The organism is Enterobacter sp. TCD1-1, from assembly GCF_020567405.1.
Taxonomy (GTDB): domain Bacteria; phylum Pseudomonadota; class Gammaproteobacteria; order Enterobacterales; family Enterobacteriaceae; genus Enterobacter; species Enterobacter quasiroggenkampii.
Window position 1 is genome coordinate 1 of record NZ_JAJCXF010000006.1, and the last position, 162,745, is coordinate 162,745.

The 162,745-nt window shown below is 57.2% G+C and carries 145 protein-coding genes; 90 read left to right on the forward strand and 55 right to left on the reverse strand.

Features of this window, described 5'->3' with window-relative positions:
- The first annotated feature begins 195 nt into the window (after positions 1-195).
- Genes murB through LJA86_RS18985 form a run of 3 tightly spaced genes read left to right on the forward strand, consistent with a single transcriptional unit; the run spans position 196 to position 3,192 of the window.
- Positions 196-1,224, forward strand: a complete 1,029-nt coding sequence (gene murB, locus LJA86_RS18975) for a UDP-N-acetylmuramate dehydrogenase (protein WP_045909075.1) — start codon at positions 196-198, stop codon at positions 1,222-1,224.
- Entirely contained in the window at positions 1,221-2,183 is a 963-nt protein-coding gene (gene birA / locus LJA86_RS18980) for a bifunctional biotin--[acetyl-CoA-carboxylase] ligase/biotin operon repressor BirA (RefSeq protein ID WP_063622776.1), read from the forward strand. Before murB ends, birA begins: the two co-directional genes overlap by 4 nt.
- Before the next feature lie 16 nt (positions 2,184-2,199).
- The gene (locus tag LJA86_RS18985) at positions 2,200-3,192 is read left to right on the forward strand and encodes a glycosyl hydrolase family 8 (RefSeq protein ID WP_045909073.1); all 993 of its coding nucleotides are present in this window, start codon (positions 2,200-2,202) and stop codon (positions 3,190-3,192) included.
- 60 nt (positions 3,193-3,252) lie between these two features.
- On the opposite strand, the gene bcsG is transcribed toward LJA86_RS18985, so the two are convergent.
- The 3 genes from bcsG to bcsE are packed head-to-tail and all read right to left on the reverse strand — an operon-like array spanning position 3,253 to position 6,678.
- Positions 3,253-4,932 carry a cellulose biosynthesis protein BcsG gene (bcsG, locus tag LJA86_RS18990; RefSeq protein WP_048226281.1) on the reverse strand — a complete coding sequence of 560 codons (1,680 nt, stop codon included), beginning with the start codon at positions 4,930-4,932 and terminating at the stop codon, positions 3,253-3,255.
- Positions 4,925-5,119: a cellulose biosynthesis protein BcsF gene (gene bcsF, locus LJA86_RS18995; protein ID WP_045909071.1), complete on the reverse strand. Its 195-nt coding sequence runs from the start codon at positions 5,117-5,119 to the stop codon at positions 4,925-4,927. Before bcsF ends, bcsG begins: the two co-directional genes overlap by 8 nt.
- The gene (bcsE, locus tag LJA86_RS19000) at positions 5,116-6,678 is read right to left on the reverse strand and encodes a cellulose biosynthesis c-di-GMP-binding protein BcsE (protein ID WP_045909070.1); all 1,563 of its coding nucleotides are present in this window, start codon (positions 6,676-6,678) and stop codon (positions 5,116-5,118) included. The genes bcsF and bcsE overlap by 4 nt, the downstream gene beginning before the upstream one ends.
- A gap of 175 nt (positions 6,679-6,853) precedes the next feature.
- Between bcsE and bcsR the strand changes: the two genes are divergently transcribed.
- From bcsR to LJA86_RS19045, 9 genes are all read left to right on the forward strand, one after another.
- Entirely contained in the window at positions 6,854-7,042 is a 189-nt protein-coding gene (bcsR, locus tag LJA86_RS19005) for a cellulose biosynthesis protein BcsR (protein WP_008503237.1), read from the forward strand.
- An 11-nt stretch (positions 7,043-7,053) separates the two neighbouring features.
- Positions 7,054-7,806, forward strand: coding sequence for a cellulose biosynthesis protein BcsQ (gene bcsQ, locus LJA86_RS19010; RefSeq protein ID WP_045909069.1), 753 nt, complete (start codon positions 7,054-7,056; stop codon positions 7,804-7,806).
- Positions 7,803-10,418, forward strand: a complete 2,616-nt coding sequence (gene bcsA, locus LJA86_RS19015) for a UDP-forming cellulose synthase catalytic subunit (protein ID WP_045909068.1) — start codon at positions 7,803-7,805, stop codon at positions 10,416-10,418. Before bcsQ ends, bcsA begins: the two co-directional genes overlap by 4 nt.
- A 10-nt stretch (positions 10,419-10,428) precedes the next feature.
- Entirely contained in the window at positions 10,429-12,849 is a 2,421-nt protein-coding gene (gene bcsB, locus LJA86_RS19020; RefSeq protein ID WP_229226583.1) for a cellulose biosynthesis cyclic di-GMP-binding regulatory protein BcsB, read from the forward strand.
- 6 nt (positions 12,850-12,855) lie between these two features.
- Positions 12,856-13,962: a cellulose synthase complex periplasmic endoglucanase BcsZ gene (gene bcsZ, locus LJA86_RS19025; protein WP_229226614.1), complete on the forward strand. Its 1,107-nt coding sequence runs from the start codon at positions 12,856-12,858 to the stop codon at positions 13,960-13,962.
- Complete coding sequence (gene bcsC / locus LJA86_RS19030) at positions 13,944-17,426, forward strand: cellulose synthase complex outer membrane protein BcsC (RefSeq protein ID WP_229226584.1); 3,483 nt, start codon at positions 13,944-13,946, stop codon at positions 17,424-17,426. Before bcsZ ends, bcsC begins: the two co-directional genes overlap by 19 nt.
- Before the next feature lie 119 nt (positions 17,427-17,545).
- Complete coding sequence (gene hmsP / locus LJA86_RS19035) at positions 17,546-19,552, forward strand: biofilm formation regulator HmsP (protein WP_048226290.1); 2,007 nt, start codon at positions 17,546-17,548, stop codon at positions 19,550-19,552.
- A 159-nt stretch (positions 19,553-19,711) separates the two neighbouring features.
- Complete coding sequence (locus LJA86_RS19040; protein WP_045909063.1) at positions 19,712-20,998, forward strand: dicarboxylate/amino acid:cation symporter; 1,287 nt, start codon at positions 19,712-19,714, stop codon at positions 20,996-20,998.
- A gap of 227 nt (positions 20,999-21,225) precedes the next feature.
- Positions 21,226-22,719, forward strand: coding sequence for a M16 family metallopeptidase (locus tag LJA86_RS19045; RefSeq protein WP_048027805.1), 1,494 nt, complete (start codon positions 21,226-21,228; stop codon positions 22,717-22,719).
- Between the two features lie 46 nt (positions 22,720-22,765).
- Here the strand turns inward: LJA86_RS19045 and LJA86_RS19050 are convergent, their stop codons facing one another.
- Entirely contained in the window at positions 22,766-23,695 is a 930-nt protein-coding gene (locus LJA86_RS19050; protein WP_229226585.1) for a sugar kinase, read from the reverse strand.
- Positions 23,696-23,924: 229 nt separating this feature from the next.
- Between LJA86_RS19050 and pdeH the strand changes: the two genes are divergently transcribed.
- Positions 23,925-24,698: a cyclic-guanylate-specific phosphodiesterase gene (gene pdeH / locus LJA86_RS19055; RefSeq protein WP_045909060.1), complete on the forward strand. Its 774-nt coding sequence runs from the start codon at positions 23,925-23,927 to the stop codon at positions 24,696-24,698.
- Positions 24,699-24,763: 65 nt separating this feature from the next.
- The gene (locus LJA86_RS19060) at positions 24,764-26,806 is read left to right on the forward strand and encodes an AsmA family protein (protein ID WP_045909059.1); all 2,043 of its coding nucleotides are present in this window, start codon (positions 24,764-24,766) and stop codon (positions 26,804-26,806) included.
- A 93-nt stretch (positions 26,807-26,899) separates the two neighbouring features.
- Here the strand turns inward: LJA86_RS19060 and LJA86_RS19065 are convergent, their stop codons facing one another.
- From LJA86_RS19065 to LJA86_RS19075, 3 genes are all read right to left on the reverse strand, one after another.
- On the reverse strand, positions 26,900-28,222 hold the full coding sequence (locus tag LJA86_RS19065) for an MFS transporter (protein WP_023617091.1): 1,323 nt from the start codon (positions 28,220-28,222) through the stop codon (positions 26,900-26,902).
- Positions 28,223-28,482: 260 nt separating this feature from the next.
- Complete coding sequence (yhjD, locus tag LJA86_RS19070) at positions 28,483-29,508, reverse strand: inner membrane protein YhjD (protein ID WP_111967783.1); 1,026 nt, start codon at positions 29,506-29,508, stop codon at positions 28,483-28,485.
- A gap of 50 nt (positions 29,509-29,558) precedes the next feature.
- Positions 29,559-30,458 carry a LysR family transcriptional regulator gene (locus LJA86_RS19075; protein ID WP_045909057.1) on the reverse strand — a complete coding sequence of 300 codons (900 nt, stop codon included), beginning with the start codon at positions 30,456-30,458 and terminating at the stop codon, positions 29,559-29,561.
- Positions 30,459-30,577: 119 nt separating this feature from the next.
- Here LJA86_RS19075 and LJA86_RS19080 point away from each other — a divergent pair, with 119 nt between their 5' ends.
- Together LJA86_RS19080 and LJA86_RS19085 are read left to right on the forward strand one after the other, a co-directional pair.
- Positions 30,578-31,336 carry an SDR family NAD(P)-dependent oxidoreductase gene (locus LJA86_RS19080; protein WP_196353059.1) on the forward strand — a complete coding sequence of 253 codons (759 nt, stop codon included), beginning with the start codon at positions 30,578-30,580 and terminating at the stop codon, positions 31,334-31,336.
- A gap of 154 nt (positions 31,337-31,490) precedes the next feature.
- A complete protein-coding gene (locus LJA86_RS19085) occupies positions 31,491-32,093 on the forward strand; it encodes a helix-turn-helix transcriptional regulator (protein ID WP_048027792.1) in 603 nt (200 codons plus the stop codon).
- Here the strand turns inward: LJA86_RS19085 and LJA86_RS19090 are convergent.
- A complete protein-coding gene (locus LJA86_RS19090) occupies positions 32,072-32,410 on the reverse strand; it encodes a lysozyme (protein WP_048027789.1) in 339 nt (112 codons plus the stop codon). The genes LJA86_RS19085 and LJA86_RS19090 overlap by 22 nt on opposite strands.
- A 71-nt stretch (positions 32,411-32,481) precedes the next feature.
- Entirely contained in the window at positions 32,482-33,021 is a 540-nt protein-coding gene (locus tag LJA86_RS19095) for a GNAT family N-acetyltransferase (protein WP_229226586.1), read from the reverse strand.
- A gap of 148 nt (positions 33,022-33,169) precedes the next feature.
- Here LJA86_RS19095 and LJA86_RS19100 point away from each other — a divergent pair, with 148 nt between their 5' ends.
- Positions 33,170-34,759 (forward strand): STY4199 family HEPN domain-containing protein, encoded by a 1,590-nt coding sequence (locus LJA86_RS19100; RefSeq protein WP_045909052.1) that lies wholly within the window; start codon positions 33,170-33,172, stop codon positions 34,757-34,759.
- A 59-nt stretch (positions 34,760-34,818) separates the two neighbouring features.
- Here the strand turns inward: LJA86_RS19100 and LJA86_RS19105 are convergent, their stop codons facing one another.
- From LJA86_RS19105 to LJA86_RS19120, 4 genes are all read right to left on the reverse strand, one after another.
- Entirely contained in the window at positions 34,819-36,468 is a 1,650-nt protein-coding gene (locus LJA86_RS19105) for an alpha,alpha-trehalase (RefSeq protein ID WP_024908843.1), read from the reverse strand.
- Between the two features lie 199 nt (positions 36,469-36,667).
- Positions 36,668-37,849 carry a glycoside hydrolase family 5 protein gene (locus LJA86_RS19110; RefSeq protein WP_229226587.1) on the reverse strand — a complete coding sequence of 394 codons (1,182 nt, stop codon included), beginning with the start codon at positions 37,847-37,849 and terminating at the stop codon, positions 36,668-36,670.
- Positions 37,850-37,984: 135 nt separating this feature from the next.
- On the reverse strand, positions 37,985-39,337 hold the full coding sequence (gene gorA / locus LJA86_RS19115; protein WP_008503120.1) for a glutathione-disulfide reductase: 1,353 nt from the start codon (positions 39,335-39,337) through the stop codon (positions 37,985-37,987).
- A 71-nt stretch (positions 39,338-39,408) separates the two neighbouring features.
- Positions 39,409-40,251, reverse strand: coding sequence for a 23S rRNA (adenine(2030)-N(6))-methyltransferase RlmJ (locus LJA86_RS19120; RefSeq protein WP_008503119.1), 843 nt, complete (start codon positions 40,249-40,251; stop codon positions 39,409-39,411).
- 207 nt (positions 40,252-40,458) lie between these two features.
- On the opposite strand from LJA86_RS19120, the gene prlC reads away from it, so the two are divergent.
- Together prlC and rsmJ are read left to right on the forward strand one after the other, a co-directional pair.
- On the forward strand, positions 40,459-42,501 hold the full coding sequence (prlC, locus tag LJA86_RS19125; protein WP_063622764.1) for an oligopeptidase A: 2,043 nt from the start codon (positions 40,459-40,461) through the stop codon (positions 42,499-42,501).
- A 7-nt stretch (positions 42,502-42,508) separates the two neighbouring features.
- Positions 42,509-43,261: a 16S rRNA (guanine(1516)-N(2))-methyltransferase RsmJ gene (gene rsmJ / locus LJA86_RS19130; RefSeq protein ID WP_045909048.1), complete on the forward strand. Its 753-nt coding sequence runs from the start codon at positions 42,509-42,511 to the stop codon at positions 43,259-43,261.
- A 92-nt stretch (positions 43,262-43,353) separates the two neighbouring features.
- On the opposite strand, the gene uspA is transcribed toward rsmJ, so the two are convergent.
- Positions 43,354-43,791 carry a universal stress protein UspA gene (gene uspA, locus LJA86_RS19135; protein ID WP_003861223.1) on the reverse strand — a complete coding sequence of 146 codons (438 nt, stop codon included), beginning with the start codon at positions 43,789-43,791 and terminating at the stop codon, positions 43,354-43,356.
- A gap of 283 nt (positions 43,792-44,074) precedes the next feature.
- On the opposite strand from uspA, the gene uspB reads away from it, so the two are divergent.
- Complete coding sequence (uspB, locus tag LJA86_RS19140; RefSeq protein ID WP_003861224.1) at positions 44,075-44,410, forward strand: universal stress protein UspB; 336 nt, start codon at positions 44,075-44,077, stop codon at positions 44,408-44,410.
- A gap of 54 nt (positions 44,411-44,464) precedes the next feature.
- Here uspB and pitA read toward each other — a convergent pair whose 3' ends face one another.
- The gene (gene pitA, locus LJA86_RS19145) at positions 44,465-45,964 is read right to left on the reverse strand and encodes an inorganic phosphate transporter PitA (RefSeq protein ID WP_008503116.1); all 1,500 of its coding nucleotides are present in this window, start codon (positions 45,962-45,964) and stop codon (positions 44,465-44,467) included.
- Positions 45,965-46,192: 228 nt separating this feature from the next.
- Here pitA and LJA86_RS19150 point away from each other — a divergent pair, with 228 nt between their 5' ends.
- Entirely contained in the window at positions 46,193-47,389 is a 1,197-nt protein-coding gene (locus LJA86_RS19150) for an NAD(P)/FAD-dependent oxidoreductase (protein WP_048226402.1), read from the forward strand.
- Positions 47,390-47,421: 32 nt separating this feature from the next.
- Here the strand turns inward: LJA86_RS19150 and LJA86_RS19155 are convergent, their stop codons facing one another.
- A complete protein-coding gene (locus tag LJA86_RS19155) occupies positions 47,422-48,360 on the reverse strand; it encodes an NAD(P)-dependent oxidoreductase (RefSeq protein WP_048226311.1) in 939 nt (312 codons plus the stop codon).
- The gene (locus LJA86_RS19160) at positions 48,360-49,052 is read right to left on the reverse strand and encodes an RraA family protein (protein WP_126534895.1); all 693 of its coding nucleotides are present in this window, start codon (positions 49,050-49,052) and stop codon (positions 48,360-48,362) included. The genes LJA86_RS19155 and LJA86_RS19160 overlap by 1 nt, the downstream gene beginning before the upstream one ends.
- A 169-nt stretch (positions 49,053-49,221) precedes the next feature.
- Between LJA86_RS19160 and LJA86_RS19165 the strand changes: the two genes are divergently transcribed.
- Positions 49,222-49,959, forward strand: a complete 738-nt coding sequence (locus LJA86_RS19165) for an IclR family transcriptional regulator (RefSeq protein WP_048226313.1) — start codon at positions 49,222-49,224, stop codon at positions 49,957-49,959.
- A gap of 34 nt (positions 49,960-49,993) precedes the next feature.
- Here the strand turns inward: LJA86_RS19165 and LJA86_RS19170 are convergent, their stop codons facing one another.
- Positions 49,994-51,331, reverse strand: coding sequence for an MFS transporter (locus tag LJA86_RS19170; protein WP_229226588.1), 1,338 nt, complete (start codon positions 51,329-51,331; stop codon positions 49,994-49,996).
- 315 nt (positions 51,332-51,646) lie between these two features.
- On the opposite strand from LJA86_RS19170, the gene LJA86_RS19175 reads away from it, so the two are divergent.
- Both LJA86_RS19175 and LJA86_RS19180 read left to right on the forward strand, forming a co-directional pair.
- The gene (locus LJA86_RS19175; RefSeq protein WP_024908850.1) at positions 51,647-52,045 is read left to right on the forward strand and encodes a potassium channel family protein; all 399 of its coding nucleotides are present in this window, start codon (positions 51,647-51,649) and stop codon (positions 52,043-52,045) included.
- 167 nt (positions 52,046-52,212) lie between these two features.
- Positions 52,213-53,238 carry a TerC/Alx family metal homeostasis membrane protein gene (locus LJA86_RS19180; RefSeq protein ID WP_023616134.1) on the forward strand — a complete coding sequence of 342 codons (1,026 nt, stop codon included), beginning with the start codon at positions 52,213-52,215 and terminating at the stop codon, positions 53,236-53,238.
- A 95-nt stretch (positions 53,239-53,333) separates the two neighbouring features.
- Here LJA86_RS19180 and LJA86_RS19185 read toward each other — a convergent pair whose 3' ends face one another.
- Positions 53,334-53,996 (reverse strand): HAD family hydrolase, encoded by a 663-nt coding sequence (locus LJA86_RS19185; protein WP_229226589.1) that lies wholly within the window; start codon positions 53,994-53,996, stop codon positions 53,334-53,336.
- A gap of 321 nt (positions 53,997-54,317) precedes the next feature.
- Between LJA86_RS19185 and LJA86_RS19190 the strand changes: the two genes are divergently transcribed.
- Positions 54,318-54,764 carry an NlpC/P60 family protein gene (locus LJA86_RS19190; protein WP_196353042.1) on the forward strand — a complete coding sequence of 149 codons (447 nt, stop codon included), beginning with the start codon at positions 54,318-54,320 and terminating at the stop codon, positions 54,762-54,764.
- A 5-nt stretch (positions 54,765-54,769) separates the two neighbouring features.
- Here LJA86_RS19190 and LJA86_RS19195 read toward each other — a convergent pair whose 3' ends face one another.
- On the reverse strand, positions 54,770-55,564 hold the full coding sequence (locus LJA86_RS19195; RefSeq protein WP_039267173.1) for an SDR family NAD(P)-dependent oxidoreductase: 795 nt from the start codon (positions 55,562-55,564) through the stop codon (positions 54,770-54,772).
- 32 nt (positions 55,565-55,596) lie between these two features.
- Positions 55,597-56,478 carry a LysR family transcriptional regulator gene (locus LJA86_RS19200; RefSeq protein ID WP_229226590.1) on the reverse strand — a complete coding sequence of 294 codons (882 nt, stop codon included), beginning with the start codon at positions 56,476-56,478 and terminating at the stop codon, positions 55,597-55,599.
- A gap of 99 nt (positions 56,479-56,577) precedes the next feature.
- Here LJA86_RS19200 and LJA86_RS19205 point away from each other — a divergent pair, with 99 nt between their 5' ends.
- The 8 genes from LJA86_RS19205 to arnF all read left to right on the forward strand — a co-directional run bounded on the left by LJA86_RS19205 (position 56,578) and on the right by arnF (position 64,798).
- The gene (locus tag LJA86_RS19205; protein WP_229226591.1) at positions 56,578-57,081 is read left to right on the forward strand and encodes a phenolic acid decarboxylase; all 504 of its coding nucleotides are present in this window, start codon (positions 56,578-56,580) and stop codon (positions 57,079-57,081) included.
- 326 nt (positions 57,082-57,407) lie between these two features.
- Complete coding sequence (arnB, locus tag LJA86_RS19210) at positions 57,408-58,547, forward strand: UDP-4-amino-4-deoxy-L-arabinose aminotransferase (protein WP_048027756.1); 1,140 nt, start codon at positions 57,408-57,410, stop codon at positions 58,545-58,547.
- A 1-nt stretch (position 58,548) separates the two neighbouring features.
- On the forward strand, positions 58,549-59,532 hold the full coding sequence (arnC, locus tag LJA86_RS19215) for an undecaprenyl-phosphate 4-deoxy-4-formamido-L-arabinose transferase (RefSeq protein WP_048226320.1): 984 nt from the start codon (positions 58,549-58,551) through the stop codon (positions 59,530-59,532).
- A complete protein-coding gene (gene arnA, locus LJA86_RS19220) occupies positions 59,529-61,511 on the forward strand; it encodes a bifunctional UDP-4-amino-4-deoxy-L-arabinose formyltransferase/UDP-glucuronic acid oxidase ArnA (RefSeq protein WP_229226592.1) in 1,983 nt (660 codons plus the stop codon). Before arnC ends, arnA begins: the two co-directional genes overlap by 4 nt.
- Positions 61,508-62,410 (forward strand): 4-deoxy-4-formamido-L-arabinose-phosphoundecaprenol deformylase, encoded by a 903-nt coding sequence (gene arnD, locus LJA86_RS19225; protein WP_045909039.1) that lies wholly within the window; start codon positions 61,508-61,510, stop codon positions 62,408-62,410. Before arnA ends, arnD begins: the two co-directional genes overlap by 4 nt.
- Positions 62,407-64,062, forward strand: a complete 1,656-nt coding sequence (arnT, locus tag LJA86_RS19230) for a lipid IV(A) 4-amino-4-deoxy-L-arabinosyltransferase (RefSeq protein ID WP_229226593.1) — start codon at positions 62,407-62,409, stop codon at positions 64,060-64,062. The genes arnD and arnT overlap by 4 nt, the downstream gene beginning before the upstream one ends.
- Positions 64,062-64,397, forward strand: coding sequence for a 4-amino-4-deoxy-L-arabinose-phosphoundecaprenol flippase subunit ArnE (gene arnE / locus LJA86_RS19235; protein ID WP_126534890.1), 336 nt, complete (start codon positions 64,062-64,064; stop codon positions 64,395-64,397). Before arnT ends, arnE begins: the two co-directional genes overlap by 1 nt.
- Positions 64,394-64,798 (forward strand): 4-amino-4-deoxy-L-arabinose-phosphoundecaprenol flippase subunit ArnF, encoded by a 405-nt coding sequence (arnF, locus tag LJA86_RS19240; RefSeq protein ID WP_126534889.1) that lies wholly within the window; start codon positions 64,394-64,396, stop codon positions 64,796-64,798. The genes arnE and arnF overlap by 4 nt, the downstream gene beginning before the upstream one ends.
- Here the strand turns inward: arnF and acpT are convergent.
- Together acpT and LJA86_RS19250 are read right to left on the reverse strand one after the other, a co-directional pair.
- The gene (gene acpT, locus LJA86_RS19245; RefSeq protein WP_063622753.1) at positions 64,731-65,351 is read right to left on the reverse strand and encodes a 4'-phosphopantetheinyl transferase AcpT; all 621 of its coding nucleotides are present in this window, start codon (positions 65,349-65,351) and stop codon (positions 64,731-64,733) included. The genes arnF and acpT overlap by 68 nt on opposite strands.
- A gap of 104 nt (positions 65,352-65,455) precedes the next feature.
- Positions 65,456-66,505: an AI-2E family transporter gene (locus tag LJA86_RS19250; RefSeq protein ID WP_045909021.1), complete on the reverse strand. Its 1,050-nt coding sequence runs from the start codon at positions 66,503-66,505 to the stop codon at positions 65,456-65,458.
- Positions 66,506-66,650: 145 nt separating this feature from the next.
- On the opposite strand from LJA86_RS19250, the gene LJA86_RS19255 reads away from it, so the two are divergent.
- Positions 66,651-67,868, forward strand: a complete 1,218-nt coding sequence (locus LJA86_RS19255) for an MFS transporter (RefSeq protein WP_048027718.1) — start codon at positions 66,651-66,653, stop codon at positions 67,866-67,868.
- Between the two features lie 4 nt (positions 67,869-67,872).
- Here the strand turns inward: LJA86_RS19255 and LJA86_RS19260 are convergent, their stop codons facing one another.
- Complete coding sequence (locus LJA86_RS19260; RefSeq protein WP_008503073.1) at positions 67,873-68,430, reverse strand: DcrB family lipoprotein; 558 nt, start codon at positions 68,428-68,430, stop codon at positions 67,873-67,875.
- 72 nt (positions 68,431-68,502) lie between these two features.
- Positions 68,503-69,168: a 7-cyano-7-deazaguanine/7-aminomethyl-7-deazaguanine transporter gene (locus LJA86_RS19265; protein WP_008503072.1), complete on the reverse strand. Its 666-nt coding sequence runs from the start codon at positions 69,166-69,168 to the stop codon at positions 68,503-68,505.
- Between the two features lie 167 nt (positions 69,169-69,335).
- On the opposite strand from LJA86_RS19265, the gene tusA reads away from it, so the two are divergent.
- Positions 69,336-69,578: a sulfurtransferase TusA gene (tusA, locus tag LJA86_RS19270; protein ID WP_008503071.1), complete on the forward strand. Its 243-nt coding sequence runs from the start codon at positions 69,336-69,338 to the stop codon at positions 69,576-69,578.
- Between the two features lie 485 nt (positions 69,579-70,063).
- Here the strand turns inward: tusA and yhgN are convergent, their stop codons facing one another.
- Complete coding sequence (gene yhgN, locus LJA86_RS19275; protein WP_003861574.1) at positions 70,064-70,657, reverse strand: NAAT family transporter YhgN; 594 nt, start codon at positions 70,655-70,657, stop codon at positions 70,064-70,066.
- 176 nt (positions 70,658-70,833) lie between these two features.
- On the opposite strand from yhgN, the gene asd reads away from it, so the two are divergent.
- From asd to glgP, 6 genes are all read left to right on the forward strand, one after another.
- Entirely contained in the window at positions 70,834-71,937 is a 1,104-nt protein-coding gene (gene asd, locus LJA86_RS19280; RefSeq protein ID WP_024908885.1) for an aspartate-semialdehyde dehydrogenase, read from the forward strand.
- 249 nt (positions 71,938-72,186) lie between these two features.
- On the forward strand, positions 72,187-74,373 hold the full coding sequence (gene glgB / locus LJA86_RS19285; RefSeq protein WP_229226594.1) for a 1,4-alpha-glucan branching enzyme: 2,187 nt from the start codon (positions 72,187-72,189) through the stop codon (positions 74,371-74,373).
- Positions 74,370-76,343, forward strand: coding sequence for a glycogen debranching protein GlgX (gene glgX / locus LJA86_RS19290; RefSeq protein ID WP_229226595.1), 1,974 nt, complete (start codon positions 74,370-74,372; stop codon positions 76,341-76,343). The genes glgB and glgX overlap by 4 nt, the downstream gene beginning before the upstream one ends.
- Before the next feature lie 17 nt (positions 76,344-76,360).
- Complete coding sequence (glgC, locus tag LJA86_RS19295) at positions 76,361-77,656, forward strand: glucose-1-phosphate adenylyltransferase (protein WP_008503066.1); 1,296 nt, start codon at positions 76,361-76,363, stop codon at positions 77,654-77,656.
- The gene (glgA, locus tag LJA86_RS19300; protein WP_008503065.1) at positions 77,656-79,089 is read left to right on the forward strand and encodes a glycogen synthase GlgA; all 1,434 of its coding nucleotides are present in this window, start codon (positions 77,656-77,658) and stop codon (positions 79,087-79,089) included. Before glgC ends, glgA begins: the two co-directional genes overlap by 1 nt.
- A gap of 18 nt (positions 79,090-79,107) precedes the next feature.
- Positions 79,108-81,555 (forward strand): glycogen phosphorylase, encoded by a 2,448-nt coding sequence (gene glgP, locus LJA86_RS19305; RefSeq protein ID WP_025910282.1) that lies wholly within the window; start codon positions 79,108-79,110, stop codon positions 81,553-81,555.
- 88 nt (positions 81,556-81,643) lie between these two features.
- Here glgP and glpD read toward each other — a convergent pair whose 3' ends face one another.
- Positions 81,644-83,152: a glycerol-3-phosphate dehydrogenase gene (glpD, locus tag LJA86_RS19310; protein WP_048027712.1), complete on the reverse strand. Its 1,509-nt coding sequence runs from the start codon at positions 83,150-83,152 to the stop codon at positions 81,644-81,646.
- A gap of 188 nt (positions 83,153-83,340) precedes the next feature.
- Here glpD and glpE point away from each other — a divergent pair, with 188 nt between their 5' ends.
- The 3 genes from glpE to LJA86_RS19325 are packed head-to-tail and all read left to right on the forward strand — an operon-like array spanning position 83,341 to position 85,326.
- Positions 83,341-83,673, forward strand: a complete 333-nt coding sequence (glpE, locus tag LJA86_RS19315; RefSeq protein ID WP_008503062.1) for a thiosulfate sulfurtransferase GlpE — start codon at positions 83,341-83,343, stop codon at positions 83,671-83,673.
- A gap of 47 nt (positions 83,674-83,720) precedes the next feature.
- Complete coding sequence (gene glpG, locus LJA86_RS19320; protein ID WP_229226596.1) at positions 83,721-84,551, forward strand: rhomboid family intramembrane serine protease GlpG; 831 nt, start codon at positions 83,721-83,723, stop codon at positions 84,549-84,551.
- 16 nt (positions 84,552-84,567) lie between these two features.
- Positions 84,568-85,326: a DeoR/GlpR family transcriptional regulator gene (locus tag LJA86_RS19325; protein WP_008503060.1), complete on the forward strand. Its 759-nt coding sequence runs from the start codon at positions 84,568-84,570 to the stop codon at positions 85,324-85,326.
- Between the two features lie 81 nt (positions 85,327-85,407).
- Here the strand turns inward: LJA86_RS19325 and malT are convergent, their stop codons facing one another.
- Positions 85,408-88,113, reverse strand: coding sequence for an HTH-type transcriptional regulator MalT (gene malT, locus LJA86_RS19330; RefSeq protein ID WP_229226597.1), 2,706 nt, complete (start codon positions 88,111-88,113; stop codon positions 85,408-85,410).
- Positions 88,114-88,698: 585 nt separating this feature from the next.
- Here malT and malP point away from each other — a divergent pair.
- Positions 88,699-91,092 (forward strand): maltodextrin phosphorylase, encoded by a 2,394-nt coding sequence (malP, locus tag LJA86_RS19335; RefSeq protein ID WP_229226598.1) that lies wholly within the window; start codon positions 88,699-88,701, stop codon positions 91,090-91,092.
- Positions 91,093-91,101: 9 nt separating this feature from the next.
- Positions 91,102-93,180, forward strand: coding sequence for a 4-alpha-glucanotransferase (gene malQ, locus LJA86_RS19340; protein ID WP_229226599.1), 2,079 nt, complete (start codon positions 91,102-91,104; stop codon positions 93,178-93,180).
- Between the two features lie 88 nt (positions 93,181-93,268).
- On the opposite strand, the gene gntT is transcribed toward malQ, so the two are convergent.
- From gntT to gntX, 3 genes are all read right to left on the reverse strand, one after another.
- Positions 93,269-94,585: a gluconate transporter gene (gene gntT / locus LJA86_RS19345; RefSeq protein ID WP_024907902.1), complete on the reverse strand. Its 1,317-nt coding sequence runs from the start codon at positions 94,583-94,585 to the stop codon at positions 93,269-93,271.
- Positions 94,586-94,900: 315 nt separating this feature from the next.
- Entirely contained in the window at positions 94,901-95,476 is a 576-nt protein-coding gene (gene nfuA, locus LJA86_RS19350) for a Fe-S biogenesis protein NfuA (protein WP_008503055.1), read from the reverse strand.
- 61 nt (positions 95,477-95,537) lie between these two features.
- Positions 95,538-96,221 (reverse strand): DNA utilization protein GntX, encoded by a 684-nt coding sequence (gene gntX / locus LJA86_RS19355; RefSeq protein WP_196353029.1) that lies wholly within the window; start codon positions 96,219-96,221, stop codon positions 95,538-95,540.
- Between the two features lie 36 nt (positions 96,222-96,257).
- On the opposite strand from gntX, the gene bioH reads away from it, so the two are divergent.
- Both bioH and LJA86_RS19365 read left to right on the forward strand, forming a co-directional pair.
- Positions 96,258-97,031: a pimeloyl-ACP methyl ester esterase BioH gene (gene bioH, locus LJA86_RS19360; RefSeq protein ID WP_111967804.1), complete on the forward strand. Its 774-nt coding sequence runs from the start codon at positions 96,258-96,260 to the stop codon at positions 97,029-97,031.
- A 111-nt stretch (positions 97,032-97,142) separates the two neighbouring features.
- Positions 97,143-97,412: a YdgH/BhsA/McbA-like domain containing protein gene (locus LJA86_RS19365; RefSeq protein WP_048226350.1), complete on the forward strand. Its 270-nt coding sequence runs from the start codon at positions 97,143-97,145 to the stop codon at positions 97,410-97,412.
- 33 nt (positions 97,413-97,445) lie between these two features.
- Here LJA86_RS19365 and feoC read toward each other — a convergent pair whose 3' ends face one another.
- From feoC to greB, 5 genes are all read right to left on the reverse strand, one after another.
- Positions 97,446-97,682, reverse strand: coding sequence for a [Fe-S]-dependent transcriptional repressor FeoC (feoC, locus tag LJA86_RS19370; RefSeq protein ID WP_111967805.1), 237 nt, complete (start codon positions 97,680-97,682; stop codon positions 97,446-97,448).
- Between the two features lie 12 nt (positions 97,683-97,694).
- Complete coding sequence (gene feoB, locus LJA86_RS19375) at positions 97,695-100,013, reverse strand: Fe(2+) transporter permease subunit FeoB (RefSeq protein WP_048027698.1); 2,319 nt, start codon at positions 100,011-100,013, stop codon at positions 97,695-97,697.
- Between the two features lie 30 nt (positions 100,014-100,043).
- On the reverse strand, positions 100,044-100,271 hold the full coding sequence (feoA, locus tag LJA86_RS19380) for a ferrous iron transporter A (protein ID WP_008503050.1): 228 nt from the start codon (positions 100,269-100,271) through the stop codon (positions 100,044-100,046).
- Between the two features lie 319 nt (positions 100,272-100,590).
- Entirely contained in the window at positions 100,591-102,921 is a 2,331-nt protein-coding gene (locus LJA86_RS19385; protein ID WP_229226600.1) for a Tex family protein, read from the reverse strand.
- Between the two features lie 88 nt (positions 102,922-103,009).
- Positions 103,010-103,483 carry a transcription elongation factor GreB gene (greB, locus tag LJA86_RS19390; RefSeq protein WP_008503048.1) on the reverse strand — a complete coding sequence of 158 codons (474 nt, stop codon included), beginning with the start codon at positions 103,481-103,483 and terminating at the stop codon, positions 103,010-103,012.
- A gap of 228 nt (positions 103,484-103,711) precedes the next feature.
- On the opposite strand from greB, the gene ompR reads away from it, so the two are divergent.
- Both ompR and envZ read left to right on the forward strand, forming a co-directional pair.
- Positions 103,712-104,431 (forward strand): two-component system response regulator OmpR, encoded by a 720-nt coding sequence (gene ompR / locus LJA86_RS19395; RefSeq protein WP_001157751.1) that lies wholly within the window; start codon positions 103,712-103,714, stop codon positions 104,429-104,431.
- The gene (envZ, locus tag LJA86_RS19400) at positions 104,428-105,774 is read left to right on the forward strand and encodes a two-component system sensor histidine kinase EnvZ (RefSeq protein ID WP_008503047.1); all 1,347 of its coding nucleotides are present in this window, start codon (positions 104,428-104,430) and stop codon (positions 105,772-105,774) included. The genes ompR and envZ overlap by 4 nt, the downstream gene beginning before the upstream one ends.
- A gap of 66 nt (positions 105,775-105,840) precedes the next feature.
- Here envZ and pckA read toward each other — a convergent pair whose 3' ends face one another.
- The 5 genes from pckA to LJA86_RS19425 all read right to left on the reverse strand — a co-directional run bounded on the left by pckA (position 105,841) and on the right by LJA86_RS19425 (position 112,007).
- On the reverse strand, positions 105,841-107,460 hold the full coding sequence (gene pckA, locus LJA86_RS19405; RefSeq protein WP_021242192.1) for a phosphoenolpyruvate carboxykinase (ATP): 1,620 nt from the start codon (positions 107,458-107,460) through the stop codon (positions 105,841-105,843).
- A gap of 360 nt (positions 107,461-107,820) precedes the next feature.
- On the reverse strand, positions 107,821-108,699 hold the full coding sequence (gene hslO, locus LJA86_RS19410) for an Hsp33 family molecular chaperone HslO (RefSeq protein ID WP_023309492.1): 879 nt from the start codon (positions 108,697-108,699) through the stop codon (positions 107,821-107,823).
- Positions 108,700-108,723: 24 nt separating this feature from the next.
- Positions 108,724-109,125, reverse strand: a complete 402-nt coding sequence (gene hslR, locus LJA86_RS19415; protein WP_063622743.1) for a ribosome-associated heat shock protein Hsp15 — start codon at positions 109,123-109,125, stop codon at positions 108,724-108,726.
- Positions 109,122-109,805, reverse strand: coding sequence for a GMP/IMP nucleotidase (gene yrfG / locus LJA86_RS19420; protein ID WP_048027692.1), 684 nt, complete (start codon positions 109,803-109,805; stop codon positions 109,122-109,124). Before yrfG ends, hslR begins: the two co-directional genes overlap by 4 nt.
- Before the next feature lie 66 nt (positions 109,806-109,871).
- Positions 109,872-112,007, reverse strand: coding sequence for an intracellular growth attenuator family protein (locus LJA86_RS19425; RefSeq protein WP_045909339.1), 2,136 nt, complete (start codon positions 112,005-112,007; stop codon positions 109,872-109,874).
- A gap of 324 nt (positions 112,008-112,331) precedes the next feature.
- Here LJA86_RS19425 and nudE point away from each other — a divergent pair, with 324 nt between their 5' ends.
- The gene (gene nudE, locus LJA86_RS19430; RefSeq protein WP_008503041.1) at positions 112,332-112,892 is read left to right on the forward strand and encodes an ADP compounds hydrolase NudE; all 561 of its coding nucleotides are present in this window, start codon (positions 112,332-112,334) and stop codon (positions 112,890-112,892) included.
- Positions 112,893-112,972: 80 nt separating this feature from the next.
- Here nudE and mrcA read toward each other — a convergent pair whose 3' ends face one another.
- Positions 112,973-115,525 carry a peptidoglycan glycosyltransferase/peptidoglycan DD-transpeptidase MrcA gene (gene mrcA, locus LJA86_RS19435; protein WP_045909338.1) on the reverse strand — a complete coding sequence of 851 codons (2,553 nt, stop codon included), beginning with the start codon at positions 115,523-115,525 and terminating at the stop codon, positions 112,973-112,975.
- Positions 115,526-115,645: 120 nt separating this feature from the next.
- On the opposite strand from mrcA, the gene pilM reads away from it, so the two are divergent.
- The 12 genes from pilM to trpS all read left to right on the forward strand — a co-directional run bounded on the left by pilM (position 115,646) and on the right by trpS (position 125,614).
- On the forward strand, positions 115,646-116,422 hold the full coding sequence (gene pilM, locus LJA86_RS19440) for a pilus assembly protein PilM (RefSeq protein ID WP_229226601.1): 777 nt from the start codon (positions 115,646-115,648) through the stop codon (positions 116,420-116,422).
- Positions 116,419-116,913, forward strand: coding sequence for a PilN domain-containing protein (locus LJA86_RS19445; protein ID WP_111967810.1), 495 nt, complete (start codon positions 116,419-116,421; stop codon positions 116,911-116,913). Before pilM ends, LJA86_RS19445 begins: the two co-directional genes overlap by 4 nt.
- A gap of 3 nt (positions 116,914-116,916) precedes the next feature.
- The gene (locus LJA86_RS19450; protein ID WP_229226602.1) at positions 116,917-117,372 is read left to right on the forward strand and encodes a HofO; all 456 of its coding nucleotides are present in this window, start codon (positions 116,917-116,919) and stop codon (positions 117,370-117,372) included.
- Complete coding sequence (locus LJA86_RS19455) at positions 117,362-117,766, forward strand: HofP DNA utilization family protein (protein ID WP_045909334.1); 405 nt, start codon at positions 117,362-117,364, stop codon at positions 117,764-117,766. Before LJA86_RS19450 ends, LJA86_RS19455 begins: the two co-directional genes overlap by 11 nt.
- On the forward strand, positions 117,678-118,916 hold the full coding sequence (hofQ, locus tag LJA86_RS19460; RefSeq protein ID WP_045909333.1) for a DNA uptake porin HofQ: 1,239 nt from the start codon (positions 117,678-117,680) through the stop codon (positions 118,914-118,916). Before LJA86_RS19455 ends, hofQ begins: the two co-directional genes overlap by 89 nt.
- 286 nt (positions 118,917-119,202) lie before the next feature.
- Entirely contained in the window at positions 119,203-119,724 is a 522-nt protein-coding gene (aroK, locus tag LJA86_RS19465) for a shikimate kinase AroK (protein WP_003861630.1), read from the forward strand.
- 57 nt (positions 119,725-119,781) lie between these two features.
- Positions 119,782-120,870: a 3-dehydroquinate synthase gene (gene aroB / locus LJA86_RS19470; protein ID WP_024907920.1), complete on the forward strand. Its 1,089-nt coding sequence runs from the start codon at positions 119,782-119,784 to the stop codon at positions 120,868-120,870.
- A gap of 92 nt (positions 120,871-120,962) precedes the next feature.
- On the forward strand, positions 120,963-122,264 hold the full coding sequence (gene damX, locus LJA86_RS19475; protein ID WP_048027685.1) for a cell division protein DamX: 1,302 nt from the start codon (positions 120,963-120,965) through the stop codon (positions 122,262-122,264).
- A 67-nt stretch (positions 122,265-122,331) separates the two neighbouring features.
- Complete coding sequence (dam, locus tag LJA86_RS19480) at positions 122,332-123,144, forward strand: adenine-specific DNA-methyltransferase (protein ID WP_229226603.1); 813 nt, start codon at positions 122,332-122,334, stop codon at positions 123,142-123,144.
- Positions 123,145-123,185: 41 nt separating this feature from the next.
- The gene (gene rpe, locus LJA86_RS19485) at positions 123,186-123,863 is read left to right on the forward strand and encodes a ribulose-phosphate 3-epimerase (RefSeq protein ID WP_008503032.1); all 678 of its coding nucleotides are present in this window, start codon (positions 123,186-123,188) and stop codon (positions 123,861-123,863) included.
- Positions 123,856-124,617 (forward strand): phosphoglycolate phosphatase, encoded by a 762-nt coding sequence (gph, locus tag LJA86_RS19490; RefSeq protein ID WP_045909330.1) that lies wholly within the window; start codon positions 123,856-123,858, stop codon positions 124,615-124,617. The genes rpe and gph overlap by 8 nt, the downstream gene beginning before the upstream one ends.
- Complete coding sequence (trpS, locus tag LJA86_RS19495; protein WP_229226604.1) at positions 124,610-125,614, forward strand: tryptophan--tRNA ligase; 1,005 nt, start codon at positions 124,610-124,612, stop codon at positions 125,612-125,614. The genes gph and trpS overlap by 8 nt, the downstream gene beginning before the upstream one ends.
- Positions 125,615-125,756: 142 nt before the next feature.
- On the opposite strand, the gene LJA86_RS19500 is transcribed toward trpS, so the two are convergent.
- The 4 genes from LJA86_RS19500 to nirB form a co-directional block, all read right to left on the reverse strand.
- On the reverse strand, positions 125,757-125,927 hold the full coding sequence (locus LJA86_RS19500; RefSeq protein ID WP_008503029.1) for a YhfL family protein: 171 nt from the start codon (positions 125,925-125,927) through the stop codon (positions 125,757-125,759).
- A 137-nt stretch (positions 125,928-126,064) separates the two neighbouring features.
- Positions 126,065-127,438, reverse strand: a complete 1,374-nt coding sequence (cysG, locus tag LJA86_RS19505; protein WP_008503028.1) for a siroheme synthase CysG — start codon at positions 127,436-127,438, stop codon at positions 126,065-126,067.
- A 134-nt stretch (positions 127,439-127,572) separates the two neighbouring features.
- Positions 127,573-127,899 carry a nitrite reductase small subunit NirD gene (nirD, locus tag LJA86_RS19510; RefSeq protein WP_008503027.1) on the reverse strand — a complete coding sequence of 109 codons (327 nt, stop codon included), beginning with the start codon at positions 127,897-127,899 and terminating at the stop codon, positions 127,573-127,575.
- Positions 127,896-130,439: a nitrite reductase large subunit NirB gene (nirB, locus tag LJA86_RS19515; RefSeq protein WP_229226605.1), complete on the reverse strand. Its 2,544-nt coding sequence runs from the start codon at positions 130,437-130,439 to the stop codon at positions 127,896-127,898. The genes nirD and nirB overlap by 4 nt, the downstream gene beginning before the upstream one ends.
- A 239-nt stretch (positions 130,440-130,678) precedes the next feature.
- Here nirB and LJA86_RS19520 point away from each other — a divergent pair, with 239 nt between their 5' ends.
- Positions 130,679-131,980 carry a cytosine deaminase gene (locus LJA86_RS19520; protein WP_229226606.1) on the forward strand — a complete coding sequence of 434 codons (1,302 nt, stop codon included), beginning with the start codon at positions 130,679-130,681 and terminating at the stop codon, positions 131,978-131,980.
- 18 nt (positions 131,981-131,998) lie between these two features.
- On the opposite strand, the gene tsgA is transcribed toward LJA86_RS19520, so the two are convergent.
- Positions 131,999-133,183, reverse strand: a complete 1,185-nt coding sequence (gene tsgA, locus LJA86_RS19525) for an MFS transporter TsgA (RefSeq protein WP_021242206.1) — start codon at positions 133,181-133,183, stop codon at positions 131,999-132,001.
- A gap of 278 nt (positions 133,184-133,461) precedes the next feature.
- On the opposite strand from tsgA, the gene ppiA reads away from it, so the two are divergent.
- From ppiA to argD, 4 genes are all read left to right on the forward strand, one after another.
- Complete coding sequence (gene ppiA / locus LJA86_RS19530; RefSeq protein ID WP_014885514.1) at positions 133,462-134,034, forward strand: peptidylprolyl isomerase A; 573 nt, start codon at positions 133,462-133,464, stop codon at positions 134,032-134,034.
- A 106-nt stretch (positions 134,035-134,140) separates the two neighbouring features.
- Positions 134,141-134,725, forward strand: coding sequence for a putative adenosine monophosphate-protein transferase Fic (locus LJA86_RS19535; protein ID WP_229226607.1), 585 nt, complete (start codon positions 134,141-134,143; stop codon positions 134,723-134,725).
- A gap of 30 nt (positions 134,726-134,755) precedes the next feature.
- Entirely contained in the window at positions 134,756-135,319 is a 564-nt protein-coding gene (pabA, locus tag LJA86_RS19540) for an aminodeoxychorismate synthase component 2 (protein ID WP_229226608.1), read from the forward strand.
- Between the two features lie 86 nt (positions 135,320-135,405).
- The gene (gene argD, locus LJA86_RS19545) at positions 135,406-136,629 is read left to right on the forward strand and encodes a bifunctional acetylornithine/succinyldiaminopimelate transaminase (RefSeq protein ID WP_229226609.1); all 1,224 of its coding nucleotides are present in this window, start codon (positions 135,406-135,408) and stop codon (positions 136,627-136,629) included.
- Here the strand turns inward: argD and LJA86_RS19550 are convergent.
- Positions 136,626-138,713 carry a YccS/YhfK family putative transporter gene (locus LJA86_RS19550; RefSeq protein WP_045909322.1) on the reverse strand — a complete coding sequence of 696 codons (2,088 nt, stop codon included), beginning with the start codon at positions 138,711-138,713 and terminating at the stop codon, positions 136,626-136,628. The genes argD and LJA86_RS19550 overlap by 4 nt on opposite strands.
- A 57-nt stretch (positions 138,714-138,770) precedes the next feature.
- Positions 138,771-139,403: a cAMP-activated global transcriptional regulator CRP gene (crp, locus tag LJA86_RS19555; RefSeq protein ID WP_000242758.1), complete on the reverse strand. Its 633-nt coding sequence runs from the start codon at positions 139,401-139,403 to the stop codon at positions 138,771-138,773.
- Between the two features lie 311 nt (positions 139,404-139,714).
- On the opposite strand from crp, the gene LJA86_RS19560 reads away from it, so the two are divergent.
- Positions 139,715-140,119 (forward strand): OsmC family protein, encoded by a 405-nt coding sequence (locus tag LJA86_RS19560; protein WP_014885509.1) that lies wholly within the window; start codon positions 139,715-139,717, stop codon positions 140,117-140,119.
- Positions 140,120-140,214: 95 nt separating this feature from the next.
- Here LJA86_RS19560 and LJA86_RS19565 read toward each other — a convergent pair whose 3' ends face one another.
- Genes LJA86_RS19565 through LJA86_RS19575 form a run of 3 tightly spaced genes read right to left on the reverse strand, consistent with a single transcriptional unit; the run spans position 140,215 to position 142,352 of the window.
- On the reverse strand, positions 140,215-141,084 hold the full coding sequence (locus tag LJA86_RS19565; protein WP_008503017.1) for a phosphoribulokinase: 870 nt from the start codon (positions 141,082-141,084) through the stop codon (positions 140,215-140,217).
- A 30-nt stretch (positions 141,085-141,114) separates the two neighbouring features.
- Positions 141,115-141,333, reverse strand: coding sequence for a YheU family protein (locus LJA86_RS19570; RefSeq protein WP_008503016.1), 219 nt, complete (start codon positions 141,331-141,333; stop codon positions 141,115-141,117).
- A complete protein-coding gene (locus LJA86_RS19575) occupies positions 141,330-142,352 on the reverse strand; it encodes a hydrolase (protein WP_045909321.1) in 1,023 nt (340 codons plus the stop codon). Before LJA86_RS19575 ends, LJA86_RS19570 begins: the two co-directional genes overlap by 4 nt.
- A 228-nt stretch (positions 142,353-142,580) precedes the next feature.
- Here LJA86_RS19575 and mdcA point away from each other — a divergent pair, with 228 nt between their 5' ends.
- From mdcA to mdcH, 8 genes are all read left to right on the forward strand, one after another.
- Positions 142,581-144,236, forward strand: coding sequence for a malonate decarboxylase subunit alpha (gene mdcA, locus LJA86_RS19580; RefSeq protein ID WP_023326218.1), 1,656 nt, complete (start codon positions 142,581-142,583; stop codon positions 144,234-144,236).
- Positions 144,236-145,093 carry a triphosphoribosyl-dephospho-CoA synthase gene (locus LJA86_RS19585; RefSeq protein ID WP_048226393.1) on the forward strand — a complete coding sequence of 286 codons (858 nt, stop codon included), beginning with the start codon at positions 144,236-144,238 and terminating at the stop codon, positions 145,091-145,093. Before mdcA ends, LJA86_RS19585 begins: the two co-directional genes overlap by 1 nt.
- A 9-nt stretch (positions 145,094-145,102) precedes the next feature.
- Positions 145,103-145,402: a malonate decarboxylase acyl carrier protein gene (mdcC, locus tag LJA86_RS19590; protein ID WP_023294711.1), complete on the forward strand. Its 300-nt coding sequence runs from the start codon at positions 145,103-145,105 to the stop codon at positions 145,400-145,402.
- Positions 145,395-146,228: a biotin-independent malonate decarboxylase subunit beta gene (locus tag LJA86_RS19595; protein WP_021242213.1), complete on the forward strand. Its 834-nt coding sequence runs from the start codon at positions 145,395-145,397 to the stop codon at positions 146,226-146,228. Before mdcC ends, LJA86_RS19595 begins: the two co-directional genes overlap by 8 nt.
- Positions 146,228-147,028: a biotin-independent malonate decarboxylase subunit gamma gene (mdcE, locus tag LJA86_RS19600; RefSeq protein WP_025910348.1), complete on the forward strand. Its 801-nt coding sequence runs from the start codon at positions 146,228-146,230 to the stop codon at positions 147,026-147,028. Before LJA86_RS19595 ends, mdcE begins: the two co-directional genes overlap by 1 nt.
- Positions 147,029-147,150: 122 nt before the next feature.
- Positions 147,151-148,110 (forward strand): AEC family transporter, encoded by a 960-nt coding sequence (locus LJA86_RS19605; RefSeq protein ID WP_021242215.1) that lies wholly within the window; start codon positions 147,151-147,153, stop codon positions 148,108-148,110.
- Positions 148,111-148,112: 2 nt separating this feature from the next.
- Positions 148,113-148,730, forward strand: coding sequence for a malonate decarboxylase holo-ACP synthase (locus LJA86_RS19610; RefSeq protein ID WP_229226610.1), 618 nt, complete (start codon positions 148,113-148,115; stop codon positions 148,728-148,730).
- Positions 148,730-149,626, forward strand: a complete 897-nt coding sequence (mdcH, locus tag LJA86_RS19615; protein ID WP_048226398.1) for a malonate decarboxylase subunit epsilon — start codon at positions 148,730-148,732, stop codon at positions 149,624-149,626. The genes LJA86_RS19610 and mdcH overlap by 1 nt, the downstream gene beginning before the upstream one ends.
- 84 nt (positions 149,627-149,710) lie before the next feature.
- On the opposite strand, the gene LJA86_RS19620 is transcribed toward mdcH, so the two are convergent.
- Together LJA86_RS19620 and LJA86_RS19625 are read right to left on the reverse strand one after the other, a co-directional pair.
- Positions 149,711-150,643 carry a LysR family transcriptional regulator gene (locus LJA86_RS19620; RefSeq protein ID WP_048226400.1) on the reverse strand — a complete coding sequence of 311 codons (933 nt, stop codon included), beginning with the start codon at positions 150,641-150,643 and terminating at the stop codon, positions 149,711-149,713.
- A gap of 13 nt (positions 150,644-150,656) precedes the next feature.
- Complete coding sequence (locus tag LJA86_RS19625; protein ID WP_021242219.1) at positions 150,657-152,561, reverse strand: ABC transporter ATP-binding protein; 1,905 nt, start codon at positions 152,559-152,561, stop codon at positions 150,657-150,659.
- A 135-nt stretch (positions 152,562-152,696) separates the two neighbouring features.
- On the opposite strand from LJA86_RS19625, the gene kefG reads away from it, so the two are divergent.
- The 4 genes from kefG to slyD all read left to right on the forward strand — a co-directional run bounded on the left by kefG (position 152,697) and on the right by slyD (position 155,955).
- Entirely contained in the window at positions 152,697-153,251 is a 555-nt protein-coding gene (kefG, locus tag LJA86_RS19630; protein ID WP_021242220.1) for a glutathione-regulated potassium-efflux system ancillary protein KefG, read from the forward strand.
- The gene (gene kefB, locus LJA86_RS19635; protein ID WP_045909312.1) at positions 153,251-155,056 is read left to right on the forward strand and encodes a glutathione-regulated potassium-efflux system protein KefB; all 1,806 of its coding nucleotides are present in this window, start codon (positions 153,251-153,253) and stop codon (positions 155,054-155,056) included. Before kefG ends, kefB begins: the two co-directional genes overlap by 1 nt.
- 13 nt (positions 155,057-155,069) lie before the next feature.
- Positions 155,070-155,270, forward strand: coding sequence for a YheV family putative zinc ribbon protein (locus LJA86_RS19640; protein ID WP_010436300.1), 201 nt, complete (start codon positions 155,070-155,072; stop codon positions 155,268-155,270).
- Positions 155,271-155,364: 94 nt separating this feature from the next.
- Positions 155,365-155,955: a peptidylprolyl isomerase gene (slyD, locus tag LJA86_RS19645; RefSeq protein WP_008503010.1), complete on the forward strand. Its 591-nt coding sequence runs from the start codon at positions 155,365-155,367 to the stop codon at positions 155,953-155,955.
- A 51-nt stretch (positions 155,956-156,006) separates the two neighbouring features.
- Here slyD and LJA86_RS19650 read toward each other — a convergent pair whose 3' ends face one another.
- On the reverse strand, positions 156,007-156,225 hold the full coding sequence (locus LJA86_RS19650; protein WP_008503009.1) for a protein SlyX: 219 nt from the start codon (positions 156,223-156,225) through the stop codon (positions 156,007-156,009).
- Positions 156,226-156,463: 238 nt separating this feature from the next.
- On the opposite strand from LJA86_RS19650, the gene fkpA reads away from it, so the two are divergent.
- From fkpA to LJA86_RS19695, 9 genes are all read left to right on the forward strand, one after another.
- Positions 156,464-157,282: an FKBP-type peptidyl-prolyl cis-trans isomerase gene (fkpA, locus tag LJA86_RS19655; RefSeq protein ID WP_008503008.1), complete on the forward strand. Its 819-nt coding sequence runs from the start codon at positions 156,464-156,466 to the stop codon at positions 157,280-157,282.
- A gap of 166 nt (positions 157,283-157,448) precedes the next feature.
- Positions 157,449-158,171 (forward strand): helix-turn-helix transcriptional regulator, encoded by a 723-nt coding sequence (locus tag LJA86_RS19660; protein WP_045330517.1) that lies wholly within the window; start codon positions 157,449-157,451, stop codon positions 158,169-158,171.
- Positions 158,171-158,557, forward strand: coding sequence for a sulfurtransferase complex subunit TusD (gene tusD, locus LJA86_RS19665; protein ID WP_229226611.1), 387 nt, complete (start codon positions 158,171-158,173; stop codon positions 158,555-158,557). The genes LJA86_RS19660 and tusD overlap by 1 nt, the downstream gene beginning before the upstream one ends.
- Positions 158,557-158,916 (forward strand): sulfurtransferase complex subunit TusC, encoded by a 360-nt coding sequence (tusC, locus tag LJA86_RS19670; RefSeq protein WP_229226612.1) that lies wholly within the window; start codon positions 158,557-158,559, stop codon positions 158,914-158,916. Before tusD ends, tusC begins: the two co-directional genes overlap by 1 nt.
- A 7-nt stretch (positions 158,917-158,923) precedes the next feature.
- Entirely contained in the window at positions 158,924-159,211 is a 288-nt protein-coding gene (tusB, locus tag LJA86_RS19675; protein WP_229226613.1) for a sulfurtransferase complex subunit TusB, read from the forward strand.
- A 124-nt stretch (positions 159,212-159,335) separates the two neighbouring features.
- Positions 159,336-159,710: a 30S ribosomal protein S12 gene (gene rpsL, locus LJA86_RS19680; protein ID WP_000246815.1), complete on the forward strand. Its 375-nt coding sequence runs from the start codon at positions 159,336-159,338 to the stop codon at positions 159,708-159,710.
- A 96-nt stretch (positions 159,711-159,806) separates the two neighbouring features.
- On the forward strand, positions 159,807-160,277 hold the full coding sequence (gene rpsG, locus LJA86_RS19685) for a 30S ribosomal protein S7 (protein WP_004106370.1): 471 nt from the start codon (positions 159,807-159,809) through the stop codon (positions 160,275-160,277).
- Between the two features lie 96 nt (positions 160,278-160,373).
- Positions 160,374-162,488, forward strand: a complete 2,115-nt coding sequence (fusA, locus tag LJA86_RS19690; protein WP_008503004.1) for an elongation factor G — start codon at positions 160,374-160,376, stop codon at positions 162,486-162,488.
- Between the two features lie 69 nt (positions 162,489-162,557).
- A partial coding sequence (locus LJA86_RS19695; RefSeq protein ID WP_044347782.1) for a GTP-binding protein occupies positions 162,558-162,745 on the forward strand: 188 nt, incomplete at its 3' end.

Below are 162,745 nucleotides of genomic sequence, written 5' to 3' on the forward strand. Positions count from 1 at the left end.
TCAGAAGTGAAACGCCGTAGCGCCGATGGTAGTGTGGGGTCTCCCCATGTGAGAGTAGGGAACTGCCAGGCATCAAACAAGTGAAGAGGCCATCCGAAAGGATGGCCTTTTTGCGTTTATACGCTGCACAAACTGATCCCCCATCACCCTGCTTATACGGTAAACTACCTGCGTTTTTGCATCAGGATAGCGTCTATGAACCACTCCCTTAAGCCCTGGAATACCTTTGGCATTCAACGCAATGCTAATCAAATTGTACGTGCCGATACTGCACAGCAGCTGCTGGATGCATGGCAAAGCGCAACAGAAAAAAACGAACCCGTACTGATTCTGGGCGAAGGAAGTAATGTCCTGTTTCTCGATGATTTTGCGGGAACGGTGATCGTTAACCGCATCATGGGAATTGATGTGGAAGAGCGTGCCGACAGCTGGCACGTGCACGTGGGGGCTGGTGAAAACTGGCACCACCTGGTGCAGTTTACCCTCGAAAAAGGGATGGCGGGTCTGGAAAACCTTGCGCTTATTCCAGGCTGCGCCGGATCGTCACCCATTCAGAACATCGGCGCCTACGGCATCGAGCTGAAACATGTCTGTGAATATGTCGACTGCATCGAGCTGGCGACCGGAACGGCGACGCGTTTAACCGCAGAACAGTGCCGTTTTGGCTATCGTGACAGTATCTTCAAACATGAATATCAGGATCGCTACGTGATTGTCGCCGTGGGTTTGCGTCTGTCGAAGAACTGGCAGCCCGTATTGACCTACGGGGATTTAACGCGTCTCGATCCGGCTACCGTTACCGCACGCGACGTTTTTGACTCTGTTTGCCATATGCGGATGACCAAGCTTCCCGATCCCAAAGTTAACGGAAATGCAGGGAGCTTCTTTAAAAACCCGGTCATCAGCGGCGAAAATGCGAGACGCTTTCTGGAGGAGTGGCCAACCGCGCCACATTACCCTCAGGCGGATGGCAGCGTGAAGCTGGCGGCTGGATGGCTTATCGATCAATGCCAGCTAAAAGGCACTTCAGTTGGCGGGGCAGCCGTTCACCGACAGCAGGCTCTGGTGCTGATTAACCAACACGATGCAACCAGCGACGATGTGGTACAGCTGGCTCACTATGTTCGCCAGCGTGTGGGCGAAAAATTTAACGTCTGGCTGGAGCCAGAAGTCCGCTTCATTGGTCGCACAGGTGAAGTCAACGCTGTGGAGACTATCGCATGAAGGACAATACGGTCCCGTTAACCCTGATTGGTATCCTGGCGGATGGTGAATTCCATTCCGGCGAGCAGCTGGGTGAGCAGCTGGGCATGAGCCGCGCCGCCATTAACAAGCACATCCAGACGCTCCGTGACTGGGGTGTTGATGTGTTTACGGTTCCCGGAAAAGGCTACAGCCTGCCGGAGCCGATTCAGTTGCTGAATGAAGACGCGATCCGCAGCCAGATTGGACACGGCAACGTGGCGGTGCTGCCGGTGATTGACTCGACGAACCAGTATCTGCTGGATCGTCTGCCTGAGCTCAAATCCGGCGATGCCTGTGTAGCTGAATATCAACAGGCCGGTCGCGGCCGTCGTGGCCGCAAGTGGTTTTCACCCTTTGGCGCCAATCTCTATCTGTCCATGTACTGGCGACTCGATCAGGGCCCGGCCGCTGCCATTGGCCTGAGCCTGGTCATCGGTATCGTCATGGCAGAGGTGCTGCACGATCTGGGTGCGGATCAAGTGCGTGTTAAATGGCCTAACGATCTGTACCTCAACGATCGTAAACTTGCCGGGATTCTGGTCGAACTGACGGGCAAAACGGGCGATGCGGCGCAAATCGTCATTGGCGCGGGCCTCAATATGGTGATGCGCAATGTCCAGAATGACGTGGTTAATCAGGCCTGGACTAACCTCCAGGAGGCGGGGATCGTCATCGATCGTAACACCCTTGCCGTACGTATGATTAAAGAGCTGCGCAGCTCGCTCACGCTTTTTGAGCAGGAAGGGCTGGCACCGTTCCTGTCGCGTTGGGAAAAGCTGGATAACTTTATCAACCGCCCGGTGAAATTGCTGATTGGTGATAAAGAGATCTACGGCACGTCCCGCGGTATCGACGCTCAGGGCGCGCTGCTCCTGGAGCAGGATGGCGTGATCAAACCCTGGGTGGGCGGTGAGATTTCCCTGCGGAGTGCCGAATAACCGGATGGAGTGAATGATGCGAAAACCCGTCTGCGCGACGCTGGCCGTCATGATGAGCTTGTTGTTCTCACCTCTCTCTCAGGCGGGACAGGCCTGGGAGAGTTACAAAGCACGCTTTTTCAAACCGGAAGGCCGCATTGTCGATACCGGTAATGGCGGCGTGTCGCATACGGAAGGTCAGGGCTTTGCCATGCTGATGGCAGTCGCCAACGACGATAAGGCCACATTCGATAAGCTCTGGCAATGGACAAACCGTGAGCTGAAGAACAAAGAGAACGGTCTGTTTTACTGGCGCTATAATCCCGCAGAGTCCAACCCGGTCGCGGACAAAAACAACGCCGCCGATGGCGATGTGCTGATTGCCTGGGCGCTGCTTAAAGCCGATGCCCGCTGGCATGACAAACGCTACAGCGCCGCATCGGATGCCATTACAAAAGCGCTGGTTGCCCATAGCGTCATCCGCTATGCGGGTTACCGCGTGATGCTGCCCGGCGTCCAGGGATTTAAGCTTGACGGTGAAGTGGTCCTTAATCCTTCCTATTTTGTGTTTCCGGCCTGGCAGGCCTTCGCCGGACGCAGTCATTTGCCGGTCTGGCGCGATTTGATTAAGGACGGGAAGCGCCTGTTGGGGAAAATGGGCTCGGGTAAAGCGAATCTGCCCGCTGACTGGGTCTCGCTGGCATCAGATGGCAAGCTGGAACCGGCCAAAGGCTGGCCGCCGCGAATGAGCTATGACGCGATTCGTATTCCGCTGTATCTTGCCTGGTCTGATAAGCAAAGCCCACTCCTGACGCCGTGGAAAGCGTGGTTTGGGCAATTCCCCCGGGAGCAAACGCCCGCCTGGGTTAACGTCACCACTAACGAATATGCGCCTTACATGATGGAAGGTGGTCTGTTGGCCGTGCGTGATTTAACGATGGGGCAGCCTTCCGGAGAACCCGAAATCACCTCTAAAGACGACTACTATTCGGCAAGTCTGAAAATGCTGGTGTGGATTTCAGCGCAATAATAACGCACTGGCTATCCCCTCTCCCCGATGGGGAGAGGGTTAGGGTGAGGGGGAAATCAGTTACTGCGGATACGGTACCCAATCCCCGCCGTTCAGGCGAACGTACGGTTTGTTCTGATACTGAATCACCACCGCGTTGGCGTTCTCGGAGACTTCTGCCGTTTGCGGCAGTTTGCTGGTGAGTTGATCCCAGTTCACGCTATCTTCCACAAACAGCTTCCCGTCAACGGCACGGGCAACCAGTTCTGAGATTGCCAGATAGCTGGTCGGCTGGGTGATTTCAATCGGTGCGCCCTGATGGGGTGCCTTCATCCCAAAGAACTTAATGCCAGCAGGCACGTTGGTAATCGACGGGCTTGGGATATCACGCAGACCTGACACCTGCATTCTGTCGCCTTTCAGCGCGCCACCGTGCTCAGGTACCACGACCACCATTACTTTACGGCCTGATTTTTCCAGCTCCGTAAAGAACGCGTCCAGCTCGTCGAAGAATTTCTGCGCACGCACTTTATAATCCGCCGTTTTGCTCACGCCCGGGAAGTGGTTACCGTCGTGGAGCGGCAGGGTGTTAAAGAACGTCGCGCTGCGTGGATTACTGTCTTTTTCGATGGTCTGCAGCCAGCGCTGCAGGACAGCGGAATCGTCATAGACGGGCGAGCCGTCGAAGCCCAGCAGAGAGACAGGAAGACCGGTTTGATCCATCAGCGGTGCCTGCATACCCCCCTGTTCGCGCACCTCTTTCAGGAAGTTGCCGAACTGGCCGTTATGCCCCAGCATCAGATGCTGCGTAAAGCCCAGTTTGGCGAGGTTATCGAACAGATAACACTGGTTGCCGGCGGGTTGATACAGATTCTTATGCGATGCCTGACCGCAGCTTGCACGCAGCAGGCGGATGGCCGCCGGGCCGCTGTACGAGGTGGCAGAGTTGAAATCTTTAAACTGAATGTCGAAATGAGACCACAGCGGATGAGACATCAAACCTGCAGCGTCCACGTCTGCCCAGGAGAGAGAGCAGATGTTGATCACCAGCAGTTCAAACGGCTGAGCATCCGCCGGCAGCGCATCCGGGAATTTCGTCTGTCGTTTGTCTTCCGCGGTATAGAAACTGGAGAGCCAGGCGTTCAGGTTCGTGGAGGTCGGCGGTGCGGTCTGGGTTGGGATATCGCCCACCACAGGCGTATCGCCTGCCGTGGTGACGGTGGCCGCCGCGCTTCCCCCGGTGGTGGTCACCGTGGTGGTCGGTTGACCGGCAGGCCACAGCGAAAAGTTTGGCCCAGCCAGCGTCAGCACGTTAAGCCAGATCATAATCGCGACGACAAACACCGTGACGCGGATCCATTGTGACAGGAACAGCCAGGCAACCAGCAGCACAAATACCGCGCCTATCATCTGCCAGTTAATAAACCGCTCGGTCAGATCGAGGATATAGCTGGCGCTAAAGCCCGCCACCTGTGAGCCCTGGCTCATAATGCTGTCCGGTCCCGGTAACCAGGTATCATGCCAGAACAGAGCAAAGCCGAGAGGGATGGCTATCCAGTGACGTAAGCGATGCAGCCTGATATTCGGCAGGGGCATCAGCAGGAAGGCCATAAATACCAGGTTAAGAAGGGGATGGAAATTCAGATAGCCTGCCCACAGCAGACCAAACTTCACCAGAAAGTAGAAGTTCCAGCCGGAAAGGCCGCGCCAGTATTGCCAGAGCGGCGAGGGTGACGAAGCGGTATAGGTAGAATTAGTCATGTTTTCGGTCTGCCTTGACGTGTGATGCCCGTGTCAGTGTTCCGGCTGGTTTTACATAGCGAGGTTTTATAAACAGCACTCTGGCCGTATCACGGATACGACGTATGGAATGGCGTGCATAGTAGCCAAGCGGGAAAAAGATCAGCGCACAGACTATAACCAGTTGAATGATATCGCTGATATTCATGATGGTGCGTTCTCCGCGTTGTCTGTTAATAAGCGAAGGGGCTCCGGAACCCGGCGCCAGACATGTCCATCATGTCTGGCATTGAGGATCGGTTTCGCATCGCTCTTGATCGCGAGCGGTTTAGCCCATTGTTCAGGCTGGAGCGCACGCATCTGCACCAGCTCTGCGCTGATCGTATTATCTTCGAACCAAATCATACGGTTCGAGAAAATATCCCCGGTAGGCAGGGGGAAGATATGGTTAAGCGCCGTATCGAGGTCGTTTACCCGGCAGAAGGACAAAAACAGCACCAGGCGATTGTCGCCAATGGTCATGATGTCACCCGTACGATTGGGGCGACACAAGGTAAGAGCCTGTTCAACGCGGATACCGGGTACAGGACGCAGGGCAACCATAACCCCTTTTCCGTCAGCAGGAAGAAGCGTATTGCTCATCATGTTACCGACGGCGTCGCAGAAGGTATCCCATTTTTGGTATCCACGCAGCTTCATCGGCTGCGTCATAGAGAGCAGCGTCGAAATGTCTTCCGGTACATGGCGGCTAAACTGCTGGCCCTGAACGCTTTCGATCAGCGTCAGGCAGCGTGACAGCGGCGCGTTCCAGGGAATGACCATATTTGCACCACAGCCCAGAAGCAGACGCTCATCGGTGGCGCGCAGGCTGGTATTGTTTTCGCGCACGATGATTTTTAACGCGCTTCCGCGCTGGCGGCGCAAGGTGTGGATCTGCCTTGCCAGCGTCTCAATCTGGTTATTCTGCATCAATGAGAAGATAAGGGTTGCCGCCTGGGTTGTGCGGGCTTCGTGGAAAAGGTCTTCGTTAGATTCAAACAGCGACCAGTTTTCCGACAGAGCGGGCGCCCCCTCTAAAACCGCGATATGGCTCAGGATGCGTTTTTCATCACTGCGCGGCTGCACCACGGTTTCTTCCTGCTGTGCCAGGTGCCACTTACCCTCGATGTGTTTCAGCGTAAGTTGTTGCCTGGCGCTCACGCCTTTTTCATTACACCAGAAGGCAATATCGTAGAGATAGCTGCCCACCTGGTCACGAACGCTTGCCAGACCGAACAGGGAACGATATTCACCCATTAAAAGTGAGAATAGCTTGTCATTATTACTGCCGGGATTGACTATCAATAGCGTGCAATTTTGAAATTTTGCCCATTTATTGATTTTTTCCAGCCACGGCAGCAGTTTTTCAGCAGGGATATTTTGCAGGACGTTATTTGCACATTTAAGGATCACCAAATAGTGATCCGGATCAATAGTGCACTGAACGTCGCGGGACAAAAAGTATAGACTATCGGCATCCGATGTCATGGAAAATAATCGCACTGTCTGAGGCCCGCGATCGTTTTCCAGCGTGATAATTTTCTTCGGATCTTCGCCCATGCTAATGACGGCCACGCGGGAATCCTTATCCTGGGCAGCAATTGTCTGGTTTACCAGACTGATAGCATCTTCATTTCGGTCCGTATTAATCCACCAGACTCCTCCGACTGGCATGTGGCTCAATTCGTCCCATAATGACTGGATGCCAATAGAAAATATGGAGTCCACGGTGTCCCTCTTTTCGTCTAATTTATCTGTATCTCAGTTTACTAGCGAAAGCGTAGAAATAAACCTAACATTGAAATTAAAGAACATCAGATTTAGCATGTAAATGAAATTTGTCAGGGCAGGAAGCCCCGCAACTTCTTTAGCGTGCGATTTTCCTTAAAGGGATGGAAAAAGAATGGATAATAATGAACCCGGTACCCCAGTCGACTCGACCCTGGGTTACACATTCCAAAACGATTTTCTGGCGCTGACGCAGGCCTTTTCTTTACCTGAAATAGATTACACCGATATTTCCCAGCGGGAACAGTTGGCCGCGGCTATTAAACGCTGGCCGTTATTAGCTGAATTCGCCCATCAACAATAAGGGAGCCATTGATGGCCATACTCGGATTACAGGGTGTCCGTGGGGGTGTGGGTACCACATCTGTTACCGCGGCGCTGGCGTGGTCATTACAGCTTTTAGGTGAATCGGTGCTGGTTATTGACGCCTGCGCCGATAATTTGTTGCGTATGTCGTTTAACGTCGACTTTACTCGCGAAGAGGGCTGGGCCCGCGCGCTGCTTGACGATAAAGACTGGCAGGATGCAGGTTTGCGCTATACCTCCCTTCTTGACCTGCTGCCGTTTGGTCAACTGACCACCACGGAACGCGAAAATGAAGCCGCATACCAGCGCCTGTTTTCGCAATTTACGCTGGCGCTGCAGAGCCTGAAGGAAAAGGGTCACTACAAGTGGATCCTGCTGGATCTGCCGCACGGTGCCGGCACGCTGACCCGACAGCTTATCGCGCAGTGCGATCATGTCCTCTCGATCGTTAACGTCGATGCGAACTGCCATATCCGCCTGCATCAGCAGGGGCTACCTCAGAATGGCCATATCCTGATTAACGATTTGCGCATAGGCAGCCAGATTCAGGACGATCTGTATCAGGTCTGGCTGCAGAGCCAGCGCCGCCTGCTTCCCATTGTCATTCATCGTGATGAGGGCATGGCGGAATGCCTTGCATCGAAGCAACCGCTCGGCGAATACCGCAGCGATTCACTGGCGGCAGAAGAGATCCTGACGCTGGCTAACTGGTGTCTGCTGAACTTCGCCAATCGGGCGGAGCATGCAGGGAGTGATGTATGAGTCGTCTCGCCAGCTGGTTACTCATCCCACCGGTCAGTTCGCGTTTGAGCGAACATTACCGGCATTTTCGCCGTCACGGTGCGTCGGCATTCAGCGCCGCGCTCGGCTGTTTCTGGATGATTCTGGCCTGGATGTTTATTCCACTCGAACACCCGCGCTGGCAGCGCATACGTGCCCGGCACAGTGAACTGTATCCGCACATTAATCCTGACCGGCCGCGTCCACTGGATCCGGCGCGTTATCTCATTCAGGCCATCTGGCTGGTGGCGACCTCATCCCGCGCGGAGATAAAAACGCCGCACTGGCGGAGCTTCTCCCGCGTCCAACAGTTACGTGAACGCTACCATCAGTGGCTGGACAGGCTGCCTAACAGCGTCAGCGATAAGACCAGCCATCTGGATAACCACAAAGAGCTCGGGCATCTCCACCCGGGCTTGCGGCGTTTTATCCTCGGCGTGATCGTTGTGTTCTCGCTCATTCTGGCGCTGGTCTGTATTACGCAGCCTTTCAACCCTCTGGCGCAGTTCACTTTCCTGATCCTGCTGTGGGGCGTGGCGCTACTGGTGCGCCGAATTCCGGGCCGCTTCTCGGCGCTGATGCTGATCGTGTTGTCGCTGACCGTCTCCTGCCGCTACATCTGGTGGCGTTATACCTCGACGCTGAACTGGGACGACCCGGTGAGTCTGGTGTGCGGCCTGGTGCTGCTGTTTGCTGAAACCTATGCCTGGATTGTGCTGGTGCTGGGCTATTTCCAGGTGATTTGGCCGCTCAACCGCCAGCCGGTTCCGCTGCCAAAGGACACGACCCAGTGGCCAACCGTCGATCTCTTCGTGCCGACCTACAACGAAGACCTGAGCGTGGTGAAGAACACCATCTATGCCGCGCTGGGCATCGACTGGCCGAAAGATAAGCTCAAGGTCTGGATCCTGGATGACGGCAACCGTCCGGCGTTCCGCCAGTTCGCAGAGGAGGTCGGCGTCGAATACATCGCCCGTCCGACGCATGAACACGCTAAGGCGGGGAACATCAACAACGCGTTGAAGTATGCCACCGGGGAGTTTGTTTCGATCTTTGACTGCGACCACGTGCCGACGCGCTCGTTCCTGCAGATGACCATGGGCTGGTTCCTGAAGGAAAAAGAGCTGGCGATGATGCAGACGCCGCACCACTTCTTCTCGCCGGACCCGTTTGAACGTAACCTTGGCCGTTTCCGTAAGACCCCGAACGAAGGCACGCTGTTCTATGGGCTGGTACAGGACGGAAACGACATGTGGGACGCCACCTTCTTCTGCGGCTCATGCGCGGTTATCCGCCGTAAACCGCTGGATGAAATTGGTGGTATCGCCGTCGAGACGGTCACCGAAGATGCGCACACCTCGCTGCGCCTGCACCGTCGTGGCTATACCTCAGCCTATATGCGCATTCCGCAGGCTGCTGGCCTCGCAACGGAGTCATTGTCGGCGCACATTGGCCAGCGTATTCGCTGGGCGCGCGGCATGGTGCAGATTTTCCGTCTCGATAACCCCCTGATCGGTAAAGGGCTCAAGCTGGCGCAGCGTCTCTGCTACGTCAACGCCATGTTCCACTTCTTGTCCGGCATTCCGCGGCTGATCTTCCTGACCGCGCCGCTGGCGTTCCTGCTCCTTCACGCTTATATCATCTACGCCCCGGCGCTGATGATTGCGCTGTTTGTTCTGCCGCACATGATCCACGCGAGCCTGACGAACTCGAAGATACAGGGTAAATACCGCCACTCCTTCTGGAGTGAAATCTACGAAACGGTGCTGGCCTGGTACATCGCGCCGCCGACGATGGTGGCGCTGATTAACCCGCACAAAGGTAAATTCAACGTCACCGCGAAGGGCGGGCTGGTGGAGGAGGAGTACGTCGACTGGGTGATCTCCCGGCCGTATATCTTCCTGGTGCTGCTGAATATCGTGGGCGTCATTGCGGGTATCTGGCGCTACTTCTACGGTCCGGAAAACGAAATCCTGACCGTCTTCGTCAGTATGGCCTGGGTCTTCTACAACCTGATTATCCTCGGCGGCGCGGTGGCGGTGTCGGTGGAGAGTAAACAGGTTCGTCGCGCACATCGCGTGGAAATCTGCATGCCAGCGGCGATTGCCCGTGAAGATGGCCATCTCTTCTCCTGTACCGTGCACGACTTCTCTGACGGCGGTCTGGGGATCAAAATCAACGGCCAGGCGAAGGTGCTGGAAGGGCAGAAAGTTAACCTGCTGCTTAAGCGCGGTCAGCAGGAGTATGTCTTCCCCACGCAGGTCGTTCGCGTGGTGGGCAATGAAGTCGGCCTGCAGCTGATGCCGTTGACCAAAAAGCAACATATCGATTTTGTGCAGTGTACGTTTGCCCGCGCGGATACGTGGGCTCTCTGGCAGGACAGCTTCCCGGAAGATAAACCTCTGGAAAGCCTGCTGGATATTCTGAAGCTGGGGTTCCGTGGCTATCGTCACCTTGCAGAATTTGCCCCGTCGTCGGTGAAATTAATTTTCCGGTCACTTACTTCGCTGGTTTCCTGGGTCGTGTCGTTCATTCCTCGTCGTCCTGAGCGGGATGAGGCGAAGCAGGCGGACCCGGTTATGGCTCAACAATGATGATAACGCGATGAAAACAAAACTTTCCTGGTTATGTGCAGTGGCAATGGGGATGAATGCGCTCCCCGCAACAATGGCTAACGCGGCCCCGGGTAACGCAGCGGCAACGCCTGCGCCAACCGTACCTGTCGTCGCGCAAGCAACCGATCCGGTTGTCACCGCGGCACCCGGTCAAACGGAAAACATCCTGCCGAACCAGCCAACGGAGGGGAATACCCTGCCGGCAGACGGCCAGGTCATCGGGCAGGTCATGCCGGGCGTCCGCGGGGCGAATGCGCCCGTCGTTGCGGACAATGCGCCGTCGCGTGACGTGAAGCTGACCTTCGCGCAAATTGCGCCGCCTCCGGGCAGCATGGTGCTGCGCGGCATCAACCCTAACGGCGGCATTGAATTTGGCATGCGCAGCGATGAGGTTGTCTCTAATGCGGTGCTGAACCTTGAATACACGCCGTCACCGTCGCTGCTGCCGACCCAGTCTCAGCTGAAGGTCTATCTGAATGACGAGCTGATGGACGTTCTGCCGGTCACCAAAGAGCAGCTCGGCAAGAAAACGCAGGCTCAGGTGCCGATCAACCCGCTATTCATCACCGACTTTAACCGTATTCGCCTGGAATTTGTCGGTCACTACCGCGATGTCTGCGAAAACCCGGCCAGCAACACGCTGTGGATGGACGTCGGGCGTAACTCCTCGCTGCAGATGACCTACCAGTCGCTGGCGCTGAAAAACGATCTCTCAGCCTTCCCGGTTCCGTTCTTCGATCCGCGTGATAACCGTCCGCTCACGCTGCCGATGGTGTTTGCCTCTTCCCCGGACGTGACCGAGCAGCTGGCGGCCACCATTGTGGCGTCCTGGTTTGGTTCACGCGCGGGCTGGCGCGGCCAGAGCTTCCCGGCGATGTATGACAAGCTGCCGGACAGAAATGCCATTGTGTTTGCCACCAACGCGAAACGCCCGGCTTTCCTGCGCGATCATCCGGACGTCAACGCGCCGACCGTTGAGATGATAAGCCACCCGGAAAACCCGTACGTGAAGCTGCTGGTGGTCTTTGGTCGTGATGATAAAGATCTGGTGCAGGCAGCAAAAGCGATTGCCCAGGGCAACGTCCTGTTCCGTGGCAACAGCGTGGTGATAGATGAGGTCAAGCCGCTGCTGGCGCGTAAACCTTACGATGCGCCAAACTGGGTGCGTACCGACCGTGCGGTCACCTTTGGCGAGCTGAAAACCTATGAAGAACAGCTGCAGGCGACGGGGCTTGAGCCAGCGCCAATTAGCCTGTCGCTGAATCTGCCGCCGGATCTGTACCTGCTGCGCACCAACGGCATTGATATCAATCTGAACTACCGGTATACCGCGCCAGCCACCAAAGACAGCTCGCGCATGGATATCAGCCTCAACAACCAGTTCCTGCAATCCTTCAGCCTGCAAAGCACGCAGGATACGAACCGCCTGATGCTTCGCCTGCCAGTGCTGCAGGGGCTGCTGGACGGTAAAACGGATGTTTCCATCCCGGCACTGAAGCTGGGCGCGATAAACCAGCTGCGCTTTGATTTCCAGTACATGAACCCGATGCCTGGCGGCTCGGCTGAAAACTGCATCACCTTCCAGCCGGTGCAGAACCACGTGGTGATTGGCGATGAGTCGACCATCGACTTCTCGAAGTACTATCACTTCCTGGCGATGCCGGACCTGCGCGCGTTTGCTAACGCGGGCTTCCCGTTCAGCCGCATGGCCGATCTCTCTGAGTCCATTGTGGTGATGCCAAAATCGCCAAACGAAGGGCAGGTCACGACCCTGCTGGACACCATGGCGACCGTTGGCGGACAGACGGGATTACCGGCAATTAACGTCACGTTGACCGACGATGGCAGCCAGATTCAGAACAAAGACGCTGACATCATGGTGATCGGAACCATTCCGGATAAGCTAAAGGATGACAAACGTATCGATCTGCTGGTGAAAGCGGCCCAGTCCTGGGTTAACACGCCGCTGCGCCAGACCGAATTCCCGAGCATTATGCCGGATGTGAACGATCGTCAGGCCAGCGCGCAGACGACGATAACGTCTCAGGGGGCAATGGCTGCGGTGGTGGGCTTCCAGTCACCTTACAACGAACAGCGTAGCGTGGTGGCTCTCCTCGCGGACAGCCCGCGCGGGTATGAACTGCTCAATACGGCCATGAACGACAGCGGTAAACGTGCCGCGATGTTTGGTTCCGTGTCGGTGATCCGTGAGTCCGGCGTCAATAGCCTGCGCGTAGGCGATGTGTACTACGTAGGCCATCTGCCGTGGTTTGAACGCCTGTGGTATGCGCTGGCTAACCATCCGGTTCTGCTCGCTATCCTGGCTGCGGTTAGCGTGGTCCTGCTGGCATGGGTGCTGTGGCGTCTGCTGCGAATCATCAGCCGTCGTCGTCTGAACCCGGATGAGTAAGATGTGATGAAAGCCTTTCGCTGGTGTGTATTAGCAGCGGTGATGCTGGCGGCGCTTCCTCTTCGCGCCGCCTGTACCTGGCCTGCCTGGGAGCAGTTTAAAAAGGACTACATCAGTGAGGGCGGGCGTGTCATTGACCCCAGTGACACGCGCAAAATTACGACCTCGGAAGGGCAAAGCTACGCCCTGTTCTTTGCCCTGGCGGCGAACGATCGCCAGGCCTTTGACCAGCTGCTGACGTGGACGCGCGATAATCTTGCCAGCGGCGATCTCAACGACCATCTGCCTGCCTGGCTATGGGGGCAGAAAGATAAAGAGACGTGGGCGGTGATTGATACCAACTCCGCCTCTGACGCCGATGTCTGGATCGCCTGGTCACTGCTCGAAGCGGGTCGGCTGTGGAAGCATCCGGACTATACCCGCACGGGTAAAGCGCTGCTGAAACGCATTGTCAGCGAGGAGGTGGTGAAAGTCCCGGGGCTTGGCGCAATGCTGCTTCCCGGCAAAGTCGGCTTTGCCGATGAACACGCCTGGCGCTTTAACCCCAGCTATCTTCCTCCGCAGCTAGCGGCTTATTTCACGCGGTTTGGCTCCCCGTGGACCCAGCTTCGTGAAACCAATCTGCGCCTGCTGCTGGAGAGTGCGCCGAAAGGCTTTTCGCCGGACTGGGTGCAGTATCAGAAAAACAGAGGCTGGCGGTTACAGCAGGAGAAAGCGCTGGTGGGCGGCTACGACGCCATCCGCGTGTATCTCTGGGTGGGCATGATGAGTGATAAAGATCCTCAGAAAGCCCGGTTGCTGACGCGCTTCCAGCCGATGGCGGCAAAGACCATGAAACGGGGTGTGCCGCCGGAGAAAGTGGATGTGGCGACGGGGAAACGCACCGGCGACGGCCCGGTCGGGTTCTCTGCCGCTATGCTGCCGTTTTTACAACAACGTGATGCCCAGGCGATTCAGCGCCAGCGCGTTGCGGACCATTTTCCCGATAACAATGCCTATTACAGCTACGTGCTGACGCTTTTTGGGCAAGGATGGGATCAGCATCGTTTTCGCTTCACCGCAAAAGGTGAATTAATACCGGATTGGGGCCAGGAATGCGCAAGTTCACAGTAAATCTACTCAGTTTATCGCTTGGCCTGGCGCTTATGCCGTGGGCCCAGGCCGCTAACTCTCCGCAGCAAAAACAGCTGCTGGAGCAGGTGAGGCTGGGCGAATCGACACAGCGTGAGGATTTGGTTCGTCAGTCGCTCTATCGCCTTGAGCTGATTGACCCGAACAACCCTGACGTGATTGCCGCACGCTTTCGCTACCTGCTGCGTCAGGGCGATAACGCCGGCGCGCAAAAAGAGCTGGATCGTCTGAAAGGGATTGCGCCGGGTTCGAGTGCGTACCAGTCATCACGCAACACGATGCTGCTTTCTACTCCGGATGGCCGCCAGCAGCTCCAGCAGGCGCGACTGCTCGCCACTACGGGGCACACGCAGGAGGCGATTGCCGCCTATGACAAGCTGTTTGACGGCAACCCGCCGGGTGGCGACGTGGCGACGGAATACTGGAACGTCGTGGCAAAAGATCCTGCTCGCCGCGGCGCGGCCATTAACCAGCTTAAGAAAATAAACAGCAGCAGTCCCGGAAATACGCAGCTGCAGGCGACGCTGTCCCAGCTTCTGTTCCAGAGCGGACGTCGTGATGAAGCCTTTGCGGTATTGCAGGAGATGGCCAAATCCACCAATGGCCGTAGCCAGGCGTCTGATATGTGGTATGACCAAATCAAAGACCAGCCTGCCAGCAGCGCCAGCGTCAGTGCGCTGCAAAAATACCTGAGCGTATTCAGCGACGGGGATAGCGTCGCGGCGGCGCGTGCCCAGCTTGAAGCGCAGCAAAAACAGCTCGCCGATCCGGCGTTCCGCGCGAAAGCCGAAGGGCTGGCAGCGGTGGATGCCGGGCAGGGAAGTAAGGCGGTGGCGGAGCTGCAAAAAGCCGTCAGCGCCAACCATGCTGACAGTGAAGCGGTGGGCGCCCTTGGACAGGCGTATTCCCAGAAGGGCGACCGCGCCCGCGCGGTGGCACAGTTTGAAAAGGCGATTGCCCTCGATCCCCAGAGCGATAATCGGGGTAAATGGGACAGTCTTCTGAAGGTTAACCGCTACTGGCTGCTGATCCAGCAGGGCGATGCGGCGCTGAAGGCGAATAACCCGGCGCAGGCAGAGCGTTACTATCAGCAGGCACGCAATATCGACAATACCGACAGCTATGCCGTGCTGGGGCTGGGCGACGCCGCCGCGGCGCGTAAAGATAACGACGCGGCGGAGCGTTACTATCGCCAGGCGCTGCGGATGGACAGCGGCAACAGCAATGCGGTTCGCGGCCTGGCCAATATTTACCGCGCGCAGTCGCCGGAGAAGGCTTCGCAGTTTATCCAGTCTCTCTCCGCCAGCCAGCGCCGTAGCATAGACGACATTGAACGTAGCCTGACCAACGAACAGCTCTCCGCCCAGGCCGAACAGCTTGAGAACCAGGGGAAATACGCGCAGGCGGCAGACATTCAGCGTCGTCGTCTGGCGCTCTCTCCCGGCGACGTGTGGATAACCTATCGTCTTTCGCGCGATCTCTACAGCGCGGGTCAGCGCAGCCAGGCGGACACCCTGATGCGTCAGCTTGCCCACCAGAAACCGTCCGACCCGGATCAGGTTTATGCTAACGGGCTCTACCTTTCCGGAAACGATCAGGACCGGGCCGCGCTGGCGCATCTGGAGACGCTGCCGCGCAGCCAGTGGAACGGCAATATTCAGGAGCTTGCCGACCGCCTGCAAAGCAACCAGGTGCTGGAAACCGCCAACCGCCTGCGCGACAGCGGCAAAGAGCAGGACGCAGAGAATCTTCTTCGCCAGCAGCCGACCTCCACCCGTATCGACCTCACGCTGGCGGACTGGGCACAGCAGCGTGGCGATCTGGACTCGGCGAAAACGACGTACAACGCCGTCCTGCAGCGTGAGCCGCAGAATGAAGACGCGCTCCTCGGCCTGACCGAGATTTACAGCGCGCAGGGTAACAAAGATGCCGCGCGCGCGGAGCTGGCGAAGCTGCCCGCCGCGCAAAACGGCCAGCCGCTGTCGCTCAATATGCAGCGCCGCATCGCGATGGCGCAGGCGGGTCTGGGCGATGCCGCTGCCGCAGAGCAGACCTTCAATAAAATTATTCCGCAGGCTAAATCGCAGCCTGGCTCTATGGAAAACGCGCTGGTGCTGCGTGATGCCGCACGTTTCCAGGCGCAGAACGGCCAGCCTCAGCAGGCGCTGGAAACCTACAAAGATGCGATGGTATCGACGGGTATCACCACGACGCGTCCGGCTGACAACGACAGTTTCACCCGTCTGACGCGTAACGATGAAAAAGACGACTGGCTGAAGCGCGGCGTGCGCAGTGATGCCGGTGAGTTGTACCGTCAGCAGGATGTTAACGTCACGCTGCAGCACGATTACTGGGGCTCCAGCGGTACGGGCGGTTATTCCGATCTGAAAGCGCATACCACCATGCTGCAGGTGGATGCGCCGCTCTCTGACGGGCGCATGTTCTTCAGAAGCGATCTGGTCAATATGGATGCCGGGTCATTCGATACCAGGAACGGGACTTACGATCCTAAATGGGGAACCTGCTACGAAACGCCGTGTAGCGGGAACACCCATCAGTCAGACAATGGCGCGAGCGTTGCCGTCGGCTGGCAGAATAAAACCTGGGCGATGGATATTGGCACCACGCCAATGGGCTTTGACGTCGTCGACGTGGTGGGCGGCATCAGCTACAGCAGCGATTTGGGGCCCATCGGCTATACCGTTAACGCCCATCGTCGGCCAATCTCCAGCTCTCTGCTGGCCTTCGGCGGGCAAAAAGATACCAATACCGGCACCACCTGGGGCGGCGTACGCGCCACCGGTGGCGGCGTAAGTATGAGCTATGACAAAGGGGAAGCGAACGGCGTCTGGTCAAGCCTGAACGCGGAAACGCTGACGGGTAAAAATGTGGAGGATAACTGGCGCGTCCGCTGGATGACGGGTTACTACTACAAGCTCATTAATAAAAACAACGAGCGCCTGACGGTCGGCGTCTCCAACATGCTCTGGCACTACGACAAAGACCTGAGCGGTTATACCCTGGGTCAGGGCGGCTATTACAGCCCGCAGGAGTATGTCTCCTTCGCCTTGCCGGTGACCTGGCGTAAGCGCACGGAAAACTGGTCCTGGGAGCTGGGGGGCTCGGTCTCCTGGTCCCACTCTAAAACCAAAGACGAGCTGCGCTACCCGATTCAGAATCTGATCCCGACCGATGAGCCGGACCGCTATACCGACCGGGGCGCGATGGAAACCGGCAGCAGTTCTTCCGGTACGGGTTATACCGCACGGGCCATAATCGAGCGGCGGGTCACGTCCAACTGGTTTGTGGGCATGGGCGTGGATATCCAGCAAGCGAAAGACTATACCCCAAGCCACGCGCTGATCTATGTGCGCTACTCTGCTGCAGGCTGGCAGGGCGATATGGACTTACCGCCGCAGCCGCTTATCCCTTACGCGGACTGGTAATCGGATTTTCCTTAATCCATTTGTAAGTCTCTCTTAATAGCGCGGCAATCGGGTATACTCAGGCGCGCCAGGTTTACACCCTGGCGCGCCCTGCGCTTCGAGTTTTGTGGAGAGTCATTTTGCGTGTCAGCCGTTCCTTAACAATCAAACAGATGGCGATGGTCTCTGCCGTCACCATGCTGTTTGTCCTGCTCTTCTGCGTTATTTTGCTGTTTCATTCCGTACAGCAGAATCGCTATAACACGGCTTCGCAATTAGAAAGTATCGCCCGCTCGGTACGCGGCCCGCTGTCAGCCTCTATCCTGAAAGGGGATATCCCCGAGGCGGAAACCATATTGAAACGCATTCAGCCGGCTGGTGTTGTGAGCCGGGCGGACGTCGTGCTCCCCAACCAGTTTCAGGCGCTGCGGATGAGCTTTATCCCGGAACGTCCCGTCCCGATGATGGTGATGCGCCTGTTTGAACTGCCGGTGCAAATTTCGCTTCCCGTCTATTCGCTTGAACGCCCTGCGAATCCGCAGCCGCTGGCCTACCTGGTGTTACAGGCAGACTCCTACCGCATGTATAAATTCGTCATGAGTTGGGTGGTTACGTTAGTGACCACTTGCTTACTTATGACGCTTATTCTCAGCGTGGCGCTCACCTGGTGCATCAACCGGCTGATTGTCCATCCCCTGCGCCGTATCGCCCGCGAGCTGAACACGCTCGCCCCGCAGGATCAGATGGGACACCAGCTTGAGCTGCCGCGTCTGCATCATGACGATGAGATCGGCATGCTGGTGCGCAGCTATAACCTCAACCAGCAGCGCATCCAGCGTCAGCAGGATGAACTGAACAGTAGCGCCACCCGTTTTCCGGTATCGGAGCTCCCCAATAAAGCCTTCCTGATGGCGATGCTGGAGCAAACCGTTGAGCGCCAGCAAACCACCGCGCTGATGGTCATTGCCTGCGAAACCCTGCAGGACACGGCTGGCGTGCTTCAGGAGAGCCAGCGCGAAATGCTGCTACTCACCCTGGTGGAAAAGATCAAATCTGTCCTTGCCCCGCGCATGGTGCTGACTCAGGTCAGCGGTTACGACCTGGTGGTGATTGCCAACGGCGTAAAAGAACCCTGGCATGCGATCACGTTAGGTCAGCAAGTACTCACTGTCATTAATGAGCGGCTGCCGATTCAGGGTATCCAGCTTCGCCCGAGCGCCAGTATCGGGATTGCCATGTTCTATGGCGATCTGACCGCGGAACAGCTTTATCGCCGCGCCTTCTCGGCGGCCTTTACCGCCCGGCGCAAAGGCAAAAACCAGATCCAGTTCTTCGACCCGGCGCAGATGGAAAAGGCGCAGCAGCGCCTGACGGAAGAGAGCGACATCCTGACCGCGCTGGATAACCGCCAGTTTGCCCTCTGGCTGCAGCCGCAGGTGGACCTGCAGACGGGAGAGGTGAAAAGCGCCGAGGCCCTGCTGCGTCTGCAGCAGCCGGATGGCTCATGGGAGCTGCCGGAAGGGCTGATTGAGCGCATCGAGTCCTGCGGCCTGATGGTTACCGTTGGCTACTGGGTGCTGGAGGAGTGCTGCCGTCAGCTTGCCGCCTGGCAGGAGCGTGGCGTGACGCTGCCGCTGTCGGTCAACCTGTCTGCCCTGCAGCTTATGCACCCGACCATGGTTTCAGAGATGCTGGAGCTGATCCATCGTTACCGCATCAAGCCTGATACGTTAACCCTGGAAGTGACGGAGAGCCGACGCATCGACGATCCCAATGAGGCGGTCGCGATTCTCAAGCCGCTGCGTAATGCCGGTATTCGCATTGCCCTGGACGATTTTGGCATGGGGTACGCCGGGCTGCGTCAGCTTCAGCACATGAAGACCCTTCCGGTGGATGTGCTCAAAATTGACAAAGCGTTTGTCGACGGACTGCCGGGCGACAGCAGCATGGTGCAGGCGATTATCCAGATGGCGCGCAGCCTCAACCTGCACCTGATTGCCGAGGGGATTGAAACCGACGCGCAACGCGCCTGGCTGGCAGAGGCGGGCGTGGAGAGTGGGCAAGGCTTCCTGTTTGCCCCTGCAGTCCCTTCGGATGTCTTTGAAGAACGATACCTTTCTGGCACCGATCACCACGCAAAAGCGTAATTTTGTTGCTGGCTTGTGCGAGCCAGCTCAAAGTTCTTAACATTTGTGTTTCAAATTTGAACTGAGTTTATTTCTGTCCTGTTATGTGGGTGTTATTTTAAAGCCGCAGGTTAACCATAACCTTACAAAGCCTGTGGTTTTTCTTCCCAAGGACACCTTATGAAAACCTCACTCTTCAAAAGTCTTTATTTCCAGGTCCTGACAGCCATCGCCATCGGTATTCTGCTGGGTCACTATTACCCTGAACTGGGCGCGCAAATGAAACCGCTTGGCGACGCGTTCGTTAAGCTCATTAAAATGGTCATCGCGCCGGTGATCTTCTGTACGGTCGTCACGGGCATCGCTGGCATGGAAAGCATGAAGGCGGTCGGTCGTACCGGTGCAGTGGCGCTTCTCTATTTTGAAGTGGTCAGTACCCTTGCGCTGATTATCGGTCTGATCATCGTCAACGTGGTGCAGCCAGGCGCGGGGATGAACGTCGATCCGGCGACGCTGGATGCCAAAGCGGTTGCGGTCTATGCCGAGCAGGCGAAGGATCAGGGCGTGGTCGCCTTCCTGCTGGACGTCATTCCTGGCAGCGTCATAGGCGCGTTCGCCAGCGGAAACATCCTCCAGGTGCTGCTGTTCGCCGTGATGTTTGGCTTTGCCCTGCACCGTCTGGGCAGCAAAGGCCAGCTTATCTTTAACGTGATCGAAAGCTTCTCGCAGGTCATCTTCGGCATCATCAATATGATCATGCGCCTGGCGCCCATCGGTGCCTTCGGTGCGATGGCCTTCACCATCGGTAAGTATGGCGTCGGTACGCTGGTCCAGTTGGGTCAGCTGATTATCTGCTTCTATATCACCTGTATTCTTTTCGTGGTGGTGGTGCTGGGCTCCATCGCCCGCGCGACCGGTTTCAGCATCTTCAAATTTATCCGTTACATCCGCGAAGAGCTGCTGATTGTTCTGGGAACCTCCTCGTCAGAATCGGCGCTGCCGCGCATGCTCGATAAGATGGAGAAACTCGGGTGTCGCAAATCGGTGGTCGGGCTGGTGATCCCGACGGGCTACTCCTTCAACCTGGATGGCACCTCGATATACCTGACGATGGCGGCGGTGTTTATCGCGCAGGCGACCAACAGCCATATGGATATTTTCCATCAGATTACCCTGCTGGTGGTGCTCCTGCTCTCCTCTAAAGGCGCGGCAGGCGTGACGGGCAGCGGCTTTATCGTGCTGGCAGCCACCATTTCTGCTGTGGGTCACCTGCCGGTGGCGGGTCTGGCGTTGATTCTGGGTATTGACCGCTTCATGTCTGAGGCCCGTGCGCTAACCAACCTGGTGGGTAACGGCGTGGCAACGGTGGTGGTGGCGAAATGGGTGAAAGAGCTGGATCACAAAAAGCTCGACGATACTCTGAATAATCGTTCAACTGACAGCAAAAATCCTGGCTTATCCTCTTAATCTTGTCACAAATGCCCGTATTCCCTTGTGGGGATGCGGGCTCCTGCGCATAATAACTGTTCATACCTGTCATAATTCGACAAGATTTTTTTTGGGTATATTTCACTTCGGACCGTGACGTTTTGCCGAACGCGCGGTCTAATCGACGTGTTTTCATCGTCATCTTTAAGAGTGAAGCGCGTCGCGAGGCACTCTTTTTTAACCAGGAATGTTGATCAGGGGTTCACATGCAGGGCACAAAAATTCGACTCTTAACCGGCGGTTTGCTGATGATGGCAGCAGCCAGTTATGTGCAGGCAGATGCGCTCCAGCCAGACCCGGCCTGGCAACAAGGGACATTAGCGAACGGTTTTCAGTGGCAGGTGTTAGCCACGCCGCAACGTCCCAGTGACCGTATTGAAATCCGTCTGTCTGTTAATACCGGTTCCCTCACGGAAAGCACCCAGCAAACCGGTTTCAGCCACTTTATTCCCCGGCTGGCGCTCACTCAGAGCGGCAGCCTGCAAGCGGTTCAGGTGCGTTCGCTCTGGCAACAGGCCATCGATCCAAAACGCCCACTCCCGCCGGCGGTGGTCTCGTATGACTACACCATGTTTAACCTGAGCCTGCCTAATAACCGCAACGATCTGCTTAAAGAAGCCCTGACGTATCTCTCCGATGCCTCTGGCAATCTGGCGATTACGCCGGATACCGTCAACTATGCGTTGAGCAACAGCGACATGGTGGCGACCTGGCCTGGAGATACCAAAGAGGGCTGGTGGCGTTACCGCCTGAAAGGCTCGACGTTACTGGGACATGACCCGGCCGAACCGCTGAAACAGCCGGTGGATGCTGAGCAGGTGAAAACGTTCTATCAGAAATGGTACACCCCGGACGCGATGACGCTGATCGTGGTGGGTAACGTGGACAGCCGCGCGGTGGTAGAGCAGATCAACAAAGCGTTTGGCGATCTGAAAGGCAAGCGTGAATCGCCTGCCCCTGTTCCAACACTCTCCCCGCTGCGCGCAGAGCCTGTCAGCATTATGACGGACACCGTGCGTCAGGATCGACTCTCCGTGATGTGGGATAACGCCTGGCAGCCCATCCGTGAGTCCGCAGCGCTGTTGCGCTACTGGCGTGCCGATCTGGCACGTGAAGCGCTGTTCTGGCACGTTCAGCAGACGCTCAGTAAGAACAACGTGAAGAATATCGGCCTTGGCTTTGACTGCCGCGTGCTGTTCCAGCGTGCGCAATGCGCCATTAACGTTGAATCGCCGGGCGATAAGCTGAATGCCAATCTGGGCGTCGTGGCGAAAGAGCTGGCAAAAGTGCGTAAAGAGGGGCTCTCTGAAGAGGAGTTCAACGCGCTTGTGGCCCAGAAAAAACTCGAGCTGCAGAAGCTGTTCGCGACCTACGCGCGCGCCGATACCGACATTCTGATCAGCCAGCGTATTCGCTCCCTGCAGAACCAGGTGGTGGACATTGCGCCGGAACAGTACCAGAAGCTTCGTCAGGACTTCCTGAGCGGTCTGACCGTCGATATGCTCAACCAGGAGCTCCGCCAGCAGCTGTCGCAGGAGATGGCGTTGATTCTCCTGCAACCGAAGGGCGAGCCGGAGTATGACATGAAGGAACTTCAGACGACCTGGGATTCCATCATGGCTACCGCGCCGCAGCCGACGCAGTCCGCAACGGCTGATGATTTACATCAGGACGCGACGGATATCCCGCAAGGGCAGTAATGGGGAAACATTCCCTCTCCCTGTGGGAGAGGGTTAAGGTGAGGGCTTAAACAGGCATCGCTTCGCGCGGAATAATCGCCCCGCGATACTGAATGACGGTGCTGGCCGTCAGGTGCCCACGCTGTGCCGCGGCTTCCGGGGTTCCACCCGTCAGGCGTACCGCCAGATAGCCCGCGCTGAATGAATCACCCGCCGCCGTGGTATCAATCACTTTCTCTTTGGCCAGCTTCACCGCCGGGACCTCAACTACCGCTTCACCCGCAATCGCGACCAGGCATGAATCCGCACCGCGCTTAATCACCACTTCACGCACGCCAGCCGCCTGCGTGCGTGCAATCACGTCTTCTGCCGGTTTCTCACCCCACAGGGCGTCTTCATCGTCGAGCGTCAGGAAGGCGATGTCGGTGCATTGCAGCATCTGCTGATAGACCTGCTGCGTCTCTTCACGGCTGGACCACAGGCGCGGGCGGTAGTTGTTATCGAAAATAACCTTACCGCCGTTGGCACGACACGCGCGCAGCAGCGAGAGCAACTTTTCACGGCTGGCCGGGCTGAGGATAGCCAGGCTGATCCCGCTCAGATAGAGATAGTCGAAGGTCGCCAGCTCCTGGCAGATGGCCGCGGCGGCCTCGCTCTCCAGCCAGAATTTGGCCGCGGCTTCGTTACGCCAGTAATAAAACGTGCGTTCGCCAGTGCTGTCGGTTTCGATGTAATAAAGCCCCGGCAGGCGGTTTTCCATACGCTGAATCAGCGACGTTTCAACCTGTTCACTCTGCCAGGCCTCCAGCATTTGCTGGCTGAAGCTGTCCGTGCCCAGAGCGGTAACATAGTTCACGGTGAGCGCCTCAGGCGCAACCTGACGGGCAATATACACCGACGTGTTTAACGTATCGCCACCAAATCCGCGGCTCACTTCCGCGCCTTTTTGTGACAGCTCAATCATGCATTCGCCAATCACGGCAATTTTTTTAGACATAATCGTGAACCTGAACAGAAGAATTAACAGCAGTGTGCGCTGAGTGAATTAACCGGTCAACTATATTAAAACAACGTTCCATTATTTTATTTGAGCCAACGCGTGTTCCTGCGCATTTCTGTCATCTTAATTTCATTTTCCCGGTGAATTGAACATAAAGTTCTCAATTGTCGCGCCGATAATCCTGTGACGAGTCCAGAAAGGCCATCCCAACAACAGGACATCTGAAATGAAGTCAGAGCAGGTTATCCAGCGGCTGAGCACCACGCCTGAGGCAAGTATTGAGAACTTGCAGGAGCATCGCTACTGGCTGCAATGTGAGCGTGCGTACACTTATCAGCCGATATACCGAACAGACGGTCGACTGATGGCCATTGAAATTTTGACCGTCGTAACGCACCCCTCAAACCCTACCCAGCGCATCGCACCGGATCGCTATTTTGCCGAAGTTGCCGTTCGCCAGCGTCTGGACGTGCTGGAAGAGCAGCTCCATATGCTCGCAACGAAGCAGCCCTTTTTCGAACAGCACGATATCCTCGCCTCCGTGAATGTTGATGGCCCCACTCTGCTGGCGCTGCGTCAGAACGCGAAATTGCAGGAGCTGATTGCCACCCTGCCGTGGGTGCGTTTTGAGCTGGTGGAGCATGTTCGCCTGCCGCAGGACTCCTCGTTTGCCTCCATATGCGAATACGGCCCGCTGTGGCTGGATGACTTTGGCACCGGCATGGCGAACTTTTCGGCCCTGAGTGAAGTGCGTTATGACTACATCAAAGTGGCCCGCGATCTGTTCATTATGCTGCGTCAGACCCCGGAAGGGCGGAACCTGTTTACGCTGCTATTGCAGCTGATGAACCGCTATTGCCAGGGCGTGATTGTTGAAGGTGTGGAAACGCTGGAAGAGTGGCGTGATGTGCAAAGCTCGCCTGCCGCGGCGGCGCAAGGCTATTTCCTCTCCCGTCCGGTACCCATGGATCGCCTCGATAGCGTGATAACTACCCTCTGATAAGCCCGCTTCCCTTTGTCTGGACTATAGTTTTACAGGACAGGTCATCAGGAAAGGGGATAAAAATGACAAGAACAACCAGGGTAATCTCCTGGACAGCAGGGATTTTCTTGTTGTTGATCGTGGTCGTCGCCATCATTATCGCAACGTTTGACTGGAACCGTCTTAAGCCGACCATCAACCAGAAAGTCTCAACCGAACTGAACCGCCCCTTCGCCATACGCGGTGATTTAGGGGTCGTGTGGGAGCGTCAGAAAGAGGAGCCCGGCTGGCGAAGCTGGATCCCGTGGCCACACGTCCACGCCGACGACATCATTCTCGGCAACCCGCCGGATATCCCGGCGGTCACCATGATCCACCTGCCGCGCGTTGAGGCCACGCTGGCCCCGCTCGCACTGTTCACCAAAACCGTCTATCTGCCGTGGATCAAACTTCAACAGCCCGACGCGCGCCTGATCCGCCTCTCAGAAAAAAATAACAACTGGACCTTTAACCTTGCCAGCGACGGCGAAAAGGATCCGAACGCCCAGCCTTCTTCCTGGTCATTCCGTCTCGACAATATTCTCTTCGATCGCGGGCGGATCGCCATCGACGACAAAGTCAGCAAGGCCGACGTGGAGATCCTGGTCGATCCGCTGGGCAAGCCGCTGCCGTTTAGCGAGGTCACGGGGACGAAAGCCAAAGGTGACACGGCAAGCGTGGGCGACTATGTCTTCGGCCTGACGGCAAAAGGACGCTACAACGATCAGCCGCTCAGCGGTAAAGGGAAAATAGGCGGCATGCTGGCGCTCCGGAGCGAAGGCACGCCGTTCCCGGTGCAGGCGGACTTCCGCTCCGGTAACACCCGCGTGGCGTTTGTGGGGACGGTCAACGACCCGATGAACATGGGCGGCGTCGATCTTCAGCTTAAATTTGCCGGTGATTCGCTGGGCGAGCTGTATGAGCTGACCGGCGTGCTGCTGCCGGATACGCCACCGTTCGAAACGGACGGGCATCTGGTCGCCAAAATCGATACCGAAAAAGCGTCTGTTTTTGACTACCGTGATTTTAACGGCCGCATCGGCGACAGTGATATCCACGGCTCGCTGACCTACACCACCGGAAAACCGAGGCCGAAGCTGGAAGGGGACGTTGAGTCCCGACAGCTGCGTCTGGCCGATCTCGGCCCGCTGATCGGCGTGGATTCCGGCAAAGGCACAAAATCAAAAGAGGTGAAAAAGGACATTCAGCCTGCGGGAAAAGTGCTGCCTTACGATCGCTTTGAAACCGATAAGTGGAACGTGATGGATGCGGACGTCCGCTTCAAAGGGCGTAAAATTGAGCATGGCAGCACGTTGCCGTTGAGCGATCTCTCGACGCATATCATCCTCAAAAACGCCGACCTGCGCCTGCAGCCGCTGAAGTTTGGCATGGCAGGCGGGACGATTTCCTCAAACATTCACCTGGAAGGCGATAAAAAGCCGATGCAGGGCCGGGCGGAGATTCAGGCGCGCAGGCTTAAGCTGAAAGCGCTGATGCCGAACGTCGAGCTGATGCAGAAAACCCTCGGCGAGATGAACGGTGATGCCGACATTCGCGGCGTGGGTAACTCCGTGGCGGCGCTGCTGGGCAGCGGTAATGGCAACCTGAAGCTGCTGATGAACGACGGGCTGGTGAGCCGCAACCTGATGGAGATCCTCGGGCTGAACGTCGGGAACTACATCATCGGGCAAATCTTCGGCGATGATGAGGTACGGGTGAACTGTGCGGCGGCCAATCTGGATCTGGTGAACGGCGTGGCGCGTCCGCAGATTTTTGCCTTCGACACGGAAAACGCGGTGATTAACGTGACCGGAACCGCCAGCATGGCCTCCGAGCAGCTTGATCTGACGATTGACCCGGAGAGTAAGGGGATCCGTATTATCACGCTGCGCTCGCCGCTGTACGTGCGCGGGACCTTCAAAAATCCGCAGGCGGGCGTGAAGCCCGGACCGCTGATTGCGCGTGGTGCGGTGGCTGCGGCGCTTGCGACGCTGGTTACCCCAGCCGCAGCGCTGCTGGCGTTGATATCGCCGTCAGAGGGCGAGGCGAATCAGTGCCGGACCATTTTGTCACAGATGAAGAAGTAAGGGGCGGCCTGTTTTTGCCGGGTGGCGCTGCGCTTACCCGGCCTACATTTGAATCGTAGGCCGGGTAAGGCGTAGCCGCCACCCGGCATTAGCTTACAGAGCCTGGTGCTTCGTCTCGTGCGTCAGCAGCAGCGCAATCAGCGTCAGCGCCGCCATGGCCGCCAGATAGACGCCCACATAGAACAGACCATAGTTTGCCTGCAGCCAGGTGGCGATATACGGTGCTACGGAGGCGCCCAGAATAGACGAGACGTTATAGGAGAACGACGCGCCGGTATAACGCACTTCCGTTGGGAACAGCTCTGGCAGCAGCGCGCCCATCGGGCCGAAGGTCAGCCCCATCAGGCTCAGGCCAATCAGCAGATAGGCCATCACCAGCGCCGGGCTGCCTGAACCCAGCAGCGGCGGGAAGACGAACAGAGCAAACAGAATGATCAGCGTGGTGATGGTAATCATGCTCGCGCGACGACCAAACTTATCCGCCAGCAGCCCCGCAATCGGAACCATCACGCCAAACCCGATCACCGCCATCATCAGCATCCACAGCACTTCGTTACGCGGCAGACCCAGCCCCACCGGCGCGGCGGCGGTACTGAAGGTCATGGAGTAAACGGTCATGATGTAGAACAGCGTGTAGGTGGCGAGCATGATAAACGTGCCCAGCACGGTCACGCGCACGTGTTTGGTCAGCAGCGTGCCCAGCGGCACTTTCACCTGCTTGTTCGCCGCGGCCACTTTCGCGAAAACCGGGGTCTCATGCAGAGAAACACGCACGTACAGGCCAATCAGCACCAGCACGGCTGAGAAGACAAACGGGATACGCCAGCCCCAGCTCATGAACTGTTCATCCGTCAGCAGCCAGGAGAGCAGCAGGAACGTCCCGTTGGCAAAGAAGAAGCCAATCGGTGCGCCAAGCTGCGGGAAAGAACCATACAGCGCGCGCTTGCGCGCCGGGGCGTTCTCGGTGGCCAGCAGCGCCGCGCCACCCCATTCACCACCCAGGCCCAGACCCTGACCAAAACGCGCCAGCGCCAGCAGGACCGGCGCCAGAATGCCGATGGTCTCATACGTCGGCAGCAGGCCGATGGCCACGGTGGAGATCCCCATCGTCAGCAGCGAGGCCACCAGCGTCACTTTACGTCCAATGCGATCGCCAAAGTGTCCAAACAGCGCGGAGCCAATCGGACGCGCAACAAACGCGATAGCAAAGGTCGCCAGGGACTGCAGCGTGGCCGCCGTCGGATCGCCCTGCGGGAAGAAAATGTGCGGGAAGACGATGACCGCCGCGGTGGCGTAAATATAAAAGTCGAAGAACTCGATGGCGGTGCCAATCAGCGAGGCGACGACAACTTTATTGCGCGAATTTACCGGAACGTTTTCCGTTTCTGAGTCGAGTGTGGTGGCGGTTGCTTGCATAATATTTTCTTATTTTTGTCGAACGAAAGGCCATATTACGCACAGCAAAAGCGACATTTCAATCTGTAACAAAGCCGCGACTTGGTGATAAAAGCAACAAAAAGCGGATAATTTTCAGGCCAGCCAAAACACGTCTATGAAATGCTTCACAGATTTTAAATATCAGTCAATAAAACTGGTTTTCGGTTAAATAAAAGTTACGGACTGGATTTATATGCTGAAATGATGAATTGGGCTGAAATTTCAGCCCGGGAGTGGCGTTACCGGTGTGTTTTACCCGGCATTCTCGGGTCGTCTTTGTACTCGGCAGTGGCAATCCATGCTGCGCAGAACAGGGTTAAACGTGCGAAGAAATAGAAGAACGCCATTAACCCCAGTACCGAGCCGAACGCCGCGCCGGAAGGGGATTTCACCAGTGACGGCAGGGTGTACGTCATCACGATTTTGATCACCTCAAAGCCAATCGCCGCGATCAACGTGCCGCGGATCAGCGCCTTCTTGCGCGGACGATGACGGGGCAAGCGCCAGAAGATCCAGAAGAACAGCAGGTAGTTGGCGAAGATAGAAATCGCCAGCCCAATGCTGCGCCAGGCGGGCTTCAGCCATTCGATGTAATCAAGATAGAGCGCGGAGATGATCATCTGCTGCGCCGAGCCCGCCACGGAGGTAATGGAAAGCGTCACGATGAGCGCGACGAGCAGGCCAATCAGCGAAACAAAATCACGGAGATACTTAACCCAGATTTTCTCCTGGTCCTGCGGCTTACGCTCCCAGACATCGCGCGACTGGGCGCGAATGGCCTCGCGCAGGTTGCCCATCCAGTTAACGCCGGAGTAAAGGGCAATCAGCAAGCCGACGATACCGACGGTAGTACGCTGCTGCACGGCGGTATTGATGGTGCTTTTGAGCGTGCTGGCAAGGGTTGGGTCACTGACGTTATTCAGGATCTTATTAAAGATATCCTGCAGCAGCGTCGGGTGCGAGGCGAGCACAAAACCGGCCGCCGCAAACGACACCATCAGGATCGGGATCATCGACAGGAAGGAAAAATAGGTGATGGCGGCACCAAACTGGTTTCCCATGCGGTCATTAAAGCGTTCGGTCGCGCGTATCAGATGCGCAATCATGGGAAACTGCTGAATTCTGGCGACAATGCCGGTGACGGTCCCCAGTGCTTTACTGGCGGTACCAGGGGACCTGGCCTCTTCAGGCCCGGTTTCCATCTTTTTGACGGGCTCATACTCTAAATGTTGGGTGGGTCGTTGCGGGTTGTTTTCCGGCGTCACGCGTCTTTTCCTTTTCGTTTGGCTGGATGTTATTGAATTATAGCTTGCGACTAGTCCACGTAAGCTTTTGTGAGTTCGGTCAGCCACTCCATGAACAGATGTACCCGGCGGGAGAGGTTGCGCCGGTGGGGATAAATCAGGGAAACAGGCATCGGTTCGGCCCGGTATTGCGGGAGGATCTCAACCAGCTTCTTCGCGCGCAGCAAATCTCGCACCCCAACCCGCGGAACCTGAATGATGCCCAGCCCGGCGAGGCAGGCCGCCTGGTAGGTTTCGGTGCTGTTAACGGTCAATACCCCGCCCGTTTTTATCCACTGCGTCGCACTGCCGTTATAAAACTCAAAGCCCTGCGGGCGAGTTCCCAGCATAGCGGTGTAGTGAATGACGGCGTGCGAGCCTAAATCGTCCAGCGTGTCCGGGTAGCCAAAACGCGCCAGATAGTCCGGACTGGCGCAGTTAATCACTGACAGCTTGCCCAACGGTCGGGCAATCAGCCCTGAATCCTTCAGCGTGCCGACGCGTACCACGCAATCAAACCCTTCGCGGATCACATCCACAAGACGATCGCTGCTGCTGAGTTCCAGCTCAATGCCCGGATAATGCTGCAGAAACGCAGGGAGTTTGGGGATGACTAAATTTCGAGCAACGGCGACGGGCATATCCACGCGGAGCCGTCCGCTGATGCTGGAGGGATCGTGCTGAAACATCCCGTCGAGTTCATCAAGGTTCGCCAGCAGATCTTTTGCCCGTTCGTAATAGACCATGCCGTCCTGCGTCAGGCTGACGCGACGCGTGGTGCGGTGCAATAGTTGGGTGCCAAGCCGGTTTTCCAGGGCCTGAATCTGCCGTGACACGCTGCCTTTTGGCAGCGTTAAAGTTTCTGCCGCGCGGGAAAAACTCTCCAGTTCCGCGACGCGGACAAACAGCTGCATTGCGTGAATTTTATCCATAGATGAAGCTCATTGTTGTTTCCGCTGAAACAGTGAAGCGTTTTAACCCACCTTTATTGATTTTCTATCACCTAATAAGCTCTTACTCAATCTCCATAACAGCCAAAACGAGGTTTATGATGACTGAACGTATCGCATTAGTGACGGGTGGTAGCCGTGGTTTGGGTAAAAACGCGGCCTTAAAGCTGGCGGCAGACGGCACGGGAATTGTGCTGACCTACAACCGTAGCCAGCAGGAAGCGCTGGCGGTTGTGCATGAAATTCAGCAAAAAGGCGTTAACGCGGCGGCATTACAGCTTAACGTCGGAGAAGTCACAAGTTTTGATCATTTTGCCCAACAGCTTCAGGAAACCCTCCGAACCGTCTGGCAGCGTGAAACCTTTGACTATTTATTGAACAATGCCGGAACGGGTTTATATGCGCCCTACACCGACACGACGGAAGCCCAGTTTGATGAGGCGCTGAACATTCATTTCAAAGGACCTTTCTTCCTGACCCAGCGCCTGCTGCCGTTGCTTAACGACGGCGGACGGATCCTTAACGTCTCCAGCGGACTGGCCCGTTTTACCCAGCCGGGCTCGGGAACCTACGCGGCGATGAAGGGGGCGATGGAAGTGCTGACGCGTTATCAGGCGAAAGAGCTGGGGGCGCGCGGTATTTCCGTCAATATCATTGCGCCTGGCGCGATCGAAACCGACTTTGGCGGCGGACGCGTGCGCGACAACGCAGAGCTGAACCAGATGCTGGCATCCCAGACGGCGCTGGGACGGGTGGGGCTGCCGGACGATATTGGCGATGCCATTGCGGCCCTGCTCAGCGACAAACTGGGCTGGATGACTGCGCAACGAATTGAAGTCTCAGGCGGCATGTTCCTGTGATATCTGCGCTTAAGGAAATCCTTAAGACGAATGTGTCCAGATACTGACAGATATAAAGAACACGGGGGATTTGTAACGGCTCCATTCGTTGAGTTTTTTCTTAAATAACGCCTCTGTAGAATCCCCCTTCGCTATTCTCAGAGGGGAAAAAACGATGCGAGTAATCATGTTTGACAGGCAGTCACTCTTTATTCACGGAGCGATACACAGTCTTCAGGCGCTAATCCCGGAAATAACTATAACAGGGACCTGTCAGGCACAAGATTTATGGGCTCAGGCTTCTGCTTCGCCGTCAGCTATCGTCATGATTGATGGGAATTTAATTCAGGACGAAGGGAGCGCTTTGCTGGAAGCGATCGTGCATCGCTTTCCGGCGATACGCGTGATTCTGGTTTTGGCGAAAAAAGAGGCCAGATGGGTGGAGCAACTGCGGCAGCGAAACGTCATGGCCATTATTCCCCGCAATGCCAGTCCCGAACGGTTTTCCGCCGTGCTGGATTCGGTAGCCCGAGGGATGGTCTGTTTTCCCGGAGAGTGGGTCCGGGAGCCGACGTCGCCTCAGGCGTTATTATCCTTAAGCGAGCGCCAGCGCGAAGTGTTGAAACTGCTGGCGGCGGGGGAGTCAAATAAAGAGATTGGCCGCAATCTCAACATCAGTGCGGCCACGGTGAAAGCGCACCTTGAGGCGCTTTTCCGGCGGCTGGACGTAAAAAACAGAACGCAGGCAGCCATGTACTATACCCGGGCGACGGCCTGAATAAGCGCGTCGGGGAGCGACGTTATCTCTCCGAAACTGAATATCATCATGACCAGCGCATCATGCTGCTGTTGGGTTAATGGACGTGTCAGATTTTCCCGCAGCAGCGTCTCACATAGCCGTATATCTTCATGCAGCAAATGGTCTGCCTCCAGCGGTGTGACAGGACCGTGAAAATGTTCCTGGTCACGGATAACGTGGCCATAGCCGATAACCCATAATCCATTTTCGTCACGATATTTTTCCAGAGAAAGACCCTGATGTTTTTTTATTAACGCGATGGCGGCAGATGATATTTTCAGCCCATGCTCTTTCATATTCGTTTCCTCTTAATGGCGACACTGTAGAGGAAACGACGTACGAGAAATATCCGCCAAATGGCTGTTGATCACGCCTTGTTATTCAGATATTCATGCCGCAATAAACCAAATAACCAGTCATTATGCCAATGCCCCGCAAGGAAATAGCTTTCGCGTAATTCGCCCTCCAGGCGAAAGCGGACTTTTTCCAGCACGCGTCGTGAGGCGATATTGCCCGCCGTGACGGTGGCGGTAAGTCGGCGTATATCGCCTTCTTCAAAGGCATAGCGGCAAAGCGCTTGCAGGGATTCGAAGCCGTAGCCTTTTCCCTGCGCCTCGGGGGCGAAAAGGAAACCCACTTCGGCGCAATCCGCCTCCCGATGAATATACCCGGTGACGCCCAGCGGGGCCCGGGAGGCGGCGTCACGCACGACGAGGCACAGCCAGTGCGCGCTGCCTGGCGTCCAGGGCGTCAGACGGGCATCGAACGCCTCGCGAATAACTGCGACGGGGCGGTCTTCCTCCACAAAGCGCATGACGTCGGGATGTTGCTGTAACGCCAGAAAAAAGGGCCAGTCTTCTTCCTGCAAAGGTGAGCAGTTCAGGCGAGGGGTAATTAAAACGGGCATCCAGATTCTCCTGACACTTTTTAAATGATTTTAGGGTTGTCACTTTATTTCAACAGAAAGTCAGGTATGGTTAACCGCGTATAAATAAAAAGAAAAAAGGCCGTCTCGTGCCCATTCCGGATGTCTTCGTTGTCGCTTAAGGAAAACAATGACTCTCAGCACATCACATCATATTCGCGAACAGTTCGAACACTGTCTGGCGGTCATTCGCCATGCGTCGGTGGAAATTTTGCTTCTTCTGAATGTACATGCATCTGAGGGCAAAGATCCACGCTGGTTTCTGGAACAGCTCGACAGCGCGCGATTAGCCCTGGGCGGCTGGGGAGCCGTGGCGAAAAAACTCAACCTGAATGATGCAGAGATGTCGGAATTTACGCTCCAGCTGCGCCTGCTGCAGCAGCGCGTGCCGCAGTATGAAAGCGGACAGGATGTGAGTGAAAACCAGCTGATTGCGGCGATGCGCTTTGTCACCGCGCTGGAGCACCTTCGCCTGCAGCAGCCGCTGTTGACCTACAGCACAGAGCTGTCTCCGGGCAGCGAACTTCAGCAGCAGCAGGCGCACAAGCAGGTGCGGGCGATAGAGCTGATGATAAAAGGGCTCATCCAGCAGGCCTGGCCCGATCAGGTCAAGCTGAACAACCATCTTAAGACTTTGTTTAACGCCGATCGCGTACGGCGCTGGCTGAAGCTGGGCGAGATCAACGATGTGCTGAGCGGCATGATGTTCAGCGAGCTGGCACAGATGCTGGTGGATAAAAAGGAGTTCAGCCGCTATTACGCTTCGCTGTTCAGCGATCCGTCCATGCTGACGTTGCTGGTTGAACCGCGTAAAACACTGCAAACCTTCCTCGATGACATCCGGCAAATTCGCAATAACATCACCGTTCAGAAAACGTTGAGCTCGGCGCAAATTCAGCTGCTGGATAACTACTACGCCCAGATCGCGCGGCCCGTTCAACGCGCGTTTGAAGAGGGGAGAACGCGCGTCAATCCCGCGGGATTCATGGCGGTAGATGCCAGCGAACTGCATACCTTCTGGGAAAAGGCGCAGAAAATGGATCGGGTCACCGGCGGGGATCTGTTTGAAGTCCGCGACACCATTGAAAAGCCGACCCAGCGCGCGCCGCGCACCCCCGAACAACGCGAGCAGCTCATTTCCGGTGCGTTATGGGGGGCAGTTGGCGTTATGGTGATTGCCATCGTGGCCGGGGGATTCTGGCTGGTGACCAGCAGTAAACCGCAGCCTGCGGCCGTCAGCGCGGCTGAAGCGGCACCACCACAGGAAATGCGTGAAACGCCTTCCTCGCGCGAAACGCTCACGCGCATGGGAGTGACTTGGGACGAGAATAATTTCCGCTCGGCCATTAACCGAAACGATACCCGCGTGACCCAGCTCTTTTTGCAGGGCGGTATGGACTGGAAGCTGTCCTGGACCGAAGAGGCGATGTCGGCAGGCTATGACGACGTGCTGGAGCTGATGTTACGCTACCGGCAAAACATGGTGGAGGAGAAGCCGTGTCGGCGCTTCATCAATACGCTCAGCCACGCAATGTCGAACGGCGAGTCTCTGACCTCGGTACGTAAAGAGTACCTCAAAGCTTTCTGCACCGTGCCAGCGGTGGTGAAACGCCAGCAGCACGATCTCGACATGGCCACACGCCGTGCGAAGTCACAGCCGGATGCCACCACCAAAAAATGGCAGTCTATTCAGAGCGCCATTTATGAGGTGATCCGCTAAGTTGTTCTCCCTCTCCCAGTGGGAGAGGGCCGGGGTGAGGGCACCAGACCGCACCCTGTTTAAGGCTCCCCATACAACCCAATCAGCCGCCGCACCACGCCGTTTGTCCAGCCAAAACCGTCCTGCAGCGGATACTCACCCCCGCCACCTTCGCGCGGCGTGCTGCTGGCGATGTGGTACTTCTCAATCAGCTTATGATGCGTCTGATAAAAATGGTTCACCGTATGCAGCCAGCTCCAGGCGATCTCATCCCCCAGCGAGTCGTTGCCATACTGCTTGAACCCCTGAATCGCCATCCACTGCAGCGGCGCCCAGCCGTTGGGTTTATCCCACTGCTCGCCGGTTTCATACTCGGTCGCCAGAATCCCGCCCGGCGTGAGCAGTCGCGCCTTGACCGCATCCGACAGGCGCTCAGCCTGCTCATGGGTCGCCATGCCGACATACAGCGGCACGATGCTGGCGGCAGAAAACAGTGCCAGCTCTTCACGTCGCCAGTCGTAGTCGCGGTAACAGCCGCTCTCCTCGTCCCACAGATAGCGGTTCACCGCCTCGCGACGATCGCTGGCTTTCTGGCGGAACAGGTCGGCCGTCTCTTTGTCCCCTTTCGACGCCGAGATGTTGGCAATGGCGCTTTCCAGCTTGAACAGGAAGGCGTTGAGGTCGATGGGGATAAACTGCGTCGTGCGGATGCTGGCGAGCCGCGACGGATCGCGCAGCCAGCGGGACGAATAGTCCCAGCCGGACGCCGCCCCTGCCCGCAGGTCGCGATAGACCTCGTTTGGCGGTCGCCCCGAGTGGCGCGCGGTTTCCACGTCCTCAATCCACGATTCGTCGCGCGGGGTATCACGGTCATCCCAGTAGCGGTTGAGCAATGAACCGTCCGGCATGCGCACGGCGCTGCGGTAGGCCTGGTTAAGCAGCAGCGACTCCGCGCCGTCCATCCAGAAGGCGTACTCCATTTTGAGGTGATCCAGATAGCGTTTTGCACCGCGCACGCCGTCCTCCTCAAACAGCTCTACCATCAGCGCAAAGACCGGCGGCTGGGAGCGGCTGAGATAATAGGTACGGTTGCCGTTGGGGATATGCCCGTAGCGTTCAATCAGCCAGGCGAAGTTGTCCGCCATGCACTTCAGCAGGTCGTTACGACCGCTCTCCGCCAGCCCCAGCATGGAGAAATAGGAATCCCAGTAGTAGGTCTCGCTGAATCGTCCGCCGGGAACGATATAGGCCTGCGGCAGCGCCAGCAGGGAAGACCAGGGAATATGATCCTGCGGCTCGCGCGTCAGCACCGGCCACAGGTTATCAATGTGCTCCTTGAGGGAGAGGCCCGGGTCGGAGACATACTCGGTGCCGAACGTTTCCGGCATCCAGAAGTGGTTCTCCACAAACTGGCGCAGGTCGAAGTCCCGGTGACGTCTGACCTTGCGGTAGCGGATCAGGATATCCAGCGGATCCATTTTCGGCGCGCAGTCGGGGAAGGTTTTGCTGTCCGCAAACAGCCGCGTCGACTGCACATGCTCGAACAGTTCAAGATAGCGGTCTGCGGGCGTCAACGCATCGGAGGCGGGTAGCCCCTCGATCATTTCGGGTTCCGGCTCCGCCTCAATCATTTCATCCAGTTTCAACTCGCAGGGATCGGTCTCGTAGCGCAGCTCTTCTGCAATCTCGAATTCGATGTTCTCGGTAGCCTGTAGTTTCTGGTTGAACATGGTGATAGGGACCTCCGGTTGTGTGTTCAAAAGACAGGTTTATCCGGGCGTCTTATAAGCGTAGACATTCGCTTCGGTAGAGGGGGAGGAATATGTGCGGTAGATCACTATTTTCGGAGCATTCGTTTTGCAACGATTTATGTATGTTAACAGTAGCCTCTCCAGGAGAGGCTACAGAACAACAGGCGAGCCTGCCGGATCAAAGGCCTTGTTTTAGCCGCGTAGCAATCGGTTCAAATTCCTCGGTAGAATGGCGCTTGAGCGTATCAGGTGCGTTATCCTCAATGGCTTTCCAGTAGGCCCACGGCACCGGTTTTTTCCCCAGCTCATAGTCCATGGCGTCCCAGGCATCTTCACGAAACGCATAAAATGCCCAGTGTGCATGATGTTTGTCGAGGACGGTCAGGACATCATTAAGCCACTGCCTGCAGCCCTGCAGCGTGCGAACGCAGCCAAACTCTCCCGCGACAACCCGGTTGGCCGGAATACCGTGCTGTTTCGCCCAGTCAAAGGGCGCGTTCATCCATTTCTCTATGGCCGTAGCGTCCCATTTCACCTTTTTACCGCCGAACGTGACCATGCCGGGATAGTCGAACGGCACCTTGCGGCGTGCATTTGGCGCGCTGGTGAAATCATAGGGCTCGTACATATGGAAGCTGTAGAGCACCCGCTTATCCTCAAGCGCGGACGGCCAGCCAGAAAAACCACGCGCGGAGGCGTACCAGCCTCCATCGACCATAATCGGCGTGGTGGCATCGACCTCGCGGATGGCGGCAATAATCTGATTGTAGAGAGCGGGAAGGTTACGCGCCGTGCTTTGCTGCTGCTGATACCAGGTTTTTAACGCCTCTGGCGACGCCTGCTCGCTAATGTTGCCTCTTTTTTCAGGCGCGGGTTCATTGACCAGGTTCCAGGCCGCAATGCCCGGTTCGTCCTTCAGGGCCTGGGCCAAATCACGCCAGAACTGAGCGGCTTCCTGCCAGTATTTTTTATCCTGCCAGATGCGGTCATCAAACTGGTTATTGTTATTTTGCGCCCAGCGCATGCCGGGTAAAGAGAGTGGGGCAATAACGACCTGTAGCCCGGCCGCGTGGGCTTTCCTGATGGCGGCTTTGAGCGTCGCGAGGTCTGCGGCCTCGTGCCCACGGTAACCGTCGGCGTTGCCGAGAAGAAAATCTCTCCCGGCAGGTTTCCATTTATCATAAGAGAGGCGAACCCACGTCGCGCCATAGCCACGCAGCGCATCATAGTATTCCTGCGTGGGTGGCAGGCGGTTAAAGCTGTTTCCGCCGTGCTGAGGGGTATCCCAGAAGGTGATTTGATCAGATGAGGAGGCAGCAAAGCAAAAAAGAAGCAGGGTCAACCCGATAAGCGCTTTCATCTCAATTCCTTTTTAGCGTGATGATGATTTTATATTCGCCGGGATGATGAGGCTTTGTCTTTAAATTATCGAGCCATATAAAAAAACTGGCCCGCAAAGGCCAGTTTTGATGACGTGCTTTCCTGCGAAAAGCCCTTAACGCATGGTCACAAACTCTTCCGCCGCCGTTGGGTGGATTGCCACGGTGTTATCGAAATCTTTTTTCGTTGCGCCCATCTTCAGCGCCACGGCGAAGCCCTGCAGGATCTCGTCCATGCCGAAGCCGATGCCGTGGATACCGACAATCTTCTCGTCCGGACCGACGCAGACCAGCTTCATGCGGCACGGCTGACGGTGCGAGGTGACGGCGGTATACATCGCGGTGAAGGCCGATTTATACACTTTCACCTGGTCGTCGCCATACTGCTCGCGCGCCTGCGGCTCGGTTAAGCCGACGGTGCCGATTGGCGGGTGGCTGAAGACCACGGTCGGGATGTTGCTGTAGTCCAGATGCTCGTCCGGCTTGTTGTTAAACAGGCGCTCGGAAAGACGACGACCCGCCGCAACGGCCACCGGGGTCAGCTCAACCGCACCGGTATTGTCGCCGACCGCGTAAATGCCCGGTACGCTGGTGTTCTGGAATTTATCGACGACGATATAGCCTTTTTCGTCGGTTTTCACGCCGGTCACGCCCAGGTTGAAGTTATCGTTCGCCGGTTCACGGCCAATCGCCCAGATCAGGCAATCGACGGTCTGGCTGCGGCCATCTTCCAGCTCCAGCGTCAGGCTGCCGTCTGCATTTTTTACGACCGCTTTTGGCACGGCGTTGGTATGCAGAGTTGGACCTTCGGTGTTCATCACTTCAACCAGCGTATCAACAATCAGCGGGTCAAAGCTGCGCAGCGGCGCGTGTTTACGCACGAACAGGTGCGCTTCGGCACCCAGACCGTTAATCACGCCAGCCAGCTCCACCGCGATGTAACCCGCGCCCACCACGGCAACGCGTTTTGGCAGGGCAGGCAGTTCGAAGAAACCGTCGGAGTCGATGCCGTATTCCACGCCCGGGATGTTCGGGTGGCTTGGGCGACCACCGGTAGCGATCAGGATGTGATCGGCGGTGATCGTCTCACCGTTTACTTCAATCGTTTTCGCATCAACAAAGCGAGCGAAACCGTGGATAACGTCGACGTTATTTTTGCCCAGCACGTTGTCGTAGGAGGTATGAATACGGTCGATGTAGGCGGTACGGCTGGCGATCAGCTTGTCCCAGTCGAAGTGGTTGATGGTGGTGTCAAAGCCGTAGTCCGGTCCATACATGTGGATAGCTTCACGGATTTGCGCCGCATGCCACATCACCTTCTTCGGTACACAACCCACGTTCACACAGGTGCCGCCCAGCGCTTTGGCTTCAATCAGCGCGCACTTCTGGCCGTACATGGCCGCGCGGTTGATGGAGGCGATGCCGCCGCTGCCGCCGCCGATGGCGATGTAGTCATAATGCTTAGTCATAGCTTTTGTCCTTAATCGTGAATTGCCGCGATTGTATACCTGAAATCAATAGTTTCCACCGATGGCTGCGATTACTCCGGCACGATCCAACTGACGGAGGTATGGCCCGTACCGGCTGGCACCAGCGTTTTGTGCAGCCACGGCAGCACGTTGTTCATTTGCGCTTCGAGCTTCCACGGCGGGTTAATGACGATCATGCCCGAGGCGGTCATGCCGCGCTGGTCGCTGTCCGGACGTACCGCCAGCTCGATCTGCAGAATTTTGCGGATGCCGGTGGCTTCCAGGTCCTTGATCATGCGCTTAATTTGCGCGCGCAGCACCACCGGATACCACAGGGCGTATGTCCCGGTGGCGAAGCGTTTGTAGCCTTCGTGGATACCCGTCACCACCGCCTGATAGTCGGTTTTGATTTCGTACGGCGGGTCGATCAGCACCAGGCCGCGACGGGAGACCGGCGGCAGCTTGGCTTTCAACTGCTGGTAGCCGTCGGCTTTTTCCACGCGGGCGCGGCTGTCTTTCTGGAATTCGGAGCGTAGCAGCGGGAAGTCGCTCGGGTGCAGTTCGGTCAGCTGGATGCTGTCCTGCTCGCGCAGCAGCTGGCGGGCAATCAGCGGGGATCCCGGGTAGTAGCGCAGCTGGCCGTTGCGGTTGAAGTGATTCACCACGCCGATGTACGGCTCCAGCTCGGCAGGCAGGTCGTCCTGCTGCCAGATGCGGGCGATCCCTTCCAGATATTCACCGGTACGCTCGGCATGCTCGCCGCTCAGCTGATAACGGCCCGCGCCCGCGTGGGTGTCCAGATAGAGAAACGGCTTCTCTTTCTCTTTGAGCGATTCGATGATCAGGCTCTGAACGGTGTGTTTAAGGACGTCGGCGTGGTTGCCTGCGTGGAAGCTGTGGCGATAACTGAGCATGGGTAATGATATTCCGCTGAATTGACGATTTGCCACAGTTTACAGCAGAACGGCGCAGATTACCCGTAGGCCCGGTAAGCGCAGCGCCACCGGGCTCTTTTCGACAACGTCTGGCATTGAAATCCTCTACACTTAACCCCATTCTAGATCGCATATGCACAGCGCCGGATGCGCGCTTCATTCATCTTATTCAACAGGACAGCGTTTATGACCAATCCATTACTGACGCCTTTTTCGTTGCCGCCGTTTTCTAAAATCCTCCCCGAGCATGTGGTTCCAGCCGTTACGCAATCCCTGGACAACTGCCGCGCGGCGGTAGAAAGCGTGGTAGCGCAGGGCGCGCCGTACACCTGGGAAAATCTGTGTCAGCCGCTGGCCGAAGTGGACGACGTGCTGGGGCGCATCTTCTCCCCGGTGAGCCACCTGAACTCGGTAAAAAACAGCCCGGAGCTGCGCGAAGCCTACGAGCAAACCCTGCCGCTGCTCTCTGAGTACAGCACCTGGGTCGGCCAGCACGAAGGGCTCTACAAAGCCTACCGCGACCTGCGCGACGGCGACCATTATGCCGAACTGAACACGGCGCAGAAAAAATCAGTCGATAACGCCCTGCGTGATTTTGAGCTGTCCGGGATTGGCCTGCCAAAAGAGAAGCAGACCCGCTACGGTGAAATCGCCGCGCGCCTGTCCGAGCTGGGCAACCAGTACAGCAACAACGTGCTCGACGCCACCATGGGCTGGACGAAGCTGATCACCGACGAAACGGAGCTTTCCGGCATGCCGGAAAGCGCCCTGGCGGCGGCAAAAGCGCAGGCCGAGGCGAAAGAGCAGGACGGCTTCCTGCTAACCCTGGATATCCCGAGCTATCTGCCGGTAATGACCTACTGCGACAACCAGGCGCTTCGCGAAGAGATGTACCGCGCCTACAGCACCCGCGCTTCCGATCAGGGGCCGAATGCCGGGAAGTGGGACAACAGCCCGGTCATGGCGGAAATCCTCGCCCTGCGCCACGAGCTGGCCCAACTGCTGGGCTTCGAAAACTACGCCGATAAATCCCTCGCCACCAAAATGGCGGAAAATCCGCAGCAGGTGCTCGACTTCCTGACCGATCTGGCGAAACGCGCCCGTCCACAGGGTGAAAAAGAGCTGGCCCAGCTGCGCGCCTTCGCGAAAGCGGAGTTCGGCGTGGACGAGCTGCAGCCGTGGGACATTGCTTACTACAGCGAAAAACAGAAGCAGCACCTCTACAGCATCAGCGACGAGCAGCTGCGCCCGTATTTCCCGGAAAACAAAGCCGTTAACGGCCTGTTTGAAGTGGTGAAGCGCATCTATGGCATCACCGCCAAAGAGCGTACCGATATCGACGTCTGGCATCCGGACGTGCGCTTCTTTGAACTGTATGACGAGAAAAACGAACTGCGCGGTAGCTTCTACCTCGATCTCTACGCGCGTGAGAACAAGCGCGGCGGGGCGTGGATGGACGACTGCGTGGGCCAGATGCGTAAAGCAGACGGTTCTCTGCAGAAGCCGGTCGCCTACCTGACCTGTAACTTCAACCGTCCGGTAAACGGCAAACCTGCGCTCTTTACTCACGACGAAGTGATCACCCTGTTCCACGAGTTCGGACACGGTCTGCACCATATGCTGACCCGCATCGAAACCGCAGGCGTGGCAGGCATCAGCGGTGTGCCGTGGGATGCGGTCGAACTGCCGAGCCAGTTTATGGAAAACTGGTGCTGGGAGCCGGACGCGCTGGCGTTTATCTCCGGTCACTATGAGACCGGCGAACCGCTGCCGAAAGAACTGCTGGATAAAATGCTGGCGGCGAAGAACTACCAGGCGGCGATGTTTATCCTGCGTCAGCTGGAGTTCGGCCTGTTCGATTTCCGCCTGCACGCCGAGTTCAGCCCGGAGCAGGGCGCGAAAATTCTTGAAACCCTGGCCGAGATTAAAAAGCAGGTTGCCGTTATTCCTGGGCCAACCTGGGGCCGCTTCCCGCACGCGTTCAGCCATATCTTTGCAGGCGGTTACGCGGCGGGTTACTACAGCTACCTGTGGGCCGACGTGCTGGCGGCGGATGCCTTCTCTCGTTTCGAAGAAGAGGGGATCTTCAACCGTGAAACTGGCCAGTCGTTCCTCGACAATATCCTGACCCGCGGCGGTTCCGAAGAGCCAATGGTGCTGTTCAAACGCTTCCGCGGACGCGAGCCGCAGCTGGATGCGATGCTTGAGCATTACGGGATCAAAGGCTGATTGTTACGTGAAGATCTGCTTAGTGGATGAAACGGGCGCCGGAGACGGCGCCTTATCTGTTCTGGCCGCCCGCTGGGGGCTGGAACACGATGATGAAAACCCGATGGCGCTGGTGATGACCACAGCGCATCTGGAGTTACGCAAGCGCGACGAACCGAAGCTCGGCGGGATTTTTGTCGATTTTGTCGGTGGTGCCATGGCGCATCGGCGCAAGTTCGGCGGCGGTCGCGGCGAAGCGGTGGCTAAAGCGGTTGGGATTAAAGGAAGCTATCTGCCGGACGTGGTGGATGCCACGGCGGGGCTGGGGCGCGATGCGTTTGTGCTGGCATCTGTCGGCTGTCGGGTGCGGATGGTGGAACGTAATCCGGTGGTGGCGGCCCTGCTCGACGACGGTCTGAGCCGTGGCTACGCGGACCCGGAAATCGGCCCGTGGTTGCAGGAACGATTGCAGCTGATCCACGCCTCGAGCCTGACGGCGCTGACCGATATCACCCCGCGCCCGCAGGTGGTCTATCTCGACCCGATGTTTCCGCACAAGCAGAAAAGCGCGCTGGTGAAGAAAGAGATGCGGGTGTTTCAGTCTCTGGTGGGGCCTGATCTGGATGCGGATGGCCTGCTGGCGCCGGCTCGCCAGCTGGCGACGAAGCGGGTGGTGGTGAAGCGCCCTGACTATGCGCCGCCGCTGGCGGACGTTGCCACGACCAATGCGGTGACCACCAAAGGGCACCGGTTTGATATCTACTCAGGCACGCCGGAATAAAAAAAGCCGGGTGGCGGCTTCGCCTTACCCGGCCTACAGTTAGTGCCGCTTGTAGGCCCGGCAAGCGTTAGCGCCACCGGGCTTTTTTGCACTTACTCGTCTTCTTCGTCACGCAGTGGAACAATCAGCATATCCACGTGAACGGTGTTAATCAGCTGGCGCGCGGAAGACATCAGCTTGCTCCAGAAGTCCTGATGGTGACCGCACACCACCAGGTCCATGTCATATTTCTTGATCGCATCAACCAATACCTGGCCCAGGTCGCCGCTGCCGCTCAGGGTTTCGGTAATCGGGTAGCCTGCGTTAGTGGACAGTTCGCTCAGGGCGTGGTGCGTCTCTTCTGAGATACGCTTCTGCATATCGCCCAGATTGACGTCGATCAGACCGGTGTAGAGGTCGGAGTAATTCACATCAACGTGAATCAGCGAAACTTTCGCGTTGTAGGGACGTGCCATGGATACCGCTTTATCAACCAGCACTTTGCTCTCCGGGGAGAGGTCTACCGCGATGAGAATGTGTTTGTAAGCCATAGTGTTACTCCTTCCTTAAGTTATCGATGACTAAATGGGAAAGCCGTCGTCTGATGCTTTCATTACGGCCCAGTTAAACATATTTTTCAAGCTTTGGTGTTGATAACGATTAACCTTGTGGCAAAAAAATTAACGGATCTCCTACACTATTAAATGAGCCGTTCGGATATTAAAACGCGAACCGGATCGACTTTTGGTCATTCTTTCACTGAACTGTCTGTCAGGGCATTGGGGTGCGGTAGCTCAGAAGCCTTGCTTCGTGGGCGGACGCCGGGGAGGATGTATGATTAGCACCGTCGCATTGTTTTGGGCGTTATGCGTGGTTTGCATAGTGAATATGGCGCGCTACTTCTCATCGTTACGTGCGCTGTTAGTGGTACTTCGTGGTTGCGATCCGTTGCTTTATCAGTATGTGGACGGTGGAGGGTTCTTCACCTCGCATGGACAGCCCAGCAAACAGATGCGTCTGGTGGGATATATTTACTACCAGCGCTACCGCGATCATCACGATGAAGAGTTTATCCGTCGCTGCGAGCGCCTGCGTCGTCAGTTCATTTTAACCAGCGCCCTGTGTGGCCTGGTCGTGGTCAGCATGATTGCATTGATGATTTGGCACTGAGCATAAAAAAAGCGGGTCAGTTTCCTGACCCGCTTTTTTGTCGCCTTCAACCGATTAAATCAGCTTCAGCGAAATCCAGTACAGCCCGCCAGACAGCAGGATGGATGCCGGAAGGGTGAACACCCAGGCCATCAGAATGTTGGTCACGGTTTTGCGCTGCAGGCCGCCACCGTCAACAATCATGGTACCTGCCACGGACGAGGAGAGTACGTGGGTGGTGGATACCGGCATACCGGTGTAGCTCGCCAGACCGATAGACACTGCCGCCGTCATCTGCGCGGACATACCCTGCGCATAGGTCATGCCTTTCTTACCGATCTTCTCGCCGATGGTGGTCGCCACGCGGCGCCAGCCAATCATCGTACCGATACCGAGTGCCAGTGCGACCGCCATGATGATCCAGATTGGCGCGTACTCAATGGTGTTGAGCATATCGCCTTTCAGTTTCTTCAGGAGACGCTGGTCGTCAGCATTCACGTCAGGCAGCTTCGCCACTTTATCCGTTACATCAGAGATGCACAGCATAATGCGACGCAGCTGACCACGCTGCTCAACGGTCAGTTTGTCATAACTTTCGATATTGCCCAGCATGCCTTTGGCACGTTCCAGCGCGTTAATCGCGTTTGCCGGATGGCAGTGGAATTCGCCAGGCGCGGTGGTTGCACCGGCTTCCGGAGACGGGATCAGCTGGTCAACGCCGGTCGCTTTTTTCAGCAGCTCAGGGTGCTGCTGGAAGTAGGTTTCAACGTTGTTGACCGCATCACGGGTCCGGGTGATTTCGTAGCCGGAGGCGTTCATGTTAACCACGAAGCCTGCCGGAGCAACGCCGATCAATACCAGCATCACCAGACCAATGCCTTTCTGACCATCGTTCGCGCCGTGTGAGAAAGCCACACCGATAGCGGAAATGATCAGGGCGATACGCGTCCAGAATGGCGGCTTTTTCTTGCCGTCTTTCTTTTCACGCTCTGCTGGCGTCAGGTGAATACGGGAGCGTTTTTTGGTATTGCTCCAGTAACGACGCAGGATGAAGATCAGCCCGCCTGCCACCACCAGACCCACGATAGGGGAGACGATGAGAGAGGCAAAGATCCCCAGTACTTTCGGGATATTTAACGCATCAACAACCGATGTACCGGTCATGAGGGCGTTGGTTAACCCGATACCGATAATCGCGCCGATGAGGGTGTGAGAACTGGATGCAGGCAGGCCGAAATACCAGGTACCGAGGTTCCAGATAATTGCAGCAAGCAGCATTGAAAACACCATAGCGAGGCCATGGCCAGAACTTACGTTAAGCAGCAGATCTGTTGGCAGCATATGCACAATGGCATACGCAACGCTCAGTCCGCCCAGGAGGACACCAAAAAAGTTAAATACCGCCGCCATAACAACCGCAAGCTGCGATCGCATTGCGCGAGTGTAAATAACCGTCGCTACTGCGTTTGCAGTGTCGTGGAAGCCGTTGATCGCTTCGTAAAACAGTACAAAAACCAGAGCAAGCAAGAGTAAAAGCCCGGTATGTAAATCCAGGCCGGCAAACAAATGTAGCATAGGACGTTACGCCATTTTGAGGACATGAACGCGGCGCATTATCCAGGACAAATGCGCAACGGGCAAAGTGAAATATAGACTTTTTTTGACATACCACCTGAATTGAGAAAAGTGCCTGAAAGGATATTCTTTAAATTTCAATGGAATGGCTTTGTAATATCTTTTTACGCTGGTGTGACCACAGAGGAAACTTTACAATCCGCGGCAGTTAACAAAGAGGGTTTTGACGTGGAAAGGTTTGATGCCGTGGTAATTGGCGCCGGTGCGGCGGGTATGTTTTGTGCGGCAATGGCCGGACAGGCGGGTCGTCGCGTGCTGCTGCTGGATAACGGTAAAAAGCCAGGCCGTAAGATCCTGATGTCCGGCGGCGGGCGCTGCAACTTTACTAACCTGTATGTTGAACCCGCGGCCTATTTGAGCCAAAACCGTCATTTTTGTAAATCTGCGCTGGCGCGTTATACCCAGTGGGACTTTATCGACCTGGTGGGTAAGCACGGTATCGCATGGCATGAGAAGACGCTGGGCCAGCTGTTCTGCGACGACTCCGCGCAGCAGATTGTCGATATGCTGGTGGCCGAGTGCGAGAAGGGCGGCGTGGTCATGCGCCTGCGCACAGAGGTGCTGGAGGTTTCCCGCGACGACCAGGGCTACACGCTGCAGCTCAACGGCGAAACCGTCAGTGCCGATAATCTGGTGATCGCCAGCGGCGGCCTCTCTATGCCGGGGCTGGGCGCTTCCCCGTTCGGCTATAAGATTGCCGAACAGTTTGGCCTGAACGTTTTGCCTACGCGCGCCGGGCTGGTGCCGTTCACGCTGCATAAACCGCTTCTGGAACAGCTTCAGACGCTGTCTGGCGTGTCTGTTCCCTCTGTTATCACCGCCGAAGACGGCACGGTGTTTCGCGAAAACCTGCTCTTTACCCATCGCGGCCTCTCCGGCCCGGCGGTACTGCAAATCTCCAGCTACTGGCAGCCGGGGGAGTTTGTCACGGTTAACCTGCTCCCGGACTGCGATCTCGATGCGTTCCTCAACGAGCAGCGTACCGCGCACCCGAATCAAAGCCTGAAAAACACGCTGGCAATGCAGCTGCCGAAGCGTCTGGTGGAGTGTTTGCAGGTGCTGGGGCAGATCCCCGACGTGTCGCTTAAGCAGCTTAACAGCCGCGAACAGGAGACGCTGGTGGAGACCCTGACAAACTGGCGCGTGCAGCCAAACGGCACGGAAGGCTACCGCACCGCGGAAGTCACGCTGGGCGGGGTCGACACGAATGAACTCTCTTCCCGCACCATGGAAGCGCGCAACGTACCCGGGCTCTATTTTATTGGTGAAGTGATGGACGTCACCGGCTGGCTCGGCGGATACAACTTCCAGTGGGCATGGGCAAGTGCCTGGGCATGTGCTCAGGCGCTGGCAGAAGACAAGTGACATCAGCGCGCTGCCACTCGTCACGCTTGGCTTTACGGGCTGACGGTGGTGGCGTCCGTCACGGCCAGAATATTGCTCGCGGCCACGGTCCCCATCTTGATGTATGACGCGGCGGTAACGCCGCCGATATGCGGTGAAATAACCACGTTTTCTACAGACTGCCAGAGGTGCGGCGCCGTCAGCGGCTCGTGGGTAAAGCTGTCCAGCGCTGCGCTGTGCAGCGTGCCATCCCGGAGCGCCGCCAGTAACGATTCACTGTGGATCAGTCCACCGCGTGCCGTATTGACCAGAATGGCGTTCCGCTTGCAGTGTGCGAGCGTCTCGCTATTGATCATTCCCCGATTCTCATCGGTTAGCGGACAGTGCAAAGAGATGACATCGGAACGGGAAAGAAGTCCGGTCAGCGTCTCTGCGCGTTCGCACAGGGCGGGCATGGACTTCGCATAAGGATCGTAAGCCAGCACCTTCATACCGAAGGCATGACCAATAGTTGCCACGCGCGAGCCGATAGCGCCCAATCCGATTAGCCCCAGGGTTAATCCCTCCAGCTCAATGGATTTATGCGTTGCCTTATCCCAGTGCCCGTCCCGTAACCGCTTGTCCAGAGGCACCACGGACTTTGCGCAGGCGAGGATCAGCGCCCAGGTATGTTCAGCCACTGCCGCCGCGTTTGCGCCTGGGGCCGCGCGGACGGCGATATTGCGCTCGGCCGCTGCCGTCTGGTCTATCACATCGATCCCGCTTCCGTGCTTGGAAATAACCTGCAGAGCCGGGGCGGCATCCATGACTTTCGCGGTGATCCGGCCGTAACGAACCAGAATCGCCACGGGATTGTGTCGTTCACACAGCGCGATCAGGTCATCTTCTGTCGGCTGGCGGCCCGCAAACACCACCTCAAAGCCCTGCAGCATCACCATGGCCTGCTCCGCCAGGTCGCTTCCCGTAACCAAAACTACGTCTTTGCCCCCCATCACAGCGTCTCCCCGTCAGCTAACATACCTGCCTTACGAAGCGCGTCATCAAGCCAGTGTGGACGCAAATCGCCTTCACGGATGGCGGCAAGACGCCGGGTCTCCATATCCAGCTTTTCCTTTGCCAGCGCGATGACCTGCTGAACCTCATCACGCGGGATGACGACCACGCCGTCGATATCCGCCACAACCAGATCCCCGGCCTGAACCGTCGCCCCGGCGACTGAAATGGGATGATTAACCCGGCCAGAAATTAACTTTGTCGGGCCGCAGGGGTTCAGACCGGCAGAAAAGACAGGGTAGTGACCTTTGCTCAGGGAATCGGCGTCACGTACAGCACCGTCAATAATGATGCCCGCAATGCCGCTCGCCTGAGCCTGAGTGGCCATGATTTCGCCCAGCAGCGCGCAGCTCAGGTCGCCTTTGCCATCGACGACCAGGACATCGCCGGGTTGCGCAACCGCCATCGCGGCATGAATCGCCAGATTATCACCCGGACGGACTTCCACGGTGATGGCCGGACCCGCAACGGACATGTGAGGAGCCAGCGGTTTGATGCGGCCGTGAAGCGTACCGCGGCGACCGGCCACGTCGGCCAGAATGGCTGCCTGATACTCGGCAGCCCGACGAACGTCCTCGGCAGAAACGCGTTCGAACTGGCGATTAATCGCTTTTTTTTCAGAAACGGACATGAATGCCTCCATATTGTTTTACTTAGTACAACGCAGGTGTACAGAGCAAAACAACTATAGCGGTGTTGCTTTCCTTTTAGCCAGACCCGAGGTGGCGTTTGTGATGTAAACACGAAGTGACTCACAAAATTTGAGGTACACTCACTGCCGGGCTAACAAGGAGATAATGATGGGGAATGAAGGCGTTGTAGCGGTTGAAAAAGCGCTGGCTTTACTGGATTGCTTCCGTCCTGGGGATGAGAGCCTGACGCTGACCGCGCTGGCACAGCTGTCGGGTTATCACAAAACCACGGTTTACCGCCTGATGAATTCTCTTGAACGGATGAATTACGTCGTCAGGCATGAAGACGGCAATTATGCGCTTGGCCCACGTCTGCTTTACCTCGGCAAGCTGTATGAACAATCTTTCCATCTTTCGCGGGTGGTTCAGCCAGAGCTTCAGGCGCTCTCCCTGGCGTCTCAGGAAAGTGCCAGCTGGTATGTGCTGGAGGGTGGGCAGCGCCTTTGCCTGTTTCGCGCGGAAGCGTCGCACGGCCTGCGACACAGCAATCTTCCCGGCAGCCAGTTCCCGCTCGATAATTCGGCCATCAGTAAGGTCTTGCGCCATTGGGGGCTCAATGAGAGCCTGCCGGAGGGAGACGCTGAACTCCCTTTCTACACGTCAGGCGCACGCGATCCCCACACCGCGGCGTTTGCGATGCCTGTCTTCGGCGTTCACGACAAGCTGGTTGCGGCGTTAGCCCTGACCGGCCCCATCTCACGGCTGACGGAAGATCGTCGTGAGAAGGAGATAGGGCCTTTGATGAAGGCGGCGGCCAGCCGTCTGTCGCAAAAAATGGGAGCCAGTAAGCCCTTCTGTCTGCAGTTCTTTGGTGAAACGAGCGACGCGGCGGAAGACAATCTTTAAACGCAGAAGCGGGACACGTGTCCCGCTTCTGTCATCACGAATGCGTGACCTGTTTTTCGTGTAGCTGAGCGTTGCGGGCCTGCCGCCCCATAATGAGTACCGCGATACCTCCAGCCAGGCACAGCGCGGCCAGCGGAAGCATAGCCAGCGTGTAGCTGCCCGTCTGCTCGCTGATTATGCCGTAGGCATTTACCATGACCACCCCGCCTATCAGGTTCGCGATGGCGCCAATCGCGGCCAGCCCTGCCGCCGCCGAGGAGCTGCTCATCCAGCCGGATGCCAGCGCCCAGAAAGGCCCTTTCGCAGAATACGCGCCTGTCAGGATAATGCTCAGGATCACGATAGTGGCAAAGAGCGAGACGTTTACAAAGGCAGCGAACACGCCGGCGGCAATCATGAACAGCGTCAGCGCGGTATGCCAGCGGCGTTCGTTGGTGCGATCGGAGTGTCGTCCCCAGACAATCATCAGAACCGATGCCAGACCGTAAGGGATAGCGTTAAACAGACCTGTCTCAAGATTATCGAGATGGAAGGATTTCAGCAGTTGAGGAGACCAGACGCTGATCGTGGTGCCCGCGGACGATGCGCCCGCGTAAATCACCGCCATCAGCCAGATCTGACGATGCTTCAGCAACTGCCACGTCGTCTGATGTCCAATGTTCTTTTGCTGGCTCCGCTCGGTCTCAAGCGTGGTTTCCAGCCACTTTTTCTGTTCATCACCGAGCCATTTCGCCTGATGAGGGCGATCCCGGAGAATAAACCAGGCCGCAATACCCAGCAGTACCGCAGGTAAGCCTTCAATAATGAACAGCAGATGCCAGCCGCGAAGACCCAGCCAGCCATCCAGCGACAGTATCAACCCGGAAAGCGGGGAGCCGATGAAGTTAGCGAGCGGGATGGCGACCATAAAGGACGCAATAATGCGCGCGCGGTAGCGGGCAGGGAGCCACCAGGTCAGATACAGCACGACGCCCGGGAAGAAGCCTGCTTCCGCTGCCCCGAGGAGAAAGCGAACGATATAGAGCGAGGTGGTATTTTGAACCAGCGCCATGCCCATGGAGACGATGCCCCAGCTGATCATAATGCGCGGTATCCACAGCCGGGCACCGACTTTCTGCATGGCCAGGTTACTGGGAACCTCAAACAAAAAATAGGCCACGAAGTAAAGGCTGCTGGCGAAGCCAAACGCCGCTTTGCTGAGGCCAAGGTCTTCATTCATCTGCAGCGAAGCCATGCCGATATTCCCGCGATCGATAATCGAGACCAGGTAACTGACAATCAGAAACGGGAGAATACGCCAGATCACCTTCCGCATCGTCTCTCTTTCTATGTCCTCGGTGGCGGTCGCGCCGTTACGTAAATGTTCTGTCATTGTATCCTCGCAGGGTGTGTTCTTTGTTTTATTAGGTACAACTTAGTTTTATTAAACAAAACCACTATAGCGACGGCGCGTTCTTTTTATCCAGTTAATGGAAGGTTTAAATGATGTAAATAAGAGGTGACTCACAGATAGTGCGCTGCGGATATCGCTCAAGGCTTCTGACCAGCCGCAAGCAGGACGTGCTGGCAGAGAAATAATCACGCAACGCAATTATTGCACCAACTTTTCCTCTCCCTTCGACTAAGCTTCGACCAGATGCCCCGCCGCGTTCGCGTGGCCATACTCCTTTTGGTCAGAGCACGTACCATGCAGCTACTCAGCATTATTATTTTGCTTACCCTAACCGTGGTGATTCATTCGCTGTGGATGTTTGGCGTTTTAAAATTCATTACGTTAGAGGTCGATTCTGCGGTACGCATTGTTTTACGCAATGTCGGCATCGTGATCTCTATGATTTTCGCCCATCTCCTGGAAGCCGGGCTGTTTGCGGCGTTTTATTTTGTCATCGACGCGTTTAATGACTGGAACACCAGCTTCTACTTTTCGCTGGTGAGCTATGCGACGGTAGGGTACGGCGACGTCACGTTACCCCAGCACTGGCGGCTCATCGGCGGGGTGGAAGGGCTGGTGGGCGCGTTGATGGTAGGCTGGTCTGTGGCTGTTCTGGTCGCGGTGCTGCAGCGTTTACGTGGCATGAGCGCCTAAACGGCAGATGCGCAATCCCCGCCTGGTAAGGTAAAGTACCCCTCCTTGCGTAGCCGATTGGGCTGCGGCTTTAAGGGTGAAGAGGCTGATTAACGGCCCGCCCTGTTTCGTTCCTGGTTTACACCAGTTTGCATGGTTCTGTGTTTTGTCTGCCAAAAGGGTTTTGTATGTCTGCTGCTCATCTCGGTTTCCCGACGGAAACCGTTGTTGTCTTTGTGGTGATGGCCGTTGGGGCGATGTTTATCGACCTCTTTATGCACCGTCACGACAAACCGATCTCGCTGAAAAGCGCCGCCATGTGGTCCATCTTCTGGGTCATGATGGCGATGGCCTTCGCCGGGTTCCTGTACGTTCACCACGGCGCCGAGATGGCGAGCCTGTTCCTTACCGGCTATGCGCTGGAAGAGGTGCTCTCCGTCGATAACCTGTTCGTGATGATGGCGATCTTCGCCTGGTTCGGCGTGCCGGATAAGTACCGTCACCGTGTGCTCTACTGGGGCGTGCTGGGGGCGATTGTCTTCCGCGGTATTTTCGTGGCTATCGGCACCAGCTTGTTAAGCCTGGGGCCCTACGTCGAAGTGATTTTCGCGCTGGTTGTCGGCTGGACGGCGGTGATGATGCTCAGACGTAATGAAGAGAGTGACGAAGTGGAAGATTACTCGGGTCATCTCGCCTATCGCCTGGTAAAACGCTTCTATCCGGTCTGGCCGAAAATCAGCAGCAATGCCTTTATTCTGACGCAGAAAGAGGTGGATGCAGAGCTTGAAAAGCCGGAAAACCAGGACGTGATGGTCGGACGCGTGAAGAAGGCGAAGCGCTATGCGACGCCGCTATTGCTGTGCGTGGCCGTGGTCGAACTCTCTGACGTGATGTTCGCATTTGACTCCGTGCCGGCCATTATTGCCGTGAGCCGCGAGCCGCTGATTATCTATAGCGCCATGATGTTCGCTATTCTCGGTCTGCGTACGCTTTACTTCGTGCTGGAAGCGCTGAAGCAGTATCTGGTGCACCTCGAGAAAGCCGTGGTGCTGCTGCTGTTCTTCGTGGCGTTCAAGCTGGGGTTAAATGCCACCGATCACTTCTGGCATCACGGTTACAGCATTGGCGCGACGGCCAGCCTGTTTGTGGTATTGGGCGTGCTGGCGCTGGGAATTATTGCGAGCGTGATGTTCCCGGGGAAACGTGAGGCCTGATGTACCGCCCGGTGGCGCTTCGCTTACCGGGCCTACAGTTTGGTTTTCTCCCTCTCCCTGTGGGAGAGGGCTGGGGTGAGGGCACCAGACCGCACCTAACCCTTAATCGGTGAATTCCGGCGCTTGCGCGGCGGGTGGAAGTGCCGCCAGTGCGGATCCTGCGCCGCCGCCAGCAGCTCGTGGTCGCCGCGGGTGTCTCCCCAGGCGCGCAGGTGATAGGCGTTCAGATCGCCATAGACTTTTTCCAGCCTGGCCACCTTCTGGGCGCAGCGGCAGTTGTGGCCCGTGATGCGCCCCGTCAGCTTGCCGTTTTTCACTTCCAGCTGCGTGCCAATCAGTTTAATGCCCAGTTTGTCAGCCCACGGCTGAAGCACCAGTGCCGGAGACGCGGAACAGATGGTCACCTCCGCACCGGAATTCACCTCGGCCGCCACGGCCAGAACCCCTTCGGGGCGCATCAGCTTGTTCCAGTATTTTTCGCAAAACGCTTCCGCCTGCTGGCGCAACCAGTGTTCATCCACGCCCGTCAGGAACGTTTTAATCAGCACTTCCTTTAGCTCGTCGCGCGTCAGCTTGCGACGCACGCAGTGGAGCGTGGGCAGCGCCATGCGCACCAGACGGCCCGCGAAGTAACGTTTCCCGAAGGCAAAGCGCAGGAAAGGGATAAAGCTGTCGTGGTGCGTTAACGTCCCATCAAAGTCAAAGACAGAGAGCACGCTGGATTTCGCCACCGTCTCGTCGGAAATCATATTGGTCATAAATACGTCTTAGCTGAAATACACATTCTGTGGATCAGTTTACCTGCTTTACCAGGACAGTCCTTACATCACCACCATTTTTTTCTCGATCTTGCGATCTCAAAGTGAGTCCAATTTTGGCCTCGATAAGAATTGGTGAAAAAACGATCTGTCTATATTATCGCCACATCGCACGATATTTAGGGGAACCCTTTGGCCCCCACAGGTAAGGAAAAACTCACTCACTACCTCTTTCTTGATATGACTCTTAGATCGTTTATTTCAATCCTTACGTTAAGTTTTGCGTCGTTTTCTGCATTCAGTTTTCAACTTCCCGCGTCGATGTTATCGATGAACCATGAACTGGCAGTCTCGCCAGCGAAATCTGCGCTGATGCAACAGGATACGGGCCCGCTGCGCTCGCGCATGCTCGATCAATACCAAAAGTGGAAGGGAACCCAGTATCAGTGGGGCGGTACCACGCGCCGCGGGGTGGATTGCTCCGCGCTCATGCAGCACCTGTTCAGCGATGTGGCGCATCTTAATTTACCGCGCACGACCGGAGAGCAGATCCACCGCGGGGTGCAGGTGACGCAATATCGCCTGAGGCCCGGAGATCTGGTGTTCTTCCAGACGGGTCCGAACCGCAGGCATGTCGGCGTTTATATTGGCAATAGCCAGTTCATTCATGCCTCAAGCAGCCAGGGCGTCACGGTCTCAACCCTGACGGATGCTTACTGGCAGGCGCACTACATTACTGCCCGTCGGGTTGCAGGCAGTGCAGCCTGACAGCCTCAGATGATGTCATCCACGACGCCGCCGTCGACGCGCAGCGCCGCGCCCGAGGTGGCGGAAGCCTGGGGCGAACAGACATAAATCACCATATTGGCCACCTCTTCAACCGTGGCCGCGCGCTGGATCACCGAGCTGGGGCGGTTGGCCATCACAAACTCTTTCGCCAGTTGCTCCAGCGACTTACCGGTTTTTTCGATTTCATCCTTCATCATCTCTGCGAAACCGTCCGACATCGTTGGCCCCGGCAAGACGCTGTTGACCGTCACGCCGCTTCCCGCCACGAACTTCGCCAGCCCGCGCGCCAGGGAGAGCTGCGCCGTTTTGGTCACCCCGTAATGAATCATATCCGCCGGGATATTACAGGCCGACTCGGAGGAGATAAACACCACCCGCCCCCAGCCTTTTTGCACCATGCCTGGCAGCAAGGCGCGGGACAGACGCACGCCGGACATCACGTTGGTCTGCCAGTAACGCTCCCAGGTTTCATCGTCGGTGGAATAGAAATCCTGCGGGCCGTAAATCCCGGCATTGTTAACCAGAATGTCGACGTTATTCGCTACCTTGAGGAGCGACTCGACCCCTTCCGCCGTGCTGAGATCGGCAATCGCGGCGCGCACCTGGACGCCCGGCACCACCTGCTGCAGCTGCTGAATGCCTTTGTTCACCGATTCCGTGCTGCGGCCATTGACGATCACCTCGGCACCGCTTTCTGCCAGCCCTCTGGCAATGGCGAACCCGATCCCGCCGGTTGAGGCGGTCACCAGCGCCACTTTCCCCGTAAAGTCGATTTTCATCATCCGCTCCTTATCGTTTTAACGTTCGGACCTTAAAGCGTAGCAGGTGAGGATGACGGCTCCTGGCTAAAAAGGCGCAGCAGCGTCTCCACCTGCTCGTCAAGCGGGGCGAGGGAGCGCTTAACAATCAGGTGAAGCGGCGTCGCTCTGCGTGCACCGTGGCTCAGCGGCAGGCGTTTCAGGAGGCCTTGATCCAGCTGAGTCTGGATGCGTTCCTCCGGCAGCCAGCCGTAGCCGACCTGAGAGAGGACGGCCTCAATGGCGGCATCGATGGTGGAGAAGGTCCATGACTCACCGGCCGCGCGCGCGGCGGGCTGGCTGTCCGCAATCTGAATGAGCGGCCACGGGCGTAGCATGTCATCGTTAAGCGGCGCGTCGAGGTCAAAGAGGGGGTGCTGATGGTGGGCCACGGCAACAAAGTCGATATTCATCAGCCATTCGCCGAGCCCGGTCATGTCCTGGCGGCGGGTGAGGACCATCACATCGGCTTCGTCGTTAATGGCATCGTCCCGGGTATTTTCCAGCACCTCGGTGAGTCGTACCTGGGTTTGCGGATACTGCTGCTGGAACTGGCGCAGAATGGCAAACAGGCGGCGGCGGGGGAAAATGGAATCCACCACCAGATCCAGCCGCGTGCGCATTCCGTTGCGAAGGGTCGCTGCGCGCGTCTCAACGTACGAAAAGGCTTTCAGCAGCGGTTTAACCTGGTTGAGCAGCAATTCTCCTGCCGGCGTTAACACCGCCCGTCGTCCTTCCGGCACCAGGAGGGCCACGCCCAGCCGCTCCTGCAGCAGCGACAGGTTATAGCTCACGGAAGACTGGCTGCGGTGTGTTTCTTCCGCCGCTCGGGCAAAGCTGCCCGCCTCGACCACTTTCGCCAGTAAAGACCATTGTTCAAGCGTCGTCTTATGCATAATTTATCTAAAATTTGGATGAATTTGATTAAAACATAGCGTTATTCATTCATTTTTTGAAGGGGTACGATCGTCTCATCAAAACAAAGGAGACATCTTATGAACACCTTCGACAAACACGACTTAAGCGGCTTAGTTGGCAAACACCTTGTTTATACCTACGACAACGGCTGGAACTACGAGATTTACGTCAAAAACGAGACGACCCTGGATTACCGTATTCACAGCGGTCTGGTGGCAAACCGTTGGGTGAAAGATCAGCAGGCTTACATCGTGCGGGTAGGGGAGAGCATCTATAAAATTTCCTGGACCGAGCCAACCGGTACCGACGTCAGCCTGATTGTGAACCTGGGCGACAAACTGTTCCACGGCACCATCTTCTTCCCGCGCTGGGTCATGAACAACCCAGAAAAAACCGTCTGCTTCCAGAACGATCATATTCCACTGATGAACAGCTACCGTGATGCGGGCCCGGCGTATCCAACGGAAGTGATTGATGAATTTGCCACTATCACCTTTGTACGTGACTGCGGCGCCAATAACGAAAGCGTGATCGCCTGTGCGGCCAGTGAATTACCGAAAAACTTTCCAGATAACCTGTAATAAGCGCGACAATTAACTAAAAAGAAAAGTTCCCGGCTATTTCATATTATTTTGAAATGGCCGGGATTTTTTTTGTTTGTTGATGTATGGTTTAAATGATCCCATTTCAAAATGTTGCGGAAGATCACATCAAAAATATTTAATATTAAATTAACTTGTTGTTTTTCAATTGGCTGCTAGTTGTCTTATAGCGTTGTAAACGCTGTCTTAATTTTTCCCTAAGGAAAGAGAGATACTTTGATATAAGTTTATGGTTCGTTGAAATAAACGGGCCAGCATTTGGTTAATATCAAAAACGTGCCATTTTGATTGCAAGGAAATTAATAATGAGTGATTTTCTGCCTTTTTCGCGACCGTCGATGGGCGCTGAGGAAATTGCGGCGCTTCAGGACGTTTTGATGTCGGGCTGGATCACCACGGGGCCTAAGAATCAGGAACTTGAAGAGGCATTCTGTCAACTTACCGGGAATCAGCATGCGATTGCCGTCTGTTCCGCCACCGCGGGCATGCACGTTACGCTGATGGCGCTGGATATTGGCCCGGGCGATGAAGTCATTACCCCTTCCCAGACCTGGGTGTCCACGCTGAATATGATCGTATTGCTGGGCGCCACGCCAGTCATGATTGATGTGGATAAAGACACATTAATGGTGACGCCAGAAGCCGTTGAAGCCGCCATTACCCCGCGCACTAAAGCCATTATTCCCGTTCACTATGCCGGCGCGCCGTGTGAAATCGACGCTATCCATGCCATCGGTGAACGTCACGGTATTCCGGTGATTGAAGATGCGGCCCATGCCGCCGGAACGTACTACAAAAACCGTCACGTGGGCTGGAAAGGGACGGCAATTTTCTCGTTCCACGCCATTAAAAACATGACCTGCGCGGAAGGCGGCCTGGTGGTCACCGATAACGCGCAGCTGGCACAGCGGATCCGCAGTCTGAAATTCCATGGCCTGGGCGTAGACGCCTATGATCGCCAGACGCATGGCCGCGCGCCGCAGGCGGAAGTGATCGCGCCGGGCTATAAATACAACCTGGCGGACATCAACGCCGCGCTGGCGCTGGTGCAGTTAGGCAAACTGAAAGAGGCCAACAAACGCCGCCAGGAAATCGCTGAACGCTACCTGCGGGAGCTTGCCGATACGCCGTTCCAGCCGCTCACTATTCCGTCATGGCCGCACGTGCACGCCTGGCACCTGTTTATTATTCGCGTTGATGAAGCGCGCTGCGGGATCTCACGCGACAACCTGATGGCGGCGCTGAAAGAGAAAGGCATCGGTACCGGCCTCCATTTCCGCGCGGCCCACACGCAAAAATACTACCGCGAGCGTTTTCCTGATGTATCGCTCCCGAATTCTGAATGGAATAGCGCGCGTATTTGTTCTCTCCCTCTTTTCCCGGACATGACTCATGACGACACAACCCGCGTCATTACCGCACTCCATCAGCTTGCAGGACATTGATATGTTCAGTGCACCGCCTGTACAAAAAGTATCCGTGGTAATCCCGGTTTATAACGAGCAGGAGAGCCTGCCCGAACTGATCCGCCGTACAACGGCCGCCTGTGACACGATGGGCAAGGCCTACGAAATTCTGCTGGTGGATGATGGCAGTAGCGATAATTCCGCGCTGATGCTGACCGAAGCCGCGCAGATTGAAGGCAGCCACATCGTAGCCGTGTTGCTCAACCGTAACTACGGCCAGCACTCGGCGATTATGGCGGGGTTTAGCCACGTCACGGGCGATCTGATCATCACCCTGGACGCGGACCTGCAAAACCCGCCGGAAGAGATCCCGCGCCTGGTGGCCAAAGCCGACGAAGGCTATGACGTGGTCGGCACGGTCCGTCAGAACCGTCAGGACAGCCTGTTCCGTAAGCTGGCCTCGCGCACCATCAACCGTCTGATCCAGCGCACGACCGGTAAAGCGATGGGCGATTACGGCTGCATGCTGCGCGCCTACCGCCGCCATATTGTCGACGCCATGCTGCATTGCCATGAGCGCAGCACCTTTATTCCCATTCTGGCGAATACCTTTGCCCGTAAGGCAACAGAAATTCCGGTTCTGCACGCCGAGCGCGAGCACGGGGAATCGAAGTACAGCTTTATGCGTCTCATCAACCTGATGTATGACCTCATCACCTGCCTGACCACCACGCCGCTGCGTCTGCTGAGCGTGTTCGGCAGCATTATTGCGCTGGCGGGCTTTGCGATTTCTGTCCTGCTGGTGGTACTGCGCCTGGTCTTTGGCCCGCAGTGGGCGGCGGAAGGGGTCTTTATGCTCTTTGCCGTGCTGTTTATGTTCATCGGCGCCCAGTTTGTCGGGATGGGTCTCCTCGGTGAATACATTGGCCGTATCTATAACGATGTTCGCGCGCGTCCGCGCTACTTTATTCAACGTGTTGTCCGTCAGGAACACAAAGCATCTCAAGAGGAAATTCACCCATGAAAGCTGTTGTATTTGCCTATCACGATATGGGGTGCACGGGCACGCTGGCCCTGCTGGAAGCGGGCTATGACATTGCGGCAATCTTTACCCATCCGGACACGGCTGGAGAAAACAACTTTTTCGGCTCCGTAGCGCGTATCGCCGCCGAGCGCGGTATCCCGGTTTATGCGCCGGACGACGTTAACCACCCGCTGTGGGTGGATCGCATCCGCGCCCTCGCGCCTGACGTGATCTTCTCGTTCTACTATCGCAACCTGCTCTCTGACGAGATCTTAGGCCTGGCCGCGAAAGGCGCCTTTAATCTTCACGGTTCTCTGCTGCCTGCCTACCGTGGCCGCGCCCCGCTGAACTGGGTGCTGGTGAACGGTGAAACGGAAACGGGCGTGACGCTGCACCGCATGGTGCGCCGTGCGGATGCGGGCGCCATCGTGGCACAGCAGAAGGTCGCTATTGATGCGGACGACACCGCGCTTCAGCTGCATCAGAAGCTGAACGCGACGGCACAGACGCTGCTGCGTGATGCCCTTCCTGCCATCCTCAACGGCACCTTCAGCGAGACCGCGCAGGACGAGAACAAGGCAAGCAGCTTTGGTCGCCGCGCGCCGGAAGATGGTCGTCTGGACTGGAACAAACCGGCCCGCCAGCTGCACAACCTGGTGCGCGCCGTAACCGATCCGTGGCCGGGCGCCTACAGCTTTGCGGGCGTAAGCAAATTCATCGTCTGGAAATCCCGCGTGCGTGACGACATTCCGGCGGCAAAACCGGGCACCGTCGTCTCCGTCTCCCCACTGATTGTGAGCTGCGGCGAGCAGGCGCTGGAGATCGTTACCGGACAAACCGACAATGGCCTGTACGTTCAGGGCACACAGCTGGCGCAGTCGCTGGGCCTGGTGGCCGGGGCGCTGATCACCAGCGCACCGGTGGTGGCCATCAAACGCCGCACCCGCGTGCTGATCCTCGGCGTGAACGGCTTTATCGGTAACCACCTGACCGAACGTCTGCTTAAGGACGATAACTACGAGATTTACGGTCTGGATATCGGCGCGGATGCGATCAGCCGCTTCCTGGACAACCCGCGCTTCCACTTCGTGGAAGGGGACATCAGCATCCATTCCGAGTGGATTGAATACCACATTAAGAAATGCGACGTGGTGCTGCCGCTGGTCGCCATTGCCACGCCAATCGAGTACACCCGTAACCCGCTGCGCGTGTTCGAGCTGGACTTCGAAGAGAACCTGAAGATCATCCGCGACTGCGTGAAATACGACAAGCGCATCATCTTCCCGTCCACCTCTGAAGTGTACGGCATGTGTACCGATAAGAACTTCGATGAAGACACCTCCAACCTGGTGGTCGGGCCGATCAACAAACAGCGCTGGATTTACTCCGTCTCCAAACAGCTGCTGGACCGCGTGATTTGGGCCTACGGTGAGAAAGAGGGCCTGCGCTTTACCCTGTTCCGTCCGTTCAACTGGATGGGGCCACGTCTGGATAACCTGAACGCGGCGCGTATCGGCAGCTCCCGTGCAATCACCCAACTGATCCTGAACCTGGTGGAAGGCTCGCCAATTAAGCTTATCGAAGGCGGGAAACAGAAACGCTGCTTTACGGATATCACCGACGGTATCGAAGCGCTGTTCCGCATCATCGAAAACAAAGATAACCGCTGCAACGGTGAAATCATCAACATCGGTAACCCGGACAACGAAGCGAGCATTCGCGAGCTGGCCGAGATGCTGCTGGCCAGCTTTGAGCGTCATCCGCTGCGCGATAGATTCCCGCCGTTTGCCGGTTTCCGCGAAGTGGAAAGCAGCAGCTACTACGGTAAAGGGTATCAGGACGTTGAGCACCGTAAGCCAAGCATTCGCAATGCGAAGCGCTGCCTGAACTGGACGCCGACCGTGAAGATGGAACAGACCATTGATGAAACGCTTGATTTCTTCCTGCGCACCGTGGAGCTGTCGGAACAGGTCTCATGAAAAAAGTCGGTTTACGCATTGATGTCGACACCTTCAGGGGAACGCGTGACGGCGTACCCAAACTGCTGGAACTGCTGAGCAAGCACGGTGTGCGCGCCAGCATTTTCTTCAGCGTGGGGCCTGACAACATGGGACGCCATTTATGGCGTCTGGTTAAACCGGCATTTCTGTACAAAATGCTGCGCTCGCGCGCAGCATCCCTCTACGGCTGGGATATTTTGCTGGCCGGCACCGCCTGGCCCGGCAGACGCATCGGCGCGGGTAATGAAGCGGTTATCCGCGAGGCGGCGCAGCATCATGAGGTGGGTCTGCACGCCTGGGATCACCATGCCTGGCAAGCCTGGGCGGGCGTCTGGGATATCCCGCGCCTGTCCCGTGAGGTCGAGCGTGGGATGCTGGAGCTGGAGGCCATTATCGGTCAGCCCGTGCGCTGCTCCGCCGTGGCGGGATGGCGTGCGGATCAGCGCGTCGTGAAGGCCAAAGAGGCCTTCGCGTTTCGCTACAACAGCGATTGCCGCGGAACCGGGCCCTTTTTGCCGCTGTTAGGCGAAAATCGCTACGGTACGGTGCAAATTCCGGTCACGCTTCCCACCTGGGATGAAGTGGTCGGACGCGAGGTTAAGGCGGATGAGTTCAATCGCTACATTCTGGACCGCATTCATCGTGACGCCGGTACGCCGGTGTATACCATCCATGCCGAAGTGGAAGGGATTGCGTATCAGCATGATTTCGACGAACTGCTGACGATGGCCGCTCAGGAGGGCATCGAATTCTGCCCGTTGAGCGAGCTGCTGCCAGATGACCTCAGCACCCTGCCCGTGGGCAAAGTTGTCCGTAATGAACTGGCTGGCCGGGAAGGCTGGCTTGGTTATCAACAAACCGTGAGTCCGGTCCCATGAAAACAGCCCGTTATGGCTTAGCGCTTCTCGCACTGTTTATCGTTTACTACCTCATTCCGGTCGATATCCGCCTGCTTTGGCAGCCTGATGAAACGCGCTATGCGGAAATCAGCCGCGAAATGCTGGCCTCCGGAGACTGGGTTGTCCCGCATTTCCTGGGGCTGCGTTACTTTGAAAAACCGATTGCTGGCTACTGGGTCAACAGCATCGGGCAGATGCTGTTCGGGCACACGAACCTCGCCGTGCGCGCCGGGTCCATCTTCTCCACCGGTTTAGCCGCGCTGCTGGTTATCTGGATGGCCTGGCGTCTCTGGCGGGATAAGCGGACAGCCATTTTCTCCGGCCTGATCTTCCTGACCCTGTTCCTGGTGTATGGCATCGGCACGTATGCGGTGCTGGATCCTATCATCACCCTGTGGCTGGTGGCGGCGATGTGCAGCTTCTGGCTGGCGTCACAGGCCCAAACCGTTGCCGGAAAAGCGGGCGGCTATGTGCTGCTTGGGCTGGCCTGCGGGATGGGGGTGATGACCAAAGGCTTCCTGGCACTGGCGGTACCGGTGATTGGCGTGCTGCCGTGGGTGATCGCCCAGAAGCGCTGGAAAGAGGTGCTGATTTTTGGCTGGCTCGCGATCCTGAGCTGCGTGCTGATTGTTCTGCCATGGGGGCTGGCCATTGCGCAGCGTGAGCCTGACTTCTGGCGTTACTTCTTCTGGGTGGAGCATATTCAGCGTTTCGCCCAGAGCGACGCGCAGCACAAAGCCCCGTTCTGGTACTACATACCGTTCCTGATTGCGGGTAGCCTGCCGTGGCTGGCACTGCTGCCCGGCGCGTTTCGTCTCGGCTGGAATGACCGACAAAACGAGGGCGGCGGGTTCTATCTGCTGGGATGGGTGGTGATGCCGCTGCTGTTCTTCAGCATCGCCAAAGGCAAGCTGCCGACCTATATCCTGCCGTGCTTTGCCCCGCTGGCGATCCTGATGGCACGCTATGCCTGCCTCGCGGCGGAGAAAGGCGCCAGAGCGTTGCGCATTAACGGCGGGATTAACCTGGCGTTTGGCGTTATCGGCGTAGTGGCGGCGCTGGTGGTCTCCCCGTGGGGACTGTCTAAGCATCCGGTCTGGACCTCGGTCGAACTGTATAAAGTGTTCTGCGCGGTGGTCGCGTTCCTCATCTGGGCCGCGGTAGGCTGGTTTACGTTCAGGCAGAGCCAGCAGAGCTGGTGGCTGGCGGCGTTCTGCCCTGCGGGCCTGGCGCTGCTGATTGGTTTCGCCATTCCTAACCTGGTGGTGGATTCCAAACAGCCGCAGTCGCTGGTCGACACCGTGCGCGAGCCGCTTCAGGACAGCCGTTACGTGCTGGCCAATAACGTGGGCGTGGCCGCTGGCCTGGCGTGGGAGCTGAAGCGCAATGACATCACGCTGTATGGTCAGAGTGGCGAACTGCGCTACGGGCTGGATTATCCTGATGTGAAAGATCGTTTTGTCGGTAAAGATGACTTCGCGCAGTGGCTGGCAGAGCACCGTCAGCAGGGACGCGTATCGCTGGTTATCCTGCTGTCAAAACGCGATGACCTTTCGCGGGCTAATCTGCCAGAACCGGACAGCCTGTATATCCAGGGCCGTCTGGCCTACCTGCAGTATCTGCCGAAGTGATGACCTGGATCTGGCTGGTACTGGCAAGCCTGCTCAGCTGTGCAGGACAGCTGTGCCAGAAACAGGCTACCCGTCCGGCGAAAGCCGGGCGGCGTGGCGTGCATATCGCGCTGTGGCTTGGCCTGGCCCTGCTGGCGCTGGGCAGCGGGATGCTGGTCTGGCTGGTGGTGCTGCAGCGCCTGCCTGTCGGCATTGCCTACCCTATGCTGAGCCTCAATTTTGTCTGGGTGACGCTGGCGGCGAAGGTATTCTGGCGTGAAAACGTAGCATCGCATCACTGGCTGGGGGTGGGGTTGATCATCATTGGGATTGTTATCCTGGGAGGAAGCCTGTGAAAGGGGCGTTCTGGGCCTTATGCAGCGTGCTGTTAGTCAGCGCCGCGCAGCTGTTGCTGCGCAGTGCGATGCAGTCACTGCCGCCGGTCAGCGATGTTCTGGCGCTTATTTCCGCGCTGTGGCACTTCTCATCCGGCACGGGGGCGCTGCTGCTGGGGTTGATGGGGTATGTGGCCTCGATGGGCTGCTGGTATCTGGCGCTGCATCGCATGGCGCTCAGCAAAGCGTATGCCTTGCTGAGTCTTAGCTATATCCTGGTGTGGGGCGCTGCGATCCTGCTGCCGGGTTGGGAAGAACGTTTCTCCTGGCACGGGCTGGTGGGGGTCGGGTTTATTATTCTGGGTGTGTTGACGATTTTTCGGCCAGCACGTCGTCAGCAGAATGGATCAGCCCGGCCCTGAGCTCAAAGGGCGTCGCGGTACAGACTGCAAGACTCAGCGAGTCTATCCGGCAGTGGCTGACTGAGTGAAATGCGCGGGCGGTACTGTCAATGCTAACCATTTGCCAGGCGTGACCGCCGCTCTGTTTAACGATCGCTTCTTTCCGCGTCCAGATGCGCCAGAACGCCGTAAGCTGGCTCTCTGGCGTTTCTTTTTCCAGCTCTTCATGCTCGGCGCCGCTGAAGACGGCATTGGCGAGCGTGTGCCAGTTATCCTGCGGGCGAATACGTTCCAGTGAACAGCCCACGTTACCTTCGTCACTGATAATTAACGCAATGTCATCATCCGCGTGGCTAAGGCTGAACCACAGCGGATAGTCGCCGGCAAAAAGGGGTTTCCCCTGTTCGTTGTGGATAATCTCCGGCAGTGACTTCGGGGCCAGCAGACGCGAAAGCAACCCGCGACCCGCCAGCCAGCGCGCACGCTGGGCGCCTTCGGGCGCGTGTCGGGAGAGTGCTTCAGCCCAGCGATTGGTGCTCAGCGAGGAGATTTTTCCCAGAAAAACCTGGTACATATAACGTCTGGCCTTCAGTCAAAACAGAGAGAGTCGCAAAGTTGCGCGGCGAAACCATTACTATAATCTATTGTCCCCGGTAATGGCTAACCAGACGAGAGTGCTTACCCAGGCAACCGGCTTTTTGGCCTCCCCGGCCCGAGCAGGATCGCCAGCTTGCTGCCGCCTTTAGTGGTTTCCATCCAGATCTTACACACGCTGGTCAGGGGGACCGACAGCAGCATGCCGACCGGGCCCAGCAGCCATCCCCAAATCAGTAAGGATAAAAATACGACCAGCGTCGACATGCCCAGCCGGTGCCCCATCATGCGTGGTTCGAGAATATTGCCCAGCACCATGTGCACGACGAGGAATAACGCGCCGACCAGCATACATTCGTAGAAACCGTTAAACAGAAACGCCTGAATCATCGGCGGCACGGCGGAAAGCACCGCGCCAATATTGGGCACGTAGTTGAGCAGAAACGCCAGTACGCCCCACATCAGCGCGAACTGCACGTCCATCAGCATCAGCCCCAGCCAGACAATCACCCCGGTCCAGACGCTCAGCAGCGTTTTCAGCGCCAGATATTTTGAGACCCCCTTCAGCGCCCGGTGTAATCCGGCAATGTGAATTTGGGGATTATTCAACGCAAAGCGCAGTTTATAGGGGACGTGGCGGACTTCAAACAGCATAAACACCACCGTCATGACCAGCAGCAGAATGCTGGCCATCGCGCCGGAAAGCCCCGTCATCAGCGTGGTGGCGTAGGTCATGACCTTCTCGGAATCCATCCTGCGCAGCATCCGTTCAGGTGAGATATGCAAATTAAGGAAGGGCACCATCTCCTGCAGCGCCACAATCTTACGCGTCAGCTCTTTGTTGTACTGCGGCAGCATGGTGGAGAATTCGCTCAGCGAGGCCGCCAGCACGCCGAAGAGCGCCGTCAGGGCAATCAGCATCACGATGACGACAATGGTGATGGCGACCGGACGGCTGACGCCCCGGCGAAGAAACCAGGTGACCAGAGGATTAAGCACAATGGCAAAAAAGAGCGCCAGCAGGAGCTGGACAATAATGTCAGCGGCAGCATGGATACCCGCAAGGATAACCACCAGACAGGCGAGCTTTAATAAGATGTGGAGTCCTGCTTTGTCGGACGGGTTAGCGATCATGCGTGTTCCTTAATATGATGACCCGATAAGTGTAGTGCCCGGGCTTCGCTTCGTCTGGCACCGTTAATCTGAAAGTCGGTGCTGATTTTCTTATTGGGGCGTGGTAATAGTGAAACACTGTTGTAAAAAATCCAGGTAGAACCCCATGCCCGAACCTGCCGCTGAAACGGCACTGAGCGGACTGCGCCTCAATCTGCGCATCGTTTCCGTTGTTATTTTCAACTTTGCCAGCTATCTCACCATCGGCCTGCCGCTGGCGGTCCTGCCGGGCTATGTCCATGACGTGATGGGCTTCAGTGCCTTCTGGGCGGGGCTGGTGATTAGCCTGCAGTATTTCGCGACACTCCTGAGCCGACCGCATGCCGGTCGCTACGCGGACACGTTCGGTCCAAAAAGCATTGTGGTGGTGGGATTGTGCGGCTGCTTCCTCAGTGGCCTGAGCTACCTGCTGGCTGCCACGACCAGCCACTGGCCGTTGGTCAGCCTGGCGCTCCTCTGCCTGGGCCGCGTCATCCTAGGCATCGGGCAAAGCCTGGCGGGAACCGGCTCGACGCTGTGGGGCGTGGGGGTTGTCGGTGCGCCGCACATTGGCCGGGTGATCTCCTGGAACGGGATTGTCACCTACGGTGCGATGGCGCTCGGTGCGCCGCTCGGCGTGGCCTGCTATGCGTTTGGCGGGCTGTATGGGCTGGCCGTCACCATCATGGCGGTCGCGCTGCTGGCGATTCTGTTTGCGCTGCCGCGCCCGAAAGTGAAGGCCAGCAAGGGCAAGCCGCTGCCGTTTCGGGCGGTGCTGGGGCGCGTCTGGCCGTACGGCATGGCGCTGGCGCTGGCGACCACCGGCTTCGGTGTGATCGCGACCTTCATTACCCTGTTCTATGACGCCAAAGGCTGGGACGGCGCGGCCTTTGCGTTAACCCTGTTCAGCTGTGCGTTTGTTGGCGCGCGCCTGCTTTTCCCTAACGGCATCAACCGTCTGGGTGGGCTGAACGTGGCGATGATCTGCTTTGCGATAGAAATTGTCGGGCTGCTGCTGACCGGAATAGCGATGGTGCCCTGGGTCGCGAAAGTGGGCGTCTTCCTCGCGGGAGCCGGTTTTTCACTGGTCTTCCCGGCGCTGGGCGTGGTGGCGGTTAAAGCCGTGCCGCCGCAGAATCAGGGCGCCGCGCTGGCGACCTATACGGTGTTTATGGATATGTCGTTAGGCATTACCGGCCCGCTGGCGGGGCTGGTGATGGCCTGGGCAGGCGTGCCGGTGATCTATCTTGCCGCAGCGGGTCTGGTGATCGTGGCCTTGCTTCTGACGTGGCGGCTAAAAAAATGGCCCCCGGTGCAGGCACCGGAGGCCACGTCATCATCGTGAAACGTTACTGGATCACGATGGTGTTAATGATGTTTTCAGCAGCCGTCTGCGCTTTCTGCTGATCTTCCGCTGGCAGGGTGATCTGCAGGGTCAGGAGTTTGTTATCGACCTTGCCCAGCACGACAGAGGAGTACGCGGTCTGGCCTTTCGCAGAGATGATGCTGTCCAGCTGCTGCAGCTTATGGCCTTTCAGCTCGATGGATTTATTGGTCACGACCTGCAGCTGCGGGTCGCGGCCGCGCTGCTGATCTTCCAGACGTTTGGACAGGACGGCCAGATCTTCGCTGGTGTCGTCGCCCACAATCACAATGACCGCTTTCTGCCCGGTTGCGTCGGAGTAAACGTGCATGTTGTTCGCCTGAGTGCCCAGCTTGCCGCTCTGGTCAGTCATATCGGCTGGCAGAGAGAAGCTGAGTTTGCCATCCATCAGATTCACCGGCTGGCCGGTCGCATTGCTTTCTGCGGATGCGCCCTGAGCAGGCGTTTTCGTGTCGCTGTTATCACAGGCTGCAAGGCCCACAACCAGCAGGCCAATCCCGACATATTTAACCAGATTGCGCATTGACTTCTTCCTTTCGATAAACGGCCATAACGGCTCATTCGTTCATCTTATCACAACTGATAAAGCGAACCCTTAACCTGCCTGCAATGCCGTGATTTCAGATTTATCTGCCAGTCTTTTCAGCAGCATATTCAGCAGCACGCCGTACATGGGCAGGAAGAAGACAATGCTGATGAGCACCTTAAAGCAGTAGTCCACCAGCGCGATTTCCATCCAGTGTTCGGCCATAAACGCATCCGGGCTACGCCAGAAGGCGATGAAGAAGAAGGCCAGCGTATCGCTCACGTTACCGAACAGCGTGGAGGCGGTGGGCGCCATCCACCAGCGATGATTCTGACGCAGGCGGTTAAACACGTGTACGTCGAGGATCTGCCCCAGCGCGTAGGCCATAAAGCTTGCTGCGGCGATACGGGCGACAAACAGGTTGAAGTGGGTTAACGCCTCAAAACCCTGCCAGCTTCCCATATAAAACAGGGACGAAACCCCGTACGAGATGAACAGCGCCGGGAGCATGACCGCAAAAATAATGCGGCGAGCCAGCGGTGCGCCAAAGATACGCACGGTCAGATCGGTGGCGAGGAAAATAAACGGAAAACTGAACGCGCCCCAGGTGGTATGAAAACCAAAGATGGAGATAGGGAGCTGCACCAGATAGTTGCTGGAGGTGATCACCAGCAAATGGAAAAGCGAAAGCCAGAACAACGCTTTTACGCGCTGAGATTCAGAAAACTGCGTCATATTGTGACCTTTTTATACGTTGGGGTGAGGGAACCCAATAAAAACCGCAGCATGATACTGCTTTGGCGGGACATTGCAATGGTTAGTTTTTACGCAATCGTTAACCTGGTTTGCATTGATCGCAACCGGGCGTAAACTACAGCCGTTTTTACCTGACCGAGAAGATCATGACCGACCTGTTTTCCAGCCCAGACCACACCCTTGATGCCCAGGGCCTTCGCTGCCCGGAACCGGTAATGATGGTACGTAAAACCGTGCGCAACATGCAGACCGGTGAAACGCTGCTGATCATCGCCGACGACCCGGCCACGACCCGCGACATTCCCGGTTTTTGTACCTTTATGGAGCATGAGCTGGTGGCACAGCAGACTGAGGCGCTGCCGTACCGGTATTTGATTCGTAAGGGATAGGTAGGCGGCCTCTGCGGCCTGATGCCCTCACCCTGTGTGCCGAGGGTTCCCCACAAATAATGCCTGCACGGACGACCCCCTCTCCCTTGAGGGAGAGGGCTGGGGTGAGGGGGAACATACGGCTGTGGAGGTCATTCCGTTCACTTTATGTTCCTTGCTACTCTGTAACGACATGACCGGTGAACGTGCCAGGGTGGCTCAATCGCCACCACCCTGGCGACCCGGGCTCCCGGCGGTAAATCGCCGCTTCGCGGTCCCCTCAGCTTATTCCTTCAGGCTATCGGGTCGGGCATGAGCCTGCATCCCTGCAGGCCACGCCCTCTCGGCGCATCCTTGCGCCTCGCCCCGGCCTTACGGAAACGCTTCGGCGATTTACAGCCGGACCAGGGTGTCGCTGTAAGTCATTAATTTTGGCGAAGAAACGTTCATCGCTTCAGGTCAAAAAATTACTGGGGATCCTTCAGCCCACAGAGAGAGGGAGAACGTCATCCCTTCATCCACGCCCGGATCCCGTCCAGGAACATCTGCGTTGCCATCATGACCAGAATCAGCCCCATCAGGCGCTCCAGCGCGTTTACCCCTTTTTCGCCCAGCAGGCGCAGGAACAGGGACGACTGCAGCAGGATAATGAACGTCCCGCCCCAGGCAATCAGCAGGGCAATCACCAGATGGCTCATCTGATTCGGATACTGATGCGACAGCAGCATCAGCGTGGCCAGAATGGTCGGACCCGCGACGAGGGGGATCGCCAGCGGCACAATAAATGGCTCTTCACCCGCAGGCAGGCCGCTGCTGCTGCCTTCCGCGCTCGGGAAAATCATTTTAATGGCAATCAGGAACAGAATAATCCCGCCGGAAATCGACACGGTTTCGGCACGCAGGTTCAGGAATGCGAGAATTTTTTCACCCGCAAACAGGAAGATAAACATCACCAGCAGGGCGATGAGCAGCTCGCGGATCATGATCGCCCGGCGACGCTTAGGCTCAGTGTGTTTTAGCACCGACATGAAGATGGGCAGGTTGCCCAGGGGATCCATAATCAGGATCAATAAAACCGCGGCGGAAATGATTTCACTCATGTAAATTATCCCTGAAACTCTCTAAGGTTATTATGATAATTAGCTGTATTTCTGATTGCCGGGCAATCATCGATTAATTTCGCTTGCGACTTTGGCAGCATTTTGTAATGTGAAGCATATCCCAGTTCAATACTGGCTTGCACAATCAGCACACACCCTCAGCAGGAAAAAATGCTATGAAAAACGTTGGTTTTATCGGCTGGCGCGGTATGGTCGGCTCTGTACTCATGCAACGCATGGTTGAAGAGCGCGATTTCGACGCTATCCGCCCGGTCTTCTTCTCCACTTCTCAGCTCGGCCAGGCTGCTCCGTCCTTTGGTGGTACCACAGGCACGTTGCAGGATGCTTACGATCTGGAAGCGCTGAAGGCGCTCGACATTATTGTGACCTGCCAGGGCGGCGATTATACCAACGAAATCTATCCAAAGCTGCGTGAAAGCGGCTGGCAGGGCTACTGGATTGACGCGGCCTCGTCGCTGCGCATGAAAGACGATGCCATCATCATTCTCGACCCGGTTAACCAAGGCGTGATCACCGATGGCCTGAACAACGGCGTGAAAACTTTTGTTGGCGGTAACTGCACCGTCAGCCTGATGCTGATGTCCCTCGGCGGCCTGTTCGCGCAGGATCTGGTGGAGTGGGTCTCCGTGGCGACCTACCAGGCGGCGTCCGGCGGCGGTGCGCGTCACATGCGCGAGCTGCTGACCCAGATGGGCCAGCTGCACCAGAGCGTTGCGACCGAGCTGGCAAACCCGGCATCCGCTATTCTGGATATCGAGCGTAAAGTGACCCAGCTGACCCGCAGCGGCGAGCTGCCGGTGGATAACTTTGGCGTACCGCTGGCCGGTGGCCTGATCCCGTGGATCGACAAGCAGCTGGATAACGGCCAGACCCGCGAAGAGTGGAAAGGCCAGGCTGAGACCAACAAAATCCTCAATACCGCGAACACCATTCCAGTTGACGGTCTCTGCGTACGTATCGGCGCACTGCGCTGCCACAGCCAGGCCTTCACCATTAAACTGAAAAAAGATGTGTCTATTCCGACCGTGGAAGAGCTGCTGGCCGCGCACAACCCGTGGGCGAAAGTGGTACCAAACGATCGCGATATCACTATGCGCGAGCTGACCCCGGCAGCGGTAACCGGCACGCTGACCACGCCGGTTGGCCGTCTGCGTAAGCTGAACATGGGGCCGGAGTATCTCTCCGCGTTCACCGTCGGTGACCAGCTCCTGTGGGGCGCCGCCGAACCGCTGCGCCGCATGCTGCGCCAGCTGGCGTAATAATTTGTTAAATACCAGGGGTGATTTTCACCCCTTTTTTTTGCGTACTACATGGAGTAACACGCGTATGTCTTATTTTTTATCAGGAGTCATCTAGAGCGTTGGCTATGCTTTAAGGAAGAGTCATTTCTTACCTGAGGTTCGAGCGGAGCAGAATGGATGCACATTTTTGTGCTGTCCCGTTCAGGTCACATTAAAAGTCGTCCCGGAGCGCTTAAAAAGGACGACATAAAAAACAGGATGAATACCATGTCCGATCGTGTGGATAGAGACGTGATTAATGCGCTTATTGCGGGTCATTTCGCTGACCCCTTTTCTGTGCTTGGGATGCACCGTACTGAGGCCGGTCTGGAAGTTCGGGCACTGTTACCGGATGCCACAGAAGTCTGGGTGATTGAACCCAAAACCGGCCGCAAGGTCGGTAACCTTGAATGCCTCGATTCCCGTGGCTTCTTCTCGGGCGTGATGCCCCGTCGTAAAAATCCTTTTCGCTATCAGCTCGCCGTTCTCTGGCACGGTCAGCAAAACCTGATTGACGATCCCTACAGCTTTGGCCCTCTGCTTAAAGAGATGGATGCCTGGCTGCTCTCCGAAGGGACGCATCTTCGCCCTTATGAAACGCTGGGTGCCCATGCCGATACCATGGACGGCATTACCGGCACGCGGTTCTCCGTGTGGGCGCCCAATGCCCAGCGCGTCTCCGTTGTCGGCCAGTTCAACTACTGGGATGGCCGCCGTCACCCGATGCGCCTGCGTCGGGAAACCGGCATCTGGGAGCTGTTTATCCCCGGGGCGCACCACGGGCAGCTTTATAAATTCGAGATGATTGACGCCCACGGCAAGCTGCGCATTAAAGCCGACCCGTATGCCTTCGAAGCGCAGATGCGCCCGGATACCGCGTCGCTGATTTGCGGCCTGCCGGAGAAGGTTATCCAGACGGAGGAGCGTAAGCAGGCCAACCGCTTTGATGCGCCGATCTCCGTCTATGAAGTCCATCTCGGCTCCTGGCGTCGCCACACCGATAACAATTTCTGGCTCAGCTACCGGGAGCTTGCCGACCAGCTGGTCCCGTACGCCAAATGGATGGGCTTTACCCACCTGGAGCTGCTGCCGGTCAACGAGCACCCGTTCGACGGCAGCTGGGGCTATCAGCCCACCGGGCTGTATGCGCCGACCCGCCGCTTCGGCACCCGCGATGACTTCCGCTATTTCATTGATGCCGCGCACGCCGCCGGGCTGAACGTCATCCTCGACTGGGTGCCGGGCCATTTCCCGGCGGATGATTTCGCGCTGGCAGAGTTTGACGGTACGAAGCTGTACGAGCACAGCGATCCGCGCGAAGGCTATCACCAGGACTGGAACACGCTGATCTACAACTACGGTCGCCGTGAGGTCTCAAACTACCTGGTCGGGAATGCCCTGTACTGGATCGAGCGGTTTGGCATCGATGCCCTGCGCGTGGATGCGGTGGCGTCGATGATCTACCGCGACTACAGCCGCAAAGAGGGGGAGTGGATCCCGAACGAGTTTGGTGGCCGCGAAAACCTGGAAGCGATTGAATTCCTGCGTAATACCAACCGCATTATCGGCGAGCAGGTGGACGGTGCCGTGACTATGGCGGAAGAGTCCACCGACTTTGCGGGCGTCTCCCGTCCGCCGACATTGGGCGGCCTGGGGTTCTGGTATAAGTGGAACCTGGGCTGGATGCACGACACGCTCGACTACATGAAGCTGGATCCGGTTCACCGTAAGTATCATCACGATAAGCTGACGTTCGGGATGCTCTACAACTACACCGAAAACTTCATGCTGCCGCTGTCGCACGATGAGGTGGTACACGGTAAAAAATCGATTCTCGACCGCATGCCGGGCGACGCGTGGCAGAAGTTTGCCAACCTGCGCGCCTATTACGGCTGGATGTTTGCCTTCCCGGGCAAGAAACTGCTGTTCATGGGCAATGAGTTCGCCCAGGGGCGCGAGTGGAACCATGACGCCAGCCTCGACTGGCATCTGCTGGAAGGCGGCGACAACTGGCACCACGGCGTGCAGCGTCTGGTGCGCGATCTGAACCTGACCTATCGCCACCACAAAGCGCTGCACGAGCTCGACTTCGATCCGTACGGCTTTGAATGGCTGGTGGTGGACGACCATGAGCGCTCGGTGTTTGTCTTTGTGCGTCGTGACAAGGCGGGTAACGAGATCATCGTCGCCAGCAACTTCACCCCGGTGCCGCGTGAACACTACCGCTTCGGCATTAACCAGCCGGGCAAATGGCGTGAAATTCTGAATACCGACTCGATGCACTACCACGGCAGCAACGCCGGTAACGGTGGGCTGGTACAGAGCGACGCCATTGAAAGCCACGGGCGACCCAACTCCCTGAGCCTGACGCTGCCGCCGCTTGGCACCATCTGGCTGATGCGGGAGGGCGAATGACGCAGCTTACGGCAGGTAAACCCGAACCGCTCGGGGCGCGTTTTGACGGAAAGGGGGTCAATTTCACCCTCTTTTCCGCTCACGCCGAGCGGGTAGAACTGTGCGTGTTTGACGGGGAAGGTAACGAGCACCGTTACGATTTACCCTCGCGCACGGGGGATACCTGGCACGGCTACCTGGCCGGAGGGCGGCCCGGCATGCACTACGGCTTTCGCGTACACGGTCCGTGGGATCCGGCGCAAGGTCACTGGTTTAACCCGGCGAAGCTGTTGATTGACCCGTGCGCGCACCGCGTGGACGGCGAATTTAAAGATGACCCGCTCTTCCACGTGGGCTACGGCGAGCCTGACCACCGCGACAGCGCGCCCGTCGCGCCAAAAAGCGTGGTGGTGAACGATCTTTATGACTGGGAAGACGATGCCCCGCCGCACACGCCGTGGGGCAATACGGTTATTTATGAAGCCCACGTCAAAGGGCTGACCTACCTGCATCCGTCGATCCCCAAAGAGATGCGCGGCACCTACAAGGCGCTCGGGCATCCCACCATGATCGCCTACCTGAAACACCTCGGCATCACCGCCCTGGAACTGCTCCCCGTCGCCCATTTTGCCAGCGAGCCGCGCCTGCAGCGGCTGGGGCTAAGCAACTACTGGGGCTACAACCCGCTGGCGATGTTCGCGCTCGAACCGCGCTATGCCGTCCATCCGGAAAAGGCGCGGGACGAGTTCCGCGATGCGGTGAAGGCGCTCCACGCGGCGGGCATTGAGGTCATTCTGGACGTGGTACTGAACCACAGCGCAGAAAGCGATCTCGACGGCCCGACGCTCTCCATGCGCGGAATTGATAACCGTAGCTATTATTGGATCAGGCAGGATGGCGATTACGAGAACTGGACCGGCTGCGGCAACACGCTCAATCTCAGCCATCCGGCGGTCACGCATTTTGCGTATGAATGCCTGAAATACTGGGTAGAGACGTACCACGTCGACGGTTTTCGTTTCGACCTGGCTCCGGTGATGGGGCGCACGCCGGCGTTCAGCCAGCAGGCGCCGCTGTTTGAGGCGATAAAAAACTGCCCGGTGCTCTCGCAGGTGAAGCTCATTGCCGAGCCGTGGGACATCGGTGAAGGCGGTTATCAGGTCGGGAATTTCCCGCCGCTGTTTGCCGAGTGGAACGACCACTACCGCGACGCCGTGCGCCGCTTCTGGCTGGAACGGAACCTGTCGCTGGGGGAATTTGCCGGGCGGTTTGCCGCGTCGAGCGATCTCTTTAAGCGCGACGGCAAACGCCCTTCGGCCACCGTCAATCTGTTGACGGCGCACGACGGTTTTACGCTCAGGGACTGCGTTTGTTTCAATCAGAAACACAATGAGGCGAACGGCGAAGAGAATCGCGATGGCACTAACAATAACCATAGCTTCAATCATGGTATAGAAGGGTTAGGCGGAAGTCTGGATGTGATAGAGCGGCGACGCGCCAGCGTTCATGCGCTGCTGACAACGCTTTTACTGTCGCAGGGCACGCCGATGCTGCTGGCAGGCGATGAGCATGGTCATAGCCAGCACGGTAACAACAACGCCTATTGCCAGGACAACACTTTAACCTGGCTCGACTGGGGTGAAGCCAACAGCGGGCTGATTCATTTTACCGCTGCGCTGATCCATCTTCGCCAGCAGATCCCCGCGCTGACCGCCAACAGCTGGTGGGAAGAGGGTGACGGCAATGTTCGCTGGCTGAATAAAGACGCGCAACCGTTAAGCGCGCAAGAGTGGCAACACGGCGTACCACGCCTGCAAATCCTGCTGTCGGATAAATGGCTGGTCACGCTGAACGCGACGGATGACGTCGCAGAGATTGTTTTACCTGAAGGGGAATGGCGCGCCGTTCCTCCCTTTGCCGGAGCGGATAATCCGGTAGTAATGGCTGTCTGGCACGGGCCTGCGCACGGAGTGTGCGTATTCCAAAGATGATAAAAAAGGAGTTAGTCATGGTTAGATTAGAGAAGAACGATCCCTTAATGTTGGCACGCCAGCTACCATTAAAAACGGTTGCCCTGATACTTGCGGGCGGGCGTGGTACCCGTCTGAAAGATTTGACCATCAAGCGCGCCAAACCGGCTGTTCACTTTGGTGGTAAGTTCCGTATCATCGACTTTGCGCTCTCCAACTGCCTGAACTCGGGCATTCGCCGCATCGGCGTCATTACGCAGTATCAGTCGCACACGCTGGTTCAGCATATCCAGCGCGGCTGGTCATTCTTCAGCGAAGAGATGAACGAGTTTGTCGATCTCCTTCCTGCGCAGCAACGCGTCCACGGCGAGAACTGGTATCGCGGGACAGCGGATGCGGTGACCCAGAACCTCGACATCATTCGTCGCTACAACGCGGAATACATCGTGATCCTCGCCGGGGACCACATCTACAAGCAAGATTACTCCCACATGCTGATCGACCACGTCGAAAAAGGGGCGCGCTGCACCGTGGCGTGTCTGCCTGTGCCCGTTGCTGAAGCGACGGCGTTTGGCGTCATGCACGTGGATGCGGACGACAAAATTATCGACTTCGTTGAAAAACCGGCGAACCCGCCAACCATGCCGGGCGATGACACCAAATCACTCGCCAGCATGGGGATCTATGTCTTTGACGCAGATTATCTTTATGAGCTGCTGGAAGAAGACGACAAAGACGAAAACTCCAGCCACGACTTCGGTAAAGACATCATTCCGAAAATCACCAAAGCTGGCATGGCGTATGCACATCCTTTCCCGCTGTCCTGCGTGCAGTCCGACCCGAATGCGGAACCCTACTGGCGCGATGTGGGCACGCTGGAAGCGTACTGGAAAGCGAACCTCGATCTGGCATCGGTTACGCCTGAACTGGATATGTATGACCAGAACTGGCCGATTCGTACCCATATGGAGTCGCTGCCGCCGGCCAAGTTCGTCCAGGACCGCTCCGGCAGCCACGGTATGACGCTGAACTCGCTGGTGTCCGGCGGGTGCATTATCTCCGGTTCGGTGGTGGTGCAGTCGGTGCTGTTCCCGCGTGTGCGGATAAATTCATTCTGTAATATCGATTCGGCAGTCTTGTTGCCGGATGTCTGGGTAGGGCGCTCGTGTCGTCTGCGTCGTTGCGTGATCGACCGTGCCTGCGTCATCCCTGAAGGGATGGTAATTGGGGAGAATGCGGAAGAAGACGCGCGTCGTTTCTACCGTTCGGAAGAGGGGATCGTGTTAGTCACACGGGAAATGTTGCGGAAGCTGCAGATCAAACAGGAGCGATGATGCAGGTTTTACACGTATGTTCTGAGATGTTCCCGTTATTAAAAACGGGCGGACTGGCAGATGTGCTTGGCGCATTACCGGCGGCGCAAATCGCCGGAGGCGTGGATACCCGAGTCCTGCTGCCCGCCTTTCCGGATATCCGGCGCGGTATACCTGATGCGAAAGTGGTGACCCGCCGTGAAACGTTTGCCGGACGCATTACCCTGCTGTTTGGACATTACAATGGCGTAGGGATTTACCTGATCGACGCGCCGCATTTATACGATCGCCCGGGCAGCCCGTATCACGATACGAACCTGTTCGCCTACACCGACAACGTGCTGCGCTTTGCGCTGCTCGGCTGGGTCGGCGCCGAAATGGCGACGGGGCTGGATCCGTTCTGGCGTCCGGACGTGGTGCACGCGCACGACTGGCACGCCGGGCTTGCCCCGGCGTATCTCGCCGCACGCGGCCACCCGGCGAAATCGGTCTTTACCGTGCATAACCTGGCGTATCAGGGGATGTACTACGCCCATCACATGAATGACATCGATCTGCCATGGTCGTTCTTTAACATGCACGGTCTGGAGTTTAACGGGCAGATCTCGTTCCTGAAGGCGGGGCTGTACTACGCCGATCACATCACGGCGGTGAGCCCAACCTACGCGCGTGAGATCACCCAGCCGGCGTTTGGCTACGGCATGGAAGGGTTGCTGCAGCAGCGCCATCGCGAAGGCCGCCTGTCGGGCATTCTGAACGGCGTGGATGAACAGATCTGGAGCCCGGAAACCGATCTCCTGCTGGCGGCGCGCTACGGTCGTGATTCCGTGGAAGACAAAGCGGAGAACAAACGCCAGCTGCAGATTGCGATGGGCCTGAAGGTGAACGACAAAGTGCCGCTGTTCGCCGTTGTGAGCCGCCTGACCAGCCAGAAAGGGCTGGATCTGGTGCTGGAGGCGCTGCCCGGTTTACTGGAGCAGGGCGGACAGCTGGCGCTGCTCGGCGCGGGCGACCCGGTGCTGCAGGAAGGTTTCCTTGCCGCCGCCGCGGAACACCCGGGGCAGGTGGGCGTGCAGATTGGCTACCACGAAGCGTTCTCGCACCGCATTATGGGCGGCGCGGACGTCATTCTGGTGCCAAGCCGTTTCGAACCCTGCGGCCTGACGCAGCTGTACGGCCTGAAATACGGCACCCTGCCGCTGGTACGCCGCACGGGCGGACTGGCGGATACCGTATCCGACAGCTCTCTGGAAAACCTGGCGGACGGTATCGCCAGCGGATTTGTCTTTGAGGACAGTAATGCCTGGTCGCTGCTTCGGGCGATTCGGCGTGCTTTCGTCTTGTGGTCCCGTCCATCGCTGTGGCGTTACGTACAACGTCAGGCGATGTCCATGGACTTTAGCTGGCATGTCGCGGCGCAGTCATACCGCGATCTCTATCAACGCTTGATGTAACGAGGCGAAGTTACTGATATGAACGCTCCATTTAGCTACTCTTCACCCACGCTCAGCGTTGAGGCGTTAAAGCACTCCATCGCCTACAAGCTGATGTTCACCATCGGGAAAGATCCGGTTATTGCCAACAAGCACGAGTGGCTGAACGCCACCCTGTTTGCCGTGCGTGACCGCTTAGTTGAACGCTGGCTGCGCTCAAACCGCGCCCAGCTCTCGCAGGAGACGCGTCAGGTTTACTACCTGTCGATGGAATTTTTGATTGGCCGCACGCTGTCCAATGCGCTGTTGTCGCTCGGTATTTATGACGACGTCAAAACCGCACTGGAAGAGATGGGGTTAGATTTAGAAGAACTGATCGACGAAGAGAACGACCCGGGCCTCGGTAACGGCGGTCTGGGACGTCTCGCCGCCTGCTTCCTTGATTCGCTGGCGACGCTGGCGCTGCCGGGCCGCGGCTACGGTATTCGCTACGATTACGGCATGTTCAAACAGAACATCGTCGACGGGCGTCAGAAAGAGTCCCCGGACTACTGGCTGGAGTACGGCAACCCGTGGGAGTTCAAGCGCCACAACACGCGCTACAAGGTGCGCTTTGGCGGACGTATTCAGCAGGAAGGGAAAAAATCCCGCTGGGTGGAAACGGAAGAGATCCTGGCCGTGGCCTACGACCAGATTATCCCCGGCTACGACACCGACGCCACCAACACGCTGCGCCTGTGGAGTGCCCAGGCCAGTAGCGAAATTAACCTCGGGAAATTTAACCAGGGTGACTACTTCGCGGCGGTGGAGGATAAAAACCACTCCGAGAACGTGTCCCGCGTGCTGTACCCGGATGACTCGACCTACTCGGGCCGCGAGCTGCGCCTGCGTCAGGAGTACTTCCTCGTTTCGGCGACCATTCAGGACATCCTTAGCCGCCACCATCAGCTGCACAAAACCTACGCCAACCTGGCGGAGAAAACCGCGATCCACCTTAATGACACCCACCCGGTGCTCTCTATTCCGGAACTGATGCGCCTGCTGATCGACGAGCATAAGTTCAGCTGGGATGACGCCTTTGAGGTGACCTGTCAGGTGTTCTCATACACCAACCACACGCTGATGAGCGAAGCGCTGGAGACGTGGCCGGTGGACATGCTCGGCAAAATCCTGCCGCGCCATCTGCAGATTATCTTTGAGATTAACGACTACTTCCTCAAGACGCTGCAGGAGCAGTATCCGAACGATACCGGCCTGCTGAGCCGCGCGTCCATCATTGATGAGTCGAACGGTCGTCGCGTGCGCATGGCCTGGCTGGCGGTTGTCATCAGCCACAAGGTCAACGGCGTGTCCGAGCTCCACTCGAACCTGATGGTGCAGTCGCTGTTTGCGGACTTCGCGAAGATCTTCCCGACGCGATTCTGCAACGTGACCAACGGCGTCACCCCGCGCCGCTGGCTGGCGCTGGCCAACCAGCCGCTCTCTGAGGTACTGGACGAGAATATTGGCCGCACCTGGCGTACCGATTTGAGCCAGCTGAGCGAGCTGGAACAGCATATTGATTTCCCGACGGTGAACAAAGCCGTGCGCGAAGCCAAGCTGCTGAACAAAAAACGTCTGGCGGTCTGGCTGGCGATGCACCTCAACGTGGTGGCAAACCCGAAAGCGCTGTTCGACGTTCAGATCAAACGCATCCATGAATACAAGCGTCAGCTGATGAACGTGCTGCACGTAATCACCCATTACAACCGCATCAAGGCCGATCCGACGGCCGAATGGGTGCCGCGCGTGAAGATCTTCGCCGGTAAGGCGGCGTCGGCCTACTACATGGCGAAGCACATTATTCATCTCATCAACGACGTGGCGAAGGTGGTTAACCAGGATCCGGACATTGGCGACAAGCTGAAGGTGGTGTTCATTCCAAACTACAGCGTCAGCCTGGCGCAGCTGATCATCCCGGCGGCGGATCTCTCTGAACAGATTTCCACGGCGGGGACGGAGGCATCCGGCACCAGTAACATGAAGTTTGCCCTCAACGGCGCGCTGACCATCGGCACACTGGACGGGGCGAACGTCGAGATGCTGGAGCACGTGGGCGAAGACAATATCTTTATCTTCGGTAATACGACGGAAGAGGTGGAGGCGCTGCGCAGGAAAGGCTACTCGCCGCGTCAATATTACGAAGAGGATGAAGAGTTGCGTCAGGTGCTGACGCAGATCGCGACCGGCGTGTTTAGCCCTGATGAACCGAGCCGCTACCGCGATCTGGTGGATTCGCTGATTAACTTTGGCGATCACTACCAGGTGCTGGCGGATTACCGCAGCTACGTGGACTGTCAGGACAAGGTGGACGAGCTGTATCGCCAGCCGGAGAAGTGGACCAGCGCCGCGATGTACAACATCGCCAATATGGGCTATTTCTCGTCAGACAGGACCATCAAGGAGTATGCCGAGACGATCTGGCATATTGATCCGGTGAGGTTGTAAAAACAAAGCCGGGTGGCGGCTTCGCCTTACCCGGCCTGGTTGATCCCGTAGGCCCGGTAAGCGTAGCGCCACCGGGCATTTTTTCACATCAGGACGCCAGCGACAGCTCACGCTTTCCCGCATGTTGCAGTAACCACTGTGCCACGCGAGACTGCTGTTCGGCGTTGAGCCACATCCCTTCTTTGGTACGGCGCCAGATAGCATCATCCAGACGACGCACCCACTCGTGCTCAACCAGGTAACGCAGCTCGGCTTCGTACAGCTCGTGGCCGAAATGCTCGCCCAGATCCGCAATGTCCTTCGCATCGCCCAGGAACAGCTCGGTATTGCTGCCGTAGGTGCGGGCATAGTGGCGCGCCATCCCTTCGGTGATGAACGGGAAGCGACGGCGCAGCTTCGCGGCGTAATCATCGCGGTTATCGCCGATATCACCGCCGGGCAGCACCGCGCCCTTGGTCCATGCCGGGCCAATGCCTTTGTAGTACGGCGCCAGTTTTTCCAGCGCGTGCTCGGCCAGCTTGCGGTAGGTGGTGAGCTTGCCGCCAAACACGGACAGCAGCGGCGCCTGACCGTCAACGTCGTGAATATCGAGCGTATAGTCGCGGGTGATGGCCTGCGGTGAGTCAGATTCGTCATCGCACAGCGGACGCACGCCGGAGTAAGTCCAGACCACGTCGTCGCGCGACAGCTGTTTCTTAAAGTGCGCGTTATACACTTTAAGCAGGTAGTTCACTTCGCTCTCGTCGATCTCGACGTTCTTCGGATCGCCTTTGTACTCCACGTCGGTGGTGCCGATGATCGAGAATTCGTCCATCCACGGGATCACAAACACGATGCGCTTGTCTTCGTTCTGCAGAATGTACGCCTGCTTCTGGGTATGCACGCGCGGCACCACAATGTGGCTGCCTTTGATCAGGCGGATGCCGTACGGGGAAGGCAGATGCATGCCCTCGTCAAAGAACTGTTTCACCCACGGGCCGGTGGCGTTCACCAGGCCGCGCGCTTTCCAGCTGAATTTCTCGCCGGTATCGATATCTTCCGCCTCGACAATCCACAGGCCGTTTTCACGACGGGCAGAGGTCGCGCGGGTGCGGGTTTTCACCTCGCCGCCTTTCTTCTCAACCATCTGCGCGTTCGCCAGCACCAGGCGGGCATCGTCCACCCAGCAGTCGGAATATTCGAATCCGCGCACGATTTCAGGCTTAAGGACCGATTCTGAGCCAAAACGCAAACCTTTCGAACCCGGGAGGCTGGTGCGTTTACCCAGATGATCGTACATAAACAGACCAATTCGGATCATCCACGCCGGACGCAGATGCGGGCGATGGGGCAGGCGGAAGCGCATCGGAATCGCCAGATGCGGGGCCATTTTCAGCAGCACTTCACGTTCGGCCAGCGCTTCACTGACCAGGCGGAATTCGTAGTGTTCCAGGTAGCGCAGGCCACCGTGAATCAGTTTGGAGCTGGCGGACGACGTCGCGCAGGCGAGATCGTTAGCTTCCAGCATCAGTACGGATAAACCGCGTCCTGCGGCATCGACCGCAATACCGGCACCGTTGATGCCACCGCCTATCACAATCAGATCTTTGGTTTCCATAACACCCTCACGCACTTTCGTTAAAGCTCAGAAATGTTCGATATCGCTCATAATAGCAAAGGAACGCGCTTTTGGTAACATCAAAAAAACAATTTAGAGTGATATGGATAACATAATGGCGTTTACCCGCCGCCAGGACGTACACTACGGGGTAAAATCTTGTCGTTGACCACTGTAAAGAGAACACCATGGATCAGTTTGAATGTATTAACGTAGAAGAAGCCCACCAGAAGATGCACCAGGGAAAAGCGGTGCTGGTGGACATCCGCGATCCGCAGAGTTTTGCGATGGGCCATACGCCGGGCGCGTTCCATCTCACCAACGACACGCTGGGCGCGTTTATGCGCGATAACGACTTCGACACGCCAGTGATGGTCATGTGCTATCACGGCAACAGCAGCAAAGGCGCGGCGCAGTACCTGCTTCAGCAGGGTTACGACGCGGTTTATAGCGTCGACGGCGGTTTCGATGCCTGGCATCGTCATTTCCCGGCGGAAGTGGAATACGCTTTTGAGCGCTGATCCCGCTATACTGTCCCCTTTTGTGTGGAAATAAGCGACCGCTACCCATGTTGATGATCACCTCTTTTACCAACCCGCGCGTCGCCCAGGCGTTTGTCGACCATATGGCGACGCAGGGCGTTATTCTGACTATTCAGCAACATACGCAGACCGACGTCTGGCTGGCCGATGAGAGCCAGGCCGGGCGGGTAAACGAGGAGCTGGCGCGTTTTCTTGAGAACCCTGGCGACCCGCGCTATCTCGCGGCCAGCTGGCAATCCGGCCAGACCGGCAGCGGATTGCACTACAGCCGCTTTCCCTTCCTCGCCACCATTCGCGAGCGCGCGGGCCCGTTTACGCTGCTGCTGATGGCGGCCTGCATCATTGTCTTCATTATCATGAACGTGGTCGGCGACCAGAGCGTGATGATTGCCCTGGCGTGGCCTTATGACCCGTCTCTTGAGTTTGACGTCTGGCGCTACTTTAGCCACGCGCTGATGCACTTCTCGGTGATGCATATCCTCTTTAACCTGCTCTGGTGGTGGTATCTCGGCGGTGCCGTTGAAAAGCGTCTGGGCAGCGGCAAGCTGATCGTTATCACCATCATCAGCGCCCTGTTAAGCGGCTACGTGCAGCACAAGTTCAGCGGGCCGTGGTTCGGCGGGCTGTCGGGTGTCGTGTATGCCCTGATGGGCTACGTCTGGCTTCGCGGGGAGCGCGACCCGGAAAGTGGCATCTATCTGCAACGCGGATTAATAACCTTTGCGTTAATATGGCTAATTGCCGGATGGTTTGATCTGTTTGGTATGTCTATCGCCAACGGTGCGCACGTCGCCGGGCTGGCCGTGGGGCTGGCGATGGCCTTTGCCGACACGCTCCATGCGCGAAAACGAACATAATTTTCAGGGATAATTGATGAAACAAACACAACGTCATGACGCCATTATCGAACTGGTAAAAAAACAGGGATACGTCAGCACCGAAGAGCTGGTGGAGCAGTTTGCCGTCAGCCCACAAACCATCCGTCGTGACCTGAACGACCTGGCCGATCAGAACCGTATTCTTCGCCACCACGGTGGCGCGGCGCTGCCGTCCAGCTCGGTTAACACCTCCTGGCACGACCGTAAAGCCACGCAGACGGCGGAGAAAGAGCGTATTGCCCGCAAGGTCGCCAGCCAGATCCCGAACGGGGCGACGCTGTTTATTGATATCGGCACCACGCCGGAAGCGGTCGCCCATGCGCTGCTGGATCATGAGAACCTGCGCGTGGTCACCAACAACCTGAACGTGGCTAACACCCTGATGCAGAAAGACGACTTCCGCATCATCCTCGCGGGTGGGGAGCTGCGCAGCCGCGACGGCGGAATTATTGGCGAAGCCACCCTCGATTTTATCTCCCAGTTCCGCCTCGACTTCGGCATTCTGGGGATCAGCGGCATCGACAGCGACGGCTCGCTGCTGGAGTTTGATTACCACGAGGTACGCACCAAGCGCGCGATCATTGAAAACTCGCGCCACGTGATGCTGGTGGTGGATCATTCGAAGTTTGGCCGTAACGCGATGGTGAACATGGGCAGCATCAGCATGGTGGATGCGGTCTATACCGACGTGATGCCGCCAGCGGGCGTGATGCAGGTGATTAAAGATAATAATTTGCAGCTGGAATTGTGCTAACGGTTGTGTCGGGTGGCGCTGCGCTTACCCGACCTACAACACCCGTAGGCCCGTGCAAGCGTAGCGCCGCCGGGCAATGAATTACACTCCGTATCCCATCATCTTCAACAGCTGCTGTGCATGCTGTACCGCATCCTGACGATGCGCCACGCCCAGCTTCTGGTACAGGTTGCGGATATGCGTTTTGATGGTGGTCGCCGCCACCGCCAGCTCGCCGGCAATCTGCTCGTTGCTGTAGCCTGAATAGATCAGCCCCAGAACCTGCCATTCGCGCTGGGTGAGCGGGCTGGTGCGGATAAGCTCCGGCACTTCCGGGTGGTTCAGCAGACGTTCAACGAAGTTCTCATCAAAATGCGCGAACTTGTGCCGATGATGCTGGTTAATCTCGCGCAGAATGCGCTGGGCGCGATGTTGATCCAGCTCCGGCAGCGTGTTGAGCTGAATAAGCTGACGCAGCTGCTGGGCCATCACTTCACCTTCAATCACAAAGTGGCTGATAAACCCGGTGCGGTTTGCCAGCTGCAGCGCCTCCAGCAGCACGCGCTGGGCATCGTTTTTACGACCCGCCTGCCAGTAGAGCTGGTTCTGCAGCAGCAGGTTGCGGTTCAGATCGCTCATCAGGCGCAGGCTGCGCGCGTTCTCGTTCAGCTCTTCCAGTACAATCTCAGCGGGCTCTAATTCACCGAGCAGGATCTGCGCGCGGGCAATGTTGCGCCACTGGCTCTGCAGGAAGTGGTTGTTGGCAAATTCCGGTTTTGGCGTCTGACGCAGCCAGTTGGCGGCGGATTTTTTATCGCCGGTCATCTGCCAGTAAATCACCCGGACCTTATCGGCGTTTGACACCCAGTCGCTATGATACTGACCGTTGCCGAGCAGGTTTTCCAGGCGGTTAAGATGGTTGCGGGCGTTATCGAGATCGCCGCGCGCCAGCGAGCACTGCACCAGCAGCGCCAGACACTGAAGCTGCTGCTGAGGCTGGAAACTGGAAAGAACATCCACACCCTGGCGGGCGCAGCTTTCTGCTTCATCCAGACGCGACCATGCCCACAGCAGCTGAGCGCGAATACGCAACAGGAACTCGTGCATCGGCAACTGTTCCAGGTGCTGTTCACGAATCAGCTGGAACGCTTTTTCCTGGTTTTCCCAGGCAGCCTGCAGGAACCCCTGCGCGAATAAAATCTCGCTCTGCTGGATCAGGCTCCACAGCGCGTAGTGCCAGACATCATGACGACGCGCCATCTGTTCGGTTTGCTGCATCAGTGAAAGCGAACGCGTGAGGTCACCTTTGCAGTGCAGCACTTCGCCGTGTACGGAGGTCGCCACGATGCGGCTGTAGAAGTTGGCCAGCGGCAGTTCATCCAGCGCGACCATCGCCAGCCGTTCCGCTTCGTCCGGGTCGCCATCGTTAATGGCCACCTGAGCGCGCAGCGCGTTGAACTCGCCGTGCAGGGTGGTATCCATCTCGCTTTCCATCTCCTGCTCGGCACGCGCCAGCAGGGTGTTCACTTCGCTGTAGCGATGCTGGCTCTGCATCAGCCAGGCCTGCAGCAGCACCAGACGCGGATTCTCCAGCAGGCTTTCCCACGGCAGGGCTTTGAGGGACTCTTCCAGCAGCGTCAGCTCGCTGTGGTTAAACAGGCCCCACGCATGATTGAGGAGGATATCGCGCAGCATGCTGGCATCCCCGGCAGCGAGCGCGTGGTGGATGGCCTCGCTCGGGAAGCCCTGTGCCATCCAGCTTTCGGCAGCGGCGCGGTGGATCTCCGGCAGTTCAACCGCCAGTTCCCACTGACAGCGCTGGCGCAGGAAGCTACCAAACAGCGGATGATAGCTAAACCACTCGCCGGGATCGTCTATGCGCGTCAGGAAAAGGCCCTGACGTTCAATTTCTTCGAGCTGCAGCTGACCGTTTTCACAGCCCGTCACCCGCACGATGAGGGCATCGTTCATGGAGCGCAGCAGCGAGCTTTTCAGCAGGAAATTACGCGTCGAGGGATCGACACTGTTCAGCACCTCGTCCACCAGGTAATCAGAGAGGTGGCTGGCGTTGATGCCGGCCAGACGCCGCGCTGACTGATGGGCTGGACTGTTGTTTTGCCGGGCAGAGAGGGCGATGAGCTGCAGCGCCGTGGCCCAGCCCGCGACGTCATCACACAGGCGGCTGCTTTCAGCGGCCTCAATGGGTGAGGTCAGGCGGCAGTCAAAGAACTGTTTTGCTTCCTGGTGGGTAAAGGCCAACTGCTGGCTACCCACTTCCAGAAGCTGATCGCGCACGCGCAGGTTGGCAATACCCAGCTGCGGCAGGTTGCGTGACAGCACTACTAACGTCAGGTTTTCCGGCTGATGGCGCAGGAAGAAACGCATTGATTCATGAATCACCGGGTTAGTGATGAGATGGTAATCATCAATCACCACGTAAAGCGGGCGATGCCATTCAGCCAGTTCGATAAACAGCTGAGAGAAAAGGGAGGACAGGCTGGCGTACTGGCGCTTTTGCACCATCACCTCACTGGCAACGCAGTGTCCATGGGTGGCTTGCTGTATCGCGGCAATCAGATAGCTGGCAAAGCGCTCCTGCTGGTTATCGCCCTCATCAAGAGAGTACCAGCCAAGATCGCTCTTACCTGCGGCCCATTGCGAAATGAGCGTTGTTTTTCCATAACCTGCAGGGCTCGTAACCAGCGCCAGTCGGAAATTATGCGCGCCGGAAAGTTTAGCCAACAGACGCTCGCGGACCACTGTGTGGTCAAGACGAACCGGGCGACTTAATTTAGACGGAATCAACATAGGTTTCACTTCACTGTGGGGAACGAGAGATTTTATTTTTTTTGCGCTTCGTAATTAATGGTTATAAGGTCGGCCAATAAGTTAACTATTGCAAGTTATGTCTGGATTTGGTGGCTGTGAATTTGCACTCTGTCACAAAACATTCAGGCAGAGGAGGGAACTTTCTGAAAAGGTCTTTGATGCCCCGTCAACGCTGGCTTGTATGGCTGTGCTGCGGCTGCGCTGAAACTGGTTTCAGAAAGGGATAGTGACGTCGAATTTAATATACTTCTGGTAAAGTTAAGGGAGATTAATAATCTCCTTAGCGATTTCCCGATTGCCGAAATATTATTCTACGTAAGTAATTATTTCGGCGGGGTTTAATTTCACCCGAAACCGCATTTCATTTCTTTGACATTCTCCTCGGTTACTTTTTTATCTTCCGGGCACACTCGAACTATGCTCTGAGAGTGGCCTTGATCACACTTTTCTGCTCATCCCCGCTACTCCTCCCTGTCTAATCCCCCTCGGGAGGAGGAAGAGGGGAAATGAGCCAGGCACACTAGCGCCAACTTGTGTTTTCTTTCTAAAGGATGCCGATCCCCTATGTCACAGCCTACCTTCAACAAAGCTCAATTCCAGGCTGCCCTGACGCGTCAGTGGCAGCGTTTTGGCCTTCATGCTGCAAACGAGATGACGCCTCACCAGTGGTGGCAGGCAGTGAGCGGTGCGCTCGCAGAGCAGCTGGATGCTCAACCCCTGGCAAAACCGGTAAAAGGCCAGCGCCATGTAAACTACATTTCAATGGAATTCCTGATTGGCCGTCTGACGGGCAACAACCTGTTGAACCTCGGCTGGTATCAGGAGGTCGGTGACGTCCTTAAAGAACACGACATTAACCTGACCGACCTGCTGGAAGAAGAGATTGACCCGGCGCTGGGCAACGGCGGTCTGGGACGCCTGGCGGCCTGCTTCCTTGACTCCATGGCGACCGTCGGCCAGTCGGCGATTGGCTACGGTCTGAACTACCAGTACGGCCTGTTCCGTCAGTCGTTTGCTGACGGTCACCAGATGGAAGCGCCGGATGACTGGCATCGCAATACCTATCCGTGGTTCCGCCATAACGCGCAGCTTGACGTGCAGGTTGGCATCGGCGGGAAAGTGACGAAACAAGGTCTCTGGGAACCGGCGTTCACCATCACCGGCGAAGCCTGGGATCTGCCGGTGCTTGGCTACCGTAACGGTGTGGCGCAGCCGCTGCGTCTGTGGCAGGCGAAACACGCCCACCCGTTTAACCTGACTAAATTCAACGACGGCGATTTCCTGCGGGCCGAGCAGCAGGGCATCGACGCCGAGAAGCTGACCAAAGTCCTCTATCCGAACGACAACCACCTGGCCGGTAAAAAGCTGCGCCTGATGCAGCAGTACTTCCAGTGCGCCTGCTCCGTGGCGGACATTCTGCGTCGCCATCACCTGGCGGGCCGCAAGCTGGCGCAGCTGCCGGACTTCGAAGTGATTCAGCTTAACGACACGCACCCGACCATTGCCATCCCGGAACTGCTGCGCGTGCTGATCGACGAGCATCAGCTGAGCTGGGACGACGCCTGGGCCATTACCAGCCGTACCTTTGCCTACACCAACCACACGCTGATGCCAGAAGCGCTGGAGTGCTGGGATGAGAAGCTGGTGAAAACGCTGCTGCCGCGCCACATGCAGATCATCAACAAAATTAACGACCAGTTTAAAAAGCTCGTGGATAAAACCTGGCCGGGCAACAAGGCGGTCTGGGCGAAGCTGGCGGTGGTTCACGATAAGCAGGTACGCATGGCGAACATGTGCGTGGTGAGCGGCTTCGCGGTCAACGGCGTGGCGGCGCTGCACTCGGATCTGGTGGTCAAAGATCTGTTCCCGGAATACCACCAGCTGTGGCCAACCAAATTCCACAACGTGACCAACGGCATCACGCCGCGTCGCTGGATCAAGCAGTGCAACCCGCTGCTGGCGGGCCTGCTGGACAAGACCCTGAAGAAAGAGTGGGCCAACGATCTGGACCAGCTCATCAACCTGGAAAAATACGCTGACGACGCGACATTCCGCGAGCAGTACCGGGCGATCAAGCTGGAGAACAAGGTTCGCCTGGCGGAGTTTGTGAAAGTGCGTACCGGGATTGAGATCAACCCGAATGCGATTTTCGATATTCAGATCAAGCGTCTACACGAGTACAAACGCCAGCACCTGAACCTGCTGCACATTCTGGCGCTGTACAAAGAGATCCGCGAGAACCCGCAGGCCGATCGCGTTCCGCGCGTGTTCCTGTTCGGTGCGAAAGCGGCGCCGGGCTACTACCTGGCGAAAAACATCATCCTCGCCATCAATAAAGTGGCGTCGGCGATCAACAGCGATCCGAAAGTGGGCGACAAGCTGAAGGTGGTGTTCCTGCCGGATTACTGCGTCTCGGCGGCTGAAATGCTGATCCCGGCGGCAGATATCTCCGAGCAGATCTCAACCGCAGGGAAAGAAGCCTCCGGTACCGGCAACATGAAGCTGGCGCTGAACGGCGCGCTGACCGTCGGCACGCTCGACGGGGCCAACGTCGAAATCGCCGAGAAGGTGGGCGAAGAGAATATCTTTATCTTCGGCCACACCGTGGAAGAGGTGAAAGCCATCAAGGCCAAAGGCTACGACCCGGTGAAGTGGCGTAAGAAAGACAAAGTGCTGGACGCGGTGCTGAAGGAGCTGGAGAGCGGCAAATACAGCGACGGCGACAAGCACGCGTTTGACCAGATGCTGCACAGCATGGACAAACACGGCGGTGACCCGTATCTGGTGATGGCGGACTTTACGGCCTATGTCGACGCGCAAAAACAGGTCGATGTGCTGTATCGCGACCAGGAAGCGTGGACCCGCGCGTGCATCCTGAACACCGCGCGCTGCGGTATGTTCAGCTCTGACCGCTCAATCCGTGATTATCAGGCCCGTATCTGGCAGGCAAAACGCTAAGGAAGCGCGATGGAGAGTAAACGTCTGGACAGTGCCGCGCAGGCGGCGGGAATTAGCCTCAGTTACATTAATGCTCACGGCAAACCACAGTCTATTGGCGCCGACACCAAAAGACGTTTGCTGGACGCTATGCACAAAACCGACGCGAAAGCGTCGGCTGCGCCGGTGCCGAACGTGAAGGTATTCACAGCAGGTAAAAAGATGCCGCTCGCGGTGGAGGGGCGCGGCGAGTTTAGCTGGCTGCTCACGACCGAAGAGGGACATCAGCACAAAGGCCACGCCACCGGCGGCAAAACGCTAAACCTTCCGGCGAAGCTGCCGGAGGGCTATCACACCCTGACGCTCACCCAGGACGATCGGCGTTTCCACTGCCGGGTGATCGTCGCGCCAAAACGCTGCTACGAGCCGCAGGCGCTGCTTGAAGGCAAAAAGCTGTGGGGCGCCTGCGTGCAGCTCTATACGCTGCGTTCCGACAGCAACTGGGGCATCGGTGATTTTGGCGATCTGAAGAACATGCTGGCATCCGTGGGCGAGCGCGGCGGCGCGTTTATCGGCCTCAACCCGATCCACGCCCTCTACCCGGCCAACCCGGAGAGCGCCAGCCCGTACAGCCCGTCGTCCCGTCGCTGGCTGAACGTGATTTATATCGACGTTAACGCCTTAGATGACTTCAAAAACAGCCAGGAGGCGCAGGCCTGGTGGAAACTCAGCACCACGCAGCAGGCGCTGAAGCAGGCGCGCGAAGCCGACTGGGTGGATTACTCCACCGTCACGGCGCTGAAAATGGCCGCGCTGCGCCTGGCGTGGAAAGGCTTTTCGCAGCGCGATGACGAGCAGATGGCGGCGTTCCGCCAGTTCGTGACGCAGGAGGGCGAGAGCCTGTACTGGCAGGCGGCGTTTGATGCGCTGCATGCGTATCAGGTGAAAGAGGACGAAATGCGCTGGGGCTGGCCGGTCTGGCCTGAAGCGTATCAATCCGTCGACACGCCGGACGTGAAAGCGTTCTGTAAAAAATATGCCGATGAAGTGGACTTCTACCTGTGGCTGCAGTGGCTGGCGTACAGCCAGTTTGCCGCCTGCTGGCAGGTGAGCCAGGGCTATAAAATGCCGATTGGCCTGTACCGTGACCTGGCCGTGGGCGTGGCGGAGGGCGGCGCGGAAACCTGGTGCGACCGTGAGCTGTACTGCCTGAAGGCCTCCGTGGGGGCGCCACCGGATATCCTGGGCCCGCTGGGCCAGAACTGGGGATTACCGCCGATGGATCCGCACGTCATGGCGGCGCGCGCCTACGAGCCGTTCATCGACCTGCTGCGCGCGAACATGCAGAACTGCGGCGCGCTGCGTATTGACCACGTGATGTCCGTGCTGCGCCTGTGGTGGATCCCGTACGGTGAAACGGCGGACCACGGGGCGTACGTGCAGTATCCGGTTGACGATCTGCTGTCGATCCTGGCTCTGGAAAGCAAGCGTCATCAGTGCATGGTGATCGGTGAAGATCTCGGTACCGTGCCGGTGGAAATTGTCAGCAAACTCCGCGACAGCGGCGTCTACTCCTATAAAGTGCTCTATTTTGAAAACGACCATGAGAAAACCTTCCGCGCGCCGCAAGCGTACCCTGAACAGTCAATGGCAGTCGCGACGACGCATGACCTTCCTACGCTTCGTGGCTATTGGGAAAGCGGCGATCTGACCCTTGGCAAAACGCTGGGCCTGTATCCTGATGAAGAGGTGTTACGCGGCCTGTATCAGGATCGCGAACTCTCCAAACAGGGGCTGCTGGATGCGCTGCACAAGCAGGGCTGTCTGCCGAAACGTGCCGGGCATAAGGCGTCGCTGATGTCGATGACCGCGACCCTCAACCGTGGTTTGCAGCGTTACATTGCCGACAGCAATAGCGCCCTGCTGGGCCTGCAGCCGGAAGACTGGATTGATATGGCGGAGCCGGTGAACATCCCGGGCACCAGCTATCAGTACAAGAACTGGCGTCGCAAGCTGTCCACCACGCTTGAGGCGATGTTTGCCGATGACGGGGTGAACAGGCTGATTAAGGATTTGGATAAGCGGCGAAAAGCTGCCGGGAAGAAGTAATAAAAAAACCCGCCAGTGGCGGGTTTTTTATGATCCGGTAGTGCTCATGTAGGTCGGGTAAGGCGTAGCCGCCACCCGACTTAGGGCATCAGACCACCATATTCAACAGCAGCACCCCGACCAGACCGCACACCGAAATAATGGTTTCCAGCGCGGACCAGGACTTGATGGTTTCACCGATCGTCAGGTTGAAGTACTCCTTGAACAGCCAGAAGCCCGGGTCGTTAACGTGAGAGAAAATCACGCTACCGGAACCGACGGCGATAACCATCAGCTCAGGGCTTACGCCCGTGGTGGCAATCAACGGCGCAACGATGCCGCCGGCGGTGATCGCCGCAACGGTCGCAGAGCCCAGCGCAATACGCAGAACTGCGGCAATAGACCAGGCCATCAGAAGCGGCGACACGTTGGTTTCATGCATCATCGCGGCGATGTATTTGTCCACGCCGCTGTCGACCAGAACCTGTTTGAACGCACCGCCACCGCCGATGATCAGGAGCATCATGGCAATGATTTTGATGGAAGAGGTCAGCGTGTCGTTGATCTGATCCATCGAGCGGCCACGGTTCAGACCGAAGGTGAACATCGCGATCAGCACGGCAATCAGCGTTGCCATCACCGGATCACCCAGGAATTCCGCCACGGACAGGAACGCATGACCTTTCGGCAGGATCATCTCTGCCACGGCGCGCATCGCCATCAGGATCACCGGTACCAGAGAGGTCCAGACGCTGACGCCAAAGCCAGGCATCTCTTCTTCGGTGAAGGTTTTGGCGCTGTACAGACCTTCCGGGATAGGCTTATCAATCCCTTTCAGGAAGCGGGCATAAACCGGACCTGCCAGAATCACCGTCGGGATCGCCAGAATCGTACCGAACAGCAGGGTTTTACCCATATCCGCGTGGAAGATGGTGGCGATAGCGGTTGGACCCGGGTGCGGCGGCAGGAAGCCGTGGGTCACGGACAGCGCCGCGGCCATAGGCACACCGACATACAGCAGCGGGATGCTCGCGGCAGCCGCAATAGTGAACACCAGCGGCAGCATCAATACGAAGCCCACTTCATAGAACAGCGCGAAACCGACGGTAAAGCCGGTTAACACCACTGCCCACTGAATGTTCTTCTTACCAAATTTGTCGATAAGCGTGGTGGCAATACGCTGGGCGCCACCGCAGTCCGCCAGCATTTTACCGAGCATGGCGCCGAAGCCCATGATCAACGCCAGGCTGCCGAGCGTGCCGCCGACACCGGCTTTAATCGAGCTGATAACTTTCACCAGCGGCATCCCCTGCATCAGACCGACTGCAAGTGCCACCAGAACCAGAGCGATAAATCCGTTCATTTTGAAGCGGATCATCAAGAGCAGTAATAACACAACACCGATAGCAACGATGACTAATGGCATGATTTACCTGGCCTTTGAATTGTTATGGGTAACGTCATTGTTTCAACGACAAATTCCGATTGTCCCAACTGGGAACAGAGAAGTAACGGCACTAATACTGATGCCTTTTAAACGATTAAGTTTAGTCGGCTGTTATGAGTGTGTTTAGTGCCCACGAGAATGATACGGGTAACATGGCGTGATTGAGAATCACCCTGGAAGGCAAAATGTGAATTATGAGACGCAGGTCAACATATAGGGGGGAACGAAGAGGGGGGCAGGGTTTTGTAGGCCCGGTAAGCGCAGCGCCACCGGGCAATACAGACGGGCACTGAATCAGTAGTAGGAGTGCTCGCCGCGCTGGTGTTCGGTCAGGTCACGCACGCCTTTCAGTTCCGGGAACTCGTTCAGCAGCTGCTTCTCGATCCCTTCTTTCAGGGTGACATCGACCATAGAACAACCGTTACAGCCGCCGCCAAACTGCAGAATGGCAAAACCTTCGTCGGTGATTTCCATCAGGGAAACACGGCCGCCGTGGCCAGCCAGCTGTGGGTTGATCTGGGATTGCAGCAGATACTCAACGCGCTCCATCAGCGGGGCATCGTCAGACACTTTACGCATTTTCGCGTTCGGCGCTTTCAGGGTCAGCTGAGAACCCAGCTGATCGGTGACGAAGTCGATCTCCGCATCTTCAAGATACGGTGCGCTCAGCTCATCAACATAGGCGGTGAGCTGTTCAAATTTAAGGGCAGTGTCGGTGGCTTCCACAGCGTCCGGAGGACAATAAGAAACACCACATTCTGCATTCGGAGTGCCTGGATTAATCACAAACACGCGGATCTGCGTCCCTTCTTCCTGATTTGCCAGCAGTTTGGCAAAGTGCGCTTGTGCAGAATCGGAAATACGGATCATAGCTTTGGCCTAATAGTTGACTAAATTACCTGGGTATAATCATACGCCCATTGAAGAAGGGCTACAAGGTACGGCACAGACACCATACCTGAACCGACGCGGCGCCGCTTTGCAAAAGCAGTCGGGAAAGTTCAGCAACGGTACTGCCTGTGGTGACGACATCATCCACAATCGCGATATGGAGACCGTCGACCGGCAATTCAAGGCGAAAGGCATTTTTGAGGTTTCTTTTGCGAAGCCGGGCGCTGAGCTGATGCTGGATGGCGGTGGCATGAACACGTGTCAGCGTGCGGGCATCATACTGACAGCCAAGCCACCGGGCGAGGGGACGGCAGATTAGGTCACTCTGGTTATAGCCCCGCCGCCAGTGCCGACGTCGGTACAGGGGGACATTTACCACCCTGTCGATTTTCGGCAATGCGCGGTGGCGCCGCGCCTGCAAAACCGCCAGCAGTAGCAGTCGGGCAAGGGGCTGAGCCAGCGCACTCTGGCCGGAAAACTTCAGCGCGTGAATCAGCCTGCTCAGCGGCGGAACATAATCATCCACTGCCACCAGCGCACTCCACGGCGGGGATTTTTTCAGGCAGCGGCCGCAGGGCAAAGAGGGATTGGTGGCCGGTAAACCGCATTGTGGACAGGTCCCGATACGCCATTGCAGCGATCGCGTGCAAACGGAGCAGATGCCCCATCCGCTGAGTGCCAGCGGCATTCTGCATAGCCAGCACAACCCAGGTACTGTTAGCATGTGCAACCTCCATGTAAAAAAAGAGAACAGTAACTGATGAAGACGCTGTGGTGGCAGACCGTAGGGACAGGAAATTGCCATCTTGTGCTGCTGCACGGATGGGGCCTGAATGCAGAGATATGGCATTGCATACGTGAGGAACTTGCCTCGCATTTCACGCTGCATCTGGTGGACTTACCCGGCTTTGGCCGCAGCCGCGGTTTTGGGGCCATGTCGCTTGATGAGATGGCACAGCAGGTTCTGGACGCTGCGCCGCAAAACGCTGTCTGGCTGGGCTGGAGCCTGGGCGGACTGGTGGCAAGCCAGATTGCGCTGTCGCGGCCTGACCGCGTAAAAGCGCTGGTGACGGTGGCGTCGTCGCCCTGTTTTAGCGCGCAGGACGCGTGGCCGGGGATAAAACCCGAGGTACTGGCGGGCTTCCAGCAGCAGCTGAGCGAAGATTTCCAGCGGACCGTAGAGCGGTTCCTCGCCCTGCAGACGATGGGAACTGAAACCGCCCGTAAGGATGCCCGTACGCTGAAGCAAACCGTGCTGTCGCTGCCGATGCCGGAGGTCGAGGTGCTTAATGGCGGCCTTGAGCTGCTGAAAACGGTTGACCTGCGCGCGCCGCTGGCCTCCCTGACGATACCGCATCTGCGTATTTATGGTTACCTTGACGGAATTGTGCCGCGTAAAGTGGCTCCGCTGCTGGATGATCTGTGGCCGAACAGCGAATCGCAGATCATTGCCAAAGCCGCACATGCCCCGTTCATCTCTCATCCGGCGGAGTTTTGTTCAGCGCTCATTGCGTTAAGTCAACGTTTCGACTGATTATTTTCTATCCTGCCTGGAAAAAGTAACACACCGCAACCATACTCCAGATGTCGTTGCGGTTGTTCTGCCTACGATAATCAAAACAACAATCCTATGGAGAGTCAGGCTATGAAACTTGTTACAGGTATTGTCACTTCTCTGGTTATTGGGTCACTGTCATTTGGCGTCTTTGCGGCAAAAGAGCTGGAAAAAGATAAAGTTGCCGGCATGAATCTGACGAAAATTGGTGAGATTACTACGTCTGACACCACTGCGCCGATGGACGCGAGAAAAGAGCTGTCGAAGAAAGCGGATGAGCTGGGCGGAACGTATTACGTCGTCACCAGCGCTGAAAAGCAGACCAAAAACGTACGCGCAACGGCGGACGTCTACAAGTAACACGATAAAGCCGGGCAGCGATGTCCGGCTTTATTAACGCAGTGCCCACCATTCCCTGAGACAGGCCTTTCCTTCCGGGCAGCTTTTACAACTGCCGGAGAGACAACCGTCCGGCTCTTCCTGAATCCGCACTGCTTTCCCCATGGCTTCCAGTCTTGCCAGCATGGCATCGATCATCGGTTGCGGCGTATGCAGGCTGAGGCTCAGCTGTTTCGCCTCCATTCGCCCCTGCAGCGCCAGCAGATCACGAACCTGAATCAACGATGCCATGATGTGTGCTCCTTAGTGACAGTCGCCCGCCGGGCTGTTGCAGCAGGTTGCGGCAGTTTTACGGTTTGCCAGCAGGTCGATGTCGACGCGGCTGCGTGCCCGCCGCAGCAGACCGAGAACGACCACGTTGAACAGCACAACCGCAAGAATGCAGACCAGACTGTAGCGCGGGTGCTGGCTGAAATTAACGGTTTGATAGAACAGCGTCGCCAGCGAGTAGGCAATGTTTAACCCCCACAGGATGGAGAAGCCCATCCAGCCGCGGCTGGACTCGCGGGCAATCGCCCCCATCACGGAGATGCATGGAATATAGAGCAGAACGAAGATGAGGTAGCTGTAGGCCGCGGACGCGCTGCCAAATTTCTCGCCCATCACGCCCATGGCACCCGTCGCCATTTCGCCGTCGCCTTTGCTGGCCTCAATCGGGTTAGCCAGCACGCTCAGGCTGAAGGTGTCCTTCAGGCTCTGCCAGGTTTCCTCTACGGCACCCAGCAGCTCATCACCGAGATGAAACTCAGCCGGGTTAAATTCCTGCTCCTGAATGTTCTCGGCGGTGTAGAGCGTATTCAGGGTACCGACAACCACCTCTTTTGCCATCGCGCCGGTAAACAGGCCGACGGTTGCCTGCCAGTTATCCTCATGCACGCCAATCGGTTTGAAGACCGGCGTGATGACGCGGCTGACGGAGGCGAGGGCAGAGTCGTTAATGTTATCCGCTGCCTGTCCACTCAGGGTGAAGCTGTTCAGGGCGCTCAGGAAAACGCTGACGATGACAATCACCTTACCGGCGCGCAGGACGAAGCCTTTCAGACGCTGCCAGGTCTGGATCGCCAGGCTTTTCAGATGGGGGACGTGGTACACCGGCAGCTCCATCACGAACGGTGACGCCTCACCGCGCATGATGGTGTGCTTGAGCATTAGACCGGTCAGGATCGCCATCACGATGCCCAGGACATACAGCGAGAAGACCGCCAGCGCACCCTGCTGGCCAAAGAAGGCTGCCGCAAAGACCGCAAAGATCGCCAGTCGGGCACCGCAGGACATAAACGGCGCCATCATAATGGTCATCAGACGTTCACGCGGTGCATCCAGCGTGCGTGCGCCCATCACCGACGGCACGTTACAGCCGAAGCCGACGATCAGCGGGACGAAGGATTTACCCGGCAGGCCCAGCGCCTGCATCAGACGATCCATCACGAACGCCGCGCGCGCCATGTAGCCGGAATCTTCCAGGAACGAGAGGAACAGGTACATCATGCCGATCTGCGGCACCAGCGGCAGAACGGTATTGATACCGCCGCCGATCCCCTGCGCGAGGAAGATGGTGAGCCATTCCGGGAAGTGCAGGGTGTAACCCACCCACTGGATCCCGTGCACGAAGACCGCGACGGAACCGGCGTCAAAAATCGGCTGCAGTGCGCCACCGATGTTAATGGCGAGCAGGAACATCACGTACATCACCAGCAGGAAGATGGGCAAACCGAGGAAGCGGTTAAGCACAATCTTATCCACTGCCGCCGTAAAGCGGCTGGGTTCCGCCGTCAGCGCGTTACTGACCACGTCGCAAATCGAGGCGATGGCCTGGTAACGGGCATCGGCGATGTGCAGCGCCGGGTCGTCCAGCTCGTCGCTAAGACGAGCCACCGTCACGTCCAGCTTATCGGCCGCATGCCCGGCGTAAGCGCGGCTGTAGATATCCCCTTCCAGCATCTGCAGGCCAAGCCACAGACGCTGTTTCGCAGGCATAGCGTTATCCATCTCCTGCGCCAGCACGTTGGCTTCACGCAGAAGAGGCTGCGCGTAATGCACCAGTTCAACGTCGCGATTTCCCGCGTGACGGTCAATGGCCAGCTTCAGCGCATCAATACCGCGCGCGCGCGTCGAGACCAGCGGAACGACCGGGCACCCCAGGCGCGCGGAGAGGGCATCGACGTCGATGCGCAGCTTTTGTTTCTCTGCGATATCGAGCATGTTGAGCGCCACGATGCAGGGGATACCCAGCTCCAGCAGCTGCAGCGTCAGATAAAGGTTACGCTCGAGGTTTGAGGCGTCGACCACGTTGATCAGCAGATCCGCGTCGCCGCCAAGAATATAGTGACAGGCGATTTGCTCATCGAGCGAGGTTTGTGACGAAATGGTGGTTAAGGAGTAGGTGCCGGGAAGGTCAACCAGCGTCACCTGGTTGTCTGTCGTCGTGAACTGGCCCTCTTTACGTTCAACCGTCACGCCCGCCCAGTTGCCCACACGCTGGCGAGCCCCGGTCAGCTGGTTAAAAAGCGTGGTCTTGCCGGAATTAGGATTGCCAATTAAGCCAATAGTTAACTTTTTCATTTTTTTAGACTCACTAAAACCGCTGGCTTGTTATCGGGATAAGGCTTCGACTTCTATTAACGCGAGGTCTTTTTTACGCAGGACCAGATTCACGCGTCGGGTTTCGATATGAACCGGATCGCCTAACGGCGCCACGCGTACGACCTGGAATGACGAGCCGGGCAGCATGCCCAGCGACAGCAGCTTCTGCCGATAGGCAGGGCTAATTTCGCGGGTAAAACCGGTAATCTTCCATGCACTGTCTGGAGTGAATTGCATAACGCCTGATTCCACGAAAGGTTAAATTATCTACTATGCGATGATAATGAGAATAGTTTTTATCAGCAATATTAAAACTGTGACGGAATGTTGTTTGCGATATTAATTTACGGCCTTTTTGACCTTGCTCAATATTTGCTGAAATGCCGGGAAAACGAAAAGCGGAGTATTTGTTAACGGGGTGATAATTCGCGGTTTAAATATGGCTACACACTATTTATTTTTAATTCCCTGCGGCCTGCTTGCCGGGCGGCACTGCGTTTGCCCGGCCTACAAACCGTTGGCCCGGTAAGCGCAGCGCCACCGGGCATTTATGACCTTAGCGTTTTTTACCCATCGCGGCCGCCAGGGCATCCATCATCGCGCTGTTGCCTGCAGGCTGGGCGTCACGTCCACGCGGTTTTGCCGCTTTCGCGGCCGGACGCTGCTGCTCGCGGCCACCGCCATTGCCGCCGCGGCGCGCGTTGGTGTCACCCGGCTGCTCGTCCAGACGCATGGTGAGCGCGATACGCTTGCGCTGCAGGTCCACTTCCAGCACTTTGACCTTCACGATGTCGCCCGCTTTGACCACGGTGTGCGGGTCTTCAACGAACTTGTCGGCAAGGGATGAGATATGGACCAGGCCATCCTGATGCACGCCGATATCCACGAACGCGCCAAAGTTGGTGACGTTAGTCACCGCACCTTCCAGCACCATGCCTGGCAGCAGGTCGTTCATGGTCTCGATACCGTCAGCAAAGGTCGCGGTTTTGAACTCAGGACGCGGATCGCGGCCCGGTTTTTCCAGCTCTTTGATAATGTCGGTAACGGTTGGCACACCAAATTTGTCGTCGGTGAAATCGACGGCTTTCAGGTTGCGCAGGGCGCTGCTGTCGCCCATGAGATCTTTCAGCGCCTGCTGAGTAGCGGCCAGGATGCGTTCCACCACCGGATACGCTTCCGGGTGAACGGTGGAGGCATCAAGCGGGTTATCGCCGTGGTTGATGCGCAGGAAGCCCGCGCACTGCTCAAACGCTTTTGGCCCCAGACGGCTTACCTTCAGCAACTGCTGACGGTTCTGGAACTGGCCGTTCTCGTCGCGCCAGGCGACGATGTTCTGCGCCATCATGCGGGTTAAGCCCGCCACGCGGGTCAGCAGAGGAACGGAGGCGGTATTCAGGTCAACGCCAACGGCGTTTACGCAGTCTTCCACGACCGCATCCAGCTTACGCGCCAGCTGAGTCTGGCTCACATCGTGCTGATATTGGCCCACGCCGATCGATTTCGGATCGATCTTTACCAGTTCCGCCAGCGGATCCTGCAGGCGGCGAGCGATCGAGACCGCGCCGCGCAGGGAAACGTCCAGGTCAGGGAACTCCTGTGCCGCCAGCTCGGACGCGGAATAGACGGACGCCCCGGCCTCGCTGACGATCACTTTCTGTGCCGTCACTTTCGGGAACTGCTTCTGCACGTCGAGATAGAAACGCTCGGTTTCGCGGGACGCCGTACCGTTGCCGATGGCGACCAGCTCGACGTTGTATTTTTCGCACAGCGCCGCCACCACGACGGCCGCTTTCGCTGCCTGGCCGGTGTGCGGATAGATGGTGTCGGTGGCGACCAGCTTGCCGGTGCCGTCAACGACAGCGACTTTTACACCGGTACGCAGACCCGGATCGAGACCCATGGTCGCGCGCAGGCCAGCAGGGGCGGCCATCAGCAGGTCGTGCAGGTTGCGGGCGAAGACGTTAATCGCTTCATCTTCAGCACGTTCGCGCACGGTGCCCATCAGCTCGGTTTCGAGGTGCATCAGCACCTTGATGCGCCAGGTCCAGCTCACCACGCCTTTACGCCAGCTATCAGCCGGGGCGTTGTTCAGGCGCAGGCCGAGATGGTCGATGATGATCTGCTCGCAGTGGCTCTCTTTCGGCGGCTCGTCAAACTGCGGGTCGGCGTTCAGGGAGAGTTGCAGCACGCCTTCGTTGCGGCCGCGGAACATTGCCAGCGCGCGGTGGGAAGGGGTGGTGGAAATCGGTTCGTGGTGATCGAAGTAGTCGCGAAATTTCGCGCCTTCTTCCTCTTTACCCGCGACGACGGTAGAGACGATGTGAGCGTTCTTCCACAGGTAATCACGCACTTTGGCGAGCAGGGCAGCGTCTTCGGCGAAGCGCTCCATCAGAATATAGCGCGCGCCGTCGAGGGCGGCCTTGGTGTCCGCTACGCCTTTGTCGGCGTTGATAAATTTCGCCGCTTCGGTATCCGGATCGTGGGACGGTTCGTTCCACAGCAGGTCGGCCAGCGGCTCAAGACCCGCTTCAATGGCAATCTGTCCGCGCGTACGGCGCTTCGGCTTGTACGGCAGATAGAGGTCTTCGAGTTCGGTTTTGCTCAGGGTGCCATTGATGGCGCTTTCCAGTTCGCTGGTCAGCTTGCCCTGTTCGCCGATGGATTTGAGGATCGCCTGACGACGTTCTTCCAGTTCGCGCAGATAACCGAGACGGGTTTCCAGGTTACGCAGCTGCGTGTCATCCAGACCGCCGGTGACTTCCTTACGATAGCGTGCAATAAACGGCACGGTGTTCCCTTCATCAAGCAGGCGAACGGCAGCTTCTACCTGTTCGGCTCTGGCCTGAAGTTCACCCGCAATAATGCGGCAGAGCGAATCTTTCATCATGGCTTTATCATCTGTTGAGTCGAAAAAATCAGGGGATAGTTATACGGGCTGACACGGCAAAATGCCAGCCGGGGAGGGCGCTCTCGGACTATTTTACGTAGACGATCTCATTAACGTACCAGCTGGCTTCACCGGCTGGGGTCTGCACGACGGCCAGATCCCCCACTTCCTTTTTCAGCAGCGCGCGGGCCATCGGCGAGTCGATGGAGATGTAATCCTTACGACCAAAAATTTCATCGTAGCCGACAATGCGAAAGCGCAGGGTGTCACCGTCGTCGTTTTCAATCTCCACCCACGCGCCGAAGAACACTTTGCCCTCCTGCTGCGGGGAGTAATCGACAATTTTTAGATTTTCGAGGCATTTCGTCAGATAGCGTACCCGGCGGTCAATTTCGCGCAGCCGCTTCTTGTTGTACTGGTAGTCAGCGTTTTCGCTGCGATCGCCCAGGCTCGCGGCCCAGGTCACCTTTTTGGTTACCTCAGGACGCTCTTCGCGCCAGAGGAAATCCATCTCTTTTTTGAGTTTCTCGTACCCTTCGCGGGTGATCAGGGGCGTTTTCATGGTGCTGCCTTTGCTGCCGGTTCTCTGTTTTGCGCACAATACGTACCACACAGTGTAACAGACAGGATTAATAATGATTTATGTGATGAAATGAACAGATAAGCTGCTGTTAAATATGCTTTGTAACAATTTCGACTAGAATTTATACCAGAATTAACTGGTCGAATACGTGCACTTTTTTAGAATACGCTGTTACAAAAACTATCCGAACCTTTGGGAGTACACACAATGCAAGAAAACTACAAAATTCTGGTCGTGGATGACGACATGCGCCTGCGTGCGCTGCTGGAACGTTATCTGACCGAGCAGGGCTTCCAGGTTCGTAGCGTCGCGAACGCTGAGCAGATGGACCGTCTGCTGACCCGTGAATCTTTCCATCTGATGGTTCTCGACCTGATGCTGCCTGGCGAAGATGGGCTTTCTATCTGCCGCCGTCTGCGCAGCCAGAGCAACCCGATGCCGATCATCATGGTGACGGCGAAGGGCGAAGAAGTTGACCGTATCGTGGGCCTCGAAATCGGCGCCGACGACTATATTCCAAAACCGTTTAACCCGCGTGAACTGCTGGCGCGCATTCGCGCCGTGCTGCGTCGTCAGGCGAACGAACTGCCGGGCGCGCCGTCGCAGGAAGAAGCCGTTATTGCCTTCGGCAAGTTCAAGCTGAACCTCGGCACGCGCGAAATGTTCCGTGAAGACGAGCCGATGCCGCTCACCAGCGGCGAGTTTGCGGTCCTGAAAGCGTTGGTCAGCCACCCGCGTGAACCGCTTTCCCGTGACAAGCTGATGAACCTGGCGCGCGGTCGCGAATACTCCGCAATGGAACGCTCTATCGACGTGCAGATCTCCCGCCTGCGCCGCATGGTGGAAGAAGATCCGGCGCATCCTCGTTATATTCAGACCGTATGGGGTCTGGGCTACGTGTTCGTCCCGGACGGCTCTAAAGCATGAGGCGAATGCGCTTCTCGCCGCGAAGCTCGTTTGCCCGCACCCTGTTACTGATCGTCACCCTGCTGTTCGTCAGCCTGGTGACGACCTACCTGGTGGTGTTGAACTTTGCGATCCTGCCGAGCCTCCAGCAGTTTAATAAGGTCCTGGCCTACGAAGTGCGTATGCTGATGACCGATAAGCTGCAGCTGGAGGACGGCACGCAGCTCGTCGTTCCCCCGGCGTTTCGTCGTGAAATCTACCGTGAACTGGGCATCTCGCTCTACTCGAATGAAGCGGCGGAAGACGCGGGCCTGCGCTGGGCGCAGCACTATGAATTCCTCAGCCAGCAGATGGCGCAGCAGCTGGGTGGCCCGACGGAAGTGCGCGTTGAGGTCAACAAAAGCTCGCCCGTCGTCTGGCTAAAAACCTGGCTGTCACCCAACATCTGGGTGCGCGTCCCGCTGACCGAAATTCATCAGGGCGATTTCTCGCCGCTGTTCCGCTATACCCTGGCGATTATGCTACTGGCGATAGGCGGGGCCTGGCTGTTTATCCGTATACAGAACCGACCGCTGGTCGACCTGGAGCACGCGGCGCTGCAGGTCGGTAAAGGCATTATTCCTCCTCCGCTGCGCGAGTATGGCGCCTCGGAAGTCCGCTCGGTGACGCGTGCGTTTAACCATATGGCGGCAGGCGTGAAGCAGCTGGCGGATGACCGTACGCTGCTAATGGCGGGCGTGAGCCATGACCTGCGCACCCCCCTGACGCGTATCCGTCTGGCGACGGAGATGATGGGAGAAGAGGACGGTTATCTTGCCGAGTCCATCAACAAGGATATCGAAGAGTGCAACGCCATCATCGAGCAGTTCATCGACTACCTGCGCACCGGTCAGGAGATGCCGATGGAGATGGCGGATCTGAACGCGGTGCTGGGCGAAGTGGTGGCGGCGGAAAGCGGCTACGAGCGCGAGATTGATACCGACCTTCAGGCGGGCGAGATCCAGGTACGCATGCACCCGCTCTCCATTAAGCGCGCGGTGGCCAACATGGTGGTTAACGCGGCGCGCTACGGCAACGGCTGGATTAAGGTCAGCAGCGGCTCTGAGCTCAACCGCGCCTGGTTCCAGGTGGAAGACGACGGTCCGGGCATCAAGCCCGAGCAGCGTAAGCATCTGTTCCAGCCGTTTGTGCGCGGCGACAGCGCGCGCAGCACCAGCGGTACGGGCTTAGGCCTGGCGATTGTGCAGCGTATTGTGGATAACCATAACGGGTTGCTGGAGATTGGTACCAGCGAGCGGGGTGGGTTGAGCATTCGCGCCTGGTTGCCGGTTCCGGTGACGCGAGGGCAGGTGAAAGAGAGTTGAAAAAAGGGTGGCACGAGCCACCCTTTTTTGTAGGTCGGGTAAGGCGAAGCCGCCACCCGACATGGACTAAAGTTTTGGACCCGCACTCACCAGCGCAGCACCCGCCGGGGTATCGGTATACTTCTCGAAGTTCTCGATAAACAGCTTCGCCAGCGATTCCGCTTTCTCACGCCACTGCTCCGGCGAACCGTACGTATTGCGCGGGTCGAGGATATGCGTATCCACACCCGGCAGCGACGTTGGGATCGCCAGGTCAAACATCGGCAGCGTGAAGGTTTCGGCGTCGTCCAGAGAACCATCCAGAATGGCGTCGATAATGGCGCGGGTATCTTTGATGGAGATACGTTTGCCGGTGCCGTTCCAGCCGGTGTTCACCAGGTATGCCTGCGCGCCGGATGCCTGCATGCGTTTCACCAGCACTTCAGCGTACTGCGTCGGGTGCAGCGACAGGAAGGCTGCGCCGAAGCAGGCGGAGAAGGTTGGGGTTGGCTCCGTCACGCCGCGCTCGGTACCCGCCAGCTTGGCGGTGAAACCGGAAAGGAAGTGGTACTGCGTCTGGCTGGCCGTCAGGCGAGACACCGGAGGCAGCACGCCGAACGCATCCGCCGTCAGGAAAATAACCTTCGTGGCATGACCCGCTTTTGACACCGGCTTCACGATATTGTCGATGTGGTAGATCGGATAAGAGACGCGGGTGTTTTCCGTTTTCGACGCATCGTCGAAGTCGATGGAGCCGTCGGCACGCACGGTGACGTTTTCCAGCAGCGCATCGCGACGGATCGCGTGGAAGATATCCGGCTCGGCCTCTTCAGACAGGCGAATGGTCTTCGCGTAGCAGCCGCCTTCAAAGTTGAATACGCCGTCGTCATCCCAGCCGTGTTCGTCATCACCAATCAGACGACGTTTTGGATCGGTAGACAGGGTGGTTTTCCCGGTACCGGAAAGGCCGAAGAAGACCGCCACGTCGCCTTTTTCACCGACGTTAGCCGAGCAGTGCATGGAGGCGATGCCCCGCAGCGGCAGCAGGTAGTTCATGACCGAGAACATCCCTTTCTTCATTTCGCCGCCGTACCAGGTACCGCCGATCAGCTGGATACGCTCGGTCAGGTTGAAGGCAACAAAGTTCTCGGAGTTCAGACCCTGCTCTTTCCACTGTGGGTTGGTGCATTTCGCGCCGTTCATCACGATGAAATCAGGGGTGAAGTCCTGCAACTCTTCGTCGGTTGGACGGATAAACATGTTTTTCACGAAATGCGCCTGCCAGGCCACTTCGGTGATAAAACGTACGGAGAGACGGGTGTCGGCGTTAGCGCCGCAGAAAGCGTCGACAATAAACAAACGCTTGCCGGAAAGTTGATGGGTGACGAGCCCTTTCAGGTGCTGCCAGGTTTCCGGAGAGAGCGGTTTGTTGTCGTTCTTCCCTTTGCCCTTGTCAGCCCACCACAGCGTATCGCGGGTGGTTTCGTCTCGGACGATATACTTATCTTTCGGCGAACGACCGGTAAAGATACCGGTATCGACGGCGATAGCACCAAGATTCGTCAACACACCGCGCTCGTATCCTTCCAGTGCTGGATTGAGCTCTTCCTGATACAGCGTATCGTAGTCGGGGTTGTAGACGACTTCCTGGACGTCGTGAATACCATAAGCCTTGAGATCTTGCGGGGTTAAACCAGTAACACGCATATCACTGCTCCTTAGCCAATATGTACTGCCTGAAATTGTAGGGTTTTTCTGAGGTTGTTTACCGCGACGGGGCTCATAGATTCACGCATCTGGACAAAACCCTTACTAACGGAAAACGCTGCGACTCCAGTCACAGCGCAGGCGGATTATCGCAGGAATCGCTTTTTGGTTGGGGAAAATGTTCCGAAAAGGTTAAAGGCTGGTGATTTTATCGGAAAGAATGTGAATGTAATCGCATACACGTAAGAAAATTACGTAAGAGTTACATTGGGAAAACGATTCAGCTTGGGTGGAGTTTTTTGCCCCTCAGCCCAGCCCTCTCCCCTTTGGGGAGAAGGTTAAGGTGAGGGGAAGAGAGGTTTAGTGAACCTGCGGATCCGCCGGGGAGGCGTTATTGCGGATCTCCGCGATATCCATCGAATTGAACACATAGTGCGTACCGCAGTAGTCACAGTGCATATCAATTTCGCCGTCTTCCGCCATGATGCTGTCGATCTCTTCATCCGGCAGGGTTTTCAGTGCGCCAGCGCAGCGCTCGCGGGAGCAGGTGCACTTAAACTCCACAGACTGCGGGTCGTAGACGGTCACTTCTTCTTCGTGGTACAGACGCCACAGCACGTCGGTCGCCGACAGATTGAACAGCTCTTCCGCTTTGATGGTTTCGGTCAGCGTCGCCAGGTGCTCAAAATCATTGGTCTGCGCGTCCTGCGCAGGCAGAACCTGCAGCAGCATCCCGCCCGCAGCAGGCTGGCCGTCCACTTCACCGGTGCGGATGAACAGACGCGTCGGCAACTGTTCAGAACGCATGAAGTAATCTTCCAGGCAGGCTGCGAGGGTATCGCCTTCCAGACCCACCACGCCCTGATAGCGCTCACCTTCCTCTGGGGAGATGGTGATCACCAGGTAGCCATTACCCACCAGCGTTTTGAGGTCAGCATTCTCAGGCACGTCGCCCTGAACGCGCGCCACGCCGCGCATCTGCTGCTGGTTATTGCCGTTGATGACCGCCAGCGTCATCGGGCCGTCACCCTGCAGCTGCACGGTGATGTCACCGGCAAATTTCAGCGTCGCCGTGAGCAGGCTGGTGGCAACCAGCAGTTCGCCCAACAGGGTCTTCACCGGTAGCGGGTAGTTGTGGTTTTCCAGAATCTGTTTCCAGGTTTCGGATACGGTGACCAGCTCGCCGCGCACGGCGAATTGTTCAAACAGATAGCGGTGTAATTGGTCGTGTTGGGCCATAATAGTCTCTCGTGCAGGTGAGGGTTACTCGGTCTCACCGTGTTTAAATTTCATCAGATCGCGGCGCTCTTTTTTGTCCGGTCGCCGGTCCGGGTGGGGCATGGTCAGCGCATTCATTTTGCGCGCCAGCGCGGTCTTCTCGCGCTTTTCTATGCTTTCCGCCGTCTCTTCATAAAGCAGTACGGCTTCGGCTGCCGGCCGTCGTTGTTCGGTAATGGCTTTAATCACTACCGTACGTTCATCGTTGCCCTGACGCAGCGTTAAGGTGGCATTCAGCTCAACCAGCTTGCTTGGTTTGCTGCGCTGGCCGTTGTAATGCACTTTTCCGCCGTCAATCATCTCGCGGGCAAGGGCGCGCGTCTTATAAAAACGCGCCGCCCACAGCCATTTATCCAGTCTTACCCCGTCAGAGGGTTTTTCTTTCATGGCCTCTCCTTCACGGTCAGTGAGGGGATCATCTGGCGATAGTCGTTCAGTCCCGGATGGCGCAGATAGCTTTTTTCAGCCAGGCCAGAGTCAGGATTGGTGACGCCCAGACAATAGCGAATGCCAAACTTAGCCGCGGAATCCAGAATGGGTTCGCTGTCATCAATGAACAGCGTGCGTTCCGGCTGCAAACCCGTCTCTTCCTTCACCGCATGCCACAACCGCTGATCCTCTTTCGGATAACCAAATGTGTGGGTGGAAAGTAATAAATCAAGGTGTGATGCCAGACCCGTATGCTCCAGCTTCACGGCCAGGTTATGGGGATGCGCGTTGGTCAGCAAAATGCGGCGCTTGCCGCTTGCTTTCAGCGCGTCCAGGAATGGAACCGTATCCTCGCGCAGCACGGCGCGTGGACCCTGGGCGGTGGTCATGGCACAAATATCCAGACCGAGGCGCTCGCTCCAGTAGTCAAGACAGTACCAGTTTAGCGTATGTTGCACGGCACTATATTGCGAACGAATGAATGCCTGCGCTTCTGCCGGGGAGATCCCCTGCTGCTCGCCATAGGTTTCTGGAACCAGCGTTTGCCAGAAATAGTTATCAAAGGCGAGATCGAGCAGCGTGCCGTCCATATCCAGCAGAACGGTATCAACCTCCTGCCAGGCGATATCAAGATGCATAAGGGGAACTCCAGCCAGAAGAAACGTGCGCGACAGGGTAGCACATCTTGTCGCGCAACGAGGTTATCAGATCAGGCTCTCAGAGGAGGGGATCAGCTTAGGATTGAGGCAGTTTTCGTAATATTGCTGGATCTCGGCAAGCCGGGTGCGCGAGCGCTGGTAGCGGCGCAGGGCCATAAAGCCGTTCCAGAAAATGGCGATCAGCATTGCGGTCATCAGCAGAGAGGTGCCGATGTAACGCCATAGCCCTGCGCTATCCGGCATCCGGTGCAGGCCGATATGGCGAGTGCCGTTGGCGTCGGTGTAAAGGCTTGTGACGATCCCTTCGGCACTGAACGGCGTTTGCATCAGCATCTGCGCCAGGCGCTGGAATTGACTCCACTGCTCCTGCGCCGGGTAGTCGTAAAGCGCAACCTGCGGGTAAGGCTGATCGACCAGGTCGCTGCCCTCATCGCTAACAATCACAAACCCGCCCGGTGCCGGGCTGTTCAGCGCCTGAGCCGCTCGGGTGGTCTCGCGCATCATGAACGGCGACGTGGAAGTGGCGACCAGGTTATCCAGCGATTCAGCGCTCACCGGACGCAGCAGCACGTTGACGCCATCCAGCCGTCCAGCTTCGGCGCGTTTCACCAGCGAGTCCCAGTCTTTACTGTTCCCCAGGTTTACCAGGGCATTTTTAAGACGTATGCACTCATCCTGCGAAGAACAGAGATCCTGTGTTTTCAGAACGATGTCACCAAAATCATCCAGCAGAACCATGCCTGACTTTTGAATGGCCGAGCGCAGCGCGGGGCTGACGCGCGAATCATCGTCCGGTTTCGGATGCAGCTGGCGGTTAACCGTCTGGGTAAGGGCCGTGGCTTTATTCACCACTTCGGATTCCGGCAGCGGCAGCGGCGGTGCGTCGTTCCAGATAATTTGCGAGCAATCAAACGGCATGAACGGTGAGTTCTGGCGCGTGTTCCACGCCCCCGGCGTGTGAATATTACACATCCCGGTTCCCTTCAGGCGCAGCGTGTCCCCCACGCGGACACCGGCTTCATCCAGCTTGTTGACGCTTGTCGCTTCAATGGTTTGCGCCCCTTTGATCCACGACAGGGTGAATTTGATGGGCATATCCAGCGGCACAAAGAGCAGCAGCATGACTAAGACCAGCGCCGCGCCTCCGGCAATGACCGTGCTGCGAAGCCAGTGCTGAAGCGGGAAATTTTTCACTTCATCATGCAGGGATAAGAAGCGCCCCTGACGCACAACGTGGCGGTCAAGGTAGATATCAATATCGGTTTTCTGGCCCAGGTCCTGCGCAATCCACGGTTGCCAGTGGCGCGGGTAGATCAGGTCAATAATTCCCAGCGAGATATTGTTGAGGTGTTCCTGATCGTTTTCACCGAAAAGACCCCAGCGCTTTGGCGTACCGCGCAGGCAGTGGATCTCGCGCAACGAGGTTTTGGCCGGTGGAGCAAAGAGCCCCCAAAGTCCGCCCGCCAGCAGCAGCACCGCACCGCCCGCCAGCCAGGGGACAAACACATCCGGCGTCAGCAGGCAGATAAAAAAGAGCAGGAAAGCGGCGACGATCAGCAGAGCTTCACGAATGCCATCCGGGCGGCTCAGGGCGTACTCTTCATGGGTTTCCTGGCGAATGTTCAGCAGTTCAATCTGCTCTGTCTCTTCGCCACGAATGGAGGCCTGCGTTGAACTGGCGCGTTCCAGCGCAAAACGCGGGGCTTCCTGAAGATATTCATTCAGCGTGTGGCCGTTAAGCGAGATAACCAGAGGCAACGAATCGGTGTGAATCAGCTCAACGCTGTTTTCGTCATTAATGTATTGCTCCCATGACGGAGGCAGATGCACTTCGACGGAATCCAGGTAATAGCGCCATTTGTTGGGGTCATCAGTGGTAATGCCGTAGCGCGTGATGGAACGCGTCACGCAGAGCACGGTGTCACTTTGCGCATTAAGCTTTAGCGCGACGGGCGCAGTGGTGGCTCCCGTTGGCCCAGGCGTGAGCTGAGAACGGTTCAGGATTTCCAGATAGTTTTCAACTGCATCGCGCTCTTCTTGCGTGAGTTTACGCGTGGTCGCGCCTGCAAATGCATTTAAAAAGGGCAGACGATAACGTCGCTGTACGCGACGCCTGTACAACCACCCTGCAACCAATGCGCCGGCCAGCATAGCAGCGAGAACAATCAAAATGGTGCTCATGCTTTCCCCATCTTACTTATCTTCTTACAGGTGTAGTCAGTAGCACCTTTACATTGAATGAGTGTCTGTGGTTGGCTATCGGCAAGTATGGAGTCGAACTTGAGCATTCTGAAGCGCATCCCAGTGACCGGTGATGATAGCAAAGCCTGTTATGGCGCGATATCAGCAAATTCCTGGAAACATTTCAACCTCTTGACATTTGTTTTGAATTGAGGATTGATCCCAAATACGTTGCATAAATGTAAATAAAGAACAATTGACATTGCCGAAACCGTGCGGCGTATCGCACAATAACCCCAGTTCTCACTGCTAAGACCCATCAAGATGAGCAAACCACTACAAAAACCCACCATTCTGAATGTTGAAACTGTCGCCAAATCGCGCCTGTTTAATGTCGAAAGTGTGGATCTGGAGTTCAGCAACGGTGTGCGTCGCGTTTATGAACGTATGCGCCCCTCGTCGCGCGAAGCGGTGATGATTGTGCCGATTGTCGACGATCATCTGATTTTGATCCGCGAATACGCGGTGGGAACGGAATCTTACGAGCTTGGGTTCTCGAAAGGGCTTATTGACCCAGGTGAAACCGTCTTTGAAGCGGCCAACCGCGAGCTGAAAGAAGAGGTGGGCTTCGGGGCGAATGAGCTTTCATTCCTGAAAAAACTGAGCATGGCGCCGTCCTATTTTTCCAGCAAAATGAATATCGTGGTGGCGGAAGATCTCTATCCTGAATCGCTGGAAGGGGATGAGCCGGAGCCGCTGCCGCAGGTTCGCTGGCCGCTGGCGCACCTGATGGATCTGCTGGAAGACCCTGACTTTAATGAGGCTCGCAACGTGAGCGCACTGTTCCTGGTACGGGAGTGGTTGAAGGGGCAGGGGCGACTGTAGGCCATAAAAAAAGCCGGGTGGCGGCTTCGCCTTACCCGGCCTACGATGCTTTGCCCGGTTTTTACCGGGCATTTTTATTTTTAGAACAGCTCGTGCGTTTCGCCGTTATCGATAATCTCTGTACCCACCTCGTGCACCGCCTGTGTGGTTGGCTGCGTGCCCTCAATGAAATACTCTTCGCGACTGTTACCGCCGTTGGCGAGCTGGCCCGTGCTACGGTCGATATTGACCGTCACCACGCCCGGCGGTGGCGTCAGCGGCTGCTCCGGCACGCCTTCAAGAACGGACTTCATGTAGGCGTCCCAGGCCGGTTGCGCGCTCTTCGCGCCGCCTTCGTAGCCGGAAATCTGATCTTTAATCGCGCCGGATGCCGTGGTACGCCCTAAATCGCGGCGGTGATCGTCGAAGCCGATCCAGACCGAGGTCACCACGCCGGGACCGTAACCGGAGAACCACGCGTCTTTCGAGCTGTTGGTTGTCCCCGTTTTACCGCCGATATCATGGCGCTGCAGATCGCGCCCTGCGCGCCAGCCGGTACCCTGCCAGCCTGGCTCACCGAAGATATTGGTGTTCAGCGCGCTCTTGATCAGGAACGACAGCGGCGTGTTGATCACATGTGGGGCGTACTCCTGCGCGCCGGTCTGCGCGACCAGCGCCTGGTTCGCCTGCTCGAGCTGCGGCTGCGGCACCACGCCGTTCTGCTGCTCCTGCGACACGGCAGGGTCTTCCATGTCCTTATTCTCAAGCACCTCGGATTTCGGCGTATTGCCATAAATGACCGGAATATCGCAGTCAGGGCAGGCAATTTTCGGCTTCGCCTCGAACAGCACGCCGCCCTGATCGTTCTCGATCTTGCTGATGAAGTACGGGTCAATCAGGAAGCCGCCGTTGGCCATCACCGAGTATCCGCGCGCGACCTGAAGCGGCGTAAAGGAGGCTGAGCCTAACGCCAGCGACTCGGTGCGAACGATGTTCTGCGCCGGGAAACCGAAGCGCTGCAGATACTCTGCGGCATAGTCGACGCCCATCGCGCGCATGGCACGCACCATCACCACGTTTTTCGACTGTCCCAGACCCTGACGAAGGCGAATCGGGCCGGCATACTCCGCAGGGGAGTTCTTCGGCTGCCAGTCGGAACCCGCACCCGCATCCCAGCGGGAGATCGGCACGTCGTTGAGGATGCTGGCGAGAGTCAGCCCCTTATCCATCGCGGCCGTGTAGAGGAACGGTTTGATATTGGAACCGACCTGACGCAGCGCCTGGGTGGCGCGGTTAAATTTGCTCTGGTTGAAATCGAACCCGCCGACCAGGGCCAGTACAGCGCCGTTCTGCGGATTGATAGAAACCAGGGCCGAGTTGACGTCCGGCACCTGCGCCAGCCACCAGGATTCGCCGACCTTGCGCACCCAGATTTGCTGCCCGGTCTGTACCGCATCGGTCACTTTACGCGGCGTGGCGCCCTGCAGGGTATCCGAACGGTACGGACGCGCCCAACGGATACCGTCCATGCGCAGGGAGACGGACGTACCGTCCGCGAGCGTTGCAACGGCTTCCTGAGGATCGGCCTGCGTCACCACCGCAGGAAGGAGCGGACCGTAGGTAGGCAGCGCTCTCAGCGTACTGGTGATTTTTTTGCTGTCCCACGCGCTTTCGCCCACCTTCCAGAGCACGTTTGACGGGCCGCGATAGCCGTGACGCATATCGTAGTCCATCACGTTGTTGCGTACCGCTTCCTGCGCCGCCTGCTGCACTTTACGGGTGACGGTGGTGTACACGCGATAGCCATCTTCATAGGCCTTGTCGCCATAGCGATTCACCATCTCCTGGCGAACCATTTCAGTCAGGTAAGGCGCTGAGAAGGCGATCTCCGGGGCGTGGTAGTTAGCGTCAATGACGTCGTTGCGCGCCTGGTCATACTCGCTCTGGCTGATATAGCCTTCGCTCAGCATACGTGACAGAACGACGTTACGACGGGCAGTAGCGCGGTCGAGCGAGTAGAGTGGGTTAAACGTGGACGGCGCTTTTGGCAAACCGGCGATGGTGGCCATTTCGCTTAAGGTGAGTTGCTCAACAGGCTTACCGAAGTACACCTGCGCGGCCGCCCCCACGCCATAGGCACGGTAGCCCAGGTAGATTTTGTTGAGGTACAGCTCAAGGATCTCGTCTTTGCTCAGCAGCTGCTCAATACGGATCGCAAGGAACACCTCTTTGATCTTACGGGTCAGCGTCTTTTCAGGGCTGAGGAAGAAGTTACGCGCCAGCTGCTGCGTAATGGTGCTCGCCCCCTGAGAGGCGTGACCAGAGAACAGCGCAATGCTCGCGGCACGGAAAATCCCCACCGGATCGACACCGTGGTGCTCGTAAAAACGGCTGTCCTCCGTGGCGATAAAGGCTTTCACCATCACGGGGGGGATTTGGTTTAAGGTCAACGGAATACGACGCTTCTCGCCATACTGCGCCATGAGCTCGCCATCGGCGCTATAGACCTGCATCGGGATCTGGAGTCGCACATCGCGAAGCGTGGCGACATCAGGTAGCTGTGGCTCAATATATTTGTACAAACCGTAAATCGAGCCTGCTCCCAGCAGAATGCAACAGACTGCAAGGATGAATAAATACTTTACGAACTTCACCGGAGATTTCCCATTTGGTTTCACTTGGGCAGTTTCTAAACAATCGCGCGGTAGTATAAAGGCAAGCCAGATTCATTGATATAGCCGTCAGGGCGACGGGCGATAAGGAGATCGTGAAGCATGGCCTTCAAAACATGGCAAACGGGCGTTCATATTCAACAGGATAGGGTGCTGATCGTGGCGCTGGCCCGGGAGAAGTCCGGCTGGCGCCTGCGGCGCTGGTGGGCAATCCCGCTGGCCGAAGACATCATTCGTGACGGCAAAATTTGTCAGCCAGAACAGCTGGTTGATGCGTTACGCGACTGGCGAAAAACGCTGCCGCACACCCACCGGGTGTTCCTCTCTTTCCCGGCAGCACGCACCCTGCAGCGGTCGCTTCTCCGTCCAACCGTTGCGCTGCGCGACAGCGAGCAGCTCTCATGGCTTGGCGCCGCGCTCGCCCGCGAACTGGAGATGTCTGCCGATACGCTCTGTTTCGATTACGCGCAGGATACTTTCAGCAATACCTTTCACGTGACGGCCGCACAAAACAAGGAGGTCGACACCCTTCTGGCGCTGGCGAAAACGCTGCGTTTGCGGCTGGTGACCATTACCCCGGATGCCAGCGCGCTGACGAATCTTCTTCCTGCGCTGGCACCGGCGCAGTGCGTCGCCTGGCGGGACGATCGGCAGTGGCTCTGGGCGATGCGCCACCAGTGGGGACGCCGCTTAACTACCGAAGCAGAAAACGTGGCCGCGCTGGCGGCGCTGCTGGCTCTGGAGCCGGATGACATCGCGCTGTTTGATCGCCAACGTGATCCGTGGGAAATCCTGGCGCGCTGCCAGGCTCCGCTGCCGGAATGCGGCGCTGATTATACCGTTGCGCTGGCGTTGGCCATGAGCGAGGTGCCCGAATGAGCATCCTGAACTTTTTGCCCTGGCGACAGCAGCGGCGCACGCGATGCCTGCGTTTCTGGGGCGCAATGTGTGTCGGCACAGTGCTGTTGCTGTTCGTGGTCTGTTTCTGTCTGCGGATGAACCATCTCGTGAGGCTGCGCGCGCTGCAAACGGATCTGACGGGAATGCAGTCCGTGCAGCACGCGCTTGTCGCCCGACAAAGACTGACCGCACAGGCGCAAATGCCCGTGCAGACCCTGCAACGACGCGCATGGCAACCGGTGCTGTCCTCCCTTTCCAGTGCCATTCCGGCACAGGTCTGGCTGACAGAGCTGCGCTATCAGCCGCCTGCGCTGATATTGACCGGTTATGCCATCACCCTGCCGGCCCTCTCTGCCCTGCGCGATGGGCTGGGACAACTCGCGGGCTTTACGTCCGGGACGGCGGGCGAGCTTCGGCAGGATAGCCGGGGGCACTGGCTGTTTACGCTTCATCTCAAAAGCGAGGAGTAACGCGTGGATACCCTGGTAGAACGCTGGTGCGAAAGCCGTCCCCGGCATCGGGTACTCTGCTGGTGCCTGGGGAGTCTCCTGGCAGGACTGGTCGCGTGGGGGACATTGCTCAGACCGGTAGACAAGCAGTGTGCTGAACAACAACGCCAGCTGATTGAAGATGTGAGGACGAACGCGGCGTTATGGCCTGCCGTCAGAAAGGTGCCGTTTCGTCCGGACGCCGTAAAAGCACGGGCGCTGACGTCGTTCTCCCCCCTCGATTTTCAGGGCGATAACACGACGCTGGTTCACTGGAAGCCGCTGCAAAATGGAGGGGAGCTGGCGCTGGATGCGGAGTGGCAGGCCATTCCGGAGCTTTTTTCCCGGCTGGCACAGCAGGATGTGCAGATCGCGGCTTTCACGATTTCGCCACAAGGTTCGGCGTTACGCCTGCGGCTGGAGCTGGAACATGCGAAATAGCGCGCGATTTTTGCTGGTTTGCTCAGTGCTGCTATTAACCGGTATGCGCGATCCGTTCCGTCCCCCGGACGATCCTTGCGCCATTGGCGAGCTGGCGCAGTGGCACTTTCGCGGCATGGTGGAAGGGCAGGAGACTATCGGCATTTTACAGGATGGGCAAAAGCGCTGGTACCGGCTGAAAACGCATGAGCGCTTCCCGGCAGGCTGGAGGATAACAGCCATCAATGCAGCGGAGCTGGCAGTTGATGTGGGTGACACCTGTGACCCGGGAAAATGGACGTGGCAACGAGAAGGAACGGACAAAAATGAATTTACGGATAATGCTGTGGCTGCTGGCGTTCAGCCATCCCCTGTGGGCCGCCGAGCCAAAACCGGTCACGCTGGTGGTGGATGACGTTCCTGTGGTTCAGGTGTTACAGGCCCTGGTCGCACAGGAGAATCGTAATCTGGTGGTATCGCCTGATGTCAGCGGCACGCTTTCGCTAAACCTGACGCGTGTCCCCTGGCGGCAGGCGTTACGGACGGTTGTCACCAGTGCCGGTCTCGTCTTGCGCGAGGAAGGCGGCATTTTTTATGTGCATACCGCGGCCTGGCAGCGTGAGCAGCGGGAGCGTTCAGAGCAGGAACAGGCGCGTCGACAGCTTGATGCCCCGCTGGTCACGCAGGGCATTCCCTTTTCCTATGCCGATGCCGGGGAGCTGCAAAAAGCCGCGGAAAAACTCCTGAGCCCAAAGGGGAGTTTGTCTGTCGACACGCGTACCAACCGTCTGCTGATTCGCGATAACCAGACGGTGGTGGAAACGCTGCAGCGCTGGGCCGCCCAGATGGATATTCCTATCGAGCAGGTCGAATTGGCGGCGCATATTGTGACCATTAACGAAAAAAGCCTGCGTGAGCTTGGGGTGAAGTGGAATCTCGCCGACGCGACCGACGCGGGCAAGGTTGGACAGCTCACGACGCTGGGCAGCGATCTTTCCGTCGCCAGCGCCGCCAGCCACGTGGGTTTTAATATCGGGAGGATCAATGGTCGGCTGCTGGATCTGGAGCTCTCAGCGCTGGAGCAAAAACAGCAGGTCGATATCATCGCCAGCCCGCGGCTGCTGGCCTCGCACGGGCAACCGGCCAGTATCAAACAGGGCAGCGAAATTCCGTATCAGGTCTCAAGCGGGGAAAGCGGCGCCACCTCCGTTGAGTTTAAAGAGGCGGTACTCGGAATGGAGGTCACACCGGTGGTCTTACCGGGGGGACGCGTGCGCCTGAAACTACACATCAGCGAAAATATGCCGGGACAGGTTCTGCAGCAGGCCGATGGCGAAACGCTGGCTATCGACAAGCAGGAGATAGAAACCCAGGTGGAGGTAAAAAGTGGAGAAACGCTGGCGTTGGGCGGAATTTTTTCCCAGAAGAACAAAACTGGCAGTGACAGCGTACCCGGTCTGGGAAGCATCCCCTGGATTGGGTCGCTTTTTCGTCATGACGGGAAAGACAACGAACGGCGTGAATTAGTGGTGTTTATTACACCACGTCTGGTCGGTATTCGCTGACGGGTAACGATCCCCGCAATGATTTTGCATTCAGTTTGTTGCAGATGTTTGACGTGGGGCATGAATTAGCATACAAGGAGTACCGATTTGAGTTGGACTTACGTCTTATTACCTTATGCGCCCGGCGCGGTGATTTAATCAGTTGCCAAACAAGCCGGAGTATTGAGATAATTTTTAGTCTGACTCTCGCTCTATTGCATATGAGGTTTCAGTTCATGTCCTGCTACGCCGGGTGTCTGCGAAGCGGGGATTACCATTAACGAATAGTCTTAGTAGTACCGATAAAATGGCAGAGAAACGCAATATCTTTCTGGTTGGGCCTATGGGTGCCGGCAAAAGCACTATTGGGCGTCAGTTAGCTCAACAACTCAATATGGAATTTTACGATTCTGATCAAGAGATTGAGAAACGAACCGGAGCTGATGTGGGCTGGGTTTTCGACGTAGAAGGCGAAGAAGGTTTCCGTGACCGAGAAGAAAAAGTGATCAACGAACTCACGGAAAAACAGGGCATCGTTCTGGCAACAGGCGGCGGCTCTGTGAAATCTCGCGAAACCCGCAACCGTCTCTCCGCCCGTGGCGTAGTGGTCTATCTTGAGACGACCATTGAGAAACAGCTGGCACGTACGCAGCGCGATAAAAAGCGCCCGCTGCTGCAGGTTGAAACGCCACCACGCGAAGTTCTGGAAGCGTTGGCCGATGAACGCAATCCGCTGTATGAAGAGATTGCTGATGTGACCATTCGTACTGACGACCAGAGCGCTAAAGTGGTTGCAAACCAGATTATTCATATGCTGGAAAGCAACTGATTCTGGCTTTATATACACTCGCCTGCGGGTAAAAGCATTAAAGGTGGATGTCGCGTCATGGAGAGGATTACAGTTACTCTCGGGGAACGTAGTTACCCTATCACCATCGCGGCTGGTTTGTTTAACGACCCAGCTTCCTTTTTACCACTGAAAGCGGGTGATCAGGCGATGCTGGTCACCAATGAGACGCTGGCTCCGCTTTATCTCGACCGTGTGCGCCACCTGCTTGAGCAGGCGGGCGTAAAAGTCGACAGTGTGATTCTCCCCGATGGCGAGCAGTATAAAAGCCTGACGGTACTGGATACCGTCTTTACCGCATTGCTGCAAAAACCGCATGGTCGCGATACAACACTGCTTGCCCTGGGCGGCGGTGTTGTGGGCGATCTGACCGGCTTTGCGGCCGCAAGCTATCAGCGTGGCGTCCGTTTTATTCAAATCCCAACCACGTTGCTGTCCCAGGTCGACTCCTCAGTCGGTGGCAAAACGGCAGTGAACCATCCGCTCGGTAAAAACATGATTGGCGCGTTCTACCAGCCCGCATCGGTGGTGGTGGATCTCGACTGTCTGAAAACGCTGCCGAAGCGCGAACTGGCTTCGGGTCTGGCGGAAGTGATCAAATACGGCATTATTCTGGACGGTGAGTTCTTTAGCTGGCTTGAAGAGAATATGGATGCGTTGCTGGGCCTCGATGAGGCAAAACTGGCATACTGCATTCGTCGTTGCTGTGAGCTGAAAGCAGAAGTTGTTGCCGCAGACGAGCGTGAAACGGGCTTACGTGCTTTACTGAATCTTGGGCATACGTTTGGTCACGCGATTGAAGCCGAAATGGGCTACGGCAACTGGCTGCACGGTGAAGCCGTCGCGGCCGGCATGGTGATGGCTGCCCGCACCTCTGAACGTCTCGGACAGTTCAAACCGGAAGAGACGGCACGTATCATTGCGCTGCTTGAGCGTGCTGGTTTGCCGGTGACCGGGCCGCAGGAGATGTCGGCGCAAGCGTATTTACCCCACATGATGCGCGATAAAAAAGTATTGGCAGGTGAGATGCGTCTTGTACTCCCGCTTGCAATAGGGAAGAGTGAAGTACGCGGCGGAGTGCCGCACGATGTCGTTCTTGGCGCTATCGCTGACTGTCAGCAGGCGTAACAACTAGAAAGGTCAGGCCACTGTCGCAGGTGGTCGTTTAGCTTCAGGTGAAATGCAAAGTCGTTGGCATAAGCCTTTGAGTGGGGTGTTAAATGGATGAATTCAAACCAGAAGACGAGCTGAAACCCGATCCCAGCGATCGTCGTACTGGTCGTTCTCGTCAATCTTCAGAACGTGATAACGAGCCGCAGATCAACTTTGACGATGTTGATCTGGATGCAGACGATCGTCGTCCTTCGCGCAGCCGCAACGCGCACGAAGAGCGAGCAGAAGAGGATTATGAGTCCGAAGAAGATTCAATGGACGAACAGCCTGTAGAGCGTCGCCCGCGTAAACGTAAAAAAGCCGCTGCGCCAAAACCGGCTTCCCGCCAGTATATTATGATGGGCCTTGGCGTTCTGGTGCTTGTGCTGCTGATTGTCGGCATTGGCTCCGCGCTTAAAGCACCGTCAACGAACACAACCGAGCAAACGGCTTCCGCTGAGAAGAGCATCAACCTTTCCGGTAACGATGCGTCCGACCAGGCGAATGGTGCACAGCCAGCGCCGGGTGCCACTTCTGCTGAGCAGACCGCAGGGAACACCACAGCGCCGCAGGATGTTTCTCTGCCGCCTGTTTCTTCAACCCCTGCTCAGGGTCAGGCACCTGCTGCGCCTGAAGGTCAGCAGCGTGTGGAAGTTCAGGGAGACCTGAACAATGCGCTGACGCAGCCGCAGAACCAGCAGCAGGTTGATAACGTCGTGGTTAACTCTACGCTGCCAACTGAACCTGCAACCGTTGCCCCGGTTCGCGGTGGTAACGCTCAGCCGCAAACGGCTGCGACGGAAACCAAGCCGCGCCAGACGCAGACTGCGACACGTCCTGAACGTAAGCAGGCGGTGATTGAGCCTAAGCGTGAAACCAAACCTCAGGCAGTGGTGAAAGCGCCTGAAGTGAAAGCTGTTCCGGCGCAGCCGAAACACACTGAAACGGCTGCGGTGAGCGAGCCTGCTAAAGCGCCCGTCACGCAGACTGCGCCGAAAGCCACAGCGACCACCACGGCACCGGCTGCCACAGCGGCGCCAGCAGCGACGGCAACAGCCTCCAGCAGCGCGGCAGGTAAAACGGCAGGCAACGTTGGATCGCTGAAATCTGCGCCATCCAGCAACTACACGCTGCAGCTGAGCAGTTCGTCTAACTACGACAACCTCAACAGCTGGGCGAAGAAATCAAATCTGAAAAACTACGTTGTTTATCAGACGACCCGTAACGGTCAGCCGTGGTATGTGCTGGTGAGCGGTGTTTATTCGTCCAAAGATGAAGCAAAACGTGCCGTAGCGGCGCTGCCAGCTGACGTTCAGGCGAAGAACCCATGGGCGAAGCCGATTCATCAGGTTCAGGCCGATCTGAAGTAATGTTTAAAGCGCAGGATGCTGTCGGAGCTTTCTCCACAGCCGGAGAAGGTGTAATCAGTTAGTCAGCATGAAAAAAAATCGCGCTTTTCTGAAATGGGCAGGGGGGAAATACCCCCTGCTCGATGATATTAAAAAGCACCTGCCTAAAGGCGAGTGCCTTATCGAACCTTTCGTGGGTGCGGGATCGGTGTTCCTCAACACCGATTTTTCTCGTTATATCCTGGCGGATATCAACAGCGACCTTATCAGCCTCTATAACATCGTTAAGCTGCGTACCGATGAGTATGTCGCCGAGTCGCGCAAACTGTTTACGCCCGAGAACAATAACCCGGACGTTTACTACCAGTTCCGCGCGGAGTTTAACCAAAGCCAGGATCCGTTCCGCAGAGCCCTGCTGTTCCTCTATCTCAACCGGCATGGTTACAACGGCCTGTGCCGGTATAATCTTCGTGGGGAATTTAACGTGCCGTTTGGCCGCTATAAGCGCCCGTATTTCCCTCAGGACGAGCTGTATCACTTTGCCGAAAAAGCACAGAACGCGGAGTTCCATTGCCTCTCCTATGAAGAGTGTATGGAGCTGGCTGGCGTAAATTCGGTGGTTTACTGTGACCCGCCATACGCGCCGCTGTCTGCGACGGCGAACTTCACCGCCTATCACACTAACAGCTTCAGCCCTGCCGAGCAGGCGCGCCTGGCGGAGATGGCGGAAAAGCTGGTCAGCAAAAGAATTCCGGTGTTAATTTCGAATCACGACACGCCTGATACGCGCGAATGGTACAAAGCCGCGAAGCATTTTCAGGTTAAGGTGCGGCGTAGCATTAGCAGCAACGGCGGCACACGTAAAAAGGTGGACGAACTCCTGGCTCTTTATCGCCCCTGAGCCGTTTTGCCCGCCGGTAAACACATTTCAAGGAGAAGCGGATGAAACAGTTTTTGATTGCTCCCTCAATTCTGTCGGCCGATTTTGCCCGCCTGGGTGAAGACACTGCCAACGCACTGGCGGCTGGCGCGGATGTCGTCCATTTCGACGTGATGGATAACCACTACGTTCCAAACCTGACTATCGGTCCGATGGTGCTCAAGGCGCTGCGCAACTATGGCATTACCGCCCCGATCGACGTTCACCTGATGGTGAAACCGGTTGATCGCATCGTGCCTGACTTCGCCGCGGCGGGTGCCAGCATCATCACCTTCCATCCGGAAGCCTCTGAACATGTGGATCGCACGCTGCAGCTGATCAAAGAGAACGGCTGTAAAGCGGGGCTGGTGTTTAACCCGGCCACGCCGCTGAGTTATCTCGACTATGTCATGGACAAGCTGGACGTGATCCTGCTGATGTCCGTTAACCCGGGCTTTGGCGGCCAGTCATTCATCCCTCACACGCTGGATAAGCTGCGTGAAGTCCGCCGTCGTATTGACGAGTCAGGCTACGATATTCGTCTGGAAGTGGACGGCGGCGTGAAAGTGAATAACATTGGTGAAATTGCGGCGGCAGGCGCGGATATGTTCGTTGCCGGTTCAGCCATTTTCGACCAACCGGATTACAAAAAAGTCATCGATGAAATGCGCCGCGAGCTGGCGAAGGTAAGTCATGGATAAATTACAGGCTATTCGGGGTGTGGCATTCGACCTCGACGGCACGCTGGTTGACAGCGCGCCGGGCTTAACGAGCGCCGTTGACCAGGCGCTGTATGCACTTGAACTCCCCGTTGCGGGTGAAGAGCGTGTCGTTACGTGGATTGGCAACGGCGCCGATGTTCTGATGGAGCGCGCGTTGACGTGGGCGCGTCAGGAGCGTGCGTCACAGCGTTCCGCCCAGGGGAAACCGAGCGTCGATCACGCGGACATCCCGCAGGAAGAGCAGCTGCGTATTCTGCGCAAACTGTTCGATCGTTTCTATGAAGAGACCGTCGAGGAGGGCAGCTTCCTGTTCCCGGACGTTCAGGAAACGCTGAGTGCGCTGCACGCGAAGGGCATCCCGCTGGGTCTGGTGACCAACAAACCTACGCCGTTTGTCGCACCGCTGCTCGACGCGCTCGATATCGCGAAGTTTTTCTCCGTGATTGTGGGCGGCGACGATGTGCAAAACAAAAAGCCTCATCCGGAACCGCTGCTGCTGGTGGCAGGAAAATTATCCTTAACGCCTGCGGAGCTGCTCTTTGTCGGCGATTCCCGCAATGATATTCTGGCTGCCCGCGCGGCCGGGTGTCCTTCCGTGGGGTTAACCTATGGCTACAACTACGGTGAAGCCATCACGCTGAGTGAGCCGGATGTCGTTTTCGACCACTTCAAAGATTTGTTGCCCGCACTCGGGCTTTCGCACAGTGAACATCAGGAATTGAATAATGACTAAGCCCATCGTTTTTAGTGGCGCACAGCCTTCAGGTGAATTGACCATTGGTAACTACATGGGTGCGTTACGTCAGTGGGTCAGCATGCAGGATGACTACCATTGCATTTACTGCATCGTCGATCTCCATGCGATTACCGCGCGTCAGGATCCTGAGAAGCTGCGCAAAGCCACGCTGGACACCCTGGCGCTGTACCTGGCCTGCGGTATTGATCCAGAGAAGAGCACCATCTTCGTTCAGTCTCACGTGCCGGAGCACGCGCAGCTGGGCTGGGCGCTGAACTGCTACACCTATTTCGGCGAGCTGAGCCGCATGACCCAGTTCAAGGATAAATCCGCGCGCTACTCTGAAAACATCAACGCCGGTCTGTTTGACTATCCGGTGCTGATGGCGGCAGACATTCTGCTGTACCAGACTAACCAGGTCCCGGTGGGTGAAGACCAAAAGCAGCACCTGGAGCTGAGCCGCGATATCGCCCAGCGCTTCAACGCGATCTACGGCGATGTGTTTAAAGTGCCTGAGCCTTTCATTCCGAAGTCCGGCGCGCGCGTGATGTCGCTGCTGGAGCCGACCAAGAAGATGTCCAAGTCTGACGATAACCGCAACAACGTTATCGGCCTGCTGGAAGATCCGAAATCGGTGGTGAAAAAACTCAAGCGCGCGGTGACCGATTCCGACGAGCCGCCTGTAGTGCGCTACGATGTGCAGAACAAAGCGGGCGTCTCCAACCTGCTGGATATCCTCTCCGGCGTCACCGGCCAGAGCATCCCTCAGCTGGAAAAACACTTCGAAGGCAAGATGTACGGCCACCTGAAAGGCGAAGTGGCAGATGCCGTTTCCGGCATGCTGACCGAGCTGCAGGAGCGTTATCACCGCTACCGTAACGACGAAGCTTTCCTGCAGAAAGTGATGAAAGAGGGCGCGGAAAAAGCCAGCGCGCGCGCGTCCGAAACCCTGAAAGCGGTGTACAACGCGATTGGGTTTGTTGCGAAGCCTTGAGTCTGCTTGCCGGGTGGCGCTAACGCTTACCCGGCCTACAGGATCGTGTAGGTCGGGTAAGGCAAAGCCGCCACCCGACAAAAACACACTCTCCAAAACTAAAAAACCGGGACACCCCGGTTTTTTTACGCCTGTAAAACACTTACTGCTGCGCTGCCGGGCCGCAACCACCGATGATTTTCGAAATGGAGATCGCCGGGTGCAGCAGATAATCGTAGCTGCAATTATTTTTGGTGTTCTGTACGTGACCGGTGCAGGCCGTCAGCGTCGATAACAGGCCAACCAGAACGGCGGCTTTTGCCAGTTTGAACATATGCATTCCTTGTCTAAAAAATGGATGTAATACGAGGGAATAAATGGAAAAGTTCCACTATGCGGGCGGTATGTTATCGGTAGGCGTAAGAGGGGAGTAGTCCGCTTAAGGACTACTCCAGGAAGGGAGAATATGCGTTAGTGATTCGAGAACCAGTTCAGCCTGTCGCGCAGTTCAACCACGCGACCTACCACGATCAGCGCCGGGCTTTCAACCTGCTGCGCCAGCTCGCCTAACTGCGTCAGCACGCCATCCACCACGCGCTGCGTAATGGCGGTGCCGTTTTCGACCAGCGCGACGGGCATATCCGCATTCATACCGTGCTCCAGCAGCTTCGCCTGAATCGTGGCGGCCTGATTGAGCCCCATGTAGAACACCAGCGTCTGCTTTTCGGCGGCCAGGTTATGCCAGTCCAGCTCGCTGCCGGTCTTCAGGTGCCCCGTCACCAGACGTACGCTCTGGGCGTAATCCCGGTGGGTCAGCGGAATGCCAGAGTATGCTGAACAGCCGGATGCCGCCGTAATGCCGGGCACGACAGAGAACGGAATGCCGGCGTCGCACAGGGTTTCCAGCTCCTCGCCGCCGCGCCCAAAGATAAACGGATCGCCGCCCTTAAGGCGCACTACGCGTTTACCTTTCTGCGCCTCGCGCAGCAGGATCTGGTTGATCTCCTCCTGCGGCACGCAGTGGTAGCCCGCCCGTTTGCCCACGAAGACGCGGTCGGCATCGCGACGGACCAGATTCATGATGTCATCGGACACCAGACGGTCGTACACCACGATATCGGCCTGCTGGATCTGCTGTAGCCCTTTCAGCGTCAGCAAGCCCGCATCACCGGGGCCTGCGCCCACCAGCACCACTTCGCCGCGATGGTCCAGCGGTTCGCTCAGCAGCTGTTCGGTCGTCTCTTCAACGGCTTTGGTGTCCTGATTCGCCAGCGACTGCGCCAGCCTGTCGTTCACAAAGAATTTTTCCCAGAAGCGACGGCGCTCGCCCACGGTCGCGAAGGTTTGCTTCACGCGTGAACGCAGCTGCCCGGCATAATGCGCAATCTGGCCAAGATGCTGGGGCAACAGGGCTTCCAGTTTTTCCCGCAGCAGACGCGCGAGAACCGGCGAACGTCCCCCGGACGAGACCGCAATCATCAGCGGCGAGCGGTCGATAATCGACGGCATGATAAAGCTGGCCTCTTTCGGCGCATCCACCACGTTGCAGAAGATACGGCGCGCTTCGCAGGCGTCGCTCACGCGCTGGTTCACTTCATCGTCATCCGTCGCGGCAATGGTCAGCCAGCAGGTATCCAGCAGGGATTCATTAAACGCGCCCTGTTCCAGCGTGAGCATCCCTTCCTGGGCCCAAACCTCAAACTGGGGGGCGAAGGACAGGGCATTCACGGTCAGGCGGGCGCCAGCCTCTAACAGCAGGCGCGCTTTGCGCTCGGCCACGTCGCCGCCGCCCACGAGCAGGCAGTCGCGGTTGCGTAATTGACAAAAAATCGGCAGGTGATCCACGACGTTACCTCACAGCATTCATGGCGGGGGAAGAATTGACGTCAGGATAACAGCAGGAATCGTACAGAACATACGGTTTTTCCTGCCGTTACCCATAAGGGGTCATAAGCCTTTCCTATTGAAAAGGCGAGGGGTTACGCTTTCAGCTGTACCTCGCCGTCCTTCACGCGGACGTCGTAGTGTTTGACCGAGAAGCTTTCATCTTCCATGCAGAGTCCGTCGGTTAAGCGGAAACGCTGCTTTTTCAACGGGCTGGCGACCCACAGTTCACCCTGGTGCTCGGCAATCAGGCCGCGGGAGAGCACGCTGGCCTCAAAGAACGGGTCGATATTGCTGATGGCAAAAACCTGTTCATCGTGGCGAGGGCGGAAAATCGCCACCTGCTCGTTGCCCAGCAGCGCACAGACGCCGGTGGCGGGGAGAATGTCGTTAATATTGCAGATGTTTACCCACTGGCTCATGCGTTTTCCTCCACCAGCGTGACCGGAATACGTTCATACGGCGTCGCCGGACGATGCTGTTCGCGCTCCGGTACAACCTGTACGTTCGGGTCGCGCTGGCTGCTGTTGATAAAGTGTTTGAAGCGCGTCTGCGCCGCCGGGGTGTTAACGGTTTCCGTCCACTCGCAGATCACCGCCTCGCGCAGGCGCGCCATCTCCGCTTCCAGATGTTCGTTCAGGCCCAGCTTGTCGTCGATAATGACCGATTTCAGGTAGTCGATGCCGCCTTCGAGGTTATCGAGCCAGGAGGCGGTACGGGTCAGCTTATCGGCGGTACGGATGTAGAACATCATGAAGCGGTCGAGATACTGAATCAGCGTGTCACGATCGAGATCTGCCGCCAGCAGGTCCGCATGGCGCGGTTTCATCCCGCCGTTGCCGCACACATACAGGTTCCAGCCTTTCTCGGTGGCAATAATACCCACGTCTTTACCCTGCGCTTCCGCACATTCGCGGGTACAGCCGGAGACGCCGAACTTCATTTTGTGCGGGGTACGGATGCCTTTGTAGCGGTTTTCCAGCTCAACGCCGAAGCCCACGCTGTCGCCGACGCCGTAGCGACACCAGGTGCTGCCCACGCAGGTTTTCGCCATGCGCAGCGCTTTAGCGTACGCGTGGCCGGTTTCGAAGCCCGCTTCAATCAACTGACGCCAGATTTCTGGCAGGTCGTCCTTCTGCGCGCCAAACAGGCCGATACGCTGGGAGCCGGTAATTTTGGTGTAGAGGTTAAATTCACGTGCGATACGGCCTACCGCGACCAGCCCTTCCGGCGTGATTTCACCACCGGCCGAGCGTGGAATCACGGAGTAGGTGCCGTCTTTCTGGATGTTGGCCAGGAAGTTGTCGTTGGTGTCCTGCAGCGGCGTATGCTCGGGCTTGAGCACGTACTCGTTCCAGCAGGAGGCCAGCAGGGAGCCGACGGTCGGTTTACACACTTCACAGCCGTAGCCCTGGCCGTGCTTCGCCAGCAGTTCGTCGAAGGATTTGATGCCTTCCACGCGGATCAGGTGGTACAGCTCCTGGCGAGAATACGCGAAGTGCTCGCACAGGTTGTTGTTCACTTCGATGCCCTGTTTCGCCAGTTCGGCGTTCAGCACCTGAGTGACCAGCGGAATACAGCCGCCGCAGCCAGTACCGGCTTTGGTTTCCGCTTTCAGCGCCGCAACGGTGTGGCACCCTTTGTTGATCGCGGAGATCAGCATGCCTTTGGTCACGTCGAAGCAGGAGCAAATCTGCGCGCTGTCCGGCAGTTTATCCACGCCGATGGACGGCTTGCCGCTGGAGGCGTGCGCCGGGAGGATCAGCGCGTCCGGGTTTTCCGGCAGCTCGATGGCGTTGAGCACCAGCTGGAGCAGGTTACCGAAGTCGCTGGTGTCGCCCACCAGCACCGCGCCGAGCAGGGTTTTGTTGTCCTGGCTGACGATGAGTCGTTTGTAGACCTCTTTGCTTTCGTCCAGATAGACGTAGCTGCGGGAATTCGGGGTACGGCCGTGCGCATCGCCAATACCGCCTACGTCCACGCCCAGCAGCTTCAGCTTGGCGCTCATGTCTGCGCCGGTGAAGGCGTTTTCGTTACCGAGGATATGATCCACGGCGACCTGCGCCATTTTGTAGCCCGGCGCCACCAGGCCGTATACGCGGTTGTTCCAGCTGGCGCATTCGCCGATGGCGTAGATATCCGGATCGGAGGTCTGGCAGGTGTCGTTAATCATGATCCCGCCGCGCTGCGCGACGGCCAGACCGCACTGCGTCGCCAGCTTGTCGCGCGGACGAATACCGGTGGAGAAGACGATGAAGTCCACCTCCAGCTCGCTGCCGTCGGCAAAGCGCATGGTTTTGCGCGCTTCAGTCCCTTCCTGAACGATCTCTTTGGTGTTCTTGCTGGTGTGAACCTTCACGCCCATGCTTTCGATTTTACGACGCAGCTGGTCACCACCCATGTGGTCGAGCTGTTCGGCCATCAGCATCGGGGCAAATTCGATGACGTGGGTTTCCACGCCGAGGTTTTTCAGCGCGCCTGCCGCTTCCAGACCCAGCAGGCCGCCGCCGACAACCGCGCCGCGTTTGCTTCGACGCGCACAGGATTCGATGGCGTTGAGATCTTCAATGGTACGGTAAACGAAGCAATCCTGCGTTTCCGAGCCTTTAATCGGCGGGATCCACGGGTACGAGCCTGTCGCCATGATCAGCTTGTCGTAAAAAACCGTACGGCCAGCACTGGAGTGGATCACTTTTTCCTGACGGTTGATGGTGATAGCTCGTTCGCCCACCAGCACTTTTACGCCATGCTTCTCGTAGAAACCTTCGCGCACCAGAGAGAGCTCTTCGGCGGTATGATGGGAGAAGTAGGAAGACAAGTGCACACGATCGTATGCCTTGCGGGGTTCTTCACAGAACACGGTAATATCGAACTGCTCAGCATCGGCCTTATCGAGAAGATCCTCAATAAAGCGGTGGCCGACCATACCGTTACCGATGATAGCGAGTCTGACTTTGCTCATTATTGCCTCGATTTCTTTTCTATTATTGCCTACCTTAACGATTCAGCAGGGGCGCTTATTGATGCAAATCAAATACGTCTTCGCCTACTCCTTAGGTGGTATATGACTGATTTGTCAGGATTTTTATAAGTGGCGGAAATCGCAGGCTTTTCGTGTTCGTTGAATTTGTGTACAACTCAGGGGCGGTTTTGCAAAAATCGATACGCCTGAATATCAGCTGCGTTTATAAGGGGAAAGGTATGTCTACATCACCGTTATGGCTTGTTCAGAATGTGCGTTTACCGGGTCGGGATGGGCTGTGGCAACTTGCCATCGAGAACGGGCGATTTGGTGACATCACCCCCATGGACGATATCCACGCCGAAAGTTATGAGGTACTGAACGCGCGCGGTGGTCTCGCTCTCCCACCGTTCATCGAGCCGCATATTCATCTTGATACCACCCAGACGGCGGGGGAGCCGAACTGGAACCAGTCCGGCACGCTGTTCGAAGGCATTGAACGCTGGGCGGAGCGCAAGGCGCTGCTCAGCCATGAGGATGTGAAAGCACGCGCCTGGAAAACGCTGAAGTGGCAAATCGCTAACGGCATCCAGTTTGTTCGTACCCATGTGGATGTCTCTGACCCGACGCTCACCGCCCTGAAGGCGATGCTGGAGGTGAAGCAGGAGGTGGCGCCGTGGGTAACGCTGCAAATCGTCGCGTTTCCGCAGGAAGGTATTCTCTCTTACCCGAACGGCGCGGCGCTGCTGGAAGAGGCGTTAAAACTGGGGGCCGACGTGGTGGGGGCGATCCCGCACTTCGAATTTACCCGGGAATATGGCGTCCAGTCGCTGCACATCGCTTTTGAACTGGCGAAGAAGTATGACCGACCGCTGGATATCCACTGCGATGAAATTGACGACGAACAGTCGCGGTTTGTCGAGACGGTGGCCACGCTGGCGTATGAGGCCGGCATCGGCCCGCGCGTGACGGCCAGCCACACCACCGCCATGCACTCCTACAACGGCGCTTACACCTCGCGGCTTTTCCGCCTGCTGAAGATGTCGGGGATTAACTTCGTTGCTAACCCGCTGGTCAACATCCACCTGCAGGGGCGCTTTGATGACTATCCGAAGCGTCGCGGTATCACCCGCGTTAAAGAACTGCAGGAGGCGGGCATTAACGTCTGCTTTGGTCACGACGATGTCTTCGACCCGTGGTACCCGCTCGGCACCGGCAATATGCTGCAGGTGCTGCATATGGGGCTACACGTCTGCCAGATGATGGGCTATCCGCAAATCGACAATGGTTTGAATCTGATCACCCATAACAGCGCCCGTACCTTCGGCCTGAGCGATTACGGTATTGAAACGGGAAACCCGGCAAACCTGATTATTTTGCCTGCGGAGAGCGGGTTTGAAGCGGTGCGCTGTCAGGTGCCGGTGCGCTGGTCGATTCGTCAGGGGCGGATTATCGCCACCACGCAGCTGGCGCAGACCTGGATCCAGATGGATACCGGAGGAGAAGAGGTCAGTTTCGCCAGAAACAGCCCCTCTGCGTAATGCAAAGGGGCGCAGGGTTTAGTGCGATGCCGCTGCCGCGTTGTGCTGGCGGTGGCGGGTCACAAAGCCCAGGATGAAGCACATGATGAACACCACGGCGTACAGACCGTTCGCGGTGTGCAGCGCGGCCAGCGGGCCGCTGTGGGCAACGATCGGGCCCGTCACCACGAAGGTCAGCATGGTGCCGATGGTGCCGCAGGTCAGAACGAAGTTAACCAGCTTCGGCGAGGCCACTTTGGTCTGCAGAGAGCCCAGGGTGATGATCGAGGTGTAGATCGCGCTGGAGAAGAAGCCCAGGGTCAGAATGAACCACGGCATATGTTCCGGGGAACCGTTGATGAAAAGATACATCAGCACGGTCGCCAGACCTGCCAGCACGGTCAGAATGCGCTGCAGGTCGAAGAAGCGCAGGATGAAGCTAAATGCCCACATGCCGAACATGTAAGACATCCAGAAATCGCTCACCAGTTTACCCGCATCGTTCAGGCTCATGCCCAGACCTTTGGCGTATTCCGGTACCCAGGAGATAAAGCCCAGCTGGCCCAGGATGTAGCACAGGGCGGCGATGGAGAGGAACAGCACGCCGATACCCCATTTCTCTTTCGCCACAGGCTCTGCCGTGGTTTGCGCTTTCTTGCCCAGTACCGGGAACTCGCAGCCGAAGGTCAGAATAAAGATCGCCACGTAGACGAGACCAATGCAGGCATAGACCCAGTACCATTCAATGCTGCGGGCCAGTAGAACGGCCGCGACCATCGGGAAGATCATGCCGGCCATGCTGAAGAAGGAGTCGGTAAACAGCAGGCGCGCGCCGCGCTGGCGGCCTTCATACATATGGGTAATCAGGAACGTACCGATCGACATGGTGATCCCGCTAACCAGGCCGAGCACGAACATGGCGGCAGAGAACAGGGCGATGCTGTGGCTCAGCATCAGCCCCGCCACGGCGGCGACCATCAGCACAAAGCCGAAGCGAAGCTGGGTTTTCAGCGGCACGATTTCCATCAGCCAGGCATTCAGGAAGATAGAGATCAGGATCCCCGCGTTGAGGAAGGTGAAGGTGTTACTCATGCTGGAAACGGGCAGTTGGAAGTAGTCTGCGATATTCCCCATCACCATCCCGGTGACGATCACCAACGCGCCGGTCAGGGCGTAGGAGAAGAAGCTGATCCATGTGAGCTTGATGCGATTGCTGTTAGTCATGTCTTGCCTGTTCAGAAAAAGAAAAGCGCCCATCGGGCGCTGAGAGCGGGCAGATTTTAGACATTAAAGTGATCTATTCATATCTTTTAAGAGAAATTAGAAGTTCATTGCAAGTTTTTATGTGATCGTGATCACATAAAAAGGCGATAAAACCAATCGTTTGCGTGGTTACAACTGTTTCAATTTCGTAAAATTAGGTAAAAGGCTGGTCTCCGTTCATACTGCTCTTTAGAATCAAGCCATTCGCTTTTTATACTGCGCTTTGTTAAGGAATTCTCATGCTCAAATCAACACTGGCGGCTGTCGCAGCTGTGTTTGCTCTTTCTGCCGTTTCCCCTGCTGCGCTGGCAGCAAAAGGGGACCCTCACGTTCTGCTGACCACCTCCGCCGGGAATATTGAGCTGGAACTGAATAGCCAGAAAGCTCCGGTTTCTGTGAAAAACTTCCTCGACTATGTGAACAGCGGCTTCTACAACAACACCACCTTCCACCGCGTGATCCCGGGCTTCATGATTCAGGGCGGCGGCTTCAACGAGCAGATGCAGCAGAAACAGCCGAACCCGCCAATCAAAAACGAAGCGGACAACGGCCTGCTGAACAAGCGCGGCACGATCTCTATGGCGCGTACCGCGGACAAAGACAGCGCGACCAGCCAGTTCTTCCTCAACGTGGCGGATAACGCCTTCCTCGACCACGGTCAGCGCGACTTCGGCTATGCCGTTTTCGGTAAAATTGTGAAAGGGATGGACGTCGCCGACAAGATTTCTCAGGTGCCTACTCACGACGTCGGTCCGTACCAGAATGTGCCGTCCAAACCTGTCGTGATCCTCTCCGCAAAAGTTCTGCCGTAATTCTTCTGAACGCGGGCTTCTCCTGCCCGCGTGATGTCGCCCTCCCTGCGAAAGCGCGTTTTGCTGCTTATACTTGTGGCAAACGGACTATTCAGGGAGGCGTTAAGTGAAAAAACTCACCGACAAGCAAAAATCCCGTCTCTGGGAGCAGCAGCGTAGCGTCAACTTTCAGGCCAGTTGTCTCCTTGAGAAAGGTAATGGTCCATCGGAGCCCGACATTGAGACCCTGGAGCTTGGGCCTTCCGCGCCCGGGTTACCCCATCTGTGCCTTATTCACCGCCATCTCTACCGCAGAGAGATGAAGCGGGCAGGGGAGTTCCGTACCGACGATATTTTCAAGGGGGATATTCCCTTCTGCCATTTCGAATACATCGAGAAGATGGGGAATGAACTGATAGCGGCGCTGGAAAGCGAAAAGTATCTTGTGGGTCTTGAGAAAGCGGCGTTTGTTGACCGGGTTAGCCACTATTACTGCGAAATCAACATGCTGCACCCGTTTATGCGCGGCAATGGCATTGCCCAACGGGTGTTCTTCGAGCAGCTGGCGCTTCACGCGGGTTACGCGCTGGACTGGCGCGATATCGATCCTGAGCAGTGGGTGACCGCTAACCGCAGCGGCGCAACGGGGGATTTAACCGCGCTAAACGCTATCTTTGCCAAAGTAGTGAGCGAAGCGCGGGAATCTGAGTAGAATAGGGCGGCATTTTTTTCGGGAGCCGCCATGATTCTGCTGATTGATAACTACGATTCCTTCACCTGGAACCTTTACCAGTATTTTTGCGAACTGGGTGCAGAGGTGGTTGTTCGTCGCAACGACGAGATCGAGCTCGCCGATATCGAGACGCTGGCTCCGCAGAAAATTGTGATTTCACCCGGCCCCTGCACCCCGTCGGAATCGGGTATTTCGCTGGAGGTTATCCAGCACTATGCCGGCAGGCTGCCTATCCTGGGCGTCTGCCTGGGTCATCAGGCGATTGCCCAGGCGTTTGGCGCCACCATCGTGCGGGCCGCCAAAGTGATGCACGGTAAAACCTCGCCGGTTACGCACGCGGGCAGCGGGGTGTTTACGGGGCTCAATAATCCGTTAACCGTGACGCGCTACCACTCGCTGGTGATTGACCCGCCGACGCTGCCTGACGGCTTTGAGGTGACCGCCTGGAGCGATACGCAGGAGATCATGGGGATTCGCCACCGCGAATGGGATCTCGAAGGCGTGCAGTTCCATCCGGAAAGTATCCTCAGCGAGCAGGGGCACGCGCTGCTGGCAAATTTCCTCCATCGCTGAATATCTGTTGCCTTGCTGTGATTTTTTATGCATATTTTGTGATTATATTTTCACAATCAATGTGACATAAAATGGATGGGCATGACATGGCAACTGAACAACCAGCAATTACCCGCGCAACATTTGATGAAGTGATCCTGCCGATTTATGCACCGGCTGAATTTATCCCGGTGAAGGGGAAAGGCAGCCGCGTCTGGGATCAGCAGGGTAAAGAGTATGTGGATTTCGCGGGCGGAATTGCGGTCACGGCGCTGGGTCATTGCCATCCCGCGCTGGTGGAGGCGCTGAAAACCCAGGGCGAAACCCTGTGGCACACCAGCAACGTATTCACCAACGAACCGGCGCTGCGCCTGGGCCGCAACATCATTGATGCCACGTTTGCCGAGCGTGTGCTGTTTATGAACTCCGGCACCGAAGCCAACGAAACCGCCTTTAAGCTGGCGCGCTACTACGCGACTACGCGCCACAGCCCGTATAAAACCAAAATCATCGCCTTCCATAACGCTTTCCACGGGCGCTCCTTCTTTACCGTCTCCGTTGGCGGCCAGCCGAAGTATTCCGACGGGTTTGGCCCGAAACCGGCCGACATCGTCCACGTGCCGTTTAACGATTTGCACGCGGTAAAAGCGGTGATGGACGACCACACCTGCGCGGTGGTGGTGGAACCTATTCAGGGGGAAGGTGGCGTGACCGCGGCAACCCCGGAATTCCTGAAAGGGCTGCGCGCGCTGTGCGACGAACATCAGGCGCTGCTGGTCTTTGATGAAGTGCAGTGCGGAATGGGACGTACCGGGGACCTGTTTGCCTATATGCACTACGGCGTGACGCCGGATATTCTGACCAGCGCGAAAGCGCTCGGCGGTGGATTCCCGGTAAGTGCGGTCCTGACGACGCAGGAGATCGCCTCCGCGTTCCACGTCGGTTCTCACGGCTCAACCTACGGCGGTAACCCGCTGGCGAGCGCCGTTGCGGGTGCCGCGTTCGACATCATCAACACGCCAGAGGTGTTGAACGGCGTTAGCGCGAAGCGCGAGCTGTTTGTGAAACACCTGAAAAAGATTGACGAGCAGTTCGACGTGTTCAGCGAGATCCGTGGGATGGGGCTGCTGATTGGCGCTGAGCTGAAGCCGCAGTACAAGGGCCGCGCGCGTGATTTCCTGCACGCCGCCGCTCGCGAAGGGGTGATGGTGCTCAACGCCGGGCCGGACGTGATGCGCTTTGCGCCGTCGCTGGTGGTGGAAGATAAGGATATTGAAGACGGATTAACCCGCTTTGGCGCGGCGGTTGCGAAGATCGTCCAGCAGAATTAGTACGGCGTTCGTTTCAACACGCGCGTTAACCAAACCCCATGATGCGGACGCTGACGCCATGCCACCGACGAAATGGTGTGCATGGTGTTCAGATGCCCCAGCACGCGCTGTAAATGCTGTTCCAGGGTGCTCATTGGGCCGTGGGTCAGCGTTTCCGGCGCTTCCAGAATATTTGAATCCCCCGACTCACCCGGCGAGTCATACTCCAGACGCTGCTGACACCGCTGCAACGCAATTTCACACGACTGCAAATAGCGCTGCGCCAGATCCGGCGTGAGCATCGTGTGCTCGCGCGCCAGCGTGGTCATGGCGTTAATGTGCTCGACGATAAACTGGCTGTGCGTCACCCAGAGCTTCATATCGGCCAGATAGTGCGAGTTAAAGCCCGGCTCCTGCATCGCCTGATTGAGCGAGTTAAACAGGGCGTTGTGCGCCTGGTTGACCTTCATGCGCTGATACGCCAGCGGGGAGGGCTGCGGGTCGTCGCTGAGGATCAGGCGAATGGCCTGCTGGTCAGCTTCCAGCGCGTCATGGGCGTTCTGGCGCAGCAGTCCGCTTTGCCACTGCGGCCAGAGCCAGACCATACCGCCGAAGGCAATCAGGCAGCCGATCAGGGTATCGATCAGCCTGGCGACAATAAACTGTTCGCCATTGAGCGTGAGTAGCTGCAGGGTGTATACCGCCGTCACCGTGAAGCCCACCATCGCCCAGCCGTAGTTTTTGCGGATAATCAGGTAGCTCACCAGCGTGATCGCCAGCATCCCTGCCAGGGTGTAGCCTTCCGGCACGTGGAAGTGCAGCGTCACGCCCGCAATGATCAGCCCGGCCATGGTGCCGCCCGCCCGATGCAGAATACGCACCCGCGTGGCGCCGTAGCCGTTCTGGGTGACAAACAGCACGGTCATTAAGATCCAGTAGGGTTTCGGCAGATGCAGCGCCATGCCCATCAGGCTGGCGGTACTGAGCATCACGCTAATTCGTGCGGCGTTGCGCAGGGCGGACGATTTAAGCGACAGATAGCTCCTGAGCGCGGGCAATAACGGCAGCCGTTTTTGCTTATCCGCCATCAGATCGCGCGGATAAAGCGGGCGCTGGGTGCGCAGCACGCGGGCGATGCGGCTGAAGTGCCAGGCGGCAAACTGGCCGACCGGGTTATCCGGATGCTGACGGGCGATTTTCTCCAGCGCGCCGAGCTGTTTTTCCATGTTAAAGCGCGTGGGGTAGCGGTGGTAGAGAATGTCGTCAGCCAGCACCCGCAGTCGTGCCGAGACGGTCTGCGCGTTCCAGCGGATCACCGCTTCGGCGTGGCTGCGCTCGACCAGCTTTTGCACCTCCTGCGGATGGTGCAGGCTCACGGAGATATGCTCCTGCAGATCCAGCCCGACCTGGAAGGTGCGCAGCAGCCGTTTGTATTCGTGGTTCTTGTTGGCGGCGAGCATATGCAGCTGCTGATAGCACTGGCTTATCAGATCCACCACCTTCTGCTGGCGCGTCAGCAGCGGCGGTAAGGCTTTTTCCGGATCGGTATGCTGGGTCAGCAGGGTGTATTTGGCTTCGCAGTACTCCGCTAGCTGCACATAGAGCAGGCTCAGGGATTCGCGCAGCGGCTGTTCCCGCCACAGCCAGAACCAGAACCAGTTGAACAGCCCGTACCACAGTGTCCCCAGGGCGTAGATCAGCAGCGGCTCCCACACCGGCATATTCCCGGCGAGGCTTAGCGTGAAGATGGCCGCAATCAGCGACGCGGGAAGCAGGCGAGCGTGCAGCGAACTGATTTCCGCCGTGACGCCGAGCGTCATCGCCAGCACGGTCAGGATCAGCGGCAGCGGGATATCACGAGCCAGTAACAGCTGTACGGCGAGGCTACAGCCGGCAAACAGGCAGCCACCAATAATCAGGCGTTTGAAAAAGCGCTTATGCGGCGTGTCCAGACCGGCGATGTTGCAGCAGGCGGGCACGAGGGAAAACAGCAGGCCTTGCTGAAGATGTCCGAGGATCAGGCCTATGGCCACGGGTAGACACAACACCAGCGTTTGTCGCAGTGCGTAGTTAACTTCCGGGTGATAGATCAGCCTGCGCCACATGGGGAGTAGAGACAAAAACGGCGTGACACCTTGCGATGGCACGCCGTTTGAGCGGAATTAACGCGTTCCGTAGACCACGATGGTTTTACCGTGGGCGGAAATCAGGTTTTGATCTTCCAGCATTTTCAGGATACGGCCCACTGTTTCACGGGAGCAACCAACGATCTGACCAATTTCCTGACGGGTAATTTTAATTTGCATGCCGTCCGGGTGGGTCATGGCGTCCGGCTGTTTCGCCAGGTTCAGCAGAGTTTGTGCGATGCGGCCCGTCACGTCCAGGAAGGCGAGGTTGCCCACTTTCTCTGAGGTGACCTGCAGGCGGCGCGCCATCTGGGAAGAGAGACGCATCAGAATATCAGGGTTAACCTGAATCAGCTGACGGAACTTCTTGTAAGAAATTTCAGCCACTTCACATGCTGTCTTTGCACGAACCCAGGCGCTACGTTCCTGGCCCTCTTCAAACAGGCCCAGTTCACCGATGAAATCGCCCTGGTTCAGATAAGAAAGGATCATCTCTTTCCCTTCTTCATCTTTGATCAGCACTGCCACCGAGCCTTTAACGATGTAATACAACGTTTCTGCTTTTTCACCCTGGTGAATCAGCGTGCTCTTCGATGGGTACTTATGAATGTGGCAATGAGACAAGAACCATTCGAGAGTCGGGTCTGTTTGCGGTTTGCCAAGCACCATGCGCTGTTATCCTCTGTTATAAGCTGTCACCAGAGTCATCAGATGCATCCGGACTCTGGGGTTGCAATCGAATTCTTACCCATACCCTGGGAAGTCGGCTACCGTAACGTTTCGCAGCCAGTAAAGTTTGATGTCCTCTGCATACATGTGTAACGTCAATGTATTACTGTAGCATCCTGAGTGTTTTAGCATAGCTTTCGCCGCGTGTCTCCTGGTGTCTCGCTTCAGCATGATGCAGGTCGCCTTCCATTGCGAGAAATGTAACGCACGCGTAATCTGTCACCAAAAATGCAACGTTGGAGTTTAAGAATATGCAAGCGCGCGTGAAGTGGGTTGAAGGTTTAACGTTCCTGGGCGAATCCGCGTCAGGGCACCAGATTTTGATGGACGGTAACTCCGGCGATAAAGCGCCCAGCCCAATGGAAATGGTGCTGATGGCAGCAGGGGGATGCAGCGCCATTGACGTGGTGTCGATTCTGCAAAAAGGCCGTCATGACGTGACGGATTGTGAGGTGAAACTGACGTCAGAACGTCGCGAAGAGGCGCCACGCCTGTTCACCCACATTAATCTGCACTTTGTGGTCACCGGTAAAGCGCTGAAAGACGCGGCGGTTTCACGTGCGGTGGACCTGTCTGCCGAGAAGTACTGCTCTGTGGCGTTAATGCTGGAGAAAGCGGTAAAAATCACCCATTCGTATGAAGTGATCGAGGCTTAATCTTTTGGCGGGTGGCGCTTCGCTAACCCGCCCTACAAAAGCTACAACTGCACGAACGTAGGCCGGATAAGCGAAGCGCCATCCGGCAACAGACGTCACGCAATCTGCTTTCCTTCCATCAACCGCTCCACCAGCGGCGTCATGATGAGCTCCATCGCCAGCCCCATTTTTCCGCCCGGTACGACCAATGTATTCATGTGAGAAATAAACGAGCCCTGCAGCATCGCCAGCAGCCAGGGGTAATCAATGCCTTCGAGATTGCGGAAATGAATCACCACAAAGCTCTCATCCAGGGATGGGATACTTTTGGCCGCGAACGGGTTGGAGGTGTCCACCGTCGGCACGCGCTGGAAGTTGATATGGGTGCGGGAGAACTGCGGCGTCAGGAAGTTGATGTAATCTTCCATGGAGCGCACCACCGAGTCCATCACCGCCTCTCGCGAATGGCCGCGTTCGCTCATGTCACGCGTCAGCTTCTGGATCCACTCCAGGTTAACGATAGGGACCACGCCGACCAGCAGGTCCACGTGGCGCGCCACGTCGTGTTGCGGTGTGACCACGCCGCCGTGTAATCCTTCGTAAAACAGCACGTCGGTGGGTTCCGGGAGGGGCTGCCAGGGGGTAAAGGTACCCGGCACCTGATTCCAGGGAACGGCTTCATCATAGGTATGCAGATACTTGCGGGACTGCCCTTTGCCGCTCTGACCGTACTCAATAAAGGTTTGTTCCAGCAGGCCGAAGTCATTGGCTTCCGGACCGAAGTAGCTGATGTGTTTTCCCAGATCGCGCGCCTTACGGATGGCCATGTCCATCTCCGGACGCGTGTAGCGGTGAAAGCTGTCGCCTTCGACCTCCGCCGCACGGAGATTCAGCTGGGCGAAAATCTTGCGAAATGCGAGGCTGGTGGTGGTGGTTCCCGCACCACTCGACCCCGTAACGGCAATAACCGGATGTCTGGCAGACATAGCAACTCCCTGACTGAAAAGGGTGGAAGATCAGCCGTGAAACGCGTTGCGGGGCATGATATTGACCGTCTCATGCAGTTCTGACCACACCAGCACCACGTCGCCGCTTTTCAGCTGGCGCTTTACATCGTTGACCTTTTGCTCAAGCGAGCGTTCCTGTTCACCATAATCGGTGCCTTCGCGTAATACAAAGCTTTCAATCAGATTATCGAGCGTTTCGGGAGCCAGATCCTGCCAGGGAATAATCATGTTGCACCGTCCAGATAAGGGGTTAGCCAGTCAGGAATACGCGTCTCAAGCCACATTTTCGGGCGGCGCAGCGTGCCGCCAATAAACCCGACGTGGCCGCCGTGCTCGGTCAACTGATAGTGAACGTTGTCGGGCAGGAATTCCTGAGCGGGAATCGAGTGATGATCCATAAATGGGTCATCTTTGGCATGAATGATCAGCGTCGGCTGCGTGATCTTGCTGAGCAACGGCATGGCGCTGCACTGACGATAATAGTCAATCGCATCGGCGAAGCCGTGAATTTTCGCGGTGATCAGATCGTCGAATTCGCGAATGCGGCGTACCTTTTTCAGCTGGCGCAGGCTGACCGGGAGGGTGTCCGGGTAGGCCTTCAGCTTACGCGCCGCGTTGGCCTTCAGCAGGTTGAGCAGGTAGCGCTGATAGACGCGGGAAAAGCCTTTATCCATGTGGTAGCTGCACTGCTCCAGCATGAACGGGGCGGAGACGATGACGGCGGCATCCAGCGGGACGCTTTCCCCCTCTTTAGCCAGCAGGCAGGCCAGCATATTGCCGCCCAGCGAGTAGCCTACGGCCGCGGTGGGCACGGTGCCGAAGTTGTCCCGCAGCCAGTGTAAAAACCACGTGCCGTCTTCGGTTTCACCCGAGTGATAGATGCGTTTCTGACGATTCGGTTCGCCGCTGCACCCGCGAAAATGCATCACCACGCCGAGCCAGCCGCGCGCTTTGGCCGCCTCAATTAACCCGTGCGCATACGGGCTGTGCAGGCTGCCTTCCAGACCGTGAAAAACCACCAGCCGCGGCTTATGGCGAGCCTGATCAGGCGCTTCGCTCCAGGCGAGATCCAGAAAGTCACCGTCTGGCAGGTCTAGCCGCTGCCAGTGTGGGGTGAATTGCACCTTGCGGCGGATCAGTCGCGGCAGCATGGTCTGCAAATGGCGATTGGCGACGCCGCGCATAGGCACGAACTCAGTGCTGTCTTCGGCTGCAATCTCGAAGCCTGATGGAATGATTTGGGTCATAAGCGCGATGCTGATTCTTGTCAGAAATTAACGATACTTTCCGAATTGTACCCCGTTTAGCCTGGTTTTCCGAAACATGAACTGATCCCGATCACAAATATTTACCTTGATTATTACTCTCAGGCTAATGATTCAGCTCTACGCTTAATTGATGCCTTTCTCACCAGAGCGCACACTTTACTCAACGTTAAGCAAATCAAAATGATTAGCTGAATCAGGAGGTTAATAATGTTATCTGGGCAAACACCCACCCGGCAATGGAACACGCGACGCAGCGAAAAAGCGCGTCGTCTGGCCTCCGTACCGGTGCAGGGCAAGGTACTGCCAACCGGCGATCTCGTCGCCATGCTGGAAAAACTGATCGCGCCAGGCGACAAGGTCGTGCTGGAAGGTAACAACCAGAAGCAGGCCGATTTCCTTTCCCGCTCGCTGGCCGAAGTGAACCCGCAGATCGTCCACGACCTGCATATGATCATGCCGAGCGTTGGCCGTAGCGAACATCTGGATATCTTTGAGAAAGGCATCGCCCGCAAGCTGGATTTCTCCTTCTCCGGAACGCAGAGCCTGCGCATCTCCCAACTGCTGGAGGATGGTCAGCTCGAAATCGGCGCGATTCACACCTACATCGAACTCTACTCCCGTCTCTACGTCGACCTGTCGCCCAACGTGGCGCTGATTGCCGGCTTTAAAGCCGACCGCAAAGGCAACCTCTATACCGGGGCGAGCACCGAAGATACCCCGGCGCTGGTGGAAGCCGCCGCGTTCCATGACGGCATCGTCATCGCGCAGGTGAACGAGCTGGTGGATGACGAGTGTGACCTGCCGCGCGTGGATATTCCGGGCTCGTGGATTGACTTCGTGGTGGTGGCCGATAAGCCGTTCTTTATCGAACCGCTGTTTACCCGCGACCCGCGCCTGATTAAACAGGAACACATCCTGATGGCGATGATGGCCATCAAGGGTATTTATGCGGAACACCAGGTGCAGTCCCTGAACCACGGGATCGGCTTTAACACTGCGGCGATTGAGCTGCTGCTGCCTACCTACGGTGAACAGCTCGGCCTTAAAGGCAAAATCTGTAAACACTGGACGCTGAACCCGCATCCGACGCTGATCCCGGCTATTGAAAGCGGCTGGGTCGAGAGCGTGCACTGCTTCGGCGGCGAGCTGGGGATGGAAGAGTACATCCGCGCGCGTCCGGACGTCTTCTTTACCGGTGCCGACGGCTCCATGCGCTCCAACCGCGCGTTCTGCCAGCTGGCAGGTCAGTACGCGGTGGATATGTTCATCGGCTCTACGCTGCAGGTGGACGGCTACGCCAACTCCTCAACCGTGACCCGTGGTCGTCTGTCCGGCTTCGGCGGTGCACCAAACATGGGTCACGACCCGCACGGTCGTCGCCACGCCACGCCAGCCTGGCTGAACATGATCACCGAACCTGACCCAATGCAGCGCGGCAAAAAACTGGTCGTGCAGATGGTGGAAACCTTCCAGGCGGGTGTGAAGCCGACCTTCGTGGAAAAACTCGATGCCATTGACGTGGCGAAAGCCTCCGGTATGCCGCTGGCGCCGGTGATGATCTACGGCGATGACGTCACCCACGTGCTGACGGAAGAGGGGATTGCCTACCTCTATCGGGCGAAAGATCTGGAAGAGCGTCGTGCCATGGTCGCCGCCGTCGCGGGGATCACCGACATCGGTCTGGGCGTGGATGCCAAACGCGTGGCGGAACTGCGTCAGAGCGGCAAGGTGGTCTATCCGGAAGATATGGGGATTCGCCGCACTGATGCCACCCGGTCTCTGCTGGCGGCAGGCAGCGTGTCTGATCTCGTGGAATGGTCCGGCGGTCTCTACAACCCACCTGCGAAATTCCGGAGCTGGTAATGAAACTTCTCCACCAGATTCAGGTTGAAGGCGGTGCCGAATGGCTGGCGCGAACCGCCACGCAGTGTCTGATTGACGAAGCACGTTTAAGCCCGAAACCCGGTCTGGTGGACAGTCGGGGGAACGGCGCGCACCACGATTTATCCCTTGCGCTGATGGAGTGCTCCGCGCACAGCCTGACCTCCACGTTTCAGGCGCTGGCGCTGCAAAGCTGGCAGCGCCCGGCAGATATCGCACTTCGGCAAACCGTCGGGCGACTCGGTCGCGAAGGCGAGCAGCAGATGATGGCCGCAACCGGTGGCGTAAACACCCATCGCGGCGCGATTTGGGCGCTGGGGCTGCTGGTCAGCGCGGTGGCGATGCTCGGCGGTGATGCCAGGGCGCAAGACGTCGCCCGCACCGCCGCACAGCTGGCGAGACTGCCGGACGACGCGGCACCGAAGGTGTTCAGTAAAGGCCTGCGCGCCACGCACCGTTACCGCGTGCCGGGCGCGCGTGAAGAAGCGCAGCAGGCGTTCCCGCACGTTATGCAGCGCGCGCTGCCGCAGCTTCGCCTGAGCCGCCTCAACGGCAGCAGTGAAACGCACGCCAGGCTCGACGCGCTGATGGCTATCATGACCTCACTCACCGACACCTGCGTGCTGTCACGTGCCGGAATGGAAGGGCTTGATGCCATGCAGGACGGCGCCCGTGCGGTGCTGAATGCCGGCGGCAGCGCAACGCCTGCAGGCCAGCAGGCGCTGGCGAGGTTAGACCGTCAGATGCTGGCGCTCAACGCCTCACCGGGCGGCGCTGCCGACCTGCTTGCCGCCACGCTGTTTCTCGACCGCGTCGAAACGCCAAATTCAAAGCATTAAGAGGATGTTATGGAAAAAATCACATTGACCGTGCCAGCCAGCCGCACGTTAAGCGGCAGGGCGCTGGCAGGGGTAGTCGGTTCCGGGGATATGGAGGTGCTCTTCACCGCCGAACCGGGCCAGACGTTAACCATTGATATCACCACCTCCGTGGACAACAGCCGGGGGCGCTGGGAGGCGCTGTTCAACCGTCTGCAAACCGTCAGCAGCCTGCCCGCAGGGAAGCTGACCATCCACGACTTCGGCGCGACGCCGGGCGTGGCGCGCATTCGCATCGAACAGGTTTTTGAGGGGGTGAGCCATGCGTGATGACAGCAGCTTTATCGAACTGAAAGCGCGCCAGCGCGCGCAGGCCCTGCTCGACGAGGGCAGCTACCGCGAACTGCTGGATCCGTTTGAAGGCATTATTTCTCCGTGGCTTGGGCCACAGGGCATTGTGCCGCAGGCGGACGACGGCATGGTGGTGGCGAAGGGCACCATCAACGGCAAGCCTGCCGTCGTCGTGGCGATTGAAGGCGCGTTCCAGGGCGGCAGCATGGGCGAAGTGTCCGGCGCCAAAATGGCGGCGGCGCTGGAGCTGGCGGCGGAGGATAACCGCAACGGCATTCCGACTCAGGCGGTACTGTGCCTCGAAACCGGCGGCGTGCGTCTGCAGGAGGCGAACCTCGGCCTGGCGGCGATTGCCGATATTCACGCGGCGATTGTGGACCTGCGTCGCTATACGCCGGTTATTGGCATTGTGGCCGGAACCGTGGGCTGCTTCGGCGGGATGTCCATCGCGGCGGCGCTCTGCAGCTACCTGATCGTGACCCGCGAAGCGCGTCTTGGCCTCAACGGCCCGCAGGTTATCGAACAGGAGGCGGGCATTGAGGAGTACGACTCCCGCGATCGTCCGTTTATCTGGAGCATGACCGGCGGTGAAGTGCGCTATCAAAGCGGGCTGGTGGATGCGCTCGTCGGCGACGGTATCAACGCGGTGAAACAGGCGATGAACGACGCGATTGCTAAAGGCGTTCCCGCGAAACATCGCACCGATAACTACGACGATTACCTGAACCGTCTGACGAATTTCGACACCCGCAAACAGGCTGATGCCGAACAGATTAACGCGCTTTTTGCCCGGGAGGTGAAATGATGAGTAACGCAATAAGCCGTGGCGAACGCTGGCTGGACATCCTCGCCCCGAACGCCAAACGTATCGAGGGGCTATGCCCGTCCGTCCAGGCGGCAGACGGCGAGCTGAACGGCGAGGCGGTGCGCTTTGTTGCCGTGGTGCCGGATGCCAACAACCACTTCCCGCGTGCGGCGAAAGGGGAAGTGGGGCTGCTGGAAGGCTGGACCCTGGCGAAAGTGGTCAGTGAAACCGTCGCGGCGGATGCTGACAAACCCGTGAAGCGCCCGATTGTGGCGGTGATCGACGTCCCAAGCCAGGCCTATGGCCGACGCGAAGAGGCGTTTGGGATTCATCAGGCGCTGGCCGGTGCGGCAGCAGCCTATGCGAATGCCCGCCTGGCCGGTCACCCGGTGATTGGGCTTATCGTCGGCAAGGCGATGTCCGGCGCGTTCCTGGCGCACGGCTACCAGGCCAACCGCCTGATCGCCTTTAACGATAAAGGCGTGCTGATCCACGCGATGGGCAAAGAGTCTGCGGCGCGCATTACGCTGCGTACCGTCGAGGCGCTGGAAAAACTGGCTGCGACCATTCCGCCCATGGCGTACGACATCAGCAACTACGCCACGCTGGGGCTGCTCTCTAACCTGCTGGATATCAGCAACCCGGATGCCCCCTCCGATAACGATCTGACGCTGGTGAAATCCACCCTGCAACAGGCCATCAGTGACGCTCGTCAGGACACCACGTTGAAAAACCGTCTGGGTGCTGACAATCGCCGCAGCTCGGCGCTCGTACGCGAACGTATGCGAGCCAGCTGGTAAGTAAAAAGAGACCTGCCAGATGCATCAACCCGTGGGCGCGTGACAGCGCCCACGCGGGAACCTGCATCCTGAAAATAATAATCATCGCGCCAGTGCTAAAACTTTTTTACTACAGGTGATTTATGACTTACGTAATTGTTCATGCTCTTGCACCGATTTTCGTCATCATGCTGCTGGGATTCTGGGCCGGCAAGGCAAAGATGGTCGATAACAAAAATGTTTCCCTGCTTAATATCTTCGTAATGGATTTTGCACTGCCTGCCGCGCTGTTCAGCGCCACCGTGCAAACCCCGTGGACCGGCATCGTTGCCCAGTCTCCGCTGATCCTGGTGTTGACGCTGGCGATGTGGATCACCTATGCGGTCATCTACTTCCTTGCCACCGGCGTCTTTAAGAAATCGCCACAGGATGCAGCCGTGCTGACGCTCACCGTCGCGCTGCCCAACTATGCAGCGCTGGGTCTGCCGATTCTGGGCAGCGTGCTGGGCGAAGGCTCCTCTACGTCGCTCTCCGTCGCGGTCTCCATCGCCTGCGGTTCGGTGCTGATGACCCCGTTCTGCCTGCTCATTCTGGAGCGTGAAAAAGCGCGCGCTGAGGGCAATAGCTCCGGCTCAACGCTCTCAATGCTGCCGGTGCTGATGTGGCGCTCCATTAAAAAACCGATCGTGATGGGCCCGCTGCTGGGCGTGATTTTGTCCGCCATCGGCATCAAAATGCCGGAGCTGGTGCTGGCGGCGATCAAACCGCTGGGGCTGTCCGCGACCGCTGCGGCGCTGTTCCTGACCGGGGTGATCCTCTCTGCCCGTAAGCTGCAGATTAATACCATGGTCATCACCTCCACGATCGCTAAGCTGCTGATTCAGCCAGCCATTGCCTGGGGTATCGTCTTGATTTTTGGTCTGCACGGCTCCGTGGCGATCACCGCTATCCTGATGATTGCGCTGTCTGCAGGCTTCTTCGGCGTTGTGTTCGGTAACCGCTTTGGCGTGCAGTCGCCGGATGCAGAAGCCGTGCTGCTGTTAAGCTCCGTCCTGTGTATCCTGTCGCTGCCGCTGTTTATCTCGCTAACTTCAGGAATGTAACCATGACCACCCCATTACGCCCGCACGACCTTATCTGGCTTACTTCCCGCGATGCGCTGGAAGGCATCACTGAATCCTGGGTGGAGGCCGCCTGGCATATCGGCCTGCCGGTGGTGGTGCGGCGTGATGTGGATAGCGAAGGCCGGATCCCCGTTGGCGTGCGCGGTTTACGTCGCGACCAGCGGGCAGCCGGATGGGTGAAGCCCGAAAACGTGCTACGCGTGGTTTCACCGGAAGACCTGAGCGTTGCGGCCGAACTGCTGCGCTCGCCCTTTGTGACTCAGCCACCCGTTCAGGTGGCGCTTCAGCTTTCTCAGCAGACGTGGCCGTGGACGTGGGGCATTACCGGCAGTACCGGCTACGCGCTGGCGACCGGTATCCCGGTGATCCATGCCGACAGCGATCTCGATCTGCTTATCCGCGCTCCGCTGCCGATCTCACCGGACGCCCTGACGACATGGCAGTCCCGGCTAAGCCGTGCGCTGTGTCGTGCCGATACGCAGGTGGATACGCCCGAGGGCGGTTTCGCGCTGGCGGAGTGGCTGCGCGACGGCAAAACGCTGCTGAAAACCCGCCGTGGACCGCGCCTGGTGGCGGATCCGTGGCGCAGGGAGGAGTGATGAAAATAGTGTTTACCTTTCCGGGGCAGGGCACGCAGCACGAAGGCATGCTGCAAAACCTGCCGGGAATGGAACTGGCTCAGGCGCGTGAGGTGCTTGGTGCCGAAGTGGATACGCTGGATAGCGCAGACGCGTTAACTCACACCCGCGCGGTTCAGCTTTGCCTGCTAATTGCAGGCGTGGCCTGGGCGCGCGAGCTGGAACGGCGCGGCGTGGCACCGGATATCGTCAGCGGGCTGTCCATCGGCGCTTATCCGGCGGCGGTCATTGCAGGCGCGCTGGACTTCACGGATGCGCTGAAGCTGGTGGCGCTGCGTGGCGATCTGATGGAGCAGGCGTATCCACACGGCTACGGCCTGACGGCAATTATGGGGCTCACCCTGCCGCAGGTGGAAGACCTTATCCAGGGCACCGGGACCTACATTGCCAACCTGAATGCCGAAACGCAGATCGTGATTGCCGGAGCCGATGAAGGGATGGCGGAGGCGGCGTCGCGCGCGCTGGCGAAAGGGGCGAGCAAGGCAAAACGGCTGGCGGTCAGCGTGCCGTCGCACTGCGAACTGCTGACAGCGCCCGCGCAAAAGCTGGCAACGGCGTTTGAATCGGTCACGCTTTCACGCCCACGCTGCGCCTACCTGAGCGGCAGCACCGGGCGCGTGCTGTGGCAGCCGGAAAAGATCGCCGACGATCTGGCGATGAACATGGCGCGTACGGTGCGCTGGCAGGAGGCGATGATTTCAGCGAATGAACGCGAAGCCCGGCTGGCGATCGAGATGCCCCCCGGCGGCGTACTGACCTGCCTGACGCGTCAGGCGCCGTGGGAAGGAGAGACGATTTCACTGGAGCGCAGCGGAGTTGATGTGGCGGTACATCTGGCTAAGCGACTCCGTGCGTGATGGTTTAGCCCGGTGGCGGCTGCGCCTTACCGGGCCTACTACGGACTGTAGGCCCGGTAAGCGTAGCGCCACCGGGCAATAACATCAGGCACTATCCTGCAAACTGCGGGCATACATCCGCCCTTCGGCGGCCAGCGCCCGCAGGCCTGGATCCTGCTCGCGGTTGCGGGCAAAGACGATGGCGATCAGCTGTTGCATCTGGTACGGCTCGGCAAGCTTCAGGAGCTGCACGGAATTCTCATACACTTTCTTCATCCTGCCCGGCATCAGCGTAAAGCCCACTCCCGCCTGCACCAGACTGAGCATGGAGAAAATGTCATTCACCCGGGTAACAATCTCCGGCTCGAACCCGGCGATATGAAACGCCTCCTGGAAGCCTGCATAGGTGGCGAACCCTTCCGCAAGAGAGACAAATTTCCGATCTTTATAGTCGCGCAGATCGGCCGGGCCGCGGGTATTGAGCGTCGCGGAGGCCGGTGCGGCAAGGAAGATGTCGTCATGGAACAGGGGGAGCACTTCCAGGCTGTTACGGTCGATATCGCTCTCGGAAATGGAGATAAGAATGGCGTCCAGAGAGCCTTCATCCAGCATGTGCAGCAGGGTTTCGTTGGAGCCCATCGTCAGATCCATTTCCAGATCCGGACGACGTAGCTTCATGCCCATGATCAGACGCGGCACGGTTTCCAGGGTGAGCGAGTAGAGCGTTCCGACTCGCAGCCGCCCCTGGCCGATCCCGGCAATTTTGCGCGACGCTTCCAGCCCGCGCTCCATCACCTGCATCACTTCCTGACAATATTCCAGTAAGGTCCAGGCGGAAGGGAGAGCAATCAGGTTGCGCCCCTTATGGGTAAAGAGCGGACAGCGCACGTTCTCTTCCAGCGTGTGCAGCGCACGGTGAACGCTGACGCCGCTCAGGCCCAGAGTTTCGGCGGTACGCGCGATATTCCCCTTCTCCATAAACGTCATGAAGATGCTGAGCTTGCGGAATGTAATCTCGCTCGTGTTATCGAAACTCATAGCCCTCCCGGTATCAGTCAGCCTGCAGCATCGCTTCCAACTGCTCCTGCGCGTCCAGCCACGCCATCTCGCACTCTTCGAGGCTGGATTTGGTCTTCGCTTGCGTTTGCAGGCAGTCCGTCAGTTCGGCTTTACGGCTCTGGTCATACAGACCGCTGTCGCCGAGCTTCTCTTCAACGGTAGCAAGCGTGGCGTTGAGCTTTTCCATCTCTTTTTCGAGACGGGCAATCTCTTTACGCAGCGGCTGCGTCTGGGTGCGCAGCTCCGCTTCACGGCGCTTCTGGTCTTTACGTGCCTGCGCGCTGTTGGCGTTGTCTTTCGCCGACTCCTCCGGTTGGTTCTCCTGCTTCTGCACGTCCGTCAGCCACTGCTGGTAGTCTTCCAGATCGCCGTCGAACGGTTCGACTTTGCCATCGTGCACTAAGTAGAGATCGTCCGTGGTGGAGCGGATCAGGTGACGGTCGTGCGAAACCACCACCAGTGCGCCTTCGAACTCAATCAGCGCTTCGGTCAGCGCCTGACGCATATCGAGATCCAGGTGGTTGGTCGGTTCATCGAGCAGCAGCAGGTTGGGTCTCTGCCAGACGATCAGCGCCAGCACCAGACGGGCTTTTTCGCCGCCCGAGAAACGCTCGGTGTTTTCGGTGACCTTATCGCCCTGGAAGCCGAAGCCGCCGAGGTAATCGCGCAGCTTCTGCTCCATCTCCTGCGGCGCCAGACGCGCGAGATGCTGAATCGGGGATTCATCCGCGCGTAAAAATTCCAGCTGATGCTGGGCGAAGTAACCCAGCTTGATGCCCTTCGCCAGGCCGATTTCACCCTTGACCGGGTTAAGCTCGCCCGCCAGCAGTTTGATCAGCGTCGATTTACCTGCACCGTTGCGTCCCAGCAGACCAATACGTGAACCCGGCACCAGGTTGAGCTTGATGGAGTCGAGAATAATGCGGTCGGCATAGCCCGCGCTGACTTTTTCCATTTTCAGCAGCGGATTTGGCAGGCTTTCTGGGGCGCGGAAGCTGAAGTGGAACGGGTTGTCGACGTGCGCCGGGGCGATCATCTCCATGCGCTCCAGCATCTTGATGCGGCTCTGGGCCTGCTTCGCTTTTGACGCTTTGGCCTTGAAGCGATCCACAAAGCTCTGCAGGTGCGCCACGCGCTGCTGCTGGCTTTCGTACATGGACTGCTGCTGGGCAAGACGCGTCGCGCGCTGGCGCTCGAAGGAGCTGTAGTTGCCGGTGTACTCGAACATCGTTTGCTGTTCGATATGAATGATTTTATCCACCACTGGGTCGAGGAAGTCTCGGTCGTGGGAGATCAGAATCAGAGTGCCCTGATAGCTCTTGAGCCACTTCTCCAGCCAAATAACCGCATCGAGATCGAGGTGGTTAGTCGGTTCATCGAGCAGCAGCAGGTCAGAGCGGCAGATCAGCGCCTGCGCCAGGTTGAGGCGCATGCGCCAGCCACCGGAGAAGTCGCTGACCGGGCGTTCCAGCTGTTCATTGCTGAAGCCCAGGCCGTGAAGCAGGCTGGAGGCGCGGGAGCGAATGGTCCACGCGTCAATGGCGTCCAGCTTACCGTGAACAGTGGCAATGGCGTGGCCGTCGTTGCGCTCATTAGCGGCGTTAAGTTCCGCCTCGAGCTTACGGTATTCCCGGTCGCCGTCGATAACATAGTCGAGTGCCGGTTCGCTCAGGGCTGGCGTCTCCTGGTTCACCCAGGCGAGCTGCCAGTTCCCCGGGAAGGTGAAGTTACCGCCATCCGCGCTAATCTCGTTTTTCAGCAACGCCAGCAGCGTGGATTTACCACAGCCGTTTTTGCCGACCAGACCCACTTTTTGGCCTGGGTTGATGGTAGCAGTGGCGTTATCCAGCAGGACGCGCACGCCGCGACGAATTTGTAACGAGGAGAAAACAATCATAGAAGCGCCGTATGTTCCGACTATGTTAATTTGTCATTATGATAATGTAAGGTGTGGGCCATTTTCCGCACCGGGCCGCCATGGTAGCCCAAAACAACAACGATACACAAAAACAGAAACAAGACCGGGAGGGGAATGATGTCTCAGACAGCAAAAGTGCTGCTGCTGTATGCCCATCCGGAATCTCAGGACTCGGTGGCAAACCGGGTGCTGCTTAAGCCGGCCACACAGCTCAGTAACGTGACGGTGCACGATCTCTACGCGCACTATCCTGATTTCTTTATTGATATTCCTTACGAGCAGGAACTGCTGCGTCAGCATGACGTGATTGTGTTCCAGCATCCGCTTTATACCTACAGCTGTCCGGCGCTGCTCAAAGAGTGGCTGGACCGCGTGCTGAGCCGGGGCTTCTCCAGCGGGGTGGGGGGCAACCAGCTGGCGGGAAAGTACTGGCGTAGCGTGATTACGACCGGTGAACCCGAAAGCGCTTACCGCCACGACGGGCTGAACCGCTATCCGATGAGCGACATTCTGCGGCCTTTCGAACTGACGGCGGCAATGTGCCGTATGCACTGGATGAGCCCGATTATTGTCTACTGGGCCCGACGTCAGGATCCGAAAGAACTGGCCAGCCACGCCAGAGCCTATGGTGAATGGCTGGCATCACCGATTCCGGCAGGAGGTCGTTAATGGAAGGATCGAATTTGCTCCTCGCCGGGGTGCTGTTTTTATTTGCGGCCGTCGTCGCGGTGCCGCTTGCTGCGCGTATTGGTATCGGTGCAGTACTGGGGTATCTGCTGGCGGGGATCGCGATTGGCCCCTGGGGACTGGGATTCATCAGCGATGTAGATGAAATTCTTCACTTCTCCGAACTGGGCGTGGTGTTCCTGATGTTCATCATCGGCCTTGAGCTCAACCCTTCTAAATTGTGGCAGCTTCGACGCTCCATCTTTGGCGTGGGTGCCGCGCAGGTGGTGTTCAGCGCCGCGATTCTGGGTGGCCTGTTAATGCTGACGAATTTCTCCTGGCAGGCGGCGGTGATAGGGGGGATAGGCCTTGCCATGTCGTCGACGGCGATGGCCCTGCAGCTGATGCGCGACAAGGGAATGAACCGCAACGAAGCCGGTCAGCTGGGTTTTTCGGTGCTGCTGTTCCAGGATTTGGCGGTCATCCCGGCGCTGGCGCTGGTGCCGCTGCTGGCGGGCTCCGGCGACGACCACTTCGACTGGGCGAAAATCGCGATGAAGGTGCTGGCCTTCGCGGGGATGCTGATTGGCGGACGTTTCCTGTTACGTCCGGTGTTCCGCTTTATTGCCGCATCCGGCGTGCGCGAGGTGTTTACCGCCGCGACGCTGCTGCTGGTGCTGGGGTCGGCATTGTTTATGGATGCGCTGGGGCTGTCGATGGCGCTCGGGACCTTTATCGCCGGGGTGCTGCTGGCGGAAAGTGAATACCGGCACGAGCTGGAAATTGCCATCGATCCCTTTAAAGGGCTGCTGTTAGGCCTGTTCTTTATTTCAGTGGGGATGGCGCTCAACCTTGGCGTGCTCTATACCCATCTGCTGTGGGTTGTGGTGAGCGTGGCCATCCTGGTGGCGGTGAAAACGCTGGTGCTGTACGTCATGGCGCGCATTTACGGCTTGCGCAGTTCGGAACGCATGCAGTTTGCGAGCGTGTTGAGTCAGGGAGGCGAGTTCGCGTTTGTGCTGTTCTCTACCGCCTCGTCCCAGAAGCTGTTTAAAGACGACCAGATGGCGCTTTTGCTGGTGACGGTCACGCTGTCAATGATGACCACGCCGCTGTTGATGAAGCTGGTGGATAAACTGCTGTCGCGCCGCCTGAACCCGACAGACGATGAAGACGAAGCGCCGTGGGTGGAGGATGATAAGCCCCAGGTGATCGTGGTGGGCTTTGGCCGCTTTGGACAGGTGATCGGGCGTTTGCTGATGGCGAACAAAATGCGCATTACGGTGCTGGAGCGGGATATCAGCGCGGTCAACCTGATGCGCAAATATGGCTACAAGGTTTACTACGGCGATGCGACTCAGCTCGAGCTACTGCGCTCGGCGGGGGCAGAGGCGGCAGAGTCCATCGTCATTACCTGTAACGACCCGGAAGACACGATGAAGCTGGTGGATCTCTGCCAGCAGCATTTCCCGCATCTGCATATTCTGGCGCGTGCGCGGGGACGTGTTGAAGCTCACGAATTATTGCAGGCGGGTGTGAAACACTTCTCCCGTGAGACGTTCTCCAGTGCGCTGGAGCTGGGGCGCAAGGCGCTGATCTCGCTTGGCATGCATCCGCATCAGGCGCAGCGTGCCCAGATGCACTTCCGCCGGCTGGATATGCGGATGCTGCGCGAGCTGATGCCGGTACATACCGATACGGCGCAGATCTCCCGCGTGCGGGAAGCGCGTCGCGAGCTGGAGGAGATCTTCCAGCGCGAGATGCAGCAGGAACGACGCCAGCTCGATGGCTGGGATGAATTTGAATAAAGGGTAACGAAAGATGGCTGTACGTAAACGCTTTATCGCGGGTGCAAAATGCCCGACCTGCCAGGCGCAAGATACCCTGGCGATGTGGCGGGAAAATAATATTGATGTTGTTGAGTGTGTTAAGTGCGGTCACCAGATGCGTGAGGCCGACAAAGAGGCCCGCGATCACGTTCGCAAAGAAGAGCAAGTTATCGGGATTTTTCATCCGGACTAGCGATATGCCCTGAGTTTTTTTAAGCTAAAGGGTACACAGGTGCAGATTTCCGCTACAATCTGCGCCAGCAATTTTCCCACGCTCAGGAGATATCATGAAAGTAGCAAAAGACCTGGTGGTCAGCCTGGCCTATCAGGTACGTACAGAAGACGGTGTGTTGGTTGATGAGTCTCCGGTGAGTGCGCCGCTTGACTACCTGCATGGTCACGGTTCCCTGATTTCCGGCCTGGAAAACGCGCTGGAAGGTCATGAAGTTGGCGACAAATTTGACGTTGCTGTAGGCGCGAACGACGCTTACGGTCAGTATGACGACAACCTGGTTCAGCGCGTTCCTAAAGACGTGTTCATGGGCGTTGACGAACTGCAGGTTGGCATGCGCTTCCTGGCAGAAACCGACCAGGGCCCGGTTCCAGTTGAAATCACCGAAGTGGAAGACGACCACGTCGTGGTTGACGGCAACCACATGCTGGCTGGCCAGAACCTGAAGTTCAACGTAGAAGTTGTTGCGATCCGTGAAGCGACCGAAGAAGAGCTGGCTCATGGCCACGTTCACGGTGCGCACGGTCACGACCATGACCACGATCACGGCCACGATGGCTGCTGTGGTGGTCACGGCCACGACCATGGTCATGACCACGGCCACGGTAAAGGTGGTTGCGGTAACGGCGGCTGCGGCTGCCACTAATTCCGTCATGCGGAAAATAAAAAAGCGGGATAATCCCGCTTTTTTTACGCCTCAATAATGAGGAGGTGGCGTCTCTTCCGACTGAGAGGCAATGTTCGACGGCTGCGTAGCCTTCAGCTTTTCCGTCAGCAGGCGCATATGATCCCGCAGTTTCGCCATTTCGAGCTCATGTGCGGTCACGGTCTGGTTTAGCTCTTCGATGGTGATGTCCTGAAAAGCCAGGCGGCTTTCCAGCTCAGCCATTCTCGCTTCTATCGTTGTATCCTTCATCATTCACCTCGTTTATTTCAGATTCGCCATAATGGCCCAGCGGCGGCGCAGTTTAACTGAGTTTATCCTTAAGTACAGTTCGCATCCCTCTGGCAAGAAACTTATTTAAACAAAAATAGTCTGAAAAGTGGCGAGAATTGGACGTGTCTGTCTGTAGATTTCTTCTGCAACGTTTTATAGTACGTCACTCATTTACGTTTAACGCTGGGGTGAGAGTCCCCAGGCCCTGGAGATATGGATGAAATCACTGTTTAAAGTAACGCTGCTGGCGACGACGATGGCTGTTGCGCTGAACGCGCCGCTGTCATTCGCTGCTGATACTGCTGCGAAGCCTGCTGCCACTGCAGACAGCAAAGCGGCGTTCAAAAATGACGACCAGAAATCCGCCTACGCACTGGGCGCATCTCTGGGTCGTTACATGGAAAACTCTCTGAAAGAACAAGAGAAACTGGGCATCAAACTGGATAAAGCTCAGCTGATCGCGGGCGTTCAGGACGCATTTGCCGATAAGAGCAAGCTGTCTGACCAGGAAATTGAACAGACTCTGCAGGCGTTCGAAGCGCGTGTGAAGGGCGCCGCGCAGACCAAGATGGACGCGGACGCTAAAGACAACGAAGCGAAAGGCAAAGCCTACCGCGATGCCTTTGCTAAAGAGAAGGGTGTGAAAACCTCTTCGACTGGCCTGGTGTACAAAGTTGAGAAAGAAGGCACCGGCGATGCGCCTAAAGACAGCGACACCGTTGTCGTGAACTACAAAGGTACGCTGATCGACGGTAAAGAGTTTGATAACTCTTACACCCGTGGTGAGCCACTCTCCTTCCGTCTGGATGGTGTGATCCCGGGCTGGACTGAAGGCCTGAAAAACATCAAGAAAGGCGGCAAGATCAAGATGGTTATTCCACCGGATCTGGCCTATGGCAAAACCGGCGTTCCAGGTATCCCTGCCAACTCTACCCTGGTCTTTGACGTAGAGCTGCTGGACATCAAACCGGCACCGAAAGCGGATGCCAAGGCAGACGCACCGGCTGACGATAAAGCCGCTGCCGCTAAGAAGTAATGCTGAAAAAAAACCGCCGCCTTTAAGGCGGCGGTTTTTTATTGTGGGGCAGATATAATTAACACTGGAAAGCGTTAGGCACGCTGTATTAATTTAGTTGTCCGTGTAGATAATGAGCCTGCCCTGAAAACCTAACGACAGGCTCCTGAAAAGGAGTGTTTTTTTCATGTCCAGGTCGCTTTTAACCAACGAAACCAGTGAACTTGATTTACTGGATCAACGTCCTTTCGATCAGACCGACTTCGATATTCTGAAATCCTATGAAGCGGTAGTGGACGGGTTAGCGATGCTCATTGGCTCCCACTGCGAAATCGTATTGCACTCCCTGCAAGATCTGAAGTGTTCCGCCATCCGCATTGCGAATGGTGAGCATACTGGCCGTAAAATTGGTTCGCCAATTACCGACCTTGCATTGCGTATGTTGCATGACATGACCGGCGCGGACAGCAGCGTCTCCAAATGCTATTTCACCCGCGCCAAAAGCGGCGTGCTGATGAAGTCAGAAACCATCGCGATTCGAAACCGCGAGCATCGCGTGATTGGGCTGCTGTGCATCAACATGAACCTTGATGTGCCATTCTCGCAGATCATGAGCACCTTTGTTCCACCCGAAACGCCGGATGTTGGCTCTTCTGTTAACTTTGCCTCTTCCGTCGAAGATCTTGTGACGCAGACGCTGGAGTTCACCATTGAAGAGGTGAATGCCGATCGCAACGTCTCGAACAACGCCAAGAATCGTCAGATCGTGCTCAATCTCTATGAAAAAGGGATTTTTGATATTAAAGACGCCATCAACCAGGTGGCCGATCGTCTGAACATCTCCAAGCACACGGTCTATCTCTATATTCGCCAGTTCAAAAGCGGTGATTTCCTGGGACAAGACAAGTAATGCGTTTTGCGTTAATGGTGACAGGCCCGGCGTACGGGACTCAGCAGGCCAGCAGCGCGCTGCAGTTTGCGTATGCGCTGCTGGCAGCCGGACATGAGCTGGCGAGCGTCTTCTTCTATCGGGAAGGGGTGTATAACGCGAACCAGTTTACGTCACCGGCGAGCGATGAGTTTGACGTGGTGCGCGGCTGGCAGGCACTAAACGAAAAGCAGGGCGTAGAACTGCATATCTGCGTCGCGGCGGCACTGCGCCGCGGCGTGACAGATGCAACCGAAGCCGCGCGTCTTGGTCTATCGGGTTCTAACCTGCAGCCCGGTTTTTCGTTAAGTGGCCTGGGCGCGCTGGCACAGGCGGCGTTAACCTGCGACAGAGTGGTGCAATTCTGATGAAGCGCGTGGCATTTGTTTTTACGTCTGCGCCGCACGGTAGCGCTTCAGGCCGCGAAGGGCTGGATGCGTTACTTGCGACGTCCGCGCTGACCGAAGATATCGGCGTCTTCTTTTTGGGGGACGGGGTGTTTCAGCTTCTGGCGGATCAGCAGCCACAGGCCATTCTGGCGCGGGATTACATCGCGACCTTCAAAGTGCTGCCGCTGTACGACATTGAAACCCTGTATGTCTGCGCCGATTCGCTGGCCGCTCGCGGTTTGGATGAGAAGACGCCTTTCGTGCTGGATGTGACCGTCGTGCCTTCTGCGGCATTGCGCGAACACCTTTCCCACTACGACACCGTTCTGACTTTCTGAGGCTGCCATGCTCCATACTCTGAGCCATTCACCATGGCAATGTGACATCGACGCGTTACTGAGTATGCTGCGCGACGGTGATGATCTGTTGCTGATTCAGGACGGCGTGTTTGCCGCACTTGAAGGCAGTCGTTTCGTTGAAATTCTCACGAATGCCCCCATAACAGTCTCTGCGCTGAAAGACGATCTGGATGCGCGGGGTCTTTCTGGTCAAATTTCAGCCAAAATTGACGTGGTTGGCTATACTGATTTCGTCAATCTTACTGTGACACACGCCAGTCAAATGAACTGGTGATTTGAGATCGCTGTATATTTCTTGACACCTTTTCGACGTAGCCCTAAAATTTCGCGTCCTCATATTGTATGAGGTCGTTTTATTACGTGTTTACGAAGCAAAAGCTAAAACCAGGAGCTATTTAATGGCAACAGTTAACCAGCTGGTACGCAAACCACGTGCACGCAAAGTTGCGAAAAGCAACGTGCCTGCGCTGGAAGCCTGCCCGCAGAAACGTGGCGTATGTACTCGTGTATATACCACCACTCCTAAAAAACCAAACTCCGCACTGCGTAAAGTATGCCGTGTGCGTTTGACTAACGGTTTCGAAGTGACTTCCTACATCGGTGGTGAAGGTCACAACCTGCAGGAGCACTCCGTGATCCTGATCCGTGGCGGTCGTGTTAAAGACCTTCCGGGTGTTCGTTACCACACCGTTCGTGGTGCGCTGGACTGCTCAGGTGTTAAAGACCGTAAGCAGGCTCGCTCCAAGTACGGCGTGAAGCGTCCTAAGGCTTAATGGTTCTCCGTTAAGTAAGGCCAAACTGATTTATCTTAATGTCACACTAAACTCTTTGAGTTTTGGACAATCCTGAATTAACAACGGAGTATTCCCATGCCACGTCGTCGCGTCATTGGTCAGCGTAAAATTCTTCCAGATCCGAAATTCGGATCAGAACTGCTGGCAAAATTTGTCAATATCCTGATGGTAGATGGTAAAAAATCTACTGCAGAAGCAATCGTATACAGCGCGCTTGAGACCCTGGCTCAGCGTTCTGGTAAAAATGAACTGGAAGCTTTCGAAGTCGCTCTCGACAACGTTCGCCCAACTGTAGAAGTTAAGTCCCGCCGCGTTGGTGGTTCTACTTATCAGGTTCCAGTTGAAGTTCGTCCGGTTCGTCGTAATGCCCTGGCAATGCGTTGGATCGTTGAAGCTGCTCGTAAACGCGGTGATAAATCCATGGCTCTGCGTCTGGCGAACGAACTTTCTGATGCTGCAGACAACAAAGGTACTGCAGTTAAGAAACGTGAAGACGTTCACCGTATGGCAGAAGCCAACAAGGCGTTCGCACACTACCGTTGGTAATCCCTTCGGAGTCTTAGTCACCAGGCGGGCGCTTCAGAGAAGCCGCCCGCTCTGGGTAACTTAACTGAACGCCTAAAGATATAAACGAGGAATCAAATGGCTCGTACAACACCCATCGCACGCTACCGTAACATCGGTATCAGTGCGCACATCGACGCCGGTAAAACCACTACTACCGAACGTATTCTGTTCTACACCGGTGTAAACCACAAAATCGGTGAAGTTCATGACGGCGCAGCCACCATGGACTGGATGGAACAGGAGCAGGAGCGTGGTATCACTATCACCTCCGCAGCGACTACTGCATTCTGGTCAGGTATGGCTAAGCAGTACGAACCGCATCGCGTAAACATCATCGACACCCCAGGGCACGTTGACTTCACCATCGAAGTAGAACGTTCCATGCGTGTTCTTGACGGCGCGGTAATGGTTTATTGCGCAGTTGGTGGTGTTCAGCCACAGTCTGAAACCGTATGGCGTCAGGCGAACAAATATAAAGTTCCACGCATCGCGTTCGTTAACAAAATGGACCGTATGGGTGCTAACTTCCTGAAAGTTGTTGGTCAGATCAAAACCCGTCTGGGCGCGAACCCTGTTCCGCTGCAGCTGGCAATTGGTGCTGAAGAAGGCTTCACCGGCGTTATCGACCTGGTGAAAATGAAAGCCATCAACTGGAACGATGCAGACCAGGGCGTTACCTTCGAATACGAAGATATCCCAGCTGCAATGCAGGACCTGGCTGACGAATGGCACCAGAACCTGATCGAATCCGCTGCTGAAGCTTCTGAAGAGCTGATGGAGAAATACCTGGGTGGTGAAGAACTGACTGAAGAAGAGATCAAAAAAGCTCTGCGTCAGCGCGTTCTGAACAACGAAATCATCCTGGTAACCTGTGGTTCTGCGTTCAAGAACAAAGGTGTTCAGGCGATGCTGGATGCGGTAGTTGACTACCTGCCATCCCCAGTTGACGTTCCTGCGATCAACGGCATCCTGGACGACGGTAAAGATACCCCGGCTGAGCGTCACGCAAGCGACGAAGAGCCATTCTCTGCACTGGCGTTCAAAATTGCTACCGACCCATTCGTGGGTAACCTGACCTTCTTCCGCGTTTACTCTGGTGTGGTTAACTCCGGTGACACCATCCTGAACTCCGTGAAAGCGGCGCGTGAGCGTTTTGGCCGTATCGTACAGATGCACGCTAACAAACGTGAAGAGATCAAAGAAGTTCGTGCGGGCGACATCGCTGCAGCTATCGGTCTGAAAGACGTGACCACTGGTGACACCCTGTGTGACCCGGATCACCCGATCATTCTGGAGCGTATGGAATTCCCAGAGCCGGTAATCTCCATCGCAGTTGAACCAAAAACCAAAGCTGACCAGGAAAAAATGGGTCTGGCTCTGGGCCGTCTGGCGAAAGAAGACCCATCATTCCGCGTATGGACTGATGAAGAATCTAACCAGACCATCATCGCTGGTATGGGTGAACTGCACCTGGACATCATCGTTGACCGTATGAAGCGTGAATTCAACGTTGAAGCGAACGTGGGTAAACCTCAGGTTGCTTACCGCGAAGCGATTCGCGCGAAAGTTACCGACATTGAAGGTAAACACGCTAAGCAGTCTGGTGGTCGCGGTCAGTACGGTCACGTTGTGATCGACATGTACCCACTGGAGCCGGGCTCTAACCCGAAAGGTTACGAGTTCATCAACGACATCAAAGGTGGTGTAATTCCTGGCGAATACATCCCAGCCGTTGATAAAGGCATCCAGGAACAGCTGAAAGCGGGCCCTCTGGCTGGCTATCCGGTTGTTGACATGGGTGTTCGTCTGCACTTCGGTTCTTACCACGACGTTGACTCCTCTGAACTGGCGTTTAAACTGGCTGCGTCTATTGCCTTTAAAGAAGGCTTTAAGAAAGCAAAACCAGTTCTGCTTGAGCCAATCATGAAGGTTGAAGTAGAAACTCCTGAAGAGAACACCGGTGACGTTATCGGTGACTTGAGCCGTCGTCGCGGTATGCTGCGTGGTCAGGAATCCGAAGTAACTGGCGTTAAGATCCACGCTGAAGTTCCGCTGTCTGAAATGTTCGGATATGCAACTCAGCTGCGTTCTCTGACCAAAGGTCGTGCATCATACACCATGGAATTCCTGAAGTATGATGATGCGCCTAACAACGTTGCTCAGGCCGTTATTGAAGCCCGTGGTAAGTAATCCACAGGATTAAAACCTAAGTCCCGTGCTCTCTCCACAGGGGAGAGCACTATAGTAAGGAATATAGCCGTGTCTAAAGAAAAATTTGAACGTACAAAACCGCACGTCAACGTTGGTACTATCGGCCACGTTGACCATGGTAAAACTACCCTGACTGCTGCAATCACTACCGTTCTGGCTAAAACCTACGGTGGTTCTGCTCGTGCATTCGACCAGATCGATAACGCACCAGAAGAAAAAGCTCGTGGTATCACCAT

Coding starts and splice junctions, on each gene's coding strand:
- murB (WP_045909075.1), top strand. CDS start 196: ATGAACCACTCCCTTAAGCCCTGGAATACCTTTGGCATTCAACGCAAT.
- birA (WP_063622776.1), top strand. CDS start 1,221: ATGAAGGACAATACGGTCCCGTTAACCCTGATTGGTATCCTGGCGGAT.
- LJA86_RS18985 (WP_045909073.1), top strand. CDS start 2,200: ATGCGAAAACCCGTCTGCGCGACGCTGGCCGTCATGATGAGCTTGTTG.
- bcsG (WP_048226281.1), bottom strand. CDS start 4,932: ATGACTAATTCTACCTATACCGCTTCGTCACCCTCGCCGCTCTGGCAA.
- bcsF (WP_045909071.1), bottom strand. CDS start 5,119: ATGAATATCAGCGATATCATTCAACTGGTTATAGTCTGTGCGCTGATC.
- bcsR (WP_008503237.1), top strand. CDS start 6,854: ATGGATAATAATGAACCCGGTACCCCAGTCGACTCGACCCTGGGTTAC.
- bcsQ (WP_045909069.1), top strand. CDS start 7,054: ATGGCCATACTCGGATTACAGGGTGTCCGTGGGGGTGTGGGTACCACA.
- bcsA (WP_045909068.1), top strand. CDS start 7,803: ATGAGTCGTCTCGCCAGCTGGTTACTCATCCCACCGGTCAGTTCGCGT.
- bcsB (WP_229226583.1), top strand. CDS start 10,429: ATGAAAACAAAACTTTCCTGGTTATGTGCAGTGGCAATGGGGATGAAT.
- bcsZ (WP_229226614.1), top strand. CDS start 12,856: ATGAAAGCCTTTCGCTGGTGTGTATTAGCAGCGGTGATGCTGGCGGCG.
- bcsC (WP_229226584.1), top strand. CDS start 13,944: ATGCGCAAGTTCACAGTAAATCTACTCAGTTTATCGCTTGGCCTGGCG.
- LJA86_RS19040 (WP_045909063.1), top strand. CDS start 19,712: ATGAAAACCTCACTCTTCAAAAGTCTTTATTTCCAGGTCCTGACAGCC.
- LJA86_RS19045 (WP_048027805.1), top strand. CDS start 21,226: ATGCAGGGCACAAAAATTCGACTCTTAACCGGCGGTTTGCTGATGATG.
- LJA86_RS19050 (WP_229226585.1), bottom strand. CDS start 23,695: ATGTCTAAAAAAATTGCCGTGATTGGCGAATGCATGATTGAGCTGTCA.
- pdeH (WP_045909060.1), top strand. CDS start 23,925: ATGAAGTCAGAGCAGGTTATCCAGCGGCTGAGCACCACGCCTGAGGCA.
- LJA86_RS19060 (WP_045909059.1), top strand. CDS start 24,764: ATGACAAGAACAACCAGGGTAATCTCCTGGACAGCAGGGATTTTCTTG.
- LJA86_RS19065 (WP_023617091.1), bottom strand. CDS start 28,222: ATGCAAGCAACCGCCACCACACTCGACTCAGAAACGGAAAACGTTCCG.
- LJA86_RS19075 (WP_045909057.1), bottom strand. CDS start 30,458: ATGGATAAAATTCACGCAATGCAGCTGTTTGTCCGCGTCGCGGAACTG.
- LJA86_RS19080 (WP_196353059.1), top strand. CDS start 30,578: ATGACTGAACGTATCGCATTAGTGACGGGTGGTAGCCGTGGTTTGGGT.
- LJA86_RS19085 (WP_048027792.1), top strand. CDS start 31,491: ATGCGAGTAATCATGTTTGACAGGCAGTCACTCTTTATTCACGGAGCG.
- LJA86_RS19090 (WP_048027789.1), bottom strand. CDS start 32,410: ATGAAAGAGCATGGGCTGAAAATATCATCTGCCGCCATCGCGTTAATA.
- LJA86_RS19095 (WP_229226586.1), bottom strand. CDS start 33,021: ATGCCCGTTTTAATTACCCCTCGCCTGAACTGCTCACCTTTGCAGGAA.
- LJA86_RS19100 (WP_045909052.1), top strand. CDS start 33,170: ATGACTCTCAGCACATCACATCATATTCGCGAACAGTTCGAACACTGT.
- LJA86_RS19105 (WP_024908843.1), bottom strand. CDS start 36,468: ATGTTCAACCAGAAACTACAGGCTACCGAGAACATCGAATTCGAGATT.
- LJA86_RS19110 (WP_229226587.1), bottom strand. CDS start 37,849: ATGAAAGCGCTTATCGGGTTGACCCTGCTTCTTTTTTGCTTTGCTGCC.
- gorA (WP_008503120.1), bottom strand. CDS start 39,337: ATGACTAAGCATTATGACTACATCGCCATCGGCGGCGGCAGCGGCGGC.
- LJA86_RS19120 (WP_008503119.1), bottom strand. CDS start 40,251: ATGCTCAGTTATCGCCACAGCTTCCACGCAGGCAACCACGCCGACGTC.
- prlC (WP_063622764.1), top strand. CDS start 40,459: ATGACCAATCCATTACTGACGCCTTTTTCGTTGCCGCCGTTTTCTAAA.
- uspA (WP_003861223.1), bottom strand. CDS start 43,791: ATGGCTTACAAACACATTCTCATCGCGGTAGACCTCTCCCCGGAGAGC.
- uspB (WP_003861224.1), top strand. CDS start 44,075: ATGATTAGCACCGTCGCATTGTTTTGGGCGTTATGCGTGGTTTGCATA.
- pitA (WP_008503116.1), bottom strand. CDS start 45,964: ATGCTACATTTGTTTGCCGGCCTGGATTTACATACCGGGCTTTTACTC.
- LJA86_RS19155 (WP_048226311.1), bottom strand. CDS start 48,360: ATGGGGGGCAAAGACGTAGTTTTGGTTACGGGAAGCGACCTGGCGGAG.
- LJA86_RS19160 (WP_126534895.1), bottom strand. CDS start 49,052: ATGTCCGTTTCTGAAAAAAAAGCGATTAATCGCCAGTTCGAACGCGTT.
- LJA86_RS19165 (WP_048226313.1), top strand. CDS start 49,222: ATGGGGAATGAAGGCGTTGTAGCGGTTGAAAAAGCGCTGGCTTTACTG.
- LJA86_RS19170 (WP_229226588.1), bottom strand. CDS start 51,331: ATGACAGAACATTTACGTAACGGCGCGACCGCCACCGAGGACATAGAA.
- LJA86_RS19175 (WP_024908850.1), top strand. CDS start 51,647: ATGCAGCTACTCAGCATTATTATTTTGCTTACCCTAACCGTGGTGATT.
- LJA86_RS19180 (WP_023616134.1), top strand. CDS start 52,213: ATGTCTGCTGCTCATCTCGGTTTCCCGACGGAAACCGTTGTTGTCTTT.
- LJA86_RS19185 (WP_229226589.1), bottom strand. CDS start 53,996: ATGACCAATATGATTTCCGACGAGACGGTGGCGAAATCCAGCGTGCTC.
- LJA86_RS19190 (WP_196353042.1), top strand. CDS start 54,318: ATGTTATCGATGAACCATGAACTGGCAGTCTCGCCAGCGAAATCTGCG.
- LJA86_RS19195 (WP_039267173.1), bottom strand. CDS start 55,564: ATGAAAATCGACTTTACGGGGAAAGTGGCGCTGGTGACCGCCTCAACC.
- LJA86_RS19200 (WP_229226590.1), bottom strand. CDS start 56,478: ATGCATAAGACGACGCTTGAACAATGGTCTTTACTGGCGAAAGTGGTC.
- LJA86_RS19205 (WP_229226591.1), top strand. CDS start 56,578: ATGAACACCTTCGACAAACACGACTTAAGCGGCTTAGTTGGCAAACAC.
- arnB (WP_048027756.1), top strand. CDS start 57,408: ATGAGTGATTTTCTGCCTTTTTCGCGACCGTCGATGGGCGCTGAGGAA.
- arnC (WP_048226320.1), top strand. CDS start 58,549: ATGTTCAGTGCACCGCCTGTACAAAAAGTATCCGTGGTAATCCCGGTT.
- arnA (WP_229226592.1), top strand. CDS start 59,529: ATGAAAGCTGTTGTATTTGCCTATCACGATATGGGGTGCACGGGCACG.
- arnD (WP_045909039.1), top strand. CDS start 61,508: ATGAAAAAAGTCGGTTTACGCATTGATGTCGACACCTTCAGGGGAACG.
- arnT (WP_229226593.1), top strand. CDS start 62,407: ATGAAAACAGCCCGTTATGGCTTAGCGCTTCTCGCACTGTTTATCGTT.
- arnE (WP_126534890.1), top strand. CDS start 64,062: ATGACCTGGATCTGGCTGGTACTGGCAAGCCTGCTCAGCTGTGCAGGA.
- acpT (WP_063622753.1), bottom strand. CDS start 65,351: ATGTACCAGGTTTTTCTGGGAAAAATCTCCTCGCTGAGCACCAATCGC.
- LJA86_RS19250 (WP_045909021.1), bottom strand. CDS start 66,505: ATGATCGCTAACCCGTCCGACAAAGCAGGACTCCACATCTTATTAAAG.
- LJA86_RS19255 (WP_048027718.1), top strand. CDS start 66,651: ATGCCCGAACCTGCCGCTGAAACGGCACTGAGCGGACTGCGCCTCAAT.
- LJA86_RS19260 (WP_008503073.1), bottom strand. CDS start 68,430: ATGCGCAATCTGGTTAAATATGTCGGGATTGGCCTGCTGGTTGTGGGC.
- LJA86_RS19265 (WP_008503072.1), bottom strand. CDS start 69,168: ATGACGCAGTTTTCTGAATCTCAGCGCGTAAAAGCGTTGTTCTGGCTT.
- tusA (WP_008503071.1), top strand. CDS start 69,336: ATGACCGACCTGTTTTCCAGCCCAGACCACACCCTTGATGCCCAGGGC.
- yhgN (WP_003861574.1), bottom strand. CDS start 70,657: ATGAGTGAAATCATTTCCGCCGCGGTTTTATTGATCCTGATTATGGAT.
- asd (WP_024908885.1), top strand. CDS start 70,834: ATGAAAAACGTTGGTTTTATCGGCTGGCGCGGTATGGTCGGCTCTGTA.
- glgB (WP_229226594.1), top strand. CDS start 72,187: ATGTCCGATCGTGTGGATAGAGACGTGATTAATGCGCTTATTGCGGGT.
- glgX (WP_229226595.1), top strand. CDS start 74,370: ATGACGCAGCTTACGGCAGGTAAACCCGAACCGCTCGGGGCGCGTTTT.
- glgC (WP_008503066.1), top strand. CDS start 76,361: ATGGTTAGATTAGAGAAGAACGATCCCTTAATGTTGGCACGCCAGCTA.
- glgA (WP_008503065.1), top strand. CDS start 77,656: ATGCAGGTTTTACACGTATGTTCTGAGATGTTCCCGTTATTAAAAACG.
- glgP (WP_025910282.1), top strand. CDS start 79,108: ATGAACGCTCCATTTAGCTACTCTTCACCCACGCTCAGCGTTGAGGCG.
- glpD (WP_048027712.1), bottom strand. CDS start 83,152: ATGGAAACCAAAGATCTGATTGTGATAGGCGGTGGCATCAACGGTGCC.
- glpE (WP_008503062.1), top strand. CDS start 83,341: ATGGATCAGTTTGAATGTATTAACGTAGAAGAAGCCCACCAGAAGATG.
- glpG (WP_229226596.1), top strand. CDS start 83,721: ATGTTGATGATCACCTCTTTTACCAACCCGCGCGTCGCCCAGGCGTTT.
- LJA86_RS19325 (WP_008503060.1), top strand. CDS start 84,568: ATGAAACAAACACAACGTCATGACGCCATTATCGAACTGGTAAAAAAA.
- malT (WP_229226597.1), bottom strand. CDS start 88,113: ATGTTGATTCCGTCTAAATTAAGTCGCCCGGTTCGTCTTGACCACACA.
- malP (WP_229226598.1), top strand. CDS start 88,699: ATGTCACAGCCTACCTTCAACAAAGCTCAATTCCAGGCTGCCCTGACG.
- malQ (WP_229226599.1), top strand. CDS start 91,102: ATGGAGAGTAAACGTCTGGACAGTGCCGCGCAGGCGGCGGGAATTAGC.
- gntT (WP_024907902.1), bottom strand. CDS start 94,585: ATGCCATTAGTCATCGTTGCTATCGGTGTTGTGTTATTACTGCTCTTG.
- nfuA (WP_008503055.1), bottom strand. CDS start 95,476: ATGATCCGTATTTCCGATTCTGCACAAGCGCACTTTGCCAAACTGCTG.
- gntX (WP_196353029.1), bottom strand. CDS start 96,221: ATGCTAACAGTACCTGGGTTGTGCTGGCTATGCAGAATGCCGCTGGCA.
- bioH (WP_111967804.1), top strand. CDS start 96,258: ATGAAGACGCTGTGGTGGCAGACCGTAGGGACAGGAAATTGCCATCTT.
- LJA86_RS19365 (WP_048226350.1), top strand. CDS start 97,143: ATGAAACTTGTTACAGGTATTGTCACTTCTCTGGTTATTGGGTCACTG.
- feoC (WP_111967805.1), bottom strand. CDS start 97,682: ATGGCATCGTTGATTCAGGTTCGTGATCTGCTGGCGCTGCAGGGGCGA.
- feoB (WP_048027698.1), bottom strand. CDS start 100,013: ATGAAAAAGTTAACTATTGGCTTAATTGGCAATCCTAATTCCGGCAAG.
- feoA (WP_008503050.1), bottom strand. CDS start 100,271: ATGCAATTCACTCCAGACAGTGCATGGAAGATTACCGGTTTTACCCGC.
- LJA86_RS19385 (WP_229226600.1), bottom strand. CDS start 102,921: ATGATGAAAGATTCGCTCTGCCGCATTATTGCGGGTGAACTTCAGGCC.
- greB (WP_008503048.1), bottom strand. CDS start 103,483: ATGAAAACGCCCCTGATCACCCGCGAAGGGTACGAGAAACTCAAAAAA.
- ompR (WP_001157751.1), top strand. CDS start 103,712: ATGCAAGAAAACTACAAAATTCTGGTCGTGGATGACGACATGCGCCTG.
- envZ (WP_008503047.1), top strand. CDS start 104,428: ATGAGGCGAATGCGCTTCTCGCCGCGAAGCTCGTTTGCCCGCACCCTG.
- pckA (WP_021242192.1), bottom strand. CDS start 107,460: ATGCGTGTTACTGGTTTAACCCCGCAAGATCTCAAGGCTTATGGTATT.
- hslO (WP_023309492.1), bottom strand. CDS start 108,699: ATGGCCCAACACGACCAATTACACCGCTATCTGTTTGAACAATTCGCC.
- hslR (WP_063622743.1), bottom strand. CDS start 109,125: ATGAAAGAAAAACCCTCTGACGGGGTAAGACTGGATAAATGGCTGTGG.
- yrfG (WP_048027692.1), bottom strand. CDS start 109,805: ATGCATCTTGATATCGCCTGGCAGGAGGTTGATACCGTTCTGCTGGAT.
- LJA86_RS19425 (WP_045909339.1), bottom strand. CDS start 112,007: ATGAGCACCATTTTGATTGTTCTCGCTGCTATGCTGGCCGGCGCATTG.
- nudE (WP_008503041.1), top strand. CDS start 112,332: ATGAGCAAACCACTACAAAAACCCACCATTCTGAATGTTGAAACTGTC.
- pilM (WP_229226601.1), top strand. CDS start 115,646: ATGGCCTTCAAAACATGGCAAACGGGCGTTCATATTCAACAGGATAGG.
- LJA86_RS19445 (WP_111967810.1), top strand. CDS start 116,419: ATGAGCATCCTGAACTTTTTGCCCTGGCGACAGCAGCGGCGCACGCGA.
- LJA86_RS19455 (WP_045909334.1), top strand. CDS start 117,362: ATGCGAAATAGCGCGCGATTTTTGCTGGTTTGCTCAGTGCTGCTATTA.
- hofQ (WP_045909333.1), top strand. CDS start 117,678: ATGAATTTACGGATAATGCTGTGGCTGCTGGCGTTCAGCCATCCCCTG.
- aroK (WP_003861630.1), top strand. CDS start 119,203: ATGGCAGAGAAACGCAATATCTTTCTGGTTGGGCCTATGGGTGCCGGC.
- aroB (WP_024907920.1), top strand. CDS start 119,782: ATGGAGAGGATTACAGTTACTCTCGGGGAACGTAGTTACCCTATCACC.
- damX (WP_048027685.1), top strand. CDS start 120,963: ATGGATGAATTCAAACCAGAAGACGAGCTGAAACCCGATCCCAGCGAT.
- dam (WP_229226603.1), top strand. CDS start 122,332: ATGAAAAAAAATCGCGCTTTTCTGAAATGGGCAGGGGGGAAATACCCC.
- rpe (WP_008503032.1), top strand. CDS start 123,186: ATGAAACAGTTTTTGATTGCTCCCTCAATTCTGTCGGCCGATTTTGCC.
- gph (WP_045909330.1), top strand. CDS start 123,856: ATGGATAAATTACAGGCTATTCGGGGTGTGGCATTCGACCTCGACGGC.
- trpS (WP_229226604.1), top strand. CDS start 124,610: ATGACTAAGCCCATCGTTTTTAGTGGCGCACAGCCTTCAGGTGAATTG.
- LJA86_RS19500 (WP_008503029.1), bottom strand. CDS start 125,927: ATGTTCAAACTGGCAAAAGCCGCCGTTCTGGTTGGCCTGTTATCGACG.
- nirD (WP_008503027.1), bottom strand. CDS start 127,899: ATGAGCCAGTGGGTAAACATCTGCAATATTAACGACATTCTCCCCGCC.
- nirB (WP_229226605.1), bottom strand. CDS start 130,439: ATGAGCAAAGTCAGACTCGCTATCATCGGTAACGGTATGGTCGGCCAC.
- LJA86_RS19520 (WP_229226606.1), top strand. CDS start 130,679: ATGTCTACATCACCGTTATGGCTTGTTCAGAATGTGCGTTTACCGGGT.
- tsgA (WP_021242206.1), bottom strand. CDS start 133,183: ATGACTAACAGCAATCGCATCAAGCTCACATGGATCAGCTTCTTCTCC.
- ppiA (WP_014885514.1), top strand. CDS start 133,462: ATGCTCAAATCAACACTGGCGGCTGTCGCAGCTGTGTTTGCTCTTTCT.
- pabA (WP_229226608.1), top strand. CDS start 134,756: ATGATTCTGCTGATTGATAACTACGATTCCTTCACCTGGAACCTTTAC.
- argD (WP_229226609.1), top strand. CDS start 135,406: ATGGCAACTGAACAACCAGCAATTACCCGCGCAACATTTGATGAAGTG.
- LJA86_RS19550 (WP_045909322.1), bottom strand. CDS start 138,713: ATGTGGCGCAGGCTGATCTATCACCCGGAAGTTAACTACGCACTGCGA.
- crp (WP_000242758.1), bottom strand. CDS start 139,403: ATGGTGCTTGGCAAACCGCAAACAGACCCGACTCTCGAATGGTTCTTG.
- LJA86_RS19560 (WP_014885509.1), top strand. CDS start 139,715: ATGCAAGCGCGCGTGAAGTGGGTTGAAGGTTTAACGTTCCTGGGCGAA.
- LJA86_RS19565 (WP_008503017.1), bottom strand. CDS start 141,084: ATGTCTGCCAGACATCCGGTTATTGCCGTTACGGGGTCGAGTGGTGCG.
- LJA86_RS19570 (WP_008503016.1), bottom strand. CDS start 141,333: ATGATTATTCCCTGGCAGGATCTGGCTCCCGAAACGCTCGATAATCTG.
- LJA86_RS19575 (WP_045909321.1), bottom strand. CDS start 142,352: ATGACCCAAATCATTCCATCAGGCTTCGAGATTGCAGCCGAAGACAGC.
- mdcA (WP_023326218.1), top strand. CDS start 142,581: ATGTTATCTGGGCAAACACCCACCCGGCAATGGAACACGCGACGCAGC.
- LJA86_RS19585 (WP_048226393.1), top strand. CDS start 144,236: ATGAAACTTCTCCACCAGATTCAGGTTGAAGGCGGTGCCGAATGGCTG.
- mdcC (WP_023294711.1), top strand. CDS start 145,103: ATGGAAAAAATCACATTGACCGTGCCAGCCAGCCGCACGTTAAGCGGC.
- LJA86_RS19595 (WP_021242213.1), top strand. CDS start 145,395: ATGCGTGATGACAGCAGCTTTATCGAACTGAAAGCGCGCCAGCGCGCG.
- mdcE (WP_025910348.1), top strand. CDS start 146,228: ATGAGTAACGCAATAAGCCGTGGCGAACGCTGGCTGGACATCCTCGCC.
- LJA86_RS19605 (WP_021242215.1), top strand. CDS start 147,151: ATGACTTACGTAATTGTTCATGCTCTTGCACCGATTTTCGTCATCATG.
- LJA86_RS19610 (WP_229226610.1), top strand. CDS start 148,113: ATGACCACCCCATTACGCCCGCACGACCTTATCTGGCTTACTTCCCGC.
- mdcH (WP_048226398.1), top strand. CDS start 148,730: ATGAAAATAGTGTTTACCTTTCCGGGGCAGGGCACGCAGCACGAAGGC.
- LJA86_RS19620 (WP_048226400.1), bottom strand. CDS start 150,643: ATGAGTTTCGATAACACGAGCGAGATTACATTCCGCAAGCTCAGCATC.
- LJA86_RS19625 (WP_021242219.1), bottom strand. CDS start 152,561: ATGATTGTTTTCTCCTCGTTACAAATTCGTCGCGGCGTGCGCGTCCTG.
- kefG (WP_021242220.1), top strand. CDS start 152,697: ATGATGTCTCAGACAGCAAAAGTGCTGCTGCTGTATGCCCATCCGGAA.
- kefB (WP_045909312.1), top strand. CDS start 153,251: ATGGAAGGATCGAATTTGCTCCTCGCCGGGGTGCTGTTTTTATTTGCG.
- LJA86_RS19640 (WP_010436300.1), top strand. CDS start 155,070: ATGGCTGTACGTAAACGCTTTATCGCGGGTGCAAAATGCCCGACCTGC.
- slyD (WP_008503010.1), top strand. CDS start 155,365: ATGAAAGTAGCAAAAGACCTGGTGGTCAGCCTGGCCTATCAGGTACGT.
- LJA86_RS19650 (WP_008503009.1), bottom strand. CDS start 156,225: ATGAAGGATACAACGATAGAAGCGAGAATGGCTGAGCTGGAAAGCCGC.
- fkpA (WP_008503008.1), top strand. CDS start 156,464: ATGAAATCACTGTTTAAAGTAACGCTGCTGGCGACGACGATGGCTGTT.
- LJA86_RS19660 (WP_045330517.1), top strand. CDS start 157,449: ATGTCCAGGTCGCTTTTAACCAACGAAACCAGTGAACTTGATTTACTG.
- tusD (WP_229226611.1), top strand. CDS start 158,171: ATGCGTTTTGCGTTAATGGTGACAGGCCCGGCGTACGGGACTCAGCAG.
- tusC (WP_229226612.1), top strand. CDS start 158,557: ATGAAGCGCGTGGCATTTGTTTTTACGTCTGCGCCGCACGGTAGCGCT.
- tusB (WP_229226613.1), top strand. CDS start 158,924: ATGCTCCATACTCTGAGCCATTCACCATGGCAATGTGACATCGACGCG.
- rpsL (WP_000246815.1), top strand. CDS start 159,336: ATGGCAACAGTTAACCAGCTGGTACGCAAACCACGTGCACGCAAAGTT.
- rpsG (WP_004106370.1), top strand. CDS start 159,807: ATGCCACGTCGTCGCGTCATTGGTCAGCGTAAAATTCTTCCAGATCCG.
- fusA (WP_008503004.1), top strand. CDS start 160,374: ATGGCTCGTACAACACCCATCGCACGCTACCGTAACATCGGTATCAGT.